The organism is Qipengyuania sp. GPGPB31 (genome assembly GCF_038396345.1).
GTDB classification, from domain to species: Bacteria; Pseudomonadota; Alphaproteobacteria; order Sphingomonadales; family Sphingomonadaceae; genus Qipengyuania; species Qipengyuania citrea.
In genome coordinates this window covers 556,907-784,468 of the sequence record NZ_CP149572.1, presented here as the reverse complement: position 1 = coordinate 784,468, position 227,562 = coordinate 556,907, and the positions used below count along the sequence as shown (strand labels likewise).

The following is a 227,562-nucleotide window of genomic DNA, read 5'->3' as shown; positions in this document are numbered from 1 at the left end:
GCATGTGGACATACTACCCCGATCTGCTCGCCAGGCCCGTGCCGCGTTACACGAGCTATCCCACCGCCGCCGAATTCGGCGACATCGACACCGGCCTCTATCGGCAAGCTCTGGGCGGGGCCGGAGGCGATATCTCGCTCTACGTCCACATCCCGTTTTGCGAGAGGATATGCTTCTATTGTGGATGCAACACGGCTGCATCGGGCCGGCGTCAGCGGCTCGAGACCTATCTGACCGCCCTCCACCGCGAGATCGAGCTGGTCGCTGAGCTGCTGCCGGACTCTGCCCGGATCGCGCGGGTCGCCTTCGGTGGGGGCAGCCCGAATGCCATCGAGCCTGACGATTTCCAGCGATTGGTCGACCGCCTGCTTGCAAACCTTCATGTATCCAATCCGACTTTCTCGATCGAGCTCGACCCGCGGACCATGACGCGGGAATGGGCCGATGTGATCGGGCAGGTCGGTATCGAACGCGCCAGCCTCGGCGTACAGACCTTCTCGGCCCAGTGTCAGGAGGCGATTGGCCGCGTGCAATCGGAGGATTGCATCGTCCAGACCGTCGACTGGCTGCGAGGGGCAGGGGTGACGTCGCTCAATTTCGATCTGATGTACGGTCTGCCGGGCCAGACGATGCATGACCTGGAAGACAGTTTGCAGCGCACCCGTGTGCTCGGCGCCGACCGGGTCGCGCTGTTCGGCTATGCTCATGTGCCGCACATGGTACCGCGGCAGCGGGTGATCGATGGCAGCAACCTGCCAGACCAGCGCGAACGCTTTGCCATGGCCCAGATGGGATACGCCTATTTCGCCACGCATGGCTACACGCCGATCGGCTTCGACCATTTCGCCAAGCCGGGGGAGACCCGCTCGCCCGTGCGGCGCTGGACGGGACGTTGCGGCGCAACTTCCAGGGGTTCACCGACGATCCCAGCGACATCCTGATCGGGCTGGGCGCGTCGGCAATCAGCAGCTTCCCGCAATTGCTCGCGCAAAACGAGAAGAACAGTGGCCGCTATCGCATGCTCAGCTCGCAGGGACACCTGCCGGCCGGTCGCGGCATCGTCCGCAATCCCGACGACCGTTACCGCGCAGCGGTGATCGAACGGCTGCTGTGCCAGGGCCGCGCGCAGTTAGGGGCGTGCCTCATGCGGGAAGCGAACGAGACGCTCCGCCCGTTTCTAGAACGAGGGTTGGCGTCGATCGACGGGCAACGGCTTACCATCTGTCCGGAAGGGCTCCCCTATGCGCGAACGATCGCCGCCGCGTTCGATGCGTATCGGCAGCCGAGCGCTCGGCAGTTCAGCTCCGCGGTCTGAGCGTCAGCGGCCATACCGCCGCGCTGCGAAGGACAGCGCAGTCAGAGCGAGCGAACATCCCGCCAGCAGCGCGCAGGTCCCGGCCCAGCCGTGGATGTCATAGGCCAGCGTCCCGGCATAGCTGCCGATTCCGCCGCCGATGAACATGATCACGACATAGATCGTGGTCAGCCGGGTGCGGATCGCGGGATCGAGCGAGAGGAAGGTCATCCGGCCGGTGACGTCGATTCCCGGCCCGACGAGATTGGCGATGAACAGCGGCACCAGCAACCCCCACAGCGTCCCGCCCAGCGGCCACAGCAGCAGGATCCCGACGAGCTGTATCGAGGCGAACACCATTCGCGCAGTGCGCGGGCCGATCGCATCGGACCAGCGGCCTAGCCATGGCGTGGAGGCGATGCTTACCGCCGCCAAGCCTGCAAGGTAGCCGACCGTGTCGGTGCCATACCCCATCTGCGGTGAGGTGAGATAAAGCGCCAACCCGAGCCAGAGCGCGATGAATTGTGCGAAGTTCAAGCCCTGAATGGCGCCGGCAATGAGGATTTCGCGGTGGCGCGATAGCAGCGGAAACACCGAGAGGATGAGCCCGGTATAGGACTGCCTTCCGCTGGCCGGCCGCTCGCCGCCTTCCATCAGTCGAGGCAGGGCGAGGGTGACTGCAAGCATCAACCCGGTCGCGGCCCAATAGACCGCGCGCCAGCCAAAATGCTCGGCGACGACGCCCGCGCCCACCCGGGCGACGAGAATGCCCAGGATGACGCCCGCAGTCAGCTTGGCGGTGACCTGTCCCAACCGTTCGGGAGCCACGCGTTTGGAAGCATATGCGGGCAGCAAGTATGGGGCGATCGTGAAGAACCCCAGCAGCGTCGATCCGAGCACGAAAAGCGTAAAGCCCTGTGCGAACGTCATGAACGTCAGCGATACCGTCTGTCCGGTGGCAAAGGCGATGGTAAGGCGGCGGTTGGAAAACCTGTCGCCCAGCGGCAAAAGCAGGAAGATGCCGACAGCCAGAGCGAGTTGGTTGAGCGCCGGGACCAGTCCGATCCGTGCGTGGCTGACCCCGAAGTGGTCGGCAACCAGCGCGATGATCGGATGGATGTAATAGGCGTTCGCCGTCACCACCGCCGCGGCGATCGCGAGCGAGGTTTCCTGCGCGGCCGTCAGTCGTGCCGTATGGTTCAACCGAGGTGACCCGCCTTGCGCGCCATCGCGATGACGCCTTGCGCGAGAACACCGGGCTGGTCTTCCTGGCAGAAGTGCCCGCAGGTGCCCAGCGTCCGGTGCGGTTGCCCCGCAGCGCCCGCAATTCGTTCGATCAAATGCTTCTCAGCGCCGCGTGTGATGGGATCGTCTTCGCCGAAAAGGGTCAGGAACGGCTTGTCGTAAGCGGCGAGCACGGGCCAGGCTCGCTTGTTTTCCTCGACCCCCGGCATCCCGTCAGCCGCAGGGACCAGCGCCGGGAAGGCGCGGGCGCCCGCTTTCGAAGGCTCATCGGGGAAGGGCGCGTCATAGGCAGCGATCTCCGCCTCGCTTCGCGGCGTCGCGGTGGCGCGGTCGAGCAGCGCGCCGATCCTGAAATCGGGCGAACTTCGTGCAAACTCGCGCCAGGCCAGGAAAGCTTCGCTTGGCGTGCCGCCTGCGGGCAGAAAGGTGTTGCTGGCGACGACGCAGGAAAACAGATCGGGATCGTCGGCAACCATCCGCAGCCCCAGCAGTCCCCCCCAATCCTGACAGAACAGCGCGGTCGGGCGCGGTTCGACTGCAGCGCGCCACTGCTTGAGCCAGTCGACATGGCGGGCATAGGTGTAGAACGCAATGTCGTCGGGCTTGTCGCTTTTTCCGAAGCCGATCAGATCGGGCGCGAGCACGCGGAAGCCAGCCTCCACCAGCGGCGGGATCATCTTGCGATAGAGGAACGACCAGCTCGGCTCGCCATGGAGGAGCAGGACGGGCGGGGCATCGCGCGGCCCCTCGTCGACGTAATGCTGGCGAGCCTTAAGGCCATCGCCGAGGTCGACCTCGAACCAGTGCTCGGCAAACGGATAGTCAGGAATGCCGGCAAAGCGTTCGGCGGGCGTGCGCAGGATCTGCAACGGTTTCTCCTCCCGGGCGACCGAAGATCCGGTCCTGATTCGAAACCTTAAGGCGTCGGATGACTGGTGTCACCCAAGTGGCTGACCGGAACCGTTTCCTTGAAGGTATGCGTCACATAGGGGAAGGGGATTTCGATCTCTGCATCGTCCAGCGCCGCCTTGATTGCGCGGATAACCTTGTCCTTGCTTTCCCAACCGTCGCGCGGGGAAGATCCCGCCCACCAGCGCACCAGGAAATCGACCGAGCTGGAATTGAATTCCTGCGCGAAGATGTCGATCCCCTTGCTGGCGAGGACATGGTCGACCCCTTCGACCGCGCGCCGGATCACGCTCGCAGCATGGTCGAGCTGCGTGTCGTAGGAAACGCCGACCACGACCTCGTGGCGGCGCTGGCTTTCGTCGGTAACGATTTCGACCGGGTTCTTGAACAGGATCGAATTGGGCACGACTGTAAGTTCGCCCGAGAGCTTGCGAATATGCGTTTCGCGCAGGGTAATATGTTCGACCTTGCCCGAAATGCCCTCGCACTCGATGACATCGCCGATGCGCATCTTCTCGCGGACCATGATGAGCACGCCGGCGAGGAAGTTCTCGAACACGTCCTGAAAGGCGAAGCCGATGGCGACTGCGCCGATCCCGAGCCCGGCGAGCAGGCTGGCGGCGGTCAGGCCCGGCAGGACGACGACAGCCGCAATGAAGATCCCCGCGACCCAGATGCCCAGCTTGACCAACGTGTCGATCAGCGTCTTGAGACTAGCCCGCAGGTCGGTCCGGCCGACCAGCATGTCCGAAATACGCGCAGCAAAGCGCGCGAGGATCCAGGTAATGAAAAGGATGAAGATCGCAATCGCGATGCTGGGAAGGCTCGCCACTAAACCTTCGCCCATGTCCTGCAGCTGTTCGCGCAGCGTATCGATGTAATTCACGAGTGCGAAACTCCCTTTGCGCTGCAACGCAACGCAAAGGGTGAGGTTCCTAGGTGGTGTGGATCAGCTGACCCGGTGTTCCTTCCGGGCAAGTTCGTGCAGCCAGTCCGCATGGCGGGGCGCGGTCTTGGTCTCGCTCCATTCGTCGAGCATCATCGGCGCCACGCGCTTGAGTTCGGCATATTGTTCATCGGTCCCGATATCGGCGGCCAGTTCGACGCGGTGACCGTTGGGATCGAAGAAATAGATCGACTTGAAGATGCCGTGATGCGTCGGGCCGAGCACGTCGATGCCGAGGCTTTCGACGTGGTCCTTGGCGGCCAGAAGCTCGTCCTCACTTGCCACCTTAAAGGCAAGGTGCTGGACCCAGGCGGGCGTGTTCTCATCGCGCCCCATGTCCTTCTGGTTGGGCAGTTCGAAGAACGCCAGGATATTGCCGTTACCGGCATCCAGGAAAACATGCATGTAGGGGTCGTACTCACCGGTCGAAGGAACGTGGTCCTCGGCGAAGGCGGTGGTGTATTCCATGCCCAGCACCTTGCCGTACCATTCGACGGTCTCCTTGGCGTCCTTGCAGCGATAGGCTGCATGGTGGACGCCGCCCAGTTTCACCGGATGTTCGGTCACATCGCTCATTCTGCCGGCTCCTTCGCAGCGGCTTCGGCTTCCCCGACGGTCAGCGCGCCGCGCTTGATCTGGTCGCGTTCCATGCTTTCGAACAGTGCCTTGAAGTTGCCTTCGCCAAATCCGTCGTCGCCCTTGCGCTGGATGAATTCGAAGAACACCGGCCCGACCTGCGCTTCGGCGAAGATCTGCAGCAGCAGGCGCGGCTGACCGCCTTCGGTCGTGCCGTCGAGCAGGATGCCGCGCATCTGGAGTTCGTTCTCGTCTTCGCCGTGGCCCGGCAGACGCTCGGAAAGCATCTCGTAATAGGTGGCGGGCGGGGCGGTCATGAAGGGCACGCCAAGCTGTTTGAGATTGTCCCAGCACTGCAGAAGATCGTCACAGATCAGTGCGATGTGCTGGATGCCTTCGCCATTGAATTCGCGCAGGAATTCCTCGATCTGGCCCTTGCCGCCTTCGCCTTCCTCGTTGAGCGGGATGCGGATCTTGCCGTCGGGCGCGGTCAGCGCTTTCGAGGTCAGTCCGGTGTATTCGCCCTTGATGTCGAAGAAGCGGATTTCGCGGAAATTGAAGAGCGTTTCGTAATAGTCCGCCCAATATTTCATGCGGCCGTTGTAGACGTTGTGCGTGAGGTGATCGATCACGTTGAACCCGGCGCCGACGGGAAACTTCTCCACGCCGTCGAGATACTCGAAATCGATATCGTAGATTGACAGGCCGTTGCCGTGGTCATCGGCATAGCGATCGACCAGGTAAACGATCGCGCCGCCTATGCCGCGGATCGCCGGGATCCGCAGTTCCATCGGGCCGGTTTCGACCGCGACAGGCTCGGCCCCGCGTTGGAGCAGTTCGTCATAGGCCTTCTTCGCATCGCGGACGCGGAAGCCCATGCCGCAGGCGGAGGGGCCGTGCTCGCGGGCGAAGAACCATGCCGCGCTGCGCGGTTCGTAGTTCAGGATCAGGTTGATCTGCCCCTGCCGCCAGAGATCGACATCCTTCGAGCGGTGCGATGCGACGTGGGTAAACCCCATGGCCTTGAAAACCGGTTCGATGACGCCTTTTTCGGGGGCGCAGAATTCGACGAATTCGAAGCCGTCGAGGCCGATGGGGTTTTCAAACAGGTCGGGCATTGAGATCCTCTGGTACGGTGTTTGGTTGCAATGGAAACTAAATACCTGTCCCGGGTGGTTGTTGTCAAGCCGGGCAGGGGCTGGCGCCACGCGCTGTTCCGCCGGTGCGACGAACGGTCCCACGCGCAAGAATGCGCTTGCGCGAGCCGGTTAACTGTGATTCTGTCGAATGATGCGGCGCACTCGCTCTCGATCCCCGATTCAGCAGGCGAAGATCACCCAGCACACTGCGCTGGCGGCTTTGCTGGTGATGGGCGGTTTTGCCATTGCCGGGCCTTCGGGCCTGCTCGCGTGGAGCGAAAACCTGCGCGTGCTCGATCAGCGTGAGGCCCAGCTCGCTTCTTTGGAAGCGGAGCGCGAGGCGTTGAAGAACCGCGTCGCACTGCTGCATCCGGACCATGCCGATCCCGACATGGTCGGCGAATTGCTGCGCAGCCAGCTCAACGTCGTCCATCCCAACGAAGTGGTTATCAAGCTCGAGGACTGACTGCTTACGGAAACCACCGCGTTCCGTAAGGGTTTTCGTATGCATGCACGCTCTGCCGTTGCGCGGTACGCGTGGCTGTGCCTATAGGCGCAGCCGATATTCCTCCCCGGAAGAACAAGGATCCGAAGTCTTGGCCAAAGCCCCCGGAGCAAGAAAACCGCCCCCAAGTCACCAGCAGAGGACAGCGAGTTCGCGCTCCACTCGCTGCAGGACGCGTTCGAACAGGACTCGCGGTTCAAGGCCAGCAAGGAACAGCTGCTCTACTTCTACAAGCAGATGCTGCTCATTCGCCGGTTCGAGGAACGTGCCGGCCAGCTCTACGGGCTCGGCCTGATCGGCGGCTTCTGCCACCTGTACATCGGCCAGGAAGCGGTCGCGATCGGCCTCCAGTCCGCGCTCGACGGCGACAAGGACAGCGTGATCACCGGCTATCGCGATCACGGTCACATGCTTGCCTACGGCATCGATCCAAAGGTCATCATGGCCGAACTCACCGGGCGCGAGGCGGGCATTTCGAAGGGCAAGGGCGGGTCGATGCACATGTTCTCGACCGAGCACAAATTTTACGGCGGGCACGGCATCGTCGGCGCACAGGTCTCGCTGGGCGGCGGCCTCGCGCTAGCGCATCAATATAACGACGATGGCGGCTTCTGCCTCGCCTATTTCGGCGATGGCGCGGCCAACCAGGGCCAGGTCTATGAGACGATGAACATGGCGGCGCTGTGGAAGCTGCCGATCGTCTTCGTCGTCGAGAACAACCAGTACGCCATGGGCACCGCGGTCGGTCGCAGTTCGGCGGAAACCGAATTCCATCGCCGCGGCACCGCTTTCCGCATTCCCGGCATGGATGTGAACGGGATGGACGTGCTCGAAGTGCGGCAGGCCGCCGAAATCGCGTTCAAGCACGTGCGCGAGGGCAAGGGCCCCGTGCTGATGGAATGCAACACCTATCGCTATCGCGGGCATTCGATGTCCGATCCCGCCAAGTACCGAACGCGCGAGGAAGTGCAGGATATCCGCGAACACAAGGATCCGATCGAGGCAATCAAGAAAGTGCTGCTTGAGAACGGTTCGACCGAGGACGAGCTCAAGGCCATCGATAAGGATATCCGCAAGACGGTGACCGAGGCGGCAGATTTCGCCGAGAGTTCGCCCGAACCGGAACCCGGCGAACTGTACACCGATGTTCTCGTGGGGGAGTACTGAGCGATGGCTATCGAACTGAAAATGCCCGCGCTGTCCCCGACGATGGAAGAAGGCACGCTGGCCAAATGGCTCAAGTCGGAAGGTGACGCGATCGTCGCCGGCGACATCATCGCCGAGATCGAAACCGACAAGGCCACGATGGAGTTCGAGGCCGTCGACGAAGGCACTCTGGGGAAAATCCTGGTCGATGAAGGCACCGAAAGCGTGAAGGTCGGCACAGTCATCGCCATGCTCGCCGGCGAAGGCGAAGATGCATCAGAGATCGAGGCTCCCATCCAGGACGCAGCGGTCGAGGACACGCCGGGCGAAGGCAAGGATGTCGGCCGCGATCCGAGCGAAGCGGAGATTACCAAGCCTGCGCGCAAGACCGATGCTAAGGACCCCGAGGTTCCCGAAGGAACGGCATTTACCGCCACCACCGTGCGCGAAGCGCTGCGCGACGGCATGGCCGAGGAAATGCGTGCCGACGAACGCGTGTTCGTGATGGGCGAGGAAGTTGCGCAGTACCAGGGTGCCTACAAGGTCACACAGGGCCTGCTCGACGAATTCGGCCCCAAGCGCGTCATCGACACGCCGATCACCGAATACGGGTTCGCCGGCATTGGCACCGGGGCAGCGATGGGCGGCCTGCGCCCGATCGTCGAATTCATGACGTTCAATTTCGCCATGCAGGCGATCGACCACATCATCAACTCGGCGGCGAAGACCAATTACATGTCGGGCGGCCAGATGCGCTGCCCGGTGGTCTTCCGTGGCCCGAACGGCGCGGCCAGCCGCGTCGGCGCGCAGCACAGCCAGAATTACGGTCCGTGGTACGCCAGCGTGCCGGGCCTCGTGGTGATCGCTCCCTACGATGCTGCCGATGCCAAGGGGCTGATGAAAGCCGCCATCCGCTGCGAAGACCCCGTCGTCTTTCTCGAGAACGAACTCGTTTATGGCCGCAGCTTCGACGTCCCCGATCTCGATGACTACGTCCTGCCGATTGGCAAGGCGCGGATCATGCGCGAGGGAACGGATGTCACGATCGTCGCCTATTCGATCGCGGTCGGTCTCGCGTTGGAGGCAGCGGACGAGCTGGCGGATGAAGGCATCGATGCCGAGGTGATCGATCTGCGCACGCTGCGCCCGCTGGACCGGGAAGCGATCCTCACCTCGCTGGCGAAGACCAATCGTCTGGTCATCGCGGAAGAGGGGTGGCCGACATGCTCGATCGCATCCGAGGTCATGGCAATCTGCATGGAAGACGGTTTCGACCATCTCGACGCGCCGGTAACGCGCGTGTGCGACGAGGACGTGCCGCTGCCCTATGCCGCCAATCTCGAGAAGCTGGCCCTGATCGACACCCCGCGTATCGTCGCTGCCGCCAAGAAGGTCTGCTATCGCGACTGATATGGAGCAGGACCAGGCAGCCGTGGGCGACCTGCTCGACGAATGTCCGGAAGTGTCGCGCATCGCACTGGCGAGTGCCGGGTCTCGGCGAGACATCTGGCTGGCCGCCTTTGCGCTCGACGGGCGCATCGGACGGACGGTGCTCGGCGCGAGCGAGCCGATGCTCGGCCAGATGCGGTTGGCATGGTGGCGCGATCAGCTGGGGGCGGCAGCGTCCGCTCGCCCGCATGGCGATCTGCTGCTCGACCTCATCGGTAGGACATGGACGGACAATGAGGCACCGCTGCTCGCGCTGGTCGACGGGTGGGAAGCATTGCTTGGCGAACGTCCGTTTGGCGCTGCCGACATGCAGCGCTTCATCGACGGGAGAGCGGGGGTGGCCCGCGGGCTGGCTGCCCGTCTCGGGGCAGCCAACGCAGAGGTACGGGCGGAAGCGGCAGGACGGATCTGGGCCCGGGCGGACTTGGCCGCTTATGCCTCCGAGGACGGCGAACGCGATCGCGCGCTCGATCAGGAGCGGGGCGCCGCCCGGGCCGAAGGGCAGCTTCCCGCGGCGCTGCGCCCGCTGGGCGTGATCGAAGGCCTCGCTCGGCGCTCGCTTCGCGCAGGGGGCGGGCCGATGCTGGGCGATCGTCTGAGTCCGCTGGTGGCCTTGCGACTGGGCCTGTTTGGACGCTAGGCTCGCTCTTAACGGCAGGAGGAGCGGGGGCAATGAACCGGATCGTGCTCGGAGCGATAATTGCACTCGCCCTCGCGGGGCTGGGTGCCTTCTGGTGGCAGGGCCGCGCGCAAATCGAACGTGGCGCCCCGCCGCCGGTTCCGGCCGAGCCTGTCGTCGCCGAACCCGAGGTCCCAGCGAGCGACCCGGGCGACATGGTCGGCCCCGCGCCGCCCCAGGCGAGCGAATTGACCAAGGAACAGCGCCGCTTTTTCCGCTACGACCGCAATCGCGACTGGCGGATCACCCGCACGGAAATGCTTTCGAGCCGCACCGACGCGTTCCGCAAGCTTGATGTGGATGGTAACAACCTGCTCGATTTCGAGGAATGGGCGGTAGCCACGGTCACCAAATTCGAAGGTGCCGATGCCGATAGCGACAACCAGCTGACCCCGGGCGAATTTGCCACCACTGCGCCGAAACCACGGCGGAAAACCCGTTGCGCCTGCTAGGCGGGCACGGCTTCCATCGCCCCGAGCCACTGCCCGAAATCTTCCTTGGCCCGGTTGGTGTAGGCTTCCTTGCGCACTTTTTTGCCGACGTCGTGAAGTGGCGGGAAGAGCCCGAAATTGACGTTCATCGGCTGGAAGGTCGCGGCTTCCGCATCGCCGGTGATATGCGATAGCAGCGCGCCGAATGCCGAGGTCCGCGGCGGCGCCGACCATTCGTGGCCGGCCAGTTCCGCAGCGGCCATGAGTCCTGCCATCAGGCCGACCGCCGAACTCTCGACATAGCCTTCGCAGCCGGTGATCTGGCCAGCGAAGCGGATGTGCGCGCCGCCCCTCAATCGCAGCTGGCGATCGAGCACTAGCGGCGAATTGATGAAGGTGTTGCGGTGCAGCCCGCCCAGCCGCGCGAATTCGGCATTCTCTAGGCCCGGAATCGTGCGGAAAAGCTCGATTTGCGCGCCATATTTGAGCTTGGTCTGGAAGCCGACCATGTTCCACAGCGTGCCCAGCTTGTTGTCTTGCCGCAGCTGCACCACCGCATAGGGCCAGCGCCCCTGCGGGTGTTCCTCGCTGGTGTCGTAGGGATTGTCGAGCCCGACGCCCTTCATCGGGCCATAGCGCAGCGTCTCGACACCGCGCGCGGCCATCACCTCGATCGGCATGCAGCCATCGAAATAGGGCGTGTCGGCTTCCCATTCCTTGAATTCGGTCTTGTCGCCGTCGATCAGGCCTCGGTGGAAGGCGAGATACTGCTCCTTGGTCATCGGACAGTTGATGTAATCGCCGTCCTCATTGCTCGCCGCCGTGCGCTTGTTCCAGCGCGACTGGATCCAGCACTTGCTCATGTCGATGCTATCGCGGTGCACGATCGGCGCGATGGCATCGAAGAAAGCGAGCCGGTCCTGCCCGGTGGCGCCGACAATGCTTTGCGCCAGGGTCTGCGCGGTCAGCGGTCCCGTGGCGACGATCGTCGGCCCTTCGGCGGGCAAAGCGTCGACCCGTTCGCGCACCACGGTGACATTGGGATGTTCTTCCAGCGTGCGCTGCACCTCGGCGGAAAAGACGTCGCGGTCGACCGCCATGGCCGAACCCGCGGGGACGCGCGCGACTTCGCCGGCCCGCATAACGATGCTGTCGAGCCGGCGCATTTCGTGATGCAGCAGTCCGACCGCGTTCTTGGTATCGTCGTCCGAACGGAAGCTGTTCGAACAGACCAGTTCGGCCAGGCCGTCGGTCTGGTGCGCTGGCGTCATCTCGCCGCTGCCGCGCATTTCGGACAGCCGCACCTTGAAGCCGCGCTGCGCCAGTTGCCAGGCCGCCTCGCTGCCTGCGAGGCCGCCACCGATTATGTGGATATCATGGGTCATCGCGCGCGCCCTAGTGCTTGCATGGCCCCTTCGACAAGGCCTAGCGTCGTGCGATGCCGCATCGCGCCCTTATCAAGCACCGGCCCTGGCTGCTGGCCAGCCTCGTCGCCGGCGTCTCCTATTTTTTCGTTGCCGACGATCCGATCGGCGGCGCATGGCTGATGCTGTGGAAAGGGGCCGGGGTCGGATTTTTGGCGCTCTACGCTGCCTTTCGCACCCGGGGTTTCGACGGTTTGCTGATTGCCGGCGCGCTCACGCTGGGCGCATTGGGCGATGTGACACTGGAGATCAGCTTCCTGATCGGCGGGGCGTTGTTCGCGCTGGGTCATGCAGTCGCGATCATCCTGTATTTGCGCAATCGCCGTGCAAGCACCAGCAGCAGCCAAGTACTTGCGGGTGGCAGCTTAATTCTGCTGACACCCCTTATCGCGGGTTTGATTGCCTATCCGCTGTCGAACTGGATCGTCGCTACGGCCTATTCCGCAGTGGTTGGGGGCATGGCAGCTGCCGCCTGGACGAGCCGCTTTCCGCGGTACCGGGTGGGCCTGGGGGCGGTAATGTTCGTGGTGAGCGATCTGCTGATCTTCGCACGCGAAGCAGCGGCCTTGCCCGATTTCGTCACCGCATGGACGATCTGGCCCCTCTATTTCGGCGGGCAGTTTCTTATCGCGACCGGCGTGGTGCAGACGCTGCGCACGGATCGGCGGCGGGGCAAAACCTGATCCAGAGCCCGAGGGCCAAAGGGGCCGGACCAATGCAGGACCGGCCCTCTGATTGTCAGCCGCCCGGTTCGCCTTCGATATTCTTGTCCGAATGCGCGGTGGTGTAGGGCTCGGTCTTGTCGAGCCCGCCACGGTCGGCAATCTCGTCCGCTACCGCCTCTTCGGCCGGGTTTTCGGGTTCTTCATTCTCATCGATCCTCGCGGCACCGACGATCTGTTCACCCTTGGCGACGTTGAAGATGCGAACGCCCGACGAACCGCGCCCCGAGATCGAGAAGCCCTCGTGCGTCTCGAACCCGTTTTCGAGCATATGCCGGAATTGCAGCGGCAGCCGGATCAGCTTGGCGCGGTCCGTCACCAGCATCAGCTGCATGCCGTGCCGGACCGGGAAGCTGGCCACCACGTGCCCGTTGCGGTCGGGGTTGCTGGTGGGTTCGCCGATATTGGTCAGCCCCTGACCGCCGCGCCCCGTCGTGCGGTATTCGTAGGCGGAAGAGATCTTGCCGTAGCCATTGGCTGTCAGCGTCAGGATGAACTCTTCCTGCTCGGCCATTTCCTCGACCTTTGCCGCGTCGAGAGTGGGGGCATTCTCGTTGTTCTTCCAGTCGGCAGCGCGCAAATAGGCATCGCGAACTTCGGTGTCGCGTTCGCCGGTGACAAGCACCGCCATCGAGACGACCTTTTCGCCGTCCTTGAGCTTCATCCCGCGAACCCCGATGCCCGTCCGGCTCTTGGTTTCGCGCGCGTCAGTGGCGGAGAAGCGGATGGCCTTGCCGGCATCGGATGCGAGGAAGATTTCCTGGTCTTCGCGCAGCAGCCGCACGCCGATCAACCGGTCGCCACTGCCTTCGACGAAGCCCATGGCGTATTTGCCATTGCTGGGGACGTTGGTGAAGGCGTCCATCGAATTGCGCCGCACCATCCCCTGCTCGGTGGCGAAGACGATGTTGAGCGCGCTCCATTCGCTTTCGTCCTCGGGCAGGGGGAGCACGTTGGTCACGCGTTCATCGTCGCCCAGCGGAAGCAGATTGACCATCGGACGGCCCTTGGTCTGGGGACCGCCTTCGGGCAGCTTCCATACCTTGAGGCGATAGACGCGGCCGGTATTGGTGAAGAAAAGCACGGGGTTATGTGTCGAAGTGACGAACATTTCGACGACCGCGTCTTCGTCCTTGGTCGCCATGCCGCTGCGACCCTTACCGCCGCGCGCTTGCGCACGGAAGGCATCGAGCGGAGTGCGCTTGATGTACCCTCCATGGGTGACCGTGACGACCATTTCCTCGCGCTCGATCAGGTCTTCGTCCTCGATCCCGTCCCATGCGGGGGCGATTTCGCTGATACGAGGGGTGGCGTAGGTGTTGCGGATTTCTTCGAGCTCTTCGCGCAGCACGCCGTAGAGCTTTACGCGGTCGGCGAGGATTGAGAGGTATTCCTCGATCGCGATACTGAGTTCCTTGAGCTCGTCTCCGATCTCGTCGCGGCCCAGAGCGGTCAGACGGTGAAGCCGAAGGTCGAGGATCGCTTTGACCTGCCGTTCGGACAGGCGGTAGGTCCCGCCCGACTGTTCGTCGGTCGGCTCGATTGCTTCGACGAGCGCGATGTATTGCGCGATGTCGCCGATCGGCCATTCCTTGACGAGCAGCTTGGCTCTCGCCTCCGCCGGATTGGGCGAACTGCGGATCATCGCCACGACCTCGTCGAGGTTGGACACGGCGACGACCAGGCCAAGCAAGATATGCGCGCGTTCGCGGGCCTTGTTCAGTTCGAACTTCGTCCGCCGCGTGATGACCTCTTCGCGGAAGCTGATGAAGGCCTGGATGAAGTCGCGCAGCGTGAGGACTTCGGGCCGACCACCGCGGATCGCCAGCATGTTGGCAGGAAAGCTCGCCTGCGCGGGCGTGTAGCGCCAGATCTGGTTGAGGACGACTTCGGGCGAAGCATCGCGCTTGAGGTCGACCACCACGCGGACGCCTTCACGGCTCGATTCGTCGCGGATGTCCGCAACGCCTTCGATCCGTTTCTCCTTGGCGGCTTCGGCGATCTTTTCGACCAGTGCGTTCTTGCCGACCTGGTAGGGGATCGCGGTGAGCACGATCGCCTGTCGATTACCCTTGGTTTCGACCTCATGCCGCGCGCGCATCAGTACCGATCCGCGTCCGGTCGTGTAGGCCGAGCGTGCACCCGACTTGCCCAGGATGAGCGGGGCGGTCGGGAAATCGGGACCGGGGATGATCTCGAACAGCTCTTCCGAGGTTATCGCCGGGTTATCGATATAGGCAAAGCAGCCATCGATCACTTCGCCCAAATTGTGCGGCGGGATATTGGTCGCCATGCCGACGGCAATGCCGCCCGCGCCGTTGACCAGCAGGTTTGGGAAGCGCGCGGGCAATACGGTCGGCTCGCGCCGCGAACCGTCGTAATTGTCCGTGAAATCGACCGTGTTCTTGTCGAGATCGTCGAGCAGCGCGTTGGCGACCCTCGCGAGCCGCGCTTCGGTATATCGCATGCTGGCCGGCGGATCGGGGTCCATCGAACCAAAGTTGCCCTGACCATCGACCAAGGGCACGCGCAGCGACCAGTCCTGCGTCATGCGGGCGAGCGCGTCGTAAATCGCGGAATCGCCGTGCGGGTGATAGTTGCCCATCACGTCGCCGACGATCTTGGCGCTCTTGCGATAGGGGCGCCCGGCCACGAAGCCGCCTTCTTGGCTGGCGAACAGGATCCGGCGGTGAACCGGCTTCAGACCGTCGCGCACATCGGGCAGCGCGCGGCTGACGATCACGCTCATCGCGTAATCGAGATAGCTCGTCTTCATCTCATCGACGATGTCGATGCGGGCGTAACCGTCACCGCCGGGGGCGGGCGTTTCCAGAATGTCGGTGTCGTCTGACAAAACGTGTAATTCCGTACTGCGAAAAACTATTTTCCGATGGCCCGCGACCCTAGGGCAAAGGGGGGGAAGGCGCCACTCGGCAATGGGAACCAAAGCCAGCTTTCGCGCGCTTTTTCCACATATGGCTGCACAATTCCGCGATCATCACGATGAACTGCACCGCGCGGGTGCATTCAATCGCCGTTCAGCACGCTTCCGGTAGAAGAATTTGCAATGAGCGTGCACTCGCGGCATGTCCCGCGCAGTCATTTTTCCAGGTGTTCGACGCGCTCGATCCCCTTTCATCCTTGGGAGTTTACCACATGATTTTCACTCGTCTTGCCCGCAAGAACGGCGCGGCTTCCACCCTCGCGCTCGCCTTGGCGCTGGCCACGGGCGGCGCTGTTGGCCTGGCAGCCATCGAGGCACCCGCAGTCGCGCAGAAGAAGCCGAAGTATTCGAAGGCCTTCATCGCAGCATATTCGCCGCTCGAGACGGCGCTCGGCGCTGAGACCGTCGATCCTGCTGCAGTCAAGGCAGCCGTCCCCGCAGTCGTCGGTGCCATCGAAAACGCGTCGGATCGCCATGCTGCCGGCGGCGCGATCGTGAACGCGGGCCAGAAGCTCAATGACATGGGTCTGATCCTCCAGGGGCTCGAACTCATGCTTGAAAGCGGGCAGGTTGCTCCCGAGCAGCTGGGCATGGTCAATCTCCAGACCGGCCAGATCGCCTATAACCAGAAGCAGTACGGGAAAGCTCGCACCTATCTCCAGGCTGCGCTGGATGCCGGATACACCGAGAACAATCCCGAAGGCATCATTGCGGAAAGCTATTTCGCCGAAGAGCGTGATGCGGAAGGCCTTGCCTATCTTTCGGGCGTGATCGATGCACGCAAGAGCGCCGGTCAGCCAGTCGACGAAACCTGGCTCCAGCGTGGCCTGGCTGTCGCCTATCGCGCCTCTATGACCGAGGACGCGCAGAAGTTCGCTGGCTGGTACGTCGCCGACTATCCCAGCGAAACCAGCTGGCGCGACGCGATCGCCATCCTGCTGAATACCGGCGGATACGAAAAGCCGGAAACGCTCGACCTGCTGCGTCTTGGCCGCCGCGTCGGCACACTCAACGACGACCGCATCTATCTCGAATATGTCGAGGCGGCCGATTACCGCCGTCTGCCCGCCGAAGTGGTTTCGGTGATCGACGAGGGTGTCGAGAAGGGAATGCTGGCGGCTGACGATCCCTACGTCACCGATACACGCAGCGAGGCGGCCGGCCGTGTTGCAGCCGATCGCGCCGATATGGACACCCTCCTCGCCGACGCGCGCGCGGATGGTGCCGGTGTCCGCACGGTAATGGCTGCAGGCGACGCGCTGCTCAGCCTCGAACGTCCCGCGGAGGCCGAGGAGTTTTATCGCAAAGCCGCCGGGATGGCTGGCGCCGAGGCGCCGATGGCGCTGACCCGCCTGGGCATTGCGCAGTTCGACCAGGGCAAGTTCGCTGAAGCCGAAGCGGCCTTCAACGAAGTGGAAGGTCCGCGTGACGCGATCGCCAACCTCTGGGCAATCTACGCCGCGCAGCAGACTTCGGGCACTGCGATGTAAGGGCTGACAGCCTAAGAATTGCAGAAGGGCGCGGGCTACGGCTCGCGCCCTTTTTCGTTAGCGCAACCGCTTAACGAAGCTCTGGCCATTCCCGCGCCGCTCGACGGAAAAATTGGGAATCGTCTCGATCAGGTCGGTGAGCCGCGCGAAACCGTAATTGCGCGTGTCGAAGCTTGACCGGTTGCCCGCGCGCTGTCCGACTTCGGACAGATTGGCATAGCCCTTGTCGTCGCGCTTGCTGGCGGCATAGGCGTCGAACAGCAGGTCGAGCAAATCCTGGTCGAGGACGTTCGATGCCTTGCTCGGCCCGCCTTCCTTGGGGGTGTCCTTTTCCGCCTTGATCAGCGCATTCACGTCGATGAAACGCGTGCATGCCTGGCGGAATGCCTCTGGAGTTTTGGCACCGCCGAACCCGTAGACCGGCAGGCCGTCCTGCCGGATGCGCATCGCAAGCGGCATGAAATCGCTGTCCGAGCTCATGATTCCGAACCCATGGACCCGGCCGCGATAGAGCAGGTCCATCGCGTCGATCGTCATCTTCATGTCGGTAGCGTTCTTGCCCTTGGTCATGTCGAACTGCTGCTGCGGTTCGATGCCATAGCGATGCATCAGATCGATCCAGCCCTTGAGGCTCGTCTTGCGCCAATTGCCATAGGCGCGGCGGATGTTCACCTGACCCAGTTCGGCAAGCACGGTGAGCACCGGATCAATGCCCGAAGGACTGGCATTATCCGAATCGATGAGAAGAGCGATATTGCGTTGTTCGATATCCGACATGTGCGCTTCCATGACCGCAAGCCGGGTCACGCGCAAGTCACGGGGCGGGAACGAATTCTCCGCTAACCTCGTCGAGCAGGTGCAAAATCCCGTCGGAAATGGCGAAATAGGCGCCCCGCAGGGTGAGACTGCCATTGCCTTCCTTTTCCTGCACGCAGGGGAAGGTGCGAAGGTTCTCCAGGCTGACCTTGACCGCGGCCAGTTCCATTGCGCGTTCGGCGATGCGGCCGCTCGTGCCCTTTTCCGCAGCGATCGGTTCCCGCACCGCGTCGAGCATGTCGATCCAGTGCGCCACGAATCCGCCTTCTCCCAGCGCGTTGCCATGCAAGTCCTGCGTCAGCGCAGCCTTGCACCCCCGCACATGCCATGGCCCATGACCACCACTTCGCGGACCTTGAGGAACTGGACAGCGAATTCGAGCGCCGCGGATACGCCGTGCCGGCCGGGCGTCGTTTCGAACGGCGGGACCAGCGCGGCAACATTACGCACCACGAAAATCTCGCCCGGATCGACATCGAAAATCTGTGCAGGGTCGACGCGGCTGTCGGAGCAGGCGATCACCATGACCTGCGGCGACTGGCCTTCCCTGAGCTGTTCCCAGCGGTCGTGCTGTTTGTGCCAGTCGCCTTCGCGAAAGCGGCCGTAACCCTGGATCATCTGTTCGAAAGTCTTCATGCGATCATCGCTGCCGTGAAATGGTCCCGGTGGCAAGGGGCGGCGCATAGCTATGCGGGTTGCCGTTGGCGGGCAGGGGGCCTAGATGGGCCGCGCTATGAACGACCTTTCTTCCGCACCGCGGCCCGAGGGCGAACGCCCCAAGATGCAGCGCAAGCCCGACTGGATCCGGGTGAAGGCGCCCGTAAGCAAGGGCTATCAGGAAACGCGCAAGCTGATGCGCGAACTCAACCTGCACACGGTGTGCGAAGAGGCGGCCTGCCCGAACATTGGCGAGTGCTGGACCAAGAAACACGCCACGGTGATGATCCTTGGCGATACCTGCACGCGCGCCTGCCGGTTCTGCAACATCAAGACGGGCATGCCGATGCCCGTCGATCCGCTCGAGCCCGAGCACACCGCGACCGCTGCAGCGGCCATGGGTCTCGAGCATATCGTGATCACCAGCGTCGATCGCGATGACCTGCCCGATCGCGGTGCGGGGCAGTTCGTCAAGGTGATCAACGCGCTGCGCCGCGAAACGCCGAATACGACGATCGAAATCCTGACTCCCGATTTCAAGGGACGGATGAAGCAGTCGATCGCAGAGATCTGCGAGGCGGGCCCCGATGTCTTCAATCACAATCTCGAGACCGTCCCGCGGCTTTATCCGACGATCCGCCCGGGCGCGCGCTACTATGCCTCGCTGCGCCTGCTCGAAGAGGTGAAGGTCCATAATCCGCTGATCTTCACCAAGTCGGGCATTATGCTCGGCTTGGGCGAAGGCCGGCTCGAGGTCCATCAGGTGATGGACGACATGCGCAGCGCGGATATCGATTTCATCACCATGGGCCAGTATCTCCAGCCTACGCCCAAGCACGCGAAGGTGGAAGAATTCGTCACGCCCAAGCAGTTCGCGGCCTATGGCTCGATCGCGCGGGCGAAGGGCTTCCTCCAGGTCGCATCGAGCCCGCTGACCCGCTCGAGCTATCATGCGGGCGACGATTTCGCCGAAATGCGCGCCGCGCGCGAAGCAAAGCTCGCCAAGCAAGGCGCCTGATGCCCGGCATCCGTGAAAAACGGCGGCTGCCTTACAGCCAGGAACAGATGTTCGACCTCGTCGCCGATGTGGGCAGCTATGGCGAATTTCTGCCGTGGGTGGTCGCGACGCGCGTGCGCAGCGACAGCGAAACCGAAATGGTCGCCGACATGCTCGTCGGCTTCAAGGCGATCCGCGAGAAGTTCACCTCCCGCGTCGTCAAGCAGCGTCCCGAGCACCTCGAAGTGTTCTACGTCGACGGACCGCTCAAGGATCTCGACAACAACTGGACCTTCACCCCGACCGAGGACGGAGGGTGCGAGATCGATTTCTGCGTGGATTTCACTTTCCGCAACGCGGTCTTCGAAGCATTGGCAGGCCAGTATTTCGACCGTGCCTTCCGCAAAATGGTGCAGGCGTTCGAAGATCGTGCGGACGAACTGTACGGCCGCGAAAACGCCGCCGCCAACCTCTAGGGCAGCAAGAGTTCAAGCGCGCAGATCGTCGCCTCGCGGCGAATGTCGGCGCGCGAAGTCGGCTCGAACCGCTTGAGTTCGCCTTCGGGCTCGATGCCATCTCCGCGAACGACACGCGCGAAGACGACCGTCCCCACGGGCTTGAGATCGGTACCGCCGCCGGGCCCGGCGACCCCGCTGATGGCAACCGCCACATCGGCATGGCTCCTGTCGAGCGCGCCCTTGGCCATGGCCCAGGCGCAGGCGATCGAAACTGCCCCGAAGGTTTCGATGATCTCGAGCGAAACGTCGAGACATTCCATCTTGGCTTCGTTCGAATAGGTTACGAAACCGCGGTCGAGCACGGCCGACGATCCCGGGATTTCGGTTAGCGCGGCAGCGACAAGACCGCCGGTGCAGCTTTCGGCAACGGTCACCTTGCGCCCGAGCGCCGCGTTTTCCTCGACTACGCGGCGGGCGAGCGTCTCGATGTCGTCGGGAAGCAGTCCGCCGGTCATGGCTGCTCAGCCGGGCAGATGTCGGGTTCCTTTACATCGGTAACATCGAGAATGAAGGTCAGCAGTCCGCCGAAATTCTCCGGGGGAAGGGGCGCCAGCAATTCCATGGCCTGCTCGATCTTCGGGCAATCCCCGGGCTTGATCTCTTCCCCGATCTTTTGCGCCAGGAAGGCGTCGACGATCGGGCGCAGTGCCTCGGGTGGCAGGTCGGACAGCATCGCGGCCGTGCCGTCGTCTTCCCTGCCGTTCGCCAGCGCCAAGAAGGTGCGGAAAGCGCCGGGCCAGCGATCCGACTGGATCGAGGCATAGGGCGCGACGAATGCTTCGCCGCGGGTCGCGAAAAATCCGTCCTCGGCCAGGTAGGGCGTGCACGATGCCCGGAAGCCTTCCGCCAGGATCGGGACCGCATAGATGCCGGTATCGGTCACGTCCTGCGGGGCGATGCAGCGTTGCGCCAGCGCCGGCTGCGCCGCAAGCAGGCCAAATGCAGCAAGCGCTGCGGCGCCCATCCGTTTGCGATATCCCATGCGCATCAATCTACTCCCTGATGACGGTTGCCACGGCCTGCGCTGCAATTCCTTCGCCGCGGCCCGTGAAACCGAGCCGCTCTGTTGTCGTGGCCTTTACCGATATGGCGGTGATGTCAACGCCGAGCAGTTCGGCGATCCGCGCGCGCATGGCGTCGCGATGCGGCCCGATCTTCGGCGCTTCGCAGATGATCGTCAGATCGATATTGCCAACGCTGTAGCCGGCTTCGCGCACGAGCCGGGCAGCGTGTTCGACAAAGCGGTCGCTGCTCGCTCCTTTCCACTGCGCGTCGCTGGGAGGGAAATGGCTGCCGATATCGCCTTGAGCGATCGCCCCCAGCAATGCGTCGACAATGGCGTGCAGTGCCACATCCGCATCGCTATGGCCGGCCAAGCCCTTGTCGTGTCCGATCCGGACCCCAGCGAGCCACAGCTCTTCGCCTTCGGCCAGCCGGTGGACATCGTAGCCAATGCCCGTGCGCAGGGGCGGTAATCGAGTCATGAAATCCTCCGCGAAAGTGAGTTTGGCAAGCCGCTCGTCGCCCGCGACATGCGCGATTTCTCCGCCACTTGCACGCAACACCTGCGCATCGTCGCCCGCATCGGTTTCGCCGGCCCAGATGGCATGCGCATCGCGAATGGCGGCAAAGCGGAAAGCTTGCGGTGTCTGGACCCGGCGCAAATGTTCGCGCGGCGCGGCGCCGGCCATCATACCCTCTTCCTCGAAAGCCAGGCTGTCGACGACCGGGAGGACCGGAATGGCGCCAGCGTGGGTTTCAAGCGCGCCAAGCAAGCGTTCGATCACCGCGGGCGGAAGGTCCGGCCGCGCCGCGTCGTGGATCAGCACGGTATCGGCGCTTTCGATAGCGCTCAGCGCCCGGGCAACCGATTGCTGACGTGTCACGCCTCCGGCGACGAGGGTATAGCCCGCCAGTCCGTCCAGCGCCGTGTGCGCAGCCGCTTCACCGTTTTCGGGGATCGCGATGACGAGCGGGGCCGCCCCGGCTTCGAGTAGGGTTTCGACCGAGTGGCGCAGCACCGGTTTGCCGCGCCAGTCCGCAAATTGCTTTGGCAGCGGCTGTCCCGCCCTGATACCCTTCCCTGCGGCGACGATGATTGCCGCGAAGGCGGGAAGGGGGCGCGTGTTGCATACGAAAGCAGCGCGCTAGCGGCTTGCCGTTTTCGCTGCAACGCACTATGTGCCTGCCCAATATTTAGGCAATGAATTCCTTATGACGACGCAACCGCTCCCGCCCGCACCCCCGCAGCCGATCGAGGTCGGCAACGTGTCGATCGACACGCCGGTGGTGCTCGCGCCGATGACCGGCGTGACCGACCTGCCGTTCCGGCGCCTGGTGCGGCGCTATGGCTCGGGCCTCAATGTGACCGAGATGATCGCCAGCGAAGCGGCGATCCGCGAAACGCGGCAGAGCGTCCAGAAGGCGGCTTGGGACGCGATCGAGGAACCGGTGTCGATGCAGCTGGTCGGTTGCGATCCCGACAGCATGGCCGAGGCGGCCAAGCTGCAGCAGGACAACGGCGCGGCTATCATCGACATCAATTTCGGCTGTCCGGTGCGCAAGGTCGTGGGTCAGCTGGCCGGGTCGGCGTTGATGCGCGAAGTGCCGCTGGCGACGAAGCTGATGGAAGCGACAGTCAAGGCGGTCGATGTGCCCGTGACCGTCAAGATGCGGATGGGCTGGGACCATGCCGATCTGAACGCCCCCGAACTGGCGCATATCGCGGAAGACCTCGGCGTGAAGATGATCACCGTCCATGGCCGAACCCGCAACCAGATGTACAAGGGGCAGGCGGACTGGGCATTCATTCGCAAGGTGAAGGATGCGGTCTCGATCCCGGTCATCGCCAATGGCGATATCTGCACGATAGCCGACGCTGCGGCCGCGCTCGAGCAATCGGGTGCCGACGGCATCATGATCGGGCGCGGGGCTTACGGAAAACCGTGGCTTCTGGGGCAGATCATGCATTGGTGGCGCACCGGCGAAGTGCTCCAAACTCCCTCATTCGACGAGCAATACGACGTGCTGGTTGAGCATTACGAGTCGATGCTCGACCATTACGGCGAAGGGGTCGGCACCAAGATCGCGCGCAAGCATCTGGGCTGGTATACCAAGGGCATGCACGGCTCCGCCGAGTTCCGCAATTTCGTCAATTTCATCGACGATCCGCACAAGGTGCTCGAGGAAATCGAAGCCTTTTACGAGCCCTTCCTGCGGCGCCGCGCCGCGTGACCCCGCCATCCGGCGCACCCGATGCGCGCGCCCAGCTTGCCGCGATGATTTTCGCGGTGCTGCTGCTGGACGAGGACGATCGCATCGTCGAAGCCAATTATGCAGCCGAAGAAATGCTCGGCCGCAGCGCCCGCAAGCTATCCGAGAAGCGGTTCTGGGATGTGGTGGGAATCGCTGACGAACGGCTCACGGAGCGCCTCTCGAGTGTCGATGCGCAGGTCATCGCCCGGGGCGTGACCATCGCCACCGCTGTCGGTGAGCGGAGGATCAATATCAGCAGCTCGCCCATTTATGCATCCGCGGGATGGCGCGTGCTCACGTTGTCCGACGCAGGGCAGCCCGACAATGACGAGGACGCCGAAGAGCGCGTCGAATTGCGCGCACCCGCGGTTCTCGCACATGAAATCAAGAATCCGCTCTCCGCCATTCGGGGGGCGAGCCAGCTACTGGCCCGCCGCGTTGCGGGGAAGGACAAGCCGCTGGCGAAAATGATCTCCGCCGAAGTCGATCGGATTGCGCAGCTGATCGATCGCATGCAGCAGCTCGGCGCGAAGCCGATCGAGATTACCGGGCCGTGCAACCTGCACGAGGCCATTCGCAACGCGATGGCGACAGTGCGCGCGGGAAGAGACGATCCCTGCGAATTGGTGGAGGAATTCGATCCCTCGCTCCCCCCGGTCGCGGCGGATCAGGGCGCGCTCGAGCAGGTCCTTATAAATCTCATCGCCAATGCCTGCGATGCCAGCGCCGCGCTCGACAGTGCCCGGGTGCGTGTGCGCACCCGCTTCGTCAGCGGCCTCGTCTTCAACACCATCCGTCTGGGCAAGGCGACCCGCCTGCCGATCGAGATCACGGTCACCGATGGCGGATCCGGGATCGAACCGGCGCTGCGCGATCACGTGTTCGAACCGTTCGTTTCGAGCAAGCCGCACGGGCAAGGGCTCGGGCTTGCCCTGGTGCGCAAGCTGCTGCGCGACATGGGCGGGCGCATTTCGCACCAGCGCGACGAGCGCGCGGGTGAAACCCATTTTCGCATCAACCTGCCGGTCGCAGGGTAGGGGAGCACATGGCACGCACGGTCCTGCTGGTCGAAGACGACAAGAGCATCGCAACGGTGATCACCGAAGCGCTGCGCGATGATGGGTTCGAAGTGACGGCATGCGATACGCTCGCCCGGCGCGATGTCTTGCTGGACGAGCAGGCGTTCGACGTCATGCTGACCGACGTCATTCTGACCGACGGCGACGGTCTGGCGTCGATCGATGCCGTGCGATCGCGCGCGCCCGACATGCCGGTGATCGTCCTGTCGGCCCAGAACACGCTCGATACGGCGGTCCGCGCAAGCGATAGCGATGCTTTCGAATATTTCCCCAAGCCCTTCGATCTTGACGAGCTGACGCAGGCGGTTGCGCAGGCGGTTGCCAGTCGGCCGGTCCTCGAGGGCGCGGATGACAGCGAAGACAGTGCGCTTCCGCTGATTGGCCGCAGTCCCGCGATGCAGGGCGTGTTCCGGATGATCACGCGGGTCCTGCGCAACGATCTCACGGTACTGATCACCGGTGAAAGCGGCACGGGCAAGGAACTGGTCGCCGAGGCGATCCACCAGCTTGGCGCGCGCAAGACCGGTCCGTTCGTGGCGGTCAACATGGCGGCGATCCCGCACGATCTGCTCGAAAGCGAGTTGTTCGGGCACGAACGCGGTGCATTCACGGGCGCGGTCGGACAGCAGATCGGCAAGTTCGAACAGTCGAACGGCGGCACGCTGTTCCTCGACGAAATCGGCGACATGCCGGCGGAAGCGCAGACGCGCCTGTTGCGGGCGCTGCAGTCAGGGCGGATCCGCCGCGTCGGCGGGCGGCAGGAGATCGGGGTCGACGTCCGGATCGTGGCGGCCACCAATCGCGACCTCACCCCGATGATCGCCGACGGGCGTTTCCGCGAGGACCTCTATTACCGTTTGAACGTCGTGCCGATCCACCTGCCGCCGCTGCGCGAGCGGCGCGAGGACATCGGCGCTCTGGTCCGCCATTTCCTCGGCCAGGCGGCGAATGAGGGACTGCCCGTCCGCAAGGCCAATGCGCAGGCGATCAACGCGCTCGAGGCGCGACCCTGGCAGGGCAATGTGCGCGAACTGCGCAATGCAGTCTTCCGGCTCGTCCTCATGGCGCGCGAAGATGTAATCGATGCAGCCGCGGTCGAAGACATCCTCCCTGCCGCGCGCGGAGAGACGGGCGAGGGGCAGAAGGACGGTCTTGCAGCCGCGGTAGAGCGCTGGCTCGAACACGCGCGGCCGGCCGACGGGGCTGTCTATCACACCGCACTGGCTGCCTTCGAGAGGCCCCTGTTCGAACTCGCGCTCGAACGGACCGAGGGCAATCAGCTGCGCGCTGCGAGGATGCTTGGCATCAACCGCAACACGCTGCGCAAGCGGCTTTCCGAACTCGACATCGCTCCTGAAAGCTACGCTCGTCGCCGTTGATCCCGCGTTTCGACCGGACCGCGGCGGGTTTGACGAATTTATACTTGCAAAAGTGCAACAGTCCCGTTGTATGCGCGCCACGATGGCGACGCGAACAGCAGGAAGTGGACGACAGACGCCCCGCTGGTGGCGCAGGTTCGTCGTAACCTCGCGCAAACGCAACATGGTCGGCTATATCGAGGTCGTCGCCGCAATCGCTTTCCTGGTCATGGTTGCCAGCACTTGGGCAACCTTCACCAATGCACCGCCCGATGGCGCGCTCCTGCCATCGCGGCAGGTAGCCGGCCTGCTGATCGGTACGCTGATTCCCGCCATGGCGCTGCTCGTGCTTGCCGGGCGGCGGATCGCGCTGCGGCGCGCTGCCGGCAGTACCGCGCGGCTTCATGTCCGACTGGTGTTCTTCTTTTCGATGATCGCAGCGGTCCCGACGCTGCTGGTGGCGGGGTTCGCCGCTTTCCTGTTCCAGTCGGGCGTCGATTTCTGGTTTTCCGACAATTCGCGCGGACTGATGGAAAATGCCAACCAGCTCGCGGAAGGATATTACGAGGAAAACCAGCTCGATCTCGGCAATGAAACGATCTCGATGGCAATGGACATGCGCGCCATCCTTGCGCGCGTGCAGGTAACCGATCCCAACTTTGCGCTCGTCTACCAATACCAGGCCGAACCGCGCGATGTCATCGAAAGCGCCATCCTCCAAGCGATGCCCGACGACACCATGCGCACTGCCGTGGTCTATGGCCTGAGCGAGGCAAGCGATCCGCGAACCTTCGCCCAGGATGCCTATGAAAAGCTTGCCCGCGGAGAACAGGTTGCGGTTCGTGGCAGCGCCGAACGGATCGAGGCGGTGGCGCCGATCGATCGCGAGGCGGGAATCTATCTCTACACCGCGCGCAATGCGGAGGCGGCGACCTTCCGCAGCTGGCAATCCGCCCGCTCGATTTCCGCTGCCTACGAGGAACTGACCAAGCGTGCACGTGCGCTGCAGTTGCGCTTCAATCTCGCGCTGTTCTTTGTCTCGTTGGCGCTGGTGGGCGTCGCGGTATGGTTTGCCTTGCGGTTCGCGGACCGGCAGGTTGAACCGCTTACCGATCTGGTCGCCGCTGCGCGCAAGGTCGGCGCGGGCAATTTCGCGCTGCGCGTCGAAGGGCGCACCGGGGCCGACGAGATCGGCCTGCTCAACCGCGCCTTCAACCGCATGACGGCGCAGCTCGAAAAACAGACCGATGCGCTGCTTTCCGCCAATATCGAACTCGAGGAACGGCGCGGGTTCATCGAAGCGGTTCTGGAATCGGTGAGTGCAGGTATCATCTCGGTCGATGCCGACCTGAACCTGTTGCTGATGAATGCCCCCGCGCAGTCGATGCTGGGCTACGATGCGGCGGGCGAAAGCACGCCCGCGACACTCGACGACCTGGCCCCGCAGATCGGCGCCATGGTGCGTGGCGGGCTGACGCGGGGCGTCATCTCGCACAGCCGCAATGGCGAACTGCTGACCTTCGCCGTGAAGATCGGCCGCGAGAGCGATGGCCATGTGATCACATTCGAGGATATCACGCGGCAGTTGCTCGACCAGCGTCAGGCGGCATGGTCCGATGTCGCGCGCCGGATCGCGCATGAGATCAAGAACCCGCTGACCCCGATCCAGCTGGCGACCGAACGGTTGAAACGGCGCTATCGCAAACAGATCGAGATCGACGGCGAACTGTTCGACGAACTGACCAACACGATCGTTCGCCAGGTCGGCGATTTGCGCAAGATGGTGGACGAATTCTCCAGCTTCGCGCGGCTGCCCAAGCCGACCTTCCGGACGGAAAACGCGATCGACCTGATCCGCCAGTCGCTGTTCCTGCAGGAAGTGGCGCATCCCGCGGTGGATTACCGTTTCCAGGCCCCAGACGAAGGCCCGCTGCGCATCCGCTGCGACCGTCACCAACTGGGTCAGGCGCTGACAAACACGCTCAAGAATGCCTATGAGGCGATCGAGGCCAAAGCGCAGTCGGCGAGTGTCGACTACCGCGGCAGGATCCGCGTCGAGGTCGAGACCGCCGAGGATTCGATTTCGGTCTCGGTGGAAGACAATGGTATCGGCCTGCCGCAAGACCGGGTTAATATCCTCGAACCCTATGTGACGACGCGTGAAAAGGGCACCGGGCTGGGCCTCGCGATCGTCAACAAGATCGTCGAGGAACACGGCGGTGAAATGACGTTCACCTCGGTCGAGACCGGGGGCACGCGGGTGACGATGCGCTTCGCGCGCGATCCACTCGCCGAGGAAAGCGAAGCGCAGACAACGACAAAGAATGAAGGATAGGGACGCATGGCGCTGGATATTCTGATCGTCGACGACGAACGCGACATCCGCGAACTGGTGGCCGGGGTGCTGAGCGACGAGGGCTACGAGTGCCGTACCGCCGCCGACAGCACCGCCGCGCTGGAAGCCATCGACCAGAAACGGCCAAGCCTCGTGTTGCTCGATGTTTGGCTGCACGGCAGCCAGATGGACGGGCTGGAAGTGCTCGACGCGATCAAGGTGCGCGAACCCGATCTGCCGGTCATCATCTTTTCGGGCCACGGAAACATCGACACTGCGGTCAGCGCGGTCAGCCGCGGCGCGGTCGATTTCATCGAGAAGCCGTTCGAGGCCGAGCGGCTGTTGCACCTGGTCGAACGTGCGACCGAAACCGAACGGCTGCGGCGCGAGAATACGCGGTTGCGCGAAAACCAGGGGCAGGGTGACGAGTTCACCGGCAATTCGGCAGTAATCAATGCGGTCCGCGCCACACTGAAGCGCGTCGCCAGTACCGGCAGCCGCGTCCTGGTCACCGGCCCTGCCGGGGCAGGCAAGGAAGTGGCGGCCCGGCTGCTCCACAGCTGGAGCCCGCGTGCCGACAAGGCCTTTGTCATCGTCAATTCGGCCCGGATAACACCCGAACGTTTCGAAGAGGAGCTGTTCGGCGAGGAAGCCGATGGCAAGCTCGTCCGTCCGGGCCTGCTCGAGACCGCCGACGGGGGGACGCTGTATCTCGACGAAGTGGCCGACATGCCGCTTTCCACGCAGGCACGGATCCTGCGGGTGCTTACCGAACAAAGCTTCGTCCGCGTGGGCGGCACCCGGCAGATCGGCGTCGATGTGCGGGTGGTCTCGTCCACCTCGCGCGATCTCACCGGCGAAATGGAGGAGAAGCGCTTCCGCGAAGACCTGTTCTACCGCCTCAATGTCGTGCCCGTCGAAGTGCCCTCGCTGGCCGAGCGGCGCGACGATATCCCCGCGCTCGCCGACGGGTTCTTTGCCCGCTATGCTACCGAACAGGGTCTGCGCCCCCCGACCATCAGCGACGAGGCGATGGCGGCGCTGCAGGCCTATGACTGGCCGGGCAACGTGCGCCAGCTGCGCAACGTGGTCGAACGCACGATCATCCTGACCCCGCGCGAAAATCTCGAACAGATCGAGGTCGACATGCTGCCCGAGGAAGTGCTCGGGGGTAAGCTCGGCGGAAACGGCGGGGTGGGGGCGATGATGGGAGCGCCGCTGCGCGAAGCCCGTGAGAATTTCGAGCGCGAGTATCTCACTGTCCAGATCCGTCGCTTTTCAGGCAATATTTCCAAGACCGCGACCTTCATCGGGATGGAGCGCTCCGCGCTGCACCGCAAGCTGAAGCTGCTGGGTATGGTCGAACGCAAGCCGAGCGAGCCGAAAAAGTAGGAGCGATCGGGAAAGTTGCGCGTTGTGCGACAGAATAAGGAATGCATTGCGCACGACGGTGCGATGTCCCACATTAATGGCGTTCGCAAAGAGTTGCGGATGCACACACGGGCGTCGCGGGCGCCCAGATTGCGGCTCGGTGGAGGGCCGCCAAGAAACGGGAAAAGACATGTCCGGCGAAAAGACACTCTCGGCACGACCGCGTCCGAAACCCCCTGAACCTGCATCGGGCGGCCGTCCCGTGAACCTGCAGGATGCCTTCCTCAACCTGCTGCGCAAGAACAAGTCCCCGGTGACCATGTTCCTGGTCAAGGGCGTGAAGCTGCAAGGCATTGTCACCTGGTTCGATAATTTCTCGATCCTGTTGCGCCGCGATGGCCAGTCGCAGCTGGTCTACAAGCACGCGATCAGCACGATCATGCCCGCGCAGCCGGTCGATACCGAGCAATTTACGAGCCAGGGTTCGGGGGCCAAGCAGCGGCTGTTGCAGGACGTGTTCCTGAGCCGGGTCCGTCAGGCGGAAGCGCAGGTCACCATGTTCCTAGTCAACGGGGTGATGCTGCAGGGCCGGATCGCGTCCTACGATCTGTTCTGCATGCTGCTCGAGCGTGACGGTTACGTCCAGCTTGCCTACAAGCATGCCGTATCGACGATCCAGCCCGCAACACCGGTCGATCTGACCGAAGACTGGGAAGAGGACGACAACTGAGTTTCGATGACGACTTGATGGGCGAGGTCTCTCGCGGAGCACGGGCGCTCGTGGTGTGCCCGGACATTCGCGGGATGGCCTATGACCTCGACGCGCAGTCGCGGCTTGCAGAAGCCGAGGGGCTTGCTCTGGCGATCGGCGTGGTCATCGCCGAGAGCTTTGTGCTGCCCGTTCGCGAAGTGCGCCCGAACCTGCTGTTCGGCGCCGGCCAAGTCGATAACATCCGCATCGCCTGCGAACAGGACGAGGTCGAACTGGTCGTGGTCGACGGCGCGCTCACGCCGATCCAGCAGCGCAATCTGGAAGACAAGCTGGCGCGCAAGGTCATCGACCGCACTGGACTGATCCTCGAAATCTTCGGCGAACGCGCGGCCACTGCCGAGGGCCGTCTTCAGGTCGAACTCGCCCATCTCGATTACCAGCAGAGCCGGCTCGTGCGCAGCTGGACCCACCTCGAACGGCAGCGCGGCGGGTTCGGCTTCCTCGGCGGTCCGGGTGAAACCCAGATCGAGGCCGACCGCCGGATGATCCGGCAGCGGATGGGGCGGCTGCGCAAGGAACTCGAACAGGTGCGCAAGACCCGCGGCCTGCACCGCGAACGGCGCGAACGCGCGCCGTGGCCGGTGGTCGCGCTGGTCGGCTACACCAATGCGGGCAAGTCGACGCTGTTCAACCGGTTGACCGGGGCGGGGGTGATGGCGGAAGACCTGCTGTTCGCCACGCTCGACCCGACGATGCGCGCAATTGCATTGCCCGGGGTCGAGAAGGCGATCCTGTCCGATACGGTCGGGTTCATTTCCGACCTGCCGACGCAGCTCGTGGCCGCGTTCCGCGCAACGCTGGAAGAAGTCACCGCGGCCGACGTGATCTGTCACGTTCGCGATATCTCGAACCCGTCGACCGGCGCGCAGAAGGCGCAGGTGCTCCAGGTTCTCCGTGATCTCGGGGTGGCCGACGAGGAAGGCGAAGAGCCTTCGATCCCCGTCCTGGAAGTGTGGAACAAGTGGGACCAGTTATCGCCCGTAGATGCCGAAGAACTGACCGAACAGGTCGTCGGCAATGACGATGTGGTAGCGATGTCGGCCCTGACGGGTGAGGGGGTCGATACCCTGCTCGAACGGCTCGGCGAGATGCTTACCCGGAATGCCTCGCTCCGCACTTTCGAGGTTCCCGCTGGCGATGGCCGGCGGATTGCCTGGCTGCATGCGCATGGCGAGGTGATCGACGATGTCCTCGAAGAGGAGGGCGGCGCAAACCGGCTGATCACGGTGCGGCTCAACCCCAAGGAACTGGGGCAATACGAGGCGCTCGACTAACCAATCGTGCGCTTGGCGCGCTGCCAGTAGGTTTCCTTGCCATCGAGGTCGAGCGCGGCGAAATCTTCGCCCTCGTTCTGCGAAAGTTCTTCCATCTTCCTGAAACGACGTTCGAATTTGGCGTTCGAAGCGCGCAAGGCTTGTTCGGGATCGACTCCGTAGCGGCGCACGATGTTGACGACGGAAAACAGCACGTCGCCCGCTTCCATCAGCTTTTCGTCATCGGTCTGTGCCTGTGCGAGCTCGTCCAGTTCCTCGCGCAGTTTGTCTATCGGGCCGGTGACATCGGGCCATTCGAAACCGACCCGTGCTGCACGCTTCTGCAATTTGTGCGAACGCAGCAAGGCGGGAAGCGCGTTTGCGAGGCCGTCCATCGCGCTGTTTTGTCCCAATCGCGACCGTTCTGCAGCCTTGATATCCTCCCACCGGCCGTCTTCCATGATGCCGCTTTCATCGCCAAAGATATGCGGATGACGGGCCTCCATTTTGTCGGCGATGCTACGTGCGACGTCTTCGAAGGCAAAATCTCCGGCTTCTTCGGCCATGCGCGCATGGAACACGACTTGGAAAAGCAAATCACCGAGTTCGCCGCGCAAATCGTCCATGTCGCTGCGTTCGATGGCGTCGGCGACCTCGTAGGCTTCTTCGATCGTGTACGGCGCGATGGAGGCAAAGTCCTGCGCCGTGTCCCATTCACAGCCGCCGACGGGATCACGAAGGCGGGCCATGATGCGGAGCAAGCGGTCGGTCTGATTAGACATGGTTGTCTTCTAACGCCAATGCTGCAGAAGGGTAAGCCTGCTTGGAAGCGGCTTATCCTCCTCGTATGGAATGATAATATATATTATGTTAACTGACGTCGTTGAGCGAAGAGGAGCTTCTGCGTGCTGCCCTACCGCACCAGATCGATGAATAGGACGACGATTGCGAAGATGCCCACCCATGCTGCGGCCATGTAGAAAGCCTTTTTCACGTTCACACGGTGTGACCGGAATGCGCCGGTCATCAGGATCAGGAACCCCAGCAGCGATATCAGCGAGACGATCTGGTATTCGTTCATGCGGTCATCGTCAGGCCATCGTAACCGACCGTTACATGATCGGGTACTTCGTCGCACAGGCTGCGGTAGTCCATGCTCTTGTCCATATGCGTCAGGACCGTGCGGCCAACCTTGACCCGCCGAGCGAGATCGAGCGCCATGTCGAGATGCGCATGCGTGGGATGCGGCCGCTTGCGAAGACAGTCGACGACAAGAATGTCGGCCCGGTCGAAGCATTTGAGCATGCCAGCTGTAATCTCACTGAAGTCGGTCGCATAAACGATTGATTTTCCATCCGCTTCGAACCGGAAACCGGTACTGGTCACCGGTCCGTGCGGCATTTCGACATGGTCGAAGGAGAAACCGGCAACGAGCCTGGCGTCCGCGATATCCTTGAGCGACATCAGCGTGGGATAGCCGTGCTGTCCTTCGAATATGTAGTCGAACCGGCGACGCAAGTTGTCGCAGGTCTTGCTGCTGGCATAGCCTGGCAGCGGGTTGCTGCGATCGTAGCGCATGACGCGCAGATCATCGATGCCGTGGCAGTGATCGGCATGGTCATGCGTCCAGAAGACCGCATCCACCTTGCCGATCCCGTTCGCCAGCAATTGCGCGCGCAGGTCGGTCGAGGTGTCGATCAGAATCCGCTGTCCCGCCTGGTTCTCGATGATAATCGAAACGCGCGTGCGCCGGTTGCGCGGTTCGTGCGGGTCGCATTCGCCCCAGTCGTTGCCGATCCGCGGCACGCCGGTCGACGTGCCGGAGCCGAGCATGAGCAGCTTCACGCGGCGGCCTTGCTGAACAGGCTGTAGAAGTTGCGCGTGGTATAGGCGGCCAGATTCGCGAGCGGTTCCTCGCGAAGGTCGGCGAGGAACTGCGCGGTGTCACGGACGTAGCCGGGTTCGCATGGCTTGCCCCGATGCGGAACCGGCGCGAGGAACGGGCTGTCGGTTTCGACCAGCAGCCGGTCCTGCGGGATGTCGCGCGCGAACGCCTGAAGATCTTTTGCGTTCTTGAAGGTAACGATGCCCGAAATCGAGACCGACAGTCCCAGATCGATGACCGCCCTCCCGAACTCGGCCGACGCGGTGAAGCAATGGATCAGCGCTGGGAAAGCCCCCTTCCCCAGCTCGTCTTCGAGGATCGCGAGCGTATCATCTTCTGCGTCGCGGGTGTGGATGATAACCGGAAGTCGGACCTCGCGGGCCACATCGATGTGCAGGCGGAACAGGTCCTGCTGCACGGCGCGGTCCGAATGGTCGTAATAGTAATCAAGTCCGGTTTCGCCGATCCCGATGACTTTAGCGTCGTGCGTTGCCGCGAGCAGTTCTTCGCGTGTCAACTCGGCGTGATCGTCGGCATTGTGCGGATGAATGCCGACGCTGGCATAGACGCCGCGTTTGGCCCTTGCGGTAGCGACGACCTGGTCCCATTCCGCGCGCTTCGTCGAAATGTTGAGGAAGGCCTCGATCCCCGCTTCGCGCGCCCGATCGAGCGCCGCGTCCTGGTCTTCGACGAGGCCTTCGTATTCGAGGTGGCAATGGCTGTCGACGAGCATCAGGCCGGCTCCTCTTCGGGCAATTCGAGCCGCGGGAAGACCGGGGTCGGCTTGTCGATAGCATGGCCGCTCGCCGCCAAAGCGCCGAACCAGTCCGCATCGCCAAGGTTGGCATAGGACCTGCGATCCGCCGGGATACCCAGCTGGTCGAGCACTGCCGCAGCCTTTTCGGGGACGACGGGCTGGATCGCGATGGCGAGGTCGCGGATGGCGATGAACAGCGTTTGCAGCACCGCCTTCATCCGTTCGGGATCGGTCTTCTTGAGCCCCCACGGCGCCTGTTCGTCGACATAGGCATTGCAGGCATACACGGCTCGCAGCCAGGCTTCGATCCCGACCGAGAAATTAAGCGCTTCGAATTCTTGCGGCAGCGTTTCGGCGCAGGCCTTCCCAACTGTGGCCAGGAGCGTATCGTCTTCGCTGGCTGCGGAGAACAGCTCGAGCTTGCCGGCCATGTTCTTGGCGATCATCGAAAGCGTGCGCTGTGCAAGGTTGCCGAAACTGTTGGCTAGTTCAGCATTTACCTTGTTAACAAGCGCTTGCGCCGAATAGCTGCCGTCCTGCCCGAAGGTAACCTCGGCCATGAGGAAGTACCGCAGCGCATCCACGCCGAACCTGTCGGCCAGCTCCATCGGATCGGTGACATTGCCCGCTGACTTGGATTCCTTGACCCCGCGATTGAGCAGGAAGCCATGCCCGAAGACCTTTTTCGGGAGCGGCAGGTCCGCGCTCATCAGGAAGGCCGGCCAGTAGATCGTATGGAAGCGGACGATGTCCTTGCCGATCAGGTGGAGATCGGCGGGCCAAAACTTGTCCCACAATTCGCCGCCATCGGGATAGCCGACGCCGGTGATGTAATTGGTCAGCGCGTCGACCCAGACATACATGACGTGGCCATCGCCGCTGGGCACCTTGACGCCCCAGTCGAAACTGGTGCGGCTGACCGACAGATCCTGCAATCCGCGTTCGATGAACGCGACCATCTCGTTGCGCCGGCTCACCGGTTCCAGGAAGCCGGGCGTCTTGAGCAGTTCGAGCAGGGGCTCGGCATAGTTGGACAGGCGGAAGAACCAACTTTCCTCCTCGGTCCATTCGACCGGAGTGCCCTGCGGCGAGAGCTTGGCCCCGCCCTCGCCTTCGACCAGTTCGCCTTCGTCGTAATAGGCTTCGTCGCGAACCGAGTACCAGCCTTCGTAGCGATCGAGATAGAGGTCGCCCTTCTTCTCCATCGCCTCCCAGATCGCCTGGCTCGCGCGGTGGTGATCGGGATCGGTGGTGCGGATGAAACGGTCATAGGAAATGTTCAGAACATCGAACAGTTCCTTGAAATGGCCCGACATTTCATCCGCAAGCTCACGCGGGGTGCTGCCGATGTCGCGGGCTTTCTGGGCCATCTTCAAACCGTGTTCGTCGGTCCCCGTCTGGAAGCGGACTTCACGGCCGCGCAGGCGCTGGAAGCGGGCGATAACATCAGCCGCGATCGTCTCGTAGGCATGGCCGATATGCGGCTTGCCATTGGGATAGTGGATCGCGGTGGTCAGGTAATAGGGTTCAGCCATCGGCTCGCTCGCTAGCGGTAGCCGCCTTGGCGAGCAAGGTGCCGATTTCCATCGCCAGCAGTCCCGCATCGAAATTATAGGTTGGTTGCTCGCCGGTCAGGCGGACCAGTTCGCTATGCGTGTCGATGACGGGTCGCGGATCGGCCATCGCCCCGTCGAGCCGTTGCGCCACTGCCGAGCGGGCCAGTTCGAGCACCGCGCGGATCCGCTCGCGGTCGGGCCGCGCACCGATCAGCCCCGCGAGTGTGCCGCGCAGCTGGAAATCGGGATCGCCGCGGGCCAGGATTGCATCCATCGCCTGACGCACCTTGCCCAGTTCCATGTCGACGAACTGAAGCGCGGCGCCGGGCGAACCACCCGCCGCCGCAATCGCCGCCGCGCGTGTGGCAGGGTCCGCTCCCGGCGAGAGATTGGCCAGCAGCCGGTCCATCTCGGCATCGGATACCGTCGGAAAGCGCAACACGCGGCAGCGCGAGCGGATGGTCGGCAGCAGGCGGGCCGGACTGTGCGCGACCAGCAGGAAATAAGTGCCGATCGGCGGTTCTTCGAGGCTCTTGAGCAGCGCGTTGGCGGCATTGCGCTCGAGATCGTCGGCCGGATCGATGATGATCGCGCGCTTGTCGCCGAGTGTCGGGCGCGTTCCGAGCCGCGCCTGCATGCCGCGCACCTGCGCGATACGGATGCTGCGCGCGACCTCGTATGGCTTGCCGTCGGCGCGCTTGCGTTCTTCCTTGTCGTCCTTGGGAGCGTAGGTGAGCGTCAGTATGTCGGGATGGTTCTGGGCATCAGCGGGATCCACACCGACCAGTTCGCAGGCGGCGGCGAAGGCAAAGCTGCCCTTGCCCACGCCGCGTCGCCCGGCCAGCAGCCAGGCATGGTGCATGCGTTCCCCGCCCAGGGCCTTGCGCCATTCGCGCCAGGCAGTCTCGTGGCCGAGCAGCATCAGTCCGCCCCATCACCGAACCGCGTGGCGATTTCCGCCAGGATGCGCCGGTGCACATCCTCGACGCTGCCGCTGCCGTCGACGACCGCGAACCGATCGGGTTCGGCACGCGCGAAGGCGAGGAAGGCTGCGTTGACGCGCGCATGGTAATCGGCTGCACGTCCGCCGATAGCGTCGCTAACGCCGCCATCGCGCTGCGCAAGACGTCCCGCCACCGCCTGCGCGGGCGCATCGATGACGATTGTCAGATCGGGCAATAGCCCCGCGCTGCCCAGCGAATGCAGCGCCATCACGCGGTCATCGCCCAGCGTCCCGGCCTCGCCCTGATAGGCCCTGCTCGAATCGATGAAGCGATCGCAGACAACCCAGTTGCCCGCGCCGAGCGCAGGCCGGATCAGCCGCGCCACGTGATCCGCCCGCGCTGCGGCGAACAGCAGCGCCTCGGCCTCGAGCGTCCAGCCATCAGCCGGCGGATCGAGCAGCAACGTACGGATCGCTTCCGCGCCCGGCGTACCGCCCGGCTCGCGCGTGAGTTCGACCCCGAGACCGCGCTTGCGCAAGTGGTCCGCCAGCAGGCGCGCCTGGGTGGACTTGCCCATGCCCTCCCCGCCTTCGAAGGCGATGAAGCGGCCCGCGCTCACCCGAGCCAGCTCTGGAATGCGTTGAAGACGCGGCGGACGATCGAGGCTTCGGACACCTCTTCGGCCGCGACCAGCGACACGCGGTGTTCGGGCATGCCGGCGATCGACACCACCAGTTCGGCCACTTCTTCACCCTTCGCGACCGGAGCCTGCAGTGGTCCTTCATAGCTGATCGTCAGCGATATCTCGGGATCTCTGCCGCGGGGCACGGCTATGCGCAACGGCCGGGGCGTGGTCAGCCCGACCGTGCCTGCCCCGCCCTCCTGCACGCGCGCCGTGCCGATGCGCGCGTTCTGCGCGAAGAGCACGCGGCTGTCGAAATTTCGAAATCCCCATTCGATGAACTGCCGCGCGGCGCGGCGCCGCTCGCGTCCGCCCGGGCTGCCCGCCACCACCATCACGAGGCGCTGGCCGTCGCGTTCGGCGGACCCGAGGAAACCGAACCCCGCCTGGTTGGTATAGCCGGTCTTGATGCCGTCGGCACCGGGCACGACACCGGTTATCGGATCGTGGTTGCGCTGTTCGATCCCATTGTACTCGAGACCCTGCGCGCCGACGAAGTGCCGGTATTTCGTCGGGTGCCGCACCACCATGGCTTGCGCCAGCGTGCCGAGATCGCGCGCGGTGACGAACGTCCTGCCTTCGTCCATCCAGCCATTGGGATTGCCGAAATGGCTGTTGGCCATGCCGATCTCGCGCGCCTTGGCATTCATCGCAGCGACCCAGTCCTCGACCGATCCGGCCGCGCCTTCGGCCAGCACCACCGCGCCGTCATTTGCGGAGACGGTGGTCACGCCGTGAAGCAGGTCGTCCACCGATACGCGCGCGTCTTCGGCGAGGAACATGGTCGAGCCCTTGCGGTGCCACTGGCGGAAAGTCTCCGGCCGCACACCGAAGATCCGTTCACGCAGGAGGCGGCCCTCGTCGATCCATTCGAAAGCGAGGAAAGTCGTCATCACCTTGGTGATCGACGCGGGCATGAACCGCCGGTCTATCTCCCGCTGATAGAGAACCTGGCCGCTTGTGGCATCGAGCAGATAGGCGATCGGCGCATCGGCCTCGCTGGGAATGGCGGCGTCCGGCGCACGCTGCGCGCCAAGCGGCGCAGCGATGCAGGCCATTGCCATGCTAGCCAGTAAAGTCAGGCGGTTGCGCAAGTGTGCTCCCGTCGCCGGGCAGGAGCCGCGGCGGATCAATCGAGTGGTCGTATCAGCGCGTCGCTATAACCGCGTGAGCGAAGCTTGGCGAGCGCCTCCTCCGCCTGTCCACGGGTTGCGAAGGGTCCCACGCGAACGATTGCCAAGGCACCGCTGTCTTCAACATAGCCCTGCACTTCGCGCGCCAGCTTCTGCGCATTGGCCCTGACCGAAAAGGCGCCGAGCTGGACCGCGAACTTCCCGTCCGGATCGGTCGGAACCATGACCGGGGCCCGGGCAGGACCGCCTTCGACTGCATTGCGCAACTGCGGCCGTCCGGCCGGCGGTTCGGCCGGCGTGAGTACGGGCTCTTCCGCTTCATTCGTAGCATCTTCCACCAGCGCCTCCTCGTTCGGGTCGCGGGTTTCGATGACCTCGGGCGTCGGCGCGACACCGCTCACCTCGGCTTGCCGCGGATCGCCGAGCGGCGCCGAGCCGCGCGGCGGCAGCCTGCGCTTGAGGACTTCGAGCAGGCCCTGCGGCGTGTCCATCCGCGGGGGTGCCTCGCGCCCGGCGCGCAGTTCCGCACGCTGTTCCTCGGGCGGGTTCACCCGCCGCATGCGGATGGGAGCGCCCTCACCGATCCCCAACTGCGCGATAGCGTCGGGTGCCAGTGCGATAAGCCGGTCGTTGGTCATCGGTCCGCGCCGTTCGAGCCGGACAAGGATGGTCCGCCCGGTGTCGAGCGAGGTCACCTCGACATAGCTCGGCAAGGGAAGTGTCCGATGCGCGCCGGTTACCCCCGTCACGCCGGCCTCTTCGCGCCCCGCATAGCCGACCTGGTCGTAATTCATCGTATCGACCGGGGTATAGGTTACGCCGTCGATGGTGAATGGATCGCCCACCACGACGGGATAATCGGCGGCAGGGCCGTTGCCCACTACGGGCGCGGTGCTTGCGGCCGGGGCTTGCGCGTTCGAAGCGCAGGCACCGAGGCCGAGCAGGCCCAGCCCGGCGCTCGCAGCAAGAAGTATCCTATTCGGCGATTTCATCTGCGAGCAGCCCCACACTCATGGCGTAATAGTTCGAACAGTTGTATTCGAGGATCACCCGATAATTCGAGGTTAACAGCCAAGCCGGCGTGCCGGGACCGTCGGGCTGGAACAGCGTGACCAGCACGTCGTCGCCGATTGCGCGCTGGGGCTGGATGCCGAGTGCGCGCCATTCCGACACCGGCTTGTAGACGCTGTGCCGTTCATGGACGCGCGAACACACCGGGGCCGCGATCGGCGTGCGGTAGGCCGCGACGTCGAAGCCGGAGGGAACATAGGCGCCCACGCCCCAGGGCTGGCCTTCGCGCCAGCCCGCGTCGCGGAAATAGTTGGCGATCGAGGCCAGCGCATCGGCGCTGTCGTTCATGATGTCGGCGCGGCCGTCGCCATTGCCGTCGGCGGCGAGCCGCAGGTAGACCGAAGGAAGGAACTGCGGATTGCCGAAGGCGCCCGCCCAACTGCCCTGCAGTTCGCCGCGGGAGTAGCCCTTGTCGGCCACCTTCATCAGCGCGACCCACTCGCTGGCGAAGAGGCCGCGGCGGCGGCCTTCCCAGGCGAGCGTGGCAAGCGCCTGCGAAAGGTCGAACCCGCCTTTGACCGCGCCATAGGCGGTTTCATGTCCCCAGATGGCGACCACGATTTCGCCTGGCACGCCGTAATCGCGTTCGATGGCGCGCAGCGTGCCCGACCACTCGGCCCGGGCGCTGCGTCCCCCGCGGATGCGCGCGGCATCGACGTGTCGCGCGATATAGGGCGCAAGAGCCGGATAGCCGGACGAGGTCGGCGATCCCGGCTGCGCACGGTCGAGCCGGATCACCCGGTCGTTTGGCTCCAGTCCCGCGGTCATGCGCGCCAGAGTCGCTTCGCTGACCCCTTCGGCGCGTGCCTTGGCGATCAGCAGCTGGACATAGGCATCGAAGCTCAGGTCCTGCTGGGCGGTGGCGGGAACGGCGGGCAATGCGAGCGCAAATGCCCCGGCGGCGGCGAGAAGGGGTTTGAATTTCATCCGGCGATTGTCGCAGAGCGAAGCTTAACGGCAAGTGTCATTTGGCGTTTACGGGGCACGGCCCGTCCTCCTTGCAGGTAAATGCGTGACAAGCCCGGCCGAAGTGACTAGCTAGCCCGCGCTCGCGGAGAGGTGGCAGAGCGGTTGAATGCACCGGTCTTGAAAACCGGCAAGGGTGCAAGCCCTTCGTGGGTTCGAATCCCACCCTCTCCGCCACGATCCCCGATCAGTCCTTGTCGCCCGGCTTGCGGACCAGCGATTGCGCGCTGCGATCGCCCTTGGGGTAGTCCTGCGGGTCGATCGAAGACTGGTTCTGCAGGGCCTTGTGATCCTTGATGGTCTTGCTGTCCTCGGCGTCCTGCGCCGCGTCGTCCTGGGCTTGGGGGGTATCGCGCTTCGGGATTGTCATCGTGTTCTCCTTTCCTCCCCCAACGCGCGGCATGCTGACTGGTTGCGTCTAGCGTCCGCGCGCGGCGATTTCGTCCATCGCCTCGCGCAGCTTGGGATCCCATTCGGCCTTGAGCTCCCTGATCTTGGCAAGCAGTTCCTCGTTCTCGTAAGACGGCGTATCGAGCCGGAAGACATCGGCAATCTCGCGCATCGAGGTGCGATCCATCTCCTCCCACGCTTCGACCATGGCGGTGGCCGACTGGTGGTCGTGACCCAGCGCCTCGTAGACCGAACGGCCCATCCGCAGGCTGCTGTCATAGGTTTCGCGGACGATGTCGCGGCAGCCCATCGCCCACAGGTGATAGACATGGTCGCGGTCCTTGGCGCGTGCGACGACGTGCAGGCCCGGGAAGTTGGCACAGGCATAGCGTACCAGCCGGTCGATCTGCTCGCGCTCGTCGAGCGCCACGACGAGGATCCGCGCGCGGTCGATCCCCGCGCTGGCGAGCAGGTCGGGCCGCGTCGCGTCGCCGTAATAGGTCGTGACGCCGAACTTCTTGAGCACTTCTAAATGCTCGCTGTTGTAGTCGATCACCGTCGCGCGGTGTCCGGCGGCATCAAGCATGCGGTCGACGATCCCGCCGACGCGCCCGCGCCCCGCGATGATGATCGGGTTGTCCTCGTCGATGGCATCGGCCTCGCGGCCGCCCTGCCCGGTCGAATAGGCATGCGCGATGAGCTTGTCGTAGAGGATGAACAGCAGCGGGGTGACCAGCATGGTCAGCGCGACGATCAGCAGCAACTGATCGGCGAAGGCGGGTTCGAACACCGCATTGGCGACGCCGAAGGCGATCAGGACGAACGCGAACTCGCCCGCCTGCGGTAGGCTCAGGCAGAACAGCCACAGCGCCTGCCGCCGCAGGCCGTAGAACCAGCCGACCAGCAGCAGCACTGCCATCTTGGCAGCCACCGTCACCGCGGCCCAGAACACCACCGAATCCCAGATCGTGCTGGCGAGCGCGAAGTCGATCCCCGCGCCGACAGTGATGAAGAACAGCCCCAGCAGCAGGCCCTTGAACGGGTTGATGTCGCTTTCGAGCTCGTGGCGGTATTCGCTGGTGGCAAGCACCACGCCCGCGATGAAGGCGCCGAGCGCGGGCGAGAGGCCGACCAGCGACATCAGCAGCGCGATCCCGATCACCACGAGCAATGCTGCGGCGGTGAACAGTTCGCGCAGGTTGGCGCGCGCGATGTAGCGGAACAGCGGGCGGATCGCGAAGATGCCGATGGCGACCACCGCCGCCACCGCGCCAACGCGGGTCGCCGCCGCAACCCAGATCGACATGGGCGCGGTGAGGTCGATCCCGCCATGCGCCCCGCCCTCGCCGTGACTTGTGGCCAGTGACGCAAGCTCGGGCAGCGCGAGCAGCGGCACCAGCGCGAGGATCGGGATGACCGCGACATCCTGCACCAGCAGCACTGAGAAGCTCGCCTCGCCCCCCTGCGTGCGCATCAGCCCCTTTTCGGTCAGCGTCTGGACGATGATCGCGGTCGAACTCAGCGCGAGGACCATGCCGACCGCCAGCGCGGTCTGCCAGGGTTGGTCGGCGAGCAGCGCGATACCGGTCAGCACCAGCGTGGTCAGCACCACCTGCCCGCCGCCGAGCCCGGCGAGCTTGCCGCGCATCGCCCACAGCCGCTTGGGTTCCATTTCGAGCCCGATGATGAACAGCATCATCACCACGCCGAATTCGGCGAAGACCTGCAGCGCCTCGACATCGACCGACAGCGCTGCGAGCAGCGGCGCTATCGCCATGCCTGCAAGCAGGTAGCCGAGCACCGAGCCGAGCCCGAGGCGGGTGGCCAGCGGCACCGCGAGGACCCCGGCCAGGAGGATCAGGAAAGCCAGGATCAGGAAACCGGTCACGCTGTCATCCCCCTCGCGCCGCGGCGCGTGTCAGGCCTCAGATATGGAGCGCGCGGCCATAGCTCGCAAGCACGCTCTCATGCATCGATTCGCTGATCGTGGGGTGCGGGAACACCGTCTGCATCAGCTCGGCCTCGGTGGTCTCGAGCGTCTTGCCGACGACGAAGCCCTGGATCATCTCGGTCACCTCCGCGCCGACCATATGCGCGCCGAGCAGTTCGCCGGTCTTGGCGTCGAACACGGTCTTCACGAAGCCCTCGGCTTCGCCCAGCGCGATAGCCTTGCCGTTGCCGATGAAGGGGAAGGTGCCCGCCTTGACGTCGTGGCCCGCTTCCTTCGCCTTGGCTTCGGTCAGGCCGACGCTGGCGATCTGCGGGTGGCAATAGGTGCAGCCCGGGATGTTGGCGCGGTCGAGCGGGTGCGGGTGGACCTCCTTGTTGCCCAGTTCCTTCGCAATCGCCTCGGCCGTAGTGACGCCCTCATGGCTCGCCTTGTGCGCCAGCCACGGCCCCGGTGTGCAGTCACCGATCGCCCACAGGCCCTTCGATTTGGTGCGGCCGTAATCGTCGATCTGGATAAAGCCGCGGTCCATTTCGACCAGCTTTTCCAGTCCGACGTTTTCGGTGTTGGGCACGATGCCGATCGCTGTGATGCAATGGCTGAACTCGGTCTCGGTTACCTTGCCCTTGCTGTCCTTGATCTTGGCTTTGACGCCCATGGCAGTGACCTTGAGGTCCTCGACGCCCGCGCCGGTCATGATCGTCATGCCCTGCTTGGTCAGGCTCTTCTCGAGGAAGGCAGAGACATCCGCATCCTCGACTGGCACCACGCGGTCGAGCATTTCGACCACGGTCACATCGACGCCCATGTCGTTGTAGAAGCTGGCGAACTCAATGCCGATCGCGCCGCTGCCGATCACCAGCAGCTTTGTAGGCATTTCCTTGGGCGTCATCGCGTGGCGATAGGTCCACACGCGCTCGCCATCCGCCGGGGCGAAGGGCAGGTCGCGCGCCCGCGCGCCGGTGGCGACGATCACATGCTTGGCGGTGAGCTTCTCCTCGCCCTTCTCGCCTTTCACGGTGAGGCTGGTGGGGCCGGTCAGCGTGCCCTCGCCCATATGAACCGCGATCTTGTTCTTCTTCATCAGGTGCGTGACGCCCTGATTGAGCTGCTTGGCGACCCCGCGGCTGCGCTTCACCACTGCGTCGAGGTCGGCCTCGATCTCGCCGGCGATCTTGAGCCCGTAGTCCTTGGCATGCCGCGCATAATGCAGGATCTCGGCCGAACGCAGCAGCGCCTTGGTCGGGATGCAGCCCCAGTTGAGACAGATCCCGCCGAGCAGTTCGCGCTCGACGATGGCGGTCTTGAGCCCCAGCTGCGCGCAGCGGATCGCCGCGACATAGCCGCCCGGGCCGCTGCCGAGCACGATGACGTCGTAATTGGTGTCAGCCATGATTCGTCTCTGTAGTCTCTCGTTTGGTCGCAGACATGGACCGGGTGTTACACGGTCCAAGCGAAGAAAATCCGTGGCGCGCGGGACCGCGCATTGCGGCGGTCCGGGGCGGAGAATGCGTGCGGGTCATGCGGGTGCATATCGCATGGGCCCGGGCCTGTAGGACAGCGCTCATAGCCCCTCTCCCCTCGCGGGAGAGGGGTTGGGGAGAGGGGGCCGAAGCGCAGCATGGATCGCCTCGCCCACCGCATCGGTGTCGCGCAGGATATCGTCATTCCAAAATCGCAGGATTCGAAAGCCCTGCGATTTCAGCCAGCCATCGCGCGCCTGATCCGTATCGCTCTCGACATGCTGCGATCCGTCCGCCTCGACGATCAACCGCTCGGTGAAACACACGAAGTCGGCAATATAGTCGCCGATCTGCTCCTGGCGCTTGAATTTCGCGCCGTCCATCCGACCTCCGCGAAGGATCGACCAAAGACGGGTCTCCGCCTCGGTCGGCTCGCGCCGCATACGTTTGGCGAGAGGGAGGAGGTCGCGCTTGCCCCCTCTCCTTCCCACCGCTGCGCGGCGGGCCCCTTCCTCTCCCGCAAGGGGAGAGGCGTTCACCGTCCCCCTCCCCCTTGCGGGAGAGGGTTGGGGAGAGGGGGCTGCGACATTCCTGTCAAGCCCACCGCTCCGCCACCGCGCGGGGGCGGTCGTTTTCGTCGAGCAGGACGAATTTGAACGTGCCCTGCGCCACTCGGGTTTCGGCCTCGCCATTACGCTCGCGGCCGATCGCCTCGGCGGTGATGGTGAGCGAGGTGGTGCCGGTGGTGGCGATGGCGCAATAGACCGACAACTCGTCGCCGACCTGCATCACGCCGGGGAAGGCGAAATCACTTGCCGAGACAACCACCGCCTTGCCCTGCCCTTCGCGGCTCGCAAGCGATCCCGCGCCGAGCGCCATCTGTGCCATCAGCCAGCCACCGAACACCCCGCCATAGGGGTTGAGATCGGTCGGCATGGCCGTGACGCGGATCTGGGGCTGGCGGTCAGTCATCATCCGTCACCACGGGGGGCAAGATCGTCTGAAGGTCATTGGGAATTTCGAGGTCAAATCGCTCAGCGATGAAAGCTAGATGTTGACCATATCCCGCTCGCATACGACCAAGTCCGTCTTGAAAATCCATACTCCCACCGACCCCCTCCAGGTGCCAATCTCCGTCTCTTTCGCTTGTCCCGATACGATCGAGAAACTCGCGTGCCCCAGCAGCAAGCGCTCGGACATGCGCTTTGAGCAACGAATTGTCAGCGAGGTGCTGCGCAAGCTCAATCAGATAGTGCCTAATTTCGATGATAGATTGAACACAGTCGTTTGGGTTTTCAGCGTGGTAGGGGTTATAGAGCACCCGTCGATTCTCGAGAAAAAGGATGAGATTTCGACCACCTTCTCGTTCGGAAATCGGAGCAGTCCAATTGGCACCCCCAAGAGGGGTAGAAATACCCGTCAGCCTGCTCCCAAATTGCTTAAAGCGCGGAACTCTCAAACCACCAGCCCCATCGGGTTCTCGCACAGCTGCTTGAAGGCTTCCATCAGCTGCGCACCGTCGGCGCCGTCGATGGCGCGGTGGTCGAAGCTGCCGCTGGCGGTCATCACGCTGGCGACCTGCAGTTCACCGTCGACGACATAGGGACGCTGCTCGCCCGCGCCGACTGCCATGATCATGCCCTGCGGCGGGTTGATGACCGCGTCGAACTGCTTGATCCCGAACATGCCGAGATTGGACAGGCTGGCGGTGCCGCCCTGGTATTCATGCGGCTGCAGCTTGCCGTCGCGTGCCTTCTCCGCGAGCGTTTTCATCTGCTTGCTGATCGCGGCAAGGCCCTTGGTATCGGCTTCGGTGATGATCGGCGTGATCAGGCCAGTGGGCGCTGCTACCGCGACCGACACGTCGGCGCGGGTGTAGCGGTGCAGCGTGTCGCCCTGGAAGCTGACATTGCACTGCGGCACGCGCATCAGCGCGCTGGCCAGCGCCTTGATCAGCAGGTCGTTGACGCTCAGCTTGACCCCATCGGCCTCCAGCCCGGCATTGAGCTGTTTGCGCAGGTCGAGCAGTGCATCGAGCCGCACGTCCACGGCGAGGTAGTAATGCGGGACCTGCTGCTTGCTCTCGGTCAGGCGGCGGGCGATGACCTTGCGGACGTTGGTGAGCTTTTCTTCCTCGTAAGGCGCGCCATATTCGCTCTCGGCCGGCGTCTTGCTGGGCACACGCGGTTTGGCCATTTCGGCGGTAGCGTCCTGCCTGGTGGGAGCGGCTGCCTTGCCGCCTTCCGCGCCTTCGACATCGGCCTTCACGATGCGTCCGCGCGGGCCGGAGCCGGTGACACTGGCGAGGTCGATACCCTTCTGCTGGGCAATGCGGCGCGCAAGCGGTGAGGCGATAATGCGCTCTCCGCTGTCGTCCTTCGGTGCTGCGGGGGCTTTTGCGCCGTTCGTCACCCCAGCGGAAGCTGGGGTCGCTTTCTGTTGCGCGGCTTCGTTAGCGGCCCCAACTTTCGCTGGGACGGCGCTCTCTTTATCGGACCCAGCATCAGCGGAAGTGGGTTCGGGTACTTCACCGTCACCTTCGGGAGCAGCCGCAGCGGCCTCGTCGAGGTCCTCGCCTTCCTCGGCGAGCATCGCGATCACGGTGCCGACCTTTACGCCTTCGCTGCCTTCATCGACCGCGATGCTGGCAATGGTGCCTTCGTCCACCGCCTCGAATTCCATCGTCGCCTTGTCGGTTTCGATCTCGGCCATGATGTCGCCGGCTTCCACCTTGTCCCCCGGCTTCACCAGCCATTTGGCGAGCGTGCCCTCCTCCATGGTGGGCGACAGGGCGGGCATCTTGATCGGCGTAGGCATGGTTTGACGTTACGTCCTCGCTGGGGAGAGAGTTGTGCCGCGACCTCTGCCGAAGATGCCCCTGCGCCGCAAGGTCCTTGCACAGAATACGAATTACCGGGTAACGCGCTGCGAGGGATCCGGGGGAGCCGCTATGCGCACATACCTTGTCGTGATGGACGAGACCGAAGAAGCCAGGCAGGCGCTGCGGTTCGCCTCGCTGCGCGCCCAGAAGACCGGCGGATCGGTGCATATCCTGGCGCTCGTCCCGCAGCAGACCTTCAACGCTTTCGGTGGAGTGCAGGCCACGATCGAACAGGAGGCGCGCGAACGCGCCGAGGTGATGGCCAATTCGGCTGCCGGCAACATCTTCGGCGAAATGGGCAAGATGCCCACCATTGCGGTGCGCCCCGGCCCGGCGGCGGATGTCGTGCGCAAATATATCGACGAACATGCGAGCATCGCCGCGCTGGTGCTGGCGACCAGCGCGGAAGGCGGGTCGGGTCCGCTGGTGACGCATTTCGCGGCGCATGCAGGGCAATTGCCCTGCCCGCTCTATCTCGTCCCCGGCGGGCTCAGCCGCGACGAGATCGACGCGCTCGCCTGACGCTCAGGTCAGGGTGCCGCGGGTGGGATAATCCTTGTCCAGCGTGAAGCTGATGCCGCTCAGCAGGTCATCGAGATCGGGCCGCGTGAACGGCGCGTTCTGGACCACGGCGAAATGCAGCGTGCCATCGGGCTTCACCAGGAACAGGCCCGGCTCGGAGAAGATGTCGGGTTCCTCGCTGCCGTCACGCTTTTCACTGATGTAGAGGCCCCATTCGCGCGCCTTGTCCTCGCTCAGCGAATGCGCCAGCGGGACGTCGCCAGTGTCCCATTCCTCATGGCTGACCGCGGCGCGCTCGGGGCTGTCCATCGACACCGCGAAGACGTTGATGCCCTTTTCGGTGAACTGGTCGAGCTTGCCGCTCAGCTCGGTAAGGTACTTCTTGCAGATCGGACAATGCTTGCCGCGATAGAACACCAGCATGGTGAACGCTTCGGGCTGCTGCTTCGACAGTTCGAAACGCGCATCGATGGTGAGCGGCAGGTCGAGATCGGGGACGGGCTGGCCGGGGATAAGCTGGGTCATGAAGGCTCCTTTACCAACCCAATGAGCCGCCCCCCGGCCCGTTCCGTCACTTCTTCTTGCGGCCCTGGTGGCGGATGTTGCCCGGGCGTCCGCGCTTGCCCGCGGGATGCGACTGGCGCGGGGCGCCCTGCGCCTTCTTGGGGCGCTTGTTCTGGTGGGTCCGCTTCTTTTCCGGGGCGCGGTTGCCGCGTGGTTCGACCCCCGTCCCGTCGCTGTCGGGCACTTCGAACTTGAGCGCGCCGGTCAGCGCATTGGCTTCGGCAAGCTTGAGCTTGAGCCGGTCGCCTACGGCATATTCGGTGCCGCTGCGCTCGCCGACGAGCTTGCGCGCGCCTTCGTCATAGCTGAAATATTCGCGCCCCAGCGTGCTGACCGGGACCAGCCCGTCGCCGCCGAGTTTCTCGATCGTGGCGAAGAAGCCGAAGCCCTGCACCCCGGTGATGCGCGTGTCGAAGGTCTCGCCCACGCGGCCCGACAGCCAGGCCGCGACATAGCGGTCGATCGTGTCGCGTTCGGCCTCCATCGCGCGGCGTTCGGTCTGGCTGATCGCGTCGGTGATCTGGTGCAGCGCGGTCTTGTCGCGATCGGACAGGCCCGAGCCTTCGGGCAGGTCGACCTTGGGTTTGGGCTGTTCGAGCTTGTAGGCATCGACCAGCGCGCGGTGCACCAGCAGGTCGGCATAGCGCCGGATCGGCGAGGTGAAATGCGCATAGCTGCCGAGCGAAAGGCCGAAGTGGCCCGCATTCTGCGGCCCGTAGAACGCCTGCGTCTGGCTGCGCAGCACCGCTTCCATGATCAGCGCCTTTTCCGCCGGCTCGGAAATGTCCTTGAGCATGCGGTTGAACAGCCCCGGCGTGATCACCTGCCCCAGCGCGAACTTCTTGCCCTGCGTGGCGAGATATTCGCGGAAGGCGAGCAATTTCTCGCGGCTCGGCTGCTCGTGGACGCGGTAGACCACCGGCGCGGCCTTGGCCTCGAGCGCCTTGGCCGCCGCGACATTGGCGGCGATCATGAAATCCTCGACCACGCGGTGCGCATCGAGCCGTTCGCGGATCGCGATTTCCTCGATCACGCCCTCGTCATTGAGGCGGACCTGCCGTTCGGGCAGTTCGAGGTCGAGCGGGTCGCGTGCCTGCCGCGCCTTGAACAGCAGCTTCCACGCGCCCCACAGGTTCTGCAGATATTCGGGCGCGTCGCCCGCGTCGATTGCCGCCTGCGCGTCCTCGTAGGCGATGTTCCTCGCCAGCCGCACGATAGCGCGGGTGAAGCGCCAGTCGCTGACCTTGCCGTGCTTGTCGATGCTTATGTGGCAGGCCATCGCGGCGCGGTCGACATCCTGCTTGAGGCTGCAGACATCGGCGCTGAGCACTTCGGGCAGCATCGGCACGACGCGGTCGGGGAAATAGACCGAATTGCCGCGCTTGCGCGCCTCGCGGTCCAACTCGCCGCCGGGGCGGACGTAATAGCTGACATCGGCAATCGCGATGATCGCGCGGTAACCGCCTTTCCCGTCGGGTTCGGCCCAGATCGCATCGTCATGGTCGCGCGCATCGGCGGGATCGATCGCGACGATGGGCACGTCGCGCAGGTCTTCCCTGTGGTCGGGCGAGAGCGGCAGGTCGACCGCGCGCTCGGCCTCGGCGATGGTTTCGCTCGGGAAGACATGCGGGATGCCGTGCTTGGCGATGGCGATCAGGCTGAAAGCCTTGGGCGCCAGCGGATCGCCGACCACCTCGACCACCTTGACCTTCGCGCGGGCGGATTTGCCCATGCGTTCGGCCAGCACCAGCTCGCCTTCCTGCGCTTCGCCCAGGTCGCCGATCGGCGCACTTTCGCGCACGCGCTTGTCGACCGGGGCGAGCCATGGCTTGCCCGCGCCGTCGAATTCGACGACGCCCATCATGCCTTCGGTGCGTGCGGGAAGCTTCTTCATCGGCGTCGCGCGCCAGCCGTCACCGGTTTCCTCGTTGCGCGCGAGGATCCGGTCGCCGCGCTTCAGCGCCGCCATCTTGGTCGTTTCGCGCACCACCAGCCGCGGCGGCTTTTCCTTGCTGTCGGGGGCCCAGTTCTCGGGCTCGGCAATTACTTCGCCATTATCGATCGCGACGACCTTGAGCACGGTCACCTTGGGCACGCCGCCCATCCGGTGATAGGCAGTGCGCTTGCCGTCGATGAGGCCTTCTTCGGCCATGTCCTTGAGACGCTTCTTCAGCGTGATCTTTTCCTGACCCTTGAGCCCGAAAGCCTTGGCGATTTCGCGCTTGCCCGCGGGCGTGTCGGAGGTCTGGATGAATTCGAGTATCTGTTCTTTCGACGGCATCCCCTGACGCCGCCGGTTCGTGTTCTGTTTTGTCATGCGCGCCATATGGGGATGGCGAGGCCCGGTGTCACGGTCTGACTAATAGGCCTTGGCCAGCAGCACGCGCTCGACCGTGGGTTCGCCGGTGAAGATGCACGCGCCGTCGACCGGTGCAGCGTCCATTGGTACGTTGCGGATGGTGAGCTTGTGGTCCTTCAGCCGCTCGACGACCTTTTCCAGCGCCGCGCCGGTCGGCTTCGACCATTGCACTTCCACCCAGCCGGGATAGCGCGAGCCGGAGAAGTGCTTTTCCACCTCGGCGAAATCGGTGACCCCGCGAGTGATGTTCGCATCGCGGCGCTCGGCAGCCTGGGTTAGCAGCGCTGCCTGCATGTCGGCGAGGATCGCGGGAATGGCCTCCCCTGCAGCTTCACGCGTCGGGTTCTCGAAGGCGGGCTTGCCGGTTTCGGCATCCCACAAGCGGTCGCGGCGCAGCAAGCTGACGACGCCATTGTCCATGTCGCGTCCGCCGACCTCGACGATCACCGGCGCGCCCTTGCGGACATAGTCCCAGCGCTTCTGCGCCGCCTTGCCCGGACGCGTGTCGAGCAGCACGCGGAGCGGTTCGCCCAGCACGCTCTGGCCGGCCAGCGTGGCGCGCAGGACCTCGCAATAGTCGATCAGCGCCTGGTCTTCGGGCTTGTCGCGTAGCATAGGCAGGATGACGACCTGCTGCGGCGCGATCTTGGGCGGCAGGCGCAGGCCGTCGTCGTCGCCATGCGTCATGATGACGCCGCCGACCATGCGCGTCGAAACGCCCCAGCTGGTGGTATGCGCGAGGCTCTCGCCGCCCTCGCGGTTCTGGTACTTGATCCCCGAGGCCTGCGCGAAATTGGTGCCGAGATAATGGCTGGTGCCCGCCTGCAGCGCCTTGCCGTCCTGCATCATCGCCTCGATCGACCAGGTCTCGACCGCGCCCGGGAAACGCTCGTTCTCGGGCTTTTCACCGGGCACCACCGCCAGCGCGAGGTCCTCGTCGGCAAAGGCCCGGTAAACCTCGAGCATGGTCAGCGTGTGCTCTTTCGCCTCCGCCTCGTCGGCATGCGCGGTATGGCCTTCCTGCCACAGGAATTCGCTGGTCCGCAGGAACATGCGCGTGCGCATTTCCCAGCGCACGACATTGGCCCATTGGTTGAGCTTCAGCGGCAGGTCGCGCCAGCTCTGGATCCAGCGCGCCATGGCATCGCCGATGATCGTTTCCGAGGTCGGGCGCACGACCAGCGGTTCTTCCAGCTTGGCTTCGGGGTCTGGAATCAGCCCGCCATCCTTGCCCGCGATCAGCCGGTGATGCGTGACCACTGCCATTTCCTTGGCGAAGCCTTCGACATGCTCGGCCTCGCGCTCGAAGTTCGACAGCGGGATGAAGATCGGGAAATAGGCGTTTTCATGGCCCGTCGCCTTGATCCGGTCATCGAGCAGGCGCTGCATGCGCTCCCAGATGCCGAAGCCCCACGGGCGGATCACCATGCAGCCGCGCACGCCCGATTCCTCGGCCATTTCGGCGGAACTGATGACATCCTGGTACCACGCCGCGAAATCGTCTTCGCGCCGGGTATTCAGGGCATGGCGGATATTGGGCATGATCGTGGGGGCCTTGGCTAATGGCGCCTCGTTCCGGCCCCACCGTCGGGTGCGGGCAGACGAAGAACCGTCATTCATCTGGCGCGCCCATAATGGGAAGATGCGCCCTTCGACAAGCGCGCGGCGCAGGAAAATGGCCGCAGGCGGGGCAAGCCCCGTGCTATTTGCCCATTTTGTCGAGCTTCTCCTGCATCGCGGCCATTTGCGCGCGCATTTCGGCCAGCTCGTCCGCCTGCTCGCTCGCGGGTGCCTGCCTTGGCGCGGGCGCCTTGCGCGAGCCGGGAATGAACGCTTCGGCGGCGTTCTGCATCATCTTGAAATTGGCTTCGGCCATCTGCGCCAACGGATTGGTTTCGAGTCCCTTGGCGAAGGCTTCCTGGATCTGTTCGCGGTTCTTCTGCAGATTGGTCATGCTGGCTTCGAGATAGCTCGGCATCATGGCCTGCATCGAATTGCCATACATGCGGATCAGGTCGCGCAGGAAGCTGACCGGGAGCATGTGCGAACCATGGCTTTCTTCCTCGACGATGATCTGCGTCAGGATGGTGTGCGTGATATCGTCGCCCGACTTCGCATCCAGCACGTGGAAATCGACGTTCTCGCGGACCATCTTGGCGAGATCGTCGAGCGTGATGTAACTGCTGGTGTCGGTGTTGTAGAGGCGCCGGTTGGCGTATTTCTTGATGATGATGGGTTCGCCCTCGGCGCTCCGCTTGGCCATTCTCTCATGCTCCCCATTTGTGCAATGCAAGAGGATTAGCACGCGCGAAAAGTGCAGTGCAACATGACGTAAAGGTCAACCGAAGCGATTGCCCAGTACGGTGAGCAATTCATATTGCGATAGAGTGGTTTGCTGCGCAGCATCAGGAAGCCGGTAGGGCAGGTCGAGCCAGTCCCCCTCGGCCAGTTCGGGGGCCGCCGACAGGTCGAGCACGATCATGTCCATCGATACTTTGCCGAGGATCGGCAGGCGGCGTTCGCCATGGGTGAAATGCGCCCCGCCCCAGCTGCGCAAAATGCCATCGGCATAGCCGAGCGAGACGACGCCGATGCGCATGTCCTCGCCCGCGGTGAAGGTGGCATTGTAGCCCACGCTGGCGCCCGCCGCGATGTCGCGCACCTGGATCAACGCCGCCTGCGGATAAGCGACCTGCGCGATCCGATCTTCCAGTTCGGGCCGCGGGATGCCGCCGTAAAGCGAGAGCCCCGGGCGCGTGAGATCGAAGGCGTAGTCGCTGCCCAGCGCTACGCCCGCGCTGTTGGCCAGGCTGGTCTCCTCGTGAGCCACGGCGGGGATGCAGTCGCGGAAAGCGGCGAGCTGGCGCGCGTTCATCGCCGCGTCCTCGTCGGCGCAGGCGAGGTGGCTCATCAGCACGCGCACCTCCAGCGCCTGGATCGACGGGTCGGCCAGTTCCGCGGGCGCAATGCCCAGCCGGTTGATCCCGGTATCGACCATCAGGTCGCAGGCGCCGCCCCCGGCTTCGGACCACAGCCGCGCCTGCCGCAGGCTGTCGATCACCGGGCGAACGCCGGTCTCGCGCGCGAACCGGACATCGTCGGCACCAAGCGGCCCATGCAGGACCGACAGGCGCTGTGCCGGGACATGCGCGATGACGCCGGGCACCTCGCTCCAGTGCGCGACGAAGAAATCGCGGCAGCCCGCCTCGTACAGCACGGGCAGGCAGCGATCGACCCCGAGGCCGTAGCAATCCGCCTTGACCGCCGCTCCCGCCCGCGCCGCGCCCGACATGGCGTCGAGCGTGCGCCAGTTCTGCGCCAGCGCGTCGCTGTCGATATGCAGCCGCAGGCTCGGCGGCGGAGGGCGGGTCATGGCAGACTCATGGCAGCACGGGCGAGACCGGCGGGTCCTGCACGCTGTCTTCGAAATCGCGTGGCGGACCACCGGGCAATCCCCACCAGGCAACGATCACGCCGAAACCGACCACCACGATCGTGTACCACAGCCCGGCATAGGCATTGCCCGTCATGGCCACGATATAGCCCGCGATCAGCGGCAGGAAACCGCCCAGGTAGCCCGCGCCGATATGGTAGGGGATCGACATCGAGCTGTAGCGGATGCGCGCGGGGAACATCTCCGACAGGAGCGCCGCGACCGAACCGTAGGTCAGCGCCGACAGCATGCCCAGCACCAGCAGCAGCGCAATGATGCCGATGATGCTCGCCAGTGGCGGGACCTGCCGTTCGAACGAATAGCCATTGCTCTCGAGCCAGCTCTGGACGATCGCGCGGCGGGTGTCGGAAGGCAGCCCTTCGTAGCTGTAGCTCTGTGTGCCGATGGCCAGTTCCGGCTGCGGCTCCTCGGTCACCGTATAGGGCACGCCCAGCGCGGTCAGGTCCTGCAGCGCGCGGCCGCAGGGGCTGGCCTGCACTTCGGCGAAGGGATCGTATTCGCAGGCCGGGCCGCTGACCGTGACGGGGGCCGCGCGCGCGCTGTCCTGCAGGCCCGGGTTGGCGAGCGCGCCGATCCCCCAGAACACGGGGAAGAGCAGCGCCAGCGAGGCCAGCGCGCCGATGATGATCGGTTTCTTGCGCCCGACGCGGTCGGACCATTTGCCGACGATGATATAGAAGCCCATCGACAGCGTACCCGCGATCAGCAGCATCCATTCGACCACGTTCTCGTCGACCCGCATCGGGCCGCGCAGGAAGGACAGGCCGGAGAAGAAAGCGGTGTACCAGATCGTGGTGAGCACCCCGGTGATGCCGAACAGCGCCACGAAGATACGCTTGGGGTTGCCGGGATAGGTCAGGCTTTCCTTGAACGGATTGGCGCTGGTTTCGCCTGCGGCCTTCATAGCCTGGAAGACGGGGCTTTCCGACAGCTTGAGCCGCATCCACAGCGAGATGAACAGCAGCACGATCGACAGCAGGAACGGGATCCGCCAGCCCCATTCGGCGAAGTCCTGTGCGGGGATGAACGCGCGGCAGGCGATTACCACCAGGATCGACAGCACGAAGCCGCCGACCACGCTGGCCTGGATGAAGCTGGTGTAGAAGCCGCGTTTCTCGGGCGGCGCGTGTTCGGCGACATAGATCGCCGCGCCGCCATATTCGCCGCCGAGCGCGAGACCCTGGAGGATGCGCAGGCAGATCACGATCAACGGCGCGGCGATGCCGATGCTGGCCGCGCTGGGGATGAGGCCCACGCCGGCGGTGGCGATCCCCATCAGCGTGACCGTCACGAGGAAGGTGTATTTGCGCCCCAGCCGGTCGCCGAGGAAGCCGAACAGGATCGCGCCCAGCGGACGGAAGCCGAAGCCGACCGCGAAACCGGCCCACACCAGCAGGATCTCGAGCGTCTCGTTATCGCTCGGGAAGAAGGCCGCGCCGATCAGCCCGGCGAGGGTGCCGTAGATGAAGAAATCGTACCATTCGAAGATAGTCCCCGCGCTGCTTGCCGCAATGACGAGGCGTATTTCCTTCTCGGTCGGTTCCCTGTGCGGTGTGACGGCACCTGTGGCCATGTCGCGCTCCCCCTGCATCGCGAGTGTGGTTTTCGTTCGATCGGTCTAGCCTGCACCCCCACCCTTGGAAAGCGCGTCGAGCGCGGCCTTCCACGGCAGGAGAATGGCCCCGTGGCGGGCGCGGTAGGCGCGCGCGGGTTCGAGCATGTCGATCCGTGCGAGCGCGGGCGCGGCGGCATCGCCTTCGAGCCATTCGCCGAGGGCACCCAGCGTGCGTGACACCGCGGCCGCGTCCATGCCGCCCGCTTCGCGCGCGAAAATGGCCGCCGAGGCCTGCCCGACTGCGCAGGCGCTCACCTTCAGACCGATCCGCTCGAGCCGGCCGGTGTGGACCGACGACAGCGAAATCACGCTGCCGCAGCTGCGCGACCGCGCCTCGCCCACCGCGACCGCCTGCGCATCGAAGGGATAGTCCGCCAGTTCGACCGCCATGGCGAGCAGTGCGGGAGAATACAGCGCCGGCGCGCGCGGGGCCGCCATCAGGCGCCGTCGGCGGCCTGTTCGCGCAGCCGGGCGCGCCGTTCGGCCAGCACTTCGACCAGCGAGCGCGAACTGGCGTCCACCAGTTCATAGCTGCGCGCGGTGGTGATCCAGTTCGGGCGGCCCTTGTAGCTCCACACCGTGTCGTAGCCGACCACCAGCAGCGAAAACGCGATGACGACGATCAGCATGCCCTTGAGCGCGCCGAAACCGAAGCCGAGCACCCGGTCCACCGGCCCGAGCATAGACGAGCGCGACACCGCGCCGACATTGTTGGCGATCACCTTCATCGCGGCATAGGGGATCAGCAGCAGCAGTGTGAACGCCAGCAGCGCGGTGGTGATGTCGGTGCCGATGTGGTCCTGCAGCGCCAGCGTCAGCGGCGTATGCAGCGCGCGGATCGCGAATGCGGCGAGGACCCACGCCGCCAGCGACAGGACTTCCTGCAGGAATCCCCGCATGAAACCGCCCGCCGCGGCAATGCCCACGATCAGCAAAACGATGTAATCGAAACCAGTCATGACCTGCCCATGCGGCCGGACTTATGAATTCCCGATTATGCGGTCAACGAGATTGGCCAATTGTCCCAAGCCGTCATAGGTCAGCGCGCTGCCCGCGCCCTTGACGTCTACCGGGCCGAAACCGCGATCGAAACCGAGCTTGGCGGCTTCGCGCAGCCGCAGCCCGCCATGCGCCACCGGGCGGATCTCTCCGGCGAGCGAGACTTCACCGAGCCATACGCTGCGTGGCGGGAGCGGCTTGTCCGCCATCGCGCTGACCAGCGCCGCGGCCACCGCAAGGTCGGCAGCCGGGTCCGACAACCGGTAGCCACCGGCCACGTTGAGATAGACCTCGGCCGCCGAGAAGTTGAGGCCGCAGCGCGATTCGAGCACGGCCAGCAGCATCGCCAGCCGGCCATTGTCCCACCCCACGACCGCGCGGCGCGGCGTCGCGCCCGACTGCAGGCGGACGATCAGTGCCTGGATCTCGACCAGCACCGGCCGGGTCCCTTCGATCGCGGGGAACACCGCGCTGCCCGCCATCGGCTCGTCCCGGCCCGAAAGGAACAGCATCGAGGGGTTGTCGACTTCTTCCAGCCCCTCCCCCGCCATTGCGAATACGCCGATCTCGTCGACCGCGCCGAACCGGTTCTTGAGCGCACGGAGGATGCGGTACTGGTGGCTGCGCTCGCCCTCGAAGCTCATCACCACATCGACCATGTGTTCGAGCACGCGCGGCCCGGCGATGCTGCCGTCCTTGGTGACGTGCCCCACCAGTACCAGCGCGACGCCGTTTTCCTTGGCGTAGCGGATCAGCTCGAAGGCGCAGCCGCGCACCTGGCTGACCGTCCCGGGCGCGCCTTCGATCGTGTCCGAATGCATGGTCTGGATCGAATCGATCACCAGCAGTCCCGGCGCATCCATCGATCCGAGCGAGGTAAGGATATCGCGCACGCCGGTGGCCGCAGCGAGTTTGACCGGCGCATCGGACAATCCGAGCCGCGCGGCGCGCATGCGCACCTGCCCGCTGGCCTCCTCGCCGCTAACATAGACCACGCCGCGCCCTTCGCGCGCGATCCTGGCCGCGGCCTGCAGCAACAGCGTCGACTTGCCGATACCCGGGTCACCGCCCAGCAAGATCGCCGATCCCGGCACCAGTCCGCCGCCCAGCGCACGATCGAATTCGGCCAGGCCGGTGGGCTGGCGCTGCGGCAAGGCGCCGGGCTTGTCGAGTTCGACGAATTCGACCGCGCGGCCCCCGCTCGACAGATCGTGTTTCATCGAGAACACAGTCGCCGGCGCGTCTTCCGCCAGCGTGTTCCATTCGGCGCAGTCGGGGCACTGCCCCTGCCAGCGATGCGACACGCCGCCACATGCCTGGCAGACATAGCGTTTCTTCGGTTTGGCCATGCCCGATCGCTAAACGGAACATTTCACGAACGCAATTGCCTTTACCGATTTATCCCGCCATGACCGGGCGATGCGGCAAAAGGAATTGCGGATAGCGCTGGTCTGCTACGGCGGCGTCAGCCTGGCGATCTACATGCATGGGGTCACGCGCGAGCTGTGGCAGCTGGCCCGCGCCAGTCGCGCGTTCCACGCCGCAAGCGGTCCGTTGCAAGGGGTGGAGGCGGTCTACCGCCAGCTGATCGAACGGATCGAGGACGAACACGGCCTGCGGCTGCGCATCCTGCCCGATATCATGAGCGGGGCCAGCGCGGGCGGGATCAACGCGGTGTTCCTCGCGCAGGCGGTCCATTCGGGCCAGTCGCTCGAACCGCTGACCGACCTGTGGCTCGAGGTCGCCGATGTCGACGAACTGGTCGATCCCGCCGCGCGCCTGAAATGGCGCTTTTCGAAGATGTGGGCGCAGCCCTTCGCCAACTGGCTGCTGAGCCGTCCGGGCAGCGGCATCACCGATGCAGTCGCGCCCGAAACCCGGGCCGAGGTGGAGCGCAAGGTATCGCACCTCATCCGGGGGCGCTGGTTCGAGCCACCCTTTTCCGGCCTCGGTTTCTCGCGCCTGCTCGAACGCGCGTTTTCGGCCATGGCCGAGGGCCCGATCGACGAACCGCTGCTGCCGCCGGGCCATCCGCTCGACCTGTATGTCACCGCCACCGATTTCCACGGGTACCAGGAATTGCTGCGGCTCCACAGCCCGCCGGTGGTCGAGGATACCGAACACCGCATGCCGATCGCATTTCGCGCGCGCGCGCCGCTTGCCGGCGGAACCGATCTCGCGAACCCACTCGAACTCGTCTTCGCGGCGCGCGCGACCGCCAGTTTCCCGGGCGCGTTCCCCCCGCTGCGGGTCGAGGAAATCGACCGGCTGTCCGACCTGACCGAACGGAACTGGCCTGAAAGGGAAGCTTTCCTCAAGCGCGTCATGCCTGTCCATGTTGCGCGGGAAACGCTTGATAACGTGTCGCTTATCGATGGGTCGGTGCTGGTCAACAAGCCCTTTGCAGGCGCGATCTCGGCCTTGCAGGGGCGCCCCGCGCAGCGCGAGGTGGATCGGCGCTTCGTCTATGTCGACCCCCGGCCCGACCGGTTCGGAGAACGAGCCGACGGCAAGAGCGAACCGGTCGGCTTCTTCTCGGCGATCTTCGGTTCGCTGTCGACGTTGCCGCGCGAACAGCCGATCCGCGACAATCTCGAACAGCTCGAGGAACAGAGCCGCGAGGCCGAACGGCTGGGCCGCATCGTCGCCGCGCTGCGCCCCGAGGTCGATGGCGCAGTGGAAAAGCTGTTCGGGCGCACGCTGTTCTTCGACCGACCCACCCCGGCCCGGCTCAAGAGCTGGCGCCAGAAGGCGCAGCAATCCGCCGCCGAACGCGCGGGTTATGCCTTTCATGCCTATGCGCAGGCGAAGTTCACCGGTATCGTCGGACGGCTCGCGCGGCTGGTTCTGGATGCGGCACCCAAGCTGGCAATCGATGATCCCGCGCCGATCGAAGCGGTGCTGCGTGAAGAACTGATCCGCCGCGGGCTGGAAACGCTGGCATCGCCTTCGGGCGGGGCGTCGGCCGAAGCGATCGCCTTCTTCCGCGAACACGACATCGGCTTTCGCATCCGCCGTCTGCGATTGCTGGCGCGCCGTCTGGCTCGCGACTGGGAGGCCGATCCCGAAATCCCCGACGACGCGCTGGAGCAGGCCCGCGACGCGGTGTACCGCATCCTGTCGCTCTATTTCGAGAAGGAAGGCACGGCCGCGCTGGGCAGCCGCTTCGGCGATCTGGCAGAGCGCGTCCTGCAGGATCCGGGCACGCTGCTCGACCTGATCGAAGCCCAGCGCCTGCTGCCCGAGCTCGATGACCGCGCCGAGGAAATGCTGGCCGAAGCGCTGGAGGTCATGCCCAAGAACCTGCGCCGCCGGATGTTGCTGACCTATCTCGGCTTTCCCTATTACGACGTCGCTACCCTGCCCCTGTTGCGAAACGAAGGTTTGACCGAGTTCGACCCGGTCAAGGTCGACCGGATCAGCCCCGACGATGCCCGCAGCATTCGCGAGGGCGGCACCGCCGCGACGCTACGCGGGATCGAGTTCTACAATTTCGGTGCGTTCTTCAGCCGCGCCTATCGCGAGAACGATTACCTGTGGGGCCGGCTGCACGGGTGCGAACGGATGATCGATCTTGTCTGTTCGACGCTGGACAAGCCGTTCGCGCCCGAGACGTGCGCGCATTTCAAGCGTGAGGCGTTTCACGCGATCCTGGACGAGGAGCAACGCACGGGGCGCTGTGCGCTGCGGCTGATCGACGAGATCCGCGGCGAAATCGTCGCCCGGATGCCCTAGCGTCCCGCACGCGCGAAGAAGAGCAGCATGACGAGCCGCGCGCTTTCGGGATCGGTGCCGAAACCCGGCGCGGCGGTGTGGAACTGCCACGGCGAAAACAGGACCAGCCGGTTGAAGCGCATGGGCACGCGCATCACGCGTTCCCACTTGGCCGGATGGGTGGTGTCCTTGTTGACCACGTCGGCGACGAGATCGTCCACCGTATCATAGCCGGTCGCGGCGAGTTCGGCGCCATTGGCGGGGACGCGTTCGAGGCCGGTGCGCTTGTGGCGGAAGAAATCGGTGCCGCCCGCGCCGGGCTTGAGACAGTCTTCCGGCCGCGAGAGATAGAGAATGCCAGAGTAGAACGCCGGATCGACATGGACGCCGCTGCGCCCCCTGTCGGCTTTCAGCGTCATGCGGCAATGGCCATGTTCGGTGCCCGGCGCACCGACCAGTTCCACGCCGAGATGCCGCGATACCGACGCGTCGATCGCGTCCACCGGCAAGGCCCCGGTCGTATCGCGCCCGGGGTAATTCCCGCCCGCCCCCGGCGGCGCATAATCGAGCGCCAGCGCGGCGCGGCGCGCGGCCCAGGGATCGGACAGGAAATCGTCGATGATCGTCAGCGCAGGCAGCATGGCGCGCTTATCGCGGGCCCTGCCGTACTTGGCAATCACCCGCCCAGCGCGCCCTTGAGCTTGTCGAAGAAGCCGCGGCTCTCGGGACATTCGTCACCGGTTTCGAGCTCGCGGAACTGTTCGAGCAGCGCGCGCTGTTCCTTGCTGATCCGCGTCGGTGTCTCGACCGCGATTTCGATCACCAGATCGCCGCGTCCGCGGCCCTGCAGCACGGGCATGCCCGCACCGCGCTGGCGGAGCTGCTTGCCCGACTGGATGCCCGCCGGGATTTCGAGCGTGACTTCCTCGCCGTCGATATTGGGAATGGTGATCGATCCGCCCAGGGCAGCCTTGGTGAAGCTGATCGGGACGCGCGTGGCCAGCGTGGTGCCTTCACGTTCGAAGATCGCATGCGGTTTGACGTGCAGGAAAATGTAGAGATCGCCCGGAGGTGCGCCGCGCGGGCCGGCTTCGCCCTTGCCCGAAAGGCGGATACGCGTACCGGTATCGACGCCCGGCGGGATTTCCACCTCCAGCGCCTGCGCCTTGTCGACGCGGCCTTCGCCGCGGCAGTCGCGGCAGGGCGAGGAAATGACTTCGCCGCTGCCGTGGCAGTTGGGACAGGGGCGTTCGACGACGAAGAAACCCTGCTTGGCACGGACCTGTCCCTGGCCGTGGCACAGGTTGCAGGTGCGCGCGCGGGTCCCCGGCGTCGCGCCCGATCCATGGCAGGTCTCGCAGTTTTCGGAGACCTCGATCTCGATCTCGGTCGACTTGCCGCTGAAGGCATCCTCGAGATCGATCTGCAGATCGTAGCGCAGGTCGGCGCCGCGGCGCGCCCTCGTGCGGCCACCCCCGCCGAATGCGCTGCCGAAGATGGTTTCGAATATATCGCCGATATCGCCGAAATCGGCGCCCGGATGACCGCCGCCGCCGGGACCGCCCTGCTGGAACGCGGCATGCCCGAAACGGTCGTAGGCCGCCCGTTTCTGCGGATCCTTGAGCACTTCATAGGCAGCGCTGACCGCCTTGAACTTGCCCTCGCTCTCGGTGCAACCGGGATTGCGGTCGGGGTGGTGTTTCATTGCCAGCTTGCGATAGGCGGACTTGATCGTCGCCCCATCGGCATCGCGGCTGACGCCGAGCAATTCGTACAGGTCGGTTTCGGTTGTCGACATGGCTTCCCAATAACTAATCGCCACCGGTGCGCTGGGGCACCGGTGGCGACTGGTTTCTCATCGTTCGATCAGTTCTTCGCGTCTTCGTCGACTTCGGAGAATTCGGCGTCGACCACCTCTTCCTCCGCGCCGCCGTCGCTCGCGGCTTCGCCTTCCGGAGCTGCGGACGCGGCATTCGCCTGTTCCTGCTCGTAGATCGACTGGCCCATCTTCATCGCGCTCTGCGACAGGTCTTCGGCCTTGGCGTTGATGTCGGTGGGGTCATCGCCCTCGAGCGCGGTCTTGAGCGCGGCGACCTTCTCCTCGACTTCGCTCTTCAGCGAAGCGTCGATCTTGTCGCCATGCTCTTCGAGCTGCTTCTCGGTCGCATGGACGAGGCTGTCGGCCTGGTTGCGGGCCTCGGCGCCTTCGCGGCGCTTCTTGTCCTCGTCGGCGAACTTCTCTGCATCCTGGACCATCTTCTCGATGTCGTCATCGGACAGACCGCCCGAAGCCTGGATGCGGATCTGCTGCTCCTTGCCGGTTCCCTTGTCCTTCGCAGACACGTTGACGATGCCGTTGGCGTCGATGTCGAAAGTGACCTCGATCTGCGGCACGCCGCGCGGGGCAGCGGGAATGCCGACCAGGTCGAACTGGCCGAGCATCTTGTTGTCCTGCGCCATTTCGCGCTCGCCCTGGAAAACACGGATCGTCACCGCGTTCTGGTTGTCCTCGGCGGTCGAGTAGGTCTGCGTCTTCTTGGTCGGGATCGTCGTGTTGCGGTCGATCATCTTGGTCATGATGCCGCCCAGCGTCTCGATCCCCAGCGACAGCGGAGTCACGTCGAGCAGCAGCACGTCCTTGACGTCGCCCTGAAGGACGCCGGCCTGGATCGCTGCGCCCATGGCGACGACTTCATCGGGGTTCACGCCGGTGTGCGGCTTGGAACCGAAGAACTCTTCGACCACTTCGCGCACCTTGGGCATGCGGGTCATGCCGCCGACCAGGATAACCTCGTCGATCTCGTTCTTCGACACGCCGGCGTCGGCCAGTGCCTTCTTGCACGGCTCGAGCGTGCGCTTGATCAGGTCGCCGACGAGCTGTTCGAGCTTCGAACGGCTGATCGTTTCGACCAGATGCAGCGGGGTCGAGCTGCCGCCTTCCATGCGGGCAGTGATGAAGGGCAGGTTGACTTCGGTCGAAGCCGAGCTCGACAGTTCGATCTTGGCCTTTTCGGCGGCTTCCTTGAGGCGCTGCAGCGCGAGCTTGTCGGTCCGGAGATCCATGTTCTCCTTCTTCTTGAACTCGTCTGCGAGATATTCGACGATGGCGCTGTCGAAGTCTTCGCCGCCCAGGAAAGTGTCGCCATTGGTCGACTTCACTTCGAACACGCCGTCACCGATTTCGAGCACGGAGACGTCGAAGGTGCCGCCGCCAAGGTCGTAGACGGCGATCGTCTTGCCGTCTTCCTTGTCCATGCCATAGGCAAGCGCCGCGGCGGTCGGCTCGTTGATGATGCGCAGCACTTCGAGACCGGCGATCTGGCCGGCGTCCTTGGTCGCCTGGCGCTGCGCATCGTTGAAGTATGCGGGAACGGTGATCACTGCCTGCGTGACGGTTTCGCCAAGATAGCTCTCGGCGGTTTCCTTCATCTTCTGCAGGATGAAGGCCGATACCTGGCTGGGCGAATAGTCTTCGCCGCCGGCTTCGACCCAGGCATCGCCGTTCTTGCCCTTGACGATGTCATAGGGGACGAGCTCCATGTCCTTCTTGGTCAGCGGGTCGTCGAACCGGCGGCCGATCAGGCGCTTGATCGCGAACAGCGTGTTGTCCGGATTGGTCACTGCCTGGCGCTTGGCCGGCTGACCGATCAGACGTTCGTTGTCCTTGGTGAAGGCAACGATCGAAGGCGTGGTGCGCGCGCCTTCCGAATTTTCCACGACCTTGGGCTTGCCGCCGTCCATCACGGCGACACAGCTGTTGGTGGTGCCAAGGTCGATACCGATAACTTTGCTCATGGTTTCCCCATCTGTTTCAAGTCGTTGGACACCGCACGCTGGGTTCCCCGATCCTGGCGGAACCGGTTGGCGGCTCTATCCGGTGGTGTGTTACACGAGCGATATAGGTGCGGTTTTTCTTGGCACAAGGGACGTGCCGCGCTAGTTTTTGCGCAGGACGAAGAGGGGATCAAATCCATGAAATTCACGCATTTCGCGCCGCTGGCGCTGGGTTTTGCGATGGTTGCGCTGGCAGGTTGTTCGGATACCGGCGACGAGGCCGCCGCCCCCGTCGCGGACGAAGTCATGCTCGAAGTCAGCAATGCGCGGCTGATGTTGCCGGCGGTTTCGGACCGCCCGGGCGCGATCTATTTCGACGTCGAGAACACCGGCGATCGCAATTACGCGATCCGCCGCGCCGATGTTGAAGGCGCCGGCAGCGCCGAACTGCACGGATCGATGGAAATGAACGGCCAGATGATGATGGACAGCGTCGGTCAGGTGCTGGTCAATGCGGGCGAGAGCGAGAGCTTCGCCCCCGGCGGCTTCCACGTGATGGTGTTCGATGTCGATCCCGTACTCGAGGCCGGCGGCACCACCGAGATGACGCTGACCGTGGTCGGCGGCAAGCAGAAGACCTTCCCGGTGGAAATTCGCGCCGCGGGTGACGAACGCTGAACGATCTGCGCGACACGCTGGGAATGGAAACCCACGACCAGCCTGTCGCGCATTCCTGCCCGGCGGGGGGCGAACGCCGCCTGACGCGGGGCGAGGTAAAGCTCGCGCGGAGCGTGTTCGGCGACGCGATCGATTACGGCAAAGTGACGATCCGGCGGCGGAAATGGTTTCCGTTCCAGCCCCGCCGGATCACGATGGCGCCGCGCGGTCACGTCCATTTCCACCCGCGGGGCGATGCCTATTGCGACGATTTCTCGACTGCGAACGTGCTGCGCCAGGGGCTGTTGATCCATGAACTGGTGCATGTCTGGCAGGTCCAGACCATGGGCGACTGGTACCTGGTCACGCGCCGCATGCCGTGGGCGCGCTATGACTATGCGCTCAAACCCGGTTGGTCGCTCGATCGCTACGGGATCGAACAGCAGGCCGAGATCGTGAAGCACGCCTTCTGGCTGCGCAATGGCGTCAAGGTCGCGGGCATCGCCGATCCCGCAGCATACGACCTGCTGGTCCGCTTCCCGGGGGCTGAGCGCTAGGCCCTTTGGGCAGCCGATGCTAAAAGGGCCGCCCCATGCGGGACGGCCCTTTTAGTTTGATCGGGTGTTCATCCAGCCAGGCGATCAGCGCCAGTAGCGGGCGTAGCGATCGTCATCGCGGCAGTCGTCGTCGACATAGCGGCCATCGCCGTAATAGCCGTCGCAATCGTCGTCCTTGTCGCTGACATAGCCGATCACCCCGCCGATCGCGGCACCGGCTAGCGCATAGGTTTCGAGGTCTTCGCCCAGCAATGCGCTCAGCCCGGCACCGGCGGCCGCACCGGCAGCTGCGCCCTCGACCGCGTAATTCTGCGCGCAGGCGCCCAGACCGAGGCTCGAGGCGAGTAGCGCGGGTGCGAGTAACAGCTTGGTGTTCATGGTATCTCTCCGTTTGCGTCCCTGTCGGATCACATACGGACGAGCGGCCTCGCCGTTCCTCAGTCGTAAGTCACGCCGGGCAGTCCCTGCCCGCCATCGGCGATAAAGGCATCGATGCGCGCTTCGAGCGCGGGCAGCGGCACCGATCCCAGCGCCAGAACCACATCGTGGAACTTGCGGATATCGAAGCGTTCGCCCAGCTCCTCCTCGGCCTTGGCGCGAACCCTGCGAATGGTCATTTCGCCCAGCTTGTAGGCCAGCGCCTGGCCGGGCCAGCTGATATAGCGATCTATCTCGGTCCCGACTTCGCGGTCAGACAGGGCAGTATGGCTCGACAGGTAATCGACCGCCTGTTCGCGGCTCCACCCGTAGTGGTGGATTCCAGTATCGATGACCAACCGCGCCGCGCGCCACATCTCATAGGAAAGCCGACCGAACTTCTCGTAGGGCGTGCGGTAGATGCCCATCTCCTCGCCGAGATGTTCGACATAGAGCCCCCAGCCCTCGCCGAAACCGGAGAAATAGGTCTGCCGGCGGAACCGCGGAGCTTCCTCCTGTTCGAGCGCGACCGCGCCCTGGAAACTGTGCCCGGGCGCGCATTCGTGCAGCGTCAGCGCGGGGATGTTATAGAGCGGGCGCGACGGCAGGTCGTAGGTATTCATCTGGCACGCCTCGAGCCCGCCGCGTCCCGCGGTGTAGAAGGGGGCGATTGCGGGATCGACGGGGCGGATCGTGAAGCGGTGGCGGGGCAGGAAACCGAAGTAATCGGCCAGTTTCCCGTCGACGCGCTTGGCGACATAGGATGAGACGCCCATCAGCTCGTCGCCGCTGCGCGCCACGAATTGCGGATCGGTGCGCAAAAAGGTCACGAATTCGGCCAGCGTCCCCGCGAAGCCGGCTTCGGCCTTCACCTTTTCCATTTCGGCGGTGATCCGCGCGACTTCGTCGAGCCCGATGCGGTGGATCTGCTCGGCGGACAGGTCGAGCGTGGTGTATTGGCGGATCTGCTGCGCGTAATAGGCCGCCCCGTCGGGAAACTCGCTCGCGCCCAGAGAGGTGCGGGTCTGCGGCAGGTATTCTTCGCGAAAGAAGGCGAGCCATTCGGCATAGGCGGGCGTCACGCTTTCTTCAATCGCGGCGCGGCCGGCGGCGCGCAAGCGCGCTTGATCGGCCGGCGAGATGCTGCGCGGCATATCGGCGAAGGGGGTCCAGAACGCGCTTTGCTCGGGATCGTCCACGACATAGGATGCGATCGAGACGTCGCGTCCCTCGAGCGTGACCCGCGGTACCGAGAACCCGCGCGCCAGCCCGGCGCGGGCATTGGCGGTGTGTTCGGCGAAATAGCGCGGGATGTCGCGCATCCGGCCGATGTAATCCTCATATTCCGCGACTGTGGTAAAACCGGAACGCGGTGCGAGATAGGACCAGAAATTGCTGTCGCTGTCGAAAGGCATTTCCCATTCGGCGAACCGCGCATCACCGATTTCGGCTTCGAGCAGGGTCCGCAGCACCAGCGCATTGGTGCGCTCCGTCGCGTCGAGGGCGGACAGGTCGATGGCATCGAGCCGGGCGAGGTAATCGGCATATTGCGCCGCCCGTGCCCGCTGCGCTTCGGGTGCGACCGACCACAGCGCGGGGCCGCGCCGGGTGCTGCCGTTGGCAGTCTCGATCTGGCCGAATTGTTCGAGCCGGTAGTCGTAGAAGGCATCCGCCAGCGTCGAAAGCCGCGTGGCAGGCGTATCCTGCGCTGCCACCGGCGCTGCCAGCGAAGCGGCGACGAGGACCGCCGCACCGTAGATCGCAGTCCTCATCGTCACTTCCCCTTGTCCGGCAATCAGTCCGGTTTCTTCGCCACGCCGACCATGGCCGGGCGCAACAAGCGGTCCTTGATCATGTAGCCGGCCTGCATTTCCTGCACGATGGTGCCCGGTTCGACTTCGTCGCTCGGCACTTCCATCATCGCCTGGTGCTGGTTGGGATCGAGCGGCATGCCCTTGGCCGCGATGCGGGTGATGCCATTGCTGGCGAACACTTTCTCGAGTTCGCGCTGGGTCGCCTCGATACCCGAGATGAAATTCTTGGCCTTCTCGTGATCGCGCAATTCATCGGGCACATGGTCGAGCGCTCTGGCCAGATTGTCCGCCACGCTCAGCACGTCGCGGGCGAAATTGGTCGCTGCGTAATTGCGCGCGTCCTGGACGTCCTTTTCCATGCGGCGGCGCACGTTCTGCGTTTCCGCGCGGGCATAGAGCACGTCCTGCATCGCGGTTTCGAGGTCGCCCTTGAGCTTGGCGAGCGCATCCTCGACCGGCGTTTCGTCGCCCGCTTCATCCGCATCGTCACGCAGATGTTCGGGCACGCCTTCCATTTCGCGTAGCACTTCGTCGTCGACCGCCTTTTTCTGCGGTTCGTTGTTGTTTTCGTCGGTCACGTAAAAACCCTGTCAGCCAATGCGTTTGCCCAAGGAACGGGCGGTGAAATCAACCATGGGGACGACCCGCGCGTAATTCAACCGCGTCGGGCCGATCACCCCCAGCACGCCGACCACCCTGCCCTCGCGGTCGCGATAGGGCGAGGCGATGACCGACGATCCCGAAAGCGAGAACAGGCGGTTCTCGCTGCCGATGAAGATCCGCATCGCTTCGGCGCGGCGCGCGCGTTCGAGGAGGCTGGCGACCGACTGCTTGCTTTCCAGATCGTCGAGCAGCGACCGGACGCGCTCGATATCGCCCAGCGCCGCCTCGTCGAGCAGGTTGGCCTGCCCGCGCACGATCATCACCGGCCGTTTCGCGGCATCCTCGCTCCAGGTCGCTAGACCGCGGCGCACCAGATCGCTGCTGGCTTCGTCGAGCGCCGATTTCCCGCTGGCGATCTCCTCCTCCACCGCGCTGGCCGCTTCGGCCAGCGTACGGCCGCGCTGCGCGCGGTGAGGTAGTTGCTGGCCTGTTCCAGAGACGTGCCGAGCGCTTCGGCGGGCAGCGCGATGATCCGGTTTTCGATCTGGCCGTCTTCGCCGACCAGCACCGCCAGCACGCGGTGCGTGTCGAGCGCGGTGAGCGAGACCTGCGCCAGGCGCGGCTCGCGCGTCGGCACCATGACCATGCCCGCCGCCCCCGAGAGGTCGGACAGCAGCGCGCTGGTTTCCTCCAGCGCGCGTTCGATCGGTCCGGGCTCGCCCAGCCGCTGCTCGATCGCGTCGCGTTCCTCGCGCGTCGGTTCGGCCACCTGCATCATCGCGTCGACGAACAGCCGCAAGCCCGTATCGGTGGGCATGCGCCCCGCGCTCGTATGCGGCGCGGACAGAAGGCCGCGCGCCTCGAGATCGGCCAGCACGTTGCGGATCGAGGCGGGAGAAAGGTTGACGCGCCCCTCGCCCGCGAGCGCCTTCGATCCGACCGGCGAGCCGCTGTCGAGATAGCCTTCGACGACGAGACGGAATATCTCGCGGGCGCGTTCTGTAAGATCGTTGAGCGGCGGGGAATTCATGCCCCCTATCTAACCACTCCCCTTGCGGCCTCAAGGGGCTTGCGCCACAGGCACTCGCGAGATCCGACTGCAATGGAGAACCCCATGCGACCTTCCGGCCGGGCGCCCGACGAAATGCGCGCCATCACTATCGAAACCGGTTACACCAAGCACGCCGAGGGCAGCTGCCTGATCAGCTTCGGCGAGACGCGGGTATTGTGCACCGCCAGCGTTGAAGAACGCATCCCGCCGTGGCTGCGCGGCAAGGGCGAAGGCTGGGTCACCGGCGAATATTCGATGCTTCCGCGCGCCACGCATACGCGCGGCCAGCGCGAGGCGGCCAAGGGCAAGCAGAGCGGCCGGACGCAGGAAATCCAGCGGCTTATCGGACGCAGCTTGCGCGCGGTCGTCGATCACAAGAAGCTCGGCGAACGGCAGATCACGCTCGATTGCGACGTGATCCAGGCCGACGGCGGCACGCGCACGGCGTCGATCTCGGGCGCGTGGGTCGCACTGCGCCTCGCGGTCAACGGGCTGCTCAAGTCGGGCGACATCACGCAGGACCCGATCACCGCCAAGGTCGCGGCGATATCCTGCGGGGTCTACCAAGGCACGCCCGTGCTCGATCTCGACTATCCCGAGGACAGCAATGCCGATGCCGACGCCAATTTCGTGCTGATCGAAGGCGGTAAGATCGCCGAGGCGCAGGCAACCGCCGAAGGCGCGCCCTATGACGAGGAAGCCTTCCTCCGCCTGCTGCGGCTGGCGCAGATGGGCTGCGCACAGATATTCAAGGCGCAGGACGAGGCCACGCGCAAATGACGCGCCGGCTCGGTTCGGGCTCTCTGGTTATTGCCACGCATAACGCCGGCAAGCTGAAAGAGATTTCCGCGCTGCTCGAACCGCATGGCATGAAATGCCTGTCGGCCGGGTCGCTGGGTCTGCCCGAACCGGCCGAAACCGGCACCACCTTCGTCCAGAACGCGATGCTCAAGGCACGCGCAGCGGCGGAGGCGTCGGGCATCGTCGCGCTCGCCGACGACAGCGGCCTGTCGGTCGCTGCGCTCGGCGGGCGGCCGGGCGTCTATACCGCCGACTGGGCCGAACGGCAGTGGTTCGAAGGCGATCCGGGCCGCGACTGGTACATGGCGATGGGCAAGGTCGAGGGGCTGTTGCAGGAACAGGGCGCGGATGTAGACCGGTCCTGCGCGTTCCACTGCGTGCTGGCACTGGCATGGCCCGATGGCGAGCACGCGGTCTACGAAGGCACCGCTCCCGGCAGCCTCACCTGGCCGCCGCGTGGCGAAATGGGCTTCGGTTACGATCCGGTGTTCGTGCCCGAGGGCAGCGAGCAGACCTTTGCCGAGATCGAACCGGCGCAGAAACACGCGATCAGTCACCGCGCCGATGCGTTTGCGAAGCTGGTCGCGGAGCAGTTCGGCTAAGCCTCAGTAGGGCTTCTGACCCCAGATGTTGCCGGCGGGCCAATAGCGGCAAACCAGCACATCGTTGCCCGCGGCGGTAGCGACGGCGCAGCCCACTTCCTGCGTGTCTCGCCAGACCACCTGCGTGTAATGCCCGACATCCGCCCAATTGCCGGTGTGCGAGATATCGGGGAAGCGGGCGTGGCGGTAATGCCGTTTTTCGGCGATGAACATGTCGACCATGGTCTCGACCGGCCAGTGACCGGCGGTCCCCATCCAGAGGTTTTCGCCCGTCCGGTTGCGCTGGCGGCTGTCGGCATGCTGGAGCCGGCCGATGCGCGAGAGATGCTGTGCCCATTCCTCCGCCTCGCGTTCGAGATGGACGTTCCACTTGAGCGGCTGGAGACGCAGGCGATGGCGCTCCTCATTATGCGCGCGCAGGATCCGCGCGGCGAGGTGCCGATCGGTCGCAGTGTGCAGCGCGCGGGAGTGGGTGAACGCGCCATTCGCCGCTGCGGGAGTCGACGAACCGCTTGCAGCGAGGCCCAAGGCCATGGCACACGCCACAGACAAAGCACCGAACCACGACATTCTGCGATTTCCTACGCTCTTCATGCGTCGGGCAAATCGGTTACGATCGTTAAGATTGGGTAAACTCACAATTGGCCCGCGCACTCTACATTCACTGGCCTTTCTGCATCGCAAAATGCCCTTATTGCGACTTCAACAGCCATGTCCGGAAAACTGCGGAGACCGCCGTCTGGAAAGACGCGCTCATAGCGGACATGCGCCATGAACATGTTCAGGCAAATTCTGAAGAACCGCTGACAAGCATCTTTTTCGGCGGCGGAACACCGTCTCTGATGCCGCCCAGCCTGGTGGCAGAACTGATCGCCGAAGCCGATCGGTTGTGGGGTTTCGATCCCGCTGTCGAGATCACACTTGAAGCCAATCCCAGCAGCGTGGAGGCAGCCAATTTCGCCGATCTGGCCATGGCCGGGGTCAATCGGGTGTCGCTGGGCGTCCAGAGCCTGCACGACGAGGCGTTGCGTTTCCTCGGCCGGCTGCATGGCGCAAGCGAAGCACTGCAGGCGCTGGAAGTCGCACAGCGGCATTTCAAACGCGTTTCGATAGATCTCATCTATGCCCGCCCCGGTCAGACCGAGGCCGATTGGCACGCCGAGCTGGGCCGCGCGCTTGCGCTCGGTACCGACCATATGTCGCTCTACCAGCTGACGATCGAACCCTCGACACGGTTTGCCACCGATGTCCGCCAGGGGATCTTCGCACCGCTGCAAGACGACCCGGCAGCCGACCTCTTCGCCCTCACCCGCGAAATGACCGAGGCGGCGGGACTACCCGCCTACGAGACCAGCAATCATGCCTGTCCCGGCCAGGAGAGCCGCCACAACCTGACCTATTGGCGCTATCTCGACTATATCGGGATCGGACCCGGCGCGCATGGCAGGCGCTGCGACACCGCCACGGTGCGCCACCGCAAGCCCGAGAACTATCTGGGCGCATTTGCAGCGCAGCAGCACGGGATCGCCGAGGCGCGGCCGCTGGGGCGCAGCGAACAGGCGAGCGAGGCGCTGCTGATGGGGCTGCGTCTGCTCGAAGGCGTCGACCTCGCGCAGCTGGCACAGCGCTTCGGCGCGCAGCCCGAAACGCTGATCGACGCCCGCAAGCTGGCACTCTACCGCGATCTGGGCATGGCGTGGTCCGACGGGCCGCGGATCGGTGTCACGCCGCGCGGAATGCCGGTGCTCGACGCGCTGCTCGGCGAGCTGGTCCAGGCAGACCTCGTCACCTCATGACCGGCGCCGACATGCTCGCGGCCTGGCACGACCATCTGGCCCTCGGGCTGCGGCGCTCGCCGCACACGGTACGGGCCTATGGCACGGCGGCGCAGCGGCTGCTGACGCGGATGGATCTGGCGACATGGGACGAGGTAGCCCGATTGCCGGCAACGCGGTTGCGTACGCATCTGGCATCGCGCCGGGCCGACGGGCTTTCCAATGCCTCCGCCGCGCGCGAACTGTCTGCGCTCAAGGGGTTCATCGCCTTTGCCCGCGCGCAGGCTGGCCACGCGGTATCCGAACCCCCGCGGCTGCGCGGTCCGCGTATTGCGAAGGGACTGCCGCGCCCGGTAACGCCCGACGATGCGGTCGGGCTGGCCGATACGGTTGCCGAACTGGCGAGCGACGATTGGATCGGCGCGCGCGATCGCGCGGTCTTGCTGCTGCTCTATGGTGCCGGCCTGCGGATTGCCGAAGCGCTGTCGTTGACCGGCGCCGACCTGCCGCTGGGCGAACGGCTGACCGTGACCGGCAAGGGCGGCAAGCAGCGCGTGGTCCCGTTGCTCCCGATCATTCGCGAGGCGGTGGCCGATTATGTCGCCCGGTGCCCGTGGCCGCTCACCCAATCGGAGCCGCTGTTCCGCGGGGCAAAGGGCGGCGCATTGTCACAGGGCGTGCTGCAGAAGGCGACCGCGCGGGCGCGCAGGTCGCTCGGCCTGCCCGATAGCGCCACGCCGCATGCGCTGCGCCACAGCTTCGCCACGCATCTGCTGGGTGCCGGGGCCGATCTCAGGAGCCTGCAGGAACTGCTGGGCCATGCCAGCCTGGGATCGACGCAGATCTATACCAAGGTCGATGCGGCCACCCTGCTCGATACCTATCGCAAGGCCCATCCGCGCGAACAGGACTAGCGTTCGGCGCGCGGTTTCCAGGTCACGACCCGCCACGCATAGCCAACCAGCGTCAGGCCGAGCAGGCCGAGGGTGATCCAGCCGAGCACCTCTTGCGATTCGGCGAGCCATACCGCCAGCCGCCGTCCGCTCTCGACCAGCAGCAGGTTCCAGATGAAGGCCCCGGCAAAGGTGAAGCCGAGGAACCGCCACAGCCCCATATGCGCTAGTCCCGCCGGCAGCGAGATCATCGTGCGAAAGACCGGGGTGAAGCGGAAGACGAAGACTACCCAGGGCCCGTGCCGCTGGAAGAAGCCCTGCGCGCGTTCGACATCCTGCCACTCCATCGTCAGCCAGCGCGCCCAGCGGTTGACGAAGGGTTCGAGCCGCGTGCGCCCCCAGTGGTCGCCCAGCCAGTACCAGACGTAATTGCCCGCGGTCGAACCGACCGTGCCGACGATCATCAGCGGCCAGAAATCCATCGTTCCGCGCGATACCGCGACCCCGCCCAGCCCCATGATCACTTCGGACGGGATCGGCGGGAAGATGTTCTCGACTGCCATGAGCAGGAAAATGCCCAGCAGCCCGCCCTGCTCGATCGCGCGGAGGATAAATTCGTGCATAGGTGCCCTAACGGCCCGGCCGCGCCAACGGTCCTACATCGCCGCGTGGCGGCGTTCGATGGCATCCCAGATCAGGCCCGCACTGTCGGTCCCGTTGAACTTGTCGATCGCGACGATGCCGGTGGGCGAGGTGACGTTGATCTCGGTCAGCCATTTGCCTCCGATCACGTCGATGCCGACGAAGACCAGCCCGCGCCGTTCGAGCTCGGGTCCCATCGCCGCGCAGATTTCTTCCTCGCGCGCGGTCAGCGTCGCCGCTTCCGCATGGCCGCCCTGCGCAAGGTTCGAACGGAACTCGCCTTCACCCGGGAAGCGATTGATCGCGCCGACGAATTTGCCATCGACCAGCACGATCCGCTTGTCGCCTTCGCTGACTTCGGGGAGGAACGGCTGGACCATGTGCGGTTCGGGCCAGGTCTGGTCGAACACTTCGGACAGCGCGGACAGGTTGGTGCCCTGCTCGTCGATGCGGAAGATCGCCTTCCCGCCATTTCCATGCAGCGGCTTCACCACGACCGAACCGTGGCGTTTCTGGAAATCGCGCAGATCGTCGAGATGCCGCGCGACCAGCGTCGGCGGCATGAACCGCGCGTAATCGAGCACGAACATCTTTTCCGGTGCATTGACCACTTCGCGCGGATCGTTAGCCACCAGCGTGGTGCCCTTGAGCCGGTCGAGCAGCAAGGCGGCACTGATATAGCCGAGATGGAACGGCGGATCCTGCCGCATCAGCACAACGTCGATATCCTGCGCCAGATCGATCCGGCGCCGTTCCCCGACGGTGTAATGGTCGCCCTCGACCCGCTGGACCGTCACCGGCGCGGCATGCGCGGTGATCCGCCCGCGGGGCGTGCCGTCGCTTTCATAGGCCAGGCTGGTGACATCGTAATGCCACAGCTCGTGGCCGCGTGCCTGAGCCGACAGCATCAGCGCAAACGAACTGTCGCCCGCAATCCTGATGCTTTCGAGCGGGTCCATCTGGATGGCAACGCGGAGCGACATGCACTTACCTTTCGCTTGGCGTGTCCGGGCGGTGCCGGGCACGGTAGGGAATTCCGGCCGGCCCGCTCACCACCCGCTGCGCACCGGACGTGCAAGCGGAGCTCAGGGCTGCCATGCGTTGGCGATGTGGCGAGGGAAGCTGCCCGGTGCAAGCAGGATCACGTCGAGCCGGATATCTTCGCCGCTTCCGGCATAGCGATGCGCCACCGCTTCCACGGCAGCGGCCACGCGCGACAGCCGGTGTTCGTCGACTGCGTGATCGAGATCGGCGCGCCGGCGGCGCCACTTCACTTCGACGAAGGCGATCACCCCGCTTCTTCTGGCGACAATGTCAATCTCGCCCGCCGGTGTCTTGACCCGCCGGTCGAGGATTTGCCAGCCCTTGGCCCTGAGCCAGACCGCAGCGCGGGTTTCGCCGTCGCGGCCGCGTTTCTCGGCCAGCCTGCGCGTCATTCGGACCGCAGTTCCAGCGCCCTGGCGTAGAGTTCCTTGCGATCGAGCCCGGTCGCTTTCGCCACTTGCCCCGCGGCCTGCGACGGCTTGAGCGTGCGCAGTGCATCGGCGAGCAATTGTTCGGCGTATTCGGGGCTGGCCACGCGCTCGGGCGGCGGCCCGACCAGCAGTACGATCTCGCCCTTCGGGGGATGCGCCTCGTAATAGGCGATCAGGCCGTGCGGCAGGCCGGGGCGAAGTTCCTCGTGCAGCTTGGTCAGCTCGCGCGCCACGGCGACATTGCGGTTGGGCAGCGCCTCGGCGATGGCAGCCAGCGACTTGGTCAGTCGCGGTGCGGTTTCATAGAACACCAGCGTCGTGTCGACATCGGCCAGTTCCTCCAGCGTTTCGCGCCGCGCCTTGTCCTTGTTCGGCAGGAAGCCGGCGAAAAGGAAGCGGTCGTTGGGCAGTCCGCTGAGCGCGAGCGCCGTGACCGCGGCGCAGGCGCCGGGCAGCGCGGTCACCGGAATACCCTCGGCGCGGCAGTCGTTGACGAGGCGATAGCCGGGATCGGAAACCATCGGCGTGCCCGCATCGCTGACCAGCGCGACCGCGCGATCGCGCATCGATTCGACCAGCCGGGTGCGGTCGCGGTGTTCGCTGTGGTCGTCATAGCGCCACATCGGCTTCGATATCCCCAGATGCTTGAGCAGCTTGCCGGTGACGCGCGTATCCTCGCACGCGACCCCGTCGCAGCGGCGCAGCACGTCGACCGCGCGCAATGTGATATCCCCTAGGTTGCCGATCGGGGTGGCGACGATATAGAGCCCGGGTGTAAGGGCAGTTTCGGGAGTGGGCGCATCTGTCACCCCCCTCCTTTGAACCAAGAATGAGGGACGCGGCAAGATGAAGCGCTGGACTATCGACCGCCGGGCAATGGTAACCGTGGGGCTGGCCGCCCTGCTGGGGGCCTGTTCGGTCATTCCCAAGGGCGCCGACCGCGCCGGACCGGTGGTCACCACGCCGACCCCCGAACCGACCCAGAGCCTGCCGAGCGACGAAACGCGCCACCGCATCGCGCTGCTGGTACCGATGTCTGGCACCAACGGCGCCGTGGGCCAGTCGATCGCCAACGCCACCACCATGGCCCTGCTCGACACCAATGCCAGCAATCTGCGGATTACCAGCTACGATACCGCCAAGGGCCCCGAAGCGGCAGCGCGCCAGGCGATCGCCGAGGGCAACAAGCTGATCCTCGGCCCGCTGCTCGGGTCGAACATCCCGTCGATCACCGCCACGGCGCGGGCGGCGGACGTCCCGGTCATTTCCTTCTCGAACGATACCGGCGCGGCCGGACCCGACGTGCTGATCATGGGGCACATTCCCGAGCAGTCGATCATGCGGACAGTGCAATATGCGCGCAGCCGCGGATCGCAGAATTTCGCCATCATCGCTCCCGATGGCGAATATGGCGCCCGTGCCGAGGAGGCCGCCCGCCGCGCGGTGGCGGCCTATGGCGGCACCATGGTGTGGACCGAACGCTACGCCCGCGGCAATACGTCGATCGTCAGCGCCGCCGAACGGCTCAAGGCGCATGGCGGGTACGACACCGTGCTGATCGCCGACGGCGCGCGTCTCGCGGCGCAGGCGGCCGGCGTGCTCAAGCCGCGTGCCGGCGGCACACCGCAATTGCTCGGCACCGAATTGTGGAGCGGCGAAGGCTCGGTAACGCGGGCCTCCGCGCTGCGCGGCGCGCTGTTCTCGGCTGTGTCCGACAATCGCTACAAGCGGTTCGTCGACAGTTACGAGGCGCGCTTCGGCAGCCAGCCCTATCGCATCGCCACGCTCGGCTATGACGCGGTGTTGCTGACGCTGCGCGTGGCGCGCGACTGGCGCGTCGGCCGCGATTTCCCCGACCGGGCGCTGCGCAGCGAGGACGGTTTCCTGGGTCTCGACGGCGCCTTCCGCTTCGGCCCCAACGGCCTCGTCGAACGCGCCTTCGAGGTCCGCGAGGTCCGTGACGGTGCGGTCGTGGTGGTCGAGAACGCCCCGGCCCGTTTCTGACCTCGTCCCCGCCCCGCTGGACGCGGCCCGCGCGCCCCGGCCTCGGTACGGTGGGTAAATCCGGCCGCGCCGCTTGTAAGGCAGCGGCCTAGAGCGGTATTCCTGCAGCATGTCCGACGATCTGTTCGAAAACACGCCCACGTCCAGCGGCGATTACGACGCTTCCTCGATCGAAGTCCTCGAGGGGCTCGAACCTGTCCGGCGGCGTCCGGGCATGTATATCGGCGGGACCGACGACCGCGCGCTGCACCATCTCGTGGCCGAAGTGCTCGACAACGCGATGGACGAAGCCGTGGCCGGGCACGCGACACGGATCGAACTGCGGCTCGAGGAAGGCAATCGCGTCGTCGTCAGCGACAACGGGCGCGGCATCCCGGTGGGTGAACATCCCAAATATCCGGGCAAGTCGACGCTCGAGGTGATCCTCTCGACACTGCACTCGGGCGGCAAGTTCTCGGGCAAGGCCTATGCCACCAGCGGCGGCCTGCATGGCGTCGGCGTATCGGTGGTGAACGCGCTGTCGAGCGATACGCGCGTCGAAGTGGCACGCGACAAGCAACTCTACGCACAGAAATTCTCACGCGGCGAAACGCTCGGGCCGATCGAACAGCTCGGCCCTACCCCCAACCGCCGCGGAACCACGGTCAGCTTCGTGCCCGACACCGAAATTTTCGGCGACCGGCAGTTCCATCCGAAGAAGCTGTTCAAGCTGGCGCGCTCGAAAGCCTATCTCTTCGCGGGGGTCGAAATCCGCTGGAAATGCGCGCCCAGCCTGACCAGCGACGATGTACCCGCCGAAGCGGTGTTCAAATTCCCCGGCGGCCTTGCGGACCACCTGGCCGAACAACTCGGCGGTCGCGAATGCGTCACCGCGCAGCCCTTTGCCGGCACGCAGGATTTTCCCGACGAGGCCGGGCGCGTCGAATGGGCGATCGCCTGGCCGCTCTATTCGGACGGGTCGACCAGCTGGTATTGCAACACCGTGCCCACCCCTGACGGCGGAACGCACGAACAGGGCCTGCGCGCTGCGCTGACCAAGGCCCTGCGCGCCTTCGGCGAGCTGACCGGCGCGAAGAAGGCGAAGGACCTGACCGCCGACGATGTCATGGTGGGTGCCGAAGTCATGCTCTCGGTTTTCATCCGCGATCCGCAATTCCAGAGTCAGACCAAGGACCGGCTGACCTCGCCCGAAGCGGCACGGCTGGTCGAGAACGCAGTCCGCGACCATTTCGATCATTTCCTGTCGGACAATATGGACCGCGGCAAGGCGCTGCTCGGCCAGGTCATGGAGCGCATGGACGAGCGCCTGCGGCGCAAGCAGGAACGCGAGATCAAGCGCAAGACCGCGACCAATGCCAAGAAGCTGCGCCTGCCCGGGAAGCTGACCGATTGTTCGGGCGAAGGCGAAGGCGAGACCGAACTGTTCATCGTCGAAGGCGATTCTGCGGGCGGCAGCGCCAAGCAGGCGCGCAACCGTAAGACGCAGGCGATCCTGCCGATCCGCGGCAAGATCCTCAACGTGGCCAGTGCCACGGCGGACAAGATCCGCGCCAACAGCGAGATCGCCGACCTGACGCTGGCGATGGGCTGCGGCACGCGCAAGGACTGCGAGCCTGAAAACCTGCGCTACGATCGCATCATCATCATGACCGACGCCGATGTCGACGGTGCGCATATCGCCACGCTGTTGATGACCTTTTTCTTCCAGGAAATGACCGAAGTGGTGCGCGGCGGGCATCTCTACCTCGCGCAGCCCCCGCTCTATCGCCTGACCGCGGGCAAGGAGAGCCGCTATGCCCGCGACGACGAACATCGCGCCGAACTCGAGGCCACCGTGTTCAAGGGCAAGAAAGTCGATGTCGGCCGCTTCAAGGGGCTCGGCGAGATGAACCCCGCCCAGCTGCGCGAAACCACGATGGACCCGGAGACCCGCAGCCTGATCCGCATCACCCTGCCCGCCGAGTTCGAACAGCGCGCGGTGGTCAAGGAGCTGGTCGACCAGCTAATGGGCCGCAATCCCGAACACCGGTTCAACTTCATCCAGAACAATGCCGGCGACATGGACCGCGAGATGATCGACGCCTAACGCAAAGGAACTTCGGTAGAATTGCCTAGGTAGCAGAACGAGTTGTCGCGTACATAGCCTCGTTCCGATACGTCGTTATCTCGCAGGGCTTTTTGATATTGTGGCCAGTAGTAATCGTCGAATCCATCCCAAGAAGACATAGGTATCACCCTCAGATAACCTGCTTCACGATTGTCTGCATTTTCTTTCCATGCATAGCCGCCACCATAAGAAACACCCGAATGAATGGCCCAGGCCTTCAGTTTGGATGCATTCGATTCTTTCATTCCGATCATCATCAGATTGTCCGATTGGGCGCGGCTACAAACTTGTGACCAGTAAAGGTAATCGTGCACGACAGCAGCACGGCTATATTTTCCGCGAGTTCCAACAAGCGAACGAAGCACAGGAGGCACACTCGCATAGTCCGTCACAAAGCCTGCAGGTACGACGATCGTCCTTCCGCTATTGCCGATTTCCCATACTAAATCCTGCTTCAACATAGCATGCTTGTCGTGCGTATCCGAAACTGTAACCGGCGACGGGATAGTCTTACAACCCGACAATAGGAGTGCGCTTAGTAAAAAAACTGCCCGATGTTTCATTGACCCCCTCCTCTGACACATCACTAGACTAGATTCTTTGTATGTATATGCAACCCGCCCTCAAGGGTCTCGTGGACCGGGCATTTGTCGGCGATTTCGATGATCCGGCGGCGCTGGTCTGCATCCAGCGCGTCGCCGTGCACTGCAATCCGCCGGTTAAGCGCCTGCATCTTGGTGCCTTCCGCCATGGCTTCGGCGTGGTCGCAGCGATCCGCGTGGTTGCGCTCATGCGTGACTTCCACGGTCACGCCCTCGAGCGGCCAGCCCTTGCGGTCGGCATACATCTTCATTGTCATTGCCGTGCAGGTACCCAGCGCCGCGTTGAGCAGGTCGTAGGGCGTCGGGCCGCTGTCGTCGCCGCCATAGCTGCGCGGTTCATCGGCCACGAAGCTGTGGTTCGAGGTATGCACTTCGGTCCCGAACTTGCCGTGGCCGGTCTTGGCGACGATCCCTTCTTCGGGCAGCGGCCAGTCGTCGCGCAGCGGGAGATAGCGCTTGGCCCAAGCGGCGATCATGCCAGCTGCGAATTCTGCCGACTGGCGGTCGAGCAGCAGGTGGTCGGCGCCTTCGAGGCTGACGAAGCTCTTGGGATGCCGTGCCGCGCCGAACAGCGCACTGGCATTCTCGATACCGACGATATCGTCCGTCGGCGAATGGAGGAACAGCAAAGGGCAACGCAGCTTGCCGACTTCCTCGAGCAGGTCGATCGCCTCCACCCGCTCGATGAATTCGCGGCTGAGCGAGAAATCGCGGCCACCGATCGTGACCGGCCCTTCCCCCTGCTCGCGGATGGCGTCGATATCGCCTTCGATCCGGGCCAGCACATGCGGCACATCGCTGGGCGCGCCGATGGTGGCGATCGCGGCGACCTTGTCGAATCCCAGATCGTCTGCCGCAGCGAGCACCGCCGCCCCGCCGAGGCTGTGCCCGACCAGCAGGACGGGCTGCGCAAACCGGTGCAGCAGGTCCTCGGCCGCAGCGACCAGGTCGGCGACATCGGTGGCGAAACCGGCACGGCCGAAGTCGCCTTCACTGCCGCCCAGCCCGGTGAAGTCGAACCGCAGACAGGCAATGCCTTCACGCGACAACGCGCGCGCCACGCTGACCGCCGCGCGGCTCTGCTTGGTGCAGGTGAAGCAATGCGCGAACAGCGCCGCCCCGCGCACCAGCCCGGTCGGCATTTCCAGCGAGCCGGTCAGCTCGTGCCCCGCATCGGTGGCGATCGTGATCGTTTCGGTAGGCATGCAATCTCCCTCGCGTCTGAACCCATAACGCCCCCTTGCACGAGCGGTGCCCGGCCCCTAACGCTAACGTAAAGTTGCAAGGGAAAACCGATGACAGAACCGACCCGTTTTGAAGGCACCAAATCCTATATCGCGACCGACGACCTCAAGGTCGCGGTCAATGCCGCTGTTACGCTAAGGCGTCCGCTGCTGGTCAAGGGCGAGCCGGGAACGGGCAAGACGGTTCTGGCGCACGAGATTTCCAAGGCGCTCGACGCACCGCTGATCGAATGGAACGTCAAGTCGACCACCAAGGCGCAGCAGGGCCTTTACGAATATGACGCGGTGGCCCGCCTGCGCGACGGCCAGCTCGGTGACGAGCGCGTCCATGACATTTCCAACTACATCCGGCGCGGCAAGCTGTGGGAAGCCTTCACTTCCGAAAAGCTGCCCGTGCTGCTGATCGACGAGATCGACAAGGCCGATATCGAGTTCCCCAACGACCTGTTGCAGGAACTCGATCGCATGAGTTTCGACGTCTACGAAACGCATGAGCGGATCGAGGCGAAGGAACGCCCAATCGTGGTCATCACCTCGAACAACGAGAAGGAACTGCCCGACGCCTTCCTGCGCCGCTGCTTCTTCCATTACATCAAGTTCCCCGACACCGAGACGATGCGCGACATCATCGAAGTCCACTTCCCCGGGGTGCAGAAGAGCCTGGTGACCAAGGCGATGGAAGTGTTCTACGAAATCCGCGAAGTGCCGGGTCTGAAGAAGAAGCCCTCGACCAGCGAACTGCTCGACTGGCTCAAGCTACTGCTCAACGAGGACATGCCGCTCGAAGTGCTGCAGGATGCCAACCCCAATGCCGCGATCCCGCCGCTGCATGGCGCGCTGCTGAAGAACGAACAGGACATCATGATGTTCGAACGGCTCGCCTTCATGGCCCGCCGCCAGAGCTGATCGCGCACAGCGAAATACGCATGTGAAAGGGGCGCGGACCGGATATGGTTCGCGACCCCTTTCGCGTCTGGAAAGCCGCCGTCAGTTGAAGCTGTACGCCAGTTCGAAATCGCCCCAGCGGCGGCCGTTGATGACCAGCGGGACATAGACATTGCGCACGACGACATAGTTCCGGCCGTCGCCTTCCTGCCGGTACACCGCCATCATGTAGGGATCGGTCTGGCTCTTGGCCTTCTTGTCGATCGCATAGAGCATGACGCGCCCGTTGCGGCAGTAGGTCGTATCATGCGTGACATCGCCGGTCGGCGCGCGGCAGCGATCGGTGATATGCGTCGGCAGGAAGCCGTTCATATCCGCTTCCGAACACATCAGGATCGGCCCGCCCTGCGCGACCACGCGGTCGTTGATCGGGCGCCAGTTCGCATCGGCCCAATCGCTCAGTGCAGTGCGGTACTGTTCGGGGTTGGTGCCGGGGACGTATTGGTAATCTCGGTCGAACAGCTGGTCCATGCTGAGCGATCCGTCGGCAATCGCGGCTTCGGCGACGCCGGCGACTTCCGCCGCGAAACGGCGCGCCTGTTCGACCATCCGGCTGTCATCGGGCGAAAGGTCCGCCTTGACCAGCTGGTCGAACATCTCGCTCGCGGTCATTTCCAGATCCTCGATCCGGGCATGCGCCGTACCGAGCTTGGTTTCGTTGACCGTGACCGCTTCGTCGAAATCGTCAAGCACACCCTGCACGCGGTGGACATGCCCCGAAATGGTGGCGGTGTTGCGCGCAATCAGGTCCTGCTGGCCGTCGACCTCGAGCAGCAGTTCGGTGACGCTGCGCATGGTATCCTCGATCGAGCCGACCGAGTTCTTCGCCTGACTGCTCGCTTCCGCGCCGCTTTCGATCTTCTCGATCACCTGACCCGCTTCGTTGCCGAGCGTGTCGATCGTCCGCCCGATCTCCTCGGTTGCCTTGCGGGTCTGGCTGGCAAGCGATTTCACCTCATTGGCGACGACCGCGAAAGTGCGGCCCTGCTCGCCCGCGCGCATCGCCTCGATCGTCGCATTGAGCGCCAGGATGTTGGTCGTCTCGGCGATCTGGTCGATTTCCTGACTGGAGCGGCGCACCTGTTCCATCGCCGCGGCAAAGCCGGTGACATGCTGGGTCAGCGTTTCGACCAGGCTGAGCAGATTGCCGATCTCGTTCAGCGAGTTGTTGATCATCGTCGAACCGTGCCTGAGCCGTTCGATCGCGCGTTCGGAGAGCAGCCGGGCCTCGTCGCTCGCTTCGAGCACCTTGCGCTGATCTTCGTCGAGCGTCCGCACGGTGCCCTGCAACTCGCCATATTCGCTGCGCAGGTGGCCGAACGAATCGATCACGCCCTGGACGATACCCGCCACATCGGAACAGCCGACGGTGACCTTGCCGCAGGCGGCCGGAATTTGATCGAGAGCGGACGCGCCGCCCTTGTCGATCGCGCTGAGTTCCATGTGCTTACGACCCCCTTATTCGTCTTGATCAGCGAGGTTTAGGCGCTGATGGTTAGTGGAGGGTAAAAATCGGTTGCGATTCACACACTGGTGCACTCGCTCCACACGCGCTAAGCCGTTCGGCATGTTCTTCAATTTCGTCGACGAGCTTCGCTCTGCGGGCATTTCCGCAAGCTTCAAGGAACACCTCACGCTGATCGAGGCGCTCGACCGCGACGTGATCGAGCAATCGCCCGAAGCCTTCTACTACCTCAGCCGGGCGACCTTCGTGAAGGACGAAGGGCTGATCGACCGGTTCGACCAGGTGTTCCAGAAAGTCTTCAAGGGCATCCTCAGCGATTACGGGCAGAACCCCGTGGATGTCCCCGAAGACTGGCTGAAGGCAGTGGCCGAGAAGTTCCTGTCCGAAGAGGAGATGGAGAAGATCAAGGCCCTGGGCGACTGGGACGAGATCATGGAGACGCTCAAGAAGCGCCTCGAGGAACAGGAAAAACGCCACCAGGGCGGCAACAAGTGGATCGGCACGGGCGGGACATCGCCCTTCGGCAATTCGGGCTACAACCCCGAGGGCGTGCGGATCGGCGGGGAAAGCAAGCACAAGCGTGCGGTCAAGGTGTGGGAAAAGCGCGAGTTCAAGAACCTCGACAACACCAAGGAACTGGGCACGCGCAACATCAAGATGGCCCTGCGGCGCCTGCGCCGCTTTGCCCGCGAAGGCGCCGCCGACGAGCTCGACCTCGATGCGACGATCGAGGGCACGGCCAAGCAGGGCTGGCTCGACATCCGCATGCGGCCCGAACGGCACAATGCGGTCAAGCTGCTGCTGTTCCTCGACGTCGGCGGGTCGATGGATCCCTTCATCAAGGTGACCGAGGAACTGTTCAGCGCGGCCACGGCCGAATTCAAGAACCTCGAATTCTTCTACTTCCACAACTGCCTGTATGAAGGCGTCTGGAAGGACAACCGCCGGCGCTGGCAGGAACGCACCAAGACCTGGGACGTGCTCCACAAATACGGGCACGACTACAAGATCGTGTTCGTCGGCGATGCGGCAATGAGCCCCTACGAGATCACCCATCCGGGCGGCAGCGTCGAGCATATGAACGAGGAAGCCGGCGCCACCTGGATGCAGCGCGTGACCAGTACTTATCCGGCTACCGTGTGGCTCAACCCGGTGCCCGAAAAGCAGTGGAGCTATTCGCAGTCGACCAAGGTGATGAAACAGCTGGTCAACGACCGCATGTATCCGCTGACGCTCGACGGGCTCGACGACGCAATGCGCGAACTGAGCCGCAAGACCGGGGCATGAGAAAACCCCGGGCGTTGCTTACGCCCGGGGTCGTTGCTTCCAGCGGGTAGCGGGCCACGCGGCCCGCCCCGGCTAGTCCTTCTGATCGAGTTCCTCATTGAGGCGCAGCGAACAGCGCCAGAAGAAGAACGCCGGCAGCAGCCCGAGGAACGTCGCGCCGTAAAGCACGTAGCGCACGCTTTCCTCGCCATAGGCGGGCTGCAGCAGATCGGACATCATCCCGAAGAACAGCGGTCCCAGCCCCAGCCCGATGAGGTTCTGGAAGAACAGCAGCACGGCGGCCGCGATCGCCCGGGCGCGCAGCGGCACGAGGCCCTGCACGCTCGAATAGGTGGGGCCGTAATAGAGCGAATTGCAGATCGTCGGGACGATCAGCAGGGACAGCGCCAGCAGCCAGTTGTCGGTCATGAAGGCGAGCAGCGCGAAGGGTATCGTCACCACCATGCCCACCGCGGGCGCGGTGAGCACATGGCGGCGGTTCTTGGCGCCCCAGCGATCGGCGATATAACCGCCCAGGACCGTGCCGGCGATGCCCGCCCCGCCATTGACCAGCCCGAACCACAGCCCGGTTTCACCCGGGGTCAGCCCGTGCGTGCGCTGGAAGAAGATCGTGATCCAGGTCACCTTGCCGTAGGCGAGGAAGGCCGCGGCCGAACCTGCCGCCACCAGCAGGACGAAAGCGCGCGAGCTGAACATTGCCTTGAGCGCGGCTTTCATCGGCATCTGTTCGGCCGACTGCTGCGTGCCGGCCTGCATCATCCCGGTGCGCCGGGGATCCTTCAGATAGGTGAAGACGACCACGGCCAGCGCAATGCCCGGAAGCCCGACGATCAGGAAGGCGTTGCGCCACCCGACCGAATCGGCAAGCAGGCCGCCGATCAGCATGCCCAGCAGCGTGCCGATGGGAATGCCGAGCGCGTAGAAGGCCAGCGCGGAGGAGCGCTTGGATGGTTCGACCATATCCGCGATCAGCGAATGCGCAGGCGGCGTGCAACCCGCCTCGCCCACGCCCACACCAATCCGCGCCAGCAGCAACTGGATGAAATTCTGCGCCAGTCCGCACAAGGCAGTCATGGCCGACCAGATCGCCAGCGCACCGCCGATCAGCCATGGCCGGTTGGTGGTCGAGCGATCCGAGAAACGCGCGATCGGCAGGCCCAGGATCGTGTAGAACAGTGCGAAGGCCAGGCCCGTCATCAGGCCGATCTGCGTATCGCTCAGACCCAGTTCGAGCCGGATCGGCTCGGCCAGGATGTTGACGATCTGCCGATCGATGAAATTGAAGATGTAAACTATCAGAAGGATCCACAGGGTAACCCTGACCGATCCACCAGTCTGCCGTGCTGCCGCAGTCGCCATTATAACCTCTCCCGAAGCGCGGGTATGCCCGTCACTTTCAAGTAGGCTCGCCTTCCCGGGGCCTTAGGTCAAGACCATTGATCGAAAATCGAACTTGCGGTCGGGTAGAAAAGTTTGCCGCTGTCCAACCCTGCGACCGCGTAGGGACGGCCGGTGCCGCCCGACCGGTCAGCTGTAAGCCAGATGCGCTGCGATCGATTCGCGCCAGGCGGCTTCGTCCGCGCTGGCGACCCGGTCGAGATCGTCGGGAACTGCTTCACTGTCGTCGACCCATTCGCGCAGCACCGAACCCCCGTTGATCACATCGATCGCCAGGCGGTCGAGTTCGTATTCGTAAGGGAAATCGCGCCAGATCGGATAGTCGGAATAAAGCGCGCGGATGGCCTTGAAAGCCAGTGCCTGCAATCGCCACGGGCGGAACGCGTGGTGATCGTAGAACTCGCCTTCGGCATGGATCATCAGCCCGTTGCACAACGCGCCCGTGTGCTTGTGGAAAGTCGGTTCGAACCAGCATTCGCGAAGCGCCGAACCGCGCATCCAGACCGGGGCCAGACGATGCATTTCGGCCAGCACCGCCTTGGCATCCACGTCGGGCGCCCCGAACAGGACTTCCAGCGGCCGGGTCGTCCCCCGGCCCTCGCTCAGCGTGGTGCCTTCGAGCATGACGGTGCCGGCATAGGCCCGCGCCATGTTAAGGCTGGCCGCATTGGGGCTCGGATTGATCCAGATGCGGCTTTCGGGCCAGCCATAGCCGGGGGCACGGCCGGGCGACCAGCCCTGCATCTCGATCACCTGCAGATCCACGTCGAGCTTGAAATGCGCGACGAACCAGCGCGCCATTTCGCCCATGGTCAGCCCGTGACGCATCACCATCGGCGCGGCTCCGACGAAGCTCTCCTGACCGGGTTCGAGCAGGGTTCCTTCCACCGGCCCACCGGCAGGATTGGGGCGGTCGAGCACCCATACGGACTTACCCGCCTTCGCCGCCTCCTCGAGCAGATACAGCAGCGTGGTGACGAAGGTGTAGATCCGGCAGCCGAGGTCCTGCAGGTCGAACAGGAAGACGTCGGCGCTGTCCATCATCTGCGCGGTGGGGCGCCGTACTTCGCCGTAGAGGCTGAAAACGGGGATGCCGTAGTGCGGATCGACTTCGTCCCCGGTCTCGACCATGTTGTCCTGCTTGTCGCCCTTGAGCCCGTGCTGCGGACCGAAGGCGGAGGTCACATTGACCCCGCGGTCGATCAGCGCGTCGAGCGAATGCGTGAGGCCCGCGGTTACCGAGGCAGGATGCGCGACCAGCGCGACCCGGCGCCCTTCCAGCGGCTTGCGCAGTTGCTCTTCCGTGACGAGCCGATCGATGCCGAATTTCATGGCGCGCTAGCTGCCCCAAGCCGCGCGGTGAAGCAAGACGGATCGTGGAAATCGGGCGCGTCTCTGCCATGAGCGAGCGCCCAGTAGCTCTTGTGCCCGCCGGTCTCCTCGATCACGCAGTTGATGCCCATCGCGCACTCGGTCTGCGGCAGCCCCGCGGCGGGCAGCGCGGCATCGAAGATCGCGAACTTGCCGCCAGGGCGCATAGTGCAGACCGCATCGCGCGGCATCGGCCATTCGCTCATGCCGTCGCGCGGGGCCGAGAAGCGGTAGGCATTCCAGCGCTCGGAGGGCGACAGATTGAACTCGTGATAGGCGGTGTCCCCATCGGGCCGCAGGAAGAGCTCGAAGCAGGTGGTCTGCCACAGTCCGTCGGCGCGTCCCTTGCCGGCAAATCCGGGGAGGACGAGATCATGCGCAGCCTCGATCCGCCAGCGCAGCGTCAGCCAGTTGGCATCGTGCGCGGTCACGCGCGCCTCCACCGCCGTTACCCCCAGTGCAGGGCATGCCGGATGCGGTTCCAATCGATAGATTTGCATGCCGCCCCTTACCTGCTAGCGCGCGCCTCGTCATGAACAACTATACGTCCGAACTCATGCGCGTGCTCGACGAGCGCGGCTATATCCACCAGGTCACCGATGCCGCAGGGCTCGATGCGCTTGCCGCCAGGCAGATCGTCCCCGGCTATATCGGTTTCGATGCCACCGCGCCGTCGCTCCACATCGGCAGCCTCGTCCAGATCATGATGCTGCGGCGCCTCCAGCAGGCGGGCCACAAGCCGATCGTGCTGATGGGCGGCGGGACCACGCGGATCGGCGATCCGACCGGCCGCGACGAAAGTCGCAAGATGCTCACCGACGAGACGATCGCAGCCAATATCGAGGGGATCCGCACCGTCTTCGAACGGTTGCTGACCTTCGGCGAGGGGCCGACCGATGCAGTCATGGTCGACAACCAGGACTGGCTGGGCGAACTCGGCTATATCGAAATGCTGCAGAAGGTCGGCACACATTTCACCGTCAACCGGATGCTGACTTTCGATTCGGTGCGGCTGCGGCTCGAGCGCGAGCAGCCGATGACCTTTCTCGAATTCAACTACATGATCCTGCAGGGATACGACTTCCGTCACCTGGCGCAGGACATGGGCGTGCGGCTGCAGATGGGCGGCAGCGACCAGTGGGGCAACATCGTCAACGGGATGGAGCTCGGCCGCCGGATGGATGGAAGCGAGCTGTTCGGCCTGACCACGCCGCTGCTGACCACCGCCGATGGCGGCAAGATGGGCAAGACCGCCTCGGGCGCGGTCTGGCTCAACGAAGCGCAGCTGCCAAATTACGACTTCTGGCAATATTGGCGCAATGTCGACGACCGCGACGTGGGCCGCTTCCTGCGGCTGTTCACCGACCTCGACCTGGCCGAAATCGCCCGGCTCGAAGCGCTCGAAGGCGCGCAGATCAACGAAGCCAAGACGGTTCTTGCCAATGAGGTAACCACGCTCGTTCGGGGTGCGGAAGCCGCGCGGCTCGCCGAGCGCACCGCGGCCGAGACCTTCGCCGGCGGCGGCGCGGGCAGCGATCTGCCGACGCTTGCCGTGGGCGCGGACGGCATGCGGATCGGCGCGGTGCTCACCGAGCTCGGCTTCACCGCTTCGAACGGCGAGGCCAAGCGCAAACTGGCCGAAGGCGCGGTCAAGCTCGACGGGGCAGTGATCACCGAACCGGGGCATCTGGTAACGGTTGCGCAAGACGGCGAATGCAAGCTCAGCCTGGGCAAGAAGAAGCACGCAATCATCCGCGCGCAATAAGCGGCGAAGCGAGCATCAGGAACGTCGAAAGGCCCCGATTGTTTACCATTTGGAAGACTTTTCCGCGCATAGTATATTTCGTCTTAAGCACTTCAAAGGGAACGCCAGCATGACTGTCGGAGCACAACTGAGCGTAACCGACCAGCGCCGGATGGCGCGTCATCCGGTCGACCATCCCGTCATCGCCGAACATTTCGGAAAAGGCGACGTGCACCTGCATATCGCCAACGTCTCCTCCAACGGCTTCATGATCGACAATGCGGAAGACATCGCCCGCGGCGAGCGCGTGATCGTGCGCTTGCCGGTCATCGGCCGGATCGAGGCCTATTGCATCTGGATCCGCGACAACCGCGCCGGCTTCCAGTTCGAACGGATCATCCGGGTCGACGATTTCCTGGCGATGATCGACACGCTGCAGCCCAATCCGCGGCTTCGCAAGCTGCGCTGATTTCCAACCGCTTCTTCTAGAACGACAAGCAGGCCCGTCTTCACAACCGAAGGCGGGCCTGCCATGCGTCCGGGGTGAACGACACCAGCAAGCTTTCCCCCGACGCATCGCCCCTCAGGATCGCGAATTTCCGCGCCTACTGGCTCAGCCGCCTGTCGATGACGCTGGCGCAATATGCGATGATGCTGATCATCGGCTGGCAGACCTACAATCTGGCACGCGACGGCGGGATGGGGGTCGGTGCGGCGTCGGGCCAACTGGCGCTGATCGGTCTGCTGCAATTCATCCCGCTGTTCCTGCTCACGCCCTTCTCCGGCTGGGCGGCGGACCATTTCGACCGGCGCAACATCGCCCGCCTGACCGTGCTTGCCCAGCTGGGCTGCGCGGGCACCCTCGCCTGGTTCACCTGGAACGAGACGCTCACGGTCACCGTATTGTTCGGCGTGGCGATCGTGCTCGGGATCGTCCGCGCGTTCAACGGCCCCGCGCTGTCCGCGCTGGCCCCCAATCTGGTACCCAAGGCGATCCTGCCCAACGCCATCGCGCTGTCGAGCATCGCCTGGCAGGTCGGGATGATCGTGGGCCCGGCGATCGGCGGCTACACCTACGCCATAATGCCCGCCCTGCCCTATATCACCGCCTTCGCGCTGTTCGCGGTATCGCTGGCCGCGCTGAGCTTCATCGGCAAGGTGCAGCAGCCGGCACGCGCGGCGAACAGGCGCCCGATCCACCAGATGGTCGAAGGGCTGCGCTACGTGGTCCGCAACAAGATGGTGCTGGGCGCGATCACGCTCGACCTGTTCGCGGTCTTTCTCGCCGGGGCGACCGCGCTGTTCCCGGTCTATGCGCGCGATATCCTGGAGGTCGGCGAAACCGGGCTGGCGCAGCTGGCGATGGCGCCGGCAGTGGGCGCCGCGCTTACCGCGCTGTGGTTCAGCTTCCGTCCGCTTAAGACCAATGTCGGGCCCAAGATGCTGTGGGCGGTGGCGGTATTCGGACTGGCCACGGTGGTCTTCGGGCTCTCCAAGACGATGCCGCTCAGCCTCGCCATGCTGTTCATCATCGGCGCGGCGGACATGTTCAGCGTCTATATCCGCCAGTCGCTGATCCAGCTGCACACGCCCGACGACAAGCGCGGCCGCGTGTCCTCGGTCAGCCTGCTGACGATCAGCGCGTCGAACGAATTCGGCGATTTCTTCTCGGGCAGCCTCGCCTTCCTGTTCGGCCCGGTGATCGCGGTGGTCGGCGGCGGGGTCGGCGCGATCGCCACGGTCGCGCTGTGGTCGCGAATTTTTCCCGTCCTGCGGACAACGCGGACCTTTGACCCGCCTGACGAATTGTTAGACACTCCCCCCGAAGAGAAATTGCAGGAGCAGATGCCATGAAAGCCGACTCCGTCCTCGCCACGATCGGCGATACAGCCCACATTCGCCTGTCGCGCCTGTTCCCCGACCACGAGGTCTGGGTGAAGAACGAGCGCGCCAATCCGGGCGGTTCGATCAAGGACCGCATCGGCCTCGCGATGATCGAGGATGCCGAGGCGGCGGGCAAGCTCAAGCCCGGCGGCACGATCGTCGAACCCACCAGCGGCAACACCGGGATCGGCCTGGCGATGACTGCCGCGGTCAAGGGTTACAAGCTGGTGCTGGTCATGCCCGAAAGCATGAGCGTCGAACGCCGCCGGCTGATGCTGGCCTATGGCGCGACCTTCGACCTGACGCCCAAGGAAAAGGGCATGAAGGGCGCGATCGAACGCGCGCAGGAACTGGTCGAACAGACCGAAGGTGCCTGGATGCCCAGCCAGTTCGACAATGAAAGCAACTGGAAGGTCCACGCGCGCACCACCGCCAAGGAAATCCTCGACGATTTCGCCGATACGCCGATAGATGCGATGATCACCGGGGTCGGCACCGGTGGACACCTGACCGGCTGCGCCGAAGTGCTCAAGCAGAGCTGGAGCGCGATGAAAGCCTATGCGGTCGAACCGCAGGGCTCGCCGGTCATCAGCGGCGGCCAGCCCGGCCCGCACCCGATCCAGGGCATCGGCGCCGGCTTCGTCCCCGACAATCTGCACACTCAGGCAATCGACGGCGCGATCCAGGTCGATCCCGAGGATGCCAAGGAAATGGCCCGCCAGTGCGCTGCGAAGGAAGGCTTGCTGGTGGGTATCTCCAGTGGCGCGACATTGGCCGCAATCAAGCAGAAACTGGCCGATCTGCCTGCCGGATCGCGCGTGCTGGGCTTCAATTACGACACTGGCGAACGGTACCTGTCGGTGCCCGATTTCCTGCCCGAGTGATGCCTTTCGAGAAGGTCGGATATGAAGACGGCGCGGTCGCGCTGACCGCGCTTTACGCGCGGCCCGCCGTCCCGGCCCGCGCCGCGGTGGCGATCTATCCGACCTTCATGAACACCACCCCCGCGGTCGAGGCGAAGGCCGCCGCACTCGTCGATGCCGGTTACGCAGTGCTTATCGGCGATTTCTACGGGCCCGAAACCCCGTCCGATGCCGACCAGGCTTTTGCCGCCATGGGCCGGCTGCGCGGTGACCCGCCGGCAATGCGCCAGCGCCTGCGTGCCACGCTCGATCTTCTGCGCCGGCTCGAACCCGATGTGCCGCAAATGGCGATCGGTTTCTGCCTCGGCGGCATGGCAGTGCTCGAAATGGCGCGCGACGGGCAGGATCTCGCTGCCGTGGTAAGCTTTCACGGCCTGCTCGAAACCGCCCTGCCGGCCGACAAGCCAATTATACCGCGGATCCTGGTGTGCCACGGCGACGCCGATGCGCTGGTCCCCCGCAGCCAGGTTACCGGTTTCTGGGAGGAAATGGACGCTGTGGGGGCCGATTGGCATTTTCACAGCTACGCAGGCGTCGAGCATGGCTTCACCACGCCGCGCATGCGCGACGGCTCGCCCAATCCCGCCTATGACGCAAGTGCCGACCGCCAGAGCTGGGCGGCGATGCATGCGCTGTTCGACGAAGTGCTCGGATAGGGTAAGCGGCCTACCGGAATTGCGCCGCGAGGTCCGGGAGCAGGCTTAACCGAAAGATTGGACCAATCGGTCGGATGGGGCGGCAAATTCCGCCGCTTCAGCGTTGGGCTTGACGGACCGCAGGCGTGGAGCGGCACAGACCGTGTCACGCCCGGCCGCTTTCGCTTCGTAAAGCGCCAGGTCGGAGCGGCGGCAAAGATCCGAAAGCCGCTCGCCGAATTGCAATTCAGCCACGCCGAACGACGCGGTAACCGCGGGCGCGTGGTCGAGCCGCACCGGCAGGTCCCGCGCCACCGCCCAACGCATCCGTTCGGCCAGAGCCTGGGCCTGCGCAGTGGTGCGCCCCGGCAGGAGGATGGCGAATTCTTCGCCCCCCAGACGCGCGACCAGATCGTCGCTTCCCACCGTATCGTCCAGCAGCCCGGCGAGATCGGCAATCACCCTGTCGCCTGCCGCGTGGCCGAAACTGTCGTTGATGGCCTTGAACCGGTCCAGATCGAGCGTGATCAGCGACAGGGGCTGGTCGGTCCGCCGGGCCCGGACCACCGCCCGATCACCATGCGTTTCGAAGCCGCGCCGATTGAGGGCGCCGGAAAGCGGGTCGGTTTCCGACCGGGCGATCATTTCCATCGTCGTGTCGCGCATGATGACCAGCAGCAGCACCAGCGCGAGTGCGATCAGGACCACCGATCCCATCGTCTGCGAGATCGCCGCATAATCGGAAGCGAGATAGGCTTGCGCGTGGTCCGCAGTGCCGATCCACCAGGCAATCGCGGGTTTGGTCAGGTAGACCAGCACCGCGAGGGCGCCGACCGCGACCAGCAGCCGGTCGAGCGCCAGCTTACCGCCGGACCGCACGACGACCGCGACCATCAGCACCTGCATTGCCGCATAGGGGAGCTGGTAGAGGAGCGTCCGCAGGGCCGAGCCGTACGGCAGTCCGAGCATGACGGGGACGAAGGCCAGCCCGGCAAGCCAGACGATCGCGGTGGCGGACCGGGGCAGCGCTGCGCCATAATGCCGGGCGACGCCGATCAGGCCGCAGGTCAGCGCCGCCAGATAGCTGACATAGATCGCCACCACGACCGGAGTGGGCTGCGCCAGCAAGGGCAGGATGAACTCCAGCGCCACATCGATCACGCCAATGCCATAGGCCGCCGCTAGCCATCGCGCGCCGCGAACCGTCGGGTTGGTCGACGCCACCACGGTGAACGCAACCGCGAACAGGGCGGCGATGAACATGTTGATGCTGAGTACGAACGCGGCTGTCATAGGCGGGATATCCGAGAAAGGTCTTCCCTAACCGGCAAGTCCGAAATCTTGGTAAACGCAGGCATGTTCGGGCGCGCTGATTTGCTCCGCAGGCGGTGCGTGCCGGGCCGACGCGGCTGCGATCACCACTGCGGAACCCTGCGCAAGCCCCTGCCAGGCAAACAAAAAGGGCCGGGGACTGGATCGCCCCCGGCCCGTCATGCCTTCCTGCGGAAGGTTAAGCTGCGGTCGCGAACGCGTCCTCGTCCAGCGCCATCAGGCTTTCGCTGCCCGCTTCGAGCTTGCGGCGCAGCGCGCCGGCGTCGGGCAGGTAGCGGTCCATGTAATAGCGCGCGGTCGCGATCTTGCCTTCGTAGAAGGCCTTGTCCTCGCCGCCTGCGGCAAGCGCGGCCTGCGCGACCTTCGCCATGCGCAGCCACATCCAGCCCAGCGTCACGATGCCCATGATGTGCATGTAGTGATGGGCGCCTGCGCCAAGATGATTGGGGTTCTGCATCGCGTTCTGCATGAACCACATCGTCGCCGCCTGCTGCTGGCCCAGCGCCTTTTCGATCGCTTCGGCCATCGGGGCGAGCGTATCGTCGCCCTTGGCGTCGGCGATGTCGTCGCCCACCACCTTGAAGAAGGCCTGGATTGCCGCGCCGCCCTTCTGCGCCAGCTTGCGGCCGCACAGATCCATCGCCTGCACGCCATTGGTGCCTTCGTAGATCTGCGCGATCCGGGCGTCGCGGACGAACTGGCTCATGCCCCATTCCTCGATGTAGCCATGGCCGCCGAAGACCTGCTGCATGTTGGTGGCGACTTCATAGCCCTTGTCGGTGCCGTAGCCCTTGATGACCGGGGTCAGCAGCCCGATCAGCATGTCGGCCTGTTCGCGCTCTTCCTCGGTCTTGGCCTTGTGGGTCAGGTCGACCTGCAGCGCGCCCCACAGGCACAGGGCCCGCATGCCTTCGGTGAAGGCCTTGGCGTCCATCAGCATGCGGCGCACATCGGGGTGCACGAAGATCGGGTCGGCCTGCGCCTCGGGTTCCGCCGGGCCGGTCAGAGCGCGGCCCTGCCGGCGATCGAGCGCATAGGCGACCGCGTTCTGATAGGCGACCTCGGCCTGGCTGAGACCCTGGACGCCGACGCCGAGACGCGCAGCGTTCATCATGATGAACATCGCGGCGAGGCCCTTGTTCTCCTCGCCCACGAGCCAGCCCTTCGCGCCATCGTAATTGAGCACGCAGGTGGCGTTGCCGTGGATGCCCATCTTGTGCTCGATCGAACCGCAGACCACGCCGTTGCGCTCGCCGATCGAGCCGTCGTCGCCGACGAGGAACTTGGGCACGACGAACAGCGAGATGCCCTTGCTGCTGTCGGGTGCGCCGGGGGTCTTCGCCAGCACGAGGTGGATGATGTTCTCCGCCATGTCGTGTTCGCCGGCCGAGATGAAGATCTTGGTCCCGGTGATCGAATAGCTGCCGTCGGCCTGCGGTTCGGCCTTGGTCCTGATCATCCCCAGATCCGTCCCGCAATGCGGCTCGGTCAGGTTCATCGTACCGGTCCATTCGTTGGAGATCATCTTGGGAAGATACTTCTCCTTCTGCTCCTGGCTGCCCTTGGCGAGCAGCGCGGAGACCGCCCCGTTGGTCAGGCCGGGATACATGCCGAAGGCCTGGTTGGCGCTCGACACGAATTCCTCGAAGGCGAAGCCGAGGACATGCGGCATGCCCTGCCCGCCGAATTCTTCGGGCTGCGACAGCGTGCCCCAGCCCGCTTCGCGGAACTGGTCGAAAGCTTCCTTGAAACCCTTGGGCGTGGTGACCGAACCGTCTTCGTGGCGGGTGCAGCCTTCCTGGTCGCCCGACTGGTTCAGCGGGGCGAGCACTTCGGCGCAGAACTTGCCGCCTTCGTTGATCACCGCATCGGTGACATCGACGCTGGCGGCCTCGAAGCCGGGCAGGTCGGCATAGCCGGCGAGATCGAGCATCTCGTTGATGATGAAGCGGGCGTCGCGGGTCGGCGCGGTGTAACTGGGCATCTGCGTGTCCTTAGGGTTGGGGGGTGTCGGTTGTAGGGGCCTTGCGGCACATCATTCGGTTTCGAGCCGTTCGATCTGGTCGATGAACTCGGTCAGATCGGTGATCGAGCTGTCGATATCGTCACGCTGTTCCTTCAGCTTGGCGACATGCGCCTTGCACTTCTCGATCGTGACGCGCCGCTGTTCGACCCGGCCATCGCCAAGATCGTAGAGGTCGATCATCTCGCGGATCTCGGTCAGCGAGAAGCCCACGTTCTTGGCGCGCATGATCCACGCGAGACGGGCGCGATCGCGCTTGGAATAGATGCGGGTCAGGCCGATCCGCGAAGGCGCGATCAGCCCCTCGTCCTCGTAGAATCGCAGCGCACGCGCGGTGCAGCCGAATTCGCTGGTAAGGTCCGAGATCGAGTATTGTTCGCGCCCCAGCTCGTCGGGCCGTTCGATATGTGCGCCGGCGTGGCGGCGATCGCTGGTTTGCGCACGAGGATCGTTGGGCAGCGGCTGTGTCATGCCGCGTGCATAATGGAACGTTTACGTAAGCGTCAAGTCTTGACGGGTTGGAGAACGTCACCGACGAGTTCGCGGTAGAAACAGCTTGGCGCCCCCGTGTGGCAGGTCGGCCCCGCGGGGGTGCACGACAGGACCAGTGCGTCCTGGTCGCAGTCGACAAAGATCCGTTCGACCCGCAGGACATGGCCCGAAGTCTCACCCTTCTGCCAGAGCTTCCCGCGCGAGCGCGAATGGAAGTGCGCGAGGCCGGTTTCGCGCGTCGCAGCCAAAGCCTCGGCATCCATGAAGCCGACCATCAGCACCGCCTGCGTCGCATGGTCGACGACCACCGCGGTCAGCAATCCCTTGTCGTCGAACTTGGGCATGAAGTCGCTGCCGGCTTCCCGGTCGGTACGCTCACTCACTCTCTCGGCCTTTCACATCAGAAACTGCGCGCCCTGTTGTTGCAAGATAACCACAAAGTCGACCCAAAATCGGACATTGTTGCAAATGCCTGTTTGATGATCGCGAAGTTTCGGGAACATATGCGGCGCAGGCAAGTGAGGCCTGCCCACCGGAACAACGGTGCCATCAGAGCGCCAGGGTTCAGGGGGTCACCGGGTTCGCTGCCGCGATCGAGGGGTTGCGGCGCATCCGGGAACGATGAGGGATGGATCCGAGGTGCATGCTGGGGGGCTGCACCATGCCGCAAGGCCGGTCCGGTTATATTCGTCACGTGGCGCCCGGGATCGCAAGATCCCGGGCGTTTCGTTTCTACCGCGCGCTATCGGTCCTGCGCGCGTCGCGCGCTTCGTCGAGCACCCTCGCAAAACACGCGATGATTACGCTGCGGGCGCCGCCCCGCTTGAGCGCGCGGACACAAGCGGTGCTCGTCGCCCCGCTGGTCAGCACATCGTCGACCAGGATGACATCGGCATCCGAGATCATGCCCGCGCGCGCGGGGTGCAGCGTGATCGCCCCGCTCAGCGTGCGGGCCCGTGCCTTCTTTCCCAATCCGCCCAGCGGCGGCGTCGGCCGATTGCGGACAAGGGCGTCGACGCACAGCGGGCCATGACCGAGCTGGTGCAATTGGCGGCCAAGCAAGGCGGCCTGGTTGAAGCCGCGCTGCCAGATCCGCCTGCGGTGCAGCGGCACCGGTACGATCACCCGGTTGCCCATTGCCGGCGGGAGGCGCACCGCGATCAGCCGCGCGAGCAAGGGGGCCAGCGCGATCCGGCGACCGTGCTTGTACGCCAGCACCAGCTTGCGCGCCGTATCGGTATAGAGCGTGCCCGCCGCGATCCCGTCGTGGAGCGGAGGCGTAGCCAGGCAGACCGCACAGGATGCCCCCTCCCCCGGCCCGGTGCTGGCGAACGGGCGCTGGCAGGACACGCAACAAGGTTCCGACGGGATCGACAGGTCCTCCCAGCAGGCGGCGCACAAACCGCCCTGTTCGCCCACGCCCCCGCCGCATGCTGGGCAGCGTGGGGGATAGACGAAATCCAGCACGGGCGCGAAGCTGGCGCGCAGGAGGCGGCTTGTCGACACCTTGCAATGGTGCGCCGCTTGCACGGCGCTGGCAAGCGCGGCAGGGCAATGGGCGATGAACAGCCATGCTCCCCCGCGCATCTTTTCCCGCCAGCGCCGGATTGCCGGGTTGCGCCGCGCGCGCGTTCGCCAGGCACACCGCGATGCCGCGCGTTACCTGCTCGACGACATGGTCGAGGACGTGCTCGACCGGCTCGAATTCATCCGCCTGTCGCCCGGCCGCGTGCTGGTAATCGGCGACTGGACCGGTACTCTCGCGCTTTCGCTGCGCGGCGCGGGGGCCGAGGTCGACGAACACGATGCCGCCAGCCTGGACGAGGAACGTCCACTCGACGGCGGCCCCTACGACCTGATCGTCAGCCTCGGATCGCTCGACCGGGTCAACGATCTGCCCGGCGCGCTGCTCCATTTGCGCAATGCGCTGGCCGACGACGGACTGATGATCGCCAGCTTTCCCGGTGCGGGCAGCCTGCCGCACCTGCGGCGGGCGATGCTCGCCGCAGAGCCCGATCGGCCCGCGGCGCGGATGCATCCACTGATCGACAACCAGGCCGCTGCCGGCCTGCTTCAGCGCGCGCTGTTCAAGCGCCAGGTGGTCGACAGCCATACGCTCACGGTGTCGTTCGGAGGGCTGCACCGGCTGGTGTCCGACCTGCGCGACCAGGGCTTGGGCAGCGTGCTGGCCAGCGCCGCCCCGCCGCTCGGCAAGGCCGCGCTCGAACGCGCCGAACACGCCTTCATGAAGCAGGCGAACAACAAGGGCCGCGTGCTCGAAAGCTTCGAGATCCTGACGCTGACTGGCTGGAAAGACTAGCGAATTGCCTAGCGCAGGCTGGCCTGTGCTGCCGCGAGCCGCGCAATCGGCACGCGATAGGGCGAGGCGCTGACGTAATCGAGCCCGGTCTTCTCGCAGAAGGCGATGCTGGCCGGGTCGCCGCCATGTTCTCCGCAGATGCCCAGCTTGAGCCCGTCGCGCGTCGCGCGCCCGCGTTCGGCGGCGAGTTCGACCAGCTGGCCGACCCCGTCGATGTCGAGGCTGACGAAGGGATCGCGCGCGAAGATGCCCTTGTCGACATAGGTCGTCAGGAAGCGGCCCGCATCGTCGCGGCTCACGCCCAGCGTGGTCTGTGTCAGGTCGTTGGTGCCGAAGCTGAAGAATTCGCCCACTTCGGCGATTTCGCCCGCCATCAGCGCGGCGCGCGGCAGTTCGATCATCGTGCCGACGAGATATTCGAGCGTCGTCCCGGTGGCCGTGAACACTTCCTTGGCCACGCGGTCGACGACATCCTTGAGCAGTTCGAGTTCGCGCCGCGTGGCGACCAGCGGGATCATGATCTCGGGCACCGGCGCATCGCCGCTGTCCACGGCGACCTGGCAAGCGGCCTCGAAGATGGCGCGCGCCTGCATCTCGTAGATCTCGGGATAGGTGATCCCGAGCCGGCAGCCGCGATGGCCCAGCATCGGGTTGAATTCATGCAGCTCGCCCGCGCGGCGGCGCAGCTTTTCGATATCGACACCGGTGGCGCGCGCGAGGTCTTCGAATTCGCCATCGCCATGCGGCAGGAATTCATGCAGCGGCGGATCGAGCAGGCGGATCGTGCACGGCAGGCCCGCCATGACTTCGAAGATCGTCACGAAGTCGCTGCGCTGTTCGGGCAGAAGCTTGTCGAGCGCGGCGCGGCGGCCGGCTTCGCTATCGGCGAGGATCATCTCGCGCACCGCGCTGATGCGGCCGGCATCGAAGAACATGTGCTCGGTGCGGCACAGGCCGATGCCTTCGGCACCGAACTGGCGCGCCATGCGGCATTCGGTCTCGGTTTCGGCATTGGTGCGCACGCGCATCCGGCGGTGCTTGTCGGCCCATTCCATCAGCGTGCCGAAATCGCCCGCCAGTTCGGGTTCGATGGTGGCGACTTCGCCCGCCATCACCTGTCCGTTAGCGCCGTCGATGGTTATGACATCGCCTTCCTTGAGCTCGCGGTCGCCGATCGTCAGCGTGCGGCCTTCGCGCGCGATCGACACCTGCGATGCGCCCGACACGCAGGGGCGGCCCATGCCGCGCGCCACCACAGCGGCATGGCTGGTCATCCCGCCTCGCGCGGTGAGGATGCCGGTGGCGGCATGCATGCCGTGAATATCCTCGGGGCTGGTCTCGACGCGCACGAGCACGACCTTCTCGCCGCGTCCGGCCCACAGTTCGGCAGTGTCCGCATCGAGCACGATCTTGCCGCTGGCCGCGCCGGGCGAGGCCGGCAGGCCGGTGGTCAGCACGTCGCGCGGCGCTTCGGGATCGAGCGTCGGGTGGAGTAGCTGGTCGAGCGCCATCGGATCGACGCGCAGGATCGCGGTCTTCTCGTCGATCAGCCCTTCACCGACCATGTCGACCGCCATCTTGAGCGCCGCCTTGGCGGTGCGCTTGCCGTTGCGCGTCTGCAGCAGCCACAGCTTGCCCTGCTGAACGGTGAACTCGATGTCCTGCATGTCGGTGTAATGCCGCTCGAGCAGGTCGAACACGCGCGCAAGCTCGGCAAAGGCTTCGGGCATGGCTTCTTCCATGCTCGGCTTGTCCGCTCCGGCCATCTCGCGTCGCGCCCTGGTGAGGTATTGCGGCGTGCGGATGCCCGCGACCACGTCCTCGCCCTGCGCATTGACCAGCCATTCGCCGTAATAGGCCTTCTCGCCGGTCGAGGGGTCGCGGGTGAAGGCGACGCCGGTGGCGCTGGTATCGCCCATATTGCCGAACACCATCGCCTGCACATTGACCGCGGTGCCCATGTCATGCGGGATGTCGTTGAGGCGGCGGTAGATCTTGGCGCGCTCGGTATCCCAGCTGTCGAACACCGCGCTGATCGCGCCCCACAACTGCTCGACCGGGTCCTGCGGGAACGGCGCGCCGAGCTCGCGCTCGACGATCGCCTTGTATTCGGCGACCAGCACCTTCCATTCTTCCGCGCTCAACTCGGTATCGGCGTAATAGCCCTGGTCTTCCTTGGCGATTTCGAGCGCTTCCTCAAACAGGCCGTGATCGACGCCGAGCACGACATCGCCATACATCTGGATGAAGCGGCGGTAGCTGTCCCAGGCGAAGCGTTCATCGCCGCTGGTGTTGGCCAGCCCGGCGACGGTGTCGTCGTTGAGGCCGAGGTTGAGCACGGTATCCATCATGCCGGGCATCGACACTGCGGCGCCCGAGCGGACCGAGACGAGCAGCGGATCGGCGGCATCGCCGAAGCCCTTGCCCACGGTCTTCTCGACATGGTTCAGCGCGGCGGCGACATCGCTGCGCAGCTTGGCGGTGAAGTCGCTGCCGCCGGCGAGATAGGTGAGGCATTCCTCGGTCGCGATGGTGAAGCCCGGCGGGACCGGCAGGCCGATGCTCGCCATTTCGGCGAGGTTGGCGCCCTTGCCGCCGGTCACGGTCTTGTCCTTCTGCCTTGCATTCGTATGCGGCGCGTTCCCGCCGAAGGTGAAGACCGTGTCGTTACTCATCAAGGCAATTCCTACAACTTGGACCACATGGACCACGGTCCATGGAGCAATAATTCATCAGCCCTCGATGCGGCTGAAATCGGCGACTTTGTGCACCGCAGCACGGAAGCGCGCAAGCAGGTCGAGACGGTGCGCCCGCTTGTTTTCTTCATCGGCATTTACCGTCACTTCTTCGAAGAAACGGTCGATCGGCGCCCGCAAAGCGGCCAGTGCGGCCATGGCGGCGGAAAAGTCTTCATCTTCAATGGCTCGGCTCGCTGCCGGTTCCGATTTCGCAAGCGCATCCATGAGCGCCTTTTCGGCCGGTTCGGCCGCGTAGGAAAGCTCGCTGGCGTGGCGCTGCTCCATCTTGGCCGCGACCACTGCCTTCAGATCGGGATCGTCGACGATCGCCAGCGGGTCTTCCTCGCCGGTCCGCGCGATTTCGCCTTCGGCGCCGTGCCAGTCCTCCTTCTTGAGGATATTGGCCGCACGCTTGTAGCCGGCGAGCAAATTGGCGCCGTCTTCGCTGTCCATGAAGGACTGGAGCGCATGCACGCGGGCAAGCAGGCGGACAAGGTCGTCCTCGCCGCCAAGCGCGAAGACCGCGTCGATCAGGTCGTGGCGGACACCTGCTTCGCGCTGCTGGACCTTGAGCCGGTCGGCGAAGAAGTCGAGGAGGTCGCCTTGGGCAACGCCGAAACGAAGGTCGTTGTCCTGTACGATGCGGATAACACCCAGCGCCGCACGACGAAGTGCGAAGGGGTCTTTCGATCCGGTGGGCTTCTCATCGATCGAGAAGAAGCTGCGCAGCGTATCCAGCTTGTCCGCCAAGCTCACCGCCACCGTCACCGGTGCGGTCGGAACGTCGTCGCCCTGCCCCACCGGCTTGTAGTGATCGCGGATCGCGTCGGCGACGGAATCGGGCAGGCCCTCGGCGCGGGCGTAATAGCCGCCCATCAGGCCCTGTAGCTCGGGAAACTCGCCGACCATTTCGGTGACGAGGTCGGCCTTGGCGAGCCGCGCGGCCTGTTCGGCCATGTCGGCGAGGTCTTCCCGGCTCAAGCCGTCACCCCCGCGCAGGCGGGGGTCCAGCTGGCCTGAATTGCCCGTACCACCGCCGTTATCTGGGTTCCCGCCTTCGCGGGAATGACGGGTGTTGGGTTTGACGATTTCTTCCTCGACCAGCCAGCGCGCCAGCTTGGCCACGCGGTCGACCTTGTCGGCCACGGTGCCCAGCTTCTCGTGGAAGGTGATCCGCTCCAGCCCCTTGGCGTGCTCGGCGAGCGTTTTCTTGCGATCGACGTCCCAGAAGAAGCGCGCGTCGGACAGGCGCGCGGCGAGGACCTTGCGGTTGCCGTCGACCACGCGCGCGCCGCCATCCTCCGCCTCGATATTGGCAGTGCAGATGAACGCGTTGGCGAGTTCGCCCTTCTCGTCCTCGCAGACGAAGTACTTCTGGTTGACGCGCGCGGTCAGCTGGATGGTCTCGGGCGGGACCTCGAGGAAATCCTCCTCGAACCGGCCGAGCAACGGAACGGGCCATTCGGTCAGGCCCGCGTTCTCGATCACCAGCCCCTCGTCCTCGACGAGGCGGAGGCCGGCTTCGCTGGCAACCTTGCTAGCGCCCGAACGGATCAGGTCCTGCCGTTCCTCATGGTCGACGATGACGTGACCCGCGCGCAGCTTCATCGCATAGTCGTCGGCATTGCCGATCGTGATGTCGCCCGAGTGGTGGAAGCGGTGCCCAAGCGTCACCGCACCGCTGGTGACGCCATGCACTTCGCAGTCGACCACTTCGTCGCCCAGCAGCGCGACGATGCCCGACAGCGGGCGCACCCAGCGCAAGGATTCGGTGCTGATCGAGGCGCCGCCCCAGCGCATCGACTTGGGCCAGCTGAAGTCGCGGATAATCGCGGGGATCGCTTCGGCGAGCAGGTCCGCTGTCGCGCGGCCGGGTACGTTCTTCACTGCGAAATAGGTTTCGCGGCCCTTGACCTCGCGCGTTTCGAGATCGGCCTTGGCGACGCCCGCCTTGCGGCAGAAACCGTCGACCGCCTGATCGGGCGCGCCGACGGGCGGCCCCTTCAATTCTTCGCTGACAGCCTCGGTCGCCAGCGGCAGGCCGCGCGCGATCAGCGCAAGGCGGCGCGGGGTCGACCAGACGGTGACCTCGCCCGCTTGGACACCGGCGGCGTCCATTTCGCGGCGGAACAGCTTTTCGAGTTCGGCGCGCGCGCCAGCCTGCATGCGGGCGGGGATTTCTTCGCTGCGCAGTTCGAGGAGGAAATCAGACATTCGCCACCTCCGTCGCCCCTGCGCAGGCAGGGCCCCAGATAAGCGCGTTGGCGAGCTCCTCAGAGGGCAGATAGGCTCCTGCCTGCTTAGGAGCGACGGGAGCGGGTAAACGGATCATTTCGACCACTCCGGATATTTCTCGGCCCAGGCGGGCGCTTCCTTTGCCATATGCGCTTCGCAGCTCCCGCGCGCGAGGTCGCGGACGCGGCCCATGTAGCTGGCGCGCTCCTGCACGCTGATCACGCCGCGGGCCTGCAACAGGTTGAAGATGTGGCTTGCCTCCACCGCCTGTTCATAGGCGGCGATCGGTACGTCGTTGGCGAGCGCGTTCTTGCACTCGGCTTCGGCCTTGTTGAACAGGTCGAACAGCGCGTCGGTCTCGGCGACTTCGAAGTTCCATTTCGACATCTGCTTCTCGTTCTCGAGGAAGACGTCGCCGTAGGATACGCCGCGATCGTTGAAGGCGAGATCGTAAACGTTGTCGACGCCCTGGATATACATCGCCAGGCGCTCGAGTCCGTAGGTCAGTTCGCCCGCCACCGGCTTGCAGTCGAACCCGCCCATCTGCTGGAAATAGGTGAACTGGGTGACTTCCATCCCGTCGCACCAGACTTCCCAGCCCAGACCCCAGGCCCCCAGCGTCGGGCTTTCCCAGTCGTCCTCGACGAAGCGGATATCGTGCTTGAGCGGATCGATGCCGATCACTTCGAGGCTCTTGAGATAGAGGTCCTGGATGTCGGGCGGGCTCGGCTTCAGGATCACCTGGTACTGGTAATAATGCTGCAGCCGGTTGGGGTTTTCGCCATAGCGACCGTCGGTCGGGCGGCGGCAGGGCTGGACGAAGGCGGCGTTCCATGGCTCGGGGCCGAGCGCGCGCAGCGTCGTCGCGGTGTGGAAGGTGCCTGCGCCCATGCGCATGTCGTAGGGTTGCAGGATGAGGCAGCCCTGCGCGCTCCAGAAATCGTGCAGCGCGAGGATCATGTCCTGGAAGGAATTTTGCGGATTGCGGTCCATGGCGCGGGGCAATGGCGCAAGGTGTTTCACCGGTCAATGCCGCAGCGCGGCGCGCTTCCCCGGGCAATATGCCAGCGCGGCTTGGCAAGCAGCCCCAAGCGCCGGTATCCCGCAACGCCCAACCGAACGGAATCATCGCGCATGCCCATATCCAAGCTACGTCCGGCGCTGCTGTCGCTCGCCCCGCTGGCCTTCGTCCTGCAGGGCTGCGCCAGCTACCCCGCGACCGAAAGCCCCACCCCGCCGCCCGCCCCCGTCGCCGAACCGCCGGCGCCCGCGGGCCCGGGCCTGTGGAAGGTCGCCGACGAGGACACAACGATCTATCTGTTCGGGACCGTGCACGCGCTGCCCGAAAGCGTCGAATGGTACCGCGGGCCGATCGAGCAGGCGCTCGCGCAGACGCAGGAACTGGTGACCGAGATCCCCAGCGGCGCCGCGCTCGATCCTGCAGCGCAGCAGCAGGTGATGACGAAGGCGCTGCTGGCCGACGGGCGCACGCTGCGCGACCTGCTGGGCGAGGATGATCGCGCGAAGTTCGAAGCCGCGCTGGCCGGGATGAACATGCCGCCCGCCGCCTTCGACCAGTTCGAACCGTGGTTCGCGGCCATGACGCTGTCGATCGTCCCCCTGCTCCAGGCCGGCTACAAGGCGGAGAGCGGGGTCGAGATGAAGCTGGAGGAACTCGCCCCGGCCAGTGCGGCGCGCGGCGCGCTCGAAACGCTCGAATGGCAGATCGAACTGTTCGACACGCTGCCGGTGGAATCGCAGGTCGCCTTCCTGATGGTCTCGGCCGACAATATCGACGACATCGTCCCGATGATGGACCGCATGGTCGAAGAATGGCTCGATGGCGATGCCGACGGGCTGGCCGCGCTGCTCAACGAGGGGCTGACCGATCCGGTGCTCGCCAAGGCGCTGCTCTACGATCGCAACGAGCGCTGGGCCGAATGGATCGATACGCGGCTGGATGAGCCCGGCACGGTGTTCGTTGCCGTGGGCGCGGGGCATCTGGCGGGCGCGATGAGCGTGCAGGACTATCTCACCGGCCGCGGGCTGGCGGTGACCCGCGTGCAATAGCTGTCCCATCGTCGGACCGCGGGCTTTTCCCGGCTTGCGCGGCCGCGCGTTCCATGCAGACAGGCCTTGTGACGTTTCGCTTATCCTCCCGGCCTGCCCGCGTACTCGGCCTTGCGCTGGCGCTGCTGCTTGCCGCTTGCGACAGCACGCCCGATGCCGCCAAGCCCGATGGGCCGCACCCCGCATTGTGGGAAATCACCGATAGCGCGGGCGCAGTCGAGGGATGGCTGTTCGGCACGATCCACGCGCTGCCCGACGGGGCCAAGTGGCAATCGCCGCGGCTGACCGAAACGCTTGGCGATGCCGACATGCTGGTGGTCGAAGTGGCCGATCTCGGCAATGGCGAGGACCTGTCGAAGCTGTTCCAGCAGATGGCCTTCGACCGGCGCGAGGGGCCGGTGATCGAGCGGATCGATCCCGCGCTGCGCGGCGAATTCGAGGAACTGCTGGTCAAGGCCAAGGTCCGCCGGAGCTATTTCGACCCGATGGAAAGCTGGGCTGCGGCGCTGGCGCTGGCGCAGGTCGCGCAGACAAACAAGGCGGAAAACGGCGCCGACCGCGTGCTGCTGGCCGCCTTCGACCAGCGCGAGGTCGTCGAACTCGAGGGCGCGCGCGCGCAACTGGCCATCTTCGATACGTTGCCCCAGACCGAACAGCGCGACCTCCTCAATGCCGTGATCGAGGAAGCGCGCGAATATGGCGACAAGGGCGATACGCTGGCCAACGCCTGGCTGGGCGGCGACACCGACCGGCTGATCGAGCTGACGCGGCGCGGGATCCTCGCCGACCCCGAACTTGCGCAGGTCCTGCTGTATGACCGCAACCGGTCCTGGGCGGCGCAGATCGAGAACCTGCTTTCCGCCAGCGAACGCCCACTGATCGCGGTGGGCGCGGGCCACCTGCTCGGCGAATGCGGTCTGCCCGCCCTGCTCGAAAGCCGCGGCTACACCGTCAGCCGCCTCGAATAGCGCCGCCCGGCAGGCGATGCCGCTTGCTTTTCACGCCCGCCCTGCGTATGCGCGCGCCCTTCGGCACCATGGTCATCCCTGGAGGCGTGGTGGACCGAGCAACCAAATAGCATTCGAAAGGTAAGTGCCATGAGCGACGCTCTGACCCTGCCGGCCGAGGCGCGTGAACGGGCTGGCAAGGGAGCCTCCCGTCAGCTGCGCCGTGAAGGCCGTGTCCCCGCCGTGATCTACGGCGGCAAGGAAGACCCCATTATGATCCACGTCGAGGAGAAGGAACTGGTCAAACAGCTGATGACCGGTCACTTCATGAACTCGATCGTCGAGGTCGAAATCGGTGGCAAGAAGGTCAAGACGCTTCCCAAGGACGTCGCTCTCAACCCGGTCACCGACCGTCCCGAGCACGCCGACTTCTTCCGCCTCGCCAAGGGCGGCAAGATCGAAGTTTCGGTCCCCGTCGTGTTCCTCAACGAGGAAGCCAGCCCCGGCCTGAAGAAGGGCGGCGTGCTGAACGTGGTCCGTCACGAGCTGGAACTGGTCTGCGACAACGACAAGATCCCCGGCGAGATCGAAGTCGACGTCACCGGCAAGGAAGTCGGCGATTCTGATCCACATCAGCGAAGTGCAGCTGCCCGCCGGCAGCGAAAGCGCGATCACCGATCGCGACTTCACCATCGCCACGCTGGTTGCTCCCTCGGCGCTCAAGAAGGCCGAAGGCGATACCACGCAGGACGGCGAAACCGATCCGCAGGATGTCCCCGCCACCGAACAGGGTGTCGACGAGGACGCTGCGCAGGAACAGGCAGACAAGAGCGAGTAATCGCCTCTTGCCTCACCGCAACGAAGCGCCGGTCCCGCGAGGGGCCGGCGTTTTGCGTTTGGCCCCATCCTCGCTAGAGGACCCTGCATGCAGATCTGGACAGGCCTTGGAAATCCCGGACCGAAATATGCCATGAACCGGCACAATGTCGGCTTCATGGCGGTCGACGTCATCGCGGCGATGTACGATTTCGGCCCGGTCCAGAAGAAGTTTTCCGGCTGGGCGCAGGAAGGCCGGATCGGCACGCACAAGGTGCTGCTGCTCAAGCCCGCGACCTTCATGAACGAAAGCGGCCGCGCGGTGGGCGAAGCGCTGCGGTTCTACAAGCTCGAACCCGATGCGCTGACGGTGTTCCATGACGAGCTCGACCTTGCCGCCTTCAAGGTCAAGGTCCGCATGGGCGGCGGGCTGGCGGGCCATAACGGGCTGCGGTCGATCAACCAGCACCTTGGCCCCGATTTCCGCCGCGTGCGGATCGGCATCGGCCACCCCGGATCGAAAGAGCGCGTCCACGGCCATGTACTGGGCAATTACGCCAAGAGCGAAATGGACCCGCTGGCCGACATGTTGGCGGCGATGGCGGCCGAAGCCGAATGGCTGGCCAAGGGCGACGACGCCCGCTTCATGAACGATATCGCGCTGCGCCTGCAGGACTGAAGCGGCAACAAGTCGAAATGTCCCGGTCGGAGACAATCGTGCAAAGACGGTTCGAAAAGTTCGAATGTTCCATTATCGCCGCATTCGAATAATTCGGGGATCATTCATGCGCCTGTTGCAGACAGCACTTCTCACCGCCAGCCTGCTGGTCACGGCCACTTCCGCGGCGGCGATGACCCGCCCGCCCAGCGATTCGGGTGGCGGAAACGGGAGCGGCGGAACTGCGGTTCCCGAACCGGGCGCGTTGGCGATGATGGGGACCGGTATCGCGGGCTACGGTGCCGCAGTGTCGCTCTACCGGCGCAAGAAGCGCAAGCGGGGCGGCTAGCTTCGGTCCGGCGCGGCGGCTTCCGAACCGCTGGCCAATCGGGGCATTTGGCGGCATGCTTCCGCGGAAGGGAGACTGCCATGCCTGATTTGACCCGCCGCACCCTGCTTGCCGGAGCCGCCGCTACCGGGGCGCTTGCCGCCACTGCCGTCCGGGCGCAGGACGACAAGCTGATCCCCGCGCCCGACCTGACGGGCAAGGCGATCCTCATCACCGGTTGCTCATCGGGCTTCGGGCGCCTCGCCGCCGAACATTTCGCCCGCGCCGGAGCGACTGTCTTCGCCACCATGCGCAACACGCCGCGGCCCGAGGCCGAAGAGCTGATGCAGCTGGCGCGCGACGAATCGCTCGATATCCGCGTACTTCGGCTCGACGTGCTGCTCGATCACGAGGTCAGCGAAGCCGCCGCCAGCGCCGAGCGCGAAATCGGGCGCGGGCTCGACGTGCTGGTCAACAATGCCGGGATCGGCATCACCGGCCCGGTCGAAGTCCAGGACATGGAAGCGACCAAGCTCGCCTTCGATACCAATGTGCTCGGCTACCACCGGCTGGCCCGCGCGGTGCTGCCCGGAATGCGCGCGCGCAAGCAGGGCCATATCTTCGCTGTGTCGAGCCAGCTCGGCCGGGTCATGGTACCCTATACCGGGCATTATTCGGCGACCAAGTTCGCCGTCGAGGCGATGTTCGAACAGCTCGCTTACGAACTGGTCCCGCACAATATCGGCGTGACCGTGATAGAGCCGGGTGGCTACCCGACGCAGATCTGGGTCAACCGCAACCGCTATTCGCAACAGCTCAAGGACCGCGCCGACCAGACGCATCTGGAGGGGTACCCGCAGATCGTCGCGGGCATGGGAACGGCGGACGGTTCGGGCCGCAGCGCCGATCCGATGGATATCCCGCGCGCGATGATGCGGGTGCTGGGCATGGTCCCGGGGAGCCGGCCGGTACGCCTGCCGGTGAGCGGCGGAGCGATCCCGCAGACCGCGATCAACGAGGTCAGCGCCAGGACGCAGGTCGGCTGGCTGGGCGAAAGCGGCTACGGCCCGCTGATCAAGGCGGTGCACAACGTCTGACGCTCTGGCTATTCGCGTGCGGCGCGGCTAAGGCGCGCGCCACACACATATACCGGAGTTTCTGATGGGTTTCCGCTGCGGGATCGTCGGCCTGCCGAATGTCGGCAAGTCCACCCTGTTCAACGCACTGACCGAGACGCAGGCCGCGCAGGCCGCGAACTATCCGTTCTGCACGATCGAGCCGAATGTCGGCCAGGTCGCAGTGCCGGACGAGCGGCTCGACAAGATTGCCGCGATCGCCAAGTCGGCCAAGATCCTGCCGACGCAGCTGGCCTTCGTCGATATCGCCGGACTGGTCAAAGGCGCGAGCCAGGGCGAAGGGCTGGGCAACCAGTTCCTCGGCAATATCCGCGAAGTCGATGCGATCGTGCATGTGCTGCGCTGCTTCGAGGATGACGACATCCAGCACGTCGCCAACAAGGTCGACCCGCTGGCCGATGCCGAAGTGGTCGAGACCGAATTGCTGCTGGCCGATCTCGAAAGCCTCGAGAAGCGCGTTCCCGCTGCCGCCAAGCGTGCCACCAGCGGCGACAAGGAAGCCAAGCTGATGGCCAGCGTGCTCGGCCAGGCGCTCGAGCTGCTCAAGGACGGCAAGCCTGCGCGGCTGACCGAGCCCAAGGACGAGGAAGAGGCCCGCGTCTTCCGCCAGGCCCAGCTGCTGACCGCCAAGCCGGTGCTCTATGTCTGCAACGTCGCCGAAGAAGACGCTGCCAGCGGCAATGCGCTGTCCGAGCTGGTTTTCGCCAAGGCCAAGACGGAAGGCGCCGAAGCTGTGGTGGTCTCGGCAGCGATCGAAGCCGAACTGGTCGCGATGCCGGTCGAAGATCGCGGCGAATTCCTCGCCGAACTGGGGCTGGAAGAATCGGGACTGAGCCGGGTGATCCGCGCGGGCTACAAGCTGCTCGGCCTGCAGACCTTCTTCACCGCCGGTCCGAAGGAAACGCGCGCCTGGACTTTCCCCACCGGGGCCAAGGCACCACAGGCCGCGGGCGAGATCCACACTGATTTCGAGCGCGGGTTTATTCGCGCTGAAACAATTGCCTACGATGATTACCTTGCACTGGGCGGAGAAAGCGGTGCGCGCGAAGCGGGCAAGCTGCGCCAGGAGGGCAAGGAATATCTGGTACAGGACGGGGACGTCCTGCTGTTCAAGTTCAACGTCTGAGGTCACTTCCATGAACCGGATTGCCGCCGCCCTCGCCCTCGGTCTTGCCAGCGTGCTGGGCGGCTGCGCCGTCTATGCCGATGCGCCAGCCGCCAGCATGGCGGTGGCCCAGCAGCGCGAACCGGTAACGATCCTGGTATCGATCGACGGCTTCCACCCGAACTATCTCGAACGCGGGCTGACCCCGACGCTCTCGCAGTTGGCCAGCGACGGTACGCGCGCGGCGATGCGGCCGTCCTTCCCGACCAAAACCTTCCCCAATCACTGGACGCTGGTGACCGGCCTGGTGCCCGATCATCACGGCATCACCGCCAACCGCATGGAAGATGCCGCGCGCCCCGACGATCCCTTCACCATGGCCACGGTCGATCCCTATTGGTGGAGCGAAGCCAAGCCGGTCTGGGTCGAGGCCGAGGAAGCGGGCATCCGCAGCGCCGCAATGTTCTGGCCCGGCTCGGCCGTGGCCTGGGGCGGAACGGCAGTGCGCTACGGCCCGGTGACCGATGGGACGATGGCCAGCGACTGGCAGGCCTTCAGCATGCAGGTTTCGAACACCCAGCGCGTCAATTCGGTGCTCGACTGGCTGCGCCGGCCGGCCGAAATCCGGCCCGAATTCGTCACGCTCTATTTCGACACGGTCGACAGCGCTGGCCATGGCGCCGGGCCGGCTAGCGAGGAAACCGACGCCGCGCTGCGCGATATCGACGGGCACATCGCCAGTCTCGTCGCCGGGCTCGAGACGCTGGGCCAGCCCGCCAACCTGGTGATCGTTTCGGATCACGGCATGGCTGCGACAGGTTCGGACCGGGTCATCGCGCTGGCCGATATCGTCGATCCGGCGCTCTACCGGCTGGTCGAAGGCGGCGCCTATGCGACTTTCCAGCCCACCGAAGGCAATGCTGCGGCGCTCGAGGCGGCCCTGCTGCGCGATCACGCGCATATGGAATGCTGGCGCAAGGGCGAGATCCCGGCGCGCTTCCAGTACGGCACGCATGATCGCATCCCGCCCTATCTGTGCCTGCCCGATACCGGCTGGACGATTTCGGCCACGGCGCCGGGCGCACAGTGGAGCGGCGGCAGTCACGGATACGATCCCTTCGCGCCGGAAATGGCATCGTTGTTCATTGCCCACGGGCCGGCCTTCCGCAACGGCGTGACGCTGGACGGCTTCCAGAACACCGCGGTCGCGCCGCTGCTGCGCCATCTTGTCGGCTTGCCGCAGGCAGCACGCTCGGATGGCGACCTGGCCGATGTCCGCGGTGCTCTCGCCCAGCAAAATTAAGCGCCGGGCGGAACGAGACCGCCCCCACCCCGTTGCCAATCAAAGCTCAACGGGGAGACAGATGTGGTCGACAAGTCGGAAAAATTCAGCACTTTGGTACGCGTCGGATATTTCAGCCGCGCCATCCTCTATTCGGTGCTCGGCCTGATCGCGCTGACCAGCGCAGGCCGGATCAGCGAAGGCACCAACGGCATTTTCCAGGCGATCCGCGATTTCCCGCTCGGCACCGCCATCCTGTGGCTGATGGTGGTGGGATTGCTTGCCTATGCACTTTTCCGCTTCGCCTCGACATTCTTCGATATCGAGAACCACGGGACCGACACCAAGGGTTGGGCGGTAGGGCTTGGCCATGCGGGTAGCGCAATCGGCCACCTCGCCCTTGCCTATTCGGCCTACAAATTCGCCAATTCCGGCAGCGACAGCAGCGGTGGCGGCGCACAGGACGCGGCTTCGGGTGTCCTGTCGATGGAGTTCGGCGGCGTGGTGCTGGGCCTGCTCGGCATCGCCTTCTTCGCAACTGCGATCTTCCAGGCCAAGAAGGGCGCGACCGGCAGCTTCATGAACCGGATCAGCGGCCGTGCACCCTCGCAGACCCGGATCGTCGGCGGCATCGGCTATATCGCCCGCGCCGTCGTCTTCCTCGTCATCGGCTGGTCGCTGTTCAAGGCCGGTTTTCTGTCGGGCGGCTCGGACCAGGTCAAGACACTGGGCGATGCCGTGGCCAGCCTTGCGGGCGAAGGTATCATCTTCACGCTGGTGGCGATCGGCCTGCTGGCCTTCGGGATCTTCAGCCTGGTGCTGGCCCGCTACCGGATCATTCCAGACATGGGTTCCGACGGCCGGGTCCCGCAGTTCCGGGCGTAGTTCCACCACCCATCCAACGCATCAGGCGCGCGGCTTTAAACCCGCGCGCCTTTTCGCGTCGCAGGGGCGCGGCTCCATTTCCATGTTGCGTCGGCCGCGCGATTGATCCATTGCATTTTGCAATGCAGTTCTACGAAGACATCGCCATCGGGCACAAGCAGGCCTTCGGGCACTATGAAGTGACGCGTGAAGAGGTGATCGACTTCGCCTCGAAATACGATCCGCAACCCTTCCACCTCGACGACGAGGCGGCGGCGCAAACGCATTTCGGCCGCATCTCCGCCAGCGGCTGGCACACCTGTGCGATGACCATGTCGATGTTGGTCGCCAATCTCACCAAGCACAAGCAGGCGGGGCTCGGGTCACCCGGGGTCGACAAGCTGCGCTGGAAGAAGCCGGTTTACCCGGGCGACACGCTGCGCTGCGAAAGCGAAGTGATCGAGAAACGCCGCAGTGCCTCGCGCCCCGAAATGGGCATCTTCAAGAGCCATCTCACCGTCTTCAACCAGAACGACGAACCGGTGATGGAAATGGTTTCGAACGGGCTGATCCGCACACGCGATCCCGCCGGGACCGACTAGCTCAGACGCCGCATTGCGCGATGCCCGACTTGCGATAGACCACCTGGTCGTTGGCATTCGAGATCGTCAGCGTGGCGGGAAAATCGCTGACTTCCGCAGCCACTTCCTCGCCCGCATCCTCCTCGATCTCCAGCGTCATGGAATAGGCCGTCCCGTCATACTTGCTGCGCGCAAGATAGGGCAGTTCGGCGCTGCCCTTGTCGGCAGCCAGCGTCTGCATTTCGCCATCGCGCAGAAAATGCCCGGTTTCTGCCATGGCCAGCGCCACCGCCGCCACTCCCCCGCCCGCGGGCGCAAAGCTGCAGCCTGCGCCGTAGAGGTCGTATTCCTCGATCTCGCGATAGCGGATCGCGCCGGGTTCGAGCTGTTCGGGCGGCGGCGTCTGGTGCGCCTCCACTTCCGCCACGGCGGCAGCCCGCTCTTCCTCGGTCGGCTCGTCCGCACAGGCCGCCAGTCCCAGCGCCAACAGGAGCGGTATGGTAATGCGCATCAATGCCTCCCGAACAGTTTCTCGACGTCTTCCATCGACAGCTTGACCCAGGTCGGCCGGCCGTGATTGCACTGGCCTGAACGCGGGGTGCGTTCCATTTCGCGCAGCAGCGCGTTCATCTCGTCGACCCGCAGCACGCGTCCCGCGCGGACCGAGCCGTGGCACGCCATCGTGGCGAGAACGAGATCGAGCTTTTCGCCGAGCAGCAGCGCCTCGCCATTGAGCGCGAGGTCGTCATCGATATCGCGCAGCAGCTTTTCCGGATCGGTCCGCGCAATGGCGTGCGGCAGGCTGCGTACGAGCATTGCCCCGGGCCCGAAACGTTCGATCGCAAGCCCGTGTTCGGCAAGCCGGGGTGCAGCTTCCTCGAGCCGGTCGCAGCTGGTTTCGTCGAGCTCGACCACTTCGGGGATCAGCAGCGCCTGGCTGCGCGCGACCGCTTCTTCGGCGCCCGCAGCCCGCAGGCGTTCGAGCACGAGCCGTTCATGCGCGGCATGCTGGTCGACCAGCACCAGCCCGTCCTGCGCTTCGGCGACGATATAGGTGTTGGCGACCTGGCCGCGGGCAATGCCCAGGGGATAGTCCTGCGCGGACGTATCCGCCGGTACCGCTTCCTCGGCCCGGCCACGCGGCTCGGCCATGGTGCCGCCCTCGCCCGCGTGCCAGGTCCGGCCCGGCTCGGCCACGCCGGTGGCAGGCGCGGACCAGTCGCGCCCTTCGAAGATCGAGCGCAGCGCGGGCGACGGCTCCTCGCGCACGGGTTCCTGCTGCCAGCGCGCCATGGCACCCGCGTCGGGGTTTTGCGCGCTGCGCTTGTCGCCCGTCGCCAGCGCGCGGCGCAGGCCCGAGACGATGAATCCGCGCACGCCCTGTGCATCGCGGAACCGCACCTCGGTCTTGGCGGGGTGGACGTTCACGTCGACTTCTTCTGCCGGCAGGTCGAGGAACAGCGCCAGTACCGCGTGGCGATCCCGCGCGAGCATGTCGGCATAGGCGCCGCGGACTGCACCGGTGAGCAGCCGGTCCTTCACCGGGCGGCCGTTGACGAACAGATACTGGTGGTCGGCCACGCCGCGATTGTAGGTCGGCAGCCCCGCGATCCCGGTCAGGCGCATTTCGCCGCGGTCCATGTCGATCGCGACGCCGTTGTCCTTGAGCTCGCGCGCGATTAGCTGCGCGACGCGGTTGGCCAGCCCTTCCCCGGCCTGCAGCGCGAATATCCTCCGCTCGCCGTGATCGAAGCTGATCGCCACGTCGGGCCGCGCCATGGCAAGCCGCACGACCACGTCCTTGCAGGCGGCGTATTCGCTCCGCGCCGTGCGCAGGAACTTGCGCCGCGCGGGGATTTTGGCGAACAGGTTTTCGACCCGCACCCGCGTGCCGGGCGGCAGTGCGGCGGGGCCTTCGCCGGCGATCTCGCCGTGATCGACCACCCGTTTCCAGCCCTGCTCGGCCCCGGCCGGACGGCTCTCGATCGTGAACCGGGCCACGCTGGCGATGCTCGGCAGCGCCTCGCCGCGAAACCCCAGTGTCGCGACCTGTTCGATCGCCTCGTCCGGCAGCTTCGATGTCGCGTGCCGTTCGAGCGCCAACGCCATTTCGTCGGGGCTCATCCCGCAGCCGTCGTCGGTCACCTCGAGACTGGTCAGTCCGCCTTCGACCAGCTTCACCGCGATCCGCGTGGCGCCGGCGTCGATCGCGTTTTCGACAAGCTCCTTGAGCGCCGAAGACGGCCGTTCGACCACCTCGCCCGCAGCGATGCGGTTGACCAGATTCTCGGGCAGGCGGCGGATTAGCGGCATGGGCAGATCGTTCTAGCGGTGAAGCGCCGCGATTCCGAGGCAATGCGTTCACCTATCCCCCACGGGAATAGCGGAAAATTTTGGCATTCGCGCGATAATCTCGCTAAGGCTCGCCCACCATTTCCTGCTGGAGAGGTGCGAGCGGGTCGCTCCCCTTCGCCGGATCACGCGACACAACGGAAAATCGAACGAAAATGGGCTTCTGGAACAATCTCTTCAAATTCGGCGTGCAGAACATGGCGATCGACCTCGGCACCGCCAACACGCTGGTTTACGTGCAGGACCAGGGTATCGTCCTGAATGAACCAAGCGTGGTTGCGCTCGAGACGATCAACGGCATGAAGCGCGTCAAGGCCGTGGGTGACGATGCCAAGATGATGATGGGCAAGACGCCCGACAGCATCGAGGCCATCCGCCCGCTGCGCGACGGCGTGATCGCCGATCTCGACGTGGCCGAAGAGATGATCAAGCACTTCATCCGCAAGGTAAACGGGCGCAAGAGCCTGATGCGCTATCCCGAAATCACCATCTGCGTGCCGTCGGGGTCGACCTCGGTCGAACGCCGCGCGATCCGCGATGCCGCATCGAATGCGGGTGCCAGCCAAGTCTATCTCATCCTCGAACCGATGGCCGCGGCGATCGGTGCCGACATGCCCGTGACCGAACCGGTCGGCAGCATGGTCGTCGACATCGGCGGCGGCACAACCGAAGTCGCCGTGCTGTCGCTGCGTGGCCTCGCCTACACCACCTCGGTCCGCACCGGCGGCGACAAGATGGACGAAGCGATCGTTTCCTATGTCCGCCGACATCACAACCTGCTGATCGGCGACAGCACCGCCGAGCGGATTAAGAAGGATTTCGGCGTCGCACGTCCGCCCGAAGACGGCGTGGGCGAAAGCATCACGCTGAAGGGCCGCGACCTCGTCAACGGCGTGCCCAAGGAAATCACGATCAACCAGGGCCACATCGCCGAAGCGCTGTCCGAACCCATCGGCGCGATCGTCGAAGGCGTGCGCATCGCGCTGGAAAACACCGCGCCCGAGCTGGCGGCCGACATCGTCGACCAGGGCATCGTGCTCACCGGCGGCGGCGCGCTGATCGGCGGGCTGGACGAATATCTGCGCGAGGAAACCGGCCTGCCGGTCACCATCGCGGAAGATCCGCTGTCCTGCGTCGCGCTCGGCACGGGCCGCGCAATGGAGGACCCGATCTACCGCGGCGTCCTGATGACGGCTTAGGAAAGGCAGGGGAATGGCGCCGACAGGCTCACGGCGCTCGGGGTATTCTCGCAGGGCGCAGTACAATCTGTTCACCGGATACGTGATCGCGGGCATCGGCGCGCTGATCGGCGCGATCCTGCTTGCGCTTTCGTTCTTCCAGCCGCAGCTGTTCGGCGGAGTGCGCGGCGCGGCGCAGGGCGGCCTGTCGCCGGCCACCGAAACCGCCGCCACGGTGCGCACCGGATCGAAGAGCGTCTGGGAGAACATCAGCGGCTATTACCGCGCGGGTTCGAAGAACGCGCAGCTCAAGCGCGAAATGGAAATCGCGCGTATCCGGCTGCGCGAGGCCGAGGCGGTGAAGCAGGAAAACGTCCGCCTGAAGGGCCTGCTCGACCTGCACGAGGCAGAGACCAAGCCCGTCGCGGTGGCGCGGCTGGTGGGTTCGTCCGCCTCGAGCACGCGGCGGTTCGCCTATCTCGGCGCGGGCAGCGACGATGGCGTCGCGGTCGGAATGCCAGTGCGTTCGCCGCGCGGCGTTGTCGGTCGGATTCTCGAAACCGGCAGTTCCAGTTCGCGCGTCCTGCTGCTGACCGATACCGAAAGCGTGCTGCCGGTCCGCCGCGCGGGCGATGAAGTGGTCGCTTTCGCCGAAGGCCGCGGCGATGGCTTGCTGCGCATCAAGCTGATCAACCTCGGCATCAACCCGCTGGAGCCCGGCGACCTGTTCGTCACCAGCGGTGCGGGCGGCTATTATCCGCCAGGTATCGCCGTGGCGATACTGACCGAGACGACTGATGATGGCGGTCTTGCGCGGATTGTCAGCGATCCGGCGGCCGCGGACTACGTCAGCGTGGAACAGATCTACGAACCCGAAGCGGCGCTGGGCGCGGAAACCCCGATCGAACGCGAGCTGACGGATTGATGGAGCGCAACGATCCACGGGCGCGCACCGATGCCTATGGCAGCCGGATAAACCGATCGCATTCGAACATGCTGGCCAATGCGGTGCCCTGGGCATCGATCATGGTCGCGTCCATCCTGCCGGTATTCCCCATCGCCACCGCGCTGCCGGTGGTCCCGCCGCTGGGACTTCTGATGCTGCTGGGGTGGCGGCTGGTACGGCCGGGCCTGTTGCCCGTCTGGGCCGGACTGCCACTGGGCCTGATCGACGATCTGTTCAGCGGTCAGCCCTTCGGCTTCGCGATGTTCGTCTGGTCGCTGATCATGCTGGCGATCGAAGTGGTCGAGATGCGCTTGCCGTGGCGAGCCTTCTGGCAGGACTGGTTCACGGCGGGTTTATTGATCGTCGGCTACCTGTTCGCAGGCTGGCTCCTGTCGGGCGCGCAGCCCACCATCCATTCGCTCGTCGCCCTGGTTCCGCAACTCGTGCTCACCATCCTGCTTTTTCCGATCGCGGCGCGTTTCGTGGCCATGCTCGACCGCTTCCGGCTGACCCGCTGGAGAGCGCTGTAATGCGCCTGCGCCGCCGTGCCCGGCCCCGCGAGGTCGTAACCCAGTCGACGCTGGACAATGCCTTCGACCGGCGAACCTTCGTCATCGGCACCGCCATGGGCGGGCTCGGCGTGCTGCTGGCCGCGCGAATGGGCTATATCGCCATCGCCGAGAACGAGAAATACGAGCTCGAAAGCGAGAGCAACCGCGTCAACCTGTCGCTGATCCCCCCGCGGCGCGGCTGGATGCTCGATCGCAACGGCGCTCCGCTGGCTTCGAACCGGGCCGATTTCCGCGTCGACATCATTCCCGATCGCACCGAAGACCCCGATGCGACGATCGACGCGCTTACGACCATTCTCAATCTCGACGACAATCAGGCCGCCGATATCCGCAAACGGGTCGACGATGGGCCCGGCTACCAGCCCGTCGAGATCGCCTCGGGTATCAGCTATGACGAATTCGCCGCAGTCAGCGTGCGCCTGCCCGACCTTCCCGGCGTGGTTCCGCAGCGCGGCTTTTCGCGGTTCTACCCGACCGGGCCCAGCGTCGGCCATTTGCTCGGCTATGTCGGTCCGGCCAATGCCGAGGAATACGAGGAGCAGGACCGCAACCCGCTCTTGATCACGCCCGGGTACAAGATCGGCAAGGATGCGCTGGAAAAGCAGTTCGAGCTCGACCTGCGCGGTGTGCCCGGCGCGCGCCGGGTCGAAGTCACCGCTTCGGGACGGATCATCCGCGATCTCGAGACCCGCGAAGACGTCCAGGGCGATCCCGTTCGGCTGACGATCGACGGCCCGCTGCAGGACTACGCGGCGCGCCGCATCGGCCTCGAAAGCGGCTCGGTCGTCGTCATGGATTGCGAGACGGGCGACCTCTTGTGCATGGCGTCCATGCCCAGTTTCGACCCCAACAGCTTTTCGCAAGGCATCGGGCGCGTCGAATACGCCATGCTGCGCGAAGACGAGCGCGTGCCGCTGCGCAACAAGGTGCTAAAGGGCCTCTATCCCCCCGGTTCGACGGTCAAGCCGATGCATTGCATGGCCTTCCTCGATGCGGGGATCAAACCCGACGAGGCGATTATGTGCGGTGGCGGGCGGCGGATCGGCAACCGCTTCTTCAATTGCTGGAGCAATCACGGCCGGGTCGACATGGCGAAAGCCATCTATCAGAGCTGCGACAGCTATTTCTACCATTTCGCGCAGCAGATCGGTTTCGCCAAAGTCGCCGAATGGGCGCACAAGATGGGTCTGGGCGAGGAATTCCCCCTCCCCGTGACCAGCCAGTTCTACGGCACCGTGCCCTCCCCCGAATGGAAGCAGCGCAAGCACGACAGTGCCTGGCAGCCCTATGACACGGTGAATTCCTCGATCGGCCAGGGTTACTACCTGACCAACCCGCTGCAGCTGGCGGTGATGAGCGCGCGGATGGCAACCGGGAACAGGGTCATGCCGCGCCTGCAGCTGACCGGCGAAACCCCGCAGTTCGAGCATTTCGATTTCAGCCCCGACGAGATCGGCTATGTCCGCCAGGCGATGAGCGACGTGGTCAACGGACCGGGCACCGCCGGGCGTGCGCGCCTGCCGTTCGACGACATCAAGATGGCCGGCAAGACCGGAACCGCGCAGGTCGTCTCGCTCAGCGTGTCCAATGGCCGGACCGGCCCCTGGAAGTATCGCGACCACGGATTGTTCGTGTTCTTCGCGCCCTTCGACAAACCGAAATACGCCGGCGCGGTGGTGATCGAGCACGGCGGCGGCTCGGGCGCGGCCTATCCCATCGCCCGCGATGTGATGACCTTCATGTTCGACCCGGCCAAGGGCATGGACGCACTGCGCCCGCTCGAGGAACAGTGGGGCGGCAGCGCGCAGGAACGGCTGGATGCGAAATACCGCGCCTATGCCGCCGCGCAGGGTGAGGCGGTGCCCCCGGCCCCCTCGCGCGACGAGGATATCTTCGACCAGGTCGAGGCCGAAGCCCGCGTCGCGGCCCGCCAGCCCGAAAGCATTGCCGAAGAAGTCGGCCCCTCGCGCGTCGATACCCGTTCGCCCGAGGAAGTGTCGCAAGCCGCAGCCAGCGCGCGGGCGGACGCCGCGCAGGGCGATCCTGCCGCGCCCCCGCCGGACACCAGTGAATGAGCTCGATCGTTCCTGTGCCGATCGCGCGGCAGCCCTGGCAGATGCTGTTCCCGCTGTTCGTCCTGATCGCCTTCGGGGCGCTGGTCCTGTTCTCGGCGGCGGGTGGCAGCTGGGATCCCTACGCCTCGTCGCACGTGATCCGCTTCAGCGTGTTCCTGGTCATGGCGTTCGTCCTCAGCCGGTTCTCGCGCGAGCTGGTGCTGTTCTTCGCCTTCCCGATCTACGGCGTCGTCCTGGCAATGCTGCTTGCGGTGGAGGCGATCGGCTTCGTCGGTGGCGGCAGCCAGCGTTGGCTCAATCTCGGCTTCATGCAGCTGCAACCGTCCGAGCTGATGAAGCCCGCGGTCGTGCTGGTTCTCGCGCGCTACTATTCCACATTGCCGGTCGGCATGGTCCCGACGCTCGGCGCGCTTGTCGTGCCCGGCCTGCTGATCCTGACCCCCGTGGCGCTGGTGCTGCTGCAACCTGATCTGGGCACGTCGCTGGCGATCGTCTTCGGCGGGTCGATGGTGATGTTCGCCGCCGGCCTGCCGCTGCGCTGGTTCATCGGTGCGGCTGCGGCGGGCGCGGTTCTGGCGCCGGTCGCGTTCTTCTTCGGTCTGCAACCCTATCAGCAGAAGCGCGTGTTCACCTTCCTCGATCCCGAAAGCGACCCGCTGGGTGATGGCTATCACATCACCCAGTCGAAGATCGCCATCGGTTCGGGCGGTTTCTCGGGCAAGGGCTTCAACGAAGGTTCGCAGAGCCATCTCAACTACCTGCCCGAACCGCATACCGATTTCATCTTCGCCACCATGGCGGAAGAATGGGGTTTTCTGGGGGAATCGTGGTGCTGGGCGCTTTCGCGATGATCCTGCGCTGGGGCCTGTCAGTCGCGCGCGCCAGTAGCGACCGCTTCGGCAAGCTGATCGCGCTGGGCATGACCGCGACGATCTTCTTCTATGTCGCGATCAATTTGATGATGGTCATGGGGCTTGCCCCCGTGGTGGGCATCCCGCTGCCGTTCATGAGCCATGGCGGCAGTTCCATGCTGACCAACATGATCTGCATCGGATCGCTGATGCTAGTCCACCGCTGGAACCGCAAGGCGCCGCGCACCGGGCTGCTGCGCTAAAGCTCGACCAATCCCAGCTTGAGCGCGCGCACCGTCGCGGTGACCCGGTCATTGGTGTCCAGCTTGTCGAAGATCCTCCGGGTATAGGTGCGTACGGTTTCGGGCGAAATGTCGAGGATCGTTCCGATATCGACCGACGACTTGCCCCGCCCCATCCATTCGAGCACCTCGCGTTCGCGTTCCGACAGCGAGACAGACGCCCGGCCGCCATCCATGATCTTGCAGATCTGGAGATGCGCCGCGAGCAGCAGCGAATGGATCTGCTGCAATTGCTCGTTCGAGAAATCGGCAGGGTCGCGCTCGAATCGCATCGAGCAATAGGCATTGCGGTTGCGCGGGCCGAACACGGCGAAACCGACCCAGTTGTCGACCCCCGCAGTGACGGTTTCCTCGAAGAACCGCTCGGCCTTCGGGTCGCCGCGGCCGAGCTCGATCGCGTCGCGCCAGACCAGCACCGGTCCGTATTGGAACGTCAGTCGAGGAACCGGATCGATCTCGCGCCACGCACCACTGACGTAGCGCCGCTGGAATTCGAGCGGATAGTCACGCGACCAGATGAAGGTCTTCTTGGAAGTCTGCGATTCGAAGATCGGCGTGAAATGGTAGCTGAACCAGGTGGCACCATTGTCGAGGCAGTTTTCGTAGACGAATTCCAGTATGGCCTCGCAATCGGCCATCTTGGCAATATCTGCCGCAAAATCCCACATCGCCTAATCAGCCCAAGTGCTTGTCCCCAAATTGAGGGACTGCACATGTATCAGATTCGACTGCATAAGGACAACCAACGAACCGAAGGTGACGAAGGTAGGGCTAGTCGCTGGAGAACCAGGACATCTGACAGAATGACGCCCGAAAACCATTTGCAGAAAATACACGACGGCGATTTTGCATCGTGCGGCAGCTGCAGCTTCGACACCTGCTGCCCCAAGATTCGCGACCTCGTCCTGTCCGCCGTGCGTCACGCCCAGGCCCGCGACAAGCCGATGACGGTCTGGGATCTGCCCAACGCGACCGACCTCACGCTGAAGGCCGCCTACGCCGCGGTACGGAATCTGGAATGCGAGCGACTGCTGGTGATCGGCGACTGGTCGGGCCACCCGTTCGATGCGGTCCTGGCAGTGGCGGAGCCGGCGTCGGACACGAACCGGCACCAGCGCGCGGCATGATCCGCATTTAGGGCTTTTCATCCGCGAGAAGCCCGCTATATGAGCGCCTCCCGAGTCGGGAACGCCCCTTCCACGGGGCCGCGGTACGCCGCAGTGTGGACGCATAGCTCAGTTGGTAGAGCAGCTGACTCTTAATCAGCGGGTCCTAGGTTCGAGCCCTAGTGCGTCCACCACCTTCCCCATTCCGTCATACCCCACACGCCGGTCCAACGACCATGGCTTTGCGCGCGAGGATGGTTCGTCACACTCGATGTGATACTCGCCATTGGCAATCACATTACGATGTGATACCTCGCCCGCCATGGATACGATCGAAAAAGTTCGCACACTCGTCTCGCAGGGCCTGATGACTCGCGCCGGGCTTGCCCGGGCGGCTGGCCTGCACGCCAACACGCTGCGCGACTGCGCCGAGGACAGCTGGAACCCGACCTCCGAAACGCTCGGCAAACTCGAGGCTTTCCTCGAAGCCAATGACGACACCCCGGTTATCGTCGGCGCCGAGGAGATCATCGACGAGGCACGCAATGGCCGCATGTACATCCTCGTCGACGATGAGGACCGTGAGAACGAGGGCGATCTGATCATCCCCGCGCAGATGGCCACGCCCAGCGCGATCAATTTCATGGCCACGCATGGCCGCGGGCTGATCTGCCTGTCGCTTGACCGCAAGCGCGTCGAGGCGCTGGGGCTCGAACCGATGAGCCGCGACAATCGCGAAAGCATGCAGACCGCTTTCACCACCTCGATCGAGGCCAAGGAAGGCGTCACCACGGGCATCAGCGCGGCCGACCGGGCCCGCACGGTCACCGTGGCGATCGATTCGGCCAAGGGTCCGGACGATATCGTCACCCCGGGTCATGTCTTCCCGCTCGCGGCGCGCGACGGCGGCGTGCTCGTCCGCGCCGGCCATACCGAGGCGGCGGTCGACATCTCGCGCCTTGCCGGGCTCAACCCCTCGGGCGTGATTTGCGAGATCATGAACGAGGACGGGACGATGGCCCGCCTCGATGACCTGATCGGCTTCGCGCGCAAGCACGACATGAAGATCGGCACGATCCGCGACCTGATCGAATACCGCATGCGGCATGACCACCTCGTCGAACGCGTGGCCGAAGACGGCTTCGAATCCGATTACGGTGGCGACTGGCGGCTGATCACCTATCGCAACACGGTCGACGAAAGCGAAAGCTACGTCCTGCAGAAGGGGCATGTCGTCGAAGGCCAGCCCACGCTCGCGCGCGTCCACCCGATTTCGATCTTCGATGATGTCCTCGGCAAGCCCGGCCCGCGCAAGCGTACGCTGCAGCGCGCAATGCAGGCCGTGGGCGATCATGGCTCGGGCGTGATCGTGCTGATCACCGGGCGGCCCGCGGGCAATCGCGGCTACAGTGAAAGCGATTCCCAGCGCAATGTCGGCATCGGCTCGCAGATCCTCGCCGATCTCGGGATCGACGACATGATCCTGCTCAGCAATTCGCAGCCCAATGTCGTCGCGATCGAAGGCTACGGCCTCAACATCGTCGACCACCTGCCCATTCCGGAGTGACCCCCATGGCCCGTTTCCTTATTGTCGAAGCCCGTTTCTACGACCATCTCAATGACATGCTCGTGGCCGGTGCACGCGCCGCGCTCGAAGCGGCGGGACACGACGTCGATGTCCTCACCGTGCCCGGCGCACTGGAAATCCCCGGCGCGATCGCGCTGGCCTCGGAAAGCGGCCAGTATGACGGCTATGTCGGCATCGGCGTGGTCATCCGCGGCGAGACCTACCATTTCGAGATCGTCGCCGGCGAAAGCGCCCGCGGGATCATGGCACTGACGATGGACGGCATGGCCATCGGCAACGGCATCCTGACGGTCGAGAACGAGGACCAGGCGCTGGTTCGCGCGGATCCCAAGCAAAAGGACAAGGGCGGTGAAGCCGCGCAGGCCGCCATGGCCCTCCTGAAGCTGCAGGAACGCTTCGCCGGCTAACGCGCTCCGTCGAGGAACTCGTCGAGGCCCAGCGGGGCGAATGGGCCGATGATCAGCTGTTCGAACACGCCGATCCCTTCGGACCCATCGCTTCCCGTGACCAGGACGGGAACCTGGACATGCAGGTTTTCCGGCGCCAGCGGGTCGCAATCCGCCAGCACGATGTCTTCGCGTTCGATCCTGAGCGGGCCGTGGTGCATACCGTGGCCCCACTCGGGGCTGGTGTAGCCCAGCCCGCGCATTTGGAACCGGCCCAGCGGTTCGAAAGTGACCTGTTCGGGCGCACCGCGTAGCGCGAGCGACAGCGTGCCCCCCAGCGGCCAGCGAGTCCCCGGTTCGAGCCGGGTACGCATGCTGCCGTGCCCTTCTGCAACCTCTGCCGCGCCCGCGCCCTCCCCGGCCCATGCGGCGCGGGTGTTCCACGCCTTGCCGTGCTGGTCGTTGTTGACGTGGAAGAACAGGCTGCCGGCGGGGAAATTGATCGGCGTCCACTGCCAGAAAAAGCCGGGAAGCGGCGCACCGGGCATGGGCTGCGGGTCGCGCGCGCCGATCGGGCGGACACCCCAGCTGCGATCGCGCGTCCCCATCGAACCGGCTGCCAGGTCCTGCTTCTCGCCATCGACCTCGATCCACCCGGCATAGCGGCCGTTCTGGGTCATCCGCGTGGAGTCCATGAAGGCGCGCGGGCCGATACGGTGCGTGAAGCGCGGTTCCTCGATCGGGAAGGCGCGCCCGGTGAAGGTGATATCCGCGGCGACTCCTTCGAACGGTTCCACGCGCAGGCGGAGCACGTTGAGCGCCTCGACGATTTCGATCGAGATCGGCCCTACCGCCATCGCCATCCGCTCCATCCCCAGTTCCGCACTGGCGTGGACGCAGTGCTGGACCCCGTCGCGAACCACGGTGAAATGCGCGTCGATGATGTCGAGATGTGGATAGACCCCCAGCGCGGCGGCGAAGAACCCGCTCCCGTCGGGGGCATAACCATTGAAGAAATAGCGGTCGTAGAAATTGCGATCGGTGCCCGAATAGGCCACCGGCTCGGCGGTCTGGTGGATCGGATATTCGTCTCCGCGGCTGAGAACCACTAGATCACCTCTTTCAATGCTTCGATACTGCCGCGCGCCTGCGCGAGCGAACAGGCGCCGCGCGCCATGGACAGGAAATTGGCATCCCCGCGTTCGGTCCGTTCCACGAAGGCGGCGCTGAACACTGCGGTCGAAACCCCGTGGAGGATCCCCAGTCGGTAATCGCGCTCGATCTCGTCGTGGGTCAGCGCAACGCCGCGCTCGCGCATTTCCGCGCGCCACAGGTCGAGCAATTCACGCTCGTGTTCGCGCCATAGTCTTTCGCCCACGCCGCACCCGATGAAGTAGCCGACATCGGTCATCGGGCGGCCGGCCGCGACGGTCTGCCAATCGAGTATGGCGATCGGCTCTTGCCCGCCGCGAATATCGAACAGCATGTTGTCGAGCCGGAAATCGCCATGCATGAGGCATTGCGGGGGATCCTCGCGCCCGAACCAGGCGGAACTCGCCTCGGCCAGCTGGTCGCATACCGCCATGCAGTCCGGGTCGAGACTGTCGGCGTAGCGCTCGCGGAAGATCGCCTGGGCCTGCGGATACATCGCGCCGAGCCGTTCGCGCAGGTCCGGCGGCGGCGCGATCCAGTCCGCCTCGAGCAATTCGGCACGGGCCCAGCTCGGCGCGTGGATCGCGGCCGCCTGGCGGATTGCCGCACGGGCGTCGGCGATATCGCAGCCGGCAATCTGGTCTCCTTGCCGGGCGGGACCGACATCCTCGAACACCAGCAGGAAATCGGCGCCGGTCTCATCGGCATCCGCGAAGAAGACCCGCGGCGCGCGCACATCGAGCAGCGGCGCAGCCTCCCGGTAGAATGCCACTTCCTTGCGATAGAGGCCGAACATCGCGGCTGTCGTCCGGCTGGCGGTGTCTGCGGCGGGAAACTTGCCCGCCAGCGTCGGCGGCACATCGCCATCGCCCTCGATAAAGAACCGGACGCTGTCCCCGACCTGTCCGGTGCCGATCGGCTCCCAGCGCAGGGCATCGACCCGCACGCCGAGCTGTCCGCCCAGCCACGCGGCCGTGACCTCGTCCGGATGTACCGGAAATCGTTCCAAGCCCCTCTCCACCAAGAGCAATGAGGGAACGCTAGCGGGCGATATGCGTCCTGACAATCATGCAGGATACAACCCCATGAACGGCCCCCTCGAATGGATCACCTCCATCGGGACGGTCGCCGCCGCATCGATGATCGCCTTCGACCTCGGACGCCGGGCAACCGCGTGGGGCTTCGTGCTGTTCTGCCTCGTTTCGGCGCTGTGGATCTACATCGGGCTGACCGAAGACGCAGTGCCGCTCGCCGCGATGAACGGCGTGCTGCTGCTGATCAACGCCTGGGGCGTGTGGCAATACTGGTTTCACCCGAAGAACAGCGCCTAGCGCCGCTCCGGACGGAAGCGCTGGTCAGGAACCGATACGGCCGAAGCAGTGATGCCCGGCATAGGCCGCGCTGTCGCCCAGTTCTTCCTCGATCCGGATCAGCTGGTTGTATTTCGCCAGACGGTCCGAACGCGCGAGGCTGCCGGTCTTGATCTGACCGCAATTGGTCGCGACCGCGAGATCGGCAATCGTCGCGTCTTCGGTTTCACCCGAACGGTGCGACATGACTGCCGTGTAACCCGCGCGGTTGGCGATGCTGACTGCTTCGAGCGTTTCCGACAGGGTGCCGATCTGGTTGACCTTGACCAGCAGCGAATTGGCGAGACCCTGGTCGATCCCGTCGCGCAGGCGCTGCGGGTTGGTGACGAACAGGTCGTCTCCCACCAGCTGGACGGTGTTGCCGATCCGATCGGTCAGCGCCTTCCAGCCTTCGAAATCGTCTTCCGCCATCCCGTCTTCGATCGAGCGGATCGGATAGTCGCGGCACAGCTTGTCAAGATATTCGGCCATGCCCGGCCCATCGAGCGACAGGTCCTCGCCCGAGATACGGTACTTGCCGTCCTTGAAGAATTCGGTCGAGGCGCAGTCGAGCGCCAGCGCGATATCCTCGCCCGGCTTGAAGCCGGCCTGCTCGATCGAGGCCATGATGAAATCGAGCGCGTCGCGCGTGCTGGCGAGCTCGGGGGCGAAGCCGCCCTCGTCGCCCACTGCGGTGGCGAGGCCTTTCTCATGCAGCTTCTTCTTGAGCGTGTGGAACACTTCGGCCCCCCAGCGGACCGCTTCGGCAAGGCTGTCCGCGCCGATCGGCATGACCATGAATTCCTGGATGTCGATCGGATTGTCGGCATGTTCGCCGCCATTGATGATGTTCATCATCGGCACCGGGAGGACGTGCGCCGAGACACCGCCGATATAGCTGTAGAGCGGCAGGCCGCGGGCATTTGCCGCCGCCTTGGCCACCGCCATGCTGGTGCCGAGAATGGCATTGGCGCCCAGGCGTCCCTTGTTCGCCGTGCCGTCGAGAGCGATCATCGAAAGGTCGATGTCGCGCTGGTCCTCGGCATCGAAGGCGCCGACCAGCAGATCGCTGATTTCCGTGTTCACCGCGTCGACCGCTTTGGTCACGCCTTTGCCGAGATAGCGCTCGCCGTCACCGTCGCGCAGTTCGACCGCTTCATGCGCCCCGGTCGATGCGCCGCTCGGCACCGCGGCCCGGCCGAAGCTGCCGTCGTCGAGCAGGACATCGACTTCTACCGTGGGATTTCCGCGCGAGTCGAGGATTTCGCGGGCGTGAATGTCGATGATCGCGGTCATGGTTGGTGACGCTCCCGGCAAAGGTGTTGTAATTAGCTAAGACACTCCCGATCTGGGAGTCGCGGAGGCTCTATGCGCCGGAACATTGCTGCGCAAGTTGCGTTGCACCATCGAAGGCGTATCGCCGAACCAATACAGACCGAGGGGAAGGACAAAACGATGGCAGACACACCCGCAGCCGGCGCGCCGAAAAAGCGCAAGACCCCGGCCACCAAGACATCCGCAGCCAAGAAGACCAAGGCTGCCAAGAAACCCGCAGTACAGGAGACAGCCCCCATGACCGACACCGCTACTTCGACCGACCATCGCAGCGAAGCCAAGTCGCGCTTCAACGCCGCGCTTGAAGAAGCCAAGGCCGGTGCCGCCGCGCTGAAGGCGGAAGGCAAGGACCGCGCGAATGCCTATCGCGAGCAGGCGAAGGGCAAGGGCAACGACTGGACTGCCGATGCCAAGGCTGCCGGCGAAGATGCCAAGGTCAAGGGCGTCGAATTGGCGACCGAAGGCAAGGTCAAGGCAGGCGAAGGCCTCCGCTCGCTCAGCAAGATGGTGAACGAGAACGCCTATCAGATCGACGAGAAGCTGGGTGCCAAGTACGGCGACTATGCCCGCAACGCTTCGAAATCGCTCGACGGCTATGCATCGCGCCTCGATGAGAAGAGCGTCGACGAACTGGTCGAAGACGGCCGTGAATTCGTCCGTCGCAGCCCCGGCAAGGCGATCGGTATCGCCGCAGTCGTCGGCTTCATGGTCTCGCGCCTGTTTCGCGGTTCGCGCTAAGGACTGTGACGACGGGGGCATACATGCGCGATGACAACACCGAGCGGGCCGCGGATCATCCCGGCCCGCTCGATCTTCCCGATGGGCACGGCGCCGATCCCGCGCCGACCGATGCGAACCAGCAGCCATTCTCGCTGGTGGACGACGTCTTCGCACTGATCGAAGACGGCAAGACCTATGCCGAGGCGGAAGTCCGCTTCCAGAAAAGCCGCGCCGGTTTCGTCGGCAACCGCATCAAGGGTGCGATTGCCTTCGGCCTTGGCGCGTTCGGCGTGTTTCACCTTGCCTTGATCGCCGCGACCGTCGGGCTGGTCATCGCACTGGCTCCCATCGTGGGGCCGTGGGGTGCAACCGCTATCGTGACGCTGGCACTGATAGCTGCCGGCATCGCGCTGCTGTGGCTGCTGAAGGGCCGCCTCGACGATATCCGCGACGCCTTCGACGATGGAGAGAGCGAATGACCGATCGTCTCGCCCGCATGCTCGAAGACAAGTATCTGCGCGATTCCGCGCGGGCCCTGGTCGAAGCGGATATCGAACATCTCAAGACCGACGTGTCTCAGAAAAGCCTTGCCACACGCGCGATGGAGCGCGCCCGCGAAGGCGCAGCCGAGCTCTATGAGGAAGCCATCGACATCGCGGACGACAACAAGGGGGCACTCGCTGCCCTGCTTGCCGCAGTGGTCCTGTGGTTCGCGCGCAACCCGATCCTGGAGATGCTCGGCTTTGCATCCGACCATGACGGCGCAGACCGCGCTGATGACGACGATGCGGAACATTAGGCGCACGGCGCACGTTGGACTGACGAACAGCAAATTCGGAGAAACACCATGGCAGACACTGCAGAAACCAACGTCACGCCCATCAGCGCGGACAGCAAGCTGACCGACGAACAGAAGCGCGAAAAGCTGCGCGAGCGCATCGAAGCAGGCGAACAGCGCAACGAGGAACGCACGCTGGCCGAACAGGCCAAGGATGCTGCCGATAGCGCAATGGAATTCACCAAGAAGCATCCCTTTGCAGTCGTCGGCGGTGTGCTGCTTGCCGGCCTCGCAATTGGCGCGATGACGCGTCCGGGCCGCCGGATCGGGCGGCGCGGCGGTGCCTTCGCGGCGCTCGCGGCCGACACCGCCCTCGCCTATGGCGCGCGGATGGTCGACGGAGTGCTCGATGGAGCGCAATATGCCGGGGACCGGATCGAAGACCTGGGCGAAAGCACCGCGACCACCGCACGTGGTCTGCGCCGCGACGCCGCCTACAAGCTCGATGTTGCCGGCGACGCGCTGCGCGCATCGAGCCGTAAGGCCGGTCGCAAGGGCAGCCGCGCCTACCGTTCGTTGCGGACACGCATCACCCACTGATCGCGTGAAACAAACCGATGCCGTAGCGGCGCGCCGGGCTTGCCTGTCGCGCCGCTTTCGCTATGTGCGGCACGCATTCCTCCCTCCCCATCGAGAAAGAAACAGCCATGGAAGAAAAAGAGAGCAAACAGACGCTCTACCTCGTCATGGGCGGCCGTGTGTCCGACCCGCGCAGCGTGACCTTCACCGATCCCGAGAGCCTGCATGTCGCGGGTGTGTACAGCACCTATGAGAATGCGGTCGAAGCGTGGCGCTCGAACGCGCAGCGCACCGTGGACGACGCCGAAATGAAGTACGTGATCGTCCACCTGCACAAGCTGCTCGATCCCGGCGCCTGATCGCGCGATGGCCCATGTCGTCAGGCCTTACCGCGATGACGATGCCGAAGCGCTGGCCGGGATACTGGCGGCGGCGATCACCCGGATCGGCCCCGCCGCCTATTCCGCCGAGCAGGTCGCTGCCTGGTCGGCGCGGCATCCCGGGGCCGCGCAGTACCGCCAGCGCGCGGGGGCAGGCGACGTCATCTTCGTGGCCGCGGATACCGCCGATCTGCCGGTCGCGTATCTGTTGATGGAACCCGATGGTCATGTCGACCATCTTTATATCCATCCCGATCACACGCGGTGCGGACTGGCCACGCAACTGCTTGCCGCGGCCGAGACGCATGCCCGGCGCGAGGAGTTCAGCCGCCTCTACACCGAGGCGAGCGATCTTGCGCGCCCCGTTTTCGCCCGCGCAGGCTATGCGGCGACGAAAAAGCGCGAATTCGCCATCGCCCATGAGGGTCGGGAAGTCCCGATCCACAATTGGGCGATGGAAAAGACGCTCAGATGAACTCGATTTTCTCGATCAGGTAGAACTTTTCGCCCGAGGGCACGGTCACTTCGACCTCTTCCCCGAGCTGCTTGCCGATCAGCGCGCGGCCGATGGGCGAATTGTAGCTGATGCGGCCCTTCCCCGCATCGGCCTCGGTCTGGCCGACGATCTGGTACCTGATCGGCTTCTCGTCCTCGTCCAGCAGCGTCACCGTGGCACCGAAGATGACACGGTGACCCGAGAGCGTCGCCGGATCTATGATCTGCGCGCGGCTGACCTTGTCCTCGATATCGGAAATGCTCGCCTCGACCTGGCCCTGGCGTTCCTTGGCCGCGTGGTATTCGGCATTTTCCGACAGGTCGCCATGTGCCCGCGCTTCCTCGATCGCATCGACGATCAACGGGCGCTCGGCGCGCAGGACCTTGAGGTCTGCAGTCAGCTTTTCATAGCCCTCGGCCAACATCGGCACTTTTTCCATGGGCTTGTGTCCTTCCTGTTCCAGCATTACTTCCCGACAATCCTACCGCGGCCCGCAGCGTGCGGAACCAGGCCGGTTCGAATATGAGGAGGAATACGCGTGTTCTTCGTCAGCTATAATAGTCTTGCAACGAACGCACTTCAAGCTGGTCGGGCGAAACCTCTGCTATCGCCTGTGCAACGGCAAGGCAGGCAGCGGCGGTGGTGTAATAGGGCAGCTTCTTTTCCAGCGCGGCTTCGCGGATCGACTTGCTGTCGAGCAATGATTGCCACCCCTCGGTGGTGTTGAAGATCAGCTGCACATCGCCGTCGATAATCGTGTCGACCACATGCGGGCGCCCTTCGGCCACCTTGTTGACCAGTTCGACGTCCACGCCCTGCTGCGCGAGATAGGACTGCGTGCCGTCGGTGGCGATGACGCGGAAGCCCTTGTCCAGCAGCGTGCGCACTGCCGGCACGATCAGCGGCTTGTCGGTGTCCTTGACCGATACGAACAGCGTACCCGACTGCGGCGGTGTCATGCCTGCGCCCAGCTGCGACTTGAGGAAGGCCGCCGCGAAACCGCGGTCGATGCCCATCACTTCGCCGGTCGATTTCATCTCGGGCGACAGCACGGGGTCCGCCCCCGGGAAGCGCGCGAAGGGGAACACCGCTTCCTTGACTGCCATGTGGTTGGGGTTGAGATCGAACGGTTCGAACGCGCTCAGCGGCTCGCCCGCCATGACGCGCGCGGCGACCTTGGCGATGGGCCGGCCGATCGCCTTGGCGACGAAGGGCACGGTGCGGCTGGCGCGCGGATTGACCTCGATCAGGTAAACCTCGCCATCCTTGACCGCGAACTGCACGTTCATCAGGCCGCGTACACTCAGCGCCACCGCCAGTTCGGTAGCTTGGCGTTCCATCTCCCCGATAATCTCGGCGGGCAGGCTGTAAGGCGGCAGCGTGCAGGCGCTGTCGCCCGAATGGACTCCGGCTTCCTCAATATGCTGCATCACGCCGGCGATCCGCACCTCGGTGCCGTCGGCAACCACATCGACATCGCATTCGATCGCATCGCGCAGATACTGGTCGACCAGCACCGGGCTGTCGCCGCTGACATTGACCGCCGTGGCGATATAGTCGTCGAGCTGCGCTTCGCTGTCGACGATTTCCATCGCGCGGCCGCCGAGCACGTAGCTCGGGCGTAGCAGCACGGGATAGCCGATCCGCGCCGCGACCGCGGCGGCCTCGTCGCGGCTCTTGGCGATGCCGTTCATCGGCTGCTTGAGCTTGAGCTTGTTGATCAGCTTGGCAAAACGTTCGCGGTCTTCGGCAAGGTCGATCGCATCGGGCGAAGTGCCGAGGATCGGAATGCCTTCGCGTTCGAGCGCGGCGGCCAGCTTGAGCGGGGTCTGCCCGCCGAACTGGACAATGACGCCGACCACTTCGCCCTTCGACATCTCGACGCGCATGATCTCGAGCACGTCTTCCTCGGTCAGCGGCTCGAAATAGAGCCGGTCCGAAGTGTCGTAATCGGTCGAGACGGTTTCCGGATTGCAATTGACCATGATGGTTTCGAACCCGGCCTCGGCCAGTGCGAAACAGGCGTGGACGCAGCAATAGTCGAACTCGATACCCTGCCCGATGCGGTTGGGTCCGCCGCCCAGGATCACGATCTTCTTGCGGTCGGACGGCATCGCCTCGTCCTCGGCCTCGCCGAAGCTGGGCGCTTCATAGGTCGAATACATATAGGGCGTGATCGCCTCGAATTCGGCGGCGCAGCTGTCGATCCGCTTGTACACCGGATAGACCCCGAGCTTGCGGCGCAGGTCGCGCACTTCCTGCTCGCTGGTGGCCCCCGCCATGGCACGCAGCGCGTCATGCAGCAGCCCCGAACGCTTGGCCTGCGTCTCGCCGAGCCCGCCGGCCACGCCGACCGAGCGGACCGCCAGCGTGGCCAGGCGCTTGTCGGAGAAGCCCATCGCCTTCAGCCGGCGCATTTCGTCCGCCGTATTGGGCAGGCCATTGTGCGCGATCATCTTCTCTTCGTAGATGATCGCTTCGATCTGGCGCAGGAACCACGGGTCGAAACCGGTGATCCGGGCGATTTCCTCGACGGTGAAATCCTCGCGGAAGGCCTGCGCGATCTTGAGGATGCGGTCGGGCGTCCGCTTTGACAGCGAGGCGGTGATGACCTCGCGGCTGACGCCTTCGAATTCGGTGATGCGGTTGAACCCGTCGAGCCCGGTTTCGAGCCCGCGCAGCGCCTTCTGCATCGATTCGGCAAAGCAACGGCCGATCGCCATGACCTCGCCGACCGATTTCATCGCGGTCGACAGCTCGTTCTTCGATCCTTTGAACTTCTCGAATGCGAAGCGCGGGATCTTGGTCACGACATAGTCGATCGTCGGTTCGAAACTGGCCGGGGTCGCGCCAGTGATCTCGTTCTGGATTTCGTCGAGCGTGTAGCCCACCGCCAGCTTGGCGGCGACGCGCGCGATCGGGAAGCCGGTGGCCTTCGATGCCAGCGCGGAGGAACGTGATACGCGCGGGTTCATTTCGATCACGATCAGGCGGCCGTCGGCGGGATTGACCGCGAACTGGACATTCGAGCCGCCGGTTTCGACACCGATCTCGCGCAGCACGTTGATGCTGGCGGTGCGCATGATCTGGTATTCCTTGTCGGTCAGCGTCAGCGCGGGCGCCACGGTGATGCTGTCGCCGGTATGCACCCCCATCGGATCGACATTCTCGATCGCGCAGATGATGATGCAATTGTCCTTGCGGTCGCGCACCACCTCCATTTCGTATTCTTTCCAACCGAGGAGCGATTCCTCGATCAGGACTTCGGTGGTGGGCGAGGCATCGAGCCCGTCGCGGACGATCCGTTCGAACTCGGCCTTGTTGTAGGCGATGCCGCCGCCGGTCCCGCCGAGCGTGAAGCTGGGGCGGATGATCGACGGCAGGCCGGTGCGTTCGAGCACCGCATAGGCCTCGTCGACCGTGGTGGCGACGCCGCTGCGTGCGCTTTCGAGGCCGATCTTGTCCATCGCCTCGCGGAAACGCTGGCGGTTCTCCGCCTTGTCGATCGCATCGGCATCGGCGCCGATCATCTGCACGCCGTATTTCTCGAAGGTGCCGTCGTTGAACAAAGCCAGCGCGCAGTTGAGCGCGGTCTGCCCGCCCATCGTGGGCAGCACCGCATCGGGGCGTTCCTTCTCGATGATCTTGGCGACGATCTCGGGCGTGATCGGCTCGACATAGGTCGCGTCGGCCATATCCGGATCGGTCATGATCGTGGCGGGGTTGGAGTTGACCAGGATGACCCGGTAGCCCTCTTCCTTCAGCGCCTTGATCGCCTGCGTGCCGGAATAGTCGAACTCGCAGGCCTGGCCGATTATGATCGGACCAGCGCCAATGACGAGGATCGAGGAGATGTCAGTACGTTTGGGCATCTTGGTCCGTTATCATCTGAATGTGGAGGGGAAAGCCTTCGACCCGCGCGCGTTCGAACACGCATTGTATCGTGAGGTCGTTCTCTTCATTGATTTTTAGAAGCGAGAACGGGACGCCATCGAGACCATTTGCATCTTTCATGTAGAACTGCTTGGCACCGCATTGTCTCAGCAACTTGCCGCTTGTTTGAGCGATAGCTTCCATTTCATTTAGCTCATTGGGAGTAAGTGCACGTTCGGAAACGCTGAGATAGGGCTCGATGATCTTCTTGCCCGAAAAGGCAAAGTTAGTCGCCATCACAGCGACCGAAGATGTCGCGGCCCCCAAGGCAAACCAGATGAGGCGAGATCGCCTCACCCCAACATCCCCACGAACTTCTCGAACAGGTAGAAGCTGTCCTGCGGGCCGGGGCTTGCTTCGGGGTGGTACTGCACGCCGAAGGCCTTCTTGCCCTTGATGCTGATCCCGCAATTGGTCCCGTCGAACAGCGAGACATGGGTTTGCTCCACACCATCGGGCAGCGTTTCGCCATCAACTGCGAAACCGTGGTTCATGCTGGTGATTTCGACCAGGCCGGTGCTCTCGCCCCAGCCCTCACCCACTCGCTGGACGGGATGGTTGGCGCCGCGGTGGCCCTGGAACATCTTGGCGGTCTTTGCGCCCGCTGCAAGGCCGAGCATCTGGTGGCCGAGGCAGATGCCGAACAGCGGAACGTCGCGTTCAAGCAGCCCCTCGATCACCGGCACGGCATATTCGCCCGTCGCCGCCGGGTCGCCCGGGCCGTTCGAGAGGAACACGCCATCGGGCTGCAACGCGAGCACTTCGTCGAGCGTGGTACGCGCGGGCACGACGGTGACCTTCGCCCCTGCCTGCACGAGATTGCGGAAGATGTTGTCCTTGGCGCCGTAGTCGATCGCAACAACGTGCGGCTTGGTGGCCTTGCCCTCGCCATAGCCGAAGCCGAGCTGCCAGTGGCCGCCGGTCCAGTCTTCATTGGCGTCGCGGGTTACGCCGGGGACGAGGTCGAGCCCTTCGAGCCCGCTCCATTCGGCGGCCTGCGCCTTCAGCGCCGGAAGGTCGAATTCACCACGCGGGCTGTGCGCTATCACCGCATTCGGCGCGCCGGCCACGCGGATGCGGCGGGTCAGCGCGCGCGTATCGACACCCGACAGGCCGATCTTGCCGTGATCCTTCATCCATTCGACAAATTCGTTCTGCGCGCGGAAGTTCGAATGCGGGGTCACTTCCTGCCGCACCACGCAGCCCACCGCGCCGAGGCCGCGACTTTCATGGTCTTCCTCGTTCGCGCCGACATTGCCGATATGCGGGAAGGTGAAGGTGACGATCTGGCTGTCGTAGGACGGATCGGTCATCACTTCCTGATAGCCGGTCATCGCGGTGTTGAAGCAGACTTCGCCCACCGCGCTACCGGTGGCACCGAACCCCTTGCCCCAGATGACGGTGCCGTCACCCAGCACGAGGACTCCCGTCGCGCCTGAGGGTTGCGCGTGCGAAGATGCGGACAGGGCCATGGGCACTCCGGGTAAAAGTTTTCCAGCGATGTTGCTAAGCCTCAGCCGCTAGAGACGCGCAGCCGTTCCGTCAAGCGCAACACTTGGCTTTGCGGCAGCTTGTTCTACAGGACATATGAACCATCCACAGTCCAGCGCATAGAGGCCCCATGCTCCGCGAGAAAATCCAGTCCGAAACCGTTACCTCGATGAAGGCCAAGGACAAGGAACGCACGGCCGCGCTCCGCCTGATCGGCGCCAAGATCAAGGACCGCGACATCGAATTGCGCACCGCGGACAGCAAGCCCGACGATGACGCCATGGTCACCGACGTGTTGATGAAGATGGCCAAGCAGCGCCGCGAATCGATCGAGATGTACGAAGACGGCGGCCGCACCGAACTGGCCGAAAAGGAAAAGGCCGAACTGGCGGTGATCGAGGAATTCCTTCCCCAGCAGATGAGCGAGGATGAAACGCGCGCCGCGATCGCGCAGATCAAGGCCGACCTCGGTGCGGAGGGGATGAAAGACATGGGCCGCGTGATGGGGGAACTCAAAGCCCGCCACGGCGCTACTCTCGACATGAGCAAGGCCAGCGGGCTGGTAAAGGAAGCGCTGTCATGAACCGATTGTTTCTCGCCCTTCCGCTGGCGGCGGCGCTGTCCGCCTGCGGCAGCGCGGACGAACCGCCCACCGACCTTGAAGCCGCGCGCAGCGACGGCGAGGCGCAGGCGCTGGCGCGCAATATCGAAGCGGGCGATTTCCTCGACCTTGCGCTCGGCCCCAAGATCGCCGGGCCGCAGGGCGAGGAAGTGGAAAGCGCGCTTTCGAACGCGGAAGGCAATTTCGCCGACATGCGCAGCTTCGTCGCGTGCCCCGCTGCAATGGCAGTGTGCGATCCGCAGACCGCGCCGGAGGGGACCGTCTATACCTATGTCCACGTCGTATTCCCCGGCGAGGACAATGAAGCGGACACCGGCAGCGGCGAAGCCAACGATTCGTCCGATGTCGAACGTGCAACGTCCTTCCGCATGACGCAGCCGGCGACCGGTTTCACTGGCGCGGCAGGCTATTCCAAGGACGAAGCGCTGGCCGCGATCGGCATGAAAGCGGACGTCGTCATCACCTGCGACGAAGGCGCGCTGGTATGGACGGTCAGCGCAGGCGACGGCGGCGACCAGTGGGAACAGGCCGAACCGCTGACCTTCTGGTGGCAATCGACCGTGCCGCCCGCGGGGCCCGCACCGGCCTATGCCATTCTCGCCAATTACACCCCCGCGACCGGCAACGGCCCCTATCCCGCTGCGGCACCCGACGCAGTCAACGCCTGCCTGGCGCCATCACTCGACGGATCAGAGGATTGATCGCTTGACCAGACTGAAGAATTTCGCGGCACCGGTGGCATGCATGGTGCTGGCGGCTTGCGGGTCAAGCGAGCCCGAGCCCGTGCCGACCCCCACGCCCACCGTGGCCGCGCCGCGCACGCTGATCGGTGCCGATCTCGACCTGTCGACGCTGGGCGCGCGCATCGTCGGCCCCCAGGGCGCGGAGATCGAAACCGCTCTCAGCAACGGCACCCGCCAGGTGGGCACGCTGGTGAGCTATGTCGCGTGTCCGGAAGGCATCGAGACTTGCAACCCCGGCGAATTGCCGGACGACACGGTCTATACCTATGTCCACAAGGTCACTCTGGCCGAGATCGACGATGTGGGCGCAGACGAGGCCATCGATGCGCCTGCCACCGGCGAGGCCCCGCCGACGCTGTTTCGCACGACGCGAAAGGTGAGCGGGTTCACCCAGTCGGTCGGTTATTCGACCGCCGAGGCCGAAGCCGCGCTGGGCGATCCCGACGCGATTTCGATCATCAACGACAATGGCAATCTGATCTGGCGCGTCGCCCGCGGCCCCGGCTGGCAACCCGGCGGCACGGTCACGCTGTGGTGGCGTTCGACCATGGCACCGCAAGGGCCGGCAGAGGCCTATCTGCTGGAAGTGGATGGCGAACAGATCGCTGCCACCGGCCCCTTCCCGCCCGAAGAGAAGCCTGTGGAGGGTTCGGCCGCGCGCTAGCGGTATACGCCGGGCTGCAGTAGGATAGCGCCTTCATGGCCCTGTCACCCCAATGGTTAGACGAATTGCGCATGCGGACCACGCTGTCCGCGGTGATCGGTCGCACCCTGCGGTTGACCAAGGCCGGGCGCGAATTCAAGGCCTGTTGCCCGTTCCACAACGAAAAGACGCCGAGCTTCTACGTCAATGACGAGAAGGGCTTCTACCACTGCTTCGGCTGCGAAGCGCATGGCGATGCGATCCGCTGGCTGACCGACCAGCGCGGCCTCCCGTTCATGGACGCGGTGAAGGAACTGGCGGCCGAAGCGGGCATGGAAGTCCCCGCCCCCGATCCGCGCGCCGCCCAGCGCGCGGAAAAGCGCGCCAGCCTGCACGATGTGACCGCCGCGGCGCAGGCCTGGTTCGAAGGCAATCTGCGCGGTGCCGACGGGTCGCAGCCACGCGCCTATCTGTCCCGCCGCGGGTTTTCGGACGCCACGATCCGCGAATTCGGCTTCGGCTACGCCCCGGGCGACCGGCAGGCGCTCAAGCGCGCGCTTGGACAGTTCGATGAAACCATGCTGAGCGAAGCCGGCATGCGGATCGAGGTCGAAGGCAAGGATCCCTACGACCGCTTCCGCAACCGGCTGATGCTGCCGATCCACGATGCACGCGGCCGGGTCATTGCCTTTGGCGGCCGCATTCTCGACAGCGAGGCCAACCCCAGCGCCCCGAAATATCTCAACAGTCCCGACACGCCGTTGTTCGACAAGGGCCGCACGCTCTACAATCTGCACCGCGCCGCCCCCGCCGCGCGGCAAAGCGGGCGGATGATCGTGGTCGAGGGCTATATGGATGCGATCGCGCTGGCCAACGCGGGCATCCGCGAGGCGGTCGCCCCGCTGGGGACCGCGCTGACCGAGAACCAGATCGAATTGCTGTGGCGGCAGGTCGAGCGCCCGATCCTGTGTTTCGATGGCGACAATGCCGGACAGCGCGCCGCAATGCGCGCCATAGCGCGGGCGCTGCCCATGCTGCGCCCGGCGCATTCGCTGGCTATCGTGCGCCTGCCCGCGGGGATGGATCCCGACGACCTGATCAAGGACAAGGGCCCCGAGGCAATGGAGGCGCTGCTGGCGCATCCCGACAGCCTGCTCGACACGCTGTGGGAATTCGAACGCGCGGCCTCGCCGCTCAATTCGCCCGAAGACAAGGCCGGGCTGAAGGCGCGGCTGCTCGACCATGTCGACAGCATCCAGCACCCCGATATCCGCGCGCTGTACAAGCGGGAATTGCTCGAACGCTTTTCCGCCTTCGCCTTTCCGCCGCGCCCTCCGCGCGAAGCGCGGCCGCGGGGGGACTGGAAGAAGTCCGGCTTCAAGCCGGCGGCCCCGACGCTTGCGCCCGAGGCGCGCGAGCGGCTGATCCGCGCGATGCAGGGCGGTGCACGCGACGCGTTGACCCGGGCGGTGATCGCCGGCCTGGTGCGTTTTCCCGACCAGATCATGCGCCATGAAGACACGCTTTCGGAACTGGCACGGCGTGATCCAAATGTCGGCCCCGCCATCGATTCGCTGCTTGAAGCTGCCGAGGCGCTTGATTTGTCCGCGCAATCGACCATATCGCTTGAAACAGGCCTACCCGCCCCACCGGAAAAAACCTTGTTCGCCTTCCTCGATGAAGGCACCGACCCGGATGATGCGCGCGAGGATCTGGCCGAAGCCGTGTCGTTGCTGGTCGAAAGGCCGGCGCTGGAATCCGCCCTTTCGGCGGCTACAGCGCGGTTCGAACGCGATCCTGAAGGCTCCATCGCCGAACAGGCCCGATTGCGCGAGCGGTTGTTGGCCCTTAACGAGCGGTTGAAGCGTTTTGGTCGCAGGAAGGCTGCAGCGGCCGACGAATCGGAATCATGATCCCCACGGGTGCGCGGCCCAAGGGCAAGACAAGACTGGACTGAATTACCTCATGGCCACCAAGTCGAAGACCAAGGACGACGGCGACGCTCCCCTGATCGATCTCAACGAGGCATCGGTCAAGAAGCTTATCACCAAGGCAAAGCGCAAGGGTTACGTCACTTACGACGAGCTCAACGATGCGCTGCCCCAGGGCGAGATGAGTTCGGACCAGATCGAGGATATCCAGTCCGCGCTGTCCGATATGGGCGTGCAGATCGTCGAAAGCGACGAGGAAGCCGAGGCTGCTGCCGAGGAAGCCGACGAAGTCGAAGAACTGGCGGCCAGCGCCAAGAAGGACACCAAGACCGCGGCAAAGCCCGCAGTCAAGAAGGCTGCCACCGGCGAACGCACTGACGATCCGGTGCGCATGTATCTGCGCGAAATGGGCGCGGTCGAGCTGCTGAGCCGCGAGGGCGAAATCGCCATTGCCAAGCGGATCGAGGCCGGCCGGGACATGATGATCATGGGCCTGTGCCAGAGCCCGATCACTTTCCACGCCATCATCCAGTGGTCCGAAGCGCTCAATGCCGAGGAAATGCAGCTGCGCGAGATTCTCGATCTCGATGCCATGCTGTCGAAGGAACCCCCGCCCGAGAAGATGGCGGAGGAAGAGGAAGACGATGACGGCGAGATCTCGGAAGAGACCGCCGGTCCGACCATCCGTGACGACGACGATGACGATTCGGACGAGGAAGGCGAAGACGGCGAGGAAGGTTCGTCCAAGCGCGACGACGAAGAGGAAGAGGACAACACCATGTCCCTTGCTCAGATGGAAGCCGCGCTGAAGCCCGACGCGATCGAACGCTTTGCCCGGATCACCGACTTGTTCGGCAAGTTCGAAAAGCTCCAGAACGAGCGCGTCGATCTGATGGCCCGCGGCGAGACCTTCACCGCGGCCAAGGAAAAGAAGTACGAGGCGCTGTCCGAGCAGCTGACCGCCGAGGTCGAAAGCGTGCAGTTCCACGCGACCAAGATCGAATTCCTGGTCGACAATCTCTATGCCTTCAACCGCCGGCTGACCGCGCTGGGCGGCCAGATGCTGCGTCTGGCTGAGCGTCACAAGGTCAAGCGGGTCGATTTCCTCGATGCCTATATCGGCAATGAGCTCGACGATGCGTGGCTCAAGGAGCGCGCCAAGAAGGACAAGAAGTGGGCGGCCTTCGCCGAGAAGGAAGCCGACGCGGTCGAGCGTATCCGGACCGAGATTTCCGATATCGCCAGTCAGACCGGCATGGCGCTGGAAGAATTCCGGCGCATCGTGACCAAGGTCCAGAAGGGTGAACGCGAAGCGCGGATCGCCAAGCGCGAAATGGTCGAGGCCAACCTGCGTCTCGTGATCTCGATCGCCAAGAAATACACCAACCGCGGCCTGCAATTCCTCGACCTGATCCAGGAAGGGAACATCGGCCTGATGAAGGCGGTCGACAAATTCGAATACCGCCGCGGCTACAAGTTCAGCACCTATGCCACCTGGTGGATCCGGCAGGCGATCACCCGCTCGATCGCCGACCAGGCGCGTACGATCCGAATTCCAGTGCACATGATCGAAACGATCAACAAGCTGGTGCGCTGCAGCCGCCAGTTCCTGCACGATCAGGGCCGCGAACCGACACCCGAAGAGATGGCCGAGAAACTCTCGATGCCGCTCGAGAAGGTGCGCAAGGTGATGAAGATCGCCAAGGAACCGATCAGCCTCGAGACGCCGATCGGCGACGAGGAAGATTCGCATCTCGGCGATTTCATCGAGGACAAGAACGCGATCATCCCCGTCGATGCAGCGATTCAGGCGAACCTTAAGGAAACCGTGACCCGGGTTCTGGCCAGCCTGACCCCGCGCGAAGAACGTGTGCTGCGCATGCGGTTCGGTATCGGCATGAACACCGATCATACGCTCGAGGAGGTCGGCCAGCAGTTCTCGGTTACCCGTGAACGTATCCGGCAGATCGAGGCGAAGGCGCTCCGCAAACTGAAGCACCCGAGCCGCAGCCGCAAGATGCGCTCGTTCCTCGACCAGTAAGCACACGCGCGGCCAGCGGCTGCGCGTGTGCCTCATAGTGCCCCGAACAAATATTTCCGACAGGCGGGAACCGCATGGTGCCCAATGCTTTTAGGCGCAATGCGGGGAAAAACAAATGGGGCAACGGTCGGGGGATCGACCGGCACTCGAAAGATGCAGATGTCGGACGGGTCCATCGATTTCAGAAGGGTGCTCGAGCACTCCCCCAACCCCTATATGCTGCTCGATGCCGAGTTGCGCATAAGCTGGGCCAATGATGCGTATCTCGCGGCCGTGGGACGCGACTGGGACGATCTTGCGCTTACCCATGTGTTCGATGCTTTTCCGGGTTCGGGTGAAAGCCATCAGCTCATGAAATCGTCATTCGAGCGCGTGCTTGAGACCGGCGAACCCGACGAGATCGCCCATCTCAAATACGATATTCCCAACGCTTCGGGCGGTATGGACGCGCACATCTGGAGCACGACCCAGGTGCCGATCCTCGACGACAGCGGGGCGGTCCGATACATCCTCCAGCACCCGGTTCAGATCACCAAGATCGAGCAGCGCGACACGGCGAGCGTGGTCCGCCGCGCCGAAGCGGTCGAACAGCGTTGGCGCGGCGCAACGAAGGAGCTCGAGCGATTGCGCGCCTTGCTGGAACAGGCGCCCGGCTTCGTCGCCGTGCTCGCCGGGCCGGAACATCGTTTCGTCATGTCGAATGCAGCCTATCGCCGGCTGATCGGCGAGCGCGACCTCGACGGAAAGAGCGTGGCAGAAGCCCTGCCCGAGATCGCCGAACAGGGCTTCGTTGACATCCTCGACAAGGTCATGGAGACCGGCGAACCCTATTTCGGGCGCCGGGAAAAGGTCATGCTCAAAAGCGGCGAGCATGACGAGTTGCGCGAACGGCATCTTGAATTCATTTTCCAGCCCATCAGCGGCCCGGATCGCTTCGACGGGGTTCTGGTCCAAGGGTATGACGTGACCGAGGAAGTGCTGGCTGAAGACAGCCAGCGCATCCTGATCAACGAACTCAACCACCGCGTGAAGAACACGCTGGCCGTCGTCCAGGGGCTGGCCCAGCAGTCGTTCAAGGGCGACAAGCAGAACCCCCAACTCGATATCTTTGTCGAGCGGCTCGCCGCGCTGGCCAGCGCGCACAGCTTGCTGACCGAGCGGCGCTGGGAATCCGCCGACCTCAGAACGATCGTGCGCGGCGCGCTCGAGGCGACGGCCGGGACCCAGCAATCGCGCTACACGCTCGACGGGCCGGACATCAGGCTGGAACCGCAACCCGCCGTTGCGCTGTCGATGGTCATCCACGAACTGTCGACCAACGCCGTGAAATACGGTGCCTTTTCCACCGACGATGGCTCGGTCGACATTCAATGGTCGTTCGAAGCCGGCGAAGATGGCGGCACGCTGATCCTCGACTGGCGTGAAAGCGGCGGTCCTTCAGTCGCCACGCCGGATCGCACGGGTTTCGGTTCGCGACTCATCCAGCGCGGGCTGGGAACACCGGGTAGCCAGACGACGATCGAATATCTGGCGGACGGGCTGCATTGCCGGCTCGAGGGCAAACTATGCCTCTGAGTGGCAAACGGATCCTCGTCGTCGAAGACGAACCCATCATCGCGTTTGCGCTCGAGGACATGCTGATCGAGGACGGCGCCGATGTGGTCGCCGTCGGTTCACTCGAGGGAGGTCTCGACCAGGCCGAAGCAGGGGTGTTCGATTTCGCCATTCTCGATATCAACCTGCATGGCGAGAAAAGCTACCCGATCGCCTTCCGGCTGGGGAGCAAGGGCGTACGATTCGTCTTCGCCAGCGGCTATGGCGTTGCCGAACATCCCGAAGAACTGGCGCATGTCACCACGCTAACGAAACCCTATGTCCTCGCCGACATCCGCAACATCGCAGTGGGCGGCTGACTGGCCGGAGTTCAGCGTGGGCAAACCGCCACAAGGAGGTGGCGAGCGGCACCGGAAACGACTATGGGGCTGCGCATGCGTATTGCCATTGCTTCCGACCACGCCGCTTTCGATCTGAAAGCCGATTTGCGCGACTGGTTGATCGAACAGGGTCACGAGGTCGCCGATCTCGGCCCGGATACCGCCGACAGCGTCGATTACCCCGACTACGGGTACAGGCTGGCCGCGGTTGTTGCCGATGGCACCGCAGATCGCGGCGTTGCCCTGTGCGGCAGCGGGCTTGGCATCTCGATGAGCATCAATCGCCATCCCGCCATCCGCTGCGCGCTGGTTTCCGAACCGTTGTCCGCTTCGCTGGCGCGGGAACACAACGATGCCAACTGCATTGCGATGGGCGCCCGCCTCGTCGGCAGCGACATGGCTAAGGCGTGCCTGTCCGCCTTCCTCGAAACCGATTTCGCCGGCGGCCGCCACCAGCGCCGCATCGACAAGCTATCCAACCCGGACATCTGATCTATGGCTACCCAGGCAAAAGACACCGCGCGCGACCCTATGGACCGCTTCTGGCACGATACGCTGGCGGAAGCCGATCCCGAGATCCACAATGCGATCCGCAATGAACTGGCGCGTCAGCAGGACAAGATCGAGCTGATCGCCAGCGAGAACATCGCCTCCAACGCGGTTCTCGAAGCCACGGGCAGCGTGTTCACCAACAAATATGCCGAAGGCTATCCGGGCAAGCGCTATTACGGCGGCTGCGATTATGCCGACGTCATCGAAACGCTGGCGATCGAGCGCGCGAAGCAGTTGTTCGGGTGCAATTTCGCCAACGTCCAGCCCAATTCGGGCAGCCAGATGAACCAGGCGGTTTTCCTCGCGCTGCTGCAGCCGGGCGATACCTTCATGGGTCTCGACCTCAATTCGGGTGGTCACCTCACGCATGGATCGCCGGTCAACATGAGTGGCAAGTGGTTCAACCCCGTCAGCTACGGCGTGCGCCAGGATAACGAGCTGATCGACATGGACGAAGTGATGGCGCTGGCGAAGGAGCACAAGCCCAAGCTCATTATCGCCGGTGGCACCGCCTATTCGCGTAGCTGGGACTGGGAAGCCTTCCGCAAGGTGGCCGACGAGGTCGGGGCCTACCTGATGGTCGACATGAGCCACATCTCCGGGCTCGTCGCGGGCGGCGCGCATGCCAACCCCTTCCCCCATGCCCATGTCGTCACCAGCACCACTCACAAATCCCTCCGCGGGCCGCGTTCGGGCGTGATCCTGTGGAACGACGAGGAACTCACCAAGCCGTTCAACATGGCGGTTTTCCCGGGCATGCAGGGCGGCCCGCTGATGCATGTCGTGGCTGCCAAGGCAGTCGCCTTCGGCGAAGCGATTCGCCCGGACTTCAAGGATTACGCCGCGCGCGTGGTCGAAAATGCCCGCGCTCTGGCCGAAGCCATCGAAGCCAATGGCCTGCGCGTCGTGTCGGGCGGGACGGACAACCATTCGATGCTGGTCGATCTTACGGCCAAGGACGTGACCGGTAAGGCCGCCGAAACCGGTCTCGATCGCGCATGGCTGACCTGTAACAAGAACGGCATCCCCTACGACACGCGCAGCCCCTTCGTGACCAGCGGCATCCGCCTCGGCACACCGGCAGGGACCACGCGGGGTTTCGGCCCTGAGGAATTCCGGACGATCGGCGCGCTGATCTGCGAGGTGGTGGACGGAATGTCGCGCAATGGCCCCGAAGGCGATGGGCAGGTGGAAGACAAGGTGCGCGGCAAGGTGGCCGAATTGTGCTCTGCCTTCCCCGTCTATCCCGGCCGCTGAGGAGAAAAGCGATGGACGACCAGAATCCCAAACATCAGGATCACGAACTGCTTTCCGACGCGAAGCACGAAGTGAAGGACATGGCGAGCAAGGGCCTCGACCACCCTTCGACGAAACCCGTGCTGACCGGTGCTGCCGTGGGCGCAATCGCAGGGGGCCTGCTGCCCGTCGTGACCTGGCCGATCGGGCTCGTCGCGGGCGCGGGATACATGCTCTACAAGCGTCTCCGACCGTAAATGCGGTGCCCTTTCTGCGCGCATGACGACAGCCAGGTAAAGGACAGTCGTCCGACCGAGGATTCGACCTCGATCCGGCGGCGTCGGCAATGTTCGAGCTGCGGCGCGCGCTTTACCACCTTCGAACGGGTACAGCTGCGCGAAGTCACCGTGGTCAAGTCGGGCGACCGCCGCCAGCCTTTCGAACGCGGCAAGCTCGAACAGTCGATCGCGCTCGCCTGCCGCAAGCGCGACGTTCCGCAGGAACGCATCGACCAGCTGGTCAGCGGGATCCAGCGCCAAGTCGAAACCGCGGGCGAGGCCGAAATAGGCTCGCAGCGTATCGGCGAAATGGTCATGGACGGGCTCCGCGGGCTCGACAGCGTCGCCTATATCCGCTTCGCCTCGGTCTATCGCGACTTCAGCGAAGCGCGGGATTTCGAAGAGTTTGCCAGTACGGTGCAGGAAGCGGCCGCCCATGAGCGCGGCTGACACGCACAAACCCGTCGTCGTGCTGGTGCGCCCGCAGCTGGGCGAGAACATCGGCAAGGCAGCCCGCGCGATGCTCAATTTCGGGCTGACCGAGATGCGACTGGTCGAACCGCGCGATGGCTGGCCCAACCCTTCGGCGGGTCCGGCAGCGGCCGGGGCCGATGTCGTGCTCGACCGGGCACAGGTCTTTGCGACCACTGCGGAGGCGGTGGCCGATTGCGCGCATGTCTACGCCACCACGGTGCGCAAGCGCGGAGTGACCAAGCCGGTCGTCACGCCCGAGGAAGCAAGCCAGGAAATGGCCGCCGCACAGGGACGCAGTGCAATCCTGTTCGGACCAGAACGCTCGGGCCTGGAAACCGAGGACGTCGCGCTTGCGCGGGCGATCCTGACGGTGCCGATCAATCCGGAATTCGGATCGCTCAATCTGGCGCAGGCGGTAATCCTGTGCGCTTATGAATGGTCGAAGCACGAGCAACTGGTGCAGCCCACGCAGGAAGAACTGCTCCCCCTGCACCGCAGGAAGAGCTCGACGGGCTGATCGCGCATCTGGAAACCATGCTCGAACCCAAGGGCTATTTCCTGCCCGCGGCACGCGCGGAAGCCACCCGGCGGACCTTGCGCGGAGTGCTTACCAAGCCCGGCTGGAACCATCTCGAGGTGCGGACGCTGCGCGGTGTCCTGTCGTCGCTGGGGCGCGGACCTAAGCCCTGATCCGGTCCCATTCGGCCAGTTCGTAGTCGATCGACGTCTCGACCAGCATTTCCCAGATCTGCGCAATCGGCTCTGCCGGCAGCGAGCGATCCTGCGCGTGGCGGCGCGCATTGTCGATGACCGCGCGCTTGCGTGCTTCGTCGCGCACGATCGCCCGATCGGGCTTGATCCGCGCGGCCGCCCGCATGTAGCCGAACCGCCGGTCGAGCAATTCCATCAGCTCGCGGTCGGTGGCATCGACGCCGGCGCGTACATCACGCATGTCGGCGCAGTTTTCAGGCAGCTTGAAATCATCGTTCATGGCAATGCGCCCTGCCCCGCCTGCCGGTGCTTGTCGAGCGCCTATCTTCGTGCTTGACGAACCGCGCCATATTGCTACTAGCGCGCCTTCGCGAATTGGCTCCGCACCCCGGTGAAGCGGTAGCCGCGTCGAACTCCTGAGCGTGTCGAAGGAACGACGGTGCGATGCCGGGTTGAATGGCCGTCAACGGGATGGCCCAGCAAATTGAAGGAAAGACTATGACGAAGCGCACCCGCGCCAAGTACAAGCTCGACCGCCGGATGGGTGAAAACATCTGGGGTCGCCCGAACAGCCCCGTCAACAAGCGTTCCTACGGTCCGGGCCAGCACGGCCAGCGCCGCAAGAGCAAGACGAGCGACTTCGGTCTCCAGCTGCGCGCCAAGCAGAAGCTCAAGGGCTATTACGGCGACGTGACCGAGAAGCAGTTCAAGCGCACCTACATGGAAGCGTCGCGGATCAAGGGCGACACCGGTCAGAACCTGATCGGCCTGCTCGAACAGCGCCTCGACATGGTCGTTTATCGCGCCAAGTTCGCACCGACCATCTTCGCTGCGCGCCAGATCGTGAGCCACGGCCATATCTATCTCAACGGTGTGAAGACCAACGTCGCCTCGGCGCGCGTCAAGGTCGGCGACGTCGTTTCGCTGGGCAAGAAGGCACAGGAAATGGCGCTGGTCATCGAAGCGCAGAGCCTGCCCGAGCGTGACATTCCCGACTACGTCAGCCCCGATGGCAACGACAAGGTGACCTTCACCCGCGTGCCCAAGCTCGACGAAGTGCCCTACCCGGTCACGATGGAACCGAACCTCGTGGTCGAGTTCTACTCGCGCTAAGCCCAAGCGGCAGCGACACAGCAAAAGGGCGGTCCCTCACGGGGCCGCCTTTTTTGTTGTCCGGTCAGTATCGGCTGGCAAACCGAAGCGACAGCCACACCATGACGAGGATCGTCAGCGTGATCAGGCCGCCCCAGAACCAGTAGGGCAGGAACAAAGCGTCGGCGATGAGGCCGGTGTCGGATCGCGCGGACTTGCCGCCGACCGTGCCGCCCGGGCTGAACAAATAGCCAAGGTCCTGATAGACGCTCACCACGCCTTGTACCCCGAGGAATTCCGCCGTGATCCGCTGCCATTTGGCACTGCCGCGCAACGCGATGTACCCGGCTGCTGCAGCGAACAGCGGAAGCACCACCCATCCGGCGACCGAGCGCACCCACACCGCCGTCGAGATCGCGAGCGCCCATGCGAGAACCAGCAGCGCCAGCTGCGTGGCCCGCCGCGAGCGCGATGCGACGATCAACAGGCAGCCCGCGACACTGGGACCCAGCAGCCCTGCCGCCGCGATGGCCGCCTGCCCGAGGTAGCCGATGCTGCCGGAGAACTCGGCAAAGCCCGAGCCATTGGCGAAGATCACGAGGCGATGGAATTCAGCGCCGAGCGCCATTGCGCTCAGCCCGTGCGCCATTTCGTGAAACCAGGTGGCCAGCAACGTGAACGGCATCAGCGCAAGCGTTCCGAAGCCGGTCTGCCAGGCAAGGATCGTCAGCCCGGCGAAGGCGAGAATATAGCTCTGTTCGCGCGGCATTGCCTTGCGATTGGGGGAAAGCCCCCATCTCGCGGGAGCAGCGGAACCGGCGCGGCCTTTTCTCATACCCGCACGGTATCGCCGGTTCGTCTCACTGCAAGTAGTCGCGGCGGAAATCGCGCGCGAACTGGGCGAACCGCGCTTCCGCGATCGCATCGCGCATCGCCTGCATCAGCTGCTGGTAAAAGGCGATGTTGTGCTCGGTCATCAGCATCGCGCCGAGGATTTCCTGCGATTTCACCAGATGGTGCAGGTAAGCGCGCGAGTAGGTCCCGCAGGTATCGCAGGTGCAGCGGCTGTCGAGCGGTTCCTCGTCTTCGGCAAAACGCGCATTGCGCAGGTTGACCGGCCCGTTCCAGGTAAACGCCTGTCCGTTGCGCCCGGACCGGCTGGGCAGCACGCAGTCGAACATGTCCACCCCGCGCTCCACCGCACCGACGAGGTCGTCGGGCTTGCCGACCCCCATCAGATAGCGGGGCCGGTCGGCGGGCAATTGGCCGGGTGCGAAGTCAAGTGTGGCGAACATCGCTTCCTGGCCTTCGCCGACCGCCAGCCCGCCTATGGCATAGCCGTCGAAACCGATATCGGTGAGCTTGTCCGCGCTTATACGGCGCAATTCCTCGTCCAGCGCGCCCTGCTGGATACCGAACAATGCGGATCGCTGCGCGTGTTCGCCGCCTGCATCGAACCCATCGCGGCTGCGCCGGGCCCAGCGCATGCTCATTTCCATGCTCGCGGCGATTTCGTCGCGCGGCCGATCGGCGCGCGGGCATTCGTCGAACGCCATCACGATGTCGCTGCCCAGCATGCGCTGGATTTCCATGCTGCGCTCGGGCGTAAGCATGTGCTTGGAACCGTCGATGTGGCTGCGGAACTCGACCCCCTTCTCGGTGAGCTTGCGCAGTTCGGACAGGCTCATCACCTGGTAGCCGCCACTGTCGGTCAGGATGGGCCGTTGCCAGTTCATGAACTTGTGCAGGCCGCCAAGCCTCGCCATCCGCTCGGCGCCGGGTCGCAGCATGAGGTGGTAGGTGTTGCCGAGGATTATGTCGGCTCCTGTCTTGCGGACGGTTTCGGGCTTCATCGCCTTGACTGTCGCTGCAGTCCCGACCGGCATGAAGGCAGGCGTGCGAATGGTGCCGCGCTGCATGGCGATGCGCCCGGTGCGCGCAGCCCCGTCGGTCGCGTCGATGGTGAATGCGAAACGTTCGCTCATGGTCAGAAGCCGTAGATGAGAGTGGCACGAGTCAGCGTATCGGTGCCGACCGAGCCGGCCGGCGGATTGCTGTCATATTCGATCTTGTAGGACAGCCGCGAGCGCAAGCGGTTGCTGACCCGGAAATCAAGTCCGGTAACGAGATTGACGGTGGTGTTCGCGCTATCGAAAATCACCGTCGCGCGGCCGCCGGTTTCCGCCAGCGCTTCCACATCCTGCGTCAATTTCAACCGTTCGAGCAGCTGCCAGTCGAAATCGAGGCCGACGAGCCCCGCGATCCGGCTGGCGCTGCTGCCATCGGTGAACTCGGTCACACGGTAAGCCGGGCCAGCCTTGACCGACAGCTGCAACGGTCCTCCGTCGATCACACGGTAACCCAGACCGCCCGATAGCGAGTAACGCGCCGAAAAGCCCTGAATCCGGTCGTATTGAAATTGCGCGAGGCCATAGGCGAAGACGTTTTCACCGAACTGCCAGCGCGGTTCGTAGGACGCGACATATTGTTCGCGGCTGGTGGTGCCGTTCTGGCGCTGGTAATCCGCGCTCAGCCGGATGGTGTGCGTCCAGTCGATGCCTTCGCGGTCGAGCTTGAGCGATGCTGCGACACCGACCGAATCCGTATTGCCCCCCGACTGGAAGGCGCCCAGTTCGCCCTGGCCGCTCCACCGGTCAAACAGACCCGCGGTCCGGATGGCTTCGGCTTCCTGCGCGGCGCGTTCGGCCGCCAGTTTCGCGCGCTCCGCATTGCGGGCAGCCAGCGCCGTATTCCATTCCTGCGCGATCGCATCGATATCCGCCGCCTGGTCGGGCCAAGTGCTGCGGGCGAGATCAAGTACGGTGGCGACCTTCTCCTCATCGCCGGTCGCAATTGCTGCTTCCAACATAGCGCGAGCGCCTTCGGGAAGCTCGGCATGGGCGGGCGAGCTAGCGAGGACAAAGAGCGAAGGGATGAGGAACACCGTGAACCGCATACACTGCGATTAGCGTCTTGCTCCGGGCCTCGCCACCCCGCAATCGATCAGTCGCATTATGCGCGCAGGCGCCATCCCGTGCGGAAAATGAACGCAATCACGGCCACGCAGATCGCCAGGAAACCCAGCGTTATGCCGAAGCTGATCCAGATGTTCACATCGCTCTGGCCATAGAAAGTCCACCGCAGGCCGCTGACCAGGTAGACCATCGGATTGGCCAGCGCGATCGTGTCCCACGGCCTGGGCAGCATATCGATCGAATAGAACGTCCCCCCGAGAAAGGTCAGCGGCGTGAGGAACAGCATCGGGATGATGCCCAGCTTCTCGAAATTATCCGCCCAGATGCCGAGGATGAACCCGAACAGGCTGAAGGCCGCCGCGACGAGCATGATATAGAACACCGCCAGCACAGGGTGCGCGATCGAATAGTCGACGAAAAGGCGCGCGGTGAGCAGGATGATCGCGGCGAGCAGCAGGCTTTTGGTCATTGCCGCACCGACGAACCCCAACAGCGTCTCCGATACTCCGACAGGCGCGCTGAGCAGTTCGTAGATCGTCCCGGTGAAACGCGGCATGTAGATCCCGAAACTGGAATTGCTGGTCGTTTCGCCCAGCAGGGTGAGCATCAGCAGGCCCGGAATGATGAAGGCGCCGTAATCCACCCCGCCCAGATGAGGCATGCGCCCTCCGATCGCCGCGCCAAAGACGATGAAATATAGCGATGTGGTGAGTACCGGCGCGAGCACCGACTGGAAGGCGGTGCGCAGGAAGCGCATCAGTTCGCGGGTGTATATCGACCAGGTCGAGCGCCACGAGATCATGCTGCCTTCCCTTCACCGAGCAGCGAAACGAAGATTTCCTCGAGGCTGCTTTCGCGTGTGTCGATGCCGACGTAATCGATGTCCGCGGCAATCAACGCCTTGGTTAGCGCAGCCACTTCGGCCTTGCCCTTCCCCGTTCCGTCGCCGCCGCGGTAGCACAGCACTTCCCCACCCGGTTCGAGTTCTACCGGGAAGCGGGCGATTTCGGGCGGCAAGGCGGCAAGTGGCCTGGCCAGCGTGATATGCGCTTCGGTTCGGCCGAGCCGCGCCATCATCGCATCCTTCTGGTCCACCATCAGCAGTTTGCCGCGATTGATGATGCCGACACGGTCGGCCATCAGCTCGGCTTCCTCGATATAATGCGTGGTGAGAATTATCGTGACACCGCGCTCGCGCATCGTGTCGACGATCGCCCACATTCCCTTGCGCAACTCGACATCGACGCCTGCCGTGGGTTCATCGAGAAACAGTAGGTCCGGCTCATGTGCCAGAGCCTTGGCGATCAGTACCCTGCGCTTCATCCCGCCGGACAAGGCCATGATGCGCTCGTCGCGCTTGTCCCACAGGCTGAGCGACCGCAGGATTTCCTCGATCCGGTCCCGGTCGGGGGCAAGCCCGAACAAGCCGCGCGAATAGCTTACCGCGCGGTGGACGGGTTCGAACATGTCGGTGCTGAGTTCCTGGGGAACCAGGCCGATACGACTGCGTGCGCGGCGCCAGTCGGACGCCAGATCGTGCCCGAAAGCGCGAATACTTCCCGAAGTCGGGCGCACGAGCCCGCATACTGCGCCGATCAGCGTGGTCTTGCCTGCCCCGTTAGGCCCGAGCAGTGCGAAGACCTCGCCCTTGTTGATGGTAAGATCGACATTGTCGAGCGCGGTCAGCCCGCCGGGATAGACCTTCGACAGGCCGGAGAGTTCGAGAATCGGCTCCACATCTCCTAGCTAGCGGCGATCCAGTTGCCGTGGAAGCCCGGAGGGATCAGGTGCGGGATCTCGACCGTCCCGACCACGCCGAGCGTCATCGCGTCGAGAATCTCTAGCGCGCTGGTCTGCCGGTTGCGGTCGATGACATAACCCATCATCCAGCCATCGCCCTCGGCTGCATCGGGCGTGCGCGGAACGAAAACGAATTCACCGGGAATGCGGCCTTCGCCGAAATCGCGCTGCACCCGTTCGCCGGTGGCAAGGTCGTGGCGATAGAGCGGCATCGGCGCAACGAATTCGAGATCGCCATCGGCGGGCATGCCGATCGCCCACAGGTAGCGATGCGCCTTGGTAAAATAGCGTTCGTCCGGTCGCGGGAATTCCTGTCCCGCCGTGTCGAGCGTGTCGCGGACGACTTTCCCGCCCTGCCCGTCCACCGTCCAGCGCTCGAGCCCCAGAGGCTTGCCGTATGGCCCGGGCATTTCGCCGTCGAAGATGGTTTCATAGGGGCAGACGTCGATGATCACCCGGCCGGTTTCGTCTTCGAAACTGTTGCCGACGTGGAAGACATAGCAGGGGTCGACCTCGTGCCACACCACGTCCCCGTTGCTACCCCCGCGCGGCAGCAATCCGACCCGTGCGCGGTGGCTGCGGTTCCAGCGATAGGGAAACTTGTGCCCCGCAATCAGCGCCTGCATTGAGAAGGTCACCGGCAGGTCGAGGATGACCGCGAAGTTCCGGGTCAGCGCGCAGTCGTGGATCGAGGGGCCATGCCTTACCGCGATCTCGGTTTCGCTCAGCACCCTGCCGCTGCCGTCCATGGCGACGTGGCGGATGGTATCCTGCGACGGGCCATCGTAGCAGATCGCGTGGTATTCGCCGGTGTCCGGGCATTGATGCGGGTGCGCGGTAAAGGAACCGGTCAGCCCGCCGCCGAAGTCGGAATAGGCGACGCTATCGAGATTGCCGTCGAGTTCGATAGGGAAGCTGTTGGCCTCGACCAGCGCCATGATCTTGCCGCCGATATCGAGGACATTGGTGTTGACCGTATCGCCGAAGCCGCGCCGCGGACCGCCAACCGCCGCCGGGCCGCCCTTGCCTTCGAGCTCTGCGGAACGGATGAAGCGGTTGCGGTACCACTCGGCCTTGCCGTCCCTCAGCCGGACGCCGTGAACCATCCCGTCGCCGAGGAACCAGTGATGGCCCTTACCCGCCTTGCCGAAGGGATTTGGCCCGATGCGGACATAACGCCCGTCGAGCTCGCCAGGAATGGTTCCGGTTACGGTGGGATTAGCGAGCGTCAGTTCATCGGCCATCGGGGTATGGATCCCCCGCAGGAAAGGGTTTTCAGCCGGACCGGGCAAGCGTGCCCGGTTGATGCTGGCGACTGCCTGTACGGCAGGCGTAACCGCCCTGCGGATGGTTTTCTCGACGACACTTGCCATGACCGACTCGCTCCGATTAAAGTGAACGCCGTAAACATAGAGGTTATGATAACAGTGTCAACATCGCCCGAAGCCTATCATCACGGGAACCTGCGCGACGCCTTGCTGGCAGCCGGACTGGCCGCGCTCGAAGGTGCCGAAGGCAAAGCGCCTTCGCTGCGCGAATTGGCGCGCGTGGTCGGGGTCTCTGCGACCGCAGTCTATCGGCACTTTCCCGACAAGCAGGCACTCGATGCCGCGCTCGCCCGCGCAGGACTGGACCTGCTGGGCAAGGAACAGGCCGCTGCCGCCGAACGTGCAGGCGGTGGATCGCAAGGATTTACCGAAACGGGCCGCACCTACGTCCGCTTTGCGCTCGCCCACCCTGCCCTGTTCCGGCTGATGTTCACCCAGGGCCACCCGGTGGACGGATCGGCGACACCCGATGAAGCATACGCATTGCTGACAGCCAATTCACGCGCGCTGGTCGGCGATCCAGACGGCGCCGAAACGCTCGCCCTGCAGTCGTGGGCAATGGTGCACGGTATCGCCATGCTGATGCTCGACGGGCGCATCCCCGCCGACGACGCTCTGATCGAGCGGTTGCTCGATACCGGCAATCTGTCCGCTCAGTCGTGTGGCAGCAGCAGCGAGGAATCGCCGTAGCTGTAGAAGCGGTATTCGCTGTCGATGGCGTGCGCGTAAGCGTCCATCATGCGTTCGCGGCCCATCAGGGCGCTCACCAGCATCACCAGCGTCGATTTCGGCAGGTGAAAATTCGTCATCAGGCCATCGACCGCGCGAAAGCGGTATCCCGGGGTGATGAAGATATCGGTATCGCCAGCGAAGGCACCGATGATCCCGTCTTCCCCCGTCGCGCTTTCGAGCAAGCGCAGGCTGGTCGTCCCCACCGCGATCACCCTGCCGCCGGCCGCGCGCACGGCGTTCAGGCGTGCCGCGGCTTCAGGTTCGATCCGGCCCCATTCGGAGTGCATCGCGTGATCGCTGGTATCGTCAGCCTTCACCGGGAGGAAGGTGCCCGCACCGACATGCAACGTCAGCGTCTCGCGCCCGATCCCGGCAGCGTCGAGCGCCCCGATAAGTTCAGGCGTAAAGTGCAGCGCGGCAGTCGGCGCGGCAACCGCGCCGTCCTCGGCTGCGAACATCGTCTGGTAGTCTTCACGGTCCTGCGCATCGGTGGCGCGCTTGCCGGCGATATAGGGCGGCAATGGCATACGTCCGGCGCGTTCGAGCAGGATTTCGACGGGCTCTTCGCCCGCGAAGGCCAACACGAAACTACCATCCTCGAGCCGCTCTTCCGCGGTCGCTGCCACGCCGCCGCCGAATTCGACGACATCGCCGATCCGCAGTCGCTTGGCATTGCGCACGAAAGCCTGCCAGCGTCGCAGGTCGATCCGCTTGTGCAGAGTCGCGCCGATCCGGGCTTCTCCCCGCCGCCCTTCGAGCTGCGCAGGTATGACGCGGGTGTCATTGAACACGAGCACGTCGCCCGCCCGCAACATCTCTGGCAGGTCGCGCACGCCGCGATCCTCGAAGGGGCCAGCGCCGCGCACCACAAGCATGCGTGCGGCATCGCGCGGGCGCGCGGGGCGAAGCGCGATCCGCTCGGGCGGGAGTTCGAAATCGAAAAGGTCGACTTTCATCGCGCCGCCCCTAGTCCGGGTGCGACGCGATGGAAAGTCAGTTGCCGAGCGGCGCGTTCAGATCGCTGGCCGAAATGTCTTCGTCCTGCACCCGCGGAGCTGTCATGGCCGGCACCGGCTTGTTGTCCGCCGCGATCGAAGCCTGCACGATCCGCGTTGGATTCGCAGGCGGCTCGCCGCGCTGGATCGCATCGACTGCGGGCATGTTGGCGATCACGCGCCCGAAGTTGGTGTAGTTCTGGTCGAGGTTGAAACGTGGATAGAAAACGATGAAGAACTGGCTGTTGGCGCTGTCGGGGCTGCCCGCGCGCGCCATCGAGACGGTACCGCGGACATGCGGCATGCCGTGAAACTCTTCCGCGATGTCGGGCAGCTGCGATCCGCCCGTGCCAGTACCGGTGGGATCACCGGTCTGAGCCATGAAGCCGTCGATGACGCGGTGGAAAATCACCCCGTCGTAGAATCCCTGCCGGGTCAGCGTCTTGATGCGTTCGACATGGTTGGGCGCCCAGTCGGGCTTCAGCCGGATCGCGACGCGTTCGCCGTTCGACAGGTCTAGTAGCAGGATGTTTTCGCGGTCTTCTTCGACATTGAAGTTCACTGGCGAAAACACCCGCGTATCCGCAGCGGTTTCCGCCGTAGCGGCAGCGTCGACAGCGGCGTCGTCCTGCGCCTGGGCGGCGAAGGGTGTCGAAGCGAGCGCCAATGCGGCGGCAAGGGCAAGCGAAGTCTTGAGCATCGTCATTCCGTGGCAATGTCCTGGGTTGCAGGCCCCTAGCGAGGGGCGTCTGTCCGTTCAATGAATAGGTGCCTGCGAAGCTCAGCCCCCGCGCGGCCCGAGTTTCTTCACTCGCGCCTCGACGTCCTGCCGCACGGCAGGCGTGACGAACTTGCCGATCGGGCCGCCGTAGAAGGCGATTTCCTTTACCAGGCGGCTGGCGATCGGCTGCAGTTCGACATCGGCCATCAGGAATACCGTTTCGATGTGATCGTTGAGCTGCCGGTTCATCCCGGTGAGCTGGTATTCATATTCGAAGTCGGTCACCCCGCGAATGCCGCGGATCACGATGCCCGCTTTCATCTGGTCGGCGAAATCCATCAGCAACGAATTGAACCCGACCACACGGATGCTCTGGTTGGCAATGCCGGCAACTTCGCGTTCGACCATGGCGATACGTTCGTCGTCATCGAACATCGGCGACTTCGCGATATTGGTGGTCACGCCGATGATCAGTTCGTCGACCAGCTTCGCGCCGCGCTCGATTATGTCCATGTGACCCAGCGTGATTGGATCGAACGTGCCCGGATAGATGCCGATGCGCTTGGCCATTAATGGTCCCTCTTAACAATGAAATGCGCCAGTTCGACAAGCAGCCGGGCATCGTCGCCGTAGCTGGCGAGATGGTCGCCCGCCTGTTCCACCAGCATCGTCGCCTGCGCCCGCGCCTGTTCGACGCCCATCAGCGTGACGAAGGTCTGCTTGCCCTGTTCCTCGTCCTTGCGCAGCGCCTTGCCGGCCAGCGTCTCGTCGCCTTCGACATCGAGCAGGTCGTCGGCAATCTGGAAGGCGAGCCCGATATCGCGCGCATAGGCGCGCAGATGGGTGCGTCCTTCGGGCGCCACCCGCCCCAGCACCGCGCCCATCTCGACACTGGCGGCCAGCAGGGCACCGGTCTTGAGTTGCTGCAGCCGGGTGACCTGGCGCAGGTCGTAGGATTGTTCTTCGGAGACGATATCCATCATCTGGCCGCCCGCCATCCCGTCGTGCCCGCTGGCGCGCGCCAGCGTGGCAACCAGTTCCGCGCGAACGAAGGGATCGGTGCTGGTGTCCGGCTGGGTCAGAATGTCGAACGCCAGCGCATGCAGGCTGTCCCCCGCAAGCACGGCAGTCGCTTCGTCGAACGCCTTGTGCAGGGTCGGCTTGCCGTGCCGCATCTCGTCATCGTCCATGCACGGCAGATCGTCGTGGATGAGCGAATAGGCATGGATCGCTTCGACTGCACAGCCCGCGTTGATCGCGGCGTTGCGATTGACGCCGAACAGTTCCGCGGTCGCCACCAGCAGCAGCGGGCGCACCCGCTTGCCGCCTCCGATCACGGCGTAACGCATCGCCTCGATCAGCCGTGCGCGCGTATCGTCGGGCACGGGAAGGAACGCATCGAAGACGCTATCGACTTCAGACTGGACCTGCTCGAAAGCTTGGCCGAGCAGGCTGGGCATCGCGGTTGCGACGCTCACGCGGCCCCGCCCGCATCGAACGGCTCGGTACCCGCGGGCTTGCCGTCGCTGCCCGCTACGATCTTCTCGATCCGCGCCTGTGCAGCGTCCAGCCGCGACTGGCATGCCTTGCGCAGTTGTTCGCCGCGCTCGTACAGATCGATGCTCTCGTCGAGCGGTACATCGCCGCTTTCGAGACGCCGGACGACACTCTCAAGCTCGCGCAGGGCCTGCTCGAAGCTCATCTCGGAAATATGTGACTGTTCCTCTGCCATTGCCCGCGAGCATTGACGGTCTGCCTGCGCCCGGTCAAGTATACCGAAACGGGGGAGCGAATATGACGTGGATTGTCGCCTTCATCGCCGCAGCTCTGGTCTTCGGCGCTTTGGACGCCGCGTGGCTCGGCTGGGCCGGGCCCAATTTCTACCGTCCCCGGCTGGGAGACATCCTCGCCGACAGTTTCCGCATGGCTCCGGCGCTGGTATTCTACGCTGCCTATATCGCCGCCATCGTCTGGTTCGCGGTGCGCCCGGGACTGGCCCAGGGGCTTGCCGCCGCTGCGCTCAACGGGGCGCTGCTGGGGGCGATTTGCTACGCGACCTACGATCTGACCAACCAGGCGACGATGCGAACCTGGTCCACTGCGGTGACCGTGGCCGACATTGCCTGGGGCGCATTTGCTACCGCCCTGGCCGCTTCTGCCGCGACGCTGGCCGCCGACAAATTCGGCTGAGCGCATGTTCATAGGCCATTTCGCTCCCGCATTCCTGGCGCGCGGGATCAGCGAGGACGCCCCGCGGCTCGGCGTGCTGTTCATCGGGGCGCAGCTGACCGACTGGGCCTTGTTCACGCTGACCCTCGGCGGGATCGAGAGATTGCGGATCGTGCCCGGTATCACCGCGATGAACCCGCTCGACCTCTACTATATGCCCTATACGCACAGCCTGCTTGGCACCGCACTCTGGGCGATCGGCTTTGCCGCCTTGATCTGGCTGGGGACACGAAGTCTAGTGGCTGCGAGCTGGGCGGCCTTCGTCGTCGCAAGTCACTGGGTGCTCGACCTGCTCGTCCACAGGCCGGATCTGACGCTTGCCGGAGGCGCGGAGAAATACGGCCTCGGACTGTGGAACTTCCCCATCGTCGCGATCCCGCTCGAACTGGGCCTCCTGCTGCTCGCCTATGGTTTCTATATCGCCCGCACCAAGGGGCCGCTGCTTCCTCCGCTGATCCTGCTGGCCGCCTTGCTGCTGTTCCAGGCACTGAACTGGTTCGGCTCCGAACCCGAACACGCCGGGGCGTCCTTTTCTGCGACCGCCTTCCTGGCCTTCGGCATACTGACTGCGCTCGCGTTCTGGGTGCAGTCGACCCGGTGGCATAAAAACCACGTGGGACTGGCGGTCGGGAGCGTGCAGCGCTAAGCGCGCGCGTATGGCATCTGTCGAATCCGCGATCACCCCCGAAGTCGTCGAGCAGCACGGCTTCAGCCCCGAAGAATACGACCGCGTCCTGAACGCGCTTGGCCGCGAGCCCAATCTGGTCGAGCTGGGGATTTTCTCGGTCATGTGGTCCGAGCACTGCTCCTACAAGAGCTCGCGCCTCCATCTCAAGAAACTGCCGACCGAGGCACCCTGGGTGATCTGCGGCCCCGGCGAGAACGCCGGCGTCATCGACATCGGCGACGGGCAGGCGGCGATCTTCAAGATGGAGAGCCACAACCATCCCAGCTATATCGAGCCCTACCAGGGCGCGGCGACCGGCGTCGGCGGCATCCTGCGTGATGTCTTCACCATGGGCGCGCGCCCGGTGGCGAATGCCAATGCGCTGCGTTTCGGGCGGCCCGACCACCCCAAGATGCAGCACCTGGTCAAGGGCGTCGTCTCCGGCATCGGCGGCTATGGCAATTGCGTCGGCGTGCCGACCGTATGCGGCGAGACCAATTTCCACCCCGCCTATGACGGCAATATCCTCGTCAATGCGATGACCGTGGGCGTCGCCGACCAGGACAAAATCTTCTATTCCGCCGCCACCGGCGTGGGCAATCCGATCGTCTATGTCGGATCGAAGACCGGGCGCGACGGGATTCACGGCGCGACCATGGCCAGCGCCGATTTCGAGGAAGACGCCGATGCCAAGCGCCCCACCGTGCAGGTGGGCGACCCCTTCACCGAAAAGCTGCTGATCGAGGCCTGCCTCGAACTCATGGCGACCGACGCGATCGTCGCGATCCAGGATATGGGCGCCGCGGGCCTGACCTCTTCCAGCGTCGAAATGGCGACCAATGGCAAGGCGGGCATCCGTCTCGACATGAACAAGGTGCCGTGCCGCGAAGACGGGATGACGCCCTACGAGATGATGCTGAGCGAGAGCCAAGAGCGGATGCTCATGGTCCTCAAGCCCGGCAAGGAAGCCATGGCGCAGGCCATTTTCGACAAATGGGAGCTCGATTTCGCGATCATCGGCGAAGTCACCGATACGCAGCACATGGTGCTCGAATTCGATGGCGAGGTCGTCTGCGACATTCCGCTCGGCCCGCTAGCGGCAGACGCGCCCGAATACGACCGGCCCTATCTGTCCAAGGAAGACTACACTGCCTGGGCAGGCATTGCGCCGATGCGCGAGCGTCCCGACACCGACGATGTCGGCGGTGACGTGATGAAGCTGCTCGCCTCGCCAAACCTGTCCTCGCGCCGCTGGATCGCCGAGCAATACGACAGCCAGGTCGGCGCGGATACGCTGCAGACCGGCGGCGATGCCGGTGTCGTCCGCGTGCACGGGACGAAGAAGGCGCTCGCGATCACTACCGATTGCACGCCGCGCTATGTTCATGCCGATCCCTATGAAGGCGGCAAACAGGCGATTGCCGAGGCCTACCGCAATCTGTGCGCGGTCGGCGCGCGCCCGCTGGCGGTGACCAATTGCCTCAATTTCGCAAACCCGCAGCGCCCCGAGATCATGAGCCAGTTCGTCCATGCGCTCGAAGGCATGGGCGCCGCCTGCCGCCTGCTCGACTTCCCGATCGTGTCGGGCAATGTCTCGCTCTACAACGAGAGCAAGGCGACTGGGGGTGGCAGTGCAATCCTGCCCACACCCGCTATCGGGGGCGTCGGCCTGATCGACGATTACGAGCACATGATGACCATGCCATTCAAGGCAGCGGGCGAAACGATCTACCTGCTCCATGCGGAGGAGTGGGCGACCGCGGACCCCGAGCGTTCGCATCTCGGCAAGTCGCTGTGGCTGTCCGAAATCCATGGCCGCGACGAAGGCCGCACCCCGCCGACCGACCTCACCGTCGAAAAGAACGCGGGCCGCATCGTCCGCCAGTTGATCGCCGACGGTCTCGTCAGCGCCGTGCACGACGTTTCCGACGGCGGTCTCGCCATCGCACTCGCAGAAATGGCGATGGCGGGAGGTATCGGCGCCGAGGTCGAGTGGAACGAAGAGTATTCCAAGGCGGCCTGGTGGTTCGGCGAGGATCAGGGACGCTATGTCGTCACTGTTCCCGACACCCAGGCACTCAACGAGGCGCTCGCCAAGGGCACTGAAAACGATGAAACCGCCTCGATCGGTTTCCGCCGCATCGGTCGCACCGGGGGCGATACGCTGTTCGGCAATTCGGTCGCGGCGATGCGCGCCGCACATCAGAGCTTTTTCGCCGACTGGATGGAAGGCTGACCGCGTGAAGGCTGACTATCGCGAGACACCTCTGGCGAAGAAGCTCAGCCTGCGCGATGGCCAGCGGGTGTGGTTCGACGGCATGCCCGAAAGCATTCAGGACGAAATCGGTGAATACGCACTCGAGCTTACGTTCGTTCGCGGCCCCGAAGAGGGGCCCGATGCTGCACACATCTTCGTGACCGAACAGGCTGCGCTTGCATTGAAGCTCGCCGAACTGCGCGAACATATGGCAGGCGACGGCCATGTCTGGGTCAGTTGGCCGGCACGGGCGGACGGTGCGCCCTTCGCCCTTTCCGAGGAGCTGGTTCGTGAGATTGCGCTCCCGCTGGGACTGGTGGACACCAAGCAATGCGCGGTCAACGAGGACTGGTCCGGCCTCAAGCTGGTGGTCCGCAAGGAATTGCGCTGAACGCCGCTTGGTATAGATCCGCATCATGCGCGATCACGAAACCGTCCCCTACTCGCTCCCCGACCTGTCCGATGGCGAACGCATCGCGCGGGCGGAGGCCATGCGCGACCGGCTGAAGCTACGGCGGTCCTGCCGGTATTTCGCCGACACGCCGGTCCCGCGCGCGATTGTCGAAGCCGCCATCGAAGCGGCCGGCAGCGCGCCCAATGGAGCAAACCACCAGCCCTGGCATTTCGCGGCGATTTCAACGCCCGAAACCAAGCGCGCGATCCGCGACGCGGCGGAAGCCGAGGAACGCGAGTTTTACGCGGGCAAGGCCGGGACGCAGTGGCTCGAAGCGCTGGAGCCGCTGGGGACCGATGCCGACAAGCCCTTCCTCGAAACCGCACCGTGGCTGGTGGTCGTCTTCGCCCAGCGCAAGGGCGGGATCGAGGAGGATGGTGAGACGCAGAACTACTATGTCAGCGAAAGCGTGGGGATCGCCTGCGGCCTGCTGCTTGCCACGCTGCACGAAGCCGGGTTGGCCACACTGACCCACACGCCCTCTCCGATGGGCTTCCTGCGCGCGATTTGCGGCCGGCCCGATCATGAAAAGCCGGTGATGATCGTGGTGGTCGGGCACCCGGCGAAGGATGCAAGCGTTCCCGCGCACGCGCTGGATAAGAAACCGCTCAGCCGGATTGCCAGCTGGCTCTAGGATCAGGCCACAGCGGCGACCTCGTCCCCCTGCTGCGCCAGAAGGTCATAGGGATCGATCCCGTCCTGACGCCAGACATGGTGGCAGACACGGTACCAGTGTGGATCGGGAATACGGAATTGCGCCCGCACTTCGGCGAGGTTCTTGCCCAGCAGTTCGCGGATCGAAAGGCCTACCAGCGGCGGGCAGGCTTTCCCGGTCCGATGCGCTTGCCGCACGGCTTTCATCACCGGGGCTTCGCTTCGGACTAGCCGCTTGAGATGCAGGGCACCGGCATAGCCCAGCAGCAAATGACCATGGCTGGGGGATTGCCCGTGCGTAAACAACAATACGCATTGTTCACCCAGTGCATCCCGCCCATATCCGGTGAGCACATGCATCAGATCGTGCGTATCGCGCTGGCGATAGCCGTACCACTGGATCAGGTCGTCATAGCTCTGACTGCCCGACTTCTCCGACTCTTCGACGAGCCCGGCGGCAGTCAGGCCTTCACGTTCCATGAAATCGCAATAGGCGTGCGCCACCGTACCCTCGGGATGGCGGCGCAAGGCGGCATGGTCGTCGAGAATGGGCGGCAGGAACGGTTCGCTCGCGCGTAGCGCCTCGCCATGCGGGCTGAGCGCGAGTTCGCGTACACGCGGCACGAACTGCCCGGACGGCAGCGCATCGTAGATCTTGAAGACCTCGGCAGTATTCTCCTTGTCCTTCAGCAATTCGCGGAAGTGACCGAAAGCGGCGAAGGGGCGATAGCGCGGCCTGGGGCGGCGCGGGTCGCGCAAGGGAGTGCCGTCGCGCGCCGATCTGAAATCGACAGAGGTGAAAGCGCCGAGGCTGATCTGATCGTTCATGGTGCCCGTTTGCTACCAGTTCAGCCCCATCTCGCATTGGAAAAGCGCGCCATGGCTAGGCCGGATCGAAATCCTCCACCCATTCGCTCTCCGCAATTCCGAGCAGCTTGAGGATCGCAGTCAGTTCGACGCTGGCAATCCGGCCGTTGGCTGCTTCGCGCGCCTTGGGCTTGGCGCGGTAGGCGATGCCGTAATCGGCGGCCTCGATCATCGGAATGTCGTTGGCCCCGTCGCCCGTCGCCAGCACGCGCGCGCCCTCGCCAAGTTGGGAGCGTTCGTCCTCCAGCGTAGCGAGCTTGGTCGAAGCATCGCTGACCGGTCCGGCCAGAAGCCCGGTCAACGCCCCGCCCGCCACGCCGAGGCGGTTGCCCACGACGCGCTCGAAGCCGAGTTGCTCGGCCACCGGATCGGCGAAATGATGGAATCCGCCAGTCACCAGGACCGTACGGCAGCCCTTGCTGCGCAGGGTATTCACCAGCGCCCGTGCACCCGGCACCGGCTGGATGCGCTGGTCCAGGCAGGTGGCGATAGCGCCTTCCTCGAGCCCTTCGAGCAGCCCGACACGCTCCTTCAGTGCGCTTTCGAATTCGAGTTCGCCGCGCATCGCGCGTTCGGTAATGTCGGCGACCTTGTCCTTTATACCGGCGAAATCGGCGAGCTCGTCGATGCACTCCTGCCCGATCATTGTTGAATCCATGTCGGATACGAACAGCCGCGGCACCTCGATCTCGTGATCCGCGACCAGCAGGTCGCATTCGCCGAAATGTTCGGTCAGGAAGCCGGTAAGCCGGGCGCGCTCGCCGTTCGGAAGCGAAATCTGGAGCACGTCGCTACAAAAATCGAGCATGCCTGCCATGGCCACCGGCATCCCGGCATCGGCGCATGCCCGCAGCGCGGCGTCGAGACGCGTTTCCACGCCGTCCATGTCTGCTATCAGCCGCGCGATGAGCACTTCGAAATCTCCCGAGAACAAGCCGGTGGCGCTCATTGCAGGGCCGACTGCCAGCGGCAAGAGCCAACTCGCGGTTGATCTGGCGCAGCGGCTGGCGCGCGACGGGCGCCGCGGGGTCGTCGTCAACGCCGATAGCCAGCAGGTCTACCGCGAGCTGCATATCCTCTCGGCACGCCCCTCGGAGGATGAAACGCAGGGCATCGAGCACCGATTGTTCGGAACCTGGGACGGGGCGCAATCCTGTTCGGCCGCAGATTGGTCCGCAGCGGCGCGCGACACCATTCGCGAGATTCACGCCAGTGGCGGCGTTCCGATCCTGTGCGGCGGAACGGGGCTCTACCTGCGCACCCTGCTGGAGGGCATCGCCCCCGTACCAGAAATCGACCCGGACATTCGCGCGGCGGTGCGGGATCTGGACCAGGTGCGCGCGCGGGCGGCGCTCGAGGCGGAGGATCCCCAAGCGGCGGCGCGCCTTGCGCCTGCCGATGCCACGCGAACGGCCCGCGCACTCGAAGTCATCCGGTCGACCGGGCGCACGCTGGCGCAATGGCAGGCGCATAAACGCGGGGGGATCGCCAAGGAAGTGGTGCTTCACCCACTCGTGCTGCTGCCCGACCGCGGTTGGCTCAACGCGCGCTGCGACCTGCGTTTCGAACGCATGCTCGATACCGGTGCGATCGCCGAAGTGGAGGCGCTGCTGGCTCGCGAACTCGACCCCGGCCTCCCGGTGATGCGCGCCATCGGAGTGCGTGAAATCGCCGCCCTGATCAAAGGCGAACTATCGCGCGCTCAAGCTATCGCGGCTGGCCAGCTGGCTACGCGCCAGTATGCCAAGCGCCAATACACGTGGTTTCGCAACCAACCACCCGCCGACTGGGTGCGTACGGATAACAAAACTATCGCCAAACACGATTTTTTTGTTTCTTTGTTTCATGCAGAAGGTTGACCGCGTAATTGAAGCATCGTATTTGAGTGCATGTCGGCCCGGCGCTTGAGACCCCAGCGTCGGGCCGACTTGTGTTCTGAAATGCCCGGATCGGGCTGGAGGATAGTGTGACCACCGAGCGCAGCGGCGCTGCAATCCTGATCGAATGCCTCAAGCGGCAGGGTGTCGAATTCGTTTTCGGCTATCCCGGCGGCGCGGTCCTGCCGATCTACGACGAACTCTTCGCCGATGAAGATATCCGTCACGTTCTCGTTCGCCATGAAGCGGGCGCGGCGCATGCCGCCGAAGGCTACGCCCGTTCGACCGGCAAGCCCGGCGTCGTGCTGGTAACCAGCGGACCGGGGGCGACCAATGCCGTGACGGGCATCGCCGATGCCTATATGGATTCGATCCCCCTGGTGGTGATCACCGGGCAGGTGCCCACGGCGCTGATCGGGACCGACGCGTTCCAGGAAGCCGACACGGTCGGATTGACGCGCCACTGCACCAAGCACAACTACCTCGTCAAAGACCCCGAACGGCTGGGCGCGACGATCGAAGAAGCATTCCGCATCGCCACCACGGGGCGTCCCGGCCCGGTGGTCGTCGACATTCCCAAAGACGTCCAGATCGCGCTGGCGACGCAGAGCGGACAGGACGGCACGCCGCTGCCCTCGCATCGCTATCAGCCGCGCATGGTCGGGGCTGCCGACGAGATTGCCGAAGCGGTCGAAATGCTCGCCGCGGCCGAACGGCCCGTGTTCTACACCGGCGGCGGGGTCATCAATGCCGGTCCGCAGGCGAGCGAATTGCTGCGCAAGCTCCAGTCTGCCACCGGAGCGCCGGTGACCAGCACGCTGATGGGCCTTGGGGCCTTTCCTGCCGAGCATCCCGATTGGCTCGGCATGCTCGGCATGCACGGCACCTACGAAGCCAACATGGCGATGAACCGCGCCGACCTGATCGTCGCGATCGGCGCCCGCTTCGATGATCGCGTGACCGGGCGGCTGGATGCCTTCGCGCCCGGAGCCCGCAAGATCCACATCGATATCGACCGCGCCAGCATCAACAAGATCGTCCCCGTCGATCTGGGCATTATCGGTGATTGCGCGCATGTGCTCGATCAGATGCTCGAAGCGTGGGGTGGCCGCAAACCGCGGGACTTGTCCGAATGGCAGGCTCGTATTCTCGGCTGGAAAGCGCGCGATTGCCTTGCCTATCCCGAACGCGGCAGCGATTTGATCATGCCGCAGAAGAGCATTGAGCGGCTGTTTGCGCTGACCCGCGACCGTGATCCGATCATTACCACCGAGGTCGGCCAGCACCAGATGTGGGCGGCCCAGTATTTCCGGTTCTTCGGCCCCAACAAGTGGCTGACCAGCGGCGGCCTGGGGACCATGGGTTATGGCCTGCCCGCCGCGATCGGTGCGCAGCTTGGCAATCCGGACAGTCTCGTGATCGACATTGCGGGCGAAGCAAGCATCCAGATGAATATCCAGGAACTGGGCACCGCCAGCCAGTATCGCCTGCCGGTCAAGGTGTTCATCCTCAACAATGAATACATGGGCATGGTCCGCCAGTGGCAGGAGTTGACCTATGAAAGCCGCTATTCGAACAGCTATTCGGACAGCCTTCCCGATTTCGTGAAGCTGGCCGAAGCCTATGGCTGGAAAGGCATTCGCATCGAGGACGAAGGCCAGCTCGATTCCGGGATCGAAGCCATGCTTGCACATGACGGACCGGCGATCGTCGATTGCCGGGTAGCGAAGGAAGCGAACTGCTTCCCGATGATCCCCAGCGGCGCGGCGCATACCGACATGCTGCTCTATGGCGATCAGGTGGGCGGCACCATGGACGATGAAGCAAAGGCGCTTGTGTGATGGGCATGATGGCGAATTTCCCGAACCGCTTCGAAGCGCGTGCCGAACGGCGCAACTGGTTTGCCCGCAAGGATGCCGAAGCACTGCTTGACTGGGTCGAGGACTGCGGACACCGGTTCATCGGGCTCGAGGTCGCGCAGAAGCAGGACGACGGAACCTGGACCCTGCTGGCGGACTCGCTCGACCTGTCGCGCCAGACCGAGAATTTCGAGGCCATCCGCATGGGCCGCGTCTTCCTGTCGGAATATGACGGCGAAGGGCGGATGTTCGAACCCGTCTGGCAGGACCGCGCACAATGAAGATTGCCCAGCAGGCGGCCGAACGGCACGTCCTCAACGTCATCGTCGACAACGAGCCGGGCATTCTCGCCAAGATCACGGGGATGTTCACCGCGCGCGGCTACAACATCGACAGCCTGACGGTGGCCGACATTTCGGAAGATCACGCGATCAGTCGTATCACGATCGTCACGCGCGGTCCCGAGCCGGTGATCGACCAGATCCGCGCCCAGCTCGAACGGCTGGTGCCGGTCCACAAAGTGATCGACCTCACCGAATCGGGCGGGCATGTCGAACGCGAACTGGCGCTCATCAAGGTCGCCGGGAAAGGCGACAATCGCGTCGAGGCGCTGCGCATCGCCGAACTGTTCCGCGCCAATGTGGTCGACACCACAACCTCCAGTTTCGTCTTCGAACTGACCGGCTCGCCCGAGAAAATCGACAGTTTCATCGCGCTGATGCGCGAGCTCGGGCTTGTTGAAGTGGGGCGTTCGGGAATCGTGGGAATGGTCCGCGGGCCCGAGCCGAACTGATCGAATGAATTTCGTCGCTCCTGCTCAGGCGGGAGCCTATCCAACCTATCGCCAGCCGGCGACCAATTCTGGGCCCCTGCCTTAGCGGGGGCGACGCGAGGGAAGAAAATGCAAGTCTATTACGATGCCGATTGCGACCAGCAGCTGATCAAGGACAAGAAGGTCGCAATCGTCGGCTATGGCAGCCAGGGCCATGCCCACGCGCAGAACCTGCGCGATAGCGGTGTGGGCGAACTCGCCATTGCGCTGCGCGATGGCTCCCCCAGCGCGAAGAAGGCCGAAGGTGCGGGCTTTACGGTTAAGACCGTTGCCGAAGCCGCCGAATGGGCCGACGTGCTGATGATCCTCGCGCCCGATGAACACCAGGCAGCGATCTACGCCAACGAAGTCGCCGGCCGGATGCGCCCGGGTACTGCGCTTGCCTTCGCGCACGGTCTCAACATCCATTTCGGGCTGATCGACCCGCCCGCCGACGTCGACGTCATCATGATCGCGCCCAAGGGGCCGGGTCACACGGTGCGCGGCGAATACATCAAGGGCGGCGGCGTACCCTGCCTCATCGCGGTGCACCAGGAATCGAGCCAGTCGGGCGGCAACGGCTTCGCCAAGCAGCTGGCCTTGTCCTATGCGAGTGCGGTTGGCGGCGGCCGGTCGGGCATCATCGAAACCGATTTCAAGGAAGAGTGCGAAACCGATCTGTTCGGTGAACAGGCCGTGCTGTGCGGCGGGGTCACCCATCTGATCCAGGCCGGCTTCGAAACGCTGGTCGAAGCCGGATATGCGCCCGAGATGGCCTATTTCGAATGCCTCCACGAAACCAAGCTGATCGTCGACCTGCTGTATGAAGGCGGGATCGCCAACATGCGCTATTCGATCTCGAACACGGCCGAGTATGGCGACATCAAGACCGGTCCGCGCATCATCACCGAAGAGACCAAGGCCGAGATGAAGCGCGTGCTGAAGGACATCCAGTCGGGGCGGTTCGTCAAGGACTTCGTGCTCGACAACCAGGCCGGCCAGCCCGAACTGAAGGCCAGCCGCAAGGCCGCCGCGGCGCATCCGATCGAAAAGACCGGCGCCCAGCTTCGCGCGATGATGCCCTGGATCGGCGCGAACAAGCTGGTCGACAAGGACAAGAACTGACACTTGCTATCGGCATCCATTGGTCAGATCCCGGCCAATGGATGCCGTTCACCGACCCGTTGTGGTGTGCACCGCAGCCGACCGGCCCGGCACACTCCGGGAACGCGTTACTGGCGCGGGGCATTCTTCAGTGAGGTTCAACAGGAGGCCGACCATGAAGACATCTTTCCTCGCCCTTGCGCTTGCAGGCAGCGGATCGCTGGCCGTCACTGCGATATCCGCGCAGGATCAGCCGCAGATCCCGGGCGTCGTCGACGTCAGCCGGGTCGCCGCCGGTAGCTATTCGCTCGATCCATCGCACACGCTGGTCAGCTGGCAGGTCGGTCACTTCGGCTTCAACGACTACTTCGGACTGTTTGGCCAGATCGACGGCACGATGACGCTCGACCCAGCCGATATCGACGCGACGCAGTTCGACATCACGGTTCCGATCACCAGTGTATCGGTGCCCAGCGAAGGTCTGCGCGACCATCTGCTGCGCCCGGGCAAGGATGGCGCGGCCCCCGACTTCTTCGGCCCCGAACCTGAAGCGGCGCGGTTCGTTTCAACCTCGGTCCGGCGGACCGGTGAAACCACCGCGGTCGCCAGCGGAATGTTGACGATGAACGGCCAGACCGGCCCGGTTACCATGCTGGTGGAATTCACTGGCGCCGGACAGAATCCGATGAGCGAAGCACAGACCGTCGGCTTCCACGCACGTGCGCAGATCGATCGTACCGACTGGGGGATCAGCTACGCCGCCCCACTGGTCGACAACATGGTCGACCTGGAAATCAGCGCGGCTTTCGAACGCGACTGAACCCCACTCGACAAGCGCATGGCGAGCGGCCACGGTCCTCCCCATGCGCTTGTCATACTGCCACAATATCGATGATTTCCGCCGGCTCGCGAAACAGCGGCTGCCGTGGCCCGTGTTCGACTATATCGACGGGGCTGCCGATGACGAGGTGACCAAGGCGCGCAACACCAGCGCGTTCGATACGGTGGATCTCGTGCCGGACGTGCTCGCGGGCGTCGGTCAAATCGACACCTCATGCCAGATCATGGGCCGCCACAGCGCGTTGCCGCTGGTCCTCAGCCCGACCGCGTTGCAGCGCGCCTTTCACCGCGACGGTGAACGGGCCGTCGCGCAAGCGGCGGCCCGGTTCGGCATATGGTTCGGCATTTCCAGCCTGGCCACGCACTCGATCGAAGACATCGCGGCGCTGACCGACGGACCCAAGCTGTTCCAGCTATACGTTCACAAGGACCAGGGACTCAACGCCAGCATGATCGAACGCTGCCAGGCAGCGGGCTTCGATGCCCTCGCGCTGACGGTCGACACCATAGTATCGGGCAAGCGCGAACGCTGCTTGCGTTCGGGCTTCACCACCCCGCCCCGCTTCAGCGCATCCTCGCTCTGGAGCTACGCCACGCGCCCCCGCTGGACGCTCGATTACGTGTTCGGTCCGAAGTTTCGGCTGCCCAACCTCGATGGACATGTCGAAGAAGGCAGCGGCAAGGCAGTCAGCATCCAGGACTATTTCAACACCATGCTCGATACGAACATGGATTGGGATACCGCGGCGCGCATCCGGCAGGATTGGGGCGGGACTTTCGCCCTCAAGGGTATCATGAGCGCGGGCGATGCGCGGAAAGCGGTCGAGATCGGTGCCGATGCTATCTGGATTTCCAACCATGGCGGACGCCAGCTCGACGGCAGCCGCGCGCCCTTCGACCAGCTAAGGGAGATCGTCGAGGCCGTGGATGGCGAGATCGAGATCATTCTCGATGGTGGTGTGCGCCGCGGCACGCATGTCCTCAAGAGCCTGTCCGCGGGGGCGACAGCCACCTCGGGCGGGCGGCTGTATCTCTATGCGCTTGCCGCTGCGGGGCAGGACGGGGTCGAACGGGCGGTGCAGATCCTGAAAGAAGAAATCGAACGCGGCATGCGGCTCATGGGCGTGACTTCGATCGACCAGCTTGCGCCCGACCGCTTGCGTCGGCGCTAAGTATCGGTTCAGCGGCGATCACGGCATGGCGGCCACACAGGCGCGCAGCTCGCTCACGAACAGTTCCGGCTGCTCCCACGCGGCAAAATGCCCGCCCTTGTCCAAATCGTTCCAGTAAACGAGATTGGTGAGCGTTCGCTCAACCCACTCGCGTGGCGCGGGCAGGATCTCTCCGGGAAAGGCGCTCGCCCCCGCAGGTATGCTCACCGTGCCGTCGCCGAACTTGCCAAAGCTTTCCCAGTAGAGCCGGGCCGCGGAGGCGCCCGTAGCCGGCAGCCAGTAGAGCATGACGTCGTCGAGCACCTGGTCCATCGTCAGCACATCCCAGGCCGAACCCTGGTTATCGGTCCAGTAGTGCACTTTCTCGAGCATCCATGCCGCCAACGCGGAGGGCGAATCCACCAGGCCATAGCCGATCGTCTGCGGACGCGTGCTTTGCTGCTTGGAATAGCCCGAATCCCATTCCTGATAGAACCCGAGGCGCTGCAGCGCCTTGAGCACCTTGGGGTCCTTGCTCTGCATGTCATCAGGTCCCGGACGGCCGATTGGCATGTTGAGGTGGATGCCCCTGCACTCGGACGGGGCCAGTTGCCCGATCGCCATCGTGACTGCCGCGCCCCAGTCCCCGCCCTGCGCCATCCAGCGCCGGTATTCCAACCTCTGCATCAATTCGGTCCAGGCCTGCGCGATCCGTTCCACCCCCCATCCCGTAGCCCCGGGCTTGGCGGAAAAGCCGTAGCCGGGCAGCGACGGGGCGATGACATGGAACGCCTGCGTGTCTGCCACAGTCGGCTCGGTCAATTCGTCGATCACGCCGAGGAATTCGACCACCGAACCGGGCCAGCCATGCGTCAGCAACAGCGGCACGGCGTCGGAGCGCGACGAGGGCTTGTGCAGGAAGTGGATATCCAGCCCATCGATCTCGGTGACGAACTGCCCGACCGCATTCAGCCGCGCCTCGCATCGCCGCCAGTCGTAACCGGTCCGCCAATAGGCGATAAGCTCCCCAAGCGCGGCAAGCGGTGTGCCCTGCGTCCAGTCGTCGACCGTTGCCGCTTCGGGCCAGCGCGTGCGATCGAGGCGCGCTGCCAAATCCGCTAGATCCGCCTCGGGAATGTCGAGCGTGAACGGCCTGATCGCGTTCATGGCTACGCGTCCTCCGTCGCTTTTTTCGATGCGGCGACCACTCGGTTCATATCGGCCAGCAATATCGTGCTCGTCGCCTTGGCGAGGACGGTCCCTGCCGCGTCCTTCAAATGGCCTTCGTAGAAGCTGGTCCGCTTGCCATGCCGTTCGACCCAGGCTTCTGCGATGACGAGCCCGGGGCGCGTCGGGGCGAAATAGCTGACCTTGAGTTCCAGCGTCATCGGGACAATGCCGGGGCCGTTCCTGGCCATTGCCGCATGCGCCATGGCCGCGTCGATCCAGCCACTGATGAAGCCGCCCTGCACAACCCCGCCCGAATGGCACTGCGCCTGCTTGGCTTCGTATTCCAGCCTCGCATGTCCCTCGGCGTCAGTCGACACGACCCGTATCAAACCAAGTGTCTCGTTAAGCGAATGCCCCTCGGCCATGCTCTCTCCCATCTACCGTGAAATATAATTTCTCGCGATGCCCAAGACTGTTTTGCTTTACAACCCCGGCTGGCTTTCGCATACGCCGTGGTATGACGAATGCACTCGGCCTAATTATCCTGCGACTTACTCGCCCTTGGGCGTGATATCTGGCGTGCCTTTCCCGGTGCGCTGAGCGCCCAAGGGACCGACCGCCACCCTACACTTTCGCAGATACCGAGTTTCCCCGATGTCCATGCTCCGCGACCCGAGCGTCAAATATTCGCCCTTCCCGCAGGTACCGCTTGCCGAACGCCGGTGGCCCACGCGCACCATCACCGCGGCGCCGCGCTGGCTGTCGACCGATCTGCGCGATGGCAACCAGGCAATTGTCGATCCGATGGATGCGCACAAGAAGGGTCGCTTCTTCGACCTCCTCGTCGAAATCGGGGTGAAGGAAATCGAAGTCGGTTTCCCCAGCGCCGGTGCCACCGAGTTTGACTTCATCTCGGGCCTGGTTCGCGACGGGCGCGTACCCGACGACGTGCTGGTGCAGGTCCTCACCCAAAGCCGTGAAGACCTGATCCGGACGAGCTTTGCCAGCCTTGGAGGGGCCAAGCAGGCGATCGTCCATCTCTACAATGCCGTCAGCCCCGCCTGGCGCGAAGTGGTGTTCGGGATGAGCAAGGAGCAGGTCCGCGACATTGCAGTGCATGGCGCCAAGATCATGCGCGACGAAGCGGCCAGGCAACCCGACACCGCGTGGCATTTCCAGTACAGCCCCGAAACCTTCTCGACTGCCGAACTCGATTTCAGCCTCGAGGTCTGCGAAGCGGTGATGGAGGTGCTGGCGCCCACTCCCGAACACCCGATCATCCTCAACCTGCCCGCGACGGTCGAGGCGGCGACCCCCAATATCTATGCCGATCAGGTTGAATACTTCGTCGGCAACCTGCCCGCTCGCGACAGCGCGGTGATCAGCCTGCACACGCATAATGACCGCGGCACCGGCGTGGCCGCGGCGGAACTGGCTTTGATGGCCGGTGCCGACCGCGTCGAAGGCTGCCTCTTCGGCAATGGCGAACGCACGGGCAATTGCTGCCTGGTGACGATGGCGCTCAACATGTACACGCAGGGCGTCGATCCGCAGCTCGATTTCTCCGACATCGACCGCGTGATCGAGACGGTGGAATATTGCAACGAACTGCCGGTCCACCAGCGGCACCCCTATGGTGGCGAACTGGTCTACACCGCCTTTTCAGGTAGCCACCAGGATGCGATCAAGAAGGGATTTTCGGCGCTCGAGACGCAGAACGATCCGCATTGGCGCGTACCCTACCTGCCAATCGACCCGGCCGATCTGGGGCGCAGCTACGAAGCGGTGATCCGGGTCAATTCGCAATCCGGCAAGGGCGGCTTCGCCTGGGTGCTGGAACAGGACCAGGGGCTCAAGCTGCCCAAGAAAATGCAGGCCGATTTCAGTCCGCATGTGCAGGGGATGGCAGACAAGGTCGGTCGCGAGCTCAATGCAACCGACATCTGGGAAGCGTTCAAGGCGGCCTACCATGTCCAGACCGCCGACAAGCATTTCCAGTTGGTCGATTACGAGGAACGGCGCGGCAGCGATGGTACCCGGCTGTTCACCGGAACCATCGCGGTTGCTGGACAGGAACAGACCGTTTCAGGCCGCGGCAACGGCCTGATCTCGTCGGTCCTGACCACGCTCGAGGACGCTTTCGGACTCAGCCTGGAAGTGGTCGACTACACCGAACATGCACTGACTGCCGGACGGGACAGCCGCGCTGCCGCCTATCTCGAATGCCGGGACGCCGCCGGGCGGACCATCTGGGGCTGCGGGGTCGACGAAGATGTCGCGACGGCAAGCGTCAGAGCCGTGCTCAGCGCAGCGAATTCGGCGATGGACGCAGCCTAGCCGGCGACGGCGATCCGCGCCTGTTCGATTGGTGCTCCGCCTCTGGTAAGTCGTCCGAAGCCCTGCGCCCGGCAGGTGCGGTTGCGGCCCGACGCCTTGGCAAGATAGAGCGGGGCGTCCGCGGCCTGCAGCGCCATCGACGCGTTGCAGCTTTCGCTGATCATGGCGAAACCGAGGCTCGCGGTGACGGTAAAAGCCTTGCCATCGCTGTCGGCCATGGGGTGTTTCTCGATTGCCAGACGCAGGCGTTCGCAGATGTCTGCCGCTGCTTCTGCCAGCGGGCGCTTCACGATGATGGCGAATTCCTCGCCCCCCAGCCGTGCGAAGAAGAACGTATCGGACGCCATGCCGTTCATGATCGCGCCGACTTCGCTAAGCACCTTGTCACCGATGGCATGCCCGTGGGTATCGTTGACCTGCTTGAAATGGTCGAGATCGACGAATGCCAATCCGAACGGCTCCTGATCGGCAACGTCCAACCGTCTCTCGAGGATATCGAGGAATGCGCGGCGGTTGGGCAAGCCGGTGAGCGTATCGGTCCGTGCTTCGCGCGTCATCTCCAGCTCCTCGAGCTTGCGTGCGGTAATGTCACGGATCGTGACCACGAAGCCGCATACTTTCCGACCCGAGGTTTCCACTGCACGCAGCTTTGCCTCAAGCCAGCGGGTCTTCCCGCCCCGCCCCACCGACCGCTCGAGTATTTCGGTCCGGCCCGGATGGCGGCTGGCTTTATCGAGCGCGCGGTCGACCTTCTTACGATCGAACTCGCTGAAAAATGCCGCAAGGTGCAGCTGTTCCACGCTGCCGCGACCGCTCAACCGGGTCGAAGCCGGTGACGCGAAACGGATGGTTCCACTGCTGTCGAGGTGTAGCAGGGCGTCGTCCGAATGGTCGGCGATCAGGCGCTGCATCGCCTCGCGATCACCGAGTTCGTCGAGGATCCGCTGACGTTGCTGGATTATGACGGCCATCGGAAAAGCAATCAGCAACAATGTCGCGAGATAGAACTGCAGGAACAGCGCCTTCTGCCACAGTGGCATGGCAAGTTCGGCGAAGACCCCGGTTCCCATTCCCAGAGAGAACGCCGCCGCGACGGAAATCACCAGCACCGCGATAGCGGCGCCGAACCGGCGAAACCGGAAACTGACGAAAACGAGTGGTACGATGGGCAGGAACAGCAGCGGCACGGCAGACTGGTGAAACGCAAAGCCCGAGACCAGCGCGGTGAGGCTTACCACGCCCGCAAAGGCCAGAACCCGTGCGCGATCGCGCATATTAGCGAAGTCTTCCCTGCGATAGGACTGCAAGAGCAAGGCCAGCGGAAGCACCAGCAAGGTGCCAAGTCCGTGCCCGACCCACCAGGAAAACGCATGGAACAGCCACGTTCCGCCGACGATCTGGACCGCCATCAACCCGCCCACGATCGCACTAGGAAGGGGTCCGACAAAACCGGCCCAGAACCCGAGCGAGGCGACGCCGCCTTCGCTTTCGATAAAATCGCGCTCTGGCCTCCAGCGCACCAGCAGCCACGCGATGAACCAGCCTTCGAAGATATTCGCCACTGCCAGCGGGAGCGCCCAGGCCGGTCCGAAACCGAACAGCGCCGTCGCCGCCGTGCTCAGGCCCATGAGGATCGCAAAAGCTCCGAGGTGGTGGACGCGGGGCAGGGTCAGGAACAGGGCTGCAGCCAGTGCGGATCCCACCCAGACCAGCGCGAGACCGCCGGCGAAACGGGTCCAGAAGATCGTGGCCGACGTGACCACGAAGAACAGCGCCCCGTACAAGGCGATCCGCATCGCTGGATGCGTCATGGAGCAACCGTTCCCATGGTGGCGCGGTAGACCGGGGAGGTTAACGGCCTGAAAGGATTTGGCTGCGGGTTGCCCCGTAGCAACGCGTAGATATCCGTGCGCGGACAGCGTGACGGCAAACGGCAGCGCCCAAGGCATGAGGCCACCCTTCCCGCGCATCCTTTTCGCTTGTCAGAAAGGGCGGACCTGTGTTCCATCACCGGGAGAGGCCGAAGGCAGCCGAAGGGGGGAGCGCAGCCAGTGACCGAAGATATTCTCGAACCCGAACTGCCGATCATCGATCCGCACCATCACCTGTGGGACCTGCGGCCGCTGGTCGGGGCATTCCCCGAACCGCGGCATGCTTTCATCGAAGCGATCTCGGGTGCCGCCTATTATACCTTCGACCAACTTTACGCCGATACGCACTCCGGCCACAATGTCGTGGGCACGGTGTTCATGGAATGCGGCGCCTTCTACGATGCCAGCCGCGACGAAGCGATGAAACCCGTCGGCGAAGTCGAATTCGTCAATGGTGTGGCGGCACAAGGGGCCAGCGGCTTGTACGGCGATTATCGGCCCTGTGCCGGGATCGTAGGCCATGCCGACCTGACCCTTGGCGATGGTGTCAGGCCGGTGCTCGAAGCGCTAATCGCGGCGGGCAACGGGCGCTTCAAGGGCATCCGCCATGCCGCTGCCTGGGATGCCGATCCCGAAGTACTAGGTCCGCCGTTCCACGCCCCCGAAGGTCTGTATGGGTCGGACGCGTTCCGGGCTGGGTTTGCCGCCTATGCCGAGCATAATCTGACGTTCGATGCCTGGTTGCTCGAACCGCAACTAGGCGACCTCATCGATCTCGCGCGGGCCTTTCCCCACCAGCAGATAGTGCTCGACCATTGCGGCACCCCGCTGGGGATTGCCTGCTATCAAGGCAAGCTGCACGAACGGTTCGACACTTGGCGCAAATCGATCCACGCGCTTGCCGAATGTCCCAATGTCGCGGTGAAGCTTGGCGGGCTGGCAATGGCTTTTTGCGGACTGCCCGAAGAAGGTCCCGACAAGGGCTATGGATCGGAACACCTGGCCGGCCTATGGCGACCGTATATCGAAACCTGCATCGAGGCGTTCGGACCCGATCGGGCGATGTTCGAATCGAATTATCCGGTCGATCGCTGGGGGGCGACCTACCCCGTGCTGTGGAACGCCTTCAAGCGACTGGCAGCAAAGCACAGCCCGGCGGAAAAGCGCGCGCTTTTCGCTGGCACTGCGGCGCGTATCTACGACATCGAACACGTGCTCGAGCTGCCGTCCGCCGCAGCTTGACGTTTACGTAACGTCACTCTCGACAAGCGGGTGAACGCACCATACGCCACTCGCCTAGCGACTAATGAGAGGAATTTGCCCGCCATGCCCCTGCCCGCCCCCTTCGACAAGCTGCGCCTCCCCGTCATCGGGTCGCCGCTGTTCATCGTTTCCGGGCCCGAACTGGTCATCGCGCAATGCAAGGCGGGGATCGTCGGCAGTTTCCCCGCGCTCAACGCGCGGCCGCAAAGCCAGGTCGATGAGTGGCTGCACCAGATCACCGAAGAACTGGCGGCGCATAACCGCGATAATCCCGATCGTCCCGCAGCCCCCTATGCGGTCAACCAGATCGTCCACAAATCGAACGACCGGCTCGAAGCCGACATGGCGACCTGTGCAAAATGGCAGGTGCCGCTGGTCATCACCTCGCTCGGAGCGCGGGAGGAAGTGTTCAGCGCGGTCGAAGGCTGGGGCGGCATTACGCTTCACGACGTGATCAACGACCGTTTCGCACGCAAGGCAATCGAAAAGGGCGCCACCGGCCTGATCCCCGTGGCCGCCGGCGCCGGCGGTCATGCCGGCGTGCTGAGCCCCTTCGCGCTGATGCAGGAAATCCGCGAATGGTTCGACGGCCTGGTCGCGCTTTCGGGTTCGATTGCACATGGCCGTTCGATCCTTGGCGCGCAGGCACTGGGCGCGGATTTCGCTTATATCGGTTCGCCGTGGATCGCCGCGAGCGAGGCGAATGCCGACGAGGGCTACAAGAAGGCCATCGTCGACAGCAGCGCCGAAGGCATCGTCTATACGAACCTGTTTACCGGAGTTCACGGCAATTACCTGCGCTCGAGCATCGAAAGCGCTGGTCTCGATCCCGACAACCTGCCCGAAAGCGATCCCAGCAAGATGAATTTCGGCAGCGGCGGCAATTCCAAGGCCAAGGCGTGGAAGGACATCTGGGGTTCGGGCCAGGGCATCGGCGCGGTCACCCGGAGCGCTCCCGTCGAAGAGACCGTCGCGCGGCTCGAACGCGAATATATCGCCGCAAAGGAAGCGCTGGCAAAGGCCACCGCCTAGTCCGCGCTCGCTTCCCACAGGAGGCCCGCCATCGCGTCGAGATCGGTAAAATCGACGCGGGCGGCCTGGCGATCTTTCCGGTTGAGGCGAAGGGGTTTGCGCACATCCAGCAATCGCCGCCGCAGGGCCCGCTGCAACAGCGCAAGCCGCATCAGGGCGACGGCAGCGGCTTCGTCCGGGCGCGACTGCTTCTGAAGTGACCAGCGCCGCTCAATACGTCCCATCCGCTGGATGACCATTTCGTTGTAGCGGCGATGCGGCCCGCGATGGAGCGGCAGCGCCAGACGCAGCGCTGCATCCTCGCGCGCAGGCAGCAGCAGGCCGTTGCAGCGAAAATCGTCGAACCCGATCCGATCGGCTCCCACCGTTTCGATCAATCCCGTAAAACATCGCTTGTTCAGCGCCTGGCGAGGCAGCAGATGGTGTTTCTGCAGCGCGGGGTCATGTTCAGCAGTGCCGGAACGGTTGACCGCACGGAAGGGCAAGTGCGGGCGGGCGAAGTGGGCTACAGTGTGCGTGCCGCGATCCACCGTGCCGCTAGACGGGATCGATGCGAATCACGCCAGCGGCCAAGTCTGGCACCATTTCGAGTTCCGCTCCCCCCTCGATGACAAAACGCAGCGGTTCGACGGGCAATTCATAACCGACCAGTTCCTGGACGATGCGGACAACAAGCCGTGTCGCGGCAGCACGGTCCTGCGAAAGGGATGACGCCAGCGCCAGTTCGCAGCCGATGAAGAAGGCCAGTCCCTCGGTGCGAAGATGGCCGCCCGGACCGGCATATATACCCAGCATCCCAAGCGCAGGGAATGCCCCGCCGGCGATCCACGCTTCGACCGTGCCAGTAAAGAACTTCGGCGCGATCGCAGTGCGCGCCGGCGGCCAGCACACCACACGAACATCCGGCAGCCGCGCAGCCAGTTCCCCCCAGCGCCAGCAAGGTCCGCATCACCGGCAAGGAGTGGGCCCCTGCTGCGATATGCGGGCCGGGGCGCAGGCTGACGGCCTCCGCACCTGCAAGGCAATCGACATCGCAGCTGAACCGGTAGGCCACTTCGGGGGCGACCATTGCCGGACCGGGCGCCAGGCCCCGCAAGTCGAAGGTCAGGCCGTCGAGCAGGAGTTCGAGCCAGTCGGTGTCGCGGGACGCTTGCGAGAGTTCGGCTGCGACATGGTGCGACGTATCCGCGTTAGCGGGATCGAAACTGATCGACGCGCGGGGGAAGCATTCCAGCGCTTCAACTATCGCCGCGCGATCGGGACGGCGGCCGTGCTCGAACATGAGCACAAGCCCAGCCGCGCCGGCCCCCGCCGCACCGGTCCTCGAAGCTCCGACCGTCACCGTGCCGTCCGTCCTGCTGCCATGCCGGGCTCTTGTGGTCGCAATTAGCCGCTGCGTCGAGACCGATCCGGCGGCATGGCTCCGAAACGGACCCGATCCCTAGAAAATACCTTGGGCGATGCCCTCGGCAAGTGCCGTACCCAGATCCCGAGCGCGGTCCAGGGCTTCCGGCTCAACGGTCTTCGGAGCAAGAATGGCCTCTGCTTCCTGTGCCTCGGTGTTGACGATCCACCGATCGGTCACGCGTTTCAGCCGCCAACCGGTGGCGATGCGATCGATCTGCCGCTGGGCCCCCTCCCCGTCCGACCCCGCGGCGATCACCGTCGCGTAGGGTCGCCCCTCGATCTTTCCGAGGACGGGATAGTAGCACCGGTCGAACATTTCCTTCATTTCGCCGCTCATGCTCGCGAGGTTCTCGGGGCAGCAGAACAGATATCCGCCCGCTGCCAAAAGATCCTCCGGTTCGGCATCTTCCGCGCGCAGCAGGCGGCTATCGGCGCCAGCTGCCTGGTGTGCAGCCTGCGCCAATTGCTCGCTGGTACCGGTGCGGCTGTGCCAGATAGTCAGAAGCGGTCCGGTGGACATGGACCAAGCATCGCGCGCGGCTGTCGATTGTCAATCGGCGCAACTTCCGTTGCCCCCAAGCACAGGCTATTGCCCGCGCATGGCATCGCAGGCCCTTTCACATGTATTCGGCGTATCATCCTCCCTCACGGGCCGCGCATGGCGCTGGCGCGGTGGGAACATGGAACTCGGCGGATCACAGACCCTGGGGGACGATATCGTTCGCCAGCTGCTGTTGTCGCGCGGGGTTGCAGCAGAGGATATCGAACGCCACCGGCAGCCCACCCTGCGTAACTTCCTGCCCGACCCATCGCTTTTCCGCGACATGGACGTGGCCGCTGACCGCATCGCGCAGGCGGTACTCGCAGGCGAAACGATCACGATCTATGGCGATTACGACGTCGATGGCGCGACCAGTTCCGCGCTGCTCATCCGGCTGTTGCGCGACCTCGGGGTCGAAGCAGGCTATTACATTCCGGATCGCCTGCTCGAAGGCTATGGTCCCTCGGGCGAAGCCTTGGTCCGGCTCGGCCAATCGGGTTCGAGCCTGATCGTCACCGTCGATTGCGGCGCTATGGCACACGAAGCGCTTGCCATGGCGCATGACGCGGGGATCGACGTGATTGTCGTCGATCACCACAAGTGCTCGGCCGAACTTCCCAAGACGGTCGCGCTGGTCAATCCCAACCGGCTGGACGAGGAGGACGACGCTGCCGCGCATGGCCACCTCGCCGCAGTCGGGGTCGCCTTCCTGCTGGGTATCGCACTGGTGCGCACGTTGCGTCAGCGCGGCTTCTTTGCCGGTCGCAAGGAACCCGATCTGCTTGCGCTGCTCGATGTCGTGGCGCTGGGCACGGTAGCCGATGTCGCTGCATTGCACGGGCTCAACCGCGCTTTCGTGGCGCAGGGGCTGAAGGTGATGGCGCGGCGCGACAACATCGGCATGTCCGCCCTGATCGATGCCAGCCGGCTCAAGCGCAGTCCCGCCTGTTCTGACCTCGGCTTTGCCCTGGGGCCACGGATCAACGCCGGCGGCCGCGTGGGCGAATCGACGCTCGGCGTGCGGTTGCTGACCACGCGCGATCCCGAAGAGGCGCGCACCATCGCCGCGCAATTGTCGGCGCTCAACGACGAGCGGCGCGCGATCGAGGCCGAAGTGCAGGAAGCGGCCGAGCAGCAGATTGCTGCCCAGCACAGCCGGGCGGTGCATCTGGTGGCCGGCGAAGGGTGGCACCCCGGAGTGATCGGGATCGTAGCCGGGCGAATCAAGGAAAAGACCGGCAAGCCCGCAGTGGTCATCGCGCTCGACGGCGATACCGGAAAGGGATCGGGCCGCTCGATCAGCGGGGTGGACCTTGGCGCTGCCATCATCCGTGCGCGCGGCGAAGGTCTGCTGGTGGCGGGCGGCGGCCATGCCATGGCAGCCGGGCTCACGGTGGACGCCGACAAGGTAGACCAGCTGGCTGACTGGCTCGACCATACGCTCGAGGGCCATGTCGCCCGCGCCTCCGCCACGCGCGATATGGCGCTCGATATTGCCGTGGCGCCCGGCGGGCTGACGTCCGAGCTGGTCAATTCGCTCGAAGAGGCCGGCCCCTACGGGGTCGGCTGGCCCGGGCCGCGGGTGGCGGTCGGCCCGGTACGGCTGGTCAAATGCGATATCGTGGGCACCGATCACGTCCGCCTGATTGCCGCGGGCGACGATGGCAAGAGCTTCAAGGGCATCGCCTTCCGCGCCGCCGAAAGCGACATGGGACAAGCCTTGCTGCACGGATCGCGCGGCCGCCGCCTGTGGCTGGCAGGCCGCGTGAAGATCGACGATTGGGGCAACCGCCCGCAGGCGGAACTGCACCTGGAAGATGCCGCCTGGGCCGATTGATACTTTTGCGTGCGAAGGAGGGTTGACGGCCCGCAGCCCCACGCCTAATTGGCCCGCCACGCCACCGACCCGCAACGCGGGTGTGGCCCGTTCGTCTAGCGGTTAGGACGCGGCCCTTTCACGGCTGAAACACGGGTTCGATTCCCGTACGGGTCACCACGGTGGTGGTATTGCCATGGCAATCCGCGCAAAGCGCCACTTTTGTGGCCCGTTCGTCTAGCGGTTAGGACGCGGCCCTTTCACGGCTGAAACACGGGTTCGATTCCCGTACGGGTCACCACTTCTCCACCACGCTGAAAAGCGGCTGGCGCGTCCGCGGATGCGCCGCTAGGCCGCATGGCCATGACCAAGCCCAGCTTTCCCTGGCCCGGATTCGCGCTGGCGATGATGGCCTGCATCATCCTGGCCTCGCTTGGCGTGGATCTGATCTATGTCGCGCTCGTCCTGCTGGTCTGGATCGGCTCGCTCTATCTGGTGGCCGCGCGGCCGGACGAAGCGCGCCCCAAGCCGCAAGGCCCTGCCTTCACCCGCGACAATATGGCCGACCTGTTCGAACATTCCGAAACACCCGTGGTCATCACCGAACGCGACCGGGCGATTATCGCCAATCTGTCGGCGCGCCAGTTGCTGGGGGGACATATCGTCGGGCAGGATGTCCGCATGGCGCTGCGACAGCCCGAAGCGATCCGCCTGCTCGGTCGCGACGTCGACGGCGGTGCGGTCGTCCGCGGCCTGGCGCGACGCACCGATATCTGGCGGATCAACCGCAAGACGCTGCCCGGCGAACTTGCCGTCATCGAATTCGTCAACAAGACCGCCGAAGCCGATATCGCGCGGGCCCATACCGATTTCGTCGCCAATGCCAGCCACGAACTGCGCACGCCGCTGGCTTCGATCATCGGCTATGTCGAAACGCTGCGCGAGGATGTCGATAATCTCGATCCGCGCATGGCGGACAAGTTCCTCGGCACGATCCAGCGCGAGGCGAAGCGCTTGCAGGACCTGGTAAGCGACCTGATGTCGCTGTCACGAATCGAGGCCGTGAAACACGACCTGCCCGAGACCACGCTCGACCTGGCCAAGCTCGCCGAACGCGCGGCGCATGATGCCGCCAATGGCGAACGGCTCGAACTGCTCGACTTCGAGGCGACCGGCGAATTCCCGGTCCGCGGCGATCGCCAGCAATTGGAACAGCTGGTCCGCAACCTCGTAGACAACGGGTTCAAATACGGTGAACCCGGCCAGACGGTGACGGTGCGCATCCATCCCAAGGGCGACAACCGGTTAAGGCTGACCGTGACCGATCGCGGCGAAGGCATCGCGGCCGAACATATTCCGCATCTCACCCGCAGGTTCTACCGCACCGATCCGGGCCGCAGCCGGGCATCGGGCGGCACCGGACTGGGTCTGGCGATCGTCAAGCACATCGTCGAACGGCACCGGGGCCGGCTGGATATCGACAGCACGCCGGGCGAAGGCACGCGCGTCACGGTTACCCTGCCGCTGGAAAAGCAAGACGAAGACGACTGACGCGGCTTGTGCCGGTAGCAGCGGGGCATGCCAGCCTGTTCCGGTTGTTACACGATGTCATATATCTGAAACATCGCGGTCATAGTGGCGTCGTCGTTCCGTAACCCTCTGATCAAGTGATTTGAACGATGCCCCGTAGCACCCGCTTCCCGCTGGCAATCTTTGCGCTCGGCTGCGCTGCCCCCGCACCCCTGCTCGCGCAGGATGCGGACGAAGATCTGGCGGCCATGCGCATGCAACTGGCGGCCATGAACGCACGTATCGACCAGCTCGAAACCGAGCTGGAGGCAACGCGTGCCGCCGCAGCGGCGGTGCCGGCTCCCACCACCCCGGCAGAGCCGGCAGCAGCCGCACCGGTTGCCGTGCTCGCCAAGTCCGACGGCTGGAGCTTCAAGCCCCGCGGCCGTCTGATGGTCGATACGGGTTTCACCAGCGCCCCTTCGTCGACCGGGGCCAGCGATGGCTTCGGCAGCGAACTGCGCCGCGCCCGCTTGGGCGCTTCGGGGGATATGCCCGGAGGGTTCGGCTACAAGTTCGAGATAGATTTCGCAGGCAACGAGGTTTCCGTCACCGACGCCATCCTGAGCTATGAGGACGGTCCGCTCGAAGTCGCGGTCGGGCAACACAACAACTTCCAGTCGCTCGAGGAACTGACCAGCAGCCTGCACACGACCTTTATCGAGCGCGCGGCCTTTACCGACGCGTTCGGCTTCGAACGCCGTCTGGGTGCGTCGATCACTTACGGTCGAGGCGATATCCTCATCCAGGCGGGGGTCTTCACCGACAATATCGAGGACACGGACAGCAAGAACCGGGGCGTGGATGCGCGGATGGTCTTCATGCCAGAGGCTGGCGACACGCAGCTTCATTTCGGCGGATCGGTCCACTACAACGACCTCGACGATCCTGCTGCCGAGGTGCGCTATCGCCAGCGCCCGCTGGTGCACTTCACCTCGCAACGGTTCATCAACACGGGCAGCATGGGCGCCCGCAGCGAAACCGGGTTCGGGCTCGAGGCCGCAGCGATCGCCGGGCGTTTCCACGCCGCCGCCGAAGGCTATTGGCAGACGGTCGACATGCCAGCTCTGGCGAGCGACCCCACCTTCTTCGGCGGCTATGCCGAGGCAGGGGTATTCCTCACCGACGATTCGCGCGGATACAAGGGTGGCAAGTTCGATCGCACCAAGCCGCAGCGGCCGGTTGGCGACGGCGGGTTCGGATCGCTCCAGTTCACGCTGCGCTACGACCATCTCGACCTCAACGACGCCGGGATCCTCGGCGGCCGCCAGGCAGGCTATCTCGCCTCGCTGATCTGGAAACCGACCGACTATACCGCGCTGTTGGTCAATTACGGCCGCTTGCAGTACGAAGACGCGGTCCTGCCCGCCGCGAATGGTGATACCTCCTACGGTGTCGACGCTTTCGGCGTGCGCGCGCAAATCGATTTCTGACCGGCGGACGATCCGCCAATTCCGGGCCTCCGGGCGCCGGGTCAAACTATTGTCGCAACCCTGTAACATTGGGGCGCTTTTGCGCCGCTAGCTATACATCTAAGGGGCTATCCATGACCAATACCAAATCCTTCATCTTCGCCGCAGTATCGGCGCTCGCGCTCACCGCGTGCGGCGGCAACGGAGCCGATGGCGGCTCGCGCGACTCGATCCGTGCAGTCGGTTCGTCGACCGTGTTCCCGTTTGCTAAGGCAGTTTCCGAAGCCTTCGTTCGCAACCAGCCCGATTATCGTTCGCCGATCATCGAATCGACCGGCACCGGCGGCGGGATGAAGCTGTTCTGCGCCGGTCTCGGCGCCGACACCCCCGACATGACGCACGCCTCGCGCCAGATGAAGGCGAGCGAATTTGCCGACTGCCAGGCCAATGGCGTTACCGACATCATCGAAATCCAGGTCGGTCTCGACGGGATCGCTTTCGCGTCGGCGCAGGGCGGCATCACGATGAGCCTGACCCCCAAGCAGGTCTACGAAGCGATTGCGGCCTCGCCCTATGGCGGCGAGCAGACCAACCAGACCTGGTCCGACGTCGACCCCTCGCTCCCCGACCAGCCTATCCTGGTATACGGGCCGCCGAGCACGTCGGGCACGCGTGACGCGCTCAAGGAACTGGTCCTGGAAGTCGGCTGCGATACCAATCCCGAAATGGAAGCGCTCAAGGAAACCGACAAGGATCGCCACGCACAGCTGTGCACCGAGGTCCGTTCGGACGGCGCCTATGTCGACCAGGGCGAACAGGACAATCTCATCGTCCAGAAGATCGAAGGCAATCCCAACGCCGTGGGCGTCTTCGGCTACAGCTATCTCGAAGAGAATGCCGACAAGGTGCAGGGCCTCGAGATGAACGGTGTCGCTCCGACTTACGAGAACATCGCGAGCTTCGCCTATCCCGGCGCGCGCCCGCTCTACGTCTACGCCAAGAAGGCGCATCTCGATGCGATCCCCGGCCTGCGGGAATACCTGCTGCAGTGGACGAAAATGTGGGACAAGGATGGTGAACTCGCCAAGATCGGTCTTGTCGCATCGCCTGCGGACGTTATGGCGGCGAACCTGAAAGCAGCCACCGAATACACCACGCTCGATGGCGCGCAGCTCAAGTAAGGTCTGAAAGCAACTTATGTCGCCAGCTATCCTGCTCTTCCTGGCCCTCGGGCTCGGGCTCGCCGGATGGCTGGCGGCCCGTGCCCGCGCATGGGCCTTCCGGCGCGACAGCGCCGAACGGCGGCTGCCCAGCCTGCCGGTTTACCATGCGTGGTATGTCGCGCTGTGGATCATCCTGCCGATGGTCGCGTTCATCGCGCTGTGGAGCGCCATTGCTCCCGGCCTAGTGACGCAGCAGGTCCTGGCGAGCCCGGCGGCAGCCGAACTGCCCGCCTTCGGCTTCCAGCGCCAGACCATCCTCAACGAAGCGCGTGCGGTGGCGACGGGCGCGGCCTCTGCGGTCTTCAATCCGCAGGCTGCAGCGCTCGTCGAACCCTATCGCGAAGCGCTGTTCTACTACAACACGATCGGGATCATTGTATCGCTGCTGGTCGCCTTCCTGGCCGGCACCTTCGCTTTCCTGCGGCTGCGGCCCGACTTCGCCGCGCGCAGCAAGGTCGAACGCATCGTCATGGCGATCCTGCTGGGCGCTTCGCTGGTGGCCATCCTGACGACGATCGGCATCCTCGCCAGCCTGGTGTTCGAGACGGTCCGGTTTTTCGGCATGGTGTCGCCGCTGGACTTCCTGTTCGGCACGCATTGGGGCCCCGACCCGATGGCCAACCCCGACAATCCCGATGGCACCCGCTACGGCGCGGTGCCGCTGTTCTGGGGCACGCTGTTCATCGGTGCGATCATCGCCATGATCGTCGCCATCCCGCTGGGCCTGATGAGCGCGATCTACCTGACGCAATATGCCGACCCGGCGCTGCGGCGCTGGATCAAACCCGCGCTCGAAATTCTCGCCGGTGTCCCGACCGTCGTCTACGGCTATTTCGCCGCGCTGACGATCGCCCCGGCGATCCGCGATCTCGCCATCGGCATGGGCGTATCGAACCCGTCGAGCGAAAGCGCACTCGCCGCCGGCCTCGTGATGGGCGTCATGATCATACCCTTCGTCTCCTCGATGGCCGACGATTCGATCGCCGCGGTCCCCGGCGCCATGCGCGACGGCAGCCTCGCGATGGGGGCCACGCGCTCGGAAACGATCAAGCGCGTAATGATTCCCGCCGCGCTGCCTGGTATCGTTGCCGGGATCATGCTGGCGATCAGCCGCGCCATCGGTGAAACCATGATCGTCGTCATGGCCGCCTCGACCGCCGCCAATCTGTCGGCCAATCCGCTCGAATCGATGACCACCGTCACCGTGCAGATTGTCGCCATGCTGACCGGCGAAGGCAGTTTCGACCATCCCGCCACTCTCAGCGCGTTCGCCCTCGGCTTCGTCCTGTTCATGGTGACGCTGGGATTGAACTTCGTCGCCCTGCGCGTCGTCAAGAGGTACCGCGAAGCATATGAGTGAGCGCATCGCCCCCACGCGCACGCCCGAATTCGAAGCGCGGCTGAAGAAACGCTACGCTTCCGAGCGCCGCTTCCGCGCGCTCGGTCTCGGCGCCATCGTGTTCTCGGTCGCGGTTCTGGTGTTCCTGCTGGGAACGATGACCTTCAACGGCATCGGCGGTTTCCAGCGGGTCGAAATGGAAGTGCCGATCGATTTCACCGAGGCCGGTATCGCCGCCGACCCTGCGGCGATGGAGCAACCCGGTGCGTTGGCATCGCTCGAGGCGCAGGGCCTGCGCGATGTCGTGCAGTATTTCGCCGAGGAAGAACTGGGCGAAGCGGCTGCGGAAGAGCTCGGCGCGCAGGCGTGGCGCGACGTCGCTACCGCGATCATCGCCGATCCGGCGGTTCTCCAGCGCAGCGAAAGCTTCTGGCTGCCCGCTTCGGCCAACCTCGCCTCGGGTTACGAGGGCGAAGGCTCGCCCGAAATGCAGGCCCTGGCGGCGGGGCTTTACGAAGAAGGCCGGCTGGCAAAGAATTTTGACCCGGGCTTCCTGGGCCGGTCCGATGCCACCAACCCCCAGCAGGTCGGGATCTGGGGTGCGCTCAAAGGCTCGCTTCTGACGATGGTGGTGACGCTGCTGCTCGCCTTCCCGATCGGGGTGCTGGCCGCGCTTTATCTGGAGGAATACGCCCCCAAGAACCGCTGGACCGATCTGATCGAACTGTCGATCAACAATCTGGCCGCGGTGCCGTCGATCATCTTCGGTCTGCTCGGGCTCGCGGTGTTCCTCACGCTGTTCCCCAATCTGCGATCGGCCCCGCTGATCGGCGGTATGACGCTGGCGCTGATGACCATGCCGGTCATCGTTATTGCCGGTCGCAATGCGATCAAGGCAGTGCCGCCGAGCATCCGCGACGGCGCGCTCGCAATCGGCGCCTCGCCCGTGCAGGTGGTCTTCCACCACGTCCTTCCGCTCGCCTTGCCCGGCATCCTGACCGGCACCATCATCGGCATGGCCCGAGCGCTCGGCGAAACCGCGCCGCTGCTGATGATCGGCATGCGCGCCTTCGTGGCCACGCCGCCCGACGGCTTCACATCGCCCGCAACCGTGCTGCCGATGCAAATTTTCCTGTGGTCCGATGAAATCGACCGCGGCTTCGTGGAACGCACCAGCGCGGCGATCATCGTGCTATTGCTGTTCCTGCTCGTGATGAACGGGCTCGCCATCTACCTGCGTAACAAATTCGAGAAAACCTGGTGACCGTAGTCCACGACAACCTCGAGAAAACCGAAGCCAAGATGAGAGCCGAGGCGGTCTCCGTATTCTACGGCGACAAGAAGGCGATCGACGAGGTTTCGATCGATATCCCGACCGAATATGTGACCGCGTTCATCGGTCCCTCGGGCTGCGGCAAATCAACGTTCCTGCGGACGCTGAACCGCATGAACGACACGATTCCCACGGCGCGGGTCGAGGGCAGCATCCAGCTCGACGGCGAGGATATCTACGCCTCGGGCATGGATGTCGTCCAGCTGCGCGCGCGTGTCGGCATGGTGTTCCAGAAGCCCAACCCCTTCCCCAAGTCGATCTACGACAACATCGCCTATGGCCCCAAGATCCACGGCCTCGCCGAAGGCAAGGACGAACTCGACGCGATCGTCGAGAAATCGCTGCGGCGCGCTGGCCTGTGGGAAGAGGTCAAGGAACGCCTGCAGGACAGCGGCACGGCGCTGTCGGGCGGTCAGCAGCAGCGGCTGTGCATCGCACGCGCCATTGCGGTCGACCCTGAAGTCATCCTGATGGACGAACCTTGCTCCGCGCTCGATCCGATCGCCACCGCCAAGATCGAGGAACTGATTGCGGAACTTAATGGTCGCTATGCTATCGTCATCGTGACGCACTCGATGCAGCAGGCTGCACGTGTCAGTCAGCGTACTGCCTTTTTCCATCTCGGAAAGATGGTCGAATATGGCCGTACGTCCGATATATTCACCAATCCGCATGAGCAGCGGACCCAGGATTACATCACGGGCCGCTACGGTTAAGGCTATGAATTCGATGCAAGAACATACCGTCAAGGCATTCGACGAGGACATCACCCGCCTGCGCGGACTGATTGCCGAGATGGGTGGTCTTTCCGAAGCGGCGATCGCGCAATCGCTCGAGGCGCTGGTCAATGGCGACGACGAGCTTGCCGACCGCGTCGTCAAGGCGGACAAGAAGATCGACGCGCTCGAAAGCGAGATCGACAAGCTCGCGGTGCGGATCATCGCGCTGCGTGCGCCGATGGCGGACGATCTGCGCGAGGTGATCGCGGCGCTCAAGATTGCCGGCGTCGTCGAACGGATCGGGGACTATTCGAAGAACATCGCCAAGGCGAGCAAGGCGATCGGGGGCAACCGCAAGCAGTTCGAACCGCTGACCCTGCTCCCCGCGATGGCCGACGTAGCCGCCGAAATGGTCCACGACGTGCTGACCGCCTATGCGGCGCGCGATGCCGAACTGGCACGCGAGGTCATCGCTACCGACGAGAAGGTCGACGCCTTCTACAATTCGATCTTCCGCAACCTCGTCAGCCATATGGTCGAAAACCCTTCGACCATCTCGAGCGCGGCGCAGATGCTGTTCGTGGCCCGCAACCTTGAGCGCATTGGCGACCACGCGACGAATGTGGCTGAAATGGTTCACTTCGCCGCTACCGGAACATATCCTCTCGACGAGGATGGCTGACATAAAACTGTAGCGCTGGGGTCATAATGCCGTGCCGACCGAGACTGAAACTCCCCGGAAAGGCAAGCATTTGCACGCTGCGAAACTGTTATTGGTGGAAGACGACCCGGCTCTTTCGGAGCTGCTCGAATACCGCTTCACCAACGAAGGCTACCAGGTTCGCACGACCCCAGACGGCGACGAGGCACTGTTGCTCGCGACCGAGGATGTGCCCGACCTCGTCATCCTCGACTGGATGATCGAAGGCACCAGCGGGATCGAGGTTTGCCGCCGGTTGCGGCGCGACAAACAGACCGCGCATGTCCCGATCATCATGCTCACCGCACGCGAGGCCGAGGACGACCGCGTGCGCGGGCTCGATACGGGCGCCGACGATTACCTCACCAAGCCCTTTTCCCCGCGCGAACTGCTCGCGCGCGTGGCGGCGGTCATGCGGCGTATTCGCCCCGCGCTGGCCGGCGAAAGCATCGAGGTCGGCGATATCACGCTCGACCCGGTGGCGCACAAGGTCACCCGCCGCGGGCGCACCTTGCAGCTCGGCCCGACCGAATACCGTCTGCTCAAGTTCTTCATGGAAAGCCCGGGCCGCGTGTTCAGCCGCGGGCAGTTGCTCGACGGGGTCTGGGGTACCGAAAGCGAGATCGAACTGCGCACGGTCGATGTCCATATCCGGCGCCTGCGCAAGGCGATCGAGATCGAAGGCGCGAAGGATCCGGTGCGAACGGTGCGCAGCGCGGGCTATTCGCTCGAGGCCTGACCTAGCGGCAGACGCCGCGCCAGCGCGGGCTCATGTCGAGATGGAAATGGTCCGCATGCGCGGCATTGTAGTCGGGTGACAGCACGGTCGCGAAGCTGCTGCACGCACCATCGCGCACGGTGCGCAGGAATTGCGCTTTGTCCCCCTCACCGGACCAATCGCGCAGCACGCTGATCCGCGTCCCGTCGGCAAGCACGAAGCCGGCGATATCGATCGCGTTGGCAGTGGCATGTTCGCTCCAGGCGCCGCTGTCACGGCCATAGAAACGGCGGCAGGAATAGGCGCCAAGATGCTCTATCCGCGCGATTTCCGACCCGAATATGTCGTGTGCAGTGGGCTTCAGGACATCGCGCTCCCATAGCAACAGCGCGATCGACGCAGGGCAGGTGACCGGCGGCGTGTTCGGGCTGAGCGGATAGTCGGTGAGCCGCGTGCGATCCTCGCGGCGACACGCGCCCTCGCCCGCGGGTTCGAGCACATCATGCGCGATATCGCTGCGTTCGAGCACTGCACGGCATGCCGGAGCATCCTCGCGCAGCGCGAGCAGCTTGGTTTCGGTCGCCCAGCCCGGCGGATCGCGCAGGTCGAGCGGTGCCCAGGGATTGTGCTCGGGATGCTCGGCGAGCCAGACCCGGCCGCTCAGCAGAAGTCCCGCCATGACGAGCAGCAGTGCCACCCGCCGGTCGCCGGCAAAGTGTCCGATTCGTCGCGATATCATCCGTGTCACAGCTCCGTCCCCAATAATTCGGCCAGCACGAGGGCCGCTATCAGGAGGAAAACCGTTCCAATGCCGCGATCGATCCAGCGCCGCGTGGCCGCGCGCGCCATCAGGCGGGCGAGCCGCTGCCCGGCACCGATGTACAGCGCCCCGACCGGCACGTCGATCACGAGAGCGAGAACGGCGAGAAGGATGATCTGCGGACCGATCGGCGATGCGGCATCGACGAAGGGCGGGATGATCGCGAGCATGTAGATCAGCGACTTGGGATTGCCGATGGCGATGAGGATGCCGTCGCGAAAGGCATGGTGCGAAGGCCCGCGGGCAGTTGGCGGTGCTTCCTCTCCCGCGTGGAAGGAGTGCCGGATCGCCGCAATGCCGAGCCATGCGAGATAGCCGATCCCCGCAAAGGCCAGCACCCGGAAGGCCAGCGGATAGGCCGCCGCCAGCGTGCCGAGCCCCAATGCGACCAGCACCCACCACACCAGGTAGCCGATCTGCATGCCCAGCAGCGCCGCCCAGCCCGAGCGCGCACCGCGCCAGACTGCCTGCCCCATGACGAACAGCATCGATTGCCCTGGCACCAGGCTGGTGGTCGCGGTCACCAGCGCGAAGGCGGCGAGCTTTTCGGCATCGATCATGCAGCGCGCCTAGTGGAAGTCGCGGCTCGGGGGAATGATCCGCGCATCACGCGGATGCCCGCCCGAATTGGGGCCGAACCACCCGCATTCGCGATTGCCCGGCGGGGGCTCCTCCCACGGCTCGACCGGCCGGTAGGGGTCGTCCCCGCCTTCCCTGAGATTGTCGCGCGGATTGAACTTCGCGGGCAGCGGCGTCGTGACATGGTCCGCGCGCGCGACCGGCGCATTGAGCATGTCGTCGGAGAGCCGGTAGAGCTGGTGCGTCGCATCCTCCATGTGATGCGCGATCACATGGATCACCTCGTCGTCATATTCGACCCGGCCGCGCACCTCCATCAGCCGTGAACCCATGACCACACGGCGTTGTTTTTCCTTCAGATCCGGCCAGACCACGAGGTTGATGACACCGGTCTCGTCTTCCAGCGTGATGAAGCAGACCCCCTTGGCGCTGCCCGGTCGCTGGCGGATCAGCACCACGCCCGCGACATGCACCATGCTGCGGAACTTGCGGCTGCGCAGATCGCAGGCGCGCACGAAACCGCGTTCAGCCAGGCTGGCGCGCAGGAAGGACATCGGGTGCGCTTTCAGGCTGAGCCGCGTGGTCTGGTAATCGGCCACCACTTCCTCGCTCAGCGGCATGGCGGGCAATTGTGTCCGCGCGGTCTCGGCGCCCTCGTCGCGCGCTGCGGCGGCGGCAAACAGTGGCAGGTCCGCCCCGCCCACGATGCTGCGCGCATCCCACAGCGCCTGCCTGCGCGACAGCTGCATCGAACCGAAGCAGTCCCCACTGGCCAGGCGTTCGATATGCGCCGGGCCGATCCGCGCGCGGTCCTTGAGCGCGGCAACGTCGGCATAGGCCCCGCCCGCCTCGCGCTCGGCGATCAGCCGCGCCGCCACGGCCTCGGGCAGGCCGTCGACCTGCCGCAGGCCGAGACGTAGTGCGATGGTTCTCTCTTGCCGGCCCCGCGCCCGTTCTCGGCCGTTCGCGGGCGTCCCGCCGCCAATATCCTCCAGCGTGCAGTCCCATTGCGACAGATTGACGTCGGCGGGCAGCACGCTGACGCCATGCTTGCGCGCGTCGCGCACGATCTGCGCGGGGGCATAGAATCCCATCGGCTGCGAATTGAGCAGCGCGCAGCCGAAGGCGGCGGGGAAATGGCATTTGAGCCAGCTCGAGACATAGACCAGATGCGCAAAGCTGGCGGCGTGGCTTTCGGGGAAACCATATTCGCCGAAACCGCGGATCTGGTTGAAGCAGCGCTGCGCGAATTCGCGGTCGTAGCCGCGCTCGACCATGCGCTCGACCATCATGTCCTGCAATTCGTCGACCATGCCGCGGCTGCGGAAGGTCGCCATCGCCTTGCGCAGCCGGTTCGCCTCGCGCGAGGAGAATTTCGCAGCGTCGAGCGCGATCTTCATCGCCTGTTCCTGGAAGATCGGCACACCCAGCGTGCGTTCGAGAATGCTCGACAATTCGTCAGGCGGGCCATGCTCGGGGGCAGGCGCGGGAATGACGACCTGTTCGGCCCCGCGCCGGCGCTTGAGATAGGGGTGCACCATGTCGCCCTGGATCGGCCCCGGGCGCACGATGGCGACCTGGATCACGAGATCGTAGAATTCGCGCGGGCGCAGCCGCGGCAGCATGTTCATCTGCGCGCGGCTTTCGACCTGGAATACGCCCAGCGAATCCCCCTTGCGCAGCATGGCATAGGTTTCCGGGTCCTCGCGCGGGACGCTGGCAAGGCTGAGCGGGCGATTGTAGTGATCGTCGAGCAGGTCGAGGCACTTGCGGATGCAGGTCAGCATGCCCAGCGCGAGGACATCGACCTTGAGGATGCCGAGCGCCTCGATATCGTCCTTGTCCCATTCGATGAAACTGCGTTCGGGCATCGCCCCATTGCCGATCGGCACGGTTTCGGTCAGCGCGCTTTCGGTGAGGATGAAACCGCCGACATGCTGCGACAAATGCCGCGGCATACCAATCATTTGCTCGGTCAGTTTAAGAACCCGGCGCAAGTGCGGATCGCGCACATCCATGCCCGTCTCGGCAGCGTGTTTCTCGCTGATCTCGCGGCCCCACCCACCCCATACGGTCTTGGCCAGCGCAGCGGTGACATCCTCGGTCAGCCCCATCGCCTTGCCCACTTCGCGGATCGCCATGCGCGGGCGGTAATGGATCACCGTGGCGCACAGGCCGGCGCGGTGGCGGCCGTATTTGCGATAGATGTACTGGATCACCTCTTCGCGCCGTTCGTGCTCGAAATCGACGTCGATATCGGGCGGCTCCTTGCGTTCTTCCGAAATGAAACGGTCGAACAGCAGCGCGTGCTTGGCCGGGTCGACGCTGGTGATGCCGAGACAATAGCAGACCGCCGAATTGGCCGCGCTGCCGCGCCCCTGGCACAGGATCGGCGGATCGACCCCGCGCGCATAATCGACGATATCCTTGATGGTGAGGAAATATCGCGCCAGGTCGAGCTTGCCGATCAGCGCCAGCTCGCGTTCGATCGTTTCGCGCACAGTCTCCGGCACGCCGCCGGGATAGCGCCAGGCGGCCCCTTTCCAAGTTTCGCTGGTGAGATACTGCTGCGGCGCCTGCCCGTCGGGGTATATTTCCTCGGGATATTCATACGCCAGTTCGTCGAGACTGAAATCGCAGGCATCGGCCACTTCGCGCGTGGCGGCAATCGCATGCGGCCAGCGATCGAACAGCCTGATCATGGTCGCGGGCGGCTTGAGATAGCGTTCGCCATTGCTTTCCAGCAGGTGCCCCGCCGCCGCGACGGTGGTCTTGTGGCGGATCGCGGTCATCACGTCCTGCAACGGGCGCCTGTCGGGCGTGGCGTAATGCACGTCATTGGTGGCGAGGATGCCAAGGCCATGCGCCCTGGCGAGCGCATCGAGCCGTTCGATCCGCGCGATATCGCTGTCGGTATAGAGGAAGCTTGCGGCAAGGTGGCGAAGGGTGGGAAGCTGGGCCGCGATATGCGGCAGGATATCGGACAGCGTTCCTTCCACACGCGCCCGATCCGCTTGCCCGCCTTCGGATGCCTTTGTCCGGGAGCCGGGCGGAAAGGGGACGACATTGTTCGGCACCGTCACGGCGAAGCGCTGGTCGAGATCGCGCGGGGGCAGCAGGATCAGCTGCACATCCCCGGTATGTCCGGCCAGCATCGCGAGACTGATGTCGCAGGCGCCCTTGGCCTGCCATTCCCCGTCGAGCGTGCGCATCCGTCCGGCCGAGATCAGGCGGCACAATTGGCCATAGCCGGCGCGATCCCGCGGATAAGCCAGGAAGGCAAGACCTTCGACAGTTTCTATCCTGCAACCGATAAGCGGCTTCAGTTTAAGCGTTTTTGCCTCGGTATGAATGCGCACCACGCCCGCCATCGTATTGGCATCGGCAATCCCGATCGCATCGTAACCCAGCGCCCGCGCCTGCAGCACCAGGTCGACCGCATCCGACGCCCCGCGCAGGAAGCTGAAGCAGGACACGAGTCCGAGTTCGACGAAGGGCGAACGCGGCGGCGCCTCGATGCTCGCGGGATCGAGCTCGATCGTCCGCTTGGGGATCTGGAGATCGTTTTCGGGCATGACGGGCAGGTCTCGCCGTCATTCCTGCGAAGGCAGGGATCCATCCACCTGCGCCGCTGGGCGAAAGCTTGGCTGGACCCCCGCCTTCACGGGGGTGACGAGAGAAGTTGAGGGCATCATGGCGCGGCTAGTTCCGCGAGCCGTGCACGCACCGCGGCAAGGTCGGCATCGAACAGGCGCGCCTGTTCCTCCCGCGCGAGCCCATCGAGCCGCAACAGGTAGGACGGATGCGCGGTGACCCACAATTCGCTGCCATCCTCGAGCGGGATGGGGCGGCCCCGCGCCTTCGTGATGCTGACCGTCTTGCCCAGCATCCCGCGCGCCGCACTGGCGCCCATGGCCAGCACCAGTTTCGGCTGCACGATCGCGCGTTCGCTTTCGATCCACCAGCGGCAGGTGTCGATTTCCTTCGCGCCCGGATTCTGGTGCAGCCGCCGCTTGCCGCGCTGGACATATTTGAAATGCTTCACCGTATTGGTGACATAGGCGCCGCGCCGGTCGATCCCGGCCTTTTCCAGATGCACGTCGAGCAATTGCCCGGCGGGCCCGACGAAGGGGCGTCCCGCCAAATCCTCCTGGTCGCCCGGCTGTTCGCCCACGATCATGAGCGCGGCATCGTCCGGCCCCTCGCCCATCACCGCATGGTTGTCGAGCTGGCCGATCGGGCATTTGCGGCAGGCATGGATCGCCTTGTCGATCGCCGCCAGCGTATCGGGCCGGTCCTCCAGCCCGTCCGCGAACAGCGACTTGCCCTTGTCGACCATCTGCGCCTCGCGGTTCTGCGCGCCCGCCACCAGTTCGGGGATGAGCGCAGCCTCGGGCATGTTCTTCCAGTATTTCTTGGGCATTTCCTTGAGCATCGCGCCGATCTTCAGCCGCGCGGGATTGAAGATCGAGGCGTAATAGCTGCGCCACAGATCTTCCGTCGGATCTCCTTCGGGCGCATCGGACCGCTCGGCCGGCGGGCCTTCGGACATGGTCGTCCCGTCCCAGTGCAGCGAACCGCGCGGGGTCAGGATCGACCAGCGCATGTTCGCAAAGCGCCGCATGAAGAAGCCCGCATTGGCGCGCAGGATATGGTGATCGGGTTCGAACCAGGCGACGTAATGCTCGCCCACCTCATCATCCTCGTCCTCCACCAGCCGGAAGCGGACGAAGGCATGCATCTTGTGGCTGTCGCGGCGGACATTCTTGGCCAGCTCCTCCACCCGGCGCACATCGGGATCGGCCTTGTCCTCCATGATCCGCCCGTTCGCCTGCAACCGCCACAGCAGGCGATAGAGCAGCGCGAACCGCTCGGGGTCGGAATGGAGGATGGCATTGCGCGCCAGCGTCACGAAGCGCTTGCTCGCGCGCACCAGCCGCGCATCGGCGGGCGGGACGGGCATGCCCCGTTCGCTTTCCGCAGCCGGTGCAGCCGCGAACAGGTCGCCATTGCCGCCCGGCTCGACCCAGGCGATGCGATCGGGCGGGACCTCGCATTGCACCAGCGTGCGGGCCTGCTCGCGCCAGAACTCGAAATCGTCCGGCTCGGGCAGATGGACCACATGGTAGCTGGCGAGCCGGGCCTGCGGGAGCGCGTTCATGCCGGCCCCTTCAAACCGTCGCCCCTGCGCAGGCAGGGGCCCAGATAAGGTCTGCAACACAAGCCACGTCCGTTGTCTGGATCCCCACCTTCGCGGGGATGACGGTGAAAGAGAAACAGGAAATTCATGCGGTGAACAGCTCCAGCTGCTCGGTCTTGGGCGCGAGCAGGCTGCGCAGGTCGGCACGGTCGGTCAGCATGACGGGCCGCCAGTCGACGGTGCAGATAAAGGGCCGCACCTTGGTCACCGACAGCGTCAGCCGGGCCACATCGTCAAGCCGCAGATTGCGATGGCGGCGGCTGGCGAGGATCTTGCCCACCGCTTTCACCCCCAGCCCGGGCACGCGCAGCAATTGTTCCTTGGTGGCACGGTTGACATCGACCGGGAACTGTTCGCGGAATTTGAGCGCCCAGGCGAGCTTGGGATCGATGTCGAGCGGCAGGTTGCCGTCGGCCTCGGTCGCCTGCATCACTTCGGCCGGCTTGTAGCCGTAGAACCGCATCAGCCAGTCGGACTGGTAGAGCCGGTGTTCGCGGATCAGCGGCGGACGTTTCAGCGGCAGCACCGCGCTGGCATCGGGGATCGGCGAGAAGGCGCTGTAATAGACGCGGCGCAGGCGGAAATTGTCATACAGCCGGCTCGCCTTGCCGACAATATCCGCATCGGTGGCGGCATCGGCGCCGACGATCATCTGCGTCGACTGGCCCGCGGGGGCGAAGCGCGGTGCGTGCTTGAAGCGCTTTCTGGCGTCTTTCAGTTCGCTTATGTCGCTCTTGACCCGGCCCATCGCGCCTTCGATCTGCCGCGCATCCTTGTCGGGCGCGAGCCGGGTGAGGCCGCTGTCGGTCGGCAGTTCGACATTGATCGATACGCGGTCCGCATAAAGCCCCGCCTGGTGGACGATCTCGGCATCGGCCTCGGGAATGGTCTTGAGATGGATATAGCCGCGAAAATCGTGTTCTTCCCGCAAGATACGGGCGACTTCCACCAGCTGTTCCATCGTGTGGTTCGAGTTCTTCACGATGCCCGAGGACAGGAACAGCCCCTCGATGTAATTGCGCCGGTAGAAGGACAGCGTGAGATCGACGACTTCCTGCGGCGTGAACCGCGCCCGCGCGACGTTCGAACTCTTGCGGTTGACGCAGTAATGGCAGTCGAACACGCAGTGATTGGTCAGCAGGATCTTGAGCAGCGAGATACAGCGGCCATCGGGTGCGTAGGCGTGACAGATGCCCATCCCCTCGGTCGAACCGATTCCCTTGCCGCCCATGCTGGTGCGTTTGGCCGTGCCCGAGGACGCGCAGGAAGCGTCGTATTTTGCCGCATCGGCGAGAATCTCGAGCTTCTGAAGGACGGTTTGGGTAGCCATTCGTTCTATATATGTTCCACACAGCCCCCTGCCAATGTCGAATGATGCATCGAGGCGGTTTCAGGCACACAAACCGTGCAGGTACCAGTCGGGAGGGCCGCCCCGGCCATCGCCGATGATGCCCAGGCGGTAGATCCAGTACCGCCGGCCGGCTTCGTCCTCGATCCGGTAATAGTCGCGCAACCGCGCGCCGCCGCGTTCGCGCCACCATTCGGGCGCGATGCGTTCGGGCCCTTCAACCCGCGCCACCTCGTGCACTTGCCCGCGCCAGCGAAACCGCTGCGGATAGCCATCGGGCGTCGCATAGAGCACGGCAATGCTTTCGGGACTGTCGAGCAGCTTGAGCGGGCGCGCATGGAAAGCGAGCTGCCCTTGCGAGGATGCCTCGGGTTCGAGCGGCGGCTGCCAGCGCTGCGCGCGCTCGGGAATATGGCTGGCAAAGGGCACGGGGCGGGTAACCGCCTGCGCCCCGAGACGGACGGTCAGCCGGTCGATACAGGCCGCCAGCGACGTGCCGTGGGTTTCCGCCGCGGTCTCGATATCGTCCTGGGCAAGTGCCAGCGGTTCCGCCCAGCTGGCCCGCAGGCGCAGCATCTCGATCCCGAACCCGGCATCCACATCGTCGAGCCGCGCCGCGAACAGCCGGACGATATGCGCCGGATCGCGTGTCGCGGCCGCCAGTTCGAGCCGGCGAACCACCACTTCGCCATCGACGCGCCACAGCCCCAGTTCGAGACGCCGGGCACCCTGCCCCTGCCCCTCGAGCTCGCGCGCCATGTCCCCGGCAAGATCGGTGACCACCGTATCGAGCAACTGGCGATGGCGGATCGGTTCGAGCAAGCGCCGCTGGACCAGCGGCACCTGCTGCGGAACCACGGGCAGCAGCGGTTCGGGCACGCGCCCGAGCAGCTGGTCGAGCCGGACCAGCGGGTTGGCGGCAGGCGACTTGCGGTTGCGGAAACGGCGCTGGATCGCATCGCGCCCCAGGGTCGCGATCTCGCCCAGCCGCTTGAGCCCCAGCCGGCGCAACACGGTCACCACATCCTGGTCGAGCCGCAGCGCGGCCACGGGCAGATCGGACAGGGCGCGTTCGATCGCTTCGGCCCCCTCGACGATAGCCCCGTCGCGGCCATGATGCGCCAGCGCCCAGGCGGCTCCGGCGGTTGGCGCAATCGCCGTGCGAACCGCCAGCTTTCGCTGGGCAAAGGCCTGCTGCACATCGGCAAGCAGCCGGTTCTCGCCGCCGAAGAGATGCGCCACCGCGGTCACATCGACCAGCAGCCCGTCGGGCGGGTCGAGCGCGGACCACGGCCCCCAGCGCTGCGCCCAGATTGCCAGGGTCTCGAGAAAGCCGAGATCGCCCGCCGGATCGCTGGGCGCGGTGGCGATTTCGGGGCAGAGCGTACGCGCATCGGCGAGCATCATGCCCTCGTGCGCGCCGGCAGCGGCCCCCGCACGGTTGACCGCCTCGATCCGCGGGCCGTGCGCCGTGTCGGCGATCAGCACCAGCGGCCCCCTGTCCAGCACGCGGCTGTGCTCGTCCGCCATCACGCGCCAACGGTCGATCGCCAGCGCGGGCAGCCAGATCGACAGGATGCGGCGGGACCGCGATGATCCCGCCTCCTGCGGGCTCACGCCCGGCGCAGCGGATGGCGCAAGCGCAACCCGGCCGCCCAGTTCGCCGCCGCCTCTCCGGTTTCTTCGTCCGGCTTGCGGGCCATCAGCCCGCCCTGCTCCTCGCCCAGCACCCATTCGCCCGGCGCATGCGCGCGCGCGCGGAACAGCTCCGCCCGCCAGCGGGGCGTACCGGGGGCCCGCTGGTTCCAGTGCGGCGCAGGCGACGGGGCCGAGGCGACTTCCCAGCGCATGCGTGCCGAAGACAGGTCGCGCGCGGCATCGAGCCGCACGAGGAACAAGGGCACCCCGTGCCTTTCGCTCGCCAGCGTCAACCGGCGCGAGGCAGTGAAATCGAACGCCTTCGGATTGCCGGCGATCTCTCCCAGCACGAAGGCCAGATCACGGCAGCGCAATCCTTCTTCCAGTGCGAAGAGCGCATCTTCCGCCTTTTCCGCCAGGACATGGATCACCCTCCCCTGCAGGGTCTGTGGCAGGCCGGCGCGATAGGGCCGACCCACCCGCCGCGCGGCCTCGCGCGTCTGGACCCACAGCACGCTGCGCCGGTCCTGCGCTTCGTCCCCGGCTTCGCGCGGCAGGCAGCGGGCATCATCGAGCGCCAGCGCCAACGCGGCGGCGCAGCCCGCACTCTCGCGCGTGGAGGCGAAGACCTCGTTGTGCAGCGCCAGACCCTGATGTGCCGCCAACCCGGGGCGCCACCGCGTGCTGCGCCGTGCGGACAGCGCGGCAACATCGGTAAAGGCCGTGAACGGCAAGGAGACAGGATCGGGTTGGTACATGACGGAACGACTCGTTTGTTCCTTTTATGTTCCATATCGGAGCGATTCGCAATTCGGCGCACCCTGTCATCCCCAATCACACGATCCGGGACCGAACCGCGCGCTCGTACATTGATCGGGTAAATCCAATTCAAGGAGACACCATGAAACACGCCGCAGGGAACCCCGACGAACTCAAGGAACAGTTCTGGAAGGCACTGGCAGATTCGCCCTTCCTCTTCCTCCAGCTCGACAGCCAGAGCTCTACCGCAGTGCCGATGAGCCCGCAGCTCGACAAGGATGCGAACAGTTCCATCTGGTTCTTCACGCATACCAAGAGCGATTTTGCCAAGCTCGGCCGCGCGACGGCCACTTTCGAGAGCAAGGGCCACGAGGTCTTTGCGCGCTTCGATGGCACGCTGACCCGCGAGACCAGCAAGGAGCGGTTCGACCAGTTCTGGAGCAATTTCGTCGAAGCCTGGTACGAAGGCGGCAAGGACGATCCCAACATTCTGTTCCTGCGCATGGATCTCGGCGACGCCGAAATCTGGAACGGCGACCTGGGCCTGCTCACCACTGCCAAGATGGCGCTGGGCAAGACCGTGGTCGACGAAGCCGAAGAAAAGCACGCGAAAAGCGTCGATCTCTAGGATTTCGCCTCCGGGCAAACAAAGGGCCGCTCCCACATGGGGGCGGCCCTTTTCATGTCCGGCATTGCTTGTCGGCTATCCCGTTCGCTCGGCGCAATGGCGCGGTCCCGGTTCCGCCGCTGGCGGCGCTGCGCTCAGCCGCCGAGAATGGCGGGGAACAGCCCGGTGACCAGGATGATCGCCACGGCCAGCGGGCACAGCCACGCCAGCAGGAAACGCCAGATTCCGAACGCTAGGGGCGACAGGCCGGTGGTCGTACGCAGCAAGTTCGTATCCGCCTTCCAGCCGATGAATATCGACGTCAGCAGCGCCCCGACGGGCAGCATGACCTTGCCTGTGAAGCCATCGACCGTGTCGAGGATATCGGTATCCGCGAACAGGTCCCAGAAGCCCAGCGGGCGGACATCGGACCACACGTTGTAGCCCAGCAGACAGGCGATCCCGATCAGGAACGCACCGCCGCCGAAGATCAGGGCCGACTTGGGCCGGCTCCAGCCGCGCTCGCCGATCCCGTAGGCGGTCGGCACTTCGAGCAGCGAAATCGAGCTGGTGACCGCGGCGACCAGGATCAGCAGGAAGAACAGCAGGCCGAACAGCGCCCCGCCGGGCATCGTCTGGAAGGCGAAGGGCAGCGTCTGGAACACCAGCGTCGGACCGGCAGCGGGATCGAGCCCGACTGCAAAGACGATCGGGAAGATCATCAGACCGGCAAGCAGCGCCACACAGGTATCGGCGATCGCGATGATCGCGGCCGTCGGGCCAAGCGCGCTGCCTTCCTTGATATAGGAGCCGTAAGTGATCAGCCCGGCCACGCCGAGCGAGAGCGAGAACAGCGCCTGGCCAAGCGCCGAGTTCATGACTTCGGGGGTGAGTTTCGACCAGTCGGGGGTGAACAGGAACGCCGCCGCGTCGCCGATGTCGCCTTCGATCGCGCCATAGATCACCAGCCCGACAAGCAGGACGAAGAACACCGGCATAAGGTAGGTGGCGGCCTTCTCGATGCCCGAACTGACGCCGCGCGCAACGATGTAGAGCGTCAGCCCCATGAACAGGAAATGCACTGCCAGGAGCAGACCGGGATTGGCGAACATGTCGCCCAACCGCTGCTGGATTTGTTCGCGGCTTTCCCCCGCCAGCGCGCCGCGGAACGGATCGCCTGCCATTATGGCCTGCGCGAGGTCGCTGCCCATCACGCCGACGTAATACAGCACCCAGCCGGCAACCACCGAATAGAACGCCACGATCAGGAAGGCGGCGAGCGCGCCGACCGCACCGAACACCGACCATCCCGGGCTCGCCTGAGACTGCGCCGCCACCCGGCGAATCGAGCCGATCGCGTCGGTCTGGCCCACGCGTCCGATGAATATCTCCGACAATACCAGCGGCAGGCCGAGCAGGAACACGCAGGCGATGTAGACGATGACGAATGCGCCGCCCCCGCTCTCGCCCGCCAGCGTCGGAAACCGCCAGATATTGCCCAGCCCGACCGCGGCCCCCACCGCGGCAAGGATGAATGCCGTGCGCGAGGACCAGCCCTCGCCCGTCGAACTCGTGGTGGCGACCATGTACAGATTGTTCCTCTCAAACCGCGGCGATCCCGGCCGCGCCTCACATGTCCGCCCTTAAACACACAATCTTGCGAGAATCCAAGCTTCGCTTTGCCATCGTTCCCGTGCTTGCTAGTGGGTGCCCATGTCCACCACCTTCCAGCTCGATACCAGCACCAGCAGGGCCAACCCCACTCCCCAGCCGATGAAGCGGCTGACGGTCCCGAAAATCCGCGCGCACAAGGCCGATGGGGAAACCGCCAAGCCGCTGGTGATGCTGACCGCTTACACCGCGCGGCAGGCGCAATTGCTCGATGCGCATTGCGACATGCTGCTGGTCGGGGATTCGCTGGCGCAGGTGATCTACGGCCTGCCCACCACCATCCCCGTCACGCTCGACATGATGGCCACCCACGCCGCGGCGGTCGTGCGCGGCAGCTATCATTCGGTGGTCGTGGTCGACATGCCTTTCGGGTCGTACGAACAGTCGCCCCAGCAGGCCTTCGAAAGCGCGACCTTCCTGCTCAAGCAATCGGGCGCGGCCGCGGTCAAGCTCGAAGGCGGCGCGCAGATGGCGGAAACGGTCAGTTTCCTCAACCAGCGCGGCATCCCGGTGATGGGCCATGTCGGGCTCACCCCGCAGGCGGTCAATGTGCTGGGCGGCTATGCAGCGCGCGGCCGCAGCGACGCCGAGGCCGAGAAGATCGTCGGCGACGCGCGCGCCCTCGACGAGGCGGGCGCCTTTGCCATCGTGCTCGAAGGGGTGCTCGAACCCATCGCCATCGAGGCGACCGGTGCAGTGTCGTGCCCCACCATCGGCATCGGCGCTTCGGCGCAATGCGATGGGCAAGTGCTGGTGACCGAGGACATGCTGGGCATGTTCGAGAGGGTCCCGCGCTTCGTGAAGAAGTATGCCGACATCGCCGGGGTCATCGAAACGACCGTGGCGCAATATGCCGAGGAAGTGCGGGGCCGCAGCTTCCCCACTCCCGACCAGACCTATCAGCCGAAGAGCTGACAACCGGGCGCAGACCATGGAAACAATCCGCAATTACTACACGTTTTCGTTCGGCTTCACCGCGGTCTGCTTCGCGCTGGCCGCATGGTATGGCTGGTCGAGCACGGGATCGATCACCGCCACGCTCGGCATCCTCTGGATCGTTGTAGTGCTGTCGATTCTCGAAGTGTCGCTGAGCTTCGACAATGCGGTGGTCAACGCCACCGTGCTGCGCGACATGGACCCGGTCTGGCAACAGCGGTTTCTGACCATCGGCATCCTGATCGCCGTGTTCGGCATGCGGATCGTGTTCCCGATCGCGATCGTCGCCATCGCGGCACGCGTCGGCCCGCTCGAGGCGGTTTCGCTATCGCTCAACAATCCGGCGGAATACGAACGGATCGTCTCCGAAGCGCATATCGGCATCGCCGGCTTCGGCGGTGCCTTCCTGGCGATGGTCGGGCTGACCTTCTTCTTCGACAACGACAAGGAAGTGCACTGGATCGCCGCGATCGAGAAGGCGATCAACAAATTCTCGAATGTGCCCGCAGTCGAGATCGGGCTGGTGCTCGTACTCGTCTACTGGGTTTCCACCCTGCTCGTTCCGGCCGACAAGATCACCTTCCTCACTGCCGCAGTTCTCGGCCTGGTGACCTTCATCGCCGTCCACGCGATCGCCGCGATCATCGAGGAACGCGAAGCGGCCAAGAAGGCGGCCGGCCAGATCGTGAAATCCGGTCTCGGCGGGTTCCTCTATCTCGAAGTGCTCGACGCAAGCTTCAGCTTCGACGGCGTGATCGGGGCCTTCGCGCTGTCGAACAACATGGTGATCATCGCGCTGGGCCTGTCGGTCGGGGCAATGTTCGTTCGTTCGATGACGATCCACCTCGTGCGGACCGGCACGCTGGCGCAGTATCGCTATCTTGAACACGGGGCCTTCTGGGCGATCATCGTGCTGGGCGTGATCATGCTGCTGTCGGCGCGCTATCACATTCCCGAAACGATCACCGGGCTGCTGGGCGCGGTGCTGATCGGTCTCAGCTTCTGGTGGTCGGTGCGCCATAACCGGCGCTTTCCGGCCGATGCGGTGACGACGCCAGCCGACTAGCGATCGGCGCGGCGACCACCAGCTGGAAGAAGTGGTACAGCAGCAGCGCGATCACCAGGAAGCCGGCCTCTTCGGGCGGAAACAGGATCGTCGCCAGCGGCGCACCCACCGCCGCGCTTTTCTGCGCCCCGGCGAACAGGAAGGCGATGCGATCGGCCCGCTGGAGGCGAAGCGCGCCGCCCGCCAGCCATGCGCCCAGATTGCCCGCCAGCAGGAAGGCGGCGACCAGCGCGCCGATTACCGCCCAGTCGATGCCCGCGACGCGCGACCAGATGCCCTGCTCCACCGCGCCCGAGAACGCGACATAGACCGCCGCCGAAATAGCGAAGCGGTCGATCCAGGCGATCTTCGGCTTGTGCTGCGCGATGAAGCCCGAGGTAAAGCCCTGCACGGCCTGCCCGATGGCGAAGGGCAGGATCAGCAGCAGCATGATCTTGCCGATCACTTCCATCCCCACCGCCCCGCTGCCGCTGCCGCCCAGCGCGAGGAACAGCGGCACCGTGATGAACACGCCCAGGATGTTGAGCAGTGCCGCGCCGACGACCGACAGCGCCACATTGCCCCCAGCAAGCGAGCTGTAGGAGGTTGCCGATTGAACGGTGGAAGGCAGCGTTCCCAGATACAGGAACCCCAGCGCGACCGACGGCGCCAGTAATCCCTGTCCGATCGAGGCGAGCGCCAGCCCGACCAGCGCCATCGCCCCGAACACCCACAACACCAGCGGGACGAGGAAACGCCAGTTCGCGAAACCGGCGACGATATCTCGCCGGGCGATCCGCATGCCGTTGAGCAGGAAGAGAACGAAAATTGCGGCATTTGCCACCATCTGCGCCCAGCCTCGCGCATCACCGGTGGCGGGCAGCAGCGCAGCGACGACGATCGCCGCCACCAGCATGCGCAGCATGGGGTCGGTCAATACGGTTCTGAAACTCATCGCCCTGCCCTGCCTGCCGGCGAAACGCTTGTCGAGCGGGTCAGCGCGATTGCAGCGAGCGCAGCTTGGCTTCCAATTCGGCGCGGGCGGCGCTCCCGTCATCGGGCATGGCTGCAAGCAGCGCGGAGATCGCCAGCGGGTTCATCGGTTCGAGTTCGTGCGCGGCGAGCGCATAGCTCATTGCCTCCTCCGCGTCGCCCAGCTGCCGCGCCCCGACGCTGCGCGCGGCGAGCACCCACGGCACGCGACCCGTGCCGAGATCGAGCGCGTGATCGAGCAGGCCGACCGCGCGCGGCCAATCGCCTTGCGCGGCGTAGCTGTCGGCCAGTGCAGCCGCCGCCTCGCCGTTCATCGGGTTCTGCCTGACATAGTCGGCGAGCATCCTCTGCGCGCGTGGCACATCGTCCTGCGCTCGCGCCAGCCGCAGAGCGAGCGGCCACCCCAGGCGGATCCGGGCGGCGCGACCATAGGCGGCGCGCGCGGCGGGCTTGTCCCCCACGGCAAAGCTTGCATCGCCCAGAACCGCCTGCGCATCGGCCGATCCGGGAAAGCGGCGCGCCAGTTCGGCTGCGCGCGTCACTGCCGCCTCACCGTCGCCCGCGACGATGGCATGGCGCACCTGATCCCTGAGCTGCAGTGCCCCGGTCGCTTGCGACGTCGGCGAAATCCGTACCGGCGAAAGGCTCGGGAGCGCGGTCAGCTGGCCCGATGCAACCGCCGGCTGATCGAGGAACCGCGCGGCGCGGGCGCGGTCGCCCAGCGCCTCGTAAGCGCGGCCGACCAATGTGCGCAGATAGGCCGATGCGGGATCGTCGGCCACTATACCGGCAAACCGGCGGACCAGCTCGCGCTCGCCAGCGCTGCGCGACAGGGCAAAGGCCAGTAAATCGCGAATCCGGCGGTTGTCGGGTTGGCGGGAATACAGCCGATCGAGCGTCACGGCGGCGATCGCGTAGTTTTCCTGCTGCAGGTCGATCAGCGCCGACAGCAATTGCGCCGAAGCGACCCCGTCCTTCGCCAGACCCGAGCGTTCCAGCAGATCGCGGGCCAGCGCGACATCGCCGCCCCGCGCGGCAATGACCGCCTGGACGAACAGTCCCCGGGGCGCCGCGGCGGCAGTCCCGTCCCCGCCCCGCAGAACCGCCAAAGCGTCTTGCGCGCGCCCCGCATCGCTCAGCGTTGCGGCGAGATCGAGCCGCAGTTCCCTGTTCTGCGGGTGCAGCTCCAGCGCACGGGCAAACCACTCCGCACCGGTTGCGAGGCCCTGCGCATCGCGGGCCAGCTGGCCGCGAAAGAGCAGCGCTTCGGCATGCGCGGGATCGATTGCCAGCGCGCGGTCCACCGCCTCGAGCGCCTGCGCCTGTTCGCCCCCGGCATAGCGCAGCCGGCCGATATCGACCCACAGTCCCGCATTGGCGGGATCGGCGCGATAGGACTGGTCGAAAGCCGCGCCGGCAGCCGGCAGGTTCCCCTGCGCCATTTCGAGCCGGCCTAGGCTCCGGAACCCCTCGGCGCGGGTCTCCGCGGAAAACTCGCCCGGCTCGAGCCAGGCGCGCGCCAGCGCGAGGTCGCCTGCGAGCAATGCCCGTTCGCCGTGCATTGCCGCGATGTCGGCCCGCTGCTGCGCAGGCTGGGTTGGCGCAGCAGCGCCCGTGCCGGACGGATCCTCCACCGAGCCATCGCAGGCGGCAAGGCCCGGCGCTGCCAAGACCAGTCCCGCCAGGAGCGCCAGGTCACGCGTGCAGATCATACTGCTTGAGCAGGTCGTACAGCGTCGGCCGGCTGATCCCCAGCAGCTTGGCCGTGTTCGAGATGTTGCCCTCGCTGCGCGCCAGCGCCTGGCGGATCATCCGGCGATCAGCCTGTTCGCGTGCCGCCTTCAGGTTGAGCGCGATATCCGCGCCGTCTGCCGCACTTTGCGTCAGGTCGAGGTCTTCGGCGGTCACGAGCTTGCCGTCAGCCATGATCACCGCGCGCTTCACGCGGTTCTCCAGCTCGCGGACATTCCCCGGCCAAGCCCAGCTGTCGATCGCGGCGAGCGCATCGGGCGCGAACCCCTTGACCTGCGGGTTCATTTCCTTCGCCAGCCGGGTCAGGAAATGCTTCGCCAGCAGCACCGCATCGCCGGGCCGGTCGGACAGCGGAGGCACCTTCACCACGATTTCGGCGAGCCGATAGAACAGGTCCTCGCGGAAGGTGCCCGCGCCGATCATCGCCTCCAAATCCTGGTGCGTTGCGCAGACGATCCGCGTGTCGACCGAAATAGCCTTGCGGCCCCCGACGCGTTCGATCGTGCGTTCCTGCAGGAAGCGCAGCAGTTTGACCTGCAAGGGCAAGGGAATATCGCCCACTTCGTCGAGGAACAGCGTGCCCCCATCGGCCAGTTCGATCTTGCCCGGTGTCGTCTTCACCGCGCCGGTAAAGGCGCCCTTCTCGTGCCCGAACAGCTCGCTTTCGAGCAGGTTTTCCGGGATTGCCGCGCAATTGATCGCGACGAAGGAACCGTCCTTGCGAACGCTGCAATCGTGGACGCCGCGCGCCAGCAGTTCCTTGCCCGTACCGCTCGCGCCGAGCAGCATCACCGACACATTGGTCGGCGCCACCCGTTCGATGGTGCGCGCGACCTTGGCCATTTCGGGCGCGGCCGTGATCATCGAACCGAGCACTGTGCGCTCGTCACCGATCTGTTCGGCCAGACGGCGGTTTTCGCTCTCTATCTGGTGCAGCCGGTAGGCGCGCTGGACGATCAGCCCGAGCGTGTCGATATCGACCGGCTTCTGGTAGAAATCGTAGGCGCCTTCCTCGACCGCGCGCAGCGCGCTTTCGCGCGCGCCGTGGCCCGAGGCGACGATCACCTTCGTATCGGGCTTGATCGCCATGATCGCCTCGAGCACCGCGAACCCCTCGCTGGTCCCGTCGGGATCCGGCGGCAGGCCGAGATCGAGCGTGACCACCGCGGGTTCTTCCGCCCGCACCGCTGCCACGGCGGTTTCTCGCGTGTCCGCCAGGATCACGTCGAAATCCTCATAGGCCCATTTGAGCTGGGCCTGGAGCCCTTCGTCATCCTCGACGATGAGCAGTTTCGGCTTTGTTTCCGCCATTATGCGACCTCGTTGTTGTCTGCGGAATTGCTGCGCCTGATCAGCGAACTGGCCGCCTGTATCGGCAGGCTGATCGTAAAGCGGGTGCCGAGCCCTTCGCGCGATTCGACGTCGACCCTGCCGCCCATCGAACGGATCAGTTCGCGCGCTTCGAAGGCACCGATCCCGAACCCGCCGTTCTTCGAAGACACGAACGGCTTGAACAGGCTGTTGCGAATGAATTGCGGCGACATGCCATGGCCGTTGTCGATCACGGTGACCTTGCCCGACATACCGTCGCTATACACCTCGACCATCACCGAACTGTTGGTATCGCTGGCATCGATCGCGTTCTGGACCAGATGGACCAGCGCTTGGTCGAAGGCTTCGGGAACGCCTTCGACGGCGACCGGCTCGGACCGCAGGACGGCGACCGGGTGAAACTGGCTCAGCTGCTCAACCGTGCGCCGCGCAGCGACTGCCAGATCGAAGCGGCGGACCGCTTCAGACGCACCCCCGCCATAGCGGCCCAGCCGGCTGAGCAGCGCGTTGAGCTTGTCGGCGCTGTTGCGCAGCGTGACGAGCATGTCCTCGCGGAACTCTGGCTTGTCGGCGTGTTTCTCGGCATTGCGCAGCAGCAGCGACATCTGGCTGGAGAGGTTCTTGATGTCGTGCATGACGAAGGCCATTCGATGGTTGAATTCCTCGAACCGGCCCGCCTCGAGCAGGGCGGTCTGGCTGGCCTGTTCGGCCAGATAGCTGGCCAGCTGCCGTCCCACGACCGCGAGGAGGTCGAAGTCTTCCCAGTCGAGCTTGCGCGCCACCAGCGGCCGCGCGAGGATGACGAGGCCGACGAGGCGGTCGAAATGCATCAGCGGGACGGCCGCCCACGCCGATCGGTCGTGCCGCAGCCACTGCGGAATATGCGCCAGTTCGCCGTGATGGTCGATGCCCGCCCGCAGTTCGTCGAAATCGAGGATCAGCTCGCTGTCCTCGAGCAGTTTCGCCAGCGCCTCGGGACCTGCAGTGGTGGGCAGGTTGCGACCCGGCCAGCGCCAGTTGGCCGCGAGTTCGAGGTCCCCCTCGTCGCCCGGCACCAGCAGCAGGCCCGACGGGCTGTCGGTGATGTCGGCCAGCGCTTTGACCGTACGCTCCTGCAGGGTGATGTTGTCGAACCCGGTGGTGCCGATCGTGTCGGTAAAGCGGATCCACTCGGTGCGGTAGTCGTACCGGTGCTTGAACAGGTGCTTGACCGCGGTGACCCGCAACCAGCCGCGCAGGCGGTCCGAAGGCAGCCAGATCAACGCCAGCGCACCCGCCGCGATGATCAGGCCCACCTGTGTCAGCCGGGCCAGATCGCCGCTGAGCATGTTGAGCCAGCGCGCGATGCCCAGCATCACTGCAAGATACCCCCCGATCAGCAGCAGCGAGAGGAAGCGGAAGGTGACCGCACGCGACGGGCTGAAGGCGAGTTCGGAAGAATTGCGCGTGAAGCCGATCGCAAAGGGCACGGCGAAGATGGCTGCCGCCAGTCCGCGCAGAACGGCCAGCTCGCCCGGCGGCGATCCCATGATGTAGGCGATGGTGAAATAGTTGAGGTCGAAGGCCCACAGCCCCGCCAGGGCAGCAACGCTCCATCGCAGGATCTCGCGCGAGGTCGCGGCGGCACCGGCATAGAGATTGTGCAACAGCACCAGCGCGCCGACCGCCACCATCACGCGGAACAGCGCCGCGGTATCGAATGTCAGCAGCGCAAGCTCGGGCGTGACCGCATAGCGCCGGGCGATGAGCAGCAAGAGGAATTGCATGACCTCGACCAGCACCAGCGCGACCACCACCGGTCGTACCAGCCGCAAGGTCTCGTCGCGGCCATCGTTGCTGAACAGGCGGAACAGGACGAACAACCACGCGAGATTGCGGGCGATCTCGGTGAGCTCGACGATCGGCCGGCCCGGCTCGAAGCTAGCCGCGGCGAAGCACCAGTTGGCAGTCAGCGCCACAGCGACGATCGCGGGTGTGCGGTCGCCACGCGCGGGATCGCCCTTGCGCCCGATCCAGATCGCCGCAAGCGCGCAGACGATCGCCCCGATCGTGTAGGCCACATAGGACAGGCTGCCGACGAGACCCATCACCGCGCACCGTCCGGCCAGAGGATGACCCGCGCCGTCTGCAACAGGATCAAAAGGTCGAGAAACGGCGTGTAATTCTTGGCGTAATAGAGATCGTATTCGAGCTTGTGGCGCGCATCTTCGGTGTTGGCGCCATAGGGGTAGTTGATCTGCGCCCAGCCGGTGATGCCCGGCTTCACCACATGGCGCTCCGCATAATAGGGCAGCGCCTTTTCCAGTTCGGAGACGAAGGCGGGCACTTCGGGACGCGGGCCGACGAAACTCATCTCGCCCTTGAGCACGCTCCAGGCCTGCGGCAGTTCGTCGATGCGCACGGTCCGGATCACCCGTCCGACCCGCGTCACCCGCGGATCGCCCTTCTCCGCCCACTGCGCCCCGTTCGCTTCGGCATCGAAGCGCATCGAGCGCAGCTTTATCAGCGTGAAGGTCTGGCCGTAGAGGCCGACGCGCTTCTGGCGGAAGAATGCCGGGCCGCCGGTTTCCAGCTTCACCAGCACCGCAAAGATACCGATCAGCGGCAGACCGACGATCAGCAGCAGCAGGCTGGCAACGATATCGAACGTCCGCTTGCCGATGCTCGACAAGCGCCGGCCGGCGGAAAACCCGTCGGAGAAAATCAGCCAGCTGGGGTTGAGCGTGTCAAGATCCACCCGTCCCAGCTCACGTTCGAGAAAGCTGGAGAAGTCGTTGACGTGGACGCCCTGCGTCTTGACGCGCAGCAGGTCTTTCAGCGGCAGCGAATTGCGCCGTTCCTGCAGCGCGAGCACGACCTCGGTCGCACCGACGCGGTCGGCGAACCGGCCGAGATCGGAAATCGATTCACGCTGCACGGCGGTGGCGATCAGCGGCGCGGTTTCCCCCATCGCGACGAAGGCACCGATCCTGAAGCCGCTTTCGGGCCTGTGCGACAGGCGCTCGAGCCGCCTGGCGCGTTCGCCTGCGCCCAGCACCAGCACCGTCCGCCGGAACGCCTCGGCGCCCAGCATCCGGCTCGCGAGGATCCGGTTCGCGACGAGCACGAGGATGGCGATCCCCATCGCGTACAGCAGGACCGAGCGCCACAGCGCCGAACCGGGGAGGACGAAATTGACCAGCGATATGGCGAGCACGCCCAGGCTGACCGCCACCAGCAACCGGGCAGTCGCGAAGCGGATCGAGCGCAGCGCCTCGGGGCCATAGGAGCCCACCGCGATCATCCCCAGCCAGATGACTCCGGCAAAAACCCCGATTTCGACCGCGCGATCGGAAACTTCCCCGACGCCCGTGCCGATCTGCATCACGCGCAGCCGCCACGCGGCTTCGCCTGCCAGCAGCAGCAGCATGAAGTCGATCAGGGAAAGCAGCACCACATTGTAGGAAATGTAGTGCTTGAACAGGCGGATCATCCGAACCGGCTCACCAATGGTTAGTGTCGGGATGCTTGACTAGCAGACAGGAATGAACCGTCGGTAAACTTTACACATCTCGCCTGTAAGCGATCCGATCAGGACTGTGCGCGCGGCTAAGCCACTTCGAATTCGAACGGGGTCACGCCGCGCCGCGTGCGGTCGAAGGCCAACTTGCGGCCCAGCGGTGGCAAGGACCGCTGGCTGCATCCCTCGCGGTGGCAGCGCGCGCAGCCGGGCCCGATCGGCTGCGCATCGTCAGTGCGCAGCGATACGCCGCGCGCATGCGCCAGATCGGTCGCCAGCACCGCCTCGATCCCCAGCGCGACGACGAATTGCGCTTCGCCCGGCGCACCGCTGCCCTCCACCGTGCGGGCCATCGTCAGCCAGCCCCCTTCGCGGTCTGCGGCATTGTCGGGGGTGACGAACTGGACCTGCAACTCCCCTGCGCGGTCGAACGCGCGGTGCGCGTGCCACAGCGGGCAGCTGCTGGCGGAATCGACGAAACGCGCGGTGCTGGCACCGGTAATCGTCTTGGAAAACTGGCCGGCGCGGTCGAGCCGGATCATGAAGAAGGGCAGGCCGCGCTGGCCCACCCGCTGGAGCGTGGTCAGCCGGTGGGCAAGCTGTTCGAAGCTGACCGCGAAACGCCGTTCGAGAACCGGCAGATCGTAGCCGGTGGCCTCGCAGGCGCGCAGGAACCGGCCATAGGGCATGATCAGCGCCGCCGCGACATAGCCGGTGAGATGCCGTTCGAACAGCGCCCGGGCCGCCTCGTCATCGAACCGCGCGCCGCGCGCGACCGCTTGGATGACGTCGGCGAATTCGAGCTGCGCGATCTGCAGCGCCAGCTGGAAATTGCGCGATGGCATGCTGAGCATTTCGGACAGCTGGATCTGCCGTGCATGCAGGTCGAGCCGGCGCAAGCTGCCGGGCAGGATGTCGCGCGGCAAGATCCGTACGGACAGCTGGTGGCGTTCGCGCAGGCGTTCGGTCAGGGCGATCCCGATGTCCCCGCGCGACAGGCGCATCTCGTCCGCCAGCTCCTCGGCGGCGTTGTCCAGATCGGCGAAATGGTTGCGCCAGCGCTCGATTTCGCGGCGCGAGGCGGACAGTGGATCGTCAGCCTCCAGCCCTGCCGGTCCCGCATTGTCGTAAAGCCGCGCGAATGCGGAAGCGAGCTGCGGCGACGCCGCGAGAAATTCCTGCACTTCATCGCGGTCGATCCCGAGATCGGCGAACCGCTCGTCGGCGAACCGGCGGATGAGGCCCTCGACGCCTCCGATAGCGTCGTCGCCGCGGAGCGAGCGGGGATCGAAATCGAACTGCGAGACCAGCTGCATCATCACCCGCGCGCTGACGGGGCGCTGGTTGCGCTCGATCAGGTTTAGGTAGCTGGGCGAGATATCGAGCCGTTTGGCGGCGGCCGCCTGCGTCAGGCCCGCGCGCTTGCGAAGCCGCCGGATAGCCGGGCCGGCGAAAAGCGATTCCTCGGTCATGGCGTCACTTTCTTTACAACTTTACAGGCCCATTAGCGGTACAGGGACACGATAGACAAGATAATTTGTAAATTTTCCTGTCGTCGGTCGGGCTATCGGGCCATCAGGGTCTCCGAAATCAGACCAATAAGGAGTTCCCCCGTGAGCTATTCGGACCGGATCGAAGAAATGAACCAGACCATCGCCGCCAATGGCGCGCCCTGGGGCGCCATCGATGGCGAAAGCGCCGCGCGCATGGTCGTCCAGAACCGCTTCCGCACGGGTCTCGACATTGCCCGCTACACCGCGAAGATCATGCGCGAAGACATGGAAGCCTACGACCGCGACCCGGCCAACTACACCCAGTCGCTCGGTACGTGGCACGGCTTCATCGCGCAGCAGAAGATGATCTCGATCAAGAAGCATTTCGGCAACACCAAGCGCCGCTACCTCTATCTCTCGGGCTGGATGGTCGCCGCGCTGCGCAGCGAATTCGGCCCGCTGCCCGACCAGTCGATGCATGAAAAGACCTCGGTCCCCAATCTGATCGGGGAACTCTACACCTTCCTCAAGCAGGCCGATGCCCGCGAACTGGGCATGATGTTCCGCGATCTCGACGCGGCCCGCGATGCCGGCGACCAGGTGGAAGCACAGCGCCTGCAGAAGGCCATCGACGACCACGAGACGCACGTCGTGCCGATCATCGCCGATATCGACGCCGGTTTCGGCAATGCCGAGGCGACCTATCTGCTCGCCAAGAAGATGATCGAAGCCGGTGCCTGCGCGCTGCAGATCGAGAACCAGGTGTCGGACGAAAAGCAGTGCGGTCACCAGGACGGCAAGGTCACCGTGCCGCATGAGGAATTCCACCAGAAGATTCGCGCGATCCGCTATGCCTTCCTCGAACTGGGCGTTCCCGAAGGTATCATCGTCGCCCGCACCGACAGCCTGGGCGCCGGCCTTACCAAGTCGATCGCCTATTCGAAGGAACCCGGCGACCTCGGCGACCAGTACAACAGCTTCCTCGATTGCGACGAAGTCGATGCCGGCGATATCAAGAACGGCCAGGTCTTCATCAGCCGCGACGGCAAGCTGCTGGCGCCCAAGCGCCTGCCCAGCAACCTGTACCAGTTCCGTCCCGGAACCGGCGAAGACCGCTGCGTGCTCGACTGCATCACCGCGCTGGAAGCAGGGGCCGACCTCTTGTGGATCGAAACCGAGAAGCCGCATGTCGAGCAGATCGCCGGCATGGTCGACCGGGTCCGCGAAGTCGTCCCCAACGCCAAGCTGGTGTACAACAACTCGCCCAGCTTCAACTGGACGCTCAACTTCCGCCAGCAGGTCTATGATGCCTGGGCCGAAGCGGGCAAGGACGTCTCCGCCTATGACCGCGACCGGCTGATGAGCGTCGATTACGACGGCACCGACCTTGCCGCCGAAGCCGACGAGAAGATCCGCACCTTCCAGGCCGATGGTTCGAAGCGCGCCGGCATTTTCCATCACCTGATCACGCTGCCGACCTACCACACGGCTGCGCTGAGCACCGACAACCTCGCCAGGGAATATTTCGGGGAACAGGCGATGCTCGGCTACGTCAAGAACGTGCAGCGCGAAGAAATCCGTCAGGGTATCGCTTGCGTGAAGCACCAGAACATGGCTGGTTCGGACGTCGGCGACGATCACAAGGAATACTTCGCCGGTGAAGCGGCCCTCAAGGCCGGCGGCAAGGACAACACGATGAACCAGTTCGCAGCCGCCTAAGGAGAGGAAGGATGACGACTATGGCAGACGACACTCCGAAGACCGAACCGGGCCGCGCCCGGGCGCTCTTCTCGACGGCGGACTTCCGCCTCCTGCGGACAGCGCTGACGCATTACGCCCGCGCCACCGACGACCGCGAGGAGCTGGCCCGGATCAACGCCCTGCACCACCGCCTCGGGACCTACGTGCCCGCGGAAGACTAGACCCAATCAACAGTTCTCCTGGGGAGGAGAATACGGCCGTCGGAGCGACCCCAAACGCTCCGGCGGCCACACTTTTATCCGGCGTCAGTTGACCTCGTTCGGCATCAGCCTGATCGCCGCCGATGCAAGCGCCTCGGCACCGGTCGCAATCACCTTCTCCGCATCGGGCGCCCAGAAGGGCGAATGCAGCGACGGCAGCGGCGTGCCGTCCTCTTCGAGCCGGTCGAGCAGCGGTTGCGGCGTTCCGCTGATCCAGAAGATCATCGATTTGACGTCCTCTGGCGCGGCCCGGCGGAACTGGCTGAAATCCTCGCCGCCCATGACCGCAGGCCATTCCATGACCCGCTCATCGCCGAACCGCTGCCGGAAACCCGCCGCGATGCTCTCGCTGAAATCGGGATCGTTGAAGGTCGACGGCGTATAGGGGTCCTCGACGGTGATTTCGGGCATCAGGGTCTCGGGCAGTCCGGCCGTGATCGCCTCGCCGCGCGCCACGCGCCGGATCCCGTCGAGCAGCAGCTGGCGGCTCTCGTCCGAATAGCTGCGCACCGTCAGCTGCAATTTCGCTTCGTCGCTGATGATGTTGTGCTTGGCCCCGGCATGGAAGCTGCCCACGGTGATCACGGCGGGATCGAGCGGCGAGGAACTGCGGCTGACCACCGTCTGCAGCTTCATCACGATCGCGCTGGCCAGCACCACCGGATCGACCGTGGTGTGCGGATAGGCACCGTGCCCGCCGATGCCCTTCACCGTGATGTCGACGCTGTCGACATTGGCCAGTGCATAGCCGGGCGTGTAGCCGATGGTCCCCGCCGGGGCGGGCGCGGCGGCATCGTGGAATGCCAGCGCGTAATCGGGCTTGGGGAACTTGGTATAAAGCCCGTCATCGAGCATCGCGAGCGCGCCGAGGCCGATCTCCTCCGCAGGTTGCAGCACCATCACCAGCGTGCCCTGCCACTGGTCCTTGTGATCGACCAGCAGGCGCGCGGCACCGATGAAACCCGCCATGTGCGTGTCATGGCCGCAGGCATGCATCACGCCGGTGGTCACGCCGCTGGCGGGCGTGGCAGTCTGCGTCGAGGCATAGGGCAGCCCGGTCTGCTCGACCACCGGGAGGCCGTCCATGTCGGCGCGCAGCAGGACGGTCGGCCCATCGCCATTGCGCATCACCGAGACCACGCCCGTGCGTCCGACACCCTCGGTCACTTCGAAACCCAGCGCGCGCATCCGCGCGGCCAGCTTGGCCGCGGTCTCGTGTTCCTCGAAGCTGAGTTCGGGGTTCGCATGCAGGTCGCGATAGAGTTCCATCAGCTCGGGCATGTCGGCCGCCAGCGTCTCGCGCAGGTCGTTCGCCTGGGCTGGCGCTGCGGTGGCCACGGCCAGCGCCGCCAGCGCGGTAGAAGTGAATTTGGAAACCATCTCGGCTCTCCCTATTGGATGGAACAGTTGGAACGCGGGCCCGCGGCAGAAAACGCGCGTTGCCGGACCCGCGAAACTTGCGGCTGCCTTGTGTCACGGAGCGGCGCGGCAGGAAAGACGCCAGCGGTCAGAATGGCCTACCCGTCTCCGGGTCGTCGGGGACCGGGGCCAGCGCCGCGGGATCGACTTCGCGCCAGCGCGGCTCGCGGTTGAGCCGCGCGTTGTAGAGATAGTTGAAGGTCGCCGGATCGCGCGATGGTTCGTCGAGCGCCCCGCCGCTGCGCGCGCGCACGGCCTCGCGGTCGTATCCCATCGCTGCCAGCAGCGTCGGAGCGATCATGTAATGGCTGGCAGCCCCGCCGGGCGTGAACGCGAGCGCCCCCGCACCTCCCTGCAGCACCACCAGCGGCACCGCGCCTTCCTCGGGCCGCGGGTCGACCGAGCAATGCGTGGTCGTCCCGCCCTTGCCGCCCTCATGCAGGTTCTGCCCGTGATCGGCGGTATAGATGACCAGCGCATCGGCCAGCTCGGCGCGCTCCAGCAGCCGGTCGAAAAAGGCACCGACGCTCCATTCGAGCGTGTTGCGATAGGAATTGCGGTAGCGCCGCCAGTCCGCCTGCGAACCGCCGAAGCCGGTGCGCGATCCGGTATCGGTCACATCGAGGAAGCCGCCGCGCGGCAGGATCGGCCGGTAGCGGGCATGGCTGTCGGGAAACTTGTCGTGGATCGGGAAATGCGCGCCGACCTTGTTGACCAGGATGAAGGATGCAGTGCCGTCGCCCAGCAAGTGCGCGAGCCGGTCGGCAACGGCCATGTCGCGGTCCCGCACCGCCAGCCCGCCGAACTGGATGAAGCGGTCGATGCGCTCGCGTTCGCGCGGCGTCATCTGGTTCTGCATCGCGCCGCCGGAACGCTGGGCATCGATATAGACCGTCTCCAGCCCGGCATGCACGGCATAGTCCCACAGCGAGGGCCCGACCGCGATGTCGCGGCGGTAGCTGTCCCGCGTCCCGGCAAAACGCAGCACGAGATTGGAACCGGCGCTGCAGTTGGTCGCCGAAGCGACCACTCCGAAATTGGCGATCTCGACCCCGGGCCGCGCCTCCGCAAGGCCAGAACGCACCCCGCGCGGATGGTTGATATCGAGATAGTGGCCCGAGATGCTTTCATCGACGATCAGCACGATATCGCGGTACAGCGGCGCCCGGACATGTGCGATCGAGACGCCCTTGCGCGGCCCGAGATCGCCTGCCGCTCGCTCATACGCCGCCAGGACAGCATAGCTGAGCGCGGCATAGCCGCCCGGTAGCGCCTTGAGCCCGTCTCCGCCGCGCGTGAAGGCAAGCAGCGTGAACAGGAAGAGCGCCGCGGGCATGGCCAGTGCCGGCGTGTTGGCGCGGGTACGCGCCCGGCGGCGCGGCGGCCACGCCACTGCGATCAGCAGGACCGCCGGTCCCGGCAGGCTGCGCCACAATGCAGCTTCGTTCTGGTCCATTGCATCCCCGGCGAATTCGGCAGCGGTGATGAGGTCGATGAACGCGCCATAGGTGAGGAATTCGAGCGAGGAGCGGGCATAGGCTTCGATCACGAAGCTGGCGGCGAACAGCAGCAGTGCGAGGCCCCCGCGCAGCAGCGCATTGGCGGTGTAGGCGGCGCCGATTATGCCGCACAGCGCCGCCAAGACCAGCACGGTATAGGCGAGCGGCCCTGCGATCCCGCCGATATCGCGCAGGCGGTCGAAGAACTCGGGCAGGAACAGGATGCCGTACAAGGCCAGCAGCGCGGGCTTCACGAACCGTCGCGGCCGCGCGCTCTCGGCAATCACAATTGATAGGTGACGGCCAGGCCGACCGACAGCAACGTGACCATGATCAGGACCAGCGGCACCCCGGTGCGGACATAGTCCTTAAACTCATACGACCCTTCCGCCATGATCAGCATGTTGGTCTGGTAGGCGATCGGGGTCGCGTAACACAGGTTGCAGCCGAACAGCACCGCCAGCACCAGCGGCTCGGGCGGGAGATCCAGCTTTGCGGCAATGGCAAAGGCGATTGGCGTGCCCACCGTTGCCGCGGTCGCATTCGAGGCGAAATTGGTGAGGAAGGTCATCGTCAGCATGATCGCGGCCAGCGCCGCGGGCGCGGACAGGTATTCCAGCCCGAAGGCCATTACCCCGCCGATCCAGTCGGCGGCCCCGCTATCGAGGATGACCCGGCCTAGCGCGATGCTGGCGGCGACCAGCACGATAACGCTGCCCGACAAGCCGCGCCCGACGCGGTCGAACCGCACGCAGCCGGTCACGAACATCAGGATCGCCCCGGCCAACGACGCGATGGCGATCGGCACCAGCCCGACCGAAGCGAAAGCGATCGAACCGCCCATGATCGCCGCCGCCAGCGTCGCTTTCGACCGGCGGGGCAATTCGCGAACCCCCTCGAGCTGCAGCAGGCTGTCCGAGCGGGCAAAGTGCTGCATGTCATCGGGCAGGCCCATCACCAGCAGCACGTCGCCTTCGGCAAAGCGCATGTCGCCGACTTCGGAAAACTGTTCTTTCTCGCCCACCAGGCGCGCGGGACGGTGGGTCCCGATCACCGCCACGCCGAACAGGTCGGCGATCCCCGAGCTTGGCAGCGTCCGCCCGATCAGCCGGGAATCCGCAGTGACGATCATCTCGCCGACCGCGATGTCGGTCCGCGTCTCGCTCGAGCGGCGGCGGATGCGGTCGATCACCCAGCTCGGCGCCGCATCGCCGCGCAGCGTGGCCATCGCCTCCTCGATCGCTTCATGTGTCCCCGTCATCCGCAGCCGGTGCTGCGGGCGCAGCAGGCCGACCGGAACGTCGTGGAACTCGATCCCGGCCGGCAGGCGCGACTGCAGTTCCGACAGCTGGCGCCCGTTGAGGATCGAATCCTCGGTCACGCGCAGGCGGGTTTCGAACAGGCGCTGGGCATGGACCGTCTCGATCCGGTTGTCGCCCAGCATGCGCGGCATGACGATCCATACGAAGGGCAGCGCCACGAGCGAGGCGATCAGCACGATCGGGGTGAAGTGGAAGACGCCCATTTCGGGCATCCCCAGATCGACCGCGATCGACACTACGAGGATATTGGTGGACGTGCCGATGGTGGTGGCCATGCCGCCCATCAGCGAAGCCGCATTGAGCGGGATCAGCGTTTTCGACGCCGCCATCGCGCCGCGCATCGCCAGCTGGACGAAGATCGGCATAAGCAGCACCAGCACCGGCGTGTTGTTGACCCCCATCGACAGCAGGAAGGTCACCACCAGCGAGAACAGCAGGCCCAGTTGGAGGTTGATCTTGAACAACCGCTCGAGGAAACGCGCCGCGGGATCGAGCGCGCCGGTGACCACCAGCCCGCGCCCCATGATCATCAGCGCGCAGATGGTGATCAGCGCGTAATGGCCGAAACCCGAGAATGCGAGGCTCAAGCCGTCGATCGGCTGCGTGTCGTCGAGCGGGAAGAAATACAGCCCGACAGCGATGACGGCGATCGTCATCAGCGAGATGATCTCCACCGACATGCGCCCGCGCGCAAAGGCAATGAACATAGCGATGGTGATGCCCATCGCCGCTATTGCATGGTAGGAAGGGACCCCGATCATTCAGGCACGGGAATCCCAAACTCCGTCTGGATGTGCAAGCATTTAGTTTGGTACCCCTGGCCGGACTCGAACCGGCACTTCAAAGAAACTCGATTTTGAGTCGAGCGCGTCTACCAATTCCGCCACAGGGGCACTGGGCCGGGAGCGTGGGGTTAGCCGCGCCCTCGGCCGGCATCAAGCCTTCAGCGCATTCGCCAGCAATTTGTGCAGCTTCGAATGCAGCGCATCATTGGCGGCAAGGATCTGCTTGGCATGGATCGGCTGCGAACGGCCGCGGAAATCGGACACGAAGCCGCCGGCCTCGCGCACGATCAGGCAGCCCGCCGCGGTATCCCAGTCGTTGAGGTCGCTCTCCCAGAAGCCGTCGAACCGGCCCGCGGCCAGCCATGCGAGGTCGAGCGAGGCCGCGCCGAACCGGCGGATGCCCGCGACCTGCGGCCCAATGGCAGCGAAGATCTTGGTCCAGTCGCCGAAATCGCCATGCCCCTGGAAGGGGATGCCGGTGGCGATCAGCGAGTCAGCCAGATTGCGCCGCGCCGAGACCCGCAGGCGGCCGTCGTGCAGCCATGCGCCGCGCGTTTTCTCGGCCCAGAAGGTCTCGTCGGTCACCGGGTTGTAGATCACCCCGGCAGTGACATCGCCCCAGCCGCCGCCGCCGAGCTTGGGTTCCTGCACTGCGATGCTGATCGCGAAATGCGGGATGCCGTGGAGGAAGTTGCTGGTCCCGTCGAGCGGGTCGACGATCCAGCGGGGCTTGTTCTCGTCGCCTTCGATGACGCCCGCTTCTTCCATCACGAAGCCCCAGTCGGGGCGCGCGGCGAGCAGTTCGTCGTAGAGGGTGCGTTCGGCGATGCGGTCGGCCTTGGAGACGAAGTCCGCCGGGCCCTTGCGGCTCACCTGGAGGTGCTCGACTTCGCCGAAGTCGCGGCGCAGGCGGCCACCCGCCTTGCGCGCGGCTTTCTCCATTACGCGGATAACACCCGATAGAACGGCCATGGAAACTCTCTTATTCGGTAAGGACGCGGATCGAACGCGCCTGGAGGTGGATCGTGCCCCATTCGCAGGCCATGTCGAACTTCGTGCCTTCGATGTTGAAGGACTGGATCGCGAAGCGGCGCTGGGTCTGGTCGGGATGCTCGGCGCGCTCGAGGCCGAGCTTCGAAATCCCGGCGAATTTGAGCAGGCCCGGATGGAAGCAGCAGTCGTCGCCCGCGCCCGGCGTTTCGTAATCGGGGTGCGCGGGCTCGAGGCAGAAGTCCATCTCCAGCGTCAGTTCGTCATCGTTGATGATCACCGCGCGCAAGACGCTGCGCGTGACATCGATGTTCTCGAACCGGCTGGCGATGGACTTGCCCATGCGGTTAGCTGGCCTTGCCGACGTAGCTCTGTTCGTAGACGTCGACCACGATCCGCGTGCCGCTTTCGATATGCGGCGGGACCATGATGCGCACGCCGTTGTCGAGCACGGCGGGCTTGTAGCTGGAGGAGGCGGTCTGCCCCTTCACGACGGCATCGGCCTCGACGATTTCGGCTTCGATCTGCGCGGGCAGTTCGACCGAGATGGGCTGTTCTTCCCACAGTTCGAGCTTCACCTGCATGCCGTCCTGGAGGAACGGCCGCGCGTCGCCCAGCAGGTCGCTGGGCAGCGTGATCTGTTCGTAATTCGTCTGGTCCATGAAGACGAGCATGTCGCCATCTTCGTAAAGGAACTGATACTCGGCCGTGTCCAGCCGGACCTTCTCGACCGTATCGGCGCTGCGAAAGCGCACGTTGGTCTTGCGGCCATCCTGCAGGTTCTTCATCTCGACCTGCATGTAGGCGCCGCCCTTGCCGGGCTGGGTATGCTGGATCTTGGCGACCTTCCAGATACCTTTTTCGTATTCGATGATGTTGCCCGGACGGATGTCCACGCCGCTGATCTTCATGGGGAAGCTACCTTCGACTTGTAAAAGAGCGGATCGCCCGTCGAGCGATCGTGTGCCGCGCGCCTTAGCCGAGCATGGCCGCGCGGGCAAGCGAGTGGAAAAACGCGCAGCCAATCCCTATATCGCGGGCGGACGGTTACCATGAGACGATTTTTCACCCCTGCCCTGTTCGCCGCGCTGGCCGGCTTCGCGCTCACCCCTGCCGCGGCGCAGGGGCGGTTGTTGCTGCTCGACCAGGGCGCCTATGTCTGCGCGCTTCCGGGCGATGCAACGGGGGCTGCCTGGATCGAACAGGAAGGCCGCGATTTTTCCATCACCGGCGGGTCGAGCTATCGCACGCCGCGCGGGAGCGGGACCTATCTGATGGAAGGCAAGACGGTCACCTTCACCCGCGGACCGATGCGCGGAATGAAGATGATGCGACTGGGATCGGGCCTGCTCCAGCAGATCGAGCCCGGCGGCAAGCTGGGCCGCCTGCGCTGCCACCGCACCGGGCCGGTGCGGGACTGATCACTGCCCCGTCAGCAGCGGGTAAGGATTGACCGCATTGGCGGGCTCCCACCATTCGGCATCGGCGGTGGTCTGAAGGATCGCGAAATGCAGGTGCGGCGCATCCTGCGAGGCATTGCCCGAACTGCCCACCGTGCCCAGCCGCTGCCCGCGGCGCACGCGCTGGCCTTCCTGCAGTCCTTCGGCATAGGCGTCGAGATGGGCGTAGTAATAGATTGTCAAACCGTCGGTCGAACGGATGTAGATGGTGTTGCCGCCGACATCCGAGCGGTACAGCTTCTCGACCGTTCCCGGCGCGGCCGAACGCACGCTGGTGCCCTTGGGCGCCATGATATCGATCGCCTCGTGCAGGCGTGAACCGCTGCTGCGCGAATCGCTGTAGGTATCGCTGAGGTCGCTGGCGCGGATGTTCTTCACCGGGACCAGCAACTGGCGCGACTGTTCGCTGCTGGGCGCGACCGGCGCATCGAGATCGAGCGGTTCGCCGGTGGGTGTTCCGGTGTTTGCCGTGTCTTCCCCGTCATCCGCTGCCTGTTCGGGCTGCGGGCTCGGCGCAGCCTCCGCCGGACGCGTGGTGTTGCGCTGGCTGACGCTGGTTGCGTTTTCGATCAGGCTGCCCCCCGCCACGATCCAGATCGCGCTGGTAATGGTAGCGGTGATGACGATGGTGAGGATGCGGTCGACGAGGTTCATGCGCACAGCCTACCCGTTCAGGCCTCGAAAAGCACCCGCGTCGATTGCGAGACCATTCCGGCCAGCCGCGCGGCATCCCAATTGGTCAGCCGGACACAGCCGCTCGACTGCGCGCGGCCGATGGTTTCGGGGTCGGGCGTGCCATGGATCCCGTAATGTTCCTTGCTCAGGTCGATCCACACGACGCCCACTGGCGAGTTGGGCCCCGCGGCAAGCGTATAGGTTTCGCCGTCACCATTGCCGAGCACTTCGGGATCGTAGCTGTAGGGCGGGTTGTAGGCTTCGCCGACGATATCCCATTCGCCCAGCGGAAGCGGGAACTCGCTCGATCCCGAACTGACGGTGAACAGCGCCACCAGCTTGTCCCCGCTATAGGCCTTGAGCGTCTTGCCC

The 227,562-nt window shown here is 64.7% G+C and carries 215 protein-coding genes, 5 tRNA genes and 6 pseudogenes (1 of these 226 running past the window's edge); 109 read left to right on the top strand and 117 right to left on the bottom strand.

Features of this window, described 5'->3' with window-relative positions:
- The first annotated feature begins 2 nt into the window (after window positions 1–2).
- Window positions 3–1,315: pseudogene (gene hemN / locus WKH79_RS04045) on the top strand (oxygen-independent coproporphyrinogen III oxidase).
- Between the two features lie 3 nt (window positions 1,316–1,318).
- Here hemN and WKH79_RS04040 read toward each other — a convergent pair.
- The 5 genes from WKH79_RS04040 to hppD form a co-directional block, all read right to left on the bottom strand.
- Entirely contained in the window at window positions 1,319–2,497 is a 1,179-nt protein-coding gene (locus WKH79_RS04040) for an MFS transporter (protein WP_341859687.1), read from the bottom strand.
- Complete coding sequence (locus WKH79_RS04035; protein ID WP_341859686.1) at window positions 2,494–3,408, bottom strand: haloalkane dehalogenase; 915 nt, start codon at window positions 3,406–3,408, stop codon at window positions 2,494–2,496. The genes WKH79_RS04040 and WKH79_RS04035 overlap by 4 nt, the downstream gene beginning before the upstream one ends.
- A gap of 47 nt (window positions 3,409–3,455) precedes the next feature.
- Window positions 3,456–4,334 (bottom strand): mechanosensitive ion channel family protein, encoded by an 879-nt coding sequence (locus WKH79_RS04030; protein WP_341859685.1) that lies wholly within the window; start codon window positions 4,332–4,334, stop codon window positions 3,456–3,458.
- Window positions 4,335–4,397: 63 nt separating this feature from the next.
- A complete protein-coding gene (locus WKH79_RS04025) occupies window positions 4,398–4,970 on the bottom strand; it encodes a VOC family protein (RefSeq protein ID WP_341859684.1) in 573 nt (190 codons plus the stop codon).
- Entirely contained in the window at window positions 4,967–6,088 is a 1,122-nt protein-coding gene (gene hppD / locus WKH79_RS04020; protein ID WP_050601282.1) for a 4-hydroxyphenylpyruvate dioxygenase, read from the bottom strand. The genes WKH79_RS04025 and hppD overlap by 4 nt, the downstream gene beginning before the upstream one ends.
- Window positions 6,089–6,260: 172 nt before the next feature.
- Between hppD and WKH79_RS04015 the strand changes: the two genes are divergently transcribed.
- The 5 genes from WKH79_RS04015 to WKH79_RS03995 all read left to right on the top strand — a co-directional run bounded on the left by WKH79_RS04015 (window position 6,261) and on the right by WKH79_RS03995 (window position 10,340).
- On the top strand, window positions 6,261–6,575 hold the full coding sequence (locus WKH79_RS04015; RefSeq protein ID WP_063506919.1) for a septum formation initiator family protein: 315 nt from the start codon (window positions 6,261–6,263) through the stop codon (window positions 6,573–6,575).
- Between the two features lie 120 nt (window positions 6,576–6,695).
- Entirely contained in the window at window positions 6,696–7,781 is a 1,086-nt protein-coding gene (gene pdhA / locus WKH79_RS04010; protein ID WP_341860089.1) for a pyruvate dehydrogenase (acetyl-transferring) E1 component subunit alpha, read from the top strand.
- A 3-nt stretch (window positions 7,782–7,784) separates the two neighbouring features.
- A complete protein-coding gene (locus tag WKH79_RS04005; protein ID WP_341859683.1) occupies window positions 7,785–9,170 on the top strand; it encodes a pyruvate dehydrogenase complex E1 component subunit beta in 1,386 nt (461 codons plus the stop codon).
- A gap of 1 nt (window position 9,171) precedes the next feature.
- Window positions 9,172–9,849 (top strand): hypothetical protein, encoded by a 678-nt coding sequence (locus WKH79_RS04000; RefSeq protein ID WP_341859682.1) that lies wholly within the window; start codon window positions 9,172–9,174, stop codon window positions 9,847–9,849.
- Between the two features lie 32 nt (window positions 9,850–9,881).
- On the top strand, window positions 9,882–10,340 hold the full coding sequence (locus tag WKH79_RS03995; protein ID WP_341859681.1) for an EF-hand domain-containing protein: 459 nt from the start codon (window positions 9,882–9,884) through the stop codon (window positions 10,338–10,340).
- On the opposite strand, the gene trmFO is transcribed toward WKH79_RS03995, so the two are convergent.
- Window positions 10,337–11,704: a methylenetetrahydrofolate--tRNA-(uracil(54)-C(5))-methyltransferase (FADH(2)-oxidizing) TrmFO gene (trmFO, locus tag WKH79_RS03990; protein WP_341859680.1), complete on the bottom strand. Its 1,368-nt coding sequence runs from the start codon at window positions 11,702–11,704 to the stop codon at window positions 10,337–10,339. The genes WKH79_RS03995 and trmFO overlap by 4 nt on opposite strands.
- A gap of 53 nt (window positions 11,705–11,757) precedes the next feature.
- On the opposite strand from trmFO, the gene WKH79_RS03985 reads away from it, so the two are divergent.
- A complete protein-coding gene (locus tag WKH79_RS03985; protein WP_341859679.1) occupies window positions 11,758–12,426 on the top strand; it encodes a lysoplasmalogenase in 669 nt (222 codons plus the stop codon).
- Window positions 12,427–12,481: 55 nt separating this feature from the next.
- Here WKH79_RS03985 and gyrA read toward each other — a convergent pair whose 3' ends face one another.
- The gene (gyrA, locus tag WKH79_RS03980; RefSeq protein WP_341859678.1) at window positions 12,482–15,319 is read right to left on the bottom strand and encodes a DNA gyrase subunit A; all 2,838 of its coding nucleotides are present in this window, start codon (window positions 15,317–15,319) and stop codon (window positions 12,482–12,484) included.
- Window positions 15,320–15,621: 302 nt separating this feature from the next.
- Between gyrA and WKH79_RS03975 the strand changes: the two genes are divergently transcribed.
- Window positions 15,622–16,899: a hypothetical protein gene (locus WKH79_RS03975; RefSeq protein ID WP_341859677.1), complete on the top strand. Its 1,278-nt coding sequence runs from the start codon at window positions 15,622–15,624 to the stop codon at window positions 16,897–16,899.
- A gap of 57 nt (window positions 16,900–16,956) precedes the next feature.
- On the opposite strand, the gene WKH79_RS03970 is transcribed toward WKH79_RS03975, so the two are convergent.
- Window positions 16,957–17,676, bottom strand: coding sequence for an NYN domain-containing protein (locus WKH79_RS03970; RefSeq protein WP_160766808.1), 720 nt, complete (start codon window positions 17,674–17,676; stop codon window positions 16,957–16,959).
- A 37-nt stretch (window positions 17,677–17,713) separates the two neighbouring features.
- Window positions 17,714–18,351, bottom strand: a pseudogene (locus WKH79_RS03965) (carbonic anhydrase).
- A gap of 97 nt (window positions 18,352–18,448) precedes the next feature.
- Between WKH79_RS03965 and lipA the strand changes: the two are divergent.
- Both lipA and WKH79_RS03955 read left to right on the top strand, forming a co-directional pair.
- The gene (gene lipA / locus WKH79_RS03960; RefSeq protein WP_063505353.1) at window positions 18,449–19,390 is read left to right on the top strand and encodes a lipoyl synthase; all 942 of its coding nucleotides are present in this window, start codon (window positions 18,449–18,451) and stop codon (window positions 19,388–19,390) included.
- Window positions 19,390–19,845 carry a type II toxin-antitoxin system RatA family toxin gene (locus WKH79_RS03955; RefSeq protein WP_063510835.1) on the top strand — a complete coding sequence of 152 codons (456 nt, stop codon included), beginning with the start codon at window positions 19,390–19,392 and terminating at the stop codon, window positions 19,843–19,845. Before lipA ends, WKH79_RS03955 begins: the two co-directional genes overlap by 1 nt.
- On the opposite strand, the gene WKH79_RS03950 is transcribed toward WKH79_RS03955, so the two are convergent.
- Genes WKH79_RS03950 through WKH79_RS03940 form a run of 3 tightly spaced genes read right to left on the bottom strand, consistent with a single transcriptional unit; the run spans window position 19,842 to window position 21,986 of the window.
- A complete protein-coding gene (locus WKH79_RS03950) occupies window positions 19,842–20,342 on the bottom strand; it encodes a CinA family protein (protein ID WP_063512781.1) in 501 nt (166 codons plus the stop codon). The genes WKH79_RS03955 and WKH79_RS03950 overlap by 4 nt on opposite strands.
- Window positions 20,339–20,875, bottom strand: coding sequence for a hypothetical protein (locus WKH79_RS03945; RefSeq protein WP_341859676.1), 537 nt, complete (start codon window positions 20,873–20,875; stop codon window positions 20,339–20,341). The genes WKH79_RS03950 and WKH79_RS03945 overlap by 4 nt, the downstream gene beginning before the upstream one ends.
- Before the next feature lie 4 nt (window positions 20,876–20,879).
- Window positions 20,880–21,986 carry a bifunctional 2-C-methyl-D-erythritol 4-phosphate cytidylyltransferase/2-C-methyl-D-erythritol 2,4-cyclodiphosphate synthase gene (locus WKH79_RS03940; protein ID WP_341860088.1) on the bottom strand — a complete coding sequence of 369 codons (1,107 nt, stop codon included), beginning with the start codon at window positions 21,984–21,986 and terminating at the stop codon, window positions 20,880–20,882.
- A 115-nt stretch (window positions 21,987–22,101) separates the two neighbouring features.
- Between WKH79_RS03940 and dusB the strand changes: the two genes are divergently transcribed.
- From dusB to hflX, 7 genes are all read left to right on the top strand, one after another.
- Entirely contained in the window at window positions 22,102–23,121 is a 1,020-nt protein-coding gene (dusB, locus tag WKH79_RS03935; protein ID WP_341859675.1) for a tRNA dihydrouridine synthase DusB, read from the top strand.
- On the top strand, window positions 23,118–24,179 hold the full coding sequence (locus WKH79_RS03930; RefSeq protein WP_341859674.1) for an ATP-binding protein: 1,062 nt from the start codon (window positions 23,118–23,120) through the stop codon (window positions 24,177–24,179). The genes dusB and WKH79_RS03930 overlap by 4 nt, the downstream gene beginning before the upstream one ends.
- 8 nt (window positions 24,180–24,187) lie before the next feature.
- Window positions 24,188–25,600 carry a nitrogen regulation protein NR(I) gene (gene ntrC, locus WKH79_RS03925; RefSeq protein WP_341859673.1) on the top strand — a complete coding sequence of 471 codons (1,413 nt, stop codon included), beginning with the start codon at window positions 24,188–24,190 and terminating at the stop codon, window positions 25,598–25,600.
- Between the two features lie 82 nt (window positions 25,601–25,682).
- The gene (locus WKH79_RS03920; RefSeq protein ID WP_341859672.1) at window positions 25,683–27,914 is read left to right on the top strand and encodes an ATP-binding protein; all 2,232 of its coding nucleotides are present in this window, start codon (window positions 25,683–25,685) and stop codon (window positions 27,912–27,914) included.
- A gap of 6 nt (window positions 27,915–27,920) precedes the next feature.
- Window positions 27,921–29,306 (top strand): sigma-54 dependent transcriptional regulator, encoded by a 1,386-nt coding sequence (locus WKH79_RS03915; RefSeq protein WP_063506655.1) that lies wholly within the window; start codon window positions 27,921–27,923, stop codon window positions 29,304–29,306.
- Window positions 29,307–29,475: 169 nt separating this feature from the next.
- Window positions 29,476–30,015 carry an RNA chaperone Hfq gene (hfq, locus tag WKH79_RS03910; RefSeq protein WP_341859671.1) on the top strand — a complete coding sequence of 180 codons (540 nt, stop codon included), beginning with the start codon at window positions 29,476–29,478 and terminating at the stop codon, window positions 30,013–30,015.
- Between the two features lie 17 nt (window positions 30,016–30,032).
- A complete protein-coding gene (gene hflX, locus WKH79_RS03905; protein WP_341859670.1) occupies window positions 30,033–31,331 on the top strand; it encodes a GTPase HflX in 1,299 nt (432 codons plus the stop codon).
- On the opposite strand, the gene mazG is transcribed toward hflX, so the two are convergent.
- From mazG to WKH79_RS03855, 10 genes are all read right to left on the bottom strand, one after another.
- Complete coding sequence (mazG, locus tag WKH79_RS03900) at window positions 31,328–32,092, bottom strand: nucleoside triphosphate pyrophosphohydrolase (RefSeq protein ID WP_341859669.1); 765 nt, start codon at window positions 32,090–32,092, stop codon at window positions 31,328–31,330. The two genes, hflX and mazG, sit on opposite strands and share 4 nt — an antisense overlap.
- 131 nt (window positions 32,093–32,223) lie before the next feature.
- On the bottom strand, window positions 32,224–32,391 hold the full coding sequence (locus WKH79_RS03895) for a hypothetical protein (RefSeq protein ID WP_341859668.1): 168 nt from the start codon (window positions 32,389–32,391) through the stop codon (window positions 32,224–32,226).
- Window positions 32,388–33,155 (bottom strand): MBL fold metallo-hydrolase, encoded by a 768-nt coding sequence (locus WKH79_RS03890; RefSeq protein ID WP_341859667.1) that lies wholly within the window; start codon window positions 33,153–33,155, stop codon window positions 32,388–32,390. Before WKH79_RS03890 ends, WKH79_RS03895 begins: the two co-directional genes overlap by 4 nt.
- Window positions 33,152–33,928, bottom strand: a complete 777-nt coding sequence (locus WKH79_RS03885; protein ID WP_341859666.1) for a TatD family hydrolase — start codon at window positions 33,926–33,928, stop codon at window positions 33,152–33,154. Before WKH79_RS03885 ends, WKH79_RS03890 begins: the two co-directional genes overlap by 4 nt.
- On the bottom strand, window positions 33,928–35,487 hold the full coding sequence (gene metG, locus WKH79_RS03880; protein WP_341859665.1) for a methionine--tRNA ligase: 1,560 nt from the start codon (window positions 35,485–35,487) through the stop codon (window positions 33,928–33,930). The genes WKH79_RS03885 and metG overlap by 1 nt, the downstream gene beginning before the upstream one ends.
- Window positions 35,480–36,430, bottom strand: a complete 951-nt coding sequence (locus WKH79_RS03875) for a DNA polymerase III subunit delta' (protein ID WP_341859664.1) — start codon at window positions 36,428–36,430, stop codon at window positions 35,480–35,482. The genes metG and WKH79_RS03875 overlap by 8 nt, the downstream gene beginning before the upstream one ends.
- Complete coding sequence (gene tmk, locus WKH79_RS03870) at window positions 36,430–37,071, bottom strand: dTMP kinase (protein WP_341859663.1); 642 nt, start codon at window positions 37,069–37,071, stop codon at window positions 36,430–36,432. Before tmk ends, WKH79_RS03875 begins: the two co-directional genes overlap by 1 nt.
- Complete coding sequence (locus tag WKH79_RS03865; RefSeq protein ID WP_341859662.1) at window positions 37,068–38,192, bottom strand: D-alanyl-D-alanine carboxypeptidase family protein; 1,125 nt, start codon at window positions 38,190–38,192, stop codon at window positions 37,068–37,070. The genes tmk and WKH79_RS03865 overlap by 4 nt, the downstream gene beginning before the upstream one ends.
- A 71-nt stretch (window positions 38,193–38,263) precedes the next feature.
- Window positions 38,264–39,259: an SPOR domain-containing protein gene (locus WKH79_RS03860; protein ID WP_341859661.1), complete on the bottom strand. Its 996-nt coding sequence runs from the start codon at window positions 39,257–39,259 to the stop codon at window positions 38,264–38,266.
- Complete coding sequence (locus tag WKH79_RS03855; RefSeq protein ID WP_341859660.1) at window positions 39,243–40,265, bottom strand: lytic murein transglycosylase; 1,023 nt, start codon at window positions 40,263–40,265, stop codon at window positions 39,243–39,245. The genes WKH79_RS03860 and WKH79_RS03855 overlap by 17 nt, the downstream gene beginning before the upstream one ends.
- 126 nt (window positions 40,266–40,391) lie before the next feature.
- Here WKH79_RS03855 and WKH79_RS03850 point away from each other — a divergent pair.
- Window positions 40,392–40,481 (top strand) — tRNA-Ser (locus WKH79_RS03850).
- 10 nt (window positions 40,482–40,491) lie between these two features.
- Here the strand turns inward: WKH79_RS03850 and WKH79_RS03845 are convergent.
- The 7 genes from WKH79_RS03845 to WKH79_RS03815 form a co-directional block, all read right to left on the bottom strand.
- The gene (locus tag WKH79_RS03845; RefSeq protein WP_050600515.1) at window positions 40,492–40,674 is read right to left on the bottom strand and encodes a hypothetical protein; all 183 of its coding nucleotides are present in this window, start codon (window positions 40,672–40,674) and stop codon (window positions 40,492–40,494) included.
- 48 nt (window positions 40,675–40,722) lie between these two features.
- Window positions 40,723–42,582: a cation:proton antiporter gene (locus tag WKH79_RS03840; protein ID WP_341859659.1), complete on the bottom strand. Its 1,860-nt coding sequence runs from the start codon at window positions 42,580–42,582 to the stop codon at window positions 40,723–40,725.
- Between the two features lie 37 nt (window positions 42,583–42,619).
- The gene (lpdA, locus tag WKH79_RS03835; RefSeq protein ID WP_341859658.1) at window positions 42,620–44,035 is read right to left on the bottom strand and encodes a dihydrolipoyl dehydrogenase; all 1,416 of its coding nucleotides are present in this window, start codon (window positions 44,033–44,035) and stop codon (window positions 42,620–42,622) included.
- Window positions 44,036–44,206: 171 nt separating this feature from the next.
- Window positions 44,207–44,548, bottom strand: coding sequence for a DUF559 domain-containing protein (locus WKH79_RS03830; RefSeq protein WP_341860087.1), 342 nt, complete (start codon window positions 44,546–44,548; stop codon window positions 44,207–44,209).
- A gap of 151 nt (window positions 44,549–44,699) precedes the next feature.
- Entirely contained in the window at window positions 44,700–45,077 is a 378-nt protein-coding gene (locus WKH79_RS03825; protein WP_341859657.1) for an acyl-CoA thioesterase, read from the bottom strand.
- Window positions 45,070–45,591, bottom strand: a complete 522-nt coding sequence (locus WKH79_RS03820) for a DUF6650 family protein (protein WP_341859656.1) — start codon at window positions 45,589–45,591, stop codon at window positions 45,070–45,072. Before WKH79_RS03820 ends, WKH79_RS03825 begins: the two co-directional genes overlap by 8 nt.
- Window positions 45,561–46,922 carry a pyruvate dehydrogenase complex dihydrolipoamide acetyltransferase gene (locus tag WKH79_RS03815; RefSeq protein ID WP_341859655.1) on the bottom strand — a complete coding sequence of 454 codons (1,362 nt, stop codon included), beginning with the start codon at window positions 46,920–46,922 and terminating at the stop codon, window positions 45,561–45,563. The genes WKH79_RS03820 and WKH79_RS03815 overlap by 31 nt, the downstream gene beginning before the upstream one ends.
- 133 nt (window positions 46,923–47,055) lie before the next feature.
- On the opposite strand from WKH79_RS03815, the gene WKH79_RS03810 reads away from it, so the two are divergent.
- Entirely contained in the window at window positions 47,056–47,508 is a 453-nt protein-coding gene (locus tag WKH79_RS03810) for a universal stress protein (RefSeq protein WP_050600521.1), read from the top strand.
- Window positions 47,509–47,511: 3 nt separating this feature from the next.
- Here WKH79_RS03810 and WKH79_RS03805 read toward each other — a convergent pair whose 3' ends face one another.
- From WKH79_RS03805 to radA, 9 genes are all read right to left on the bottom strand, one after another.
- Window positions 47,512–48,033, bottom strand: a complete 522-nt coding sequence (locus WKH79_RS03805) for a peroxiredoxin-like family protein (RefSeq protein ID WP_341859654.1) — start codon at window positions 48,031–48,033, stop codon at window positions 47,512–47,514.
- Window positions 48,034–48,079: 46 nt separating this feature from the next.
- The gene (rnr, locus tag WKH79_RS03800; protein ID WP_341859653.1) at window positions 48,080–50,353 is read right to left on the bottom strand and encodes a ribonuclease R; all 2,274 of its coding nucleotides are present in this window, start codon (window positions 50,351–50,353) and stop codon (window positions 48,080–48,082) included.
- A gap of 78 nt (window positions 50,354–50,431) precedes the next feature.
- Window positions 50,432–51,973, bottom strand: a complete 1,542-nt coding sequence (gene proS / locus WKH79_RS03795; RefSeq protein ID WP_341859652.1) for a proline--tRNA ligase — start codon at window positions 51,971–51,973, stop codon at window positions 50,432–50,434.
- A 160-nt stretch (window positions 51,974–52,133) separates the two neighbouring features.
- Entirely contained in the window at window positions 52,134–52,694 is a 561-nt protein-coding gene (phaR, locus tag WKH79_RS03790) for a polyhydroxyalkanoate synthesis repressor PhaR (protein ID WP_341859651.1), read from the bottom strand.
- Window positions 52,695–52,769: 75 nt separating this feature from the next.
- Window positions 52,770–53,804, bottom strand: coding sequence for an alanine racemase (locus tag WKH79_RS03785; protein ID WP_341859650.1), 1,035 nt, complete (start codon window positions 53,802–53,804; stop codon window positions 52,770–52,772).
- A gap of 7 nt (window positions 53,805–53,811) precedes the next feature.
- Window positions 53,812–55,458 carry an MFS transporter gene (locus WKH79_RS03780; RefSeq protein WP_341859649.1) on the bottom strand — a complete coding sequence of 549 codons (1,647 nt, stop codon included), beginning with the start codon at window positions 55,456–55,458 and terminating at the stop codon, window positions 53,812–53,814.
- Between the two features lie 45 nt (window positions 55,459–55,503).
- Window positions 55,504–55,938 (bottom strand): iron-sulfur cluster assembly scaffold protein, encoded by a 435-nt coding sequence (locus WKH79_RS03775; protein WP_341859648.1) that lies wholly within the window; start codon window positions 55,936–55,938, stop codon window positions 55,504–55,506.
- A complete protein-coding gene (locus WKH79_RS03770; RefSeq protein ID WP_050600528.1) occupies window positions 55,938–56,459 on the bottom strand; it encodes a CvpA family protein in 522 nt (173 codons plus the stop codon). The genes WKH79_RS03775 and WKH79_RS03770 overlap by 1 nt, the downstream gene beginning before the upstream one ends.
- A gap of 21 nt (window positions 56,460–56,480) precedes the next feature.
- On the bottom strand, window positions 56,481–57,848 hold the full coding sequence (gene radA / locus WKH79_RS03765; RefSeq protein ID WP_063506698.1) for a DNA repair protein RadA: 1,368 nt from the start codon (window positions 57,846–57,848) through the stop codon (window positions 56,481–56,483).
- Between the two features lie 70 nt (window positions 57,849–57,918).
- On the opposite strand from radA, the gene WKH79_RS03760 reads away from it, so the two are divergent.
- A complete protein-coding gene (locus tag WKH79_RS03760) occupies window positions 57,919–60,234 on the top strand; it encodes a patatin-like protein (RefSeq protein ID WP_341859647.1) in 2,316 nt (771 codons plus the stop codon).
- Here the strand turns inward: WKH79_RS03760 and WKH79_RS03755 are convergent.
- The 3 genes from WKH79_RS03755 to dnaK all read right to left on the bottom strand — a co-directional run bounded on the left by WKH79_RS03755 (window position 60,231) and on the right by dnaK (window position 64,008).
- On the bottom strand, window positions 60,231–60,854 hold the full coding sequence (locus WKH79_RS03755; RefSeq protein ID WP_341859646.1) for a DUF6445 family protein: 624 nt from the start codon (window positions 60,852–60,854) through the stop codon (window positions 60,231–60,233). The genes WKH79_RS03760 and WKH79_RS03755 overlap by 4 nt on opposite strands.
- 35 nt (window positions 60,855–60,889) lie before the next feature.
- Window positions 60,890–62,011, bottom strand: a complete 1,122-nt coding sequence (gene dnaJ, locus WKH79_RS03750) for a molecular chaperone DnaJ (protein WP_050600532.1) — start codon at window positions 62,009–62,011, stop codon at window positions 60,890–60,892.
- Between the two features lie 68 nt (window positions 62,012–62,079).
- On the bottom strand, window positions 62,080–64,008 hold the full coding sequence (dnaK, locus tag WKH79_RS03745) for a molecular chaperone DnaK (RefSeq protein ID WP_063505605.1): 1,929 nt from the start codon (window positions 64,006–64,008) through the stop codon (window positions 62,080–62,082).
- Between the two features lie 177 nt (window positions 64,009–64,185).
- Here dnaK and WKH79_RS03740 point away from each other — a divergent pair, with 177 nt between their 5' ends.
- A complete protein-coding gene (locus WKH79_RS03740; RefSeq protein ID WP_341859645.1) occupies window positions 64,186–64,665 on the top strand; it encodes a copper chaperone PCu(A)C in 480 nt (159 codons plus the stop codon).
- A 23-nt stretch (window positions 64,666–64,688) separates the two neighbouring features.
- Window positions 64,689–65,201, top strand: coding sequence for a vgr related protein (locus WKH79_RS03735; RefSeq protein ID WP_341859644.1), 513 nt, complete (start codon window positions 64,689–64,691; stop codon window positions 65,199–65,201).
- Between the two features lie 84 nt (window positions 65,202–65,285).
- Here the strand turns inward: WKH79_RS03735 and WKH79_RS03730 are convergent, their stop codons facing one another.
- The 4 genes and pseudogenes from WKH79_RS03730 to hrcA form a co-directional block, all read right to left on the bottom strand.
- Window positions 65,286–65,579: a YMGG-like glycine zipper-containing protein gene (locus WKH79_RS03730; protein ID WP_050600536.1), complete on the bottom strand. Its 294-nt coding sequence runs from the start codon at window positions 65,577–65,579 to the stop codon at window positions 65,286–65,288.
- Between the two features lie 59 nt (window positions 65,580–65,638).
- Window positions 65,639–67,390, bottom strand: a complete 1,752-nt coding sequence (locus tag WKH79_RS03725; RefSeq protein ID WP_341859643.1) for a DUF885 family protein — start codon at window positions 67,388–67,390, stop codon at window positions 65,639–65,641.
- 23 nt (window positions 67,391–67,413) lie between these two features.
- A complete protein-coding gene (gene grpE / locus WKH79_RS03720; protein WP_063505601.1) occupies window positions 67,414–68,010 on the bottom strand; it encodes a nucleotide exchange factor GrpE in 597 nt (198 codons plus the stop codon).
- A gap of 12 nt (window positions 68,011–68,022) precedes the next feature.
- A pseudogene (hrcA, locus tag WKH79_RS03715) lies at window positions 68,023–69,065 on the bottom strand (heat-inducible transcriptional repressor HrcA).
- A gap of 84 nt (window positions 69,066–69,149) precedes the next feature.
- Between hrcA and rph the strand changes: the two are divergent.
- Complete coding sequence (gene rph / locus WKH79_RS03710; RefSeq protein WP_050600709.1) at window positions 69,150–69,866, top strand: ribonuclease PH; 717 nt, start codon at window positions 69,150–69,152, stop codon at window positions 69,864–69,866.
- Complete coding sequence (gene rdgB / locus WKH79_RS03705) at window positions 69,863–70,489, top strand: RdgB/HAM1 family non-canonical purine NTP pyrophosphatase (protein WP_341859642.1); 627 nt, start codon at window positions 69,863–69,865, stop codon at window positions 70,487–70,489. The genes rph and rdgB overlap by 4 nt, the downstream gene beginning before the upstream one ends.
- A 3-nt stretch (window positions 70,490–70,492) precedes the next feature.
- Here the strand turns inward: rdgB and WKH79_RS03700 are convergent, their stop codons facing one another.
- Entirely contained in the window at window positions 70,493–71,023 is a 531-nt protein-coding gene (locus tag WKH79_RS03700; RefSeq protein ID WP_233996580.1) for a CAP domain-containing protein, read from the bottom strand.
- Window positions 71,024–71,130: 107 nt separating this feature from the next.
- Here WKH79_RS03700 and hemW point away from each other — a divergent pair, with 107 nt between their 5' ends.
- On the top strand, window positions 71,131–72,285 hold the full coding sequence (hemW, locus tag WKH79_RS03695; protein WP_341859641.1) for a radical SAM family heme chaperone HemW: 1,155 nt from the start codon (window positions 71,131–71,133) through the stop codon (window positions 72,283–72,285).
- Window positions 72,282–73,178 carry a tyrosine recombinase XerC gene (locus WKH79_RS03690; RefSeq protein ID WP_341859640.1) on the top strand — a complete coding sequence of 299 codons (897 nt, stop codon included), beginning with the start codon at window positions 72,282–72,284 and terminating at the stop codon, window positions 73,176–73,178. The genes hemW and WKH79_RS03690 overlap by 4 nt, the downstream gene beginning before the upstream one ends.
- Here WKH79_RS03690 and WKH79_RS03685 read toward each other — a convergent pair.
- The 4 genes from WKH79_RS03685 to rsmI form a co-directional block, all read right to left on the bottom strand.
- Complete coding sequence (locus WKH79_RS03685; protein ID WP_341859639.1) at window positions 73,175–73,780, bottom strand: DedA family protein; 606 nt, start codon at window positions 73,778–73,780, stop codon at window positions 73,175–73,177. The two genes, WKH79_RS03690 and WKH79_RS03685, sit on opposite strands and share 4 nt — an antisense overlap.
- A 33-nt stretch (window positions 73,781–73,813) precedes the next feature.
- On the bottom strand, window positions 73,814–74,782 hold the full coding sequence (gene gshB / locus WKH79_RS03680; protein ID WP_063506048.1) for a glutathione synthase: 969 nt from the start codon (window positions 74,780–74,782) through the stop codon (window positions 73,814–73,816).
- 102 nt (window positions 74,783–74,884) lie between these two features.
- Window positions 74,885–75,235, bottom strand: coding sequence for a YraN family protein (locus WKH79_RS03675; RefSeq protein ID WP_341859638.1), 351 nt, complete (start codon window positions 75,233–75,235; stop codon window positions 74,885–74,887).
- Complete coding sequence (rsmI, locus tag WKH79_RS03670) at window positions 75,232–76,083, bottom strand: 16S rRNA (cytidine(1402)-2'-O)-methyltransferase (RefSeq protein WP_050600547.1); 852 nt, start codon at window positions 76,081–76,083, stop codon at window positions 75,232–75,234. Before rsmI ends, WKH79_RS03675 begins: the two co-directional genes overlap by 4 nt.
- Window positions 76,084–76,120: 37 nt before the next feature.
- Here rsmI and WKH79_RS03665 point away from each other — a divergent pair, with 37 nt between their 5' ends.
- Window positions 76,121–77,278, top strand: a complete 1,158-nt coding sequence (locus WKH79_RS03665) for a penicillin-binding protein activator (RefSeq protein WP_050600548.1) — start codon at window positions 76,121–76,123, stop codon at window positions 77,276–77,278.
- Window positions 77,279–77,387: 109 nt separating this feature from the next.
- Window positions 77,388–79,364, top strand: a complete 1,977-nt coding sequence (gene parE, locus WKH79_RS03660) for a DNA topoisomerase IV subunit B (RefSeq protein WP_341859637.1) — start codon at window positions 77,388–77,390, stop codon at window positions 79,362–79,364.
- Here the strand turns inward: parE and WKH79_RS03655 are convergent.
- Window positions 79,361–79,948 carry a DUF1353 domain-containing protein gene (locus WKH79_RS03655; protein WP_341859636.1) on the bottom strand — a complete coding sequence of 196 codons (588 nt, stop codon included), beginning with the start codon at window positions 79,946–79,948 and terminating at the stop codon, window positions 79,361–79,363. The genes parE and WKH79_RS03655 overlap by 4 nt on opposite strands.
- 23 nt (window positions 79,949–79,971) lie before the next feature.
- Window positions 79,972–81,192 (bottom strand): bifunctional alpha/beta hydrolase/OsmC family protein, encoded by a 1,221-nt coding sequence (locus tag WKH79_RS03650; RefSeq protein ID WP_341859635.1) that lies wholly within the window; start codon window positions 81,190–81,192, stop codon window positions 79,972–79,974.
- A gap of 90 nt (window positions 81,193–81,282) precedes the next feature.
- Here WKH79_RS03650 and WKH79_RS03645 point away from each other — a divergent pair, with 90 nt between their 5' ends.
- A complete protein-coding gene (locus WKH79_RS03645) occupies window positions 81,283–82,137 on the top strand; it encodes a MoxR family ATPase (RefSeq protein WP_063505897.1) in 855 nt (284 codons plus the stop codon).
- Window positions 82,138–82,218: 81 nt separating this feature from the next.
- Here WKH79_RS03645 and WKH79_RS03640 read toward each other — a convergent pair whose 3' ends face one another.
- Window positions 82,219–83,619 carry a methyl-accepting chemotaxis protein gene (locus WKH79_RS03640; RefSeq protein WP_341859634.1) on the bottom strand — a complete coding sequence of 467 codons (1,401 nt, stop codon included), beginning with the start codon at window positions 83,617–83,619 and terminating at the stop codon, window positions 82,219–82,221.
- 124 nt (window positions 83,620–83,743) lie between these two features.
- On the opposite strand from WKH79_RS03640, the gene WKH79_RS03635 reads away from it, so the two are divergent.
- Window positions 83,744–84,928: a VWA domain-containing protein gene (locus WKH79_RS03635; RefSeq protein ID WP_050600553.1), complete on the top strand. Its 1,185-nt coding sequence runs from the start codon at window positions 83,744–83,746 to the stop codon at window positions 84,926–84,928.
- A gap of 72 nt (window positions 84,929–85,000) precedes the next feature.
- Here WKH79_RS03635 and WKH79_RS03630 read toward each other — a convergent pair whose 3' ends face one another.
- From WKH79_RS03630 to WKH79_RS03620, 3 genes are all read right to left on the bottom strand, one after another.
- Window positions 85,001–86,287, bottom strand: coding sequence for an MFS transporter (locus WKH79_RS03630; protein ID WP_341859633.1), 1,287 nt, complete (start codon window positions 86,285–86,287; stop codon window positions 85,001–85,003).
- A 168-nt stretch (window positions 86,288–86,455) separates the two neighbouring features.
- Window positions 86,456–87,658 carry a DUF1343 domain-containing protein gene (locus WKH79_RS03625; protein WP_341859632.1) on the bottom strand — a complete coding sequence of 401 codons (1,203 nt, stop codon included), beginning with the start codon at window positions 87,656–87,658 and terminating at the stop codon, window positions 86,456–86,458.
- Window positions 87,655–88,128 carry a DOMON-like domain-containing protein gene (locus WKH79_RS03620; RefSeq protein WP_341859631.1) on the bottom strand — a complete coding sequence of 158 codons (474 nt, stop codon included), beginning with the start codon at window positions 88,126–88,128 and terminating at the stop codon, window positions 87,655–87,657. The genes WKH79_RS03625 and WKH79_RS03620 overlap by 4 nt, the downstream gene beginning before the upstream one ends.
- Before the next feature lie 101 nt (window positions 88,129–88,229).
- Here WKH79_RS03620 and tyrS point away from each other — a divergent pair, with 101 nt between their 5' ends.
- The 5 genes from tyrS (at window position 88,230) to WKH79_RS03595 (ending at window position 92,904) form a co-directional block, all read left to right on the top strand.
- Complete coding sequence (gene tyrS, locus WKH79_RS03615; RefSeq protein WP_341859630.1) at window positions 88,230–89,462, top strand: tyrosine--tRNA ligase; 1,233 nt, start codon at window positions 88,230–88,232, stop codon at window positions 89,460–89,462.
- A 109-nt stretch (window positions 89,463–89,571) separates the two neighbouring features.
- Window positions 89,572–89,910 carry a PilZ domain-containing protein gene (locus tag WKH79_RS03610; RefSeq protein WP_050600558.1) on the top strand — a complete coding sequence of 113 codons (339 nt, stop codon included), beginning with the start codon at window positions 89,572–89,574 and terminating at the stop codon, window positions 89,908–89,910.
- 74 nt (window positions 89,911–89,984) lie between these two features.
- Entirely contained in the window at window positions 89,985–91,295 is a 1,311-nt protein-coding gene (locus WKH79_RS03605) for an MFS transporter (protein WP_341859629.1), read from the top strand.
- The gene (cysK, locus tag WKH79_RS03600; protein WP_050600560.1) at window positions 91,292–92,209 is read left to right on the top strand and encodes a cysteine synthase A; all 918 of its coding nucleotides are present in this window, start codon (window positions 91,292–91,294) and stop codon (window positions 92,207–92,209) included. The genes WKH79_RS03605 and cysK overlap by 4 nt, the downstream gene beginning before the upstream one ends.
- Window positions 92,209–92,904: a dienelactone hydrolase family protein gene (locus WKH79_RS03595; RefSeq protein WP_341859628.1), complete on the top strand. Its 696-nt coding sequence runs from the start codon at window positions 92,209–92,211 to the stop codon at window positions 92,902–92,904. Before cysK ends, WKH79_RS03595 begins: the two co-directional genes overlap by 1 nt.
- A 45-nt stretch (window positions 92,905–92,949) precedes the next feature.
- Here WKH79_RS03595 and WKH79_RS03590 read toward each other — a convergent pair whose 3' ends face one another.
- The 5 genes from WKH79_RS03590 to WKH79_RS03570 form a co-directional block, all read right to left on the bottom strand.
- Window positions 92,950–94,176 (bottom strand): diguanylate cyclase, encoded by a 1,227-nt coding sequence (locus tag WKH79_RS03590; RefSeq protein WP_341859627.1) that lies wholly within the window; start codon window positions 94,174–94,176, stop codon window positions 92,950–92,952.
- A 217-nt stretch (window positions 94,177–94,393) separates the two neighbouring features.
- On the bottom strand, window positions 94,394–96,199 hold the full coding sequence (locus WKH79_RS03585) for an acyl-CoA dehydrogenase C-terminal domain-containing protein (protein WP_341859626.1): 1,806 nt from the start codon (window positions 96,197–96,199) through the stop codon (window positions 94,394–94,396).
- A 51-nt stretch (window positions 96,200–96,250) separates the two neighbouring features.
- Window positions 96,251–96,709 (bottom strand): MerR family DNA-binding transcriptional regulator, encoded by a 459-nt coding sequence (locus tag WKH79_RS03580; RefSeq protein ID WP_050600563.1) that lies wholly within the window; start codon window positions 96,707–96,709, stop codon window positions 96,251–96,253.
- Between the two features lie 32 nt (window positions 96,710–96,741).
- On the bottom strand, window positions 96,742–97,074 hold the full coding sequence (gene hisI / locus WKH79_RS03575; RefSeq protein ID WP_063506527.1) for a phosphoribosyl-AMP cyclohydrolase: 333 nt from the start codon (window positions 97,072–97,074) through the stop codon (window positions 96,742–96,744).
- A gap of 388 nt (window positions 97,075–97,462) precedes the next feature.
- A complete protein-coding gene (locus tag WKH79_RS03570; RefSeq protein WP_341859625.1) occupies window positions 97,463–98,236 on the bottom strand; it encodes a ComF family protein in 774 nt (257 codons plus the stop codon).
- Window positions 98,237–98,291: 55 nt separating this feature from the next.
- Between WKH79_RS03570 and WKH79_RS03565 the strand changes: the two genes are divergently transcribed.
- Window positions 98,292–99,050, top strand: coding sequence for a methyltransferase domain-containing protein (locus tag WKH79_RS03565; RefSeq protein WP_341859624.1), 759 nt, complete (start codon window positions 98,292–98,294; stop codon window positions 99,048–99,050).
- Window positions 99,051–99,058: 8 nt separating this feature from the next.
- Here WKH79_RS03565 and ppdK read toward each other — a convergent pair whose 3' ends face one another.
- The 3 genes from ppdK to WKH79_RS03550 all read right to left on the bottom strand — a co-directional run bounded on the left by ppdK (window position 99,059) and on the right by WKH79_RS03550 (window position 105,016).
- A complete protein-coding gene (gene ppdK, locus WKH79_RS03560) occupies window positions 99,059–101,725 on the bottom strand; it encodes a pyruvate, phosphate dikinase (RefSeq protein WP_341859623.1) in 2,667 nt (888 codons plus the stop codon).
- Window positions 101,726–101,782: 57 nt separating this feature from the next.
- A complete protein-coding gene (glyS, locus tag WKH79_RS03555; RefSeq protein WP_341859622.1) occupies window positions 101,783–104,002 on the bottom strand; it encodes a glycine--tRNA ligase subunit beta in 2,220 nt (739 codons plus the stop codon).
- Window positions 104,003–104,116: 114 nt separating this feature from the next.
- The gene (locus WKH79_RS03550) at window positions 104,117–105,016 is read right to left on the bottom strand and encodes a glycine--tRNA ligase subunit alpha (protein ID WP_050600567.1); all 900 of its coding nucleotides are present in this window, start codon (window positions 105,014–105,016) and stop codon (window positions 104,117–104,119) included.
- Window positions 105,017–105,157: 141 nt separating this feature from the next.
- On the opposite strand from WKH79_RS03550, the gene WKH79_RS03545 reads away from it, so the two are divergent.
- From WKH79_RS03545 to WKH79_RS03500, 10 genes and pseudogenes are all read left to right on the top strand, one after another.
- The gene (locus WKH79_RS03545; RefSeq protein ID WP_341859621.1) at window positions 105,158–106,093 is read left to right on the top strand and encodes a TraB/GumN family protein; all 936 of its coding nucleotides are present in this window, start codon (window positions 105,158–105,160) and stop codon (window positions 106,091–106,093) included.
- Window positions 106,094–106,146: 53 nt separating this feature from the next.
- Complete coding sequence (locus WKH79_RS03540) at window positions 106,147–107,061, top strand: TraB/GumN family protein (protein ID WP_341859620.1); 915 nt, start codon at window positions 106,147–106,149, stop codon at window positions 107,059–107,061.
- Window positions 107,062–107,190: 129 nt separating this feature from the next.
- Window positions 107,191–107,878: pseudogene (locus WKH79_RS03535) on the top strand (50S ribosomal protein L25/general stress protein Ctc).
- A gap of 87 nt (window positions 107,879–107,965) precedes the next feature.
- On the top strand, window positions 107,966–108,535 hold the full coding sequence (gene pth / locus WKH79_RS03530; RefSeq protein WP_050600570.1) for an aminoacyl-tRNA hydrolase: 570 nt from the start codon (window positions 107,966–107,968) through the stop codon (window positions 108,533–108,535).
- 115 nt (window positions 108,536–108,650) lie between these two features.
- Window positions 108,651–108,863, top strand: a complete 213-nt coding sequence (locus WKH79_RS03525; protein ID WP_341859619.1) for a PEP-CTERM sorting domain-containing protein — start codon at window positions 108,651–108,653, stop codon at window positions 108,861–108,863.
- An 80-nt stretch (window positions 108,864–108,943) separates the two neighbouring features.
- The gene (locus tag WKH79_RS03520) at window positions 108,944–109,939 is read left to right on the top strand and encodes an SDR family oxidoreductase (RefSeq protein WP_341859618.1); all 996 of its coding nucleotides are present in this window, start codon (window positions 108,944–108,946) and stop codon (window positions 109,937–109,939) included.
- Between the two features lie 64 nt (window positions 109,940–110,003).
- Entirely contained in the window at window positions 110,004–111,104 is a 1,101-nt protein-coding gene (ychF, locus tag WKH79_RS03515; protein WP_050600573.1) for a redox-regulated ATPase YchF, read from the top strand.
- Between the two features lie 10 nt (window positions 111,105–111,114).
- Entirely contained in the window at window positions 111,115–112,386 is a 1,272-nt protein-coding gene (locus WKH79_RS03510) for an ectonucleotide pyrophosphatase/phosphodiesterase (RefSeq protein ID WP_341859617.1), read from the top strand.
- A 63-nt stretch (window positions 112,387–112,449) separates the two neighbouring features.
- On the top strand, window positions 112,450–113,250 hold the full coding sequence (locus WKH79_RS03505) for a DUF1206 domain-containing protein (RefSeq protein WP_341859616.1): 801 nt from the start codon (window positions 112,450–112,452) through the stop codon (window positions 113,248–113,250).
- Window positions 113,251–113,372: 122 nt separating this feature from the next.
- On the top strand, window positions 113,373–113,831 hold the full coding sequence (locus WKH79_RS03500; RefSeq protein WP_341859615.1) for a MaoC family dehydratase: 459 nt from the start codon (window positions 113,373–113,375) through the stop codon (window positions 113,829–113,831).
- 1 nt (window position 113,832) lies between these two features.
- Here WKH79_RS03500 and WKH79_RS03495 read toward each other — a convergent pair whose 3' ends face one another.
- Both WKH79_RS03495 and mutL read right to left on the bottom strand, forming a co-directional pair.
- The gene (locus WKH79_RS03495; RefSeq protein ID WP_050600577.1) at window positions 113,833–114,321 is read right to left on the bottom strand and encodes a hypothetical protein; all 489 of its coding nucleotides are present in this window, start codon (window positions 114,319–114,321) and stop codon (window positions 113,833–113,835) included.
- Window positions 114,321–116,123, bottom strand: a complete 1,803-nt coding sequence (gene mutL, locus WKH79_RS03490) for a DNA mismatch repair endonuclease MutL (RefSeq protein WP_341859614.1) — start codon at window positions 116,121–116,123, stop codon at window positions 114,321–114,323. Before mutL ends, WKH79_RS03495 begins: the two co-directional genes overlap by 1 nt.
- A gap of 194 nt (window positions 116,124–116,317) precedes the next feature.
- On the opposite strand from mutL, the gene WKH79_RS03485 reads away from it, so the two are divergent.
- The 6 genes and pseudogenes from WKH79_RS03485 to WKH79_RS03460 all read left to right on the top strand — a co-directional run.
- Window positions 116,318–117,361: a rod shape-determining protein gene (locus WKH79_RS03485; RefSeq protein WP_050600579.1), complete on the top strand. Its 1,044-nt coding sequence runs from the start codon at window positions 116,318–116,320 to the stop codon at window positions 117,359–117,361.
- Window positions 117,362–117,374: 13 nt separating this feature from the next.
- Window positions 117,375–118,265 (top strand): rod shape-determining protein MreC, encoded by an 891-nt coding sequence (mreC, locus tag WKH79_RS03480; protein ID WP_063506112.1) that lies wholly within the window; start codon window positions 117,375–117,377, stop codon window positions 118,263–118,265.
- Between the two features lie 68 nt (window positions 118,266–118,333).
- The gene (gene mreD / locus WKH79_RS03475; protein ID WP_233997716.1) at window positions 118,334–118,816 is read left to right on the top strand and encodes a rod shape-determining protein MreD; all 483 of its coding nucleotides are present in this window, start codon (window positions 118,334–118,336) and stop codon (window positions 118,814–118,816) included.
- On the top strand, window positions 118,816–120,933 hold the full coding sequence (gene mrdA, locus WKH79_RS03470) for a penicillin-binding protein 2 (RefSeq protein WP_269420901.1): 2,118 nt from the start codon (window positions 118,816–118,818) through the stop codon (window positions 120,931–120,933). The genes mreD and mrdA overlap by 1 nt, the downstream gene beginning before the upstream one ends.
- Complete coding sequence (locus WKH79_RS03465) at window positions 120,930–121,784, top strand: FtsW/RodA/SpoVE family cell cycle protein (protein ID WP_341859613.1); 855 nt, start codon at window positions 120,930–120,932, stop codon at window positions 121,782–121,784. Before mrdA ends, WKH79_RS03465 begins: the two co-directional genes overlap by 4 nt.
- Window positions 121,697–122,047, top strand: a pseudogene (locus WKH79_RS03460) (FtsW/RodA/SpoVE family cell cycle protein); the annotation flags it as partial. The gene WKH79_RS03465 and the pseudogene WKH79_RS03460, both read left to right, overlap by 88 nt.
- Here the strand turns inward: WKH79_RS03460 and WKH79_RS03455 are convergent.
- Window positions 122,044–122,754, bottom strand: a complete 711-nt coding sequence (locus tag WKH79_RS03455; RefSeq protein WP_063506108.1) for a LuxR family transcriptional regulator — start codon at window positions 122,752–122,754, stop codon at window positions 122,044–122,046. The pseudogene WKH79_RS03460 and the gene WKH79_RS03455 overlap by 4 nt on opposite strands.
- A gap of 135 nt (window positions 122,755–122,889) precedes the next feature.
- On the opposite strand from WKH79_RS03455, the gene WKH79_RS03450 reads away from it, so the two are divergent.
- From WKH79_RS03450 to ribH, 4 genes are all read left to right on the top strand, one after another.
- Window positions 122,890–123,213 carry a hypothetical protein gene (locus WKH79_RS03450; RefSeq protein ID WP_341859612.1) on the top strand — a complete coding sequence of 108 codons (324 nt, stop codon included), beginning with the start codon at window positions 122,890–122,892 and terminating at the stop codon, window positions 123,211–123,213.
- Window positions 123,214–123,310: 97 nt separating this feature from the next.
- A tRNA-Lys gene (locus WKH79_RS03445) sits at window positions 123,311–123,386 on the top strand.
- 128 nt (window positions 123,387–123,514) lie between these two features.
- A complete protein-coding gene (gene ribB / locus WKH79_RS03440; protein WP_050600602.1) occupies window positions 123,515–124,759 on the top strand; it encodes a 3,4-dihydroxy-2-butanone-4-phosphate synthase in 1,245 nt (414 codons plus the stop codon).
- 5 nt (window positions 124,760–124,764) lie between these two features.
- The gene (gene ribH / locus WKH79_RS03435) at window positions 124,765–125,187 is read left to right on the top strand and encodes a 6,7-dimethyl-8-ribityllumazine synthase (RefSeq protein ID WP_050600603.1); all 423 of its coding nucleotides are present in this window, start codon (window positions 124,765–124,767) and stop codon (window positions 125,185–125,187) included.
- On the opposite strand, the gene WKH79_RS03430 is transcribed toward ribH, so the two are convergent.
- Both WKH79_RS03430 and WKH79_RS03425 read right to left on the bottom strand, forming a co-directional pair.
- Window positions 125,184–126,275, bottom strand: a complete 1,092-nt coding sequence (locus WKH79_RS03430) for a hypothetical protein (RefSeq protein ID WP_341859611.1) — start codon at window positions 126,273–126,275, stop codon at window positions 125,184–125,186. The genes ribH and WKH79_RS03430 overlap by 4 nt on opposite strands.
- The gene (locus tag WKH79_RS03425) at window positions 126,275–127,327 is read right to left on the bottom strand and encodes a phosphotransferase (RefSeq protein ID WP_341859610.1); all 1,053 of its coding nucleotides are present in this window, start codon (window positions 127,325–127,327) and stop codon (window positions 126,275–126,277) included. The genes WKH79_RS03430 and WKH79_RS03425 overlap by 1 nt, the downstream gene beginning before the upstream one ends.
- Before the next feature lie 76 nt (window positions 127,328–127,403).
- Between WKH79_RS03425 and WKH79_RS03420 the strand changes: the two genes are divergently transcribed.
- A complete protein-coding gene (locus WKH79_RS03420) occupies window positions 127,404–127,649 on the top strand; it encodes a hypothetical protein (protein WP_050600605.1) in 246 nt (81 codons plus the stop codon).
- Between the two features lie 24 nt (window positions 127,650–127,673).
- On the opposite strand, the gene eno is transcribed toward WKH79_RS03420, so the two are convergent.
- Complete coding sequence (gene eno / locus WKH79_RS03415; RefSeq protein WP_341859609.1) at window positions 127,674–128,963, bottom strand: phosphopyruvate hydratase; 1,290 nt, start codon at window positions 128,961–128,963, stop codon at window positions 127,674–127,676.
- Window positions 128,964–129,122: 159 nt separating this feature from the next.
- On the opposite strand from eno, the gene WKH79_RS03410 reads away from it, so the two are divergent.
- From WKH79_RS03410 to WKH79_RS03385, 6 genes are all read left to right on the top strand, one after another.
- Window positions 129,123–129,740 (top strand): hypothetical protein, encoded by a 618-nt coding sequence (locus WKH79_RS03410; protein WP_050600607.1) that lies wholly within the window; start codon window positions 129,123–129,125, stop codon window positions 129,738–129,740.
- Window positions 129,741–129,763: 23 nt separating this feature from the next.
- Window positions 129,764–130,201 (top strand): phage holin family protein, encoded by a 438-nt coding sequence (locus tag WKH79_RS03405; protein ID WP_082850766.1) that lies wholly within the window; start codon window positions 129,764–129,766, stop codon window positions 130,199–130,201.
- Complete coding sequence (locus tag WKH79_RS03400; RefSeq protein WP_050600609.1) at window positions 130,198–130,521, top strand: hypothetical protein; 324 nt, start codon at window positions 130,198–130,200, stop codon at window positions 130,519–130,521. Before WKH79_RS03405 ends, WKH79_RS03400 begins: the two co-directional genes overlap by 4 nt.
- A gap of 48 nt (window positions 130,522–130,569) precedes the next feature.
- The gene (locus WKH79_RS03395) at window positions 130,570–131,100 is read left to right on the top strand and encodes a hypothetical protein (protein ID WP_050600610.1); all 531 of its coding nucleotides are present in this window, start codon (window positions 130,570–130,572) and stop codon (window positions 131,098–131,100) included.
- A 107-nt stretch (window positions 131,101–131,207) separates the two neighbouring features.
- Complete coding sequence (locus WKH79_RS03390; protein ID WP_050600611.1) at window positions 131,208–131,438, top strand: DUF4170 domain-containing protein; 231 nt, start codon at window positions 131,208–131,210, stop codon at window positions 131,436–131,438.
- A 7-nt stretch (window positions 131,439–131,445) separates the two neighbouring features.
- Window positions 131,446–131,934 carry a GNAT family N-acetyltransferase gene (locus WKH79_RS03385; RefSeq protein WP_341859608.1) on the top strand — a complete coding sequence of 163 codons (489 nt, stop codon included), beginning with the start codon at window positions 131,446–131,448 and terminating at the stop codon, window positions 131,932–131,934.
- Here the strand turns inward: WKH79_RS03385 and greA are convergent.
- From greA to carA, 4 genes are all read right to left on the bottom strand, one after another.
- A complete protein-coding gene (gene greA / locus WKH79_RS03380; protein ID WP_341859607.1) occupies window positions 131,927–132,394 on the bottom strand; it encodes a transcription elongation factor GreA in 468 nt (155 codons plus the stop codon). The genes WKH79_RS03385 and greA overlap by 8 nt on opposite strands.
- Window positions 132,395–132,503: 109 nt before the next feature.
- Window positions 132,504–135,827 carry a carbamoyl-phosphate synthase large subunit gene (gene carB / locus WKH79_RS03375; RefSeq protein WP_341859606.1) on the bottom strand — a complete coding sequence of 1,108 codons (3,324 nt, stop codon included), beginning with the start codon at window positions 135,825–135,827 and terminating at the stop codon, window positions 132,504–132,506.
- Window positions 135,811–136,125, bottom strand: a complete 315-nt coding sequence (locus tag WKH79_RS03370; RefSeq protein WP_341859605.1) for a hypothetical protein — start codon at window positions 136,123–136,125, stop codon at window positions 135,811–135,813. The genes carB and WKH79_RS03370 overlap by 17 nt, the downstream gene beginning before the upstream one ends.
- Before the next feature lie 56 nt (window positions 136,126–136,181).
- Window positions 136,182–137,360, bottom strand: coding sequence for a glutamine-hydrolyzing carbamoyl-phosphate synthase small subunit (gene carA, locus WKH79_RS03365; protein ID WP_341859604.1), 1,179 nt, complete (start codon window positions 137,358–137,360; stop codon window positions 136,182–136,184).
- A 149-nt stretch (window positions 137,361–137,509) separates the two neighbouring features.
- On the opposite strand from carA, the gene WKH79_RS03360 reads away from it, so the two are divergent.
- From WKH79_RS03360 to WKH79_RS03305, 12 genes and pseudogenes are all read left to right on the top strand, one after another.
- Entirely contained in the window at window positions 137,510–137,962 is a 453-nt protein-coding gene (locus tag WKH79_RS03360) for a GatB/YqeY domain-containing protein (RefSeq protein WP_063505829.1), read from the top strand.
- Complete coding sequence (locus tag WKH79_RS03355) at window positions 137,959–138,702, top strand: hypothetical protein (RefSeq protein ID WP_341859603.1); 744 nt, start codon at window positions 137,959–137,961, stop codon at window positions 138,700–138,702. Before WKH79_RS03360 ends, WKH79_RS03355 begins: the two co-directional genes overlap by 4 nt.
- 4 nt (window positions 138,703–138,706) lie before the next feature.
- The gene (locus WKH79_RS03350) at window positions 138,707–139,408 is read left to right on the top strand and encodes a hypothetical protein (protein WP_341859602.1); all 702 of its coding nucleotides are present in this window, start codon (window positions 138,707–138,709) and stop codon (window positions 139,406–139,408) included.
- 35 nt (window positions 139,409–139,443) lie between these two features.
- Window positions 139,444–141,300 carry a DNA primase gene (dnaG, locus tag WKH79_RS03345; RefSeq protein ID WP_341859601.1) on the top strand — a complete coding sequence of 619 codons (1,857 nt, stop codon included), beginning with the start codon at window positions 139,444–139,446 and terminating at the stop codon, window positions 141,298–141,300.
- 52 nt (window positions 141,301–141,352) lie between these two features.
- The gene (rpoD, locus tag WKH79_RS03340; RefSeq protein WP_050600620.1) at window positions 141,353–143,359 is read left to right on the top strand and encodes an RNA polymerase sigma factor RpoD; all 2,007 of its coding nucleotides are present in this window, start codon (window positions 141,353–141,355) and stop codon (window positions 143,357–143,359) included.
- Between the two features lie 159 nt (window positions 143,360–143,518).
- Entirely contained in the window at window positions 143,519–144,934 is a 1,416-nt protein-coding gene (locus WKH79_RS03335; protein ID WP_341859600.1) for an HWE histidine kinase domain-containing protein, read from the top strand.
- Window positions 144,925–145,272: a response regulator gene (locus WKH79_RS03330; protein ID WP_341859599.1), complete on the top strand. Its 348-nt coding sequence runs from the start codon at window positions 144,925–144,927 to the stop codon at window positions 145,270–145,272. Before WKH79_RS03335 ends, WKH79_RS03330 begins: the two co-directional genes overlap by 10 nt.
- Before the next feature lie 75 nt (window positions 145,273–145,347).
- The gene (rpiB, locus tag WKH79_RS03325; RefSeq protein WP_050600718.1) at window positions 145,348–145,785 is read left to right on the top strand and encodes a ribose 5-phosphate isomerase B; all 438 of its coding nucleotides are present in this window, start codon (window positions 145,348–145,350) and stop codon (window positions 145,783–145,785) included.
- Between the two features lie 3 nt (window positions 145,786–145,788).
- Window positions 145,789–147,102, top strand: coding sequence for a serine hydroxymethyltransferase (gene glyA, locus WKH79_RS03320; RefSeq protein ID WP_341859598.1), 1,314 nt, complete (start codon window positions 145,789–145,791; stop codon window positions 147,100–147,102).
- Window positions 147,103–147,113: 11 nt separating this feature from the next.
- Window positions 147,114–147,338, top strand: coding sequence for a hypothetical protein (locus tag WKH79_RS03315; RefSeq protein ID WP_050600623.1), 225 nt, complete (start codon window positions 147,114–147,116; stop codon window positions 147,336–147,338).
- Window positions 147,339–147,809: a transcriptional regulator NrdR gene (nrdR, locus tag WKH79_RS03310; protein WP_341859597.1), complete on the top strand. Its 471-nt coding sequence runs from the start codon at window positions 147,339–147,341 to the stop codon at window positions 147,807–147,809.
- Window positions 147,796–148,523: pseudogene (locus tag WKH79_RS03305) on the top strand (RNA methyltransferase). The gene nrdR and the pseudogene WKH79_RS03305 overlap by 14 nt, the downstream one beginning before the upstream one ends.
- On the opposite strand, the gene WKH79_RS03300 reads toward WKH79_RS03305, so the two are convergent.
- Window positions 148,513–148,824, bottom strand: coding sequence for a chorismate mutase (locus tag WKH79_RS03300; RefSeq protein WP_050600626.1), 312 nt, complete (start codon window positions 148,822–148,824; stop codon window positions 148,513–148,515). The pseudogene WKH79_RS03305 and the gene WKH79_RS03300 overlap by 11 nt on opposite strands.
- A gap of 218 nt (window positions 148,825–149,042) precedes the next feature.
- Here WKH79_RS03300 and rpsD point away from each other — a divergent pair, with 218 nt between their 5' ends.
- The gene (rpsD, locus tag WKH79_RS03295) at window positions 149,043–149,657 is read left to right on the top strand and encodes a 30S ribosomal protein S4 (protein ID WP_050600719.1); all 615 of its coding nucleotides are present in this window, start codon (window positions 149,043–149,045) and stop codon (window positions 149,655–149,657) included.
- A gap of 64 nt (window positions 149,658–149,721) precedes the next feature.
- Here the strand turns inward: rpsD and WKH79_RS03290 are convergent, their stop codons facing one another.
- From WKH79_RS03290 to WKH79_RS03265, 6 genes are all read right to left on the bottom strand, one after another.
- A complete protein-coding gene (locus tag WKH79_RS03290; RefSeq protein ID WP_341859596.1) occupies window positions 149,722–150,405 on the bottom strand; it encodes a M50 family metallopeptidase in 684 nt (227 codons plus the stop codon).
- A 91-nt stretch (window positions 150,406–150,496) separates the two neighbouring features.
- Window positions 150,497–151,621 carry a tRNA guanosine(34) transglycosylase Tgt gene (gene tgt, locus WKH79_RS03285; protein WP_050600628.1) on the bottom strand — a complete coding sequence of 375 codons (1,125 nt, stop codon included), beginning with the start codon at window positions 151,619–151,621 and terminating at the stop codon, window positions 150,497–150,499.
- Between the two features lie 2 nt (window positions 151,622–151,623).
- Window positions 151,624–152,505 (bottom strand): DUF481 domain-containing protein, encoded by an 882-nt coding sequence (locus WKH79_RS03280; RefSeq protein WP_341859595.1) that lies wholly within the window; start codon window positions 152,503–152,505, stop codon window positions 151,624–151,626.
- Window positions 152,506–152,648: 143 nt separating this feature from the next.
- Window positions 152,649–153,413 carry an ABC transporter permease gene (locus tag WKH79_RS03275; protein WP_341859594.1) on the bottom strand — a complete coding sequence of 255 codons (765 nt, stop codon included), beginning with the start codon at window positions 153,411–153,413 and terminating at the stop codon, window positions 152,649–152,651.
- The gene (locus WKH79_RS03270) at window positions 153,410–154,348 is read right to left on the bottom strand and encodes an ABC transporter ATP-binding protein (protein WP_050600630.1); all 939 of its coding nucleotides are present in this window, start codon (window positions 154,346–154,348) and stop codon (window positions 153,410–153,412) included. Before WKH79_RS03270 ends, WKH79_RS03275 begins: the two co-directional genes overlap by 4 nt.
- A gap of 5 nt (window positions 154,349–154,353) precedes the next feature.
- Window positions 154,354–155,784, bottom strand: a complete 1,431-nt coding sequence (locus tag WKH79_RS03265; RefSeq protein WP_341859593.1) for a carotenoid oxygenase family protein — start codon at window positions 155,782–155,784, stop codon at window positions 154,354–154,356.
- Between the two features lie 45 nt (window positions 155,785–155,829).
- Here WKH79_RS03265 and WKH79_RS03260 point away from each other — a divergent pair, with 45 nt between their 5' ends.
- A complete protein-coding gene (locus WKH79_RS03260; protein WP_160766894.1) occupies window positions 155,830–156,429 on the top strand; it encodes a TetR/AcrR family transcriptional regulator in 600 nt (199 codons plus the stop codon).
- Here WKH79_RS03260 and queA read toward each other — a convergent pair.
- The 5 genes from queA to WKH79_RS03235 form a co-directional block, all read right to left on the bottom strand.
- Window positions 156,393–157,427, bottom strand: a complete 1,035-nt coding sequence (gene queA, locus WKH79_RS03255) for a tRNA preQ1(34) S-adenosylmethionine ribosyltransferase-isomerase QueA (RefSeq protein ID WP_341859592.1) — start codon at window positions 157,425–157,427, stop codon at window positions 156,393–156,395. The two genes, WKH79_RS03260 and queA, sit on opposite strands and share 37 nt — an antisense overlap.
- Window positions 157,428–157,464: 37 nt before the next feature.
- A complete protein-coding gene (locus WKH79_RS03250) occupies window positions 157,465–158,166 on the bottom strand; it encodes a peptidylprolyl isomerase (RefSeq protein WP_230832921.1) in 702 nt (233 codons plus the stop codon).
- An 81-nt stretch (window positions 158,167–158,247) separates the two neighbouring features.
- Window positions 158,248–158,757, bottom strand: coding sequence for a pantetheine-phosphate adenylyltransferase (gene coaD, locus WKH79_RS03245; RefSeq protein WP_063512514.1), 510 nt, complete (start codon window positions 158,755–158,757; stop codon window positions 158,248–158,250).
- Window positions 158,757–159,647 carry a polyprenyl synthetase family protein gene (locus tag WKH79_RS03240; protein WP_341860086.1) on the bottom strand — a complete coding sequence of 297 codons (891 nt, stop codon included), beginning with the start codon at window positions 159,645–159,647 and terminating at the stop codon, window positions 158,757–158,759. Before WKH79_RS03240 ends, coaD begins: the two co-directional genes overlap by 1 nt.
- A 14-nt stretch (window positions 159,648–159,661) precedes the next feature.
- On the bottom strand, window positions 159,662–159,919 hold the full coding sequence (locus tag WKH79_RS03235; RefSeq protein WP_050600635.1) for an exodeoxyribonuclease VII small subunit: 258 nt from the start codon (window positions 159,917–159,919) through the stop codon (window positions 159,662–159,664).
- Window positions 159,920–159,981: 62 nt separating this feature from the next.
- Between WKH79_RS03235 and WKH79_RS03230 the strand changes: the two genes are divergently transcribed.
- From WKH79_RS03230 to WKH79_RS03210, 5 genes are read left to right on the top strand one after another with little or no spacing between them, the layout of a single operon-like run.
- Window positions 159,982–160,377 carry a DUF2177 family protein gene (locus WKH79_RS03230; RefSeq protein WP_063505807.1) on the top strand — a complete coding sequence of 132 codons (396 nt, stop codon included), beginning with the start codon at window positions 159,982–159,984 and terminating at the stop codon, window positions 160,375–160,377.
- Window positions 160,378–160,381: 4 nt separating this feature from the next.
- The gene (locus tag WKH79_RS03225; RefSeq protein ID WP_341859591.1) at window positions 160,382–161,062 is read left to right on the top strand and encodes a hypothetical protein; all 681 of its coding nucleotides are present in this window, start codon (window positions 160,382–160,384) and stop codon (window positions 161,060–161,062) included.
- Window positions 161,063–161,072: 10 nt separating this feature from the next.
- The gene (purL, locus tag WKH79_RS03220) at window positions 161,073–163,319 is read left to right on the top strand and encodes a phosphoribosylformylglycinamidine synthase subunit PurL (protein ID WP_341859590.1); all 2,247 of its coding nucleotides are present in this window, start codon (window positions 161,073–161,075) and stop codon (window positions 163,317–163,319) included.
- Between the two features lie 4 nt (window positions 163,320–163,323).
- Window positions 163,324–163,731, top strand: a complete 408-nt coding sequence (locus WKH79_RS03215; protein WP_341859589.1) for a DUF3052 family protein — start codon at window positions 163,324–163,326, stop codon at window positions 163,729–163,731.
- Window positions 163,732–163,756: 25 nt separating this feature from the next.
- A complete protein-coding gene (locus WKH79_RS03210) occupies window positions 163,757–164,428 on the top strand; it encodes a nitroreductase family protein (protein WP_063505811.1) in 672 nt (223 codons plus the stop codon).
- 2 nt (window positions 164,429–164,430) lie between these two features.
- Here WKH79_RS03210 and WKH79_RS03205 read toward each other — a convergent pair whose 3' ends face one another.
- A complete protein-coding gene (locus tag WKH79_RS03205) occupies window positions 164,431–165,276 on the bottom strand; it encodes a Coq4 family protein (protein WP_341859588.1) in 846 nt (281 codons plus the stop codon).
- A gap of 55 nt (window positions 165,277–165,331) precedes the next feature.
- Window positions 165,332–166,201 (bottom strand): phosphoserine phosphatase SerB, encoded by an 870-nt coding sequence (serB, locus tag WKH79_RS03200; RefSeq protein WP_341860085.1) that lies wholly within the window; start codon window positions 166,199–166,201, stop codon window positions 165,332–165,334.
- A gap of 19 nt (window positions 166,202–166,220) precedes the next feature.
- Here serB and miaA point away from each other — a divergent pair, with 19 nt between their 5' ends.
- The 7 genes from miaA (at window position 166,221) to WKH79_RS03165 (ending at window position 172,978) form a co-directional block, all read left to right on the top strand.
- Window positions 166,221–167,174: a tRNA (adenosine(37)-N6)-dimethylallyltransferase MiaA gene (gene miaA, locus WKH79_RS03195; protein ID WP_341859587.1), complete on the top strand. Its 954-nt coding sequence runs from the start codon at window positions 166,221–166,223 to the stop codon at window positions 167,172–167,174.
- Window positions 167,175–167,281: 107 nt separating this feature from the next.
- The gene (gene ilvB, locus WKH79_RS03190) at window positions 167,282–169,033 is read left to right on the top strand and encodes a biosynthetic-type acetolactate synthase large subunit (RefSeq protein WP_341859586.1); all 1,752 of its coding nucleotides are present in this window, start codon (window positions 167,282–167,284) and stop codon (window positions 169,031–169,033) included.
- 8 nt (window positions 169,034–169,041) lie between these two features.
- A complete protein-coding gene (locus tag WKH79_RS03185; RefSeq protein ID WP_156494364.1) occupies window positions 169,042–169,332 on the top strand; it encodes a hypothetical protein in 291 nt (96 codons plus the stop codon).
- Window positions 169,329–169,844 carry an acetolactate synthase small subunit gene (ilvN, locus tag WKH79_RS03180; RefSeq protein ID WP_050600645.1) on the top strand — a complete coding sequence of 172 codons (516 nt, stop codon included), beginning with the start codon at window positions 169,329–169,331 and terminating at the stop codon, window positions 169,842–169,844. Before WKH79_RS03185 ends, ilvN begins: the two co-directional genes overlap by 4 nt.
- A gap of 108 nt (window positions 169,845–169,952) precedes the next feature.
- Complete coding sequence (gene ilvC, locus WKH79_RS03175; protein WP_341859585.1) at window positions 169,953–170,987, top strand: ketol-acid reductoisomerase; 1,035 nt, start codon at window positions 169,953–169,955, stop codon at window positions 170,985–170,987.
- A 154-nt stretch (window positions 170,988–171,141) separates the two neighbouring features.
- Entirely contained in the window at window positions 171,142–171,786 is a 645-nt protein-coding gene (locus tag WKH79_RS03170; protein ID WP_341859584.1) for a YceI family protein, read from the top strand.
- Window positions 171,787–171,829: 43 nt separating this feature from the next.
- Window positions 171,830–172,978, top strand: a complete 1,149-nt coding sequence (locus WKH79_RS03165) for an alpha-hydroxy acid oxidase (RefSeq protein WP_341859583.1) — start codon at window positions 171,830–171,832, stop codon at window positions 172,976–172,978.
- Window positions 172,979–172,996: 18 nt separating this feature from the next.
- Here the strand turns inward: WKH79_RS03165 and WKH79_RS03160 are convergent, their stop codons facing one another.
- A complete protein-coding gene (locus WKH79_RS03160) occupies window positions 172,997–174,124 on the bottom strand; it encodes an epoxide hydrolase family protein (protein ID WP_341859582.1) in 1,128 nt (375 codons plus the stop codon).
- 2 nt (window positions 174,125–174,126) lie between these two features.
- Entirely contained in the window at window positions 174,127–174,552 is a 426-nt protein-coding gene (locus WKH79_RS03155) for a PaaI family thioesterase (protein WP_269062225.1), read from the bottom strand.
- Window positions 174,553–174,781: 229 nt separating this feature from the next.
- Here WKH79_RS03155 and leuA point away from each other — a divergent pair, with 229 nt between their 5' ends.
- Entirely contained in the window at window positions 174,782–176,464 is a 1,683-nt protein-coding gene (gene leuA / locus WKH79_RS03150) for a 2-isopropylmalate synthase (protein ID WP_341859581.1), read from the top strand.
- On the opposite strand, the gene WKH79_RS03145 is transcribed toward leuA, so the two are convergent.
- Entirely contained in the window at window positions 176,461–178,275 is a 1,815-nt protein-coding gene (locus tag WKH79_RS03145; RefSeq protein ID WP_341859580.1) for a diguanylate cyclase, read from the bottom strand. The genes leuA and WKH79_RS03145 overlap by 4 nt on opposite strands.
- A gap of 240 nt (window positions 178,276–178,515) precedes the next feature.
- Between WKH79_RS03145 and WKH79_RS03140 the strand changes: the two genes are divergently transcribed.
- Entirely contained in the window at window positions 178,516–179,577 is a 1,062-nt protein-coding gene (locus tag WKH79_RS03140; protein WP_341859579.1) for an amidohydrolase family protein, read from the top strand.
- Window positions 179,578–179,661: 84 nt separating this feature from the next.
- Entirely contained in the window at window positions 179,662–180,630 is a 969-nt protein-coding gene (locus WKH79_RS03135; protein ID WP_063513070.1) for a nitronate monooxygenase family protein, read from the top strand.
- On the opposite strand, the gene WKH79_RS03130 is transcribed toward WKH79_RS03135, so the two are convergent.
- The 3 genes from WKH79_RS03130 to WKH79_RS03120 all read right to left on the bottom strand — a co-directional run bounded on the left by WKH79_RS03130 (window position 180,627) and on the right by WKH79_RS03120 (window position 182,557).
- Window positions 180,627–181,160 carry an AHH domain-containing protein gene (locus WKH79_RS03130; protein ID WP_228135268.1) on the bottom strand — a complete coding sequence of 178 codons (534 nt, stop codon included), beginning with the start codon at window positions 181,158–181,160 and terminating at the stop codon, window positions 180,627–180,629. The two genes, WKH79_RS03135 and WKH79_RS03130, sit on opposite strands and share 4 nt — an antisense overlap.
- Before the next feature lie 7 nt (window positions 181,161–181,167).
- The gene (locus tag WKH79_RS03125) at window positions 181,168–181,521 is read right to left on the bottom strand and encodes a hypothetical protein (protein WP_341859578.1); all 354 of its coding nucleotides are present in this window, start codon (window positions 181,519–181,521) and stop codon (window positions 181,168–181,170) included.
- 550 nt (window positions 181,522–182,071) lie between these two features.
- Window positions 182,072–182,557, bottom strand: coding sequence for an NAD(P)H-dependent oxidoreductase (locus WKH79_RS03120; protein WP_341859577.1), 486 nt, complete (start codon window positions 182,555–182,557; stop codon window positions 182,072–182,074).
- 79 nt (window positions 182,558–182,636) lie between these two features.
- Between WKH79_RS03120 and recJ the strand changes: the two genes are divergently transcribed.
- The 11 genes from recJ to phoB all read left to right on the top strand — a co-directional run bounded on the left by recJ (window position 182,637) and on the right by phoB (window position 193,428).
- Window positions 182,637–184,415, top strand: a complete 1,779-nt coding sequence (gene recJ, locus WKH79_RS03115; protein ID WP_341859576.1) for a single-stranded-DNA-specific exonuclease RecJ — start codon at window positions 182,637–182,639, stop codon at window positions 184,413–184,415.
- Between the two features lie 84 nt (window positions 184,416–184,499).
- Window positions 184,500–184,574: transfer RNA gene (locus WKH79_RS03110), tRNA-Glu, on the top strand.
- A gap of 46 nt (window positions 184,575–184,620) precedes the next feature.
- Window positions 184,621–184,695: transfer RNA gene (locus WKH79_RS03105), tRNA-Glu, on the top strand.
- 62 nt (window positions 184,696–184,757) lie between these two features.
- Window positions 184,758–185,945, top strand: a complete 1,188-nt coding sequence (locus tag WKH79_RS03100) for an ATP-binding protein (protein WP_063505583.1) — start codon at window positions 184,758–184,760, stop codon at window positions 185,943–185,945.
- A gap of 128 nt (window positions 185,946–186,073) precedes the next feature.
- Window positions 186,074–187,396: a porin gene (locus tag WKH79_RS03095; protein ID WP_341859575.1), complete on the top strand. Its 1,323-nt coding sequence runs from the start codon at window positions 186,074–186,076 to the stop codon at window positions 187,394–187,396.
- Window positions 187,397–187,509: 113 nt separating this feature from the next.
- Window positions 187,510–188,556, top strand: coding sequence for a substrate-binding domain-containing protein (locus WKH79_RS03090; RefSeq protein ID WP_063511980.1), 1,047 nt, complete (start codon window positions 187,510–187,512; stop codon window positions 188,554–188,556).
- A 16-nt stretch (window positions 188,557–188,572) separates the two neighbouring features.
- A complete protein-coding gene (gene pstC, locus WKH79_RS03085) occupies window positions 188,573–189,958 on the top strand; it encodes a phosphate ABC transporter permease subunit PstC (protein WP_050600660.1) in 1,386 nt (461 codons plus the stop codon).
- Window positions 189,951–191,201 carry a phosphate ABC transporter permease PstA gene (pstA, locus tag WKH79_RS03080; protein ID WP_341859574.1) on the top strand — a complete coding sequence of 417 codons (1,251 nt, stop codon included), beginning with the start codon at window positions 189,951–189,953 and terminating at the stop codon, window positions 191,199–191,201. Before pstC ends, pstA begins: the two co-directional genes overlap by 8 nt.
- 38 nt (window positions 191,202–191,239) lie before the next feature.
- Window positions 191,240–191,986: a phosphate ABC transporter ATP-binding protein PstB gene (gene pstB, locus WKH79_RS03075; RefSeq protein ID WP_050600725.1), complete on the top strand. Its 747-nt coding sequence runs from the start codon at window positions 191,240–191,242 to the stop codon at window positions 191,984–191,986.
- Between the two features lie 13 nt (window positions 191,987–191,999).
- Entirely contained in the window at window positions 192,000–192,671 is a 672-nt protein-coding gene (phoU, locus tag WKH79_RS03070) for a phosphate signaling complex protein PhoU (RefSeq protein ID WP_050600726.1), read from the top strand.
- A gap of 70 nt (window positions 192,672–192,741) precedes the next feature.
- The gene (gene phoB / locus WKH79_RS03065; protein ID WP_063511931.1) at window positions 192,742–193,428 is read left to right on the top strand and encodes a phosphate regulon transcriptional regulator PhoB; all 687 of its coding nucleotides are present in this window, start codon (window positions 192,742–192,744) and stop codon (window positions 193,426–193,428) included.
- A 1-nt stretch (window position 193,429) separates the two neighbouring features.
- Here the strand turns inward: phoB and WKH79_RS03060 are convergent, their stop codons facing one another.
- From WKH79_RS03060 to WKH79_RS03030, 7 genes are all read right to left on the bottom strand, one after another.
- Window positions 193,430–194,104, bottom strand: coding sequence for an extensin family protein (locus WKH79_RS03060; protein WP_341859573.1), 675 nt, complete (start codon window positions 194,102–194,104; stop codon window positions 193,430–193,432).
- Window positions 194,105–194,151: 47 nt separating this feature from the next.
- Complete coding sequence (locus WKH79_RS03055; RefSeq protein WP_341859572.1) at window positions 194,152–194,787, bottom strand: LysE family translocator; 636 nt, start codon at window positions 194,785–194,787, stop codon at window positions 194,152–194,154.
- 9 nt (window positions 194,788–194,796) lie between these two features.
- Window positions 194,797–198,381, bottom strand: a complete 3,585-nt coding sequence (locus tag WKH79_RS03050; protein ID WP_341859571.1) for an error-prone DNA polymerase — start codon at window positions 198,379–198,381, stop codon at window positions 194,797–194,799.
- A 116-nt stretch (window positions 198,382–198,497) separates the two neighbouring features.
- Window positions 198,498–199,967, bottom strand: a complete 1,470-nt coding sequence (locus WKH79_RS03045; RefSeq protein ID WP_341859570.1) for a UdgX family uracil-DNA binding protein — start codon at window positions 199,965–199,967, stop codon at window positions 198,498–198,500.
- Between the two features lie 124 nt (window positions 199,968–200,091).
- Entirely contained in the window at window positions 200,092–201,336 is a 1,245-nt protein-coding gene (locus WKH79_RS03040; protein WP_334200556.1) for a putative DNA modification/repair radical SAM protein, read from the bottom strand.
- A gap of 60 nt (window positions 201,337–201,396) precedes the next feature.
- Window positions 201,397–202,884: a DUF6504 family protein gene (locus WKH79_RS03035; protein WP_341860084.1), complete on the bottom strand. Its 1,488-nt coding sequence runs from the start codon at window positions 202,882–202,884 to the stop codon at window positions 201,397–201,399.
- Window positions 202,885–202,967: 83 nt separating this feature from the next.
- Window positions 202,968–203,750: a hypothetical protein gene (locus WKH79_RS03030; protein ID WP_341859569.1), complete on the bottom strand. Its 783-nt coding sequence runs from the start codon at window positions 203,748–203,750 to the stop codon at window positions 202,968–202,970.
- Between the two features lie 143 nt (window positions 203,751–203,893).
- On the opposite strand from WKH79_RS03030, the gene WKH79_RS03025 reads away from it, so the two are divergent.
- Window positions 203,894–204,379: a pyridoxamine 5'-phosphate oxidase family protein gene (locus WKH79_RS03025; protein ID WP_341859568.1), complete on the top strand. Its 486-nt coding sequence runs from the start codon at window positions 203,894–203,896 to the stop codon at window positions 204,377–204,379.
- A 134-nt stretch (window positions 204,380–204,513) separates the two neighbouring features.
- Here WKH79_RS03025 and WKH79_RS03020 read toward each other — a convergent pair whose 3' ends face one another.
- Complete coding sequence (locus WKH79_RS03020; RefSeq protein WP_050600669.1) at window positions 204,514–205,944, bottom strand: sodium-dependent transporter; 1,431 nt, start codon at window positions 205,942–205,944, stop codon at window positions 204,514–204,516.
- A 127-nt stretch (window positions 205,945–206,071) separates the two neighbouring features.
- On the opposite strand from WKH79_RS03020, the gene panB reads away from it, so the two are divergent.
- Both panB and WKH79_RS03010 read left to right on the top strand, forming a co-directional pair.
- Entirely contained in the window at window positions 206,072–206,944 is an 873-nt protein-coding gene (panB, locus tag WKH79_RS03015) for a 3-methyl-2-oxobutanoate hydroxymethyltransferase (protein WP_063505867.1), read from the top strand.
- Window positions 206,945–206,960: 16 nt separating this feature from the next.
- Window positions 206,961–208,031, top strand: a complete 1,071-nt coding sequence (locus tag WKH79_RS03010) for a DUF475 domain-containing protein (protein WP_063505868.1) — start codon at window positions 206,961–206,963, stop codon at window positions 208,029–208,031.
- On the opposite strand, the gene WKH79_RS03005 is transcribed toward WKH79_RS03010, so the two are convergent.
- The 6 genes from WKH79_RS03005 to WKH79_RS02980 all read right to left on the bottom strand — a co-directional run bounded on the left by WKH79_RS03005 (window position 207,961) and on the right by WKH79_RS02980 (window position 217,058).
- A complete protein-coding gene (locus WKH79_RS03005) occupies window positions 207,961–208,965 on the bottom strand; it encodes a bile acid:sodium symporter family protein (protein ID WP_341859567.1) in 1,005 nt (334 codons plus the stop codon). The two genes, WKH79_RS03010 and WKH79_RS03005, sit on opposite strands and share 71 nt — an antisense overlap.
- 40 nt (window positions 208,966–209,005) lie before the next feature.
- Window positions 209,006–210,715: a tetratricopeptide repeat protein gene (locus tag WKH79_RS03000; protein WP_341859566.1), complete on the bottom strand. Its 1,710-nt coding sequence runs from the start codon at window positions 210,713–210,715 to the stop codon at window positions 209,006–209,008.
- Window positions 210,699–212,066 (bottom strand): PEP-CTERM-box response regulator transcription factor, encoded by a 1,368-nt coding sequence (gene prsR / locus WKH79_RS02995; RefSeq protein WP_341859565.1) that lies wholly within the window; start codon window positions 212,064–212,066, stop codon window positions 210,699–210,701. Before prsR ends, WKH79_RS03000 begins: the two co-directional genes overlap by 17 nt.
- Window positions 212,066–214,174: an XrtA/PEP-CTERM system histidine kinase PrsK gene (gene prsK, locus WKH79_RS02990; protein ID WP_341859564.1), complete on the bottom strand. Its 2,109-nt coding sequence runs from the start codon at window positions 214,172–214,174 to the stop codon at window positions 212,066–212,068. Before prsK ends, prsR begins: the two co-directional genes overlap by 1 nt.
- Window positions 214,174–215,559, bottom strand: coding sequence for a TIGR03013 family XrtA/PEP-CTERM system glycosyltransferase (locus tag WKH79_RS02985; protein WP_050600675.1), 1,386 nt, complete (start codon window positions 215,557–215,559; stop codon window positions 214,174–214,176). The genes prsK and WKH79_RS02985 overlap by 1 nt, the downstream gene beginning before the upstream one ends.
- 116 nt (window positions 215,560–215,675) lie before the next feature.
- Entirely contained in the window at window positions 215,676–217,058 is a 1,383-nt protein-coding gene (locus WKH79_RS02980; protein WP_341859563.1) for a short-chain fatty acyl-CoA regulator family protein, read from the bottom strand.
- 141 nt (window positions 217,059–217,199) lie between these two features.
- Here WKH79_RS02980 and WKH79_RS02975 point away from each other — a divergent pair, with 141 nt between their 5' ends.
- On the top strand, window positions 217,200–218,798 hold the full coding sequence (locus WKH79_RS02975) for an isocitrate lyase (protein WP_341859562.1): 1,599 nt from the start codon (window positions 217,200–217,202) through the stop codon (window positions 218,796–218,798).
- A 20-nt stretch (window positions 218,799–218,818) separates the two neighbouring features.
- Window positions 218,819–219,001: a hypothetical protein gene (locus tag WKH79_RS02970; protein ID WP_050600678.1), complete on the top strand. Its 183-nt coding sequence runs from the start codon at window positions 218,819–218,821 to the stop codon at window positions 218,999–219,001.
- 84 nt (window positions 219,002–219,085) lie between these two features.
- Here WKH79_RS02970 and WKH79_RS02965 read toward each other — a convergent pair whose 3' ends face one another.
- From WKH79_RS02965 to efp, 7 genes are all read right to left on the bottom strand, one after another.
- Window positions 219,086–220,420: an amidohydrolase gene (locus tag WKH79_RS02965; protein ID WP_341859561.1), complete on the bottom strand. Its 1,335-nt coding sequence runs from the start codon at window positions 220,418–220,420 to the stop codon at window positions 219,086–219,088.
- Between the two features lie 127 nt (window positions 220,421–220,547).
- Window positions 220,548–222,212: a sulfatase-like hydrolase/transferase gene (locus WKH79_RS02960; protein ID WP_341859560.1), complete on the bottom strand. Its 1,665-nt coding sequence runs from the start codon at window positions 222,210–222,212 to the stop codon at window positions 220,548–220,550.
- 29 nt (window positions 222,213–222,241) lie between these two features.
- Window positions 222,242–224,041 (bottom strand): SLC13 family permease, encoded by a 1,800-nt coding sequence (locus WKH79_RS02955; RefSeq protein ID WP_197458066.1) that lies wholly within the window; start codon window positions 224,039–224,041, stop codon window positions 222,242–222,244.
- A gap of 48 nt (window positions 224,042–224,089) precedes the next feature.
- Window positions 224,090–224,173 (bottom strand) — tRNA-Leu (locus WKH79_RS02950).
- Between the two features lie 42 nt (window positions 224,174–224,215).
- A complete protein-coding gene (locus tag WKH79_RS02945) occupies window positions 224,216–225,037 on the bottom strand; it encodes an inositol monophosphatase family protein (RefSeq protein ID WP_050600681.1) in 822 nt (273 codons plus the stop codon).
- Window positions 225,038–225,047: 10 nt separating this feature from the next.
- Window positions 225,048–225,398 (bottom strand): hypothetical protein, encoded by a 351-nt coding sequence (locus tag WKH79_RS02940; protein ID WP_063505120.1) that lies wholly within the window; start codon window positions 225,396–225,398, stop codon window positions 225,048–225,050.
- A 4-nt stretch (window positions 225,399–225,402) separates the two neighbouring features.
- On the bottom strand, window positions 225,403–225,966 hold the full coding sequence (gene efp, locus WKH79_RS02935; protein ID WP_341859559.1) for an elongation factor P: 564 nt from the start codon (window positions 225,964–225,966) through the stop codon (window positions 225,403–225,405).
- A gap of 141 nt (window positions 225,967–226,107) precedes the next feature.
- Between efp and WKH79_RS02930 the strand changes: the two genes are divergently transcribed.
- Window positions 226,108–226,476 carry a hypothetical protein gene (locus WKH79_RS02930; protein WP_050600684.1) on the top strand — a complete coding sequence of 123 codons (369 nt, stop codon included), beginning with the start codon at window positions 226,108–226,110 and terminating at the stop codon, window positions 226,474–226,476.
- On the opposite strand, the gene WKH79_RS02925 is transcribed toward WKH79_RS02930, so the two are convergent.
- Together WKH79_RS02925 and WKH79_RS02920 are read right to left on the bottom strand one after the other, a co-directional pair.
- Window positions 226,477–227,169 (bottom strand): M23 family metallopeptidase, encoded by a 693-nt coding sequence (locus WKH79_RS02925; protein ID WP_341859558.1) that lies wholly within the window; start codon window positions 227,167–227,169, stop codon window positions 226,477–226,479.
- 17 nt (window positions 227,170–227,186) lie between these two features.
- Window positions 227,187–227,562 carry the end of a L,D-transpeptidase family protein gene (locus WKH79_RS02920; protein ID WP_341859557.1) on the bottom strand. 848 nt of this gene lie beyond the right edge of the window, so only the last 376 of its 1,224 coding nucleotides appear in the window; its start codon lies off the right edge, out of view; it ends in the stop codon at window positions 227,187–227,189.

Coding starts and splice junctions, on each gene's coding strand:
- ribB (WP_050600602.1), top strand. CDS start 123,515: ATGGATACGATCGAAAAAGTTCGCACACTCGTCTCGCAGGGCCTGATG.
- WKH79_RS03395 (WP_050600610.1), top strand. CDS start 130,570: ATGGCAGACACTGCAGAAACCAACGTCACGCCCATCAGCGCGGACAGC.
- rpsD (WP_050600719.1), top strand. CDS start 149,043: ATGACGAAGCGCACCCGCGCCAAGTACAAGCTCGACCGCCGGATGGGT.
- WKH79_RS03400 (WP_050600609.1), top strand. CDS start 130,198: ATGACCGATCGTCTCGCCCGCATGCTCGAAGACAAGTATCTGCGCGAT.
- WKH79_RS03020 (WP_050600669.1), bottom strand. CDS start 205,944: ATGGTCGCCACCACGAGTTCGACGGGCGAGGGCTGGTCCTCGCGCACG.
- WKH79_RS03250 (WP_230832921.1), bottom strand. CDS start 158,166: ATGCTCAAGACTTCGCTTGCCCTTGCCGCCGCATTGGCGCTCGCTTCG.
- WKH79_RS03700 (WP_233996580.1), bottom strand. CDS start 71,023: ATGGCCTTGGGCCTCGCTGCAAGCGGTTCGTCGACTCCCGCAGCGGCG.
- WKH79_RS02965 (WP_341859561.1), bottom strand. CDS start 220,420: ATGGTTTCCAAATTCACTTCTACCGCGCTGGCGGCGCTGGCCGTGGCC.
- WKH79_RS03635 (WP_050600553.1), top strand. CDS start 83,744: ATGTTCTTCAATTTCGTCGACGAGCTTCGCTCTGCGGGCATTTCCGCA.
- WKH79_RS03185 (WP_156494364.1), top strand. CDS start 169,042: ATGGCGAATTTCCCGAACCGCTTCGAAGCGCGTGCCGAACGGCGCAAC.
- ilvN (WP_050600645.1), top strand. CDS start 169,329: ATGAAGATTGCCCAGCAGGCGGCCGAACGGCACGTCCTCAACGTCATC.
- parE (WP_341859637.1), top strand. CDS start 77,388: ATGTCCGACGATCTGTTCGAAAACACGCCCACGTCCAGCGGCGATTAC.
- WKH79_RS03120 (WP_341859577.1), bottom strand. CDS start 182,557: ATGTCCACCGGACCGCTTCTGACTATCTGGCACAGCCGCACCGGTACC.
- purL (WP_341859590.1), top strand. CDS start 161,073: ATGGCATCTGTCGAATCCGCGATCACCCCCGAAGTCGTCGAGCAGCAC.
- WKH79_RS03815 (WP_341859655.1), bottom strand. CDS start 46,922: ATGCCTACGCCGATCAAGATGCCCGCCCTGTCGCCCACCATGGAGGAG.
- WKH79_RS03645 (WP_063505897.1), top strand. CDS start 81,283: ATGACAGAACCGACCCGTTTTGAAGGCACCAAATCCTATATCGCGACC.
- pstC (WP_050600660.1), top strand. CDS start 188,573: ATGTCGCCAGCTATCCTGCTCTTCCTGGCCCTCGGGCTCGGGCTCGCC.
- WKH79_RS04005 (WP_341859683.1), top strand. CDS start 7,785: ATGGCTATCGAACTGAAAATGCCCGCGCTGTCCCCGACGATGGAAGAA.
- WKH79_RS03550 (WP_050600567.1), bottom strand. CDS start 105,016: ATGGACCGCAATCCGCAAAATTCCTTCCAGGACATGATCCTCGCGCTG.
- recJ (WP_341859576.1), top strand. CDS start 182,637: ATGGCATCGCAGGCCCTTTCACATGTATTCGGCGTATCATCCTCCCTC.
- eno (WP_341859609.1), bottom strand. CDS start 128,963: ATGACCGCGATCATCGACATTCACGCCCGCGAAATCCTCGACTCGCGC.
- rpoD (WP_050600620.1), top strand. CDS start 141,353: ATGGCCACCAAGTCGAAGACCAAGGACGACGGCGACGCTCCCCTGATC.
- WKH79_RS03545 (WP_341859621.1), top strand. CDS start 105,158: ATGCCCATATCCAAGCTACGTCCGGCGCTGCTGTCGCTCGCCCCGCTG.
- miaA (WP_341859587.1), top strand. CDS start 166,221: ATGAGCACTTCGAAATCTCCCGAGAACAAGCCGGTGGCGCTCATTGCA.
- WKH79_RS03095 (WP_341859575.1), top strand. CDS start 186,074: ATGCCCCGTAGCACCCGCTTCCCGCTGGCAATCTTTGCGCTCGGCTGC.
- WKH79_RS03725 (WP_341859643.1), bottom strand. CDS start 67,390: ATGAGGACTGCGATCTACGGTGCGGCGGTCCTCGTCGCCGCTTCGCTG.
- WKH79_RS03100 (WP_063505583.1), top strand. CDS start 184,758: ATGACCAAGCCCAGCTTTCCCTGGCCCGGATTCGCGCTGGCGATGATG.
- WKH79_RS03370 (WP_341859605.1), bottom strand. CDS start 136,125: ATGGCGACTAACTTTGCCTTTTCGGGCAAGAAGATCATCGAGCCCTAT.
- WKH79_RS03300 (WP_050600626.1), bottom strand. CDS start 148,824: ATGAACGATGATTTCAAGCTGCCTGAAAACTGCGCCGACATGCGTGAT.
- WKH79_RS03030 (WP_341859569.1), bottom strand. CDS start 203,750: ATGTACCAACCCGATCCTGTCTCCTTGCCGTTCACGGCCTTTACCGAT.
- WKH79_RS03860 (WP_341859661.1), bottom strand. CDS start 39,259: ATGAAATCGCCGAATAGGATACTTCTTGCTGCGAGCGCCGGGCTGGGC.
- WKH79_RS03040 (WP_334200556.1), bottom strand. CDS start 201,336: ATGGCTACCCAAACCGTCCTTCAGAAGCTCGAGATTCTCGCCGATGCG.
- WKH79_RS03875 (WP_341859664.1), bottom strand. CDS start 36,430: ATGCTGCTCGGCCACGAGACTGCCTGGCGCGAATGGCGCAAGGCCCTG.
- WKH79_RS03780 (WP_341859649.1), bottom strand. CDS start 55,458: ATGGCCACAGGTGCCGTCACACCGCACAGGGAACCGACCGAGAAGGAA.
- WKH79_RS03825 (WP_341859657.1), bottom strand. CDS start 45,077: ATGACTGACCGCCAGCCCCAGATCCGCGTCACGGCCATGCCGACCGAT.
- hflX (WP_341859670.1), top strand. CDS start 30,033: ATGGGCGAGGTCTCTCGCGGAGCACGGGCGCTCGTGGTGTGCCCGGAC.
- metG (WP_341859665.1), bottom strand. CDS start 35,487: ATGGCTGAACCCTATTACCTGACCACCGCGATCCACTATCCCAATGGC.
- WKH79_RS03410 (WP_050600607.1), top strand. CDS start 129,123: ATGGCAGACACACCCGCAGCCGGCGCGCCGAAAAAGCGCAAGACCCCG.
- dnaG (WP_341859601.1), top strand. CDS start 139,444: ATGGCCCTGTCACCCCAATGGTTAGACGAATTGCGCATGCGGACCACG.
- WKH79_RS03785 (WP_341859650.1), bottom strand. CDS start 53,804: ATGACCCGCCCTCCGCCGCCGAGCCTGCGGCTGCATATCGACAGCGAC.
- WKH79_RS03590 (WP_341859627.1), bottom strand. CDS start 94,176: ATGACAGCCGCGTTCGTACTCAGCATCAACATGTTCATCGCCGCCCTG.
- dnaJ (WP_050600532.1), bottom strand. CDS start 62,011: ATGTCGACAACCGAAACCGACCTGTACGAATTGCTCGGCGTCAGCCGC.
- WKH79_RS03675 (WP_341859638.1), bottom strand. CDS start 75,235: ATGACGCGCAGGCTGGCCGAGAAACGCGGCCGCGACGGCGAAACCCGC.
- WKH79_RS03540 (WP_341859620.1), top strand. CDS start 106,147: ATGCAGACAGGCCTTGTGACGTTTCGCTTATCCTCCCGGCCTGCCCGC.
- WKH79_RS03945 (WP_341859676.1), bottom strand. CDS start 20,875: ATGCGCATGGGATATCGCAAACGGATGGGCGCCGCAGCGCTTGCTGCA.
- WKH79_RS03520 (WP_341859618.1), top strand. CDS start 108,944: ATGCCTGATTTGACCCGCCGCACCCTGCTTGCCGGAGCCGCCGCTACC.
- prsK (WP_341859564.1), bottom strand. CDS start 214,174: ATGGGTCTCGTCGGCAGCCTGTCCTATGTGGCCTACACGATCGGGGCG.
- leuA (WP_341859581.1), top strand. CDS start 174,782: ATGTCCATGCTCCGCGACCCGAGCGTCAAATATTCGCCCTTCCCGCAG.
- WKH79_RS03390 (WP_050600611.1), top strand. CDS start 131,208: ATGGAAGAAAAAGAGAGCAAACAGACGCTCTACCTCGTCATGGGCGGC.
- ilvC (WP_341859585.1), top strand. CDS start 169,953: ATGCAAGTCTATTACGATGCCGATTGCGACCAGCAGCTGATCAAGGAC.
- glyA (WP_341859598.1), top strand. CDS start 145,789: ATGGCTACCCAGGCAAAAGACACCGCGCGCGACCCTATGGACCGCTTC.
- WKH79_RS03655 (WP_341859636.1), bottom strand. CDS start 79,948: ATGAAACATCGGGCAGTTTTTTTACTAAGCGCACTCCTATTGTCGGGT.
- hfq (WP_341859671.1), top strand. CDS start 29,476: ATGTCCGGCGAAAAGACACTCTCGGCACGACCGCGTCCGAAACCCCCT.
- WKH79_RS03915 (WP_063506655.1), top strand. CDS start 27,921: ATGGCGCTGGATATTCTGATCGTCGACGACGAACGCGACATCCGCGAA.
- WKH79_RS03265 (WP_341859593.1), bottom strand. CDS start 155,784: ATGGCAAGTGTCGTCGAGAAAACCATCCGCAGGGCGGTTACGCCTGCC.
- WKH79_RS03465 (WP_341859613.1), top strand. CDS start 120,930: ATGAGCTCGATCGTTCCTGTGCCGATCGCGCGGCAGCCCTGGCAGATG.
- rpiB (WP_050600718.1), top strand. CDS start 145,348: ATGCGTATTGCCATTGCTTCCGACCACGCCGCTTTCGATCTGAAAGCC.
- WKH79_RS03235 (WP_050600635.1), bottom strand. CDS start 159,919: ATGGCAGAGGAACAGTCACATATTTCCGAGATGAGCTTCGAGCAGGCC.
- WKH79_RS03035 (WP_341860084.1), bottom strand. CDS start 202,884: ATGGCGGACGAGCACAGCCGCGTGCTGGACAGGGGGCCGCTGGTGCTG.
- WKH79_RS03740 (WP_341859645.1), top strand. CDS start 64,186: ATGAAATTCACGCATTTCGCGCCGCTGGCGCTGGGTTTTGCGATGGTT.
- lpdA (WP_341859658.1), bottom strand. CDS start 44,035: ATGGCTGACACCAATTACGACGTCATCGTGCTCGGCAGCGGCCCGGGC.
- WKH79_RS03855 (WP_341859660.1), bottom strand. CDS start 40,265: ATGAAATTCAAACCCCTTCTCGCCGCCGCCGGGGCATTTGCGCTCGCA.
- WKH79_RS04000 (WP_341859682.1), top strand. CDS start 9,172: ATGGAGCAGGACCAGGCAGCCGTGGGCGACCTGCTCGACGAATGTCCG.
- dnaK (WP_063505605.1), bottom strand. CDS start 64,008: ATGAGCAAAGTTATCGGTATCGACCTTGGCACCACCAACAGCTGTGTC.
- proS (WP_341859652.1), bottom strand. CDS start 51,973: ATGCCCAATATCCGCCATGCCCTGAATACCCGGCGCGAAGACGATTTC.
- WKH79_RS03000 (WP_341859566.1), bottom strand. CDS start 210,715: ATGATCTGCACGCGTGACCTGGCGCTCCTGGCGGGACTGGTCTTGGCA.
- WKH79_RS03685 (WP_341859639.1), bottom strand. CDS start 73,780: ATGCACGAATTTATCCTCCGCGCGATCGAGCAGGGCGGGCTGCTGGGC.
- WKH79_RS03455 (WP_063506108.1), bottom strand. CDS start 122,754: ATGTGGGATTTTGCGGCAGATATTGCCAAGATGGCCGATTGCGAGGCC.
- ntrC (WP_341859673.1), top strand. CDS start 24,188: ATGGCACGCACGGTCCTGCTGGTCGAAGACGACAAGAGCATCGCAACG.
- greA (WP_341859607.1), bottom strand. CDS start 132,394: ATGGAAAAAGTGCCGATGTTGGCCGAGGGCTATGAAAAGCTGACTGCA.
- WKH79_RS03135 (WP_063513070.1), top strand. CDS start 179,662: ATGCCCCTGCCCGCCCCCTTCGACAAGCTGCGCCTCCCCGTCATCGGG.
- WKH79_RS02945 (WP_050600681.1), bottom strand. CDS start 225,037: ATGGCCGTTCTATCGGGTGTTATCCGCGTAATGGAGAAAGCCGCGCGC.
- WKH79_RS03280 (WP_341859595.1), bottom strand. CDS start 152,505: ATGTTGGAAGCAGCAATTGCGACCGGCGATGAGGAGAAGGTCGCCACC.
- WKH79_RS03205 (WP_341859588.1), bottom strand. CDS start 165,276: ATGAACGATCAGATCAGCCTCGGCGCTTTCACCTCTGTCGATTTCAGA.
- WKH79_RS03025 (WP_341859568.1), top strand. CDS start 203,894: ATGAAACACGCCGCAGGGAACCCCGACGAACTCAAGGAACAGTTCTGG.
- pstB (WP_050600725.1), top strand. CDS start 191,240: ATGAGAGCCGAGGCGGTCTCCGTATTCTACGGCGACAAGAAGGCGATC.
- WKH79_RS02930 (WP_050600684.1), top strand. CDS start 226,108: ATGAGACGATTTTTCACCCCTGCCCTGTTCGCCGCGCTGGCCGGCTTC.
- WKH79_RS02985 (WP_050600675.1), bottom strand. CDS start 215,559: ATGATCCGCCTGTTCAAGCACTACATTTCCTACAATGTGGTGCTGCTT.
- mazG (WP_341859669.1), bottom strand. CDS start 32,092: ATGTCTAATCAGACCGACCGCTTGCTCCGCATCATGGCCCGCCTTCGT.
- WKH79_RS03450 (WP_341859612.1), top strand. CDS start 122,890: ATGACGCCCGAAAACCATTTGCAGAAAATACACGACGGCGATTTTGCA.
- prsR (WP_341859565.1), bottom strand. CDS start 212,066: ATGGCGGAAACAAAGCCGAAACTGCTCATCGTCGAGGATGACGAAGGG.
- WKH79_RS03090 (WP_063511980.1), top strand. CDS start 187,510: ATGACCAATACCAAATCCTTCATCTTCGCCGCAGTATCGGCGCTCGCG.
- WKH79_RS03885 (WP_341859666.1), bottom strand. CDS start 33,928: ATGCTCGTCGACAGCCATTGCCACCTCGAATACGAAGGCCTCGTCGAA.
- carB (WP_341859606.1), bottom strand. CDS start 135,827: ATGCCCAAACGTACTGACATCTCCTCGATCCTCGTCATTGGCGCTGGT.
- cysK (WP_050600560.1), top strand. CDS start 91,292: ATGAAAGCCGACTCCGTCCTCGCCACGATCGGCGATACAGCCCACATT.
- rdgB (WP_341859642.1), top strand. CDS start 69,863: ATGACGCGCCGGCTCGGTTCGGGCTCTCTGGTTATTGCCACGCATAAC.
- ppdK (WP_341859623.1), bottom strand. CDS start 101,725: ATGAGTAACGACACGGTCTTCACCTTCGGCGGGAACGCGCCGCATACG.
- WKH79_RS03730 (WP_050600536.1), bottom strand. CDS start 65,579: ATGAACACCAAGCTGTTACTCGCACCCGCGCTACTCGCCTCGAGCCTC.
- WKH79_RS03580 (WP_050600563.1), bottom strand. CDS start 96,709: ATGACACAGCCGCTGCCCAACGATCCTCGTGCGCAAACCAGCGATCGC.
- WKH79_RS03895 (WP_341859668.1), bottom strand. CDS start 32,391: ATGAACGAATACCAGATCGTCTCGCTGATATCGCTGCTGGGGTTCCTG.
- WKH79_RS03495 (WP_050600577.1), bottom strand. CDS start 114,321: ATGCGCATTACCATACCGCTCCTGTTGGCGCTGGGACTGGCGGCCTGT.
- WKH79_RS03050 (WP_341859571.1), bottom strand. CDS start 198,381: ATGCCCGAAAACGATCTCCAGATCCCCAAGCGGACGATCGAGCTCGAT.
- WKH79_RS03770 (WP_050600528.1), bottom strand. CDS start 56,459: ATGACTGGTTTCGATTACATCGTTTTGCTGATCGTGGGCATTGCCGCG.
- lipA (WP_063505353.1), top strand. CDS start 18,449: ATGAACGACCTTTCTTCCGCACCGCGGCCCGAGGGCGAACGCCCCAAG.
- WKH79_RS03045 (WP_341859570.1), bottom strand. CDS start 199,967: ATGAACGCGCTCCCGCAGGCCCGGCTCGCCAGCTACCATGTGGTCCAT.
- WKH79_RS03625 (WP_341859632.1), bottom strand. CDS start 87,658: ATGAAATTCGGCATCGATCGGCTCGTCACGGAAGAGCAACTGCGCAAG.
- WKH79_RS03355 (WP_341859603.1), top strand. CDS start 137,959: ATGAACCGATTGTTTCTCGCCCTTCCGCTGGCGGCGGCGCTGTCCGCC.
- phaR (WP_341859651.1), bottom strand. CDS start 52,694: ATGGCCAAGCGGAGCGCCGAGGGCGAACCCATCATCATCAAGAAATAC.
- WKH79_RS03995 (WP_341859681.1), top strand. CDS start 9,882: ATGAACCGGATCGTGCTCGGAGCGATAATTGCACTCGCCCTCGCGGGG.
- WKH79_RS03230 (WP_063505807.1), top strand. CDS start 159,982: ATGACGTGGATTGTCGCCTTCATCGCCGCAGCTCTGGTCTTCGGCGCT.
- coaD (WP_063512514.1), bottom strand. CDS start 158,757: ATGGCCAAGCGCATCGGCATCTATCCGGGCACGTTCGATCCAATCACG.
- WKH79_RS03690 (WP_341859640.1), top strand. CDS start 72,282: ATGACCGGCGCCGACATGCTCGCGGCCTGGCACGACCATCTGGCCCTC.
- mrdA (WP_269420901.1), top strand. CDS start 118,816: ATGCGCCTGCGCCGCCGTGCCCGGCCCCGCGAGGTCGTAACCCAGTCG.
- WKH79_RS03955 (WP_063510835.1), top strand. CDS start 19,390: ATGCCCGGCATCCGTGAAAAACGGCGGCTGCCTTACAGCCAGGAACAG.
- WKH79_RS03595 (WP_341859628.1), top strand. CDS start 92,209: ATGCCTTTCGAGAAGGTCGGATATGAAGACGGCGCGGTCGCGCTGACC.
- WKH79_RS03845 (WP_050600515.1), bottom strand. CDS start 40,674: ATGACAATCCCGAAGCGCGATACCCCCCAAGCCCAGGACGACGCGGCG.
- WKH79_RS03485 (WP_050600579.1), top strand. CDS start 116,318: ATGGGCTTCTGGAACAATCTCTTCAAATTCGGCGTGCAGAACATGGCG.
- WKH79_RS03975 (WP_341859677.1), top strand. CDS start 15,622: ATGATTTTCACTCGTCTTGCCCGCAAGAACGGCGCGGCTTCCACCCTC.
- WKH79_RS03755 (WP_341859646.1), bottom strand. CDS start 60,854: ATGCTGCCTGCGCTGACGATCATCGACGATTTCCTGTCCGATCCCTGG.
- WKH79_RS03405 (WP_082850766.1), top strand. CDS start 129,764: ATGCGCGATGACAACACCGAGCGGGCCGCGGATCATCCCGGCCCGCTC.
- WKH79_RS03830 (WP_341860087.1), bottom strand. CDS start 44,548: ATGCGGCGCGAGCCGACCGAGGCGGAGACCCGTCTTTGGTCGATCCTT.
- WKH79_RS03805 (WP_341859654.1), bottom strand. CDS start 48,033: ATGACCCAGCTTATCCCCGGCCAGCCCGTCCCCGATCTCGACCTGCCG.
- WKH79_RS03420 (WP_050600605.1), top strand. CDS start 127,404: ATGAACGGCCCCCTCGAATGGATCACCTCCATCGGGACGGTCGCCGCC.
- WKH79_RS03640 (WP_341859634.1), bottom strand. CDS start 83,619: ATGGAACTCAGCGCGATCGACAAGGGCGGCGCGTCCGCTCTCGATCAA.
- WKH79_RS03055 (WP_341859572.1), bottom strand. CDS start 194,787: ATGATCGATGCCGAAAAGCTCGCCGCCTTCGCGCTGGTGACCGCGACC.
- WKH79_RS03225 (WP_341859591.1), top strand. CDS start 160,382: ATGTTCATAGGCCATTTCGCTCCCGCATTCCTGGCGCGCGGGATCAGC.
- WKH79_RS02925 (WP_341859558.1), bottom strand. CDS start 227,169: ATGAACCTCGTCGACCGCATCCTCACCATCGTCATCACCGCTACCATT.
- WKH79_RS03735 (WP_341859644.1), top strand. CDS start 64,689: ATGGAAACCCACGACCAGCCTGTCGCGCATTCCTGCCCGGCGGGGGGC.
- pth (WP_050600570.1), top strand. CDS start 107,966: ATGCAGATCTGGACAGGCCTTGGAAATCCCGGACCGAAATATGCCATG.
- efp (WP_341859559.1), bottom strand. CDS start 225,966: ATGAAGATCAGCGGCGTGGACATCCGTCCGGGCAACATCATCGAATAC.
- mutL (WP_341859614.1), bottom strand. CDS start 116,123: ATGCCGCTAATCCGCCGCCTGCCCGAGAATCTGGTCAACCGCATCGCT.
- queA (WP_341859592.1), bottom strand. CDS start 157,427: ATGAAAGTCGACCTTTTCGATTTCGAACTCCCGCCCGAGCGGATCGCG.
- WKH79_RS03920 (WP_341859672.1), top strand. CDS start 25,683: ATGGCGACGCGAACAGCAGGAAGTGGACGACAGACGCCCCGCTGGTGG.
- tyrS (WP_341859630.1), top strand. CDS start 88,230: ATGAACAACTATACGTCCGAACTCATGCGCGTGCTCGACGAGCGCGGC.
- rnr (WP_341859653.1), bottom strand. CDS start 50,353: ATGCCGTCGAAAGAACAGATACTCGAATTCATCCAGACCTCCGACACG.
- ychF (WP_050600573.1), top strand. CDS start 110,004: ATGGGTTTCCGCTGCGGGATCGTCGGCCTGCCGAATGTCGGCAAGTCC.
- WKH79_RS03985 (WP_341859679.1), top strand. CDS start 11,758: ATGCCGCATCGCGCCCTTATCAAGCACCGGCCCTGGCTGCTGGCCAGC.
- mreC (WP_063506112.1), top strand. CDS start 117,375: ATGGCGCCGACAGGCTCACGGCGCTCGGGGTATTCTCGCAGGGCGCAG.
- WKH79_RS03865 (WP_341859662.1), bottom strand. CDS start 38,192: ATGGCCTGCATCGCTGCGCCGCTTGGCGCGCAGCGTGCGCCGGACGCC.
- WKH79_RS03950 (WP_063512781.1), bottom strand. CDS start 20,342: ATGACCGGCGGACTGCTTCCCGACGACATCGAGACGCTCGCCCGCCGC.
- WKH79_RS03160 (WP_341859582.1), bottom strand. CDS start 174,124: ATGAACGCGATCAGGCCGTTCACGCTCGACATTCCCGAGGCGGATCTA.
- WKH79_RS03290 (WP_341859596.1), bottom strand. CDS start 150,405: ATGCCGCGCGAACAGAGCTATATTCTCGCCTTCGCCGGGCTGACGATC.
- trmFO (WP_341859680.1), bottom strand. CDS start 11,704: ATGACCCATGATATCCACATAATCGGTGGCGGCCTCGCAGGCAGCGAG.
- WKH79_RS03170 (WP_341859584.1), top strand. CDS start 171,142: ATGAAGACATCTTTCCTCGCCCTTGCGCTTGCAGGCAGCGGATCGCTG.
- WKH79_RS03760 (WP_341859647.1), top strand. CDS start 57,919: ATGCGGCAAAAGGAATTGCGGATAGCGCTGGTCTGCTACGGCGGCGTC.
- WKH79_RS03165 (WP_341859583.1), top strand. CDS start 171,830: ATGCGCTTGTCATACTGCCACAATATCGATGATTTCCGCCGGCTCGCG.
- glyS (WP_341859622.1), bottom strand. CDS start 104,002: ATGTCTGATTTCCTCCTCGAACTGCGCAGCGAAGAAATCCCCGCCCGC.
- WKH79_RS02940 (WP_063505120.1), bottom strand. CDS start 225,398: ATGGGCAAGTCCATCGCCAGCCGGTTCGAGAACATCGATGTCACGCGC.
- WKH79_RS03810 (WP_050600521.1), top strand. CDS start 47,056: ATGCGCACATACCTTGTCGTGATGGACGAGACCGAAGAAGCCAGGCAG.
- WKH79_RS02980 (WP_341859563.1), bottom strand. CDS start 217,058: ATGACCGAGGAATCGCTTTTCGCCGGCCCGGCTATCCGGCGGCTTCGC.
- WKH79_RS03335 (WP_341859600.1), top strand. CDS start 143,519: ATGTCGGACGGGTCCATCGATTTCAGAAGGGTGCTCGAGCACTCCCCC.
- hppD (WP_050601282.1), bottom strand. CDS start 6,088: ATGCCCGACCTGTTTGAAAACCCCATCGGCCTCGACGGCTTCGAATTC.
- WKH79_RS03260 (WP_160766894.1), top strand. CDS start 155,830: ATGATAACAGTGTCAACATCGCCCGAAGCCTATCATCACGGGAACCTG.
- carA (WP_341859604.1), bottom strand. CDS start 137,360: ATGGCCCTGTCCGCATCTTCGCACGCGCAACCCTCAGGCGCGACGGGA.
- WKH79_RS03585 (WP_341859626.1), bottom strand. CDS start 96,199: ATGCCCAGTTACACCGCGCCGACCCGCGACGCCCGCTTCATCATCAAC.
- WKH79_RS03005 (WP_341859567.1), bottom strand. CDS start 208,965: ATGAGTTTCAGAACCGTATTGACCGACCCCATGCTGCGCATGCTGGTG.
- WKH79_RS03510 (WP_341859617.1), top strand. CDS start 111,115: ATGAACCGGATTGCCGCCGCCCTCGCCCTCGGTCTTGCCAGCGTGCTG.
- dusB (WP_341859675.1), top strand. CDS start 22,102: ATGACGACGCAACCGCTCCCGCCCGCACCCCCGCAGCCGATCGAGGTC.
- WKH79_RS03970 (WP_160766808.1), bottom strand. CDS start 17,676: ATGTCGGATATCGAACAACGCAATATCGCTCTTCTCATCGATTCGGAT.
- WKH79_RS02970 (WP_050600678.1), top strand. CDS start 218,819: ATGGCAGACGACACTCCGAAGACCGAACCGGGCCGCGCCCGGGCGCTC.
- WKH79_RS03650 (WP_341859635.1), bottom strand. CDS start 81,192: ATGCCTACCGAAACGATCACGATCGCCACCGATGCGGGGCACGAGCTG.
- WKH79_RS04025 (WP_341859684.1), bottom strand. CDS start 4,970: ATGAGCGATGTGACCGAACATCCGGTGAAACTGGGCGGCGTCCACCAT.
- ribH (WP_050600603.1), top strand. CDS start 124,765: ATGGCCCGTTTCCTTATTGTCGAAGCCCGTTTCTACGACCATCTCAAT.
- tgt (WP_050600628.1), bottom strand. CDS start 151,621: ATGAGCGAACGTTTCGCATTCACCATCGACGCGACCGACGGGGCTGCG.
- WKH79_RS03210 (WP_063505811.1), top strand. CDS start 163,757: ATGCGCGATCACGAAACCGTCCCCTACTCGCTCCCCGACCTGTCCGAT.
- WKH79_RS03775 (WP_341859648.1), bottom strand. CDS start 55,938: ATGGCGGCCCCGCGCGCGCCGGCGCTGTATTCTCCCGCACTGCTCGCC.
- WKH79_RS03145 (WP_341859580.1), bottom strand. CDS start 178,275: ATGACGCATCCAGCGATGCGGATCGCCTTGTACGGGGCGCTGTTCTTC.
- WKH79_RS02955 (WP_197458066.1), bottom strand. CDS start 224,041: ATGATCGGGGTCCCTTCCTACCATGCAATAGCGGCGATGGGCATCACC.
- pstA (WP_341859574.1), top strand. CDS start 189,951: ATGAGTGAGCGCATCGCCCCCACGCGCACGCCCGAATTCGAAGCGCGG.
- WKH79_RS03565 (WP_341859624.1), top strand. CDS start 98,292: ATGAACAGCCATGCTCCCCCGCGCATCTTTTCCCGCCAGCGCCGGATT.
- WKH79_RS04015 (WP_063506919.1), top strand. CDS start 6,261: ATGCGGCGCACTCGCTCTCGATCCCCGATTCAGCAGGCGAAGATCACC.
- WKH79_RS03330 (WP_341859599.1), top strand. CDS start 144,925: ATGCCTCTGAGTGGCAAACGGATCCTCGTCGTCGAAGACGAACCCATC.
- gshB (WP_063506048.1), bottom strand. CDS start 74,782: ATGTCGCTCCGCGTTGCCATCCAGATGGACCCGCTCGAAAGCATCAGG.
- panB (WP_063505867.1), top strand. CDS start 206,072: ATGTCCACCACCTTCCAGCTCGATACCAGCACCAGCAGGGCCAACCCC.
- WKH79_RS03275 (WP_341859594.1), bottom strand. CDS start 153,413: ATGATCTCGTGGCGCTCGACCTGGTCGATATACACCCGCGAACTGATG.
- hisI (WP_063506527.1), bottom strand. CDS start 97,074: ATGCCCAAGTTCGACGACAAGGGATTGCTGACCGCGGTGGTCGTCGAC.
- serB (WP_341860085.1), bottom strand. CDS start 166,201: ATGGACGGCGTGGAAACGCGTCTCGACGCCGCGCTGCGGGCATGCGCC.
- WKH79_RS03500 (WP_341859615.1), top strand. CDS start 113,373: ATGCAGTTCTACGAAGACATCGCCATCGGGCACAAGCAGGCCTTCGGG.
- rph (WP_050600709.1), top strand. CDS start 69,150: ATGCGACCTTCCGGCCGGGCGCCCGACGAAATGCGCGCCATCACTATC.
- WKH79_RS03155 (WP_269062225.1), bottom strand. CDS start 174,552: ATGGCCGAGGGGCATTCGCTTAACGAGACACTTGGTTTGATACGGGTC.
- phoU (WP_050600726.1), top strand. CDS start 192,000: ATGCAAGAACATACCGTCAAGGCATTCGACGAGGACATCACCCGCCTG.
- WKH79_RS03240 (WP_341860086.1), bottom strand. CDS start 159,647: ATGCCCAGCCTGCTCGGCCAAGCTTTCGAGCAGGTCCAGTCTGAAGTC.
- WKH79_RS03630 (WP_341859633.1), bottom strand. CDS start 86,287: ATGGCGACTGCGGCAGCACGGCAGACTGGTGGATCGGTCAGGGTTACC.
- WKH79_RS03665 (WP_050600548.1), top strand. CDS start 76,121: ATGAAGCGCTGGACTATCGACCGCCGGGCAATGGTAACCGTGGGGCTG.
- WKH79_RS03010 (WP_063505868.1), top strand. CDS start 206,961: ATGGAAACAATCCGCAATTACTACACGTTTTCGTTCGGCTTCACCGCG.
- WKH79_RS03360 (WP_063505829.1), top strand. CDS start 137,510: ATGCTCCGCGAGAAAATCCAGTCCGAAACCGTTACCTCGATGAAGGCC.
- radA (WP_063506698.1), bottom strand. CDS start 57,848: ATGGCCAAACCGAAGAAACGCTATGTCTGCCAGGCATGTGGCGGCGTG.
- WKH79_RS03385 (WP_341859608.1), top strand. CDS start 131,446: ATGGCCCATGTCGTCAGGCCTTACCGCGATGACGATGCCGAAGCGCTG.
- WKH79_RS03315 (WP_050600623.1), top strand. CDS start 147,114: ATGGACGACCAGAATCCCAAACATCAGGATCACGAACTGCTTTCCGAC.
- WKH79_RS03610 (WP_050600558.1), top strand. CDS start 89,572: ATGACTGTCGGAGCACAACTGAGCGTAACCGACCAGCGCCGGATGGCG.
- mreD (WP_233997716.1), top strand. CDS start 118,334: ATGCTGGCCAATGCGGTGCCCTGGGCATCGATCATGGTCGCGTCCATC.
- nrdR (WP_341859597.1), top strand. CDS start 147,339: ATGCGGTGCCCTTTCTGCGCGCATGACGACAGCCAGGTAAAGGACAGT.